200 protein-coding genes and 3 riboswitches are annotated in these 187483 nt (G+C 37.7%); of the genes, 124 read left to right on the top strand and 76 right to left on the bottom strand.

The features are described from left to right. The 8 genes from EDC37_RS05020 to EDC37_RS04985 form a co-directional block, all read left to right on the top strand. On the top strand, positions 1–90 hold a 90-nt coding region (locus EDC37_RS05020), incomplete at its 5' end, for a zinc ribbon domain-containing protein (RefSeq protein WP_132548545.1). Between the two features lie 494 nt (positions 91–584). Continuing rightward, on the top strand, positions 585–794 hold the full coding sequence (locus tag EDC37_RS05015) for a cold-shock protein (RefSeq protein WP_132548543.1): 210 nt from the start codon (positions 585–587) through the stop codon (positions 792–794). 308 nt (positions 795–1102) lie between these two features. Further along, the gene (locus EDC37_RS05010) at positions 1103–1888 is read left to right on the top strand and encodes an MBL fold metallo-hydrolase (protein WP_132548571.1); all 786 of its coding nucleotides are present in this window, start codon (positions 1103–1105) and stop codon (positions 1886–1888) included. 71 nt (positions 1889–1959) lie between these two features. Next, positions 1960–3087: a S1C family serine protease gene (locus EDC37_RS05005; RefSeq protein WP_132548541.1), complete on the top strand. Its 1128-nt coding sequence runs from the start codon at positions 1960–1962 to the stop codon at positions 3085–3087. Next, on the top strand, positions 3084–3563 hold the full coding sequence (rlmH, locus tag EDC37_RS05000) for a 23S rRNA (pseudouridine(1915)-N(3))-methyltransferase RlmH (RefSeq protein ID WP_132548539.1): 480 nt from the start codon (positions 3084–3086) through the stop codon (positions 3561–3563). The genes EDC37_RS05005 and rlmH overlap by 4 nt, the downstream gene beginning before the upstream one ends. Before the next feature lie 168 nt (positions 3564–3731). Further along, positions 3732–3932: a hypothetical protein gene (locus tag EDC37_RS04995; protein WP_132548537.1), complete on the top strand. Its 201-nt coding sequence runs from the start codon at positions 3732–3734 to the stop codon at positions 3930–3932. Between the two features lie 7 nt (positions 3933–3939). Further along, positions 3940–4380, top strand: a complete 441-nt coding sequence (gene tadA, locus EDC37_RS04990; protein WP_330998873.1) for a tRNA adenosine(34) deaminase TadA — start codon at positions 3940–3942, stop codon at positions 4378–4380. Between the two features lie 187 nt (positions 4381–4567). Then, complete coding sequence (locus EDC37_RS04985; protein ID WP_132548533.1) at positions 4568–4990, top strand: universal stress protein; 423 nt, start codon at positions 4568–4570, stop codon at positions 4988–4990. 89 nt (positions 4991–5079) lie between these two features. On the opposite strand, the gene EDC37_RS04980 is transcribed toward EDC37_RS04985, so the two are convergent. Genes EDC37_RS04980 through EDC37_RS04970 form a run of 3 tightly spaced genes read right to left on the bottom strand, consistent with a single transcriptional unit; the run spans position 5080 to position 8014 of the window. Next, positions 5080–6030: a C-terminal binding protein gene (locus EDC37_RS04980; RefSeq protein ID WP_196589806.1), complete on the bottom strand. Its 951-nt coding sequence runs from the start codon at positions 6028–6030 to the stop codon at positions 5080–5082. Between the two features lie 48 nt (positions 6031–6078). Then, positions 6079–7050, bottom strand: a complete 972-nt coding sequence (locus tag EDC37_RS04975) for a bifunctional 4-hydroxy-2-oxoglutarate aldolase/2-dehydro-3-deoxy-phosphogluconate aldolase (protein ID WP_132548531.1) — start codon at positions 7048–7050, stop codon at positions 6079–6081. 22 nt (positions 7051–7072) lie between these two features. Continuing rightward, positions 7073–8014 (bottom strand): sugar kinase, encoded by a 942-nt coding sequence (locus tag EDC37_RS04970; RefSeq protein ID WP_132548529.1) that lies wholly within the window; start codon positions 8012–8014, stop codon positions 7073–7075. A gap of 373 nt (positions 8015–8387) precedes the next feature. Between EDC37_RS04970 and EDC37_RS04965 the strand changes: the two genes are divergently transcribed. After that, entirely contained in the window at positions 8388–9068 is a 681-nt protein-coding gene (locus EDC37_RS04965) for a FadR/GntR family transcriptional regulator (protein WP_132548527.1), read from the top strand. 72 nt (positions 9069–9140) lie between these two features. Here EDC37_RS04965 and EDC37_RS04960 read toward each other — a convergent pair whose 3' ends face one another. Both EDC37_RS04960 and EDC37_RS04955 read right to left on the bottom strand, forming a co-directional pair. Then, complete coding sequence (locus tag EDC37_RS04960; protein ID WP_132548525.1) at positions 9141–9902, bottom strand: SDR family oxidoreductase; 762 nt, start codon at positions 9900–9902, stop codon at positions 9141–9143. A gap of 48 nt (positions 9903–9950) precedes the next feature. Further along, positions 9951–10631: a FadR/GntR family transcriptional regulator gene (locus EDC37_RS04955; RefSeq protein WP_132548523.1), complete on the bottom strand. Its 681-nt coding sequence runs from the start codon at positions 10629–10631 to the stop codon at positions 9951–9953. Positions 10632–10924: 293 nt separating this feature from the next. Here EDC37_RS04955 and EDC37_RS04950 point away from each other — a divergent pair, with 293 nt between their 5' ends. The 4 genes from EDC37_RS04950 to EDC37_RS04935 all read left to right on the top strand — a co-directional run bounded on the left by EDC37_RS04950 (position 10925) and on the right by EDC37_RS04935 (position 16094). Then, on the top strand, positions 10925–12208 hold the full coding sequence (locus EDC37_RS04950) for an MFS transporter (protein ID WP_243642171.1): 1284 nt from the start codon (positions 10925–10927) through the stop codon (positions 12206–12208). Positions 12209–13067: 859 nt separating this feature from the next. Beyond that, positions 13068–13910: a 5-dehydro-4-deoxy-D-glucuronate isomerase gene (gene kduI, locus EDC37_RS04945; protein ID WP_132548519.1), complete on the top strand. Its 843-nt coding sequence runs from the start codon at positions 13068–13070 to the stop codon at positions 13908–13910. A 118-nt stretch (positions 13911–14028) separates the two neighbouring features. Continuing rightward, positions 14029–15021, top strand: coding sequence for a 2-keto-3-deoxygluconate transporter (gene kdgT / locus EDC37_RS04940; RefSeq protein WP_132548517.1), 993 nt, complete (start codon positions 14029–14031; stop codon positions 15019–15021). 59 nt (positions 15022–15080) lie between these two features. Continuing rightward, positions 15081–16094, top strand: coding sequence for a zinc-dependent alcohol dehydrogenase (locus tag EDC37_RS04935; RefSeq protein ID WP_132548515.1), 1014 nt, complete (start codon positions 15081–15083; stop codon positions 16092–16094). Positions 16095–16164: 70 nt separating this feature from the next. On the opposite strand, the gene EDC37_RS04930 is transcribed toward EDC37_RS04935, so the two are convergent. Together EDC37_RS04930 and EDC37_RS04925 are read right to left on the bottom strand one after the other, a co-directional pair. Continuing rightward, a complete protein-coding gene (locus EDC37_RS04930; RefSeq protein WP_132548513.1) occupies positions 16165–17589 on the bottom strand; it encodes an aldehyde dehydrogenase family protein in 1425 nt (474 codons plus the stop codon). A 301-nt stretch (positions 17590–17890) separates the two neighbouring features. Then, positions 17891–18949, bottom strand: a complete 1059-nt coding sequence (locus tag EDC37_RS04925) for a hypothetical protein (protein WP_165874457.1) — start codon at positions 18947–18949, stop codon at positions 17891–17893. A 348-nt stretch (positions 18950–19297) separates the two neighbouring features. On the opposite strand from EDC37_RS04925, the gene EDC37_RS04920 reads away from it, so the two are divergent. From EDC37_RS04920 to EDC37_RS04895, 6 genes are all read left to right on the top strand, one after another. After that, positions 19298–20413 carry an aminopeptidase gene (locus tag EDC37_RS04920; protein ID WP_231040001.1) on the top strand — a complete coding sequence of 372 codons (1116 nt, stop codon included), beginning with the start codon at positions 19298–19300 and terminating at the stop codon, positions 20411–20413. A gap of 414 nt (positions 20414–20827) precedes the next feature. Beyond that, the gene (locus EDC37_RS04915) at positions 20828–21388 is read left to right on the top strand and encodes a biotin transporter BioY (RefSeq protein WP_132548507.1); all 561 of its coding nucleotides are present in this window, start codon (positions 20828–20830) and stop codon (positions 21386–21388) included. A 25-nt stretch (positions 21389–21413) separates the two neighbouring features. Continuing rightward, positions 21414–22091 (top strand): dethiobiotin synthase, encoded by a 678-nt coding sequence (bioD, locus tag EDC37_RS04910; RefSeq protein WP_132548505.1) that lies wholly within the window; start codon positions 21414–21416, stop codon positions 22089–22091. A 20-nt stretch (positions 22092–22111) separates the two neighbouring features. Then, complete coding sequence (gene bioA, locus EDC37_RS04905; protein ID WP_132548503.1) at positions 22112–23455, top strand: adenosylmethionine--8-amino-7-oxononanoate transaminase; 1344 nt, start codon at positions 22112–22114, stop codon at positions 23453–23455. A gap of 472 nt (positions 23456–23927) precedes the next feature. Beyond that, complete coding sequence (locus EDC37_RS04900; RefSeq protein ID WP_132548501.1) at positions 23928–24869, top strand: NAD(P)-dependent oxidoreductase; 942 nt, start codon at positions 23928–23930, stop codon at positions 24867–24869. Positions 24870–24952: 83 nt separating this feature from the next. Further along, positions 24953–25150, top strand: coding sequence for a YwbE family protein (locus EDC37_RS04895; protein WP_132548499.1), 198 nt, complete (start codon positions 24953–24955; stop codon positions 25148–25150). Between the two features lie 172 nt (positions 25151–25322). Here EDC37_RS04895 and EDC37_RS04890 read toward each other — a convergent pair whose 3' ends face one another. The 14 genes from EDC37_RS04890 to EDC37_RS04825 all read right to left on the bottom strand — a co-directional run bounded on the left by EDC37_RS04890 (position 25323) and on the right by EDC37_RS04825 (position 38209). Next, entirely contained in the window at positions 25323–26111 is a 789-nt protein-coding gene (locus EDC37_RS04890) for a putative hydro-lyase (protein ID WP_132548497.1), read from the bottom strand. A gap of 77 nt (positions 26112–26188) precedes the next feature. Next, positions 26189–27565, bottom strand: coding sequence for an acetyl-CoA carboxylase biotin carboxylase subunit (gene accC / locus EDC37_RS04885; protein WP_132548495.1), 1377 nt, complete (start codon positions 27563–27565; stop codon positions 26189–26191). A 13-nt stretch (positions 27566–27578) separates the two neighbouring features. Then, entirely contained in the window at positions 27579–28013 is a 435-nt protein-coding gene (accB, locus tag EDC37_RS04880; RefSeq protein ID WP_196589804.1) for an acetyl-CoA carboxylase biotin carboxyl carrier protein, read from the bottom strand. A 15-nt stretch (positions 28014–28028) separates the two neighbouring features. Next, positions 28029–29033 carry a 5-oxoprolinase subunit C family protein gene (locus EDC37_RS04875; protein WP_132548493.1) on the bottom strand — a complete coding sequence of 335 codons (1005 nt, stop codon included), beginning with the start codon at positions 29031–29033 and terminating at the stop codon, positions 28029–28031. Continuing rightward, complete coding sequence (gene pxpB / locus EDC37_RS04870; protein WP_243642170.1) at positions 29030–29758, bottom strand: 5-oxoprolinase subunit PxpB; 729 nt, start codon at positions 29756–29758, stop codon at positions 29030–29032. Before pxpB ends, EDC37_RS04875 begins: the two co-directional genes overlap by 4 nt. Positions 29759–29824: 66 nt before the next feature. Next, the gene (locus EDC37_RS04865; protein ID WP_132548491.1) at positions 29825–30586 is read right to left on the bottom strand and encodes a LamB/YcsF family protein; all 762 of its coding nucleotides are present in this window, start codon (positions 30584–30586) and stop codon (positions 29825–29827) included. A 183-nt stretch (positions 30587–30769) separates the two neighbouring features. Beyond that, positions 30770–31987 carry an NRAMP family divalent metal transporter gene (locus EDC37_RS04860; RefSeq protein ID WP_132548489.1) on the bottom strand — a complete coding sequence of 406 codons (1218 nt, stop codon included), beginning with the start codon at positions 31985–31987 and terminating at the stop codon, positions 30770–30772. Positions 31988–32151: 164 nt separating this feature from the next. Beyond that, positions 32152–32931, bottom strand: a complete 780-nt coding sequence (locus tag EDC37_RS04855; RefSeq protein ID WP_132548487.1) for an ABC transporter ATP-binding protein — start codon at positions 32929–32931, stop codon at positions 32152–32154. Further along, positions 32928–33725, bottom strand: coding sequence for an ABC transporter permease (locus EDC37_RS04850; RefSeq protein ID WP_132548485.1), 798 nt, complete (start codon positions 33723–33725; stop codon positions 32928–32930). Before EDC37_RS04850 ends, EDC37_RS04855 begins: the two co-directional genes overlap by 4 nt. A gap of 151 nt (positions 33726–33876) precedes the next feature. Continuing rightward, positions 33877–34857 carry an ABC transporter substrate-binding protein gene (locus tag EDC37_RS04845; protein WP_132548483.1) on the bottom strand — a complete coding sequence of 327 codons (981 nt, stop codon included), beginning with the start codon at positions 34855–34857 and terminating at the stop codon, positions 33877–33879. Between the two features lie 45 nt (positions 34858–34902). Further along, entirely contained in the window at positions 34903–36066 is a 1164-nt protein-coding gene (locus EDC37_RS04840) for a UxaA family hydrolase (protein ID WP_132548481.1), read from the bottom strand. A gap of 19 nt (positions 36067–36085) precedes the next feature. Then, positions 36086–36379: a UxaA family hydrolase gene (locus tag EDC37_RS04835; protein WP_132548479.1), complete on the bottom strand. Its 294-nt coding sequence runs from the start codon at positions 36377–36379 to the stop codon at positions 36086–36088. A 90-nt stretch (positions 36380–36469) separates the two neighbouring features. After that, positions 36470–37741 (bottom strand): radical SAM protein, encoded by a 1272-nt coding sequence (locus EDC37_RS04830; RefSeq protein ID WP_196589803.1) that lies wholly within the window; start codon positions 37739–37741, stop codon positions 36470–36472. Positions 37742–37753: 12 nt separating this feature from the next. Further along, positions 37754–38209: a hypothetical protein gene (locus tag EDC37_RS04825; protein WP_132548477.1), complete on the bottom strand. Its 456-nt coding sequence runs from the start codon at positions 38207–38209 to the stop codon at positions 37754–37756. Positions 38210–38719: 510 nt separating this feature from the next. On the opposite strand from EDC37_RS04825, the gene ahpC reads away from it, so the two are divergent. From ahpC to EDC37_RS04770, 11 genes are all read left to right on the top strand, one after another. Beyond that, complete coding sequence (ahpC, locus tag EDC37_RS04820; RefSeq protein ID WP_132548475.1) at positions 38720–39283, top strand: alkyl hydroperoxide reductase subunit C; 564 nt, start codon at positions 38720–38722, stop codon at positions 39281–39283. A gap of 457 nt (positions 39284–39740) precedes the next feature. After that, entirely contained in the window at positions 39741–40238 is a 498-nt protein-coding gene (locus EDC37_RS04815; protein WP_132548473.1) for an NADH-quinone oxidoreductase subunit NuoE family protein, read from the top strand. Between the two features lie 23 nt (positions 40239–40261). Beyond that, positions 40262–41518 carry a complex I 51 kDa subunit family protein gene (locus EDC37_RS04810; RefSeq protein ID WP_132548471.1) on the top strand — a complete coding sequence of 419 codons (1257 nt, stop codon included), beginning with the start codon at positions 40262–40264 and terminating at the stop codon, positions 41516–41518. Then, complete coding sequence (locus tag EDC37_RS04805; RefSeq protein ID WP_132548469.1) at positions 41518–43263, top strand: NADH-dependent [FeFe] hydrogenase, group A6; 1746 nt, start codon at positions 41518–41520, stop codon at positions 43261–43263. Before EDC37_RS04810 ends, EDC37_RS04805 begins: the two co-directional genes overlap by 1 nt. 90 nt (positions 43264–43353) lie before the next feature. Continuing rightward, the gene (gene hydG, locus EDC37_RS04800; RefSeq protein ID WP_132548467.1) at positions 43354–44772 is read left to right on the top strand and encodes a [FeFe] hydrogenase H-cluster radical SAM maturase HydG; all 1419 of its coding nucleotides are present in this window, start codon (positions 43354–43356) and stop codon (positions 44770–44772) included. Between the two features lie 35 nt (positions 44773–44807). Next, the gene (gene hydF, locus EDC37_RS04795) at positions 44808–46016 is read left to right on the top strand and encodes a [FeFe] hydrogenase H-cluster maturation GTPase HydF (RefSeq protein ID WP_132548465.1); all 1209 of its coding nucleotides are present in this window, start codon (positions 44808–44810) and stop codon (positions 46014–46016) included. Positions 46017–46359: 343 nt separating this feature from the next. Further along, positions 46360–47736: a hypothetical protein gene (locus EDC37_RS04790; RefSeq protein ID WP_132548463.1), complete on the top strand. Its 1377-nt coding sequence runs from the start codon at positions 46360–46362 to the stop codon at positions 47734–47736. Between the two features lie 116 nt (positions 47737–47852). Continuing rightward, on the top strand, positions 47853–49757 hold the full coding sequence (locus EDC37_RS04785) for a beta-glucoside-specific PTS transporter subunit IIABC (RefSeq protein WP_132548461.1): 1905 nt from the start codon (positions 47853–47855) through the stop codon (positions 49755–49757). A 51-nt stretch (positions 49758–49808) separates the two neighbouring features. Further along, complete coding sequence (locus EDC37_RS04780; RefSeq protein ID WP_231040000.1) at positions 49809–51152, top strand: prolyl oligopeptidase family serine peptidase; 1344 nt, start codon at positions 49809–49811, stop codon at positions 51150–51152. A gap of 25 nt (positions 51153–51177) precedes the next feature. Continuing rightward, positions 51178–52590 carry a glycoside hydrolase family 1 protein gene (locus EDC37_RS04775; protein WP_132548459.1) on the top strand — a complete coding sequence of 471 codons (1413 nt, stop codon included), beginning with the start codon at positions 51178–51180 and terminating at the stop codon, positions 52588–52590. Between the two features lie 130 nt (positions 52591–52720). Beyond that, positions 52721–56329: an alpha-L-rhamnosidase gene (locus tag EDC37_RS04770; RefSeq protein ID WP_243642169.1), complete on the top strand. Its 3609-nt coding sequence runs from the start codon at positions 52721–52723 to the stop codon at positions 56327–56329. Positions 56330–56533: 204 nt separating this feature from the next. Here EDC37_RS04770 and EDC37_RS04765 read toward each other — a convergent pair whose 3' ends face one another. The 3 genes from EDC37_RS04765 to EDC37_RS04755 all read right to left on the bottom strand — a co-directional run bounded on the left by EDC37_RS04765 (position 56534) and on the right by EDC37_RS04755 (position 59428). Further along, a complete protein-coding gene (locus EDC37_RS04765) occupies positions 56534–57085 on the bottom strand; it encodes a flavin reductase family protein (protein WP_132548457.1) in 552 nt (183 codons plus the stop codon). 174 nt (positions 57086–57259) lie between these two features. Further along, entirely contained in the window at positions 57260–58471 is a 1212-nt protein-coding gene (locus EDC37_RS04760; protein ID WP_196589801.1) for an MFS transporter, read from the bottom strand. Between the two features lie 114 nt (positions 58472–58585). Beyond that, positions 58586–59428 carry a helix-turn-helix transcriptional regulator gene (locus EDC37_RS04755; protein ID WP_132548454.1) on the bottom strand — a complete coding sequence of 281 codons (843 nt, stop codon included), beginning with the start codon at positions 59426–59428 and terminating at the stop codon, positions 58586–58588. 135 nt (positions 59429–59563) lie between these two features. On the opposite strand from EDC37_RS04755, the gene EDC37_RS04750 reads away from it, so the two are divergent. Next, positions 59564–60757 (top strand): MFS transporter, encoded by a 1194-nt coding sequence (locus EDC37_RS04750; protein ID WP_132548452.1) that lies wholly within the window; start codon positions 59564–59566, stop codon positions 60755–60757. Between the two features lie 55 nt (positions 60758–60812). Here EDC37_RS04750 and EDC37_RS04745 read toward each other — a convergent pair whose 3' ends face one another. Together EDC37_RS04745 and EDC37_RS04740 are read right to left on the bottom strand one after the other, a co-directional pair. After that, positions 60813–61697 carry a C40 family peptidase gene (locus EDC37_RS04745; protein ID WP_132548450.1) on the bottom strand — a complete coding sequence of 295 codons (885 nt, stop codon included), beginning with the start codon at positions 61695–61697 and terminating at the stop codon, positions 60813–60815. A 23-nt stretch (positions 61698–61720) separates the two neighbouring features. After that, positions 61721–62032: an ArsR/SmtB family transcription factor gene (locus tag EDC37_RS04740; protein WP_231039979.1), complete on the bottom strand. Its 312-nt coding sequence runs from the start codon at positions 62030–62032 to the stop codon at positions 61721–61723. Positions 62033–62572: 540 nt separating this feature from the next. Between EDC37_RS04740 and trpE the strand changes: the two genes are divergently transcribed. From trpE to trpA, 6 genes are read left to right on the top strand one after another with little or no spacing between them, the layout of a single operon-like run. Beyond that, a complete protein-coding gene (trpE, locus tag EDC37_RS04735; RefSeq protein WP_132548446.1) occupies positions 62573–64045 on the top strand; it encodes an anthranilate synthase component I in 1473 nt (490 codons plus the stop codon). After that, positions 64045–64626, top strand: coding sequence for an anthranilate synthase component II (locus EDC37_RS04730; RefSeq protein WP_132548444.1), 582 nt, complete (start codon positions 64045–64047; stop codon positions 64624–64626). Before trpE ends, EDC37_RS04730 begins: the two co-directional genes overlap by 1 nt. After that, the gene (gene trpD / locus EDC37_RS04725) at positions 64623–65633 is read left to right on the top strand and encodes an anthranilate phosphoribosyltransferase (protein WP_132548442.1); all 1011 of its coding nucleotides are present in this window, start codon (positions 64623–64625) and stop codon (positions 65631–65633) included. The genes EDC37_RS04730 and trpD overlap by 4 nt, the downstream gene beginning before the upstream one ends. A gap of 3 nt (positions 65634–65636) precedes the next feature. After that, positions 65637–67034 carry a bifunctional indole-3-glycerol-phosphate synthase TrpC/phosphoribosylanthranilate isomerase TrpF gene (trpCF, locus tag EDC37_RS04720; protein ID WP_132548440.1) on the top strand — a complete coding sequence of 466 codons (1398 nt, stop codon included), beginning with the start codon at positions 65637–65639 and terminating at the stop codon, positions 67032–67034. Then, positions 67031–68218, top strand: a complete 1188-nt coding sequence (trpB, locus tag EDC37_RS04715) for a tryptophan synthase subunit beta (protein WP_132548438.1) — start codon at positions 67031–67033, stop codon at positions 68216–68218. The genes trpCF and trpB overlap by 4 nt, the downstream gene beginning before the upstream one ends. Next, entirely contained in the window at positions 68211–68993 is a 783-nt protein-coding gene (gene trpA, locus EDC37_RS04710; protein WP_132548436.1) for a tryptophan synthase subunit alpha, read from the top strand. Before trpB ends, trpA begins: the two co-directional genes overlap by 8 nt. Positions 68994–69192: 199 nt before the next feature. Here trpA and EDC37_RS04705 read toward each other — a convergent pair whose 3' ends face one another. The 14 genes from EDC37_RS04705 to EDC37_RS04640 all read right to left on the bottom strand — a co-directional run bounded on the left by EDC37_RS04705 (position 69193) and on the right by EDC37_RS04640 (position 80550). After that, positions 69193–69588: a RidA family protein gene (locus EDC37_RS04705; RefSeq protein ID WP_196589777.1), complete on the bottom strand. Its 396-nt coding sequence runs from the start codon at positions 69586–69588 to the stop codon at positions 69193–69195. Between the two features lie 75 nt (positions 69589–69663). After that, complete coding sequence (locus EDC37_RS04700; protein WP_132548434.1) at positions 69664–70860, bottom strand: trans-sulfuration enzyme family protein; 1197 nt, start codon at positions 70858–70860, stop codon at positions 69664–69666. 18 nt (positions 70861–70878) lie between these two features. After that, positions 70879–71637 carry an amino acid ABC transporter ATP-binding protein gene (locus tag EDC37_RS04695; RefSeq protein ID WP_132548432.1) on the bottom strand — a complete coding sequence of 253 codons (759 nt, stop codon included), beginning with the start codon at positions 71635–71637 and terminating at the stop codon, positions 70879–70881. Further along, complete coding sequence (locus EDC37_RS04690; RefSeq protein WP_196589753.1) at positions 71634–72293, bottom strand: amino acid ABC transporter permease; 660 nt, start codon at positions 72291–72293, stop codon at positions 71634–71636. The genes EDC37_RS04695 and EDC37_RS04690 overlap by 4 nt, the downstream gene beginning before the upstream one ends. A gap of 19 nt (positions 72294–72312) precedes the next feature. Then, positions 72313–73110 (bottom strand): basic amino acid ABC transporter substrate-binding protein, encoded by a 798-nt coding sequence (locus tag EDC37_RS04685; protein ID WP_132548430.1) that lies wholly within the window; start codon positions 73108–73110, stop codon positions 72313–72315. A 269-nt stretch (positions 73111–73379) separates the two neighbouring features. Beyond that, on the bottom strand, positions 73380–74258 hold the full coding sequence (locus tag EDC37_RS04680; RefSeq protein ID WP_132548428.1) for a DMT family transporter: 879 nt from the start codon (positions 74256–74258) through the stop codon (positions 73380–73382). 41 nt (positions 74259–74299) lie between these two features. Further along, complete coding sequence (locus EDC37_RS04675) at positions 74300–75061, bottom strand: tetratricopeptide repeat protein (RefSeq protein ID WP_165874456.1); 762 nt, start codon at positions 75059–75061, stop codon at positions 74300–74302. Positions 75062–75071: 10 nt separating this feature from the next. Next, complete coding sequence (locus EDC37_RS04670; RefSeq protein WP_132548424.1) at positions 75072–75803, bottom strand: epoxyqueuosine reductase; 732 nt, start codon at positions 75801–75803, stop codon at positions 75072–75074. 21 nt (positions 75804–75824) lie between these two features. Further along, on the bottom strand, positions 75825–77021 hold the full coding sequence (locus EDC37_RS04665; RefSeq protein ID WP_132548422.1) for a trans-sulfuration enzyme family protein: 1197 nt from the start codon (positions 77019–77021) through the stop codon (positions 75825–75827). A 196-nt stretch (positions 77022–77217) separates the two neighbouring features. After that, positions 77218–78009 (bottom strand): MerR family transcriptional regulator, encoded by a 792-nt coding sequence (locus tag EDC37_RS04660; RefSeq protein WP_132548420.1) that lies wholly within the window; start codon positions 78007–78009, stop codon positions 77218–77220. A 78-nt stretch (positions 78010–78087) separates the two neighbouring features. After that, complete coding sequence (locus EDC37_RS04655) at positions 78088–78600, bottom strand: chromate transporter (protein ID WP_231039954.1); 513 nt, start codon at positions 78598–78600, stop codon at positions 78088–78090. Then, positions 78597–79205, bottom strand: a complete 609-nt coding sequence (locus tag EDC37_RS04650) for a chromate transporter (RefSeq protein ID WP_132548418.1) — start codon at positions 79203–79205, stop codon at positions 78597–78599. The genes EDC37_RS04655 and EDC37_RS04650 overlap by 4 nt, the downstream gene beginning before the upstream one ends. Before the next feature lie 77 nt (positions 79206–79282). Further along, complete coding sequence (locus tag EDC37_RS04645; RefSeq protein WP_132548416.1) at positions 79283–80044, bottom strand: sulfite exporter TauE/SafE family protein; 762 nt, start codon at positions 80042–80044, stop codon at positions 79283–79285. Between the two features lie 32 nt (positions 80045–80076). Next, a complete protein-coding gene (locus tag EDC37_RS04640) occupies positions 80077–80550 on the bottom strand; it encodes a YbaK/EbsC family protein (RefSeq protein WP_132548414.1) in 474 nt (157 codons plus the stop codon). Positions 80551–80715: 165 nt separating this feature from the next. On the opposite strand from EDC37_RS04640, the gene pyrF reads away from it, so the two are divergent. The 5 genes from pyrF to EDC37_RS04615 all read left to right on the top strand — a co-directional run bounded on the left by pyrF (position 80716) and on the right by EDC37_RS04615 (position 85052). Beyond that, positions 80716–81432 carry an orotidine-5'-phosphate decarboxylase gene (gene pyrF / locus EDC37_RS04635; protein WP_132548412.1) on the top strand — a complete coding sequence of 239 codons (717 nt, stop codon included), beginning with the start codon at positions 80716–80718 and terminating at the stop codon, positions 81430–81432. Between the two features lie 13 nt (positions 81433–81445). Next, positions 81446–82006 carry a Maf family protein gene (locus EDC37_RS04630; protein WP_132548410.1) on the top strand — a complete coding sequence of 187 codons (561 nt, stop codon included), beginning with the start codon at positions 81446–81448 and terminating at the stop codon, positions 82004–82006. Between the two features lie 61 nt (positions 82007–82067). Next, positions 82068–82238, top strand: a riboswitch (cobalamin riboswitch). Between the two features lie 111 nt (positions 82239–82349). Beyond that, positions 82350–83669 carry a PepSY-associated TM helix domain-containing protein gene (locus EDC37_RS04625; RefSeq protein WP_165874455.1) on the top strand — a complete coding sequence of 440 codons (1320 nt, stop codon included), beginning with the start codon at positions 82350–82352 and terminating at the stop codon, positions 83667–83669. A 102-nt stretch (positions 83670–83771) separates the two neighbouring features. Then, positions 83772–84347, top strand: coding sequence for an orotate phosphoribosyltransferase (gene pyrE / locus EDC37_RS04620; RefSeq protein WP_132548406.1), 576 nt, complete (start codon positions 83772–83774; stop codon positions 84345–84347). A gap of 18 nt (positions 84348–84365) precedes the next feature. Then, positions 84366–85052 carry a hypothetical protein gene (locus EDC37_RS04615; RefSeq protein WP_132548404.1) on the top strand — a complete coding sequence of 229 codons (687 nt, stop codon included), beginning with the start codon at positions 84366–84368 and terminating at the stop codon, positions 85050–85052. Between the two features lie 57 nt (positions 85053–85109). Here the strand turns inward: EDC37_RS04615 and EDC37_RS04610 are convergent, their stop codons facing one another. Together EDC37_RS04610 and EDC37_RS04605 are read right to left on the bottom strand one after the other, a co-directional pair. Beyond that, on the bottom strand, positions 85110–86516 hold the full coding sequence (locus tag EDC37_RS04610; RefSeq protein ID WP_132548402.1) for a DHA2 family efflux MFS transporter permease subunit: 1407 nt from the start codon (positions 86514–86516) through the stop codon (positions 85110–85112). A gap of 100 nt (positions 86517–86616) precedes the next feature. Continuing rightward, entirely contained in the window at positions 86617–87861 is a 1245-nt protein-coding gene (locus tag EDC37_RS04605; protein ID WP_132548400.1) for a pyridoxal phosphate-dependent aminotransferase, read from the bottom strand. Positions 87862–88175: 314 nt separating this feature from the next. On the opposite strand from EDC37_RS04605, the gene tsaE reads away from it, so the two are divergent. The 6 genes from tsaE to queA all read left to right on the top strand — a co-directional run bounded on the left by tsaE (position 88176) and on the right by queA (position 93109). Then, on the top strand, positions 88176–88661 hold the full coding sequence (gene tsaE, locus EDC37_RS04600; protein ID WP_132548398.1) for a tRNA (adenosine(37)-N6)-threonylcarbamoyltransferase complex ATPase subunit type 1 TsaE: 486 nt from the start codon (positions 88176–88178) through the stop codon (positions 88659–88661). Next, positions 88643–89365: a tRNA (adenosine(37)-N6)-threonylcarbamoyltransferase complex dimerization subunit type 1 TsaB gene (gene tsaB / locus EDC37_RS04595; RefSeq protein WP_132548396.1), complete on the top strand. Its 723-nt coding sequence runs from the start codon at positions 88643–88645 to the stop codon at positions 89363–89365. The genes tsaE and tsaB overlap by 19 nt, the downstream gene beginning before the upstream one ends. Next, complete coding sequence (gene rimI, locus EDC37_RS04590) at positions 89346–89801, top strand: ribosomal protein S18-alanine N-acetyltransferase (RefSeq protein WP_330998868.1); 456 nt, start codon at positions 89346–89348, stop codon at positions 89799–89801. Before tsaB ends, rimI begins: the two co-directional genes overlap by 20 nt. Positions 89802–89834: 33 nt before the next feature. After that, positions 89835–90662 (top strand): prolipoprotein diacylglyceryl transferase, encoded by an 828-nt coding sequence (gene lgt / locus EDC37_RS04585; protein WP_132548394.1) that lies wholly within the window; start codon positions 89835–89837, stop codon positions 90660–90662. A gap of 20 nt (positions 90663–90682) precedes the next feature. After that, positions 90683–91984: a SpoIID/LytB domain-containing protein gene (locus EDC37_RS04580; RefSeq protein WP_165874454.1), complete on the top strand. Its 1302-nt coding sequence runs from the start codon at positions 90683–90685 to the stop codon at positions 91982–91984. A gap of 102 nt (positions 91985–92086) precedes the next feature. Then, positions 92087–93109 carry a tRNA preQ1(34) S-adenosylmethionine ribosyltransferase-isomerase QueA gene (gene queA / locus EDC37_RS04575; protein ID WP_132548390.1) on the top strand — a complete coding sequence of 341 codons (1023 nt, stop codon included), beginning with the start codon at positions 92087–92089 and terminating at the stop codon, positions 93107–93109. Positions 93110–93224: 115 nt separating this feature from the next. Here the strand turns inward: queA and EDC37_RS04570 are convergent, their stop codons facing one another. After that, on the bottom strand, positions 93225–93818 hold the full coding sequence (locus EDC37_RS04570) for a VC0807 family protein (protein WP_132548388.1): 594 nt from the start codon (positions 93816–93818) through the stop codon (positions 93225–93227). Between the two features lie 260 nt (positions 93819–94078). Next, positions 94079–95275: a Na+/H+ antiporter NhaA gene (nhaA, locus tag EDC37_RS04565; protein WP_132548386.1), complete on the bottom strand. Its 1197-nt coding sequence runs from the start codon at positions 95273–95275 to the stop codon at positions 94079–94081. A 187-nt stretch (positions 95276–95462) separates the two neighbouring features. On the opposite strand from nhaA, the gene EDC37_RS04560 reads away from it, so the two are divergent. Then, complete coding sequence (locus EDC37_RS04560; protein ID WP_132548384.1) at positions 95463–96620, top strand: glycerate kinase; 1158 nt, start codon at positions 95463–95465, stop codon at positions 96618–96620. A 331-nt stretch (positions 96621–96951) separates the two neighbouring features. On the opposite strand, the gene EDC37_RS04555 is transcribed toward EDC37_RS04560, so the two are convergent. From EDC37_RS04555 to thiC, 7 genes are all read right to left on the bottom strand, one after another. Next, a complete protein-coding gene (locus tag EDC37_RS04555) occupies positions 96952–98247 on the bottom strand; it encodes a CapA family protein (protein WP_132548382.1) in 1296 nt (431 codons plus the stop codon). Positions 98248–98297: 50 nt separating this feature from the next. After that, positions 98298–99140 (bottom strand): aldo/keto reductase, encoded by an 843-nt coding sequence (locus tag EDC37_RS04550; RefSeq protein ID WP_132548380.1) that lies wholly within the window; start codon positions 99138–99140, stop codon positions 98298–98300. Between the two features lie 252 nt (positions 99141–99392). Further along, positions 99393–99695 (bottom strand): hypothetical protein, encoded by a 303-nt coding sequence (locus tag EDC37_RS04545; protein WP_132548378.1) that lies wholly within the window; start codon positions 99693–99695, stop codon positions 99393–99395. Positions 99696–99865: 170 nt separating this feature from the next. Continuing rightward, complete coding sequence (locus tag EDC37_RS04540; protein ID WP_132548376.1) at positions 99866–100504, bottom strand: HAD family hydrolase; 639 nt, start codon at positions 100502–100504, stop codon at positions 99866–99868. Positions 100505–100658: 154 nt separating this feature from the next. Continuing rightward, on the bottom strand, positions 100659–102488 hold the full coding sequence (glmS, locus tag EDC37_RS04535; RefSeq protein WP_132548374.1) for a glutamine--fructose-6-phosphate transaminase (isomerizing): 1830 nt from the start codon (positions 102486–102488) through the stop codon (positions 100659–100661). A 409-nt stretch (positions 102489–102897) separates the two neighbouring features. Continuing rightward, positions 102898–103740 (bottom strand): PHP domain-containing protein, encoded by an 843-nt coding sequence (locus EDC37_RS04530; RefSeq protein ID WP_165874453.1) that lies wholly within the window; start codon positions 103738–103740, stop codon positions 102898–102900. A gap of 96 nt (positions 103741–103836) precedes the next feature. Continuing rightward, positions 103837–105159 (bottom strand): phosphomethylpyrimidine synthase ThiC, encoded by a 1323-nt coding sequence (gene thiC, locus EDC37_RS04525; RefSeq protein WP_132548370.1) that lies wholly within the window; start codon positions 105157–105159, stop codon positions 103837–103839. An 81-nt stretch (positions 105160–105240) separates the two neighbouring features. After that, positions 105241–105337: riboswitch (TPP riboswitch) on the bottom strand. 138 nt (positions 105338–105475) lie between these two features. On the opposite strand from thiC, the gene EDC37_RS04520 reads away from it, so the two are divergent. Beyond that, a complete protein-coding gene (locus tag EDC37_RS04520; protein ID WP_132548368.1) occupies positions 105476–105910 on the top strand; it encodes a universal stress protein in 435 nt (144 codons plus the stop codon). A 138-nt stretch (positions 105911–106048) separates the two neighbouring features. Here EDC37_RS04520 and rpsR read toward each other — a convergent pair whose 3' ends face one another. From rpsR to rpsF, 3 genes are read right to left on the bottom strand one after another with little or no spacing between them, the layout of a single operon-like run. Further along, the gene (rpsR, locus tag EDC37_RS04515; protein WP_132548366.1) at positions 106049–106282 is read right to left on the bottom strand and encodes a 30S ribosomal protein S18; all 234 of its coding nucleotides are present in this window, start codon (positions 106280–106282) and stop codon (positions 106049–106051) included. Positions 106283–106300: 18 nt separating this feature from the next. Then, on the bottom strand, positions 106301–106765 hold the full coding sequence (locus tag EDC37_RS04510; RefSeq protein ID WP_132548364.1) for a single-stranded DNA-binding protein: 465 nt from the start codon (positions 106763–106765) through the stop codon (positions 106301–106303). Between the two features lie 19 nt (positions 106766–106784). Continuing rightward, the gene (rpsF, locus tag EDC37_RS04505; RefSeq protein ID WP_132548362.1) at positions 106785–107072 is read right to left on the bottom strand and encodes a 30S ribosomal protein S6; all 288 of its coding nucleotides are present in this window, start codon (positions 107070–107072) and stop codon (positions 106785–106787) included. A 212-nt stretch (positions 107073–107284) separates the two neighbouring features. On the opposite strand from rpsF, the gene EDC37_RS04500 reads away from it, so the two are divergent. Next, the gene (locus EDC37_RS04500) at positions 107285–107539 is read left to right on the top strand and encodes a hypothetical protein (protein WP_196589751.1); all 255 of its coding nucleotides are present in this window, start codon (positions 107285–107287) and stop codon (positions 107537–107539) included. On the opposite strand, the gene EDC37_RS04495 is transcribed toward EDC37_RS04500, so the two are convergent. Further along, entirely contained in the window at positions 107536–108894 is a 1359-nt protein-coding gene (locus tag EDC37_RS04495) for an MFS transporter (protein WP_132548360.1), read from the bottom strand. The two genes, EDC37_RS04500 and EDC37_RS04495, sit on opposite strands and share 4 nt — an antisense overlap. A 364-nt stretch (positions 108895–109258) precedes the next feature. On the opposite strand from EDC37_RS04495, the gene cysK reads away from it, so the two are divergent. From cysK to EDC37_RS04285, 42 genes are all read left to right on the top strand, one after another. Beyond that, positions 109259–110191, top strand: coding sequence for a cysteine synthase A (cysK, locus tag EDC37_RS04490; RefSeq protein WP_132548358.1), 933 nt, complete (start codon positions 109259–109261; stop codon positions 110189–110191). A 204-nt stretch (positions 110192–110395) separates the two neighbouring features. Next, entirely contained in the window at positions 110396–110581 is a 186-nt protein-coding gene (locus EDC37_RS12265) for a YjfB family protein (RefSeq protein ID WP_165874452.1), read from the top strand. A gap of 110 nt (positions 110582–110691) precedes the next feature. Further along, on the top strand, positions 110692–110976 hold the full coding sequence (locus EDC37_RS04480) for a zinc-ribbon domain containing protein (protein ID WP_132548354.1): 285 nt from the start codon (positions 110692–110694) through the stop codon (positions 110974–110976). Between the two features lie 128 nt (positions 110977–111104). Beyond that, positions 111105–111908, top strand: a complete 804-nt coding sequence (locus EDC37_RS04475) for a basic amino acid ABC transporter substrate-binding protein (RefSeq protein WP_132548352.1) — start codon at positions 111105–111107, stop codon at positions 111906–111908. Positions 111909–111945: 37 nt separating this feature from the next. Next, on the top strand, positions 111946–112614 hold the full coding sequence (locus tag EDC37_RS04470) for an amino acid ABC transporter permease (protein WP_132548350.1): 669 nt from the start codon (positions 111946–111948) through the stop codon (positions 112612–112614). Next, positions 112601–113317, top strand: coding sequence for an amino acid ABC transporter ATP-binding protein (locus tag EDC37_RS04465; protein ID WP_132548348.1), 717 nt, complete (start codon positions 112601–112603; stop codon positions 113315–113317). Before EDC37_RS04470 ends, EDC37_RS04465 begins: the two co-directional genes overlap by 14 nt. Positions 113318–113548: 231 nt before the next feature. Next, complete coding sequence (locus tag EDC37_RS04460) at positions 113549–113794, top strand: L7Ae/L30e/S12e/Gadd45 family ribosomal protein (protein WP_132548346.1); 246 nt, start codon at positions 113549–113551, stop codon at positions 113792–113794. Between the two features lie 49 nt (positions 113795–113843). Beyond that, positions 113844–114221, top strand: coding sequence for a 30S ribosomal protein S12 (gene rpsL, locus EDC37_RS04455; RefSeq protein ID WP_132548344.1), 378 nt, complete (start codon positions 113844–113846; stop codon positions 114219–114221). A gap of 33 nt (positions 114222–114254) precedes the next feature. Further along, positions 114255–114725, top strand: a complete 471-nt coding sequence (rpsG, locus tag EDC37_RS04450) for a 30S ribosomal protein S7 (RefSeq protein WP_132548342.1) — start codon at positions 114255–114257, stop codon at positions 114723–114725. Positions 114726–114751: 26 nt separating this feature from the next. Continuing rightward, positions 114752–116830 (top strand): elongation factor G, encoded by a 2079-nt coding sequence (gene fusA, locus EDC37_RS04445; protein WP_132548340.1) that lies wholly within the window; start codon positions 114752–114754, stop codon positions 116828–116830. Between the two features lie 18 nt (positions 116831–116848). Further along, the gene (tuf, locus tag EDC37_RS04440) at positions 116849–118036 is read left to right on the top strand and encodes an elongation factor Tu (protein ID WP_132548338.1); all 1188 of its coding nucleotides are present in this window, start codon (positions 116849–116851) and stop codon (positions 118034–118036) included. A gap of 166 nt (positions 118037–118202) precedes the next feature. Further along, entirely contained in the window at positions 118203–118514 is a 312-nt protein-coding gene (gene rpsJ / locus EDC37_RS04435; protein WP_132548336.1) for a 30S ribosomal protein S10, read from the top strand. Between the two features lie 15 nt (positions 118515–118529). Beyond that, positions 118530–119174 carry a 50S ribosomal protein L3 gene (gene rplC / locus EDC37_RS04430; RefSeq protein ID WP_132548334.1) on the top strand — a complete coding sequence of 215 codons (645 nt, stop codon included), beginning with the start codon at positions 118530–118532 and terminating at the stop codon, positions 119172–119174. Positions 119175–119198: 24 nt separating this feature from the next. Next, complete coding sequence (rplD, locus tag EDC37_RS04425) at positions 119199–119822, top strand: 50S ribosomal protein L4 (protein ID WP_132548332.1); 624 nt, start codon at positions 119199–119201, stop codon at positions 119820–119822. Beyond that, positions 119822–120103, top strand: a complete 282-nt coding sequence (gene rplW / locus EDC37_RS04420) for a 50S ribosomal protein L23 (protein WP_132548330.1) — start codon at positions 119822–119824, stop codon at positions 120101–120103. Before rplD ends, rplW begins: the two co-directional genes overlap by 1 nt. 24 nt (positions 120104–120127) lie before the next feature. Beyond that, positions 120128–120967, top strand: a complete 840-nt coding sequence (rplB, locus tag EDC37_RS04415; protein ID WP_132548328.1) for a 50S ribosomal protein L2 — start codon at positions 120128–120130, stop codon at positions 120965–120967. 53 nt (positions 120968–121020) lie between these two features. Then, a complete protein-coding gene (gene rpsS / locus EDC37_RS04410) occupies positions 121021–121302 on the top strand; it encodes a 30S ribosomal protein S19 (RefSeq protein ID WP_132548326.1) in 282 nt (93 codons plus the stop codon). 21 nt (positions 121303–121323) lie between these two features. Further along, positions 121324–121656 (top strand): 50S ribosomal protein L22, encoded by a 333-nt coding sequence (gene rplV, locus EDC37_RS04405; RefSeq protein ID WP_132548324.1) that lies wholly within the window; start codon positions 121324–121326, stop codon positions 121654–121656. Positions 121657–121672: 16 nt separating this feature from the next. Further along, on the top strand, positions 121673–122344 hold the full coding sequence (rpsC, locus tag EDC37_RS04400; protein WP_132548322.1) for a 30S ribosomal protein S3: 672 nt from the start codon (positions 121673–121675) through the stop codon (positions 122342–122344). Then, positions 122344–122784, top strand: a complete 441-nt coding sequence (gene rplP, locus EDC37_RS04395; RefSeq protein WP_132548320.1) for a 50S ribosomal protein L16 — start codon at positions 122344–122346, stop codon at positions 122782–122784. Before rpsC ends, rplP begins: the two co-directional genes overlap by 1 nt. Further along, positions 122774–122974 carry a 50S ribosomal protein L29 gene (gene rpmC / locus EDC37_RS04390; protein ID WP_132548318.1) on the top strand — a complete coding sequence of 67 codons (201 nt, stop codon included), beginning with the start codon at positions 122774–122776 and terminating at the stop codon, positions 122972–122974. The genes rplP and rpmC overlap by 11 nt, the downstream gene beginning before the upstream one ends. Positions 122975–123005: 31 nt before the next feature. Next, positions 123006–123263 carry a 30S ribosomal protein S17 gene (gene rpsQ / locus EDC37_RS04385; protein ID WP_132548316.1) on the top strand — a complete coding sequence of 86 codons (258 nt, stop codon included), beginning with the start codon at positions 123006–123008 and terminating at the stop codon, positions 123261–123263. Between the two features lie 40 nt (positions 123264–123303). Beyond that, on the top strand, positions 123304–123672 hold the full coding sequence (rplN, locus tag EDC37_RS04380) for a 50S ribosomal protein L14 (protein WP_132548314.1): 369 nt from the start codon (positions 123304–123306) through the stop codon (positions 123670–123672). Between the two features lie 18 nt (positions 123673–123690). Then, positions 123691–124023, top strand: coding sequence for a 50S ribosomal protein L24 (gene rplX / locus EDC37_RS04375; protein ID WP_132548312.1), 333 nt, complete (start codon positions 123691–123693; stop codon positions 124021–124023). A gap of 21 nt (positions 124024–124044) precedes the next feature. Continuing rightward, positions 124045–124584 (top strand): 50S ribosomal protein L5, encoded by a 540-nt coding sequence (gene rplE / locus EDC37_RS04370; protein ID WP_132548310.1) that lies wholly within the window; start codon positions 124045–124047, stop codon positions 124582–124584. A 21-nt stretch (positions 124585–124605) separates the two neighbouring features. Further along, entirely contained in the window at positions 124606–124791 is a 186-nt protein-coding gene (locus EDC37_RS04365; protein ID WP_132548308.1) for a type Z 30S ribosomal protein S14, read from the top strand. 29 nt (positions 124792–124820) lie between these two features. Further along, entirely contained in the window at positions 124821–125219 is a 399-nt protein-coding gene (rpsH, locus tag EDC37_RS04360) for a 30S ribosomal protein S8 (RefSeq protein ID WP_132548306.1), read from the top strand. A 24-nt stretch (positions 125220–125243) separates the two neighbouring features. Next, entirely contained in the window at positions 125244–125795 is a 552-nt protein-coding gene (gene rplF, locus EDC37_RS04355) for a 50S ribosomal protein L6 (RefSeq protein ID WP_132548303.1), read from the top strand. 27 nt (positions 125796–125822) lie between these two features. After that, complete coding sequence (gene rplR, locus EDC37_RS04350) at positions 125823–126182, top strand: 50S ribosomal protein L18 (RefSeq protein WP_132548301.1); 360 nt, start codon at positions 125823–125825, stop codon at positions 126180–126182. 23 nt (positions 126183–126205) lie between these two features. Continuing rightward, positions 126206–126706 (top strand): 30S ribosomal protein S5, encoded by a 501-nt coding sequence (gene rpsE, locus EDC37_RS04345; RefSeq protein ID WP_132548299.1) that lies wholly within the window; start codon positions 126206–126208, stop codon positions 126704–126706. A 13-nt stretch (positions 126707–126719) separates the two neighbouring features. Further along, entirely contained in the window at positions 126720–126905 is a 186-nt protein-coding gene (rpmD, locus tag EDC37_RS04340; protein WP_132548297.1) for a 50S ribosomal protein L30, read from the top strand. 24 nt (positions 126906–126929) lie between these two features. Continuing rightward, positions 126930–127370: a 50S ribosomal protein L15 gene (gene rplO, locus EDC37_RS04335; RefSeq protein WP_132548549.1), complete on the top strand. Its 441-nt coding sequence runs from the start codon at positions 126930–126932 to the stop codon at positions 127368–127370. A gap of 1 nt (position 127371) precedes the next feature. After that, positions 127372–128628: a preprotein translocase subunit SecY gene (gene secY / locus EDC37_RS04330; protein ID WP_132548295.1), complete on the top strand. Its 1257-nt coding sequence runs from the start codon at positions 127372–127374 to the stop codon at positions 128626–128628. Positions 128629–128642: 14 nt separating this feature from the next. Then, positions 128643–129287, top strand: a complete 645-nt coding sequence (locus EDC37_RS04325) for an adenylate kinase (protein WP_132548293.1) — start codon at positions 128643–128645, stop codon at positions 129285–129287. 150 nt (positions 129288–129437) lie between these two features. After that, a complete protein-coding gene (gene infA, locus EDC37_RS04320) occupies positions 129438–129656 on the top strand; it encodes a translation initiation factor IF-1 (RefSeq protein WP_132548291.1) in 219 nt (72 codons plus the stop codon). A gap of 45 nt (positions 129657–129701) precedes the next feature. Beyond that, a complete protein-coding gene (gene rpmJ / locus EDC37_RS04315) occupies positions 129702–129815 on the top strand; it encodes a 50S ribosomal protein L36 (RefSeq protein ID WP_132548289.1) in 114 nt (37 codons plus the stop codon). Between the two features lie 18 nt (positions 129816–129833). Next, entirely contained in the window at positions 129834–130211 is a 378-nt protein-coding gene (rpsM, locus tag EDC37_RS04310) for a 30S ribosomal protein S13 (protein ID WP_132548287.1), read from the top strand. A gap of 12 nt (positions 130212–130223) precedes the next feature. Further along, complete coding sequence (gene rpsK, locus EDC37_RS04305; protein ID WP_132548285.1) at positions 130224–130613, top strand: 30S ribosomal protein S11; 390 nt, start codon at positions 130224–130226, stop codon at positions 130611–130613. A gap of 20 nt (positions 130614–130633) precedes the next feature. Next, positions 130634–131221 carry a 30S ribosomal protein S4 gene (gene rpsD / locus EDC37_RS04300; protein WP_132548283.1) on the top strand — a complete coding sequence of 196 codons (588 nt, stop codon included), beginning with the start codon at positions 130634–130636 and terminating at the stop codon, positions 131219–131221. Between the two features lie 61 nt (positions 131222–131282). Beyond that, positions 131283–132242, top strand: coding sequence for a DNA-directed RNA polymerase subunit alpha (locus tag EDC37_RS04295; protein WP_132548281.1), 960 nt, complete (start codon positions 131283–131285; stop codon positions 132240–132242). Between the two features lie 11 nt (positions 132243–132253). Continuing rightward, positions 132254–132595: a 50S ribosomal protein L17 gene (gene rplQ, locus EDC37_RS04290; RefSeq protein WP_132548279.1), complete on the top strand. Its 342-nt coding sequence runs from the start codon at positions 132254–132256 to the stop codon at positions 132593–132595. Between the two features lie 185 nt (positions 132596–132780). Next, on the top strand, positions 132781–133851 hold the full coding sequence (locus EDC37_RS04285; RefSeq protein ID WP_132548277.1) for a tartrate dehydrogenase: 1071 nt from the start codon (positions 132781–132783) through the stop codon (positions 133849–133851). A 311-nt stretch (positions 133852–134162) separates the two neighbouring features. Here the strand turns inward: EDC37_RS04285 and EDC37_RS04280 are convergent, their stop codons facing one another. Genes EDC37_RS04280 through EDC37_RS12650 form a run of 3 tightly spaced genes read right to left on the bottom strand, consistent with a single transcriptional unit; the run spans position 134163 to position 135770 of the window. Next, positions 134163–135191 carry an oxidoreductase gene (locus EDC37_RS04280; protein WP_132548275.1) on the bottom strand — a complete coding sequence of 343 codons (1029 nt, stop codon included), beginning with the start codon at positions 135189–135191 and terminating at the stop codon, positions 134163–134165. Beyond that, positions 135178–135657 carry an RBBP9/YdeN family alpha/beta hydrolase gene (locus EDC37_RS04275; protein ID WP_132548273.1) on the bottom strand — a complete coding sequence of 160 codons (480 nt, stop codon included), beginning with the start codon at positions 135655–135657 and terminating at the stop codon, positions 135178–135180. Before EDC37_RS04275 ends, EDC37_RS04280 begins: the two co-directional genes overlap by 14 nt. Further along, positions 135618–135770: an alpha/beta hydrolase gene (locus EDC37_RS12650; protein WP_132548271.1), complete on the bottom strand. Its 153-nt coding sequence runs from the start codon at positions 135768–135770 to the stop codon at positions 135618–135620. Before EDC37_RS12650 ends, EDC37_RS04275 begins: the two co-directional genes overlap by 40 nt. 113 nt (positions 135771–135883) lie before the next feature. Between EDC37_RS12650 and EDC37_RS04265 the strand changes: the two genes are divergently transcribed. Then, positions 135884–136219 carry a winged helix-turn-helix transcriptional regulator gene (locus EDC37_RS04265; protein WP_132548269.1) on the top strand — a complete coding sequence of 112 codons (336 nt, stop codon included), beginning with the start codon at positions 135884–135886 and terminating at the stop codon, positions 136217–136219. A gap of 297 nt (positions 136220–136516) precedes the next feature. On the opposite strand, the gene sufU is transcribed toward EDC37_RS04265, so the two are convergent. The 9 genes from sufU to EDC37_RS04220 all read right to left on the bottom strand — a co-directional run bounded on the left by sufU (position 136517) and on the right by EDC37_RS04220 (position 146122). Then, positions 136517–136999 (bottom strand): Fe-S cluster assembly sulfur transfer protein SufU, encoded by a 483-nt coding sequence (gene sufU / locus EDC37_RS04260; protein WP_132548267.1) that lies wholly within the window; start codon positions 136997–136999, stop codon positions 136517–136519. Beyond that, positions 136986–138200, bottom strand: a complete 1215-nt coding sequence (locus EDC37_RS04255; RefSeq protein WP_132548265.1) for a SufS family cysteine desulfurase — start codon at positions 138198–138200, stop codon at positions 136986–136988. Before EDC37_RS04255 ends, sufU begins: the two co-directional genes overlap by 14 nt. After that, positions 138187–139260 (bottom strand): SufB/SufD family protein, encoded by a 1074-nt coding sequence (locus EDC37_RS04250; protein ID WP_132548263.1) that lies wholly within the window; start codon positions 139258–139260, stop codon positions 138187–138189. Before EDC37_RS04250 ends, EDC37_RS04255 begins: the two co-directional genes overlap by 14 nt. Further along, positions 139260–140678, bottom strand: coding sequence for a Fe-S cluster assembly protein SufB (sufB, locus tag EDC37_RS04245; protein ID WP_132548261.1), 1419 nt, complete (start codon positions 140676–140678; stop codon positions 139260–139262). Before sufB ends, EDC37_RS04250 begins: the two co-directional genes overlap by 1 nt. Further along, on the bottom strand, positions 140671–141435 hold the full coding sequence (gene sufC, locus EDC37_RS04240; protein ID WP_132548259.1) for a Fe-S cluster assembly ATPase SufC: 765 nt from the start codon (positions 141433–141435) through the stop codon (positions 140671–140673). Before sufC ends, sufB begins: the two co-directional genes overlap by 8 nt. A gap of 329 nt (positions 141436–141764) precedes the next feature. After that, positions 141765–142763: an ABC transporter substrate-binding protein gene (locus EDC37_RS04235; protein WP_132548257.1), complete on the bottom strand. Its 999-nt coding sequence runs from the start codon at positions 142761–142763 to the stop codon at positions 141765–141767. A gap of 12 nt (positions 142764–142775) precedes the next feature. After that, positions 142776–143522 carry an ABC transporter ATP-binding protein gene (locus EDC37_RS04230; protein WP_132548255.1) on the bottom strand — a complete coding sequence of 249 codons (747 nt, stop codon included), beginning with the start codon at positions 143520–143522 and terminating at the stop codon, positions 142776–142778. A 5-nt stretch (positions 143523–143527) separates the two neighbouring features. Continuing rightward, positions 143528–144532, bottom strand: a complete 1005-nt coding sequence (locus EDC37_RS04225) for a FecCD family ABC transporter permease (protein ID WP_132548253.1) — start codon at positions 144530–144532, stop codon at positions 143528–143530. Between the two features lie 162 nt (positions 144533–144694). Then, positions 144695–144873, bottom strand: a riboswitch (cobalamin riboswitch). A 292-nt stretch (positions 144874–145165) separates the two neighbouring features. Further along, positions 145166–146122 (bottom strand): L-lactate dehydrogenase, encoded by a 957-nt coding sequence (locus EDC37_RS04220; protein ID WP_132548251.1) that lies wholly within the window; start codon positions 146120–146122, stop codon positions 145166–145168. A gap of 537 nt (positions 146123–146659) precedes the next feature. Between EDC37_RS04220 and EDC37_RS04215 the strand changes: the two genes are divergently transcribed. Then, entirely contained in the window at positions 146660–147490 is an 831-nt protein-coding gene (locus EDC37_RS04215; protein WP_132548249.1) for an energy-coupling factor transporter ATPase, read from the top strand. Positions 147491–147497: 7 nt separating this feature from the next. Here the strand turns inward: EDC37_RS04215 and EDC37_RS04210 are convergent, their stop codons facing one another. Then, on the bottom strand, positions 147498–150134 hold the full coding sequence (locus tag EDC37_RS04210) for a sigma-54-dependent transcriptional regulator (protein ID WP_132548247.1): 2637 nt from the start codon (positions 150132–150134) through the stop codon (positions 147498–147500). A 247-nt stretch (positions 150135–150381) separates the two neighbouring features. Here EDC37_RS04210 and EDC37_RS04205 point away from each other — a divergent pair, with 247 nt between their 5' ends. The 13 genes from EDC37_RS04205 to EDC37_RS04145 all read left to right on the top strand — a co-directional run bounded on the left by EDC37_RS04205 (position 150382) and on the right by EDC37_RS04145 (position 161392). Continuing rightward, positions 150382–150795: a PTS sugar transporter subunit IIA gene (locus tag EDC37_RS04205; protein ID WP_132548245.1), complete on the top strand. Its 414-nt coding sequence runs from the start codon at positions 150382–150384 to the stop codon at positions 150793–150795. 17 nt (positions 150796–150812) lie between these two features. Continuing rightward, a complete protein-coding gene (locus tag EDC37_RS04200; RefSeq protein ID WP_132548243.1) occupies positions 150813–151286 on the top strand; it encodes a PTS sugar transporter subunit IIB in 474 nt (157 codons plus the stop codon). Between the two features lie 18 nt (positions 151287–151304). Further along, entirely contained in the window at positions 151305–152066 is a 762-nt protein-coding gene (locus tag EDC37_RS04195; protein WP_132548241.1) for a PTS mannose/fructose/sorbose/N-acetylgalactosamine transporter subunit IIC, read from the top strand. Then, the gene (locus EDC37_RS04190; RefSeq protein WP_132548239.1) at positions 152067–152885 is read left to right on the top strand and encodes a PTS system mannose/fructose/sorbose family transporter subunit IID; all 819 of its coding nucleotides are present in this window, start codon (positions 152067–152069) and stop codon (positions 152883–152885) included. Between the two features lie 83 nt (positions 152886–152968). Then, positions 152969–154315 (top strand): sn-glycerol-1-phosphate dehydrogenase, encoded by a 1347-nt coding sequence (locus EDC37_RS04185; RefSeq protein WP_243642168.1) that lies wholly within the window; start codon positions 152969–152971, stop codon positions 154313–154315. 287 nt (positions 154316–154602) lie between these two features. Beyond that, positions 154603–155274, top strand: a complete 672-nt coding sequence (locus tag EDC37_RS04180) for a TMEM165/GDT1 family protein (protein WP_132548235.1) — start codon at positions 154603–154605, stop codon at positions 155272–155274. Positions 155275–155593: 319 nt separating this feature from the next. Next, on the top strand, positions 155594–155896 hold the full coding sequence (locus EDC37_RS04175; RefSeq protein ID WP_132548233.1) for a helix-turn-helix domain-containing protein: 303 nt from the start codon (positions 155594–155596) through the stop codon (positions 155894–155896). Positions 155897–155951: 55 nt separating this feature from the next. Beyond that, positions 155952–157559 (top strand): BglG family transcription antiterminator, encoded by a 1608-nt coding sequence (locus tag EDC37_RS04170; RefSeq protein ID WP_132548231.1) that lies wholly within the window; start codon positions 155952–155954, stop codon positions 157557–157559. After that, a complete protein-coding gene (locus EDC37_RS04165) occupies positions 157549–157986 on the top strand; it encodes a PTS sugar transporter subunit IIA (protein ID WP_132548229.1) in 438 nt (145 codons plus the stop codon). The genes EDC37_RS04170 and EDC37_RS04165 overlap by 11 nt, the downstream gene beginning before the upstream one ends. 54 nt (positions 157987–158040) lie before the next feature. Continuing rightward, positions 158041–158340, top strand: a complete 300-nt coding sequence (locus EDC37_RS04160) for a PTS sugar transporter subunit IIB (protein WP_132548227.1) — start codon at positions 158041–158043, stop codon at positions 158338–158340. Then, on the top strand, positions 158340–159614 hold the full coding sequence (locus EDC37_RS04155) for a PTS ascorbate transporter subunit IIC (RefSeq protein WP_132548225.1): 1275 nt from the start codon (positions 158340–158342) through the stop codon (positions 159612–159614). The genes EDC37_RS04160 and EDC37_RS04155 overlap by 1 nt, the downstream gene beginning before the upstream one ends. A gap of 42 nt (positions 159615–159656) precedes the next feature. Continuing rightward, positions 159657–160475 (top strand): transketolase, encoded by an 819-nt coding sequence (locus EDC37_RS04150; protein ID WP_132548223.1) that lies wholly within the window; start codon positions 159657–159659, stop codon positions 160473–160475. Beyond that, positions 160475–161392, top strand: coding sequence for a transketolase family protein (locus EDC37_RS04145; protein ID WP_132548221.1), 918 nt, complete (start codon positions 160475–160477; stop codon positions 161390–161392). Before EDC37_RS04150 ends, EDC37_RS04145 begins: the two co-directional genes overlap by 1 nt. A 144-nt stretch (positions 161393–161536) precedes the next feature. On the opposite strand, the gene EDC37_RS04140 is transcribed toward EDC37_RS04145, so the two are convergent. Continuing rightward, complete coding sequence (locus EDC37_RS04140; protein WP_132548219.1) at positions 161537–162346, bottom strand: HAD-IIA family hydrolase; 810 nt, start codon at positions 162344–162346, stop codon at positions 161537–161539. Positions 162347–162963: 617 nt separating this feature from the next. On the opposite strand from EDC37_RS04140, the gene EDC37_RS04135 reads away from it, so the two are divergent. The 5 genes from EDC37_RS04135 to EDC37_RS04115 all read left to right on the top strand — a co-directional run bounded on the left by EDC37_RS04135 (position 162964) and on the right by EDC37_RS04115 (position 167086). Further along, on the top strand, positions 162964–164334 hold the full coding sequence (locus tag EDC37_RS04135) for a sn-glycerol-1-phosphate dehydrogenase (protein WP_132548217.1): 1371 nt from the start codon (positions 162964–162966) through the stop codon (positions 164332–164334). Between the two features lie 70 nt (positions 164335–164404). Continuing rightward, positions 164405–164770 (top strand): transcriptional regulator GutM, encoded by a 366-nt coding sequence (locus EDC37_RS04130; RefSeq protein WP_132548215.1) that lies wholly within the window; start codon positions 164405–164407, stop codon positions 164768–164770. A 262-nt stretch (positions 164771–165032) separates the two neighbouring features. After that, positions 165033–165560, top strand: coding sequence for a PTS glucitol/sorbitol transporter subunit IIC (srlA, locus tag EDC37_RS04125; RefSeq protein WP_132548547.1), 528 nt, complete (start codon positions 165033–165035; stop codon positions 165558–165560). Between the two features lie 15 nt (positions 165561–165575). Further along, on the top strand, positions 165576–166565 hold the full coding sequence (srlE, locus tag EDC37_RS04120; protein WP_132548213.1) for a PTS glucitol/sorbitol transporter subunit IIB: 990 nt from the start codon (positions 165576–165578) through the stop codon (positions 166563–166565). A 167-nt stretch (positions 166566–166732) separates the two neighbouring features. Then, complete coding sequence (locus EDC37_RS04115) at positions 166733–167086, top strand: PTS glucitol/sorbitol transporter subunit IIA (RefSeq protein WP_132548211.1); 354 nt, start codon at positions 166733–166735, stop codon at positions 167084–167086. Between the two features lie 163 nt (positions 167087–167249). On the opposite strand, the gene EDC37_RS04110 is transcribed toward EDC37_RS04115, so the two are convergent. From EDC37_RS04110 to EDC37_RS04095, 4 genes are all read right to left on the bottom strand, one after another. After that, positions 167250–167549 carry a PTS sugar transporter subunit IIB gene (locus EDC37_RS04110; RefSeq protein ID WP_231039953.1) on the bottom strand — a complete coding sequence of 100 codons (300 nt, stop codon included), beginning with the start codon at positions 167547–167549 and terminating at the stop codon, positions 167250–167252. 108 nt (positions 167550–167657) lie between these two features. Continuing rightward, a complete protein-coding gene (locus EDC37_RS04105) occupies positions 167658–168125 on the bottom strand; it encodes a PTS sugar transporter subunit IIA (protein WP_132548207.1) in 468 nt (155 codons plus the stop codon). 53 nt (positions 168126–168178) lie between these two features. After that, positions 168179–169258, bottom strand: coding sequence for an NAD(P)H-dependent glycerol-3-phosphate dehydrogenase (locus tag EDC37_RS04100; protein WP_132548205.1), 1080 nt, complete (start codon positions 169256–169258; stop codon positions 168179–168181). 308 nt (positions 169259–169566) lie between these two features. Beyond that, positions 169567–170829 (bottom strand): PTS galactitol transporter subunit IIC, encoded by a 1263-nt coding sequence (locus EDC37_RS04095; protein ID WP_132548203.1) that lies wholly within the window; start codon positions 170827–170829, stop codon positions 169567–169569. Positions 170830–171338: 509 nt separating this feature from the next. Between EDC37_RS04095 and EDC37_RS04090 the strand changes: the two genes are divergently transcribed. Continuing rightward, entirely contained in the window at positions 171339–174128 is a 2790-nt protein-coding gene (locus EDC37_RS04090) for a sigma-54-dependent transcriptional regulator (RefSeq protein ID WP_132548201.1), read from the top strand. Positions 174129–174167: 39 nt separating this feature from the next. Here the strand turns inward: EDC37_RS04090 and EDC37_RS04085 are convergent, their stop codons facing one another. Then, the gene (locus EDC37_RS04085; protein WP_132548199.1) at positions 174168–174971 is read right to left on the bottom strand and encodes a DeoR/GlpR family DNA-binding transcription regulator; all 804 of its coding nucleotides are present in this window, start codon (positions 174969–174971) and stop codon (positions 174168–174170) included. A gap of 428 nt (positions 174972–175399) precedes the next feature. Here EDC37_RS04085 and EDC37_RS04080 point away from each other — a divergent pair, with 428 nt between their 5' ends. The 7 genes from EDC37_RS04080 to truA all read left to right on the top strand — a co-directional run bounded on the left by EDC37_RS04080 (position 175400) and on the right by truA (position 182085). After that, positions 175400–176230, top strand: a complete 831-nt coding sequence (locus EDC37_RS04080; RefSeq protein WP_132548197.1) for a transketolase — start codon at positions 175400–175402, stop codon at positions 176228–176230. Further along, a complete protein-coding gene (locus tag EDC37_RS04075) occupies positions 176227–177165 on the top strand; it encodes a transketolase family protein (RefSeq protein WP_132548195.1) in 939 nt (312 codons plus the stop codon). The genes EDC37_RS04080 and EDC37_RS04075 overlap by 4 nt, the downstream gene beginning before the upstream one ends. 29 nt (positions 177166–177194) lie before the next feature. After that, the gene (gene rpiB / locus EDC37_RS04070) at positions 177195–177656 is read left to right on the top strand and encodes a ribose 5-phosphate isomerase B (RefSeq protein ID WP_132548193.1); all 462 of its coding nucleotides are present in this window, start codon (positions 177195–177197) and stop codon (positions 177654–177656) included. 164 nt (positions 177657–177820) lie between these two features. Further along, complete coding sequence (locus EDC37_RS04065) at positions 177821–179338, top strand: phosphohexomutase domain-containing protein (protein WP_132548191.1); 1518 nt, start codon at positions 177821–177823, stop codon at positions 179336–179338. A 310-nt stretch (positions 179339–179648) separates the two neighbouring features. After that, positions 179649–180515 carry an energy-coupling factor transporter ATPase gene (locus EDC37_RS04060; protein WP_132548189.1) on the top strand — a complete coding sequence of 289 codons (867 nt, stop codon included), beginning with the start codon at positions 179649–179651 and terminating at the stop codon, positions 180513–180515. Continuing rightward, a complete protein-coding gene (locus tag EDC37_RS04055; protein ID WP_132548187.1) occupies positions 180508–181311 on the top strand; it encodes an energy-coupling factor transporter transmembrane component T family protein in 804 nt (267 codons plus the stop codon). The genes EDC37_RS04060 and EDC37_RS04055 overlap by 8 nt, the downstream gene beginning before the upstream one ends. A 3-nt stretch (positions 181312–181314) precedes the next feature. Beyond that, positions 181315–182085 carry a tRNA pseudouridine(38-40) synthase TruA gene (truA, locus tag EDC37_RS04050; protein WP_132548185.1) on the top strand — a complete coding sequence of 257 codons (771 nt, stop codon included), beginning with the start codon at positions 181315–181317 and terminating at the stop codon, positions 182083–182085. Positions 182086–182148: 63 nt separating this feature from the next. Here the strand turns inward: truA and EDC37_RS04045 are convergent, their stop codons facing one another. After that, on the bottom strand, positions 182149–183387 hold the full coding sequence (locus EDC37_RS04045; protein WP_132548183.1) for an LL-diaminopimelate aminotransferase: 1239 nt from the start codon (positions 183385–183387) through the stop codon (positions 182149–182151). A 123-nt stretch (positions 183388–183510) separates the two neighbouring features. Here EDC37_RS04045 and EDC37_RS04040 point away from each other — a divergent pair, with 123 nt between their 5' ends. From EDC37_RS04040 to EDC37_RS04030, 3 genes are all read left to right on the top strand, one after another. Then, positions 183511–183714: a tRNA pseudouridine synthase A gene (locus tag EDC37_RS04040; protein WP_132548181.1), complete on the top strand. Its 204-nt coding sequence runs from the start codon at positions 183511–183513 to the stop codon at positions 183712–183714. A gap of 106 nt (positions 183715–183820) precedes the next feature. Further along, on the top strand, positions 183821–184402 hold the full coding sequence (locus tag EDC37_RS04035; protein ID WP_132548179.1) for a TetR/AcrR family transcriptional regulator: 582 nt from the start codon (positions 183821–183823) through the stop codon (positions 184400–184402). Between the two features lie 78 nt (positions 184403–184480). Continuing rightward, positions 184481–185923, top strand: a complete 1443-nt coding sequence (locus EDC37_RS04030) for an MFS transporter (RefSeq protein WP_132548177.1) — start codon at positions 184481–184483, stop codon at positions 185921–185923. Positions 185924–186029: 106 nt separating this feature from the next. On the opposite strand, the gene minD is transcribed toward EDC37_RS04030, so the two are convergent. Next, positions 186030–186818: a septum site-determining protein MinD gene (minD, locus tag EDC37_RS04025; RefSeq protein ID WP_132548175.1), complete on the bottom strand. Its 789-nt coding sequence runs from the start codon at positions 186816–186818 to the stop codon at positions 186030–186032. Positions 186819–187483: the final 665 nt, after the last annotated feature.

Here is a 187483-nt window from a genome sequence, read left to right as displayed (position 1 = left end):
TGGGATTGCCCTAATTGTGGCAGTCACCATAACCGGGATAAGAACGCTGCCATAAATATTCGGGAAGAAGCCAGGCGAATGTCTGCCTGACGAAATTCGTAAAAATACCGTGGGTCGCACGGAAATCTACGCCTGTGGAGAGAGTGTAAGTCGCCGCAGTTTCTCGGAATTGCAGTGCTGTTCTCGTAGAATCAGGAAGCTCTCGCCTCTTTAGGCGGGGGTACGTTCACTATAGTAATAAGTGTTTAAGAAAACGTGGCTCCCTTTATAATTAGCGGGAACCACGCTCTTTTTTTGTCCAATTTAATATGCTTATACAAAGGGAAATACTGGATTAAGAATAAAATATACAATATATTTTAACGATTTTACAAATAAAGGATAAAAAAGAGCTAAAAGAGCAAATATTTATTTGACAATTTTAGGTTCGCATGATATAGTAAAAAAGTATTCAGAGATTGGCGATAGACTCACATGCTCTTGTAAGTCATTGATTGGTTCAATTCGATGTTTTACAAGAGCATGTGTTTTTAGTTGATTTTGTTGAATAAAATATTTTTTTAATTCTCAGGAGGACTCACATAATGACAGGAACAGTTAAATGGTTTAACGCTGGTAAAGGCTATGGCTTCATCACTAACGATGATGGAAGTGGAGATTTATTCGTACATTTTTCCGCTATTCAGGCTGATGGCTACAAAACCCTTGAAGAAGGCCAGAAAGTAACTTTCGACGCTGAACCCGATAGCCGTGACAGCAGCAAAATGCGTGCTGTTAATGTTTGCGTTGCCTAATTATATATAGGAATACAAATCGAGTGTCACCCTACATTTATGTAGGGTGATATTTTTTTTATATCATTATATTGTCATAATTTCGTCATAATTTACTGCTATTATTTAAAACACTTTAGCAGAAACTTTTGATGATATTATTCCTTTTGGCCGATTGCCGTACAGTCTTTGCTGGTGCTATAATTGTTTAGAAAGTCGTTGATGTCCTGATATTTTACTTAGTATATATTGCATTCTCCGATTTCCTTAATAATTCACTAGCTGCTTTCTTTATAGCAATTATAAACCTCATGAAGGGAAGAAAAAATGTGCATGTTTCTGTTTTAGCCAGCGGTAGTAAGGGTAATTCTATTTTTGTTGAAATAAATAACACACGGCTGCTGATAGATGCGGGGATAAGTGCACGGCGAATAAGTAAATCTTTACTCGGCATTGGTGTAGATATCAATAATATTGATGGGATTATTATCACGCATGAACACCGTGACCACATTAATGGTTTGCCGACACTTTGTAAAAAATATAATATTCCAATCTATTCACGTGCAGCTACATTTAAGGCGATGTACTGTTTGGAGAAATTGTCCATGGAATGTCTTCATCCAATAAAAGATAATTTTCAAATAGGCAGTCTATCCATTGATGCTTTTAATACATCCCATGATGCTGCAGATCCAGTTGGTTATAGTGTTCATGGCAAACAGCAGAAATGTACAGTAGCAACAGATTTGGGATTTGTTACGAGTACAGTACAAGAAGCTATTGATGAGTCGGATGTACTCATTTTAGAAGCTAACCATGATCAAAAAATGTTGCGTGAGGGAAATTATCCATGGTCCCTAAAACAACGTATAATGAGCAATCGTGGGCATTTATCGAATAGTGATGCTGCTTGGGCCTTGGTGCGCATGAAGAAACATAATCCATATGTTTTTTTGGCACATATGAGTGAAGAAAATAATTGTCCTGCGGTCGCTAAGCAAACTATTACTCAAATCATTAAACAGCAGGGTATAAATCCAGGGGAAGATATGACACTCCAGTTTGCCAAACAAAATGAAACAGTCACTTTGCCAGCAAATAAGTTTATTTAATATTGCTTTCCGCTTAATATAGACGACAATGTTTTTAAGTAGTGAAAACAATATCGAAAGGATGCGTAAGTATGAAAAAATTTCTAAAATACAAATTGTGTTTTCCTCGTTTTGTTATTTTTTTGGCAGGTATTTCTGTCGTAGCGATATTTTTAGCTTCTGGTTGCTCAACAGCAGGGCCTGCTAACAATACTCCGTCATCGAGCAGTAGTACTGCCTTAGCTGCAAAAACACCATCAGAACCTGTTTCTGATGCGAGAAACACACCTATCGTACGTGCGGCTAAAGCTGTTGGCCCTGCTATTGTTGGTATAACTAATAAGGCGGTGGCTCGGGATTGGTTCAATAATCAGGTTGAAGTAAATCAAGGCGTTGGCTCAGGCGTGATTTTCAAAAGTGATGGTTATATTGTAACTAATAATCACGTCATAGATGGGGCTAAGGAAATAACGGTTTCACTGGCAGATGGACGCAGCTTACCTGGAAAGCTAGTAGGCAGTGATCCGGTAACTGATATAGCTGTAGTAAAAATAGATGCTACTGACCTGCCTGTAGCGAAGTTTGGTAATTCGGATGATATAATGGTCGGTGAACCGGCAATTGCTATAGGCAATCCGATGGGACTTGAATTTCAGGGCAGTGTCACGGCTGGTGTTATAAGTGCTTTGAACCGTACCCTCGATATAGGAGAAGGACGTGTAAAATTATTACAAACAGATGCAGCAATTAACCCTGGTAATTCAGGCGGAGCACTTGTCAACGCGGATGGGCTTGTAATAGGTATAAATAGTGCTAAATTAGCGGCGAATGGTGTTGAAGGTATGGGGTTTGCAATACCGATAAATACAGTTCAACCTATAATTGATCAACTTATCGCTAATGGACGAGTTTCAAGACCATATTTAGGCGTTGGCATTTTTGACAAGGATACAGCGGCTAAAAACGGGTACTTACTTAATATCGATAAAGGTGTATATGTTGCCCAAGTGGCGGAAAATGGTTCAGCGGCGGCTGCCGGTATACAACGTGGGGATATTATTGTTAAAATAGATGACAAAGATATAAATAATGTCAATGATCTGCGTGATGCTATTTCCGCACATAAAATAAATGACAAAGTTTCTTTGGTTATTATAAGAAATGGTGAATCAATAACTGTATCGGCTGTTTTGCAGGAAATGCCGAGCCAGAGCCAATGAAAATAACTATTGTCAGTGCCGGTAAATTAAAGGAAAACTATCTGCGCGAAGGGATAACTGAATTTGTAAAACGGTTGCGTCCTTTCGCGCAGCTTAATATTGTCGAAATAAGTGAAGAGAAAATGCCCGATTCTCCATCAGCGAGGGAAAAAGAAAAAATTTTGACAATTGAAGGCAGTAGGTTGCTCAAGCAAGTTCCAGTCGACAGTTTTTTATTTGTACTTGATGTATATGGGAAACAGCTCTCTTCAGAAGACTTGGCAGAAAAAATTCGGGTATTGGCTTTGTCGGGGAAGAGTAATTTGGCTTTTGTAATTGGTGGCACATTTGGCCTGTCGGCTGATCTGCGAAAAAAAGCGGATTTACTCATAAGTTTTTCGCGAATGACGTTCACTCACCAGATGGTAAAACTATTGCTTGTTGAGCAAATATATCGCGCTTTTAAAATAAATCGTGGGGAACCATATCATTGGTGATTCATTAAATTAGAAAATACTAAGAAATTGTAATCGTGTACTTAAATAATAAAAATCATAAATAGTAAGTGAAACTTTATAAATATTACGATATAATATAAATAAGAGATGTTGTGTCTTATCTATTTGGTTGTATATTGCAATTTACTTGAAAAAGGAGGGCTTTTTATGGTACCACGTATTGAAAAAATCGCAAGGACTAGTAATGTAATGATAAATTATTTGTATTCTCGGGCAGATATGCAGAATAATGGTTCGAATAAAAAGAAGAAGGAAAAGCCTCCTGTATTCAATAAAGTATTGCATACAGCTATGGATAAGGCGCAAAATGATGCCTACAAGGTAGAAATAAATGCCCGAATCCGGTGACCAAAAAATGATGAAGGTTGCACTAGTTGAAGCACGAAAAGCATTTAAAGCAAATGAAGTACCCGTTGGCGCCATTATTGTTAACAAGAATGGGCAGATAATAGCTAAAGCCCACAATATACAGGAACATTCACATGACGCTACTGCCCATGCCGAGATCGTCGCAATAAGAGCAGCTTGTGCTAAACTCTCACGTCGTCGTCTTGCAGATATGACGTTGTATGTGACACTTGAGCCTTGCCCCATGTGTGCTGGGGCTATCCACTTAAGCCATATTGGCCGATTGGTGTATGGCGCACCAGACGCGCGTATAGGCGCTGTGGAGTCGTTGTTTGCAATATTGTCACATCCAGGGATAAAAAACCGGATAGAAATACGCGGCGGTGTTTTAGAGGATGAATGCAAAAGTCTCTTGCGGAATTTTTTTGCTGCTAGACGGGGTACTTAAAGAAAGGTTTTTTCTTCGAAGTAAAAGACAGGTTTCTTCTTTATACATTATGTTTTGCTTGGCTTTTAACCAGTGCTTTATCGGCTTATCCTTAAGAAGACTATGTTAGACGGGCAAAGCCTTTTCTGGACAAGCAACATTAATTATATTATAATCATGAATGATATGAAGATGTGGAGGAATTTGTATGACTGATATAAAAACAATTCTTGTTCCGGTAGATGGTTCGAAGGGATCTGACAAAGCAGTCGATTTTGCTATCAGCTTGGCGCAGGTTTATAAGGCAAAGGTAAATTTCCTTTATATAGCCAATATTAACCAGTTGGCTATTAATGCATGTTTGTCTGATGCTATTTTAGATGCAGTTACTAAAGCTGGCGATTCAGTTTTAGATAAGGCATTGGAAAAGGTTCCTCATGGTATGCAGGCGGAAGCATTTTCTGAAACAGGATCTCCTGCAGTTACTATTCTTGAGTTTGTGCAGGAAAATAAAAATGACATGATCGTAATGGGCAGCCGCGGTCTTGGCGTAGTCAAAGGTGTTCTTCTTGGCAGCGTGAGCCAGTATGTTGTAGAAAACGCTAAATGCCCGGTCGTTATTGCTAAATAAGTTATAAAATGAAAAGCTCTTTTTCATCAGACGTGTTTATCGTTTGATGAAAAAGAGTTTTTTTAGTTGTATTTGGTTATAATTTACAATTAAAGTTTATTTATCGGATAATGAACTTTTTCTCCTTTTAAGAATCTTACAGCTTCTTCTGCAACTTTACGGTTGAGTTCCTGTGCGGATTCTTCAGAGTACCAAGCCATATGCGGAGTTGCTATATAATTATCTAATTTAAAAAGCTTATTACCGGGGTTCATCGGTTCATTTGCTACACAATCGATACCGGCACCGCCAATTTCACCGCTTTTTAGTGCATCATAAAGGTCGTCTTCGTTGATAATACCGCCACGAGCTACATTTAACAGGATAGCTGTTTTTTTCATTTTCTTAAATACGTCTTTATTGAATAAATTTTTATTGCCGTCAGCCGGAATATGCAGAGAAATAATATCTGCCTGCATAATAACTTCTTCTAATGGAAGAGCTTTGATAAATGCTGTTTCTTTACTTTCCTTATAATAAGGATCAAAGCCGATAATGTTATAACCAAGTGCATGCGCTTTAATGGCAAAATTCTTACCAATACGCCCTAGTCCCACCACGCCGACCGTTTGGCTGGATGCCCTGTGGATTGGAATGCTGCGGACGTAATCCCATTTTTGGTTTTTGGTAAAATCATTCATCAAGACTATTTTGCGTGTAAACGCCATCATCAGTGCGAGGGCATGGTCGGCAACTTCATTCATGCCGTAGTCAGGTACATTACATACCTGTATGCCCCGCTTTGTTGCTTCTGGTATATCAACGTTATCAACGCCTACACCGTAACGTACTATCATTTTTAATTCTGGCAAATGTTCCATTACCTTTTTTGTAATAGGCGCATATTGTACAATAAATGCTTGGGCATTTTTACATTCATTTATTATGTCATCTTCTGTATGGCACTGTTTTAATTCAAATGGGATACCCGCTTTATTAAAAATAGCTGTTTCGATATTAATATTTTCATGATCACAGTCGGTTATAATGGCCTTCATCATATCATCTCCAAAAAATTAAAGATCTATATACATCTACATTTATAACGATTATTTTGCTTTTTGCCGCAAATGAACGCAGAAACCACCTATTTCTTCTGCTAAATAAACTACTTTAGGTTTTCCTGTTTCATCCTTTATCCACGTATCATCATTAAATTTTACGCCTTGGCGTTTAAAATAAGCGACTGCCCGTACCATATCATTAGTATCTATACAAATATGGCCATTTTTTCCCAGAAATGGTGATTTTACCACTTCGGCAATAGTGCCCGCAAAATAAGCACCTTCATATTCAATTTTTTCCTTTAGGAAAAGTTCTGATAATCTGCTGGTTACTGAATTAGCCTGAGCTGCATTTTCGCAATTTATGCCTACATGTGCCAATTCAAAGCCAAGCATCTTTCCAAATATATGCTGGCAGGTTTGTGCTATTTTATCCCAAGCTTTTTCTTTTATTAAAGAGGATGGTGCCATAAAGCTGCCGCCTATTGCTGCGACATTAGGCAACGTAAGGTATTCCAACATATTTTCTTCGTTTACCCCACCGGTAGGCATAAACTTTATTCCTGCAAATGGACCGGAGAGCGCTTTCAAGGTTTTCACGCCACCATAAGCTTCTGCGGGGAAAAACTTACAAACATTAAATCCTAAAGACAGCGCAGCTTCTATGTCAGCAGGGGAAGCTGTTCCCGGAATGATATCAATGTTATTATCGAGGCACCATTTTACTACAGGAAGATTGAAACCGGGGGTAACAATGAATTTTGCACCTGCAGCTACAGCTTGCTTAGCATGTTCGACATCATGCACTGTCCCTGCACCAACAATAATATCCGGTACTTCTGCGGCCATTTTCTTAATAGAATCAAGCCCGGCAGCTGTGCGAAAAGTCACTTCAGCAACGGGAATGCCGCCTTTTACGAGAGCTCGTGCAAGGGGAACCGCATCATTTGCATCGTTGAGCGATATAAGTGGAACAAGTCCAATATCAAAAATATCCTGCATGTTTTTACTAGTCATTTTCTTATCTCTCCTATTGCAATTATTTTTGTGCCATGAATTTTGTCAATTCATCGGTAGAAGGTAAACCTTCATTATCGCCTCTGCTCATCACTTGAATAGCACCGATAGCATTTCCTCGTTTAACGGCTTCTTTGAGTGGTAAGTTTTCCATAAGACCGGTAATTATGCCTACAGCAAAGCCATCACCAGCACCTACTGTATCAACTACTTTTTCTACTTTATAACCTTGGACCATATATTCTTCTTTATCGGTTGTTACAAATGCACCTTCAGCGCCGCATTTTGTTACAACAGTTTTTGCACCATTGTTCCGGTAAAAAGCGTTTATTTCTTTCGGGTCAGCACTGCCCATTAATATTTTGCCTTCAGCTGTTCCCGGCAGAACAATGTCAGCACGAGAAGCCATGTCATTAACAGTTTTGCGCATTATATTTTCAGACGGCCAGAGCTGGGGACGTAGATTTGGGTCAAAACTTATTGTCAGGCCAGCTGCACGGGCCTTATCAAACATCATGTATACGGCTTTTCGAGTATCTTCAGATAAAGCTGGCAGAATACCGGTTAAATGTATATAAGAATAATTCTTCATATCAATTTTTTCTACGTCAGCAGTTGAAAGGGTAGATGCTGCTGAACCTGCGCGAAAATAAAAAATATCAGGGTCACCTTTGCTGACTCTTCCTTTAAGCATAAAACCGGTTTTATGCGTATCTGAAAAGCTGACAAATTCATTGCCTATCTTATTTTCATTCAACACCCTTATTATGCGTTTACCAAAAGGATCATTTCCCAACTTTGTCATATATGTAACCTGATGATGTAATCGTGCAGTACCAACAGCTACATTAAATTCTGCACCGGCTACCGCCAGCGAATAACCAGAGACACTGTCTAGCGGACCTTCACTTTGTGCAATAAGCAGGCCCATAGGTTCACCAGCTAAAATTAATCCATCAGACATTAAACATCACCCCTATTAGAAAAAAATTATCTATTCTTTTTATAATCATCAGATGAATATTATAATACATCCCACGAGTATAAAAGTCAATAAGACATATGATTGAAACCTTGTTTTATATAGTGCCAATGGCAAATTTATCTATACTAATATATAACTGTACTTTTGCAAGTAAGTATTTTGTTAGTTGTACCTATAGTTATTTTATGTTATTATGAATAAATCTTCTATTGTTACTATAATGTATACATATGATGAATATATTAAATCACTGTATGGGAAAACTTAGGTAATATTTTCAGAAAGATATTAGCAGGGAAGCTATTGCAACGACGTAATTACATAATCTTTTTTATATTGAGGACGGGATTATATGAGACCTTCACTTGTAAATATAACAATAAATAATATTTTGGATCTTTTAAAAGATAAAAATATGCAGCCCGGTGATAAATTACCAACGGTTGATAGTTTATCAGCAAAATTTAAGGTGGGACATAGTACTGTTCGGGAAGCTTTAAAAGCTTTATCTGCCCAAAATCTATTGATAATTCGCCAAGGAGCGGGTACCTTTGTTTCCCAAAAGCAAGGGATAAGCAATGATCCGCTAGGGCTGGGCATTATGGGCGACGATATTTCTACTATTTTTGACATGATTACAGTACGACTTATATTTGAACCAGAAATAGCAGCAATGGCCGCACAAAAAGCTACATTAAAGAATCTCAAGCATATCAATGAATTATGCTTAGAAGTTGAAAAATTGATAAAAGCAGGAGAGAATTACGATGATGAAGATAGTCTTTTTCATTCGGCTATTGCTAATGCCAGCGGAAATAAGATTATTTATAAAATAACACAGATTATTCATTCTTCTATAAAGAAAAATATTTTTGTTACGGATAACTCTCTTTGCAAGGAAACGATAACAGCGCATCGACAAATTGCCAAAGCAATAGCTATAGGAGATTCAGCAGGAGCAAAAAATGGTATGATACTGCACTTAAATGCCCAAAGAGAGTTTCTACTAAAAAATTATGATCTACAGGTTTAACTTTGTATAGCGTTTACATTATTGTTGGAAAAGAAGGTGTGCTCAGGGAAATCCCCATAGCACACCTTCTTTTTATTTTCCTAAATAACCACCGTCAATAGGAATTACTGCACCGTTTATATAATCTGAAGCCGGTGAAGCTAAAAAGACGGCCAGACCTTTCATGTCTGCTGGCGTACCCCAGCGACCCGCAGGAATACGTTCTAGGATTTCCTTGTTCCGCTTGGAATCATTTACAAGATTAACATTCATTTCGGTATCCATATAACCTGGAGCTATTGCGTTTACGTGGACATTCCTTTTAGCCCATTCATTGGATAGTGCCTTTGTGAGTTGTGCAACGCCACCTTTGCTGGCTGCGTACGCAGGCACAGTAAAACCACCGAAAAAGCTGAGCATGGATGCCATGTTGATTATTTTACCATAGCCTTCTTCTAACATTTTTCTACCGGCAAGTTGGCATAAGGTAAATACTGTATTCAAATTTACTTGCAAGACCCTATTCCAATCGGCTAATGGAAATTCTTCACATTTGTGTCTGCTCTGCAATCCTGCATTATTGATTAAAATATCTACTTTTCCATCAAGCAGGGCGAGTGCTTTTTCAAATATAACCGGTATTTGTTCTTGCTCCGCTAAATTTCCTTTTACGGCAAAAGCTTTATATTTTTTTTGGTTAAACTCATCGGCTGTTTTTACTGCGCTGTCGCTAGAACCTATTAATACTACTTCTGCGCCAGCTTCACAGAGCCCTTCTGCCATGCCTTTGCCTAGGCCACGTCCACCACCTGTGACAATAGCCTTTTTACCATTTAAATTAAATATATCCAACATATTTTTTCCTCTTTTCATTAAACAGATTATACACAAGTGCAAAAATCTTTATCGTGTTTCACGTTTCTTTATCGTCATAAAATTACGTAAATTGTTCAAATGCATTATCATGCCACATCGTGCACCGGTTACATCGTGTTCTTTTATAGCATTGACTATTTGCCGATGATAGATTAAGGTGTCATTCCTCAGGGAATCTTCTGTTACAAAAATATTCTTTTGGATAGAGGAGTGAATAACTTTTACGATTCTGTTAATTATCTTATTGCCACTAGCACGAGCGATAGCTTCATGAAAACTACTATCCGCTTTACTATATTCTTCATTATTTTTAATCAAATCTTCTACAATGGTACAGGCTGTGCCTATTTTCATACAATCGTCTTTAGTAGCATTTATAGCGGCTAACGCTGCCATTTCTGGTTCAAATATTATTCGCACATTTATCATATCAAAAGCCAGATTAACATCATTACAAATGAGTGATAACCCTAGTGGATCTTTTGTTATACCCATTCCAGGCGATACAAAAGTACCTGATCCTTGCTTGATTTTTAGTATATTACGCGATGCTAAGGCTTTGACCGCTTCACGAATGGTGCTGCGACCCACATTTAATTTGTCGGCCAATTCGTATTCTGTAGGGAGCTTATCACCAGGATTTAGCTCATTTGTTGTTATTAACTTGATAATATCTTGTTGCACGGATTCAGCTAGTGATGCACTCAAACATCTCACCTCTTGTTATTGTTATTTATTAAACATCTGATGTATTTTGTCCATATTAACATATATCAAGTATTATTTCAAGATAAAAATAAGTTAAAAAATACCTATAGCAGCTATAGAGGTTCTAAATATTTCAGATATGGTATTCTTATTCCTTTATTGACTTAAGTATTTATCCGATGTATGATTTAAATATCATCTGATGTATATACCGAGCTATTATACTGAATTTTAAAACAGAAGTATTGGGGAAAATGTATTTGTTATTATTTATATCGAAAAGAGGGACTTGCGTGAATACTATAAAAAAATATCATTTTAGATATGTGATTGCAGTGATGATGCTGGTTACTATAATCATAAATTATTTAGATAGAACGATTATGTCTACTGCGGCACCGGAAATAATGAGCGACTTAAATATAACACCTGCTGAAATGGGTTTGGTGATGTCAAGCTTTTTCATTACTTATGCAATAATGCAGATTCCGTCTGGCTGGATTGGCGATAAAATTGGACAGAAAATTTGTGTTGGGGTATCTATAGTATGGTGGTCGATATCAACAATAGCTATCGCATGTGCAAGAAGTATTACGGGGCTAATAGGTGCTAGACTGTTTATGGGATTTGGAGAATCAGCAGTATATCCTTGTAACGCAGGAATTACTGCGAAATGGTTTCCTGATCATGAAAGAGGCAAAGTCACCGCGCTGTATGATAGTGGTAGTAAGTTCGGAACAGCATTTGCTATGCCACTAGTAGCTTGGTTTGTAATGAATTATGGATGGCATATGCCTTTTATTATAATAGGTGGTATTGGCATAATTTGGGCCATTATCTGGTTTTTTGTATATACAGATCCTGAAAGAAGCAAATTTATAAACGCTGCAGAATTGAAATATATACGTGAACATCAGGCTAAAAAAGAAGGAGTTGATAAATCTAAACCTATAAAATGGTATAAATTATTTAAATATAGAAACGTGCAATCAATGTGCTTTGGGCTTTTTTGCTATAATTATGCGATGTACTTTTTTGTTACATGGTTCCCAACTTATTTGGTACATGATCGCGGAATGCAAATGATGACTATGGGGTGGGCAGCAATGGTGCCACCTATTTGTGGGATTATTGGCCAATATATAGGCGGTTGGTTTACCGATTATTATTATGCTAAATATAATAATCTTACATTATCAAGAAAAATAAGTATTGTTGTAGGCATGCTGTTAGGGGCATTGATAGTTTTTGCAAGTTTTATAGAAAATAATTATTTATGTATTGTGTTGTTGTGCGTTTGCTATGCTGGAATGGCTGGGGCTTCGTCTTCACAGTGGTCTTTGCCGGGAGATGTGGCGCCGCGTAATATGACTTCTGTGTTAGGCGGAATGCAAAATTGTATTTCGAATATAGGGGGATTTTTAAGCCCGATAATTACAGGGGTGATTATTGGACAATATGGTAATTTTTCTTTGGCTCTTGCTATATGCGGGGGCATGTGTTTCATTGGCGCACTGACATACGGATGTGGGCTAAAAGAGGTAAAACCGATTTCTATTATGCCCAAAGAATTATAAGGGACATTGAGATAACATGGGAGAACATTTATAAAAAATTATATAAAATACCAAAGTAAGTTTGGACTCGTGTTATTTTTAATATGCGGTGTAGAAAAAGGTGGGATGCTTATTACCTATGAACATCCCACCTTTTTGATGCTTGTTATGATTTGTTATAAAAAGGGGCTGTCACATGAAGCAATTTTTTAACTTTGGTGTCAGCCTTATTTTTATTTCCCACTAAAATATTATTATTCCCACGACTAAGGAATAGATGGGGATAAACCTAACACTAACTCTGGTGAAAATACCTTTAGATTGCATAGCGTGCGTGATTCGTACACAGCTTGCTTTTAGGGAATAATATGTTCCATATTTTACCATCGTTTTTTATTAAGGATTTGCTATTGCTGTCATTTCGGACGATGTAAAAGGAATAGATTCCTATTCAAGTTTTAGCGTATTATGTGATACTGAGACTTTAATAGTGATGCTATAACTGATATTAACTTGTCGGTCTACTTGCATTCTGTAAGGGATTTATTATTAGGATTTAAGCCATTTACTGTTATTGATTTTATAATTTCTTGCTGCACAGATCTAAGTAATAATATACTTAAACATCTCACCTCTTACAATCACTATCGAGAAAACATCTGATGTATTTTAACGGGCGCTAATGTATACAAAGTATTGTCCCAGGGCAAAAATAAGCTAAAAATAGCTACATTAGCTATAACTGTTTCTGAAAATTCCAGACGTAATCTTTTGAAAACATTGAAATTTTTTATTGACTTAAATATTTATCCGATGTATTATTAAAATATCATCTGATGTATTAACAGGATTATATAAGAGATAAAAAGGAGATTGTATCATGGATATTAGATATTCAGCAAATCAGAACGATTTTAAACATTATACTACAGAGCAAATCAGGAATGAATTCCTTATTAAAAAAATATTTACTGAAAATAAAGTTAATTCATTTTATTCACATGTAGATCGAGTTGTAGTCTTAGGATGTATGCCAACAACAGAAAAAATATCTATTGATAAAGGGATAGATATCTGGAAAAATTTTGGGACAAATTATATTCTTGAACGCAGAGAAATAGGAATTTTTAATATAGGTGATACTGGTGCGATAATAGCTGACGGCAAAGAATACAAATTAAATTACAAAGATTGTTTATATATAAGCATGGGGACAAAAGAGGTATTTTTTAAAAGTGAAGATAGCAAAAAACCTGCTAAATTTTACATGGTTTCTGCACCAGCACATAAACCATGTAAAACAACGTTTATATCTATTGCCGATGCGAAAAAAATTCCTTGTGGAGCGGTAGAAACAGCAAATAGTCGGACTATAAATCAGTTTATTCATCCTGATGTTCTGGAAACGTGCCAGCTGTCCATGGGAATGACATCACTCAATACAGGCAGTGTGTGGAATACGATGCCTGCACATACTCATGAACGTAGGATGGAAGTGTATTTGTATTTTGATATTCCCAAAGATAATGTTGTTTTTCATATGATGGGGGAACCTTCCCAGACACGCCATATAGTGATGAATAATGAACAGGCTGTCATCAGTCCTTCGTGGAGTATTCATGCTGGTTGTGGAACCTCTAATTATACATTTATATGGGCTATGGCAGGGGAAAATAAAACATTTGACGACATGGATAATATTGCTAATGTCAATTTAAAATAGTGTTTAATAATGTATTTCGATAAGATTTTATGCAGTTTTTAGTATAGGAAAAAGGTGTATCGTATTATTCACATTTAATATTACGATAATATTAAATTATCTAATAAGGAGAATTATTATGCGAATTAAGAAATCCATTGAGCGAATTCCAGGTGGACTTATGTTAGTTCCATTATTCCTTGGTGCTTTATGTCATACGTTCACTCCTGATGCAGGCAAATTTTTTGGTTCTTTTACTAATGGACTTATTACGGGAACAGTACCTATATTATCTGTATGGTTTTTTTGTATGGGGGCTGGAATAAATATAAAATCAACTGGAATCGTATTGCGAAAATCAGGAACAATTGTAATTACAAAGATTTTAGTAGCATGGTGTATAGGTATGCTTTGCACTTCTTTTATGCCATCGGGAATGATACAAACAGGATTTTTTGCTGGGCTCTCGACATTAGCTATCGTTACTTCTATGGATATGACAAATGGTGGTTTATATGCGTCTATAATGCAACAATACGGGACAAAGGAAGAAGCAGGCGCATTCGTTTTGACTTCTATTGAATCTGGCCCTTTGGTTACAATGATTATATTAGGGAGTACAGGCGCTGCGTATTTTGAACCACGTCTTTTCGTTGGAGCCGTGTTACCGTTCATTATTGGGTTCATACTTGGAAATCTTGACCCGGAATTGCGTTCATTTTTTGGTAATGCATCGATGACAATGATACCATTTTTTGGTTTTGCATTAGGTAATACAATAGATCTTGCTGTTATACAGCAGACAGGCCTATTGGGAATTCTACTGGGATTAGGTGTAATTGTTGTCACTGGTATTCCCCTTATACTTGCTGATAAATTTATTGGTGGTGGACACGGGGGAGCAGGACTAGCTGCATCAAGTAGTGCGGGCGCGGCTGTCACTAATCCTACCATCATAGCGCAAATGGTACCAGAATTTGCACCTATTGCTGCGGCTGCTACTGCATTGGTGGCAACATCAGTAGTTGTGACTTCAATCGTTGTCCCTATAATAACAGCGGCATGGTGTAATCATTTTAATCCAGCAAATAACAAGAAAAAGGACGAAGATGCTGTTAGCCGTTTAGCCTAAATTATTTTTTATAGTGTAAATAATAAATGAAAAGAAGAGTATATAAAGGAGTATATATTATGAAAGCTTTAGTTTATACTGGCCCTAAAAAAGCAGAAGTGTTGGAATGTAAAGAACCTATCAAATCAGATGGAAAAATAAAAATAGATATAAAATATTGTGGCGTTTGTGGTTCAGACATTGGGATATTTTTAGGGACACATCCTAGAGCGAAGGCACCACTTATTTTGGGTCATGAATTCTTAGGAATAGTTGCTGAAAACGGGCGCCTTTTTAAAAAAGGTGATCGGGTAGTTGCATACCCATTAATATCATGCCATCATTGCTTGGCATGTAGGAATGGTAATGAACATGTTTGTAATACCTTAAAATTAATAGGAATCGATACTGATGGGGGAATGGCTCAGACAATATATGTGGATGAAAATATATTGTTTAAAGTACCTGAACAGGTAAGTGATAAAGCTGCTGTGACAGTGGAACCATTGGCTGTCCTCGTACATGCATTACATATGGTAGATATGCATGTTTTAGATACAGCAGTTATTAGTGGAGCCGGACCAATAGGCTTATTGTGTGGACTTATGTTAAAACATGCCGGGGCGGATAAAGTTTTTATATCTGATGTAGCAGAAAAACGTTTAGCTATTGCTGAACAATTAAATTTAACACCTGTAAATCTAAAAAAAGAAAATCTATTAGAAGTAGTAAAAAAAGCCACTGACAATGAAGGCTGTGATGTATTTTTTGAATGCAGTGGTGCTGCTGATCCTGCAATGCAAATGTCAGAAATTACGAGGGTACGGGGAAGAATATGTATTGTTGCTGTGCATAAAGCTCCGCATGAAGTGAATTTACGTGATATTAATTTTAAAGAACAAACTGTAGTTGGCACTCGTGTTTATACAAAGGATGAATTTGGCAAAGCTGTTAATTTAACAGCTGAACTGGAAAAAGATTTAGAAAAAATTGTTACACATATTGTACCGCTTTCCGAAAGTAATAAAGTTTTTGATATAATTGCTAATCTTGATAATGGAAGTGCAAAAGTTGTAGTTGATTGCCAAAAATAAGTAATTTTACAATGTCTTTTTATGCTTTACTATAAATAAAGCTCCCACTTTTGGTGGGAGCTTATTGCAATTATCCAAAATTAAACACGATCAATTTTTCTTCGGTTAATTCGCGTACTGCATATTCTGGGCCTTCTCTGCCGATCCCGCTGTCTTTAACTCCGCCGTATGGCATATTATCCATACGGAAGGTAGAACCGTCGTTTATAATAACACCACCTGTTTCTATTTTTTCTGCACAAAGGTGGGCAATAGGCAATGATTTGGTAAATACGCCTGCCTGCAATCCATAATTAGAATTATTCACCGCATCAATTGCTTCATTAATAGTGTCATAAGGTATTATTGAAAATACAGGTGCAAATGTTTCCTTGCAAATAACTGACATATCAGCTTTTGTATTCGTTAAAATAGTAGGTGTATAGAAAGAACCGTCTCTTTTACCGCCTACCAGTAATTTTGCACCTTTAGCAATTGCGTCCTGAACCCAGTTTTCAATGCGTACAGCTTCTTTTTTAGCGATCATGGGGCCAATGTCTGTGGTTTCGTCTAGCGGATTACCTATTTTCAGCGTTTTTGCATACTGCACTGCCGCTGTACAAAATTTATCAAAAACATTTTTTTGTACGTATACTCGCTGACAGGATATACATACTTGGCCGGCGTTTACGAAAGCATATTTTGCGCATAACTGTGCTATTTTTTCGATGTTTTCGACATCATCATGTACTATATTAGCTGAATTGGAACCCAGTTCTAAAGCAACTCTTCTAAACCCTGCGGCTTTTTGTAATTCCTTGCCGACGGGCACACTGCCGGTAAAAGAAAACATTTTTATTCTTGGTTCTTTAGTTAGCAGGTCTCCTACAAGAGAACCTTTACCCATTACCAAATTTAGGAAACCAGCAGGTAACCCTGCTTCAGCAAAAGCTTCACAAAGCAGCGAAGCTGTCAGCGGTGTAGCAGAAGCCGGTTTATACACTACTGTATTTCCTGCTGCCAATGCTGGGCCTATTTTATGGCAGGCTAAATTGACAGGAAAATTAAAAGGCGTTATTGCGCATACAACACCGAGCGGCATTCTTTTAGTATAGGCCATTCGATTTTCACAACCGGGTGCACCTTGGATGGGCACCATTTCTCCTGTAAAACGTTTTGCCTCTTCAGCAGAGAGAATTAGAGTTTGGTATGAACGAGCTATTTCTCCCATGGCATCTTTTATAGGTTTTCCTGCTTCCATTGCTAAGGTTTCTGCAAATTCGCGTTGACGCTGCATAATATTTGCTGCGGCTTTCATGATTATTTCATAGCGTTGATAAGGTGGTAATTTTATATTGTCAAATGCATTTTGGGCAGCATCCACAGCCATCTTAATTTCCTTTTCTCCAGCGGTATAGATTGTAGCAAATGCCTTTCCTGTAACCTTATCATAAACTTCAGCTGTTGAGGCAGATTTTATTTTCTTACCGTCAATAAATAACTCGTATTGCTTCATCCAAAGAACCTCCTATAATATAATCTTACGTTTAATGCATGAAATTAATTAATGCTGTCCAAGGTCTAAGTTCAAGTTTAAATTACCTTAATAAAGACTATATTTATATTATACAAATATATAAACAATACCTGCCGAATATATTTATATTATCCTTATATTTTAGCAAATTTATTGTATTTATACAGTACTGTCTGAATAAAAAACAAGACCATATCTAAAATTTGATATGGTCTTGTTTTTTATATGAATTTTTTTAATATCTTATGATGTATTGAGCCCATTTCTCATACTGATAAGGTTATGGTATTTCAGGAACGAATAAAGCGGGCATTTTATTCATTATATCTGATACTTTTTGTTCGAGAACCAATGCTTCCTGATGACTGCATTCAGCTTTTGACAAATCGTCTTTTGAATCTTTTCCTATACCTTCGGCAAAATATTTCCAAGCTTCTATAGTTTTAGCATTACTTTGCAAGCGCAGCATGTGCAAATGTGATGCCCCAGGTGGTACATTTACATTCTGTAAATAGTTTTCATGTGAGGTGTATGCCGGAATTACTTCAGACAATATAAATTTTTGTATTTGTGCCCTTTGATCGTTTGAGATATTAGCACCTATAGGCTTGGTCATTGCCTGAAATTTTAGCTGTATTCCTTGAAATGTGCGATTATATTCCGCAGTTTGTGCCTTGGTATCATTTATATAGGTCGTTATATCAGCATTGTATAGATTGCGTACATGTTCGAGGTAATTACGGTAATTAATAATTTTGGTTATTTTCCATATTCCCTCAGTGTTCTTTTGCAGTAATAAGTTAATGACAAAATCGGTATCTGTATATCTATCCGCTACCGTTACGGGAAGAATATAATTGCCATTGTCATCCTTTGACAATGAACCAATCCCTTTTATGGAAGTATTGCGGAGCATTGACCGTTCAAGCAATTCATCATAATCTATACCCATCTCGCGACCTTTTAGGACAGAGGTTCCTGTTGGTTCATGCCAAACATTATCCTTTAAATACTTATCTATCATTACCAAAGTTCCGTCGCAGATATCTTTTTTGATCAGTTTATAAAATTGCTCAAAGGTTTGTTTTGTTTTAGGCTGTATATTACTGTTATAGATAAATAAATCACATGTCACATCATCATATCCATTGGATATGACCGATTCTAGATCTATTGTCCGCATTAATATAGCAGTGTTATGGTTGTGATAAGCAAACTTAAATTGTGCTGCCGTGTACCACGGCGTATGCATGAAGAAAACAAAGCATGCATAAAATAGTAAAAAACCGAGTGAAAAAAAGAAAAGTATCTTGTTTTGTCTAAAACAATTACGCATCAATATATGTCCCTTCAGTTGTGAAAATTATAAAAAACTTATACTGTTTTACTGGATCTAAGCACAACATTTTTATTATACTATATTTTTTTTGATAAATACACTCCAATAATAAGAAGAAGGTATCACGATGCTTCATGCATTGTAAGGATTATCCTTTTCCTGTTTTCTTTAAATTATACAGTCTGGATGCTTCATTGAATGTTTTTTTATTCATGCGTTTGTCGTGTATAGGGGATAAACGCATTATAAAAATAGATGGATAATCATACAGGTTTACTTATTATTGTTGAAAAAAGAGACAGTATAGACTACACTTTTATCGAGACTAATATTGAGGGGGCATTTGATTTGGATAAACGTATAGAAGTATTGGCACACAATCTTATAAATTATTCGACACATCTTGAAGCAAATGAAAAAATACTTATAGAAGTATTTGACGACGGGCTTGAACTTGGTAAAGCTTTGGTAAGGGAAACATATAAAGCAGGGGCAATCCCTTTCTTGACAGTGAAGATGCAGGAACTGCAGAGAGAGCTGGTACTCGGCGCACAAAAAGAACAAATGCAGCTTATTGCGGATTATGAAGCAATGCGTATGCGGGAGATGGACGCTTATATAGCAGTGCGCGGCAGTAATAATGTCAGTGAATTAAGTGATGTACCACAAGACCGTATGAAGCTTTATCAAATGTATTGGTTAAAGCCTGTACATGGGGACATCAGGGTGCCTTGTACAAAATGGTGTATATTGCGTTACCCAAATTCAGCTATGGCACAGTTGGCAAATATGAGCACTGAAAAATTTACCGATTATTTTTTCGCTGTGTGCAATCTTGACTATAGGAAACTCAATGAAGCTATGACACCGCTTAAAACGCTTATGGAAAAAACGGATACGGTGCAAATAAAAGGACCGGGAACAGATATAAAATTTTCCATAAAAAATATGCCGGCGATAAAATGTTCTGGAGAATGCAATATACCTGATGGGGAATTGTATACAGCTCCAGTAAAGGATTCTGTAAACGGAACGATAACGTATAATACACCGGCAGTTTATCAGGGAGTCACTTTTACCAATATATCACTCATCTTCAAAAATGGTAAGATAATAAAAGCGACGGCTGCTGACAAAAATGTGGAATTAAATAAAATTCTTGATACAGATGCTGGTGCACGCTATATAGGCGAATTTTCCTTTGGCCTTAATCCATATATAACTTTTCCTATGAAGGATACATTGTTTGATGAAAAAATAAGTGGGAGTTTACACTTTACACCAGGCTGTGCCTATGATGATGCCGATAACACAAACCGGTCATCAGTGCATTGGGATCTTGTTTTGGTACAGACAGAAGAACACGGCGGCGGAGAAATATATTTTGATGGAAAATTGATAAGAAAGAACGGTCTTTTTGTTCCAGATGAACTGCAATGTCTTAATCCGGAAAATTTGAAGTAAATTTTATCACAGTCAGATTGAGCAGATTTGAATTGTTGTTAATAATCGTGTCCATAAAATTGCAAAAAATATTTAGGCAGCGGGATTTTATCTTGCTGTCTTTTTTGTGTATTAGTAATTAACTACGAAAATGCATAAATTTACTGATACTAAAGCAGATTTCCTAATATGACCGTTAAAGCAGTTCTTTTATTAACTGTAACTGCTGTTTGTTAGTGTTACTACAACATTGGGCAATATGCTAATGAAACTATTTTAATGGCAAATGGTTTTAAGAAAAAAGAGGTAAACCAAAATTATTGTTAACCTGAAAATTATAAAGGTTGACTATAGTTAATTTTTATGATTTAATAATTAACGAAAAGAAAAAGTAAAGATGTTTGCTTAAATTAATGACATGGGAGTTGGCTAAGTATGTTTGCAAGAATAAAACAGCGTGAAATTATTTTGTGTGGGTTGTTCACGGCATTGATTGCAATAGGGGCATTTATAAAAATACCGGTACCTGTTGTGCCATTTACATTACAATTGTTATTTACAATGCTGGCGGGGATTTTTCTTGGTGGTAGATTAGGAGCTGTTAGCGTTGGTATATATGTACTATTAGGACTCATTGGCGTGCCCGTTTTTGTTGAAGGAGGTGGGCCAGGCTATATATTGCAGCCTACCTTTGGCTACCTTGTTGGTTTTATCTTAGGCAGTTATTTAACGGGCTGTATTGCGGGCGGAGAAAATTGCCCGTCGTATAAAAGGCTTTTAGCAGCAAATTTTGCAGGACTTGTTATCGTTTATACATGCGGATTGTTGTACTGTTATTTTATAAGCAATTTTTACCTCGGAAAAGCATTAAGTGTATGGATGCTATTTTTGTATGGATTTGTTCTGGCTGTGCCAGGTGATATTATGCTGTGTATATTAGCAGCTATACTAGGTAAAAAATTGGTTCCTGTTTTTCATTTAATGTCGGCAAAGTGATGTATTGGGGAAAGGAGTATTTATTGTGAAAAGAAAAGCAAAAGGATTATTTATAACGGGTACGGGAACAGATATTGGCAAGACATATGTAACTGGGTTGATAGTAAAAAAATTACGTGAAGCAGGATTGAACTGCGGATACTATAAAGCAGCTATAAGTGGAGCAGACAGCGTGGGCGAAAGTGATGCCGGATATGTAAATCGTCTTGCTGACATAGGTCAAACGGATGATATGTTGGTGCCATATCTTTATAAAAAAGCGGTATCACCGCATTTAGCATCGCAAATAGAAGGCAATCCTGTGGAAATGGCTGTGGTAAAGAAAATGTTCAATAAAAATGCACAGCAATTTGATTACCTTACAATGGAAGGCAGCGGCGGTATAATATGCCCCATTCGTTATGATGCACAGCAAAGACTATTTTTGGAAGATATTATTAAAGAACTTTCGTTACCCTCTGTAATCGTAGCTGATGCCGGGCTTGGTACGATAAATGCAGTGGTGCTTACAGTCGAATATATGAAAAGTCGTTCTTTACCAATAAAAGGAATTATACTTAATAATTATACGGGTGGATTCATGCAGGACGATAATATAAAAATGATTGAGGCCATGACAGGTATCAAGATAGTTGCGCTTGTAAAAGCCGGTGATATAGATATAGACATAGATACTAAAGAGTTGGCTGCACTTTATGAATAAGATAAGAGGAAGCGTATCAAATGAATAAGCTTGTCGAAGATGATTTGAAGTATATATGGCATCCATGCTCGCAAATGAAAGACTATGAAGAGCTGCCACCTATTGTTATTGATCATGGAAAGGGCAGTTATCTTTATGACATTGACGGTAAAGAATATATAGATATTATTAGTTCTTGGTGGTGTAATTTACTGGGACATTGCAACAAAGATATAAATGAGGCAGTAAAAAAGCAACTTGATAAGTTGGAACATGTTATTTTTGCCAATTTGTCACATGAACCTGCTATTGATTTATGCAGAGAATTAATAAAAGTTGTTCCTAAAGGGTTGGCAAAATTCAATTTTTCTGATAATGGGTCAGCATCAGTGGAATGTGCGCTGAAGATGGCGTTCCAGTATCATTCTCAAACAGGAGAACCGAAAAGGACGCGTTTCATGTGCTTATCTGAAGGATATCATGGGGAAACAATAGGTGCACTTTCAGTAGGAAGCATGGATCTTTATGCGAAAATCTATAAACCAATGCTTATGGAAACTATACATGTTCAAGCACCGGATTGTTACCGCTGCCCATATGATGAAAATAGAGAAACATGTAGCTGTCAATGTTTTGAAAAAGCGGAGGCAGCATTTTCCCGCTATGGGCAGGAAACGGCGGCAATGATCGTCGAACCGTTGCTACAGGGAAGTGCCGGAATGCGGATTTATCCGGCTCTTTATTTGAAGAAGCTGCGGAAACTTTGTGATGAAACGGGAATATTGCTTATTGTTGATGAAATAGCTACAGGTTTTGGGCGTACAGGAAAGATGTTTGCTTGTGATCATGCGAAAATAACACCAGATATTATGTGCATTTCTAAAGGGTTAACAGGTGGGTATATGCCAATGGCGATGACAATAACTACTAAAAAAATTTATGACGCTTTTTATGCCGATTATAATGAAGGACGGGCTTTTATGCACAGCCATACATATAGCGGTAACCCTCTCGGTTGCAGCGCGGCGCTGGCGGTGCAGAAGATATTACGTAGAGATCAGATACTGGAACATGCACAAGCTACGGGAAAATATTTACATGATGAATTGGAAGAAAGGTTGGGAAATCATAAAAATGTAGGAGAAATACGCCATATAGGACTTATTAATGCTATTGAATTGATTCGCAATAAAGACAGTAAAGAACCATTTGATGCTAAGTTGCGCACAGGTTATCAAATATATAAAGAAGCATTGAAAAAAGGATTATTATTGAGACCTCTCGGTGATGTATTGTATTTTAATCCGGCGCTCAATATAGATAGAGAAACATTGGATAGGGCAGTAGACAAATGTGAAGATGCTATGCAGACGATACTGCATTAGATATAGTTTTATTCGAAAATGCAATTCTTCCATGATGATATTTACTTTCTATCTTTTTTAAATTAAATCGTAATAGAAATCTGGACTTAGCTTAAATTTCAATAACATACATTTAACTCATAAGAAAATAAACTATTGCTTGTTTTTTTATGTAGACTACTAAACCTATTTAATATAAGAGAAGGCAGACAAAATGATGGAAGAATTTTGTCCGCCTTTTTGGTTTAAATTCTCTTTTTGGCAGGTAATAAGCACTTATATATCTAATCTATAAAAAGTTATATAAAATACTTTTAAGAATAAAACGCGTTATACTATTTTGAATAGTGCTTATAATATAAAAGCTATGGTTCGAAGATACTTTCAATGGGAGGGGCACTGGAGAAGATACGTGTTTTTGCCTGAAAATATTCATGTATAACTATCGAGAGGGCTGTAGTTAAGGAAAAATAGAGTTCAGGGAGGCTTTTTTATGAGATTGTCCATTGTAGAACCAATTGGAATCAGTGAAGAAAAGTGCCAAAAATTGGCAAAAGAAATATTGCAGGATAGGATGGAGGTCGTCTATTATAACAGTCCAGCAACTGACGATGGAGAAAAAATAAAGCGTTCACAAGGAGCGCAAGCTGTTATGATTGCCAATAAACCTTATAAGGATAATGTTCTGGAAAAATGTCCAGAGCTTAAAATGCTCTCAGTAGCTTTTACTGGTGTAGACCACGTGGGCATGGAATACTGCCACAAAAAAAATATAACAGTGTCTAATTGCTCTGGTTATGCAAATGAAGCTGTAAGTGAGCTCGTTCTGGGAATGTGCATTGCTTTGTATAGAAAATTAGATGAATGTGGTAAAGCCGTGTATAATGGAAAAACTGGCGCTGGACTTCTGGGACGGGAATTGGCTGGCAAGAAATTCGGCGTTATTGGTGCCGGTGCCATTGGCTTGAAAACAGCTGCATTGGCAAAGGCCTTTGGTTGCGAGGTATATTGTTACAGACGTAATCCGCCGAAGAATAGCGAATACACATTTACAGATATGGACAGCATTTTACAAAGCTGTGATATTGTATCCCTGCATGTTCCCCTTAATGATAGTACACGCGGTTTGATAAATACGCAGAAAATAAATTTGATGAAAAAAGAAGCTATTTTAATAAATACGGCAAGAGGGCCTGTAGTTGATGCCAACGCTTTGGCACAAGCACTGGAAAATGGACAGATAGCAGGTGCCGGTGTGGATGTTTTTGATGTTGAACCACCTATCCCAGCAGACAATCCATTGCTTAAAGCGCCACATATTGTGTTAGCTCCGCATATTGGTTTTGCTACGAAAGAAGCATTGGAAAAAAGAGCTGTTATTGCCTTTGAAAATGTGGCTAAATGGTTGGATGGAAAGCCACAAAATATAATGTAAGAAGAAGCTGGTTTGGTTAGAAGGCAGCTATATCTGTTTTTTTAGTGAAAGATAAACAAGACAGCATAAAAGAAATGAGGAATATGATGGACGGAACAGAACGGAAAAATATTAAGCCTGGACTCAGAGTAAAAATAGTACAAAAGCAACACCAAAGGACGGGACAGTTGACCGAGGGTATTGTAAAAGATATATTGACCAATAGCCAGGTACACCATAGGGGAATAAAGGTGCGGCTGGATAATGGCATTGTCGGAAGAGTCCAAGAAATTTTAGGCTGATTAAATGAAATATAAGTAATGCCTGTCTTGTAGATAGATGTGTATTTAACACCATTGGTAAAAATAATTATAATGAACTAAAAAATAGTGTTCAGTAGATTTTATAATCTGCCTGAACACTATTTTTGTCTAAGTATATAAAATATTTGTAATAGCAGGAAATACTATGGGTTTACATTATCGCCAGTTTTGAGTTAGGAATGTCGGTGATAAACATATAACCAGGGGCATGGGTTATCATGAGGTCAGGTTTTACTGTCATGGCGATAGACTGGGGCGTTACGCCACAAGCCCAGAATACAGGAATTTCACCTTCATGTATTTCTGAACGTTCACCAAAATCGGGAGTGTCTATGTTTTTTATACCGATTGCCGCAGGATCACCAAGATGGATTGGCGCTCCATGTACAAAAGGCATCCGAGTAGTTATCTGTATAGCACGAATGGCGTCAGCAGGTTTCATTGGCCGCATTGACACGACCATAGGACCATGAAAGACACCGGCAGGAACGCATTCTATATTTGTCCTGTACATGGGTACGTTGTGATTGTCTGTTATATGGCGGACTTCAAGTCCATCCTCTAGCATGGGGCTTTCAAAAGAAAAACTACAACCTAGAAGGAAAGCCACCAAGTCATCTGTCCAATACTTAGCAAGATCCGTAACTTCCTCCGTCATTTCACCGTGCCTATATATGCGATAGCGGGGAATATCATAGCGTAAATCTGCATTAGGGGCAGTGAGCCTGGGGATAGGGCTGCCAACTTCTGTCACATCAAGGACAGGACATGGTTTTTTATTGCGCTGGCAAAATAGGAGAAAGTCAAAGGCCAAATCTTTAGGTAAAATTGCCATATTGGCTTGTGCGTAACCATTGCATATACCGCTTGTAGGCACGTTTATTTTACCTTCACGAATCAGTTTTCTCGCTTGTGATGGTGTGCAATTACCGTAATTCATAAATTTATCCTCCTAAAAATATATGTTTTCAATTCACTGCCAGATGCAAATAAGAGGTAATGAATGGACAAAACGGATTAATCTTTGGGTTCGGCAAAAGGTTTTTTTAGAATTTCTTCCAGATGGTCTTCTAGATAGTTAGTATCAGCTTTTCCGCTGCAGAAAATTTTGTCAGTAAGTAATTTGCGGTGCATATCTATAGTCGTTTTTACACCTGATATAGTAAAATCCTTTAAAGCAGCAGCCATTTTTTCTATGGCTTTACTGCGGGTAGGAGCCCAGACAATAACCTTGGCAATCATTGAATCATAAAAAGGGGTGATAACATTTCCCGCATACATGGCGCTATCAATGCGGATTCCTTTGCCAGATGGTGGTTTGTATGTTTTGATTGTGCCAGGGCAGGGCATGAAATTGTTATAAGGGTCTTCAGCATTGATACGGCATTCAAGAGCCCAGCCGTTTATATGAATGTCATTTTGTGACCAGGGTAAGGTTTCACCACTGGCAACTAATATCTGCGTTTTTATTAAATCTGTACCGGTTATCATTTCTGTGACAGGATGTTCTACTTGGATGCGTGTATTCATTTCCATAAAATAGAAATTTTTCTGCTCATCAACAATGAATTCTACTGTGCCAGCGCCACTGTAATTTACTGCTTTTGCAGCAGCAACGGCAGCATTGCCCATCTTTTCGCGTAGCTGTTTGTTCATTATGGGCGAAGGGGCTTCTTCAAGCAGCTTTTGATGGCGTCTTTGTACGGAACAGTCCCGTTCCCCCAGATAGACTGCGTTGCCATAATTGTCTGCCATTATCTGTATTTCTACATGGCGGGAGTGGATTAAATATTTTTCAAGATAAACACCTGCATTACCAAAGGAACGTTCGGCTTCCTGCGCAGCTTGATGGAGTGCTTTTTCCAGGTCAGCACTGCTTTCAACTACCCGCATACCTTTACCGCCACCACCAGCAGTAGCTTTTATCAGTACGGGATAACCGATGTTTTCTGCAATTTTTTTGGCTTCATTGAAATCTGTTATCAAATCTTTTGTGCCGGGAACAATAGGTACTGAAGCCGCGGCCATGGTACGGCGGGCAATAGCCTTGTCACCCATATTGGCAATGGCACGGCTTGAAGGACCAATAAAAATTATATTAGCATTGACGCAGGCTTTGGCAAAGTTGGCATTTTCTGCTAGAAAACCATAGCCCGGGTGGATAGCATCAGCTTTGGCATGGACGGCAATGGTCATTATCCTTGAAATATCCAGATAACTTTTTTTTGCCTGGGAGGCACCGATGCAGTAAGCTTCATCTGCCAGTTTTACATGTAGTGAGTTTTTATCTGCTTCGGAATAGACAGCCACTGATAAAATGCCTAACTCACGACAAGCTTTTATGATGCGGACTGCTATTTCACCGCGATTGGCAATAAGAATTTTCCTTAACATAAGTACCCCTATTTTAATACGTTTTTATTTTAAATAACGGTTGGCCGTATTCGACAAAGTCACCGTCTTTTACAAGGATTTCGACGATTTCTCCTTCGGTTTGCGCTTCAATTTCAGAGAATAGTTTCATAGCTTCTAAGACACAGACCACAGTATTGTGGTGGACTTTAGTCCCTAACTGGACAAACGAAGGCATGTTTGGTTCAGGTGAACTATAAAATGTGCCGACCATAGGTGCCGTTATTTCTTCGATTTTTTCGCTACCGGTATTTAACAGTGTACGCGGAACTGGTTGCTCGCATTTAGGTGTTGTGGGTAAAGCGGCCGCAGTTGGTGAACCGTTTTTTTCAAGTAATATTGTACCGTCGCTAAATTTTAATTTAATTCTGCTCAAGGAAGAATGTTCCAGTGCCTGCATTAAATCCTTTATTTCATCTAATTCCAACAAAATATATTCCCCCTGTTAGTTTTGTAATTTTGCATTTACAGCGATTTTTATGTTTTCCATGTATTTTTCCATCTCAATAAACAGGCGTTCGCCCTCTTCATTGCTGATTAGTTTGAAATGGATGTGGTCGTTGGGTTTCATTTGTGCTATACGCGCTGCATCTACCGCAATTGCTTGAGCGATGACGGGATAACCAGCGACCGATTGATGGTCAGCCATCAAGATTATTGGCATTCCCTGAGGGGGAATTTGGATTGTGCCAAGGCCGATTGCTTCGGATATTATTTCCAGAGGTTTTTCTGTTTTTAGCATTTCACCTTTTAACCTGTACCCCATCCTGTCGGCATTATTGGTAATAGTGTAACCAGAGGAGAAAAAACTATATTTTGATTGTTGGTCAAAATATTTGTAATGAAGACCTGCTGTAACGCGTATTGGCTTGCGCAGGTTTTCCGTAGAAAGATGTGTTTTGCCAATGTACCAGCGGGCTTCGGCAAAGGATTGGGCACCACGTGACAATAATTGGGAAAGCATTTGTTGGCCAAAGGCATTTGGGGTAACGGTATTCAGCTGGTCGCCCTTTTGCAAGGCGCGTCCTTTGAAGCCACCAATGCCGGCTCTTATATAAGTGCTTTTGCTGCCCATTACGGGGTTGATGTCAAAACCGCCAGCTACTGCTATGTATGCACGGCAGCCTATTTGACAGCTGCCAAATTTCATAATGGCACCGGCTTTTACGGCAACCGGGCGCATATATGGTACAGGCATGCCATCTATTATTGGTTTAAAATCACCGCCAGTGACGGCGATAAGCGTATCAGCGGTGAACTCGATAGTTGGACCGAGAAGAGTAATTTCGAGGGTTCCCTCATTTTCATTGTTGCCGACAAGTATATTGGCAAGACGCATAGAGTAAGTATCCATGGCACCTGATACGAGAACACCTATTTTTTGATAGCCGTAACGGCCAGTGTCCTGAATGCTTGTCAGCAGGCCGGGTCGGATTATCTGTAAACTCATGGGTTATTCTCCTTTAGCTGCTGATATTTTTCCGATGTAATAGGAACAAATTTTACTAAATCACCGGAATGAAGCAGGCTGGGATTGAGCGATTCTGGGCGGAACAGGTCAATTGGCGTGCGCCCGATAAGCTGCCAACCACCAGGTGTACTTATCGGATAGCCGCCAGTCTGCTTGCCTGCTATACCGATGCTGCCGGCAGGAATGGAGAGGCGCGGTTCTGCTCTGCGTGGTGTGGCAATTCTTGTATCCATTCCACCAAGGTAAGGGAATCCCGGACAAAAACCTATCATATACACCAGATAAGTTTTTTGTGAATGAATTTCGATTACTTCATTGATGGAAAGCTTATTATGTTTTGCAACGAAGTCTATATCTGGACCGTAATCATCGCCATAACATACAGGAATTTCTACTGTGTGCGGAGTTGTCTGCGGTAATTTAGCCGCGGCAGCAATATAGGTTTCAATTATTTCTAAAACTGTACGGTACGCCGTTTTATCTGCTGTGGCAATACCATTATTTTTAATGACGAAAGGATTATAAAAGACCGCTACACTGGTATAGGAAATAACATACTCATAGAATCCAGGAAAAGGATGTTTCTCAATATAATCAGCCAGATTTTTTATTCGTTTATGGATTTGTGGACTTATTTGGTCACCAAAAGTGACGATAAGTCCTGTTTCACCGAGAGGTCTTATGACATAGGTTTTTTTATTCACAATTTTCCTCCAAGGACAGCAATTTCTAAAATTAGAATAGAATGAAAAACTATGTAAACAAGAAAATTAATTTTGGAAAGAATGTATTGATATACCAGCATTTTTTAGCGAAGTGTTTATTTTTTCAGCGAAGACGAGGGCTTTGGCATTATCACCATGAATGCAGATCGTATCAGCTTGGACAGCTATTTTACTGCCATTTGCTGTCGTTACCGTTCCTTCTTTGAGCATTTGTAAAACCTGTGCGATAGCCTTTTTATCATCGGACAGGACGGCACCCGGGAGGCTGCGAGACATTAGGCTGCCATCGGGCATATACATCCTGTCGGCAAATACTTCGCTTGCAGTCGGCAGGCCAATTGCTTTTCCTGCTTTTATTAGTTCACTGCCGGCAAGTCCATATAAAATAAGGCTGCTGTCTACATCATAAATGGCTTTGGCGATAGCTTTTGCCAGGGCAGCATCTTTGGCAGCCATATTATAAAGGGCACCATGCGGTTTTACGTGTTGCAGTTGTGTTCCCGCAGCTTTGGCAAAGGCGGCTAAGGCACCTACCTGATATATTATTAAATCATAAGCTTCTTGCTCTGTTATATTTATAGCGCGTCGACCAAATCCATTTAAATCCATAAGGCCTGGATGGGCGCCTATTGCCGTATTGTTTTTAAGTGCCAGTGCGACTGTTTCGTGCATAACACGCGGATCGCCCGCATGAAAACCGCAGGCTATGTTGGCGGAGGAAACATATTTTAAGATGGCATTGTCATTGCCAATTTTGTATGCGCCGAAACTTTCACCTAGATCGCTGTTTAAATCTATTGTTTTCATAGAAAATGTTCCTTTCTTGAGATGTGGCTTGTTTATAAGAATGATCATTATTAATTATACAGTCTGCAAAATAAAACTGCCATACTCTGAGTATGGCAGTTTTATTTTTATCTGATACCTAACTCAGCAATGAAAATTAGGACTGGACTGCATTGGCAGTCTATAAGGTTTGAAATTGAATGCTCAGCTTAAAAATTGGGTTATAAATGTGTGGACGCTCATGTAACCCATTACGATGACGACGAGAATACCGGTTACTGTCATCCATACAGGATGCTTATATTCACCAACAATTTTTTTATTGTAGGCACCTATTAAAATGGAGGCAAGCGCCAGAGGAAGGATAAAACCATTAATTGTACCGACAATGATAAGAACTTTTACCGGTTGGCCGATAAGGACAAAAACGAATGTAGAAAATATGATAAAGGCAATAATAATTTTACTGTAATAAGCATCGATCTTGTTGCTGAAGGATTTTAGGAAGGAGACTGATGTATAAGCGCAGCCAATAACAGAAGTAGTACCTGCAGACCATATTACAATACCGAAAAGTTTGTAGCCGATATCACCTGCGGCAGATTGGAAAACTGATGCTGCTGGGTTGGCTGGATCGATAGCATAACCATGCGCAATTACGCCTAATGCACCTAAAAACAGGATGATACGCATAACACCAGTTATTAATATACCACTAACTGCGCTTCTTGTTGCCTGCGGAATAAATTTTATGCCTTTTATACCGGAATCAAGTAGCCGGTGCCCACCGGTAAATGTTATATAACCACCGACGCTGCCACCTATTAAGGTTATAAGAGCCATGATATCAATTGTGTCAGGTACAAAGGTCTTGACTACAGCTTCTTGGACGGGCGGAAGTGCTGCTACAGCGACGAATACAGCCAGTAAAATACGGACAATACCAAATGTGCTGACAAATTTGTCCATGATTTCGCCAATTTGTTTAAAACAAAAAATTGATAAAGCAATGATACCGCAAATGACAGCGGCCGGTTTTATCGAAAGACCGAATAAAACATTAAGGCCGAGTGCTGCACCTGCAACGTTACCAATGTTAAAGCATAAGCCGCCGATAATGATCAGGACGGAAATAAAATAGCCTAGTCCGGGTAGAACGGCATTGCCAATTTCCTGGCCACGCTTGCCAGAAGCAACGATAATTCGCCATACATTTATCTGTACAATAATATCAATTACTACTGAGGCCAGAATTACGAAACCGAAACTAGCACCCGATTTTTGTGTAAAAACTGTAGTCTGCATAAGAAAGCCAGGACCAATTGCCGTAATAGCCATAAGGAAAATTGCACCAATGTAAGAACGCAGCTGGGTTTTTACCTTAAAGCGGTCTGCTTCTTTTTGAATCTTATTTTCTGCCATGGTAATTAACCTTCTTCTTTTTTAGAAATGAATAATATAAAAACGGTACTTAAAGTAAAAAACATCCACTCTAAGCACCGTTGCTATAAATAATAATATCATTAAAATGATATATTGTAAATCGAAAACTTTAGTATAATTAAAAAATTTAAGTTTAAAATCATTTATATACTAAAAGAAAAAGGCATTTCAATTTCATTAAAAAATTCTTTATATATTTTTTTACGCAATAATAAAAAATCATAACTGTTTCTGTCACGTGGACGAGGTAGGTCAACAGATATGATATTTTTTATGGTCGCAGGTCTATGGGACATGACTATTACGCGATCACTGAGAAATATTGCTTCATCAATATCATGTGTTACCAAAAGGATAGTGCTTTTTTCAGTCTGCCATATGCGGGTGATTTCTTGTTGCATATAAATACGGGTTATTGCATCCAGAGCACCAAAAGGTTCATCAAGCAATAAGACTTTTGGATGACTAATGAGAGCGCGGGCGATACTTACACGTTGCTGCATACCACCAGATAATTGAGAAGGATAGGCATCTGCAAAATTTTCTAAGCCGACAAGATGCAGATGTTCTTTTACATCTGCTTGATCTTTTTGGGAGAGATGTTCATTTTCAAGGCCAAAAGTAATATTTTTATATACAGATAACCAAGGGAATAGACGAGATTCTTGAAAAACTATGCCAACTTCGTGAGTAGACTCTTGTAATTCACGACCGCCAAGTAAAATACTGCCAATAGTTTGATGGCTAAGACCAATGATTAATCTTAATAGCGTACTTTTTCCGCAACCACTTGGCCCTATGATGCTAACAAATTCACCAGGGGTTACATCAAGATTAATATCTTTAAGGACGTCTATCTTTTTGTTGTTAATAAAAAAAGATTTATTTATATTATGTAAGGATAATTGTTCTAAATTTTTCATGGTTTTTCCGAGGCCTCTTCTTGGTAAATGTTTGTATTCCAGCGCAAAAGGTGATGTTCAAGTATTTTTAGTAATTCTTCGATAATGATACCAGTAAGCCCAATAGAGAATACACCTACTAATACGATATCTATCTGGAAAAGTTCTCGGGCATACATAATCATATAACCAATACCTGCTGAAGCAGCAATTAATTCAGCCGCAATAACACTTCTCCATGCAACATCAATACCAATACGAATACCTGTAAAAATTTGTGGTAAGGTTGAAGGTAAGATTACTTTTAGCAAAATTGTTTTATAGTCTTTACGTAAAACTTTAGCTACTTCCAGATATTTCTTATCAACATTTTTTATTGCTTGTACAACGCTGACTAAAACTGACCAAAAACTCCCTATAGATATTGCAGCTACTTTGGATGATTCATCAATACCAAGCCATAATATTAACACAGGAATCCAAGCAATGACTGGGATAGGTCTTAAAATGCCAAAAATGAAGCGGACAGCTTTTTGTAAATTCTTGTTTAGTGCAACCTGTATACCGACAATAATGCCGAGACTGACGCCTATAAAGAATCCTTCAGCAACGCGAATAATACTAATGAGCAGGTTTTTTATCAATTCACCATTTAGTAAAAGAATAAAAAATTCTTTTAGTATCAATGATGGTGGTGGTAGAAATGTATTTTCTATTAGATTTAAGCGACTGCTTAGTTCCCAGATTGATAATAAGATTAGAGGTGTTATTATTGATAAGTAGTTTTGAGTAAGCCATATATATGTTTTTTTCATGATATTTTCCTAAATTAATATAAAATGGGGCTGTAGTATGCAATGCATAACTTGAATAACCATGCAATCATCATATGACTAAACAGATGTTAAACAGATGGATGTTTTGCATGTTTATTAAAGAATACTGAATACGACAGGCCCCTTTAATCTAATTAATAAACGATTTATCTATAAAATCATTTATATCAAAGTCTTTTTTTATGTTGCCTTGATTTTTCATTAAATCTTTTATTTTTGTAAATGTATTGAGATCATCTTGGGTGAAATTTATGTCCCAATCAATTGTTTGCAATGATTTTTGAAGGGGAAGTTCTGGTATTTTACTATCCTCTGCCATTGCTTTTAATGATTCATCAGGATGGTCTTTTAAATAAGCAGCAGTATCTTCATGTGCTTTTAAGAATTTTTTTACTAGATCAGGATTTTTTTCGCCAAATTCTGTTCTCATCAAATATACACCAGCTGTTTTTATAACGCCTTTAGAATTTATAAGTGTTTTACCAGCATTATCGAGTTCGATATCGGCAACAAATGGTTGCCATGTCACAACAGCGTCAACATTATTATTTTGTAGCGCAGATTTTTGATCAGACGTTGTCATATTTACAACATTAAAATCATCTAGTGATAGATGGTTTTGGTCAAGAAGGAACAGGAAGAAAACATAAGCACCTGAGCCGAGTTGGACACCAATTTTTTTGCCTTTAAGATCTGCAAGTGAAGAAATATCTGAATCGGGGCGGATTAGCAAACTATAGTAATAATCGTCTGAATATGATCTACCAATTGCTTTTACATTGATCCCATTGCCCTTAGCTGAAATTGCAGGAAGTGGTCCCATGTTAGCAATATCAATCTGGCCACTGGCAAGGGCTTCGTTCATCGGGGGACCAGCTAAAAATAATCTGTATTCTACTTTAACATTATCTTTAGCAAGTTCGTTTTCCAAAATCTTTTGTGTTTTTTCTAAAACAGTTAATGAACTGCTGGCCTGGTAACCTATTCGTATTACTCTTGCGTTATTACTTTGGGCGGTCTGATCAGTTTGTTTTTGCTGAAAGGATAAAGCGGCTTTTATTCCGGCAATAGCTATCACCGCTATTAATATACCAATAATAATCTTTTTCATATGTACACTCCTGCTCTGTTTGCATAGGTCTATTTAAAAGTCATATTATGCACTGGGATATAATCTAGTCAATACAAATTCTTGTTGGCCAAGTACTTCAGCCGCTGTAAATTGACCACGTGCAGCAGCCGTAAGAGCGTCAAGCACTTTATCTGCTGCTTGATCAAGATTTATTTCGTTAGTCAGTATACCGCTAACATCCACATCAATATGTTCTGACATTTCAGTTACAGTTTTAGGATTGGCAGTAATTTTTATTACTGGGATTATAGGATTACCAACGATATTGCCTTGACCGGTAATAAATAGATGTAATACAGCACCGGCGGCTCCCATAAGTGTTATATATTCTGCAGCCGCTGAAGAACTATCCATGAAATGCAACCCTTTAGTCTGAGGCTTTTCTGCTAAACCAAGAACGCTTTGGATGAGTACCTTTTCTTTGCGGCCAGCCTTTTGAATATTACCTAGTGCCTTTTCCTCTATGGTAGTAAGACCACCGGCAATGTTTCCTTCAGTTGGTTGTGATCCCAATAGATCTTCACCGCTGTCTTCAATAATTTTTAGATAGTCTCGGTGGATTTTTAGATATTTATCACTTAACTCTTTAGTAGCAAAATGTTGTGCCAATATATGTTCGGCTCCAGTAGTTTCTGATGTTTCCCCCATGATTACAGTACCACCTTCAGCAGTTAACCGTTCTGCTACTCTACCCGCGGTAGGATTTCCTGCTAGTCCGCTAGTTGTATCTGATTCACCGCATTTGAAACTTATTATTAAATCAGATAAGTTTGCTTCTATTTTTTCTTGGGCGGTAGCAAATTGGACAAATTCTTTTGCCTTACGGGAAGCACGTTCAATTGTTTTAAGAAGGCCATATCCTTCAATTCCAAAATAAGCCACGGGTTTGCCAGTTTTTGCAATACCATCAGCAATTTTTTTAGCCCAGTTTGGTTCGATACCAATAATAATTGCTGCGGCAACATTAGGATTAGCTCCGTTTCCAATAAGGGTACGAAAATGTAAATTAAGATCTTCCCCAAATTGTAGGCGACCATATGGATGAGATAAGGCAATTGTTCCTTTTATTATTTTTGCTACTGATTCAGCAGCATTATTTGATAAATCATCAACAGGGATAATTGCTACGTAGTTACGAATTCCTAAGTTACCATTTTCTCTTTTATATGCTAAAATTTTTTCACTCATATTTTCTATCTCCAAATTATTATTTTTTTATCCAATGAATACTTTTTAAATTGTGTGTATGAACTAGGTCGCCTTTGGCTATATCCTTAAAAGCACGACCAATTTTTTCGCCATATTCAATTACAAATTCACCAGCTTTTATGGGATGCAAAGCTATTTTATGTCCTAAAGGAATAGAAGCGGCAGCAGTTATTTCAATAGAACCATTGTCTGTTAGAAATATTCCTTTGGCAATATCGCCTTCGTTTATATTGATTATTGCGACGCCCACGCTATCATTTTTTTCGTGAATTAAGAACTTATGATCTGCCATATTATTTTCTCCTGTTATTAATGATTTCTATAGTACATAAAGTAATTTTTATATTTTATAAACAAATTTTAAATTTAGTGTGGAATTTATTTATAAAATTCGAGCAAGGTCAGAATCAGGATGATTACCGCAACGTCTATAATCATCATGGTCAAGACGTAATCCATATTTTTTTCTAAGATTATGCAAGCCTAAAGCTAAACGAATATAATACTCGAGTGAAGCATTTTTTTGATTGCCAATTACTGATCCTGGACGTGGTGCCCATACAGTAAAGACAACATTAACACCGCTGGAAATAAGATCTTCTGCTTCTGTTAAAACATTTTTTAGAGCCTCATCTTCATCTTTAAAACCATAAGGCTGTGCCAATTCAATACCTGCAACTATACAAGTATTGACATAACCACGTCCAAAGATAGGAACAGCATCTTTAAGCCGCTTTTTCCATTCTTTGTAACCTACCCAGTGAGCTTTTCCAGGGCAAAGCCAATTAAATAAACGTTCATTTAATACTTCAATATCAGGAGTGTAACTTAAAATACCTGTTTGTTCATAGAGTCTACCAAGTTGTTCTGAATTGAAGGCTGTAGCAATTAGTTGGCTGGGGAATTTTTTTGTTTTGAAGTTTTTACCAATTGCTTTTAAAATTTCAATATAATAATCTGTTTCTCTGTCAAATGCATTATTACCGTTATAGTCAGAACCAGATGTCAGACAGATTGCGGTGAAACGGCCATTTTGTTTTAAAGCTTCTTTAACGGTTTCTTCAACATCATCTGGATCTAATCGTGTGGGCATATGAAGTTCCTTTTTTTGTTTTTGCAGATTGTTGACAATATCGCAAAACAGACAATTCTGCTTGTTGCTCCAAAAGAAACAATATCGGTTAGGCATTATGTAAATACGCTGAGGTCTGGCGCTAGCAATTAAATTCATGGGAATACCAGATTTTGTTTTTTGATTGTAAAAATCGGGTTTTGTCCAATATTCTATTTCTTCTAATTCATTTTGCCCATCTACAAGGGTTAGCTTGTCATTCCTTAAATCGACGATATAGGGATTTTGTTCTAGTGGTGTTGGAGTTGTGAGTACAGAGGTACCATCACGCAACATAAATGCTTCAGGACGATGCGTTAGTATACCATCGCGTGTACCAAAAATGTGTGTACCAGCCATCTGATGGATTGTAGGGTCAGCTTTTTCTAAAGCTGCCTGTGTATAATAAATACCACGCCGTTGAATGTCCGTTTTTAACATGACAAAGTATGGAAATTGCGGATATTTATGTATAAGTGTGTTTAATTCATCGGTTGGAGAATATTTATTGGTAGATTTATCTTGCAATAAAAGTGATGTCAATTTATTCGCTCCTTATAAAGCTAGTCTGTCCAAATGTTTAAAGTAAGGCCTTTTGATGCTTTCTTCTTTTTGTCGAATGGATAAAGTTTCATTAATGACTTTATCTGGCTCTAAAAGCCAAACAGCAGCTAGATCTGTGTTATTGTGTTTTTTTAGAGTTTCAGTATAAAAATTTTGAAATATAGGTCCGCTGATAATGCATTTTAGGGGAGTAACCTTTATCTGATATGAAATTTTATTTTCGGCTACAATGAGAACAGTAACAGAGTTTTTGAACCACATGCTAAATGTCATATTTCTATTCGTGGTTGAGGATTCCAAATATTCCAGATATAACAGATTATCATTGTATATTTGCAAGGAATCTTTTGTTACGGTATGAATTTGATTATTTTCGTCTATAGTTGACAAAATTTTTATAGTACTTTCTTTTTGTAATAATTCACGAATTTGAGAGTCTAATAGCATTTTTTATTTTCACTTCCTTGATTTAATATATTGATGTATTAAGTTATACTTTTTAGAATCACCACCCCAAAAAAAATGAAGACTAGGCAAAAGCCCAGTCTTCATTTTTATGATCAACTGTGTAATATATATTTTTTTATTAACAAAAATGTAATTTGGATGAAAGTGTAAATGTATCTTTGTATATAGAATAGCATTTTTTTTATTTAAAATATGTCGTAAGCACGACATATTTTAAATAAAAAAAGATATTTTAATGCATAAATAAAAAGATATTTGAAGATTTTATATGTATAACGTTCGTTGGCTACGGTTATTAAAATAGTTATTTTAACTTAATTAGAAAGCTTACTGTGGATTTTCCTATTCAAATTTTCAAATTAATTTTTAATAGACTAAAGAAAATTTTTTAGTAAAGCATTGCAAAGTGAATATGAGTTTGATATAATAAACATAAATGATATAGATTATCATTATTCGTTGAGATTAATTATTTAGAGGAGGTATATTATGTCATTAATTAACAAGGAAGTCAGCGATTTTTCAACTGACGCTTACTTAAATGAAATGTTTACTACTGTGAGCAAGAAAGATATTCTTGGTAAGTGGTCGGTATTTTTCTTTTACCCTGCGGATTTCACGTTTGTGTGTCCTACGGAACTTGAAGATTTAGCAAACACATATGATAAATTCCAAGAAATAGGTTGCGAAATATATTCTGTTTCTTGTGATACACATTTTGTCCACAAGGCATGGCATGATGCTTCGGATACTATAAAGAAAATAAAGTTCCCTATGTTAGGTGACCCAACAGGTACTTTGGCAAGAGATTTTGATGTACTTATTGAAGCTGAGGGAATTGCTGACCGTGGTTCGTTTATTATTAATCCAGAAGGAAAAATTGTCGGCTATGAAGTTATTGAAGGCAGCGTGGGACGTAATGCTGAAGAACTTCTGCGCAGAGTGCAGGCAGCGCAGTTTGTAGCAAAACATGGTAGTGAAGTATGCCCTGCTAATTGGCATCCGGGAGCGAAAACCTTAAAACCTGGTATTGATTTGGTCGGAGAAATATAAGAAGGACAGCCTGTTGGAATTTGTGTTCGACTTGGTTTTTGGTAAGTGAGCGGACAACAGAATATGAAAATGTGCTTATGGCTGTTTCCTTAAAAACACCCTTTGGAACAAGAAATTGTTTTAAAGGGTGTTTTTATTGCGCCTTATAGGTAGACAGGAGTTAGTGAAATTTTTATTTTGTAGAAGAACTTTTATTTTACATAAGCATAGGGTATACTAGGCATATCCGATGATTAACATTGATAATATGTAATTTTTTTGAAAATTACAATGATATAAAAGGGATTTTAGGTAAATAATGCTAAATATTTTTAACCTTATTATCTGGATATTTACTTAATTTCGCGTAAATTCATTTGGGCGGGACGATATTCGAGACAATCAATATTTGAAGAAGTTATGGAAAACTGAAATTTAGCATAAAATTTGTAAAATAAGTTGAAAGCAGGGTGAATTTATGATTGAAGACAGTAGTAAATTTGAACTTACTGATGAGTTAAAGATCAAAATTGATAAGATTTTGGACGATCATCATCATGATTTTACACAGATCGTAGGTGTTCTTATTGATGTGCAGGATGAGATACCGCAGCATTATATTCCTAAAGTAGTGGCATTTTATATTGCTGAAAAACTTCCGTTGAAATTATCAGTAATATATGACTGTATAACTTTTTATGATGCGCTTAGTGAAAAACCGCGTGGGCGTTATCCAATTGAAATTTGTGATAGTATTGCGTGCAAGGTAAACAATAATGAATTTTTATTAGGAGCACTTAAGGACCTTTTGGGGATAGATTTTGGTACAGTGACCTATGACGGGAGATTTACAATAGAAAAGGTTTCCTGTTTTGGTGCCTGTGATCGTGCACCGGCGGTGCGGATAAATAAAATAGTATACGGACCGTTAAAAACAAAAGAACAGGTACGTAGCTTACTTGAACAATTTGTATAATACGGATGGAGGGAAGAAAATTTATGCAGAATATAAGTTATCTAACAGAGAATTTTGGCAAATATGATGTCTTTTCCATAGACTCATATATCAATATAGGTGGTTTTCAATCGTTGCGAAAAGCAGTCACTATGGATGGGGATGACATTGCGACGATTTTATCTGACGCCAAGATAAAAGGACGTGGCGGGGCAGAATACCCAATGGGCAGAAAATGGAGTCAGGCGCGGGCGGTAAAAAGACCGCATCATTGTGTTGTCTGTAATGCAGATGAAGGTGAAACTTGTACTTTTAAGGATCGTGAACTTATAACGAATGATTCGTTTAATTTGATAGAAGCCATGATCATCGCCGGTTGGGCAGTTAATGCGGAAGATGGTTATATTTATATGCGTGCTGAGTATTCCCATCTGAGACCAAGAATTTTGAATGCGATAAAGCAGGCTGAAGATCGCGGCTTTTTAGGAAAGAATATCTTAGGTACAAATTGGAATTATAAAATACATTTATATAGTGGTGCTGGTGCTTATGTATGCGGTGAAGGAACCGCACTTATTCGTTCGATAGAAGGAAAGGCTGGGAGACCACGTATGAAACCGCCTTTTATGAAACAGAGCGGGCTTTTTACGCGCCCTACATGTATCAATAATGTAGAAAGTCTATCATTGGTACCACATCTTTTACGTGATTCGACACCTTATTTGCAAGTCGGGACAAAGGAATCAACAGGCACAAAGCTTGTCAGCGTGGGAGGCAATGTCAATAAACCGGGAGTGTATGAAATAGCTTTCGGTACTACTGTACGTGAAATAATCTATGGATTGGCTGGAGGAATACAGGGAAACCGTAAAATTAGATTAATCCAGTTTGGTGGTGCTTCAGGCAAGATATCTGATGCAAGGATATTGGATATACCATATAGTTATGAAGCTTTTGCGGCGAATAATTTAATAATAGGTTCCGGTTCTGTATTGGTAATAGATGAACGCACCAGTGTAATTGATTTTCTGCGGTATACACAAGATTTCTTTTTGCATGAAAGCTGTGGGCAGTGCACCCCATGCCGCGAAGGAAATAGGCATATAAGAATATTTTTAGAGAAAATCAAGAACGGTACTTACACGGATGAAGACATACAGACAATGAAAACTTTTGCTAAAGTAATGCCAATGTCTTCGCTGTGCGGTTTGGGAGAGACGGCACAAAATGCCTTGAAATCGGCGTTTAATATCTTTCCAGAAGTTTTTGCATCAAGAAAGCAAACGGAGGCTGTGGGCTGATGGAAGAAATGATAAAATTAAAAATAAACGGGATGCCGGTAGAAGTAAAAAAAGGAACAAAAATATTGCAGGCTGCACAGATGCTGCATATTGATATTCCGCATTTGTGTTATCATCCAGACCAAAGGGTTAAAGCACGTTGTCGTATTTGTTCAGTCGAAGTAATAGGGAAAAAACGTTTGTTGGCGGCTTGTGCTACCGAATGCTGGGATGGTATGGAGGTCTTTACCGATACAAAAGTAGTACGGGATACACAGCGGGGTATTTTGCAGCTTATAATGGCTGACCATGAAGAAAATTGCCTGACCTGTCCGCGTAACGGCAATTGCGTGTTACAGCAGTTATGCAGCCGTTTTAATGTGCTTCGGCCAAACCTAACACATGTTTCTGAAGCAATCCCGGTAAAAACAACTAATCCGAGTCTTGTCCATGATCCGGAAAAATGCGTAAAATGCGGGCGTTGCATACGTGTTTGCAAAGATGTACAGGGAATTGAAGCGATCGGTTTTGCCGGTAGAAGCACTGGCTTGAAAGTAACTACTCCTTACGGTGAAGAATTTAATAAAACAGATTGTGTATTATGCGGGCAATGTACTGTCGTTTGTCCGGTAGGGGCGTTGGTGGAAAAAGATGATACGAACAGGGTACTTGAGGCTGTCTTTAATCCCCATAAAGTGGTTATTGTCCAGACGGCACCTTCTGTACGTGTGGCGCTAGGTGATGCTTTTGGTTTGCCAGATGGCAGTATAGTGACAAAAAAAATGGTTTCAGCACTGCGCATGATTGGTTTTGATAAAGTTTTCGATACAAATTATGGGGCAGATTTGACTATTACAGAAGAAGCAGAAGAACTTATAGACAGATTGAAAAATAATAAAAAGATGCCGATGACTACGTCTTGCTGTCCAGCATGGGTTAATTTTATGGAAAAACATTATCCAGATGAGATCGCGCATTTATCTAGTACAAAATCACCTATGTCTATTTTTTCGGCGGTAGCTAAAACCCAGTATGCCAAACAGGAAAATATAGCACCCGAAAATATTTTTTCTGTAGCCATAATGCCTTGTATAGCCAAAAAATACGAAGCAAAGCGACCGGAATTAGGACGAGGCGGTATAGCAGACACAGACGCTGTTATAACAACGCGTGGATTGATAAAACTGATAAAATATATTGGTATAGATTTCTGTAATTTACCAGAAAGTGAATTTGATAATCCAATGGGAGAATCAACTGGTGCAGGAGCTATTTTTGGAGCTACTGGCGGTGTTATGGAAGCAGCATTACGTACAGCTTACGAATGGATGACCGGTGGTAAACCTATGCCGACACTTGAGTATTTACCGGTACGTGGTTTTGATGGAATAAAGGAAGCCCAAGTGGAAATAGCTGGGCATACTTTGAAAATAGCAGTAGTGCATACTTTGAAAAATGCGGCGTTTATCATGGATAAAATACGCAGCGGTCAATGTGAATACGATTTCATTGAAGTAATGGCTTGTCCCGGTGGTTGTGTAGGTGGAGGCGGACAACCGGTGACAACAACCTTTGCGGTTACTAAAAAACGGATGAAGGCACTTTATATGATCGATCGTAACAGTAAGCTGCGCAAATCACATGAAAATCCGTATTTGAAAAAACTGTATGCGGAATTTTTAGAGAAACCGGGCAGTGAAAAAGCACATCAGTTATTACACACGCATTATCATGCCAGAGAAAAGGAATTTGACTTCAGCAAGTGAAGTTTATGAGTTGAGAGTGTAAGATTAATAAAATACGATGTGGTATTTAATAATTTAAGGTGGAGTATTATTTAGAAAGAAGACGATTTTGTGTACAATCCCAAATCAGAACATGCTGACGATTTTATAAATCATGAAGAAGTTATGGAAACTCTTGATTATGCGGAAAAAAATAAACATAATAAGGCTTTGATTGAAGAAATTTTAGAAAAAGCGCGCAAGGATAAAGGTCTTTCCCATCGCGAAGCATCTGTGCTTTTAGCATGTGATATACCTGAATTAAATGCGCAAATTTTTAAATTGGCTAAAAGAATGAAAGAGGATTTTTATGGTGATAGAATTGTCTTGTTTGCACCGCTGTATCTGTCCAATTATTGTGTAAATGGATGCGTGTATTGTCCGTATCATGCTAGAAATAAACACATCTGCCGTCGTAAGTTGACGCAGGAAGAAATAAAGACAGAAGTTATGGCTTTGCAGGACATAGGCCATAAACGCTTGGCAATAGAATGCGGTGAAGATCCGGTAAATAATCCTATTGAGTATATATTGGACAGTATTCATACAATATATAATATAAAACATAAAAATGGGGCAATACGCCGCGTAAATGTGAATATAGCTGCTACAACGATTGAAGAGTACAGAATGTTGAAAAAGGCACAAATTGGCACTTATATTCTCTTTCAGGAAACCTACCATAAGGAAAATTATGGTAAACTTCATCCAACAGGACCAAAGCATAATTATGATTATCATACAGAATCAATGGATAGAGCTATGATTGGCGGTATAGATGATGTTGGTTGTGGTGTTTTATTTGGATTATCAACATATAAATATGAATTCGCTGGTCTTTTAATGCATGCAGAACATTTGGAAGCGCGTTTTGGCGTAGGCCCGCATACAATAAGTGTGCCACGCATAAGAAGAGCGGATGATATTGATCCAGCAACATTTGACAATGGCATCTCAGATGATGTTTTTGCTAAAATAGTAGCTTGCATAAGAGTCGCTGTACCTTACACTGGTATGATCGTATCTACACGAGAAAGCCAAAAATGCCGTGAAAAAGTATTAGAACTTGGTATATCGCAGATAAGTGGTGGTTCTAGGACAAGTGTAGGCGGATATGCAGAAGAAGAAACAGAAGAAAACAATTCTAAACAATTTGATGTCAGTGACAGAAGAAGCCTTGATGAAGTAGTTAGCTGGCTTATGAAACGTGATTTTGTTCCTAGTTTTTGTACAGCTTGTTACCGTGCGGGCCGGGTAGGCGATCGTTTTATGAGTTTATGTAAAAGTAGGCAGATATCAAATTGCTGTCTGCCAAATGCATTGCTGACACTTAAGGAATATTTATGTGATTATGCCCAACCAGATACAAAGGCAATTGGCCTTAATGTAATAAATAAGCAGATAGCCAATATTGGTAAGGAAAACGTCAGAAATAAGGTTCGTGAAGAATTGGCACTTATTGAAAATGGGGCTCGAGATTTCCGTTTCTAATAGTGCTGTACAGTAAGAAAGGTGAGGGGCGTTTTATGGATTTGAATGCTGTACCTTCGGCCAATCGTACGCATATTGCTTTTTTTGGCGTGCGCAATGCCGGAAAATCAAGTGTGATGAATGCTGTTACAGGGCAAAATATAGCTATTGTTTCTGATATAAAAGGGACAACGACGGATCCTGTCTATAAAGCCATGGAACTGCTTCCGCTTGGTCCGGTGACAATTATTGACACGCCGGGCATAGATGATGAGGGAACTTTAGGCAAGCTGCGTGTCGAAAAAACGAAACAAGTATTGCGGAAAACCGATATCGCAGTATTGGTCGTAGATGCGACCAAAAATATGACTGCTGCTGATGAAGCTATGCTGGGATTATTTATAGAGCAAAAAATTCCTTATGTAATTGCGTATAATAAAATAGATATGGGGCTTCCGACAGGAAAGATAGATAAAGAGCATGGTATATTTATCAGTACAAAGCAGAATAAGGGGATTTTTGAACTTAAAGAACGGTTGGCGCATTTATTAAAGACCGGAGACGAAAAAACACTGCTTAAAGATATTGTCAGTGCTGGAGATATAGTTATCCTTGTCATTCCTATTGATAAGGCGGCGCCTAAAGGACGGTTGATCCTGCCGCAGCAGCAGACCATAAGGGAAATATTAGATGTTGGGGCGGCAGCTGTGATAACGCAGGATGACAAACTGGCAGAAACAATTGCCAACCTTAAAGTAAAACCGAAAATGGTGATTACGGACAGTCAGGCTTTTGCAAATGTAAACAAGCAAACTCCGGATGATATACTGTTGACATCATTTTCTATATTGTTTTCACGCTATAAGGGGAATTTGCTGGCGCAGATGAATGCGGTAAAAACATTCGACAGCTTGCAAGATGGTGATGAGATATTAATTGCTGAAGGATGTACGCATCATCGTCAATGTGATGATATCGGGACAGTGAAACTGCCTCGTTGGATAAAAAATTATACAGGAAAAGAACCAGTATTTACTTTTTCTAGTGGCACACAATTTCCGGACAGCTTAGATAAATATAAATTGGTTGTCCATTGCGGCGGCTGTATGCTCAATGAGAAGGAAATGCAGTACAGGCTGGCTTGCGCTGCAAGGCAAAATGTGCCGATGACTAATTATGGAACGGCTATAGCTTATATGAATGGTATTTTAAAACGTTCAGTACAGGTGTTTGCTGATGTAGATAAGCGATATGCTGTTCTTTGAAAATAAAGCTGCCACTTGTTTTTATAACGAGTGGCAGCTTTATTAAAATATAGAGCTTATCGTTTTGTGAAGGGAAAATATGTACCGTAGAAATAGCATATATTTAAAATAAATATTTAACAGAAAATTTATAATAGTATTGACACAACTTAATTAGTCTTGTATAATTCAAAATAATAAGTAGGATGGTTACATTAAGTTGGCTACACCGTGCAAACAGTTTATCAGATACTGTTTGCGGTGTAGCCAATTTTTTTGTCTGGTCTTATGCTATATTTTATCCGCGTTTTGGATGGTTACATTAAGTTGGCCAAACCTTCAAAATTATTTTGGAGGGAAAATAATGAAAAAAGAGTTAGCAGTATTAGGATGTTTTACCGTAATGTTTTGTAGTGGGATACAGGGTGTAGAGGCTGCCCCTGGATTTTTTCAAGATGTACCATTGAGTGATTGGTCTTATGGAGCGATCAATGAACTTATTGCTACAGGACATGTTAGTGATTATAGTGAGCCAATACCGCAAGATCGTGTTATGAGCCGCATGGAAGTCGCTATGGTTGTTGATGAAGCTATGCAGAATATTAAAGAGTTTACGCCTGCCGAGCAAGAGACGATTAAGAAACTGAATAAAGAATATTACTATGATGTTAAGAAGATACAACTGTTGTCAAAACTTGACAGTATAGATTTGGAACAGGATGTGAATAAAGAGACAGGTGTAACTTTTACAGAAGAAGAAAAGGCTGGATTGAAGAAGGCAGCGGCTTTTGCGGACAAGTTCTCTATTGATGGATATGCCCGTTTTCGTAATGATCATTATTTAAAAAATACGGGCAGGACAACCCGTGCCAATATGGTTCATGTGCAAGTTAACACAACATATAAGGTGAATGATAATTGGCAAATACATACTGACCTTGGTTACCGCAATTCTTTTAGTGGTTTTGATGAAACCAAATCTGCTTCGCCAAGTGAAAATCAGACAGGTACTACTATGGATACATATATAACAGGGCGTATGGTGGACAATGTTCTTGGAATTAAAGTTGGTAAGTGGAATGAATGGAATGTTTATGGGTGGGGAATGGATATAGACTGTGACTTCTCTGGGGTACAACTTGATTATGGTAAAAAAGATTTTAAAACTTATTTAACAATGGGGAAGATGGATCTTTGGGACAATGCCATGGGTGGTGACCGTGAATATGAACGAGTTACCAGTTTGCGCTCTTTCTATTCGTTTGATGAGAAAAATGATATTAATTTCGGTGTTTCATGGAGCACGGCTATGGCTAGCCGGTATCAAAATCCTGATCAGGGCCGTGTCTTTTATTACTATACTCATGCACATCATAAATTTGATAATAATTGGGATTTGCGTGTAGGCATAATCAATAGTAATGCAGAGCGAGATAATACGGCAGTTGCCTATACTAAGACGAAGGCACCAGGACGTTGGTTGCAGCTTCAATATAAAGGAGCTAATCTTCAAGATCCTGGTTCGTATGGTGTTACTGCTACTTATCGCTATGAACCAGCGCTTAGCTGGCCGACTGTAACAGATTGGTGCGGGCTCAATGAGCGTTTTGTTCGTGTCGGTGTGAGCTGGGTACCTGCGAAAAATATCCTCTTAGATACATTCTATACATGGGCAAGAGAAATTGATACAGGGTCGAAAGATGACATGTTCCGTTTTCAGGCACAATTTTTCTTTGGTTAAAATGTAGAATTACGTAGTAACAGATATCGAAGTATTTGTTTAAAGAGTATAGTAATAAATTCTGGATGGTGACATTAGGTTGGCCAAACCTTCAAAATTATTTTGGAGGAACATTTATGAAGAAATATGAGCAGTTGGCAAAGACTATTATGGAAAATATTGGCGGAGAAAAAAATGTTATATCGGTTACCCATTGTATTACACGCTTGCGATTTAAACTGCATGATGAAAACAAAGCAAAAACTGAAATTCTGAAAAGTACAGATGGAATTGTTACAGTGGTGCAAAGTGGTGGACAATATCAGGTCGTTATTGGTAATGCTGTCGGTGATGTTTACGATACAATTTTAGATGTTTTTGGGATTTCTGCTAATAAGGAAGCAGGGAACGATGTAGCAAACAAAAAAATAGGATTATTGGATAGATTTATAGATACCGTATCTGGCATTTTTACACCAGTTCTTGGTGTATTGGCAGCTAGTGGTATGGTTAAAGGATTTACTGCATTGCTGGTGGCGTTGTCAATTATTGATGCTAAGGGTGGCACATATCAAATTTTAACAACAGTCGGTGATGGATTTTTTTATTTTTTACCGATCTTTCTTGGTCTTACGGCTGCACGCAAGTTTAAAATGAGTGAGTTCACAGCTATGGGGGTAGGAGCTGCCCTTGTTTATCCGACACTTTCAGCAATTATGAAAGGACAGACACTGTATGAGTTGATGGGAGGAACATTATTTGCCTCTCAAATTAAAATAGAATTTATTGGTATTCCTGTTATTTTAATGAATTATGCGTCCAGTGTAATTCCAATTATTATTGCAGTTTATTTTGGTGCAAAGATTGAACGTATAATTGCTAAATTTATGCCAACGGTATTAAAGGGGTTTATGGTACCTTTTTGTACGTTACTTATAGTTATACCATTAACTTTTATCGTAATTGGGCCGATAGCAACTTGGGCTGGGCAGCTTGTTGGGGCAGTTGCAACAGGAATTTTTAATCTTAGTCCAGTTCTCGCCGGAATTTTTATTGGTGGCTTATGGCAAGTATTTGTTATGTTTGGTCTGCATTGGGGTCTTGTGCCTATCATGCTCAATAATGTGTCGGTTATGGGATTTGACCCAGTGATTGTTACATATTTTGGAGCTACATTTGCACAAATTGGTGTTGTACTTGCAATTATGTTGCGCACAAAAGATAAAAAACTTAAAGCTTTGGCAGCTCCGGCATTTATTTCCGGAATTTTTGGGGTGACAGAACCGGCTATTTATGGGGTAACGCTGCCACGTAAGAAGTACTTCATCATTAGTTGTATTGGTGCGGGTATTGGCGGGGCTGTTATAGCTTTCTTTGGAGTAAAGTTATTTGTTTTTGGTGGCCTTGGAATATTTGGCTATCCTTGTTTTATTAATACAGTAACAAATGATGTTAGTGGTATGTATTACGGCATATTAGCATCAGCAGTATCTTTCCTTGCTGGTTTTGTAATAACGTTTCCGATCTACCGGGATGAAAAAAATATAACGATGACATCCTCTACTGCAGGGAAAGAGCAAATTGTAAAACAAGAAATTATTAAGACACCGATTATGGGTAAAATTGTACCATTGGGGGATGTACCAGATGAAGCGTTTGCTTCAGGAGTGCTGGGTAAAGGAATCGCAGTTGATCCGCTCAATGGACAGGTTATTGCACCAACGGATTGCACAGTTGTCACTCTTTTTTCGACTGGACATGCGGTAGGCTTGATTACAGATAAAGGAATAGAACTTCTTATACATGTTGGTATTGATACAGTAAAACTCGAAGGAAAATATTTTACAGTTAAAATTAAGCAAGGAGAACATGTAAAAAAAGGACAGATACTTATTGAATTTGATGTAGAAAAAATTAAAGCGGCAGGATATTCTACTATTACACCAGTGTTGGTAACAAATCATACAGAGTATCTTGATATTATTCCCACAAATAAAAAAGAAATAAAGAAGGATGATACTTTAATTACAGTCGTTATATAAATTAGGGTAAAGCAAGGATAAATTCCTTTTTGCATTTTTAGGAGAGAGATCATGATGAATATTAGAAAATTCCTTATTGGCGTGCTTATGTTTGGAATGCTGTCTGGTGTAAATACTATCGTGTCTGCTGCTACAGTAGCACCTTCATACCGCACAGTTACAGAAGTCTATGATTGGGGGGCGGCAATTTCTAAGGTGATTGTCGATCTTGGTGAGGTGGTTCCTGCAAATGCAGTAGATAATACTTCATTTAAAGTTTATGCGAAGCGTATATTAGCAGAAGGAACGACTACGCCAAAACAGGCTTTACAGATAAAAAACAGTATTCAATTGGGTTCAGCGGCACAAAAGGATAGTGATCTTGAAGGTTATCGCGAAATTACAAAGACTTATGTATCTGATAGTGAAGGTAAAGCCATTGATAAGGGACGTTATGTCACTATTGAGTTAAAAGTGGGGCCTGATATTGCACTTAGCTCAGCACTTAATTTTGACCTAAATAGTTTTTTTAATAATTGGGTAAAACCAGAATATACAATTACGCAAATGAAAACTGTTGGTTCAGTTAAAGGGCTTGTTGTTGATAATAATAAAGGCAATATACGTCCAATAGTTGATAAGTTTAATTATGCGCATAAAAGTTTTGACCATTTACCTTATGGCTACGCAAGCTATGAACCAAAGGATAATGAAAAGCATCCGTTAATTATTTGGCTTCATGGTATGGGAGAAGGGGGAACTGATAGTCCATCAATCCCAATTTCAGCAAATAAGGCGGATATGTTTGCTGATGATTCGCTACAATCGCACTTTAATGGAGCCTATGTACTTATACCGCAGGCTCCTACTTATTGGATGCATGGATATAAAAGTTTTGGAGATGGGACATCTATATATGAAGAAAGCCTTATGCAGCTTATTGAAAGCTATGTTACTGAGCATCCTAATATCGATAAAAGTCGCATTTATATAGGTGGAGATTCAAATGGTGGGTATATGACAATGCTAATGATACGCGATTATCCAGAATATTTTGCCGCGGCATTTCCGACTTGTGAAGGTTTGGCGGATAAATTGATTAGTGATGCGGATATTGAAACATTCAAGAAAACACCTATATGGTTTATTGCAGCAAAGACAGATACGATACTTCCTCCAGCAGATTATGTCATACCGACATTTCAGCGCTTAAAGGCCGCTGGTGCTACAAATGTTCATTTTAGCTTTTTTGATAATGTTGTTGACCAGACAGGATTGTATAAAAAAGATGATGGGACAGCCTTTGAATATCCGGGACATTGGTCATGGATTTATGTATACAATGATAAATGTGAAGAAGATATTGGAGGAAAAACTGTAAAACTTATGGACTGGCTTGCAGCACAAAAAAAATAATATTATTAAAAGGAGCTTAAAAACAATGACAACATTTCCAAAGAATTTTTTATGGGGCGGTGCAGTCGCTGCTAATCAGTGCGAAGGTGCATATAATGAAGATGGTAAAGGACTGGACATCCAAGATATCATGCCACGTGGAATTAAAGGATTACCTACGGATAAACCGACAATGGATAATATGAAACTTATAGGGATTGATTTGTATCATCGTTATAAGGATGATATAAAACTTTTTGCAGAAATGGGGTTTAAAGTTTTTAGAACATCAATTGCATGGAGCCGTATTTTCCCGAATGGTGATGATGCGGAACCGAATGAACAGGGGCTTGCTTTTTATGATGCACTTTTTGATGAATGCCATAAGTATGGAATTGAGCCGTTGGTGACTATCTCACACTATGAGACACCACTGCACCTTGCCAGAAAATATAATGGTTGGGTAAGTCGTGATCTTATTGGTTTTTATGAAAATTATGTACGTACAATTTTCATGCGTTATGGTAAAAAGGTTAAATATTGGTTGACCTTTAATGAGATCAATTCAGTGCTTCATGAACCGCTTATGAGTGGTGGTATTATGACACCAAAAGAAAAATTGACTTTGCAAGATCTTTATCAGGCGGTTCATCATGAACTAGTAGCTTCAGCATTGGCAACAAAGATTGGACATGAAATGATGCCAGAAGCAAAAATTGGTTGTATGGTGCTTAGCATGCCAATTTATCCGTTGACACCACATCCAGATGATGTTATCGCGGCAATGAAGGCAGACCATATGAACTATTTCTTTGGAGATGTACATGTTCGAGGACAATATCCGGAATATATAAAACGTTATTTTAGAGAAAATCATATTGAATTGCAAATAGAAGATGGAGATGAAGAAATTCTTAAACACACTGTAGATTTCGTTTCTTTTAGTTATTATATGAGCGTTTGTGAAACTGCTGACTTGGAAAAGAAGAAAAAGGGAAAAGGAAATCTTATGGGAGGTGTGCCAAATCCTTACCTTCCTTCATCTGAATGGGGTTGGCAAATTGACCCACAGGGTATCCGGTATATTCTCAATATGTTTTGGGATCGTTGGCAGAAACCATTGTTTATTGTGGAAAATGGATTAGGTGCAATGGATGAACTTATAGATGATGAGCAGGGTGGCAAAACGGTACAAGATGATTATCGTATAAGTTATCTTAATGATCATCTTGTGCAGGTCAATGAGGCTATTAAAGACGGTGTATCCGTTATGGGATATACGACTTGGGGATGTATAGACCTTGTTAGTGCATCGTCGGCAGAATTTAAAAAGCGTTATGGTTTTATCTATGTCGATCGTCATGATGATGGAAGCGGAACGTTGGCGAGATATAAGAAAAAGTCGTTTTTCTGGTATAAAGATATCATCGCTTCTAATGGCGATATGTTGAAAAAATAAGTATAAATTATTATCAATAAATGAAGATAGATTGCTAGATCAATGAATATGTATAGATATAGTTTTCAATAGAAATTAAGCTATGGATAAATTATAGGTAATAATTTATCCATAGCAAAGGCGGGATAGGATGATACGTTTGAAATTAATAATAAAAAAATATATGTATATTATACTTATATCTTCTTTTATTTATAGTACTTTGGGAAATCCTAATATGGCGCTTGCCTCAACTAACGATTTTTCACTGGAGAATTTAAAAGTGGAGCATATGGTAGAGCCAATAGGATTGGATGTGAAGCAACCGCAATTTAGTTGGAATTTGAAGTCGATAGAGGGAGTAAGAGGTATTTCACAAAAAGCTTATCAGCTTGTCGTTAAGGATGTGCAGGGAGTAGTTCTTTGGGATACTGGGAAAATAGTAGATGGTGCATCTATTGGTATAAAATATAACGGGATAGAGTTAAAACCAGAAAATAGGTATAATTGGACGTTAAAGGTTTGGGATCAAAAGGATGAAACGCAAGAAAAAAGTTCATGGTTTGAAACCGGATTAAACATGCAACGCAATGGTTTAGGAAATTGGGACAATGCCAGCTGGATTGGTGGACAAAATAAAGAATTACCATTGTATTCACAGAGTTTAGCTGTATTTCGTGTAAAATATGTATTACAAATTGCACAAGGTTCAACAAAAGCTAGTTTTATTCTTGGGGCGGATGATAGTCGGCTTATGGATAAAAATAAAAACCTTTATAATCTCCAAAGTGAACCGGATAAAAGTTTTATTAAGCTTGAACTTGATACGGGGAAAGTTAAGGTAGGGGGAGAGGCTTGTATCAATATCTATCGTCAAGGGTATAGCAAGGATGATTCACTTAATCCGCTTACATCAATTGCAATTCCTAAAGCGTTAATAAATGTAGAAAATGAAAATGCAAAACATACAATCGAGATAAGTAGTAATTTTGGTATTTTTAATTTTTGGATTGATGGGACTCAGATTGAATTACCACGTGTAAACTTTTGGACAACGGGAGTAAATGTAAATCCAGTTGGGCCAGGGGGCGATTATATTGCATTCCCGATGGTTGCAAATATAGGGTTTTCAGTTGATAAGGGTGAGAAAGCAAATTTTTCGGATTTGCAGATTTTAAATTACAGGGAACCTCAGAATGCGGTATTTAGTGAAGTCCTGGGATCAGGGACATATACAGGGATATTTTCCCATAAACCAATAAAAGGATTTGCAGTGGGAAACGGGGCATACCATTTAGATGGTGGAACGGATGGTGTATTTATCACAGCAGACCCGTCACATGATTCTATGCCGCTTCTCCGTTCGGTTTTTACAGTAAAAAATAAGAAAATTGCGAGTGCCCGTCTTTATGCTACAGCACGTGGTATTTATGAGGCATATATCAATGGTGAACGTGTTGGTGATGACTATTTTGCACCGGGACTTACACAGTATAATATTACACAACTTTACCAGACTTATGATGTTACTAAATTATTGCAAACAGGAAAGGAAAATGCTATAGGAGCACAACTTTCTGAAGGCTGGTGGAGCGGGGCAATTACTTTTCAAGGAGAAAATTGGAATTATTTTGGCGACCGTCAATCATTCCTTGCTAAGCTGGTTATTAATTATACAGACGGTACGAAAGATGTAATCACAACAAATCCAGAAGATTGGAAATCTTATAAACAAGGACCTGTTGTTCTTGGTAGTTTTTTTCAAGGAGAAGTTTATGATGCACGAAAAGAAAGTGCAATAAAATCATGGACTACAGCGGCATATAATGATTTCCAATGGGATAAGGCTGAAATTGTACCAGTCAATGCACATACAGCTTTCATTGGTGAATGGGCACATTGCATGACGGGGACAGTTACAGAGCAAAATTATGATCATCTTACGTTGGTAGGCCAGACTGGTCCAAGTGTTACAAATGTTTTGACTCTCACTGCTCAAAAGGTTAAAGAAGTACGCCCAGGAGTATTTGTTTATGATATGGGGCAAAATTTGGCAGGAGTGCCACGAATCGTAATAAAAGATGGTAAGCTTGGAAAGAAAATTGTTTTACGTTATGCTGAAATGACATATCCTGATAATGAGAAATCGGGTGAAAATAGAGGAATGATCATGCTTGAAAATATTCGTGGTGCACTTGCGCAGGATACATATATTCTTAAAAATGGGGAAAATGTAATTGCACCGCATTTCACATATCATGGTTATCGATATGTTGAAATTACGGGTATTGACAAGGCATTACCACTTAAATCTGTACAAGCGACAGTATTGAGTTCTATTCCGCAAGTCACAGCTGACTATAAATCTTCTAATCCTGAAATTAATAGATTATGGCAGAATATTGTATGGTCTAGTAGATCTAATTTCTTATCTATTCCGACTGACTGCCCACAACGTAATGAACGTATGGGTTGGTCTGGTGATCTTTCTGTATTTGTCCGTACAGCAGGTTATGTAGCGGATACTGATCAATTTTTGGCTCGTCATTTACAAGCACTCAGAGATTTACAGGATAAAGATGGTCGTTTTGGTGATATTGCGCCGATAGGAAACGGCTTTGGTGGAGTTTTATGGGGAAGTGCTGGAATCACGGTGCCATGGGAATTATATCAACAATATGGGGATAAAGATGTCCTGGCAGAACATTATAATTCCATGAAAAAATACGTCGCATATTTGGATACAAAATTAACTGATAAAGGTCTTTTGGATGAAAATACTATGATGGAATTAGGTGACTGGTTAGGACCGGAATACAATAAAAATGAACCAGCGTTTTTGTGGGCGGTCTATCATGCATACGATCTTTGGATTATGGCCAATGTTGCTGACGTTTTGGGGTATTCTGATGATGCTGTCGTGTATTGGCAAAAATATGCAGAAAGAAAGAAATTTTTCAATAAAACTTTTGTAAATGTTATTACACATAAAACGGTGAAGAGTGATGGAACTTTAATGGATACACAGACATCATATGCGGTACCTTTGGCTTTAGGTATATTTAGTGAAGAAAATATACCATATGCAGCAAAATATCTTGCCGATGCTTGTGTGCGCAAAAATACGGATGATAATAAGATTGAGTATAATTCATATGCACTCATGACTGGCTTTATTGGTACAGCATGGATCAGTAAAGCATTGTCTGATAATGGTTATACGGATATTGCTTATAAAATGCTTGAAAACACTAACTATCCATCATGGCTTTATCCTGTCGAACAAGGGGCAACAACTATGTGGGAAAGACTTGATTCATACACGAAGGAACGCGGCTTCGGTGGAAATAATAGTATGAACTCGTTTAATCATTATTCATTTGGTTCTGTTGGAGCGTGGTTTTATAATTATTCTTTGGGAATTCAACGGGATCCGGTATCACCGGGATTTAAACATTTTATTTTGCAGCCCCAACCAGATTTTAAGGGCAGTATGAAAAGTGCCAGTGGATGCTATGACAGTAGTTATGGAAGAATTGAAAGCGCATGGAAAATTGATAATAATAAATGGTTTTATAAGGCAACTGTTCCCGCTAATACTTCGGCAACACTTTATTTACCAATTAGTAAAGAGGCAACTGTTCTTGAAAGTGGGAAACCATTAACGGAAAGTGATGGGGTTGTATTTATAAAATATGAAACGGGAAAAGCTGTTTACCATCTTCAATCCGGAATATATCAATTTACAATAAAGATGTAATGCAAACACGGTCACTGAGAAAATAATTAGTGACCGTAGTTTATTACATATTTGAGTAATTTGGAGTAAAAAGAGAATGGGGTATTAGTACCATGGAACATGGAGTGGTATCAAGATAGTGAAGGAAACAGCTATGACTTTGCATATGGAATGAATTGGAATGGTGTTATTAATGATTCAAGAACTGTAAAATATAATGTTCCATTATTTACACCCGAAAGGGAGCTTATCTTCCATGAACTGGCGCAGGTCAAGTGTCTGCCCATCTGTGACAAAAGTACCATCTCCATTAGCATGGAATCTGCGCTGTTCCTTATGTTCATCATCGTACCAGGCATGGATGCCTTGTAAGACAAAAAAGTTTTGTGCTTCTAAATAATCAGTCACTTTACATTCAATACAGGCAAGACATTCAGCTATGAGAGGTGCTTTAGTAGCTTTTGCTGGCAGGGCGGTTAGGCCAAATTTTTGGAATTTGTCGATGTTCTTACCGGAGCAGTCGCCGATGCAAACTGTTTTTTCGGCAAGTTCTACAGTAGGAATAGCTAGGACGCATTCTTTATTCTTGAGCAATGCATCAAATGAATAATTCCATGGACCAGTTGCCAAAGCGATCCTAGGCGTAAAGTCAAGTACCATATGCCAGGTTAAGGTCATAATGTTATAATTGTCGTTGTTATAGGTTGTCACCAAAACAACAGGTCCTGGTTCAATAAAAGTAAATGCTTTTTCAAGCGGATAGGATTTCATAGCCATTGTAAATCATCCTCCTGTCAATAAGAAAATTATGTAAATTAAATAGTTAATAGGAAACGCCATACAATAATACTATCACCATCATAGTATTATTGTATGGCGTTTTCAACAGTTTGTGTGTAAATGATAAATTAATTTTTGCTCGATAAAATTTAATATTTTTATATATGTAAATTATGCATGAACTTTATGCAAGGCTAAATATTTTTTCCAAAAAAGAACGTTGGATAAAAGCAGAGCTAATATGATGACAACACTCAAAAGCATTACGACACCAACCCAACCATGCCATATTAGAAATTTACCACCTAATGCGCCAATGATACTTGATCCTATGTAATAAAAGAGTAAATATAATGCGGAAGATTGTGCTTTACCGGTGGGGCTTAGCTTTACAACCAAGCTGCTGGCGATAGAATGACTGCCAAAAAAGCCGAAGGTGAAAAGGGCAATACCAAATACTTTTAACCAAAGCGGCATGAAGAGTGTGGTGAGTACACCGGCGAGCATAAAGCATAAAGAAACATCGAGCATTTTGAAAGCACCCTTGTTATTGGCAAGACGTCCCATCAGTGTTGAGCTAAAAGTACCAACAAGATAAATTACGAAAATGAAGCCGACAATAGTTTGACTTAGCGAATAGGGCGGATTTATCAATGGATATTCTACATAATTGTACAAGGCCACAAAACTTCCCATGATAAGAAAGCCTATTATATATATGCATAGTAAATTACCAACTTTGAGGTTTACGGAAAATTGATGCATAATATCATGAATTTCAAGAGAGCGTTTGGTAAAATTGCGAGAAGCAGGAAGGTTTTTAAAAAACCAGATGCTTATCAAAAGGCTTAGCAAGCTTAAAGCGGCGATTGCTGTATGCCAGGAAAAGAAGTCAGCCATAGTGCTGATGATGATTCTGCCAAGAAGACCGCCAACGGAGTTACCGCTGACAAATATCCCCATTACGATCCCAGTAATAGCTGGTTGGAATTCCTCTTGTATATAGGTCATGGCAATAGCTGGATACCCCGCAAGAAATATTCCTTGCAGGATACGCAAGGGCAATATTATTGTGAAATTATCTGTAAAAGCGATGATGCCGGTTAAAATGGTAGAACCAATAAGGGAGATACTCATTATAGTCTTTCTCCCAAATTTGTCTGAGAGGGAAGGGGTAACAAGCATAGCAACAGCAAGACTGGCGGTCGCTGTAGAGATAGATAAACTTGCAGTGGCGGGAGAAATGGAAAACTCTGAGGAAAAAATAGGAATAAGCGGTTGATAGCAGTAGAGCAGGGCAAAAGTTACAAAACTGCCGAAAAATAAAGCAATAATTGTAGACCAATATTCTTTATCGCTTTTTTTAATGAAATTAGAAGACAAGATTATGCAGTCCTTTCAATGGAGTAAATAAAATTTAATGATAGATACATTGTAATAAAGTGTTTTGATTGAGAAAAATTTGTTTGATAAAATTTTTAGGATTGATATATGGTTTCATTCAATATCTTTTTTTACATGCATGGTTAGTAAGGCTTTAATTTTTTCCTTTGTACTAGTAGTGGGCGTGTTAATATATATTTTAAAATTATTTTCTGGCGTTAAAAAAACTGTATGTTCAAAGAATAATTTACCTGCAAGGGGATGCTTGATGATTTTTTTTATTTCGTGTTCTGCAGCTACATCGTGCAATGGCCACCATTTATTAAAATATTTACTTTCTTTTTGTAGTGCGGCTATGAATTCCTTTAACCATTGGTCATTAAGGATTTCAGTACAAGAAACACGAAAAACTGCAAGCATTTCCTTGGCCTTTTCTGGCCAATTAGTAAAACGGCTTTGATATTCTTTATTAGTGAACATTAATTTTATAATGTTTCTGTCGGTAATGTCTAGTTTACTAAAATCGATGAATATAGTACTGGCTGCTTTATTCCATGCTATTACGTTCCAATACTTGTCCAGCATAGTAGATGGTGAATAAAGAAGGCTGTCTAATACATTTTGAAACATGGTATTTGTTGGTTCTTTGAATAAAGCATTTTTGGAAGGTGTTGTTTGGGATAGGCCAAACAGATAGGATATTTCATGGGCGTTTAACATCAAGGCATTAGCAATACTCTGCAATACTTCATCTGAAACTTTTATAGGCCGCCCTTGTTCCAACCATGTATACCACGTAACACTGACACCTGCTAACATCGCTACTTCTTCTCGTCTGAGACCAGGTGTACGACGCCTGGAATTGCTTGGCAGGCCAACTTGGGCAGGGCATATTTTTTCTCGCCGTGTTTTTAAGAAATTTCCCAACTCTTTACGCAAGGTAACATTGTTATCCAAAATAACATCCCCCTAAATATACTGATAGAATTTATACTATGATAATTAAACTTATTGTAATAGGATAAATTTATTGTATAGTTACTTATGTAAAAGGGCAAGATAAACTTATAAAAGAGAGTAAAGGAAGATTTTATGGAGAAAAAGTCTAAGGATAACAAAAAGTGCATTGCGGAAAATCAGCCTCAATTGACTAAAAAATTGATATGGATAATGGCAATTGCGAGTGGGACAGTAACGGCAAATCTTTATTATTTACAACCAGTGCTGTATCAACTGGCGGCTGATTATCATATTTCACAATCAAGTGCTGGCTTAACTGTGACATTGACCCAAATCGGGCTTGCATTAGGCTTTTTCTTTATATTACCATTGGCAGATATATTAGAGAAACGACGGCTGGTTATGGGGGTATTATTTTTTTCAAGTTGTGCATTGCTTACAATATATTTTTCACCTAATTTGCAGATAACAGTTATGGCATCTTTTTTTGTTGGGTTTACTTCAGTAGCTGGACAAATTTTACTTCCCTTTGCTGCACAACTGGCTGCACCTAAAGATAAAGGTAGAGTTATCGGCAGTATTATGAGTGGAATATTAACAGGAATACTTCTTTCCCGTGTATTTAGTGGATTTGTTGCACAGTTATACAATTGGCATACGATATATCTTATAGCGGCATTGGGAATAATTGTTTTAATGGTTGCCTTGTACGTTGAATTACCTGTATGTAATGCTTTAACAAAAATGAATTATGGAGAATCAATGCGCTCTATTGGTCCGATAATTAAAGAGTTTGGAGTGTTGCGCAAAACTAGCCTTATCGGTGCTATGGCATTTTGTGCATTCAGCGCATTTTGGACTTCACTTACATTTTTATTGCAGGAGTATTATCATTTAGGGGCAAATTTTGCTGGTCTATTTGGTTTAATTGGTATTACAGGGGCATTGCTTGCACCCTTGGCAGGAATGATTTCAGATAAAAAAGGACCTAACTTCACTATAGGGATAAATATATTAATTATAATTTTTTCATATATAATATTTATGACCTGTGGTTATCATCTATGGGGATTGATATTAGGTGTTATTTTATTGGATATTGGAGTGCAATGCTGTAATGTTAGTAGTCAGGCTAAAATACAACAGTTGAGCGAAAAAGCGCGTAGCCGTATTACAGCGATATATATGATTATGTTTTTTGTGGGCGGTGCATTGGGGTCTTTTGCGGGTGCGTGGAGCTTTCAGCATTTTGGTTGGATGGGCGTGTGTGTAGTCGGCTTGGTATCACAAATTATTGCAATGGGAGCATATTTAGCGAAAGAATGAATGAAAAGAGGAAGAATGTCGACGTTTTGGGCGTCATACATCTTCCTCTTTCAATTCATTTTACTATATGTTTGCCGTTTATAAAATATTTTTGCCAATAAGTATCATCAAGCTGGTCAATACGTACACCACGACTAGTAGAAGCATGGATAAACTGGTTTTTTCCCAGATAAATACCGCAGTGGCTTATACCTGTCAAATCGGTTGCAAAAAATACTAAGTCACCGGGTTGTAATTGAGCCGCAGGGACTTTTTCACCAACTTTATATTGTTCATCGGCAGTACGTGGAATATCAATATTATTTTGTTTGAATACATATTGCAGATAGCCGGAACAGTCAAATCCCTTAGGTGTTTCGCCACCATAAACATATGGTGTTCCCATGTATTTCTTTGCTGTAGAGATGATGGAATTTACTTTACTGCGGGGAAGAAAAGTCGCCGTTTCAGGGACACGTTGGGCGCGTATGGAAGCAATGACAGCTTCCTCTGACTGGGGCTTTTTTCTTCTAGTATTATCAGAAGATTGAGGATTGGTTTGTGTCGGGATAGTAATGGTCACCGGTGGTTGGGAGATGGGAACTGTTGTAATCGGGTTATCATTTTGTGGTGTCACAACAGTTGGTGTACTGACAACAGGTGTTGTGGCACTACCTTGGCTGGATTTTTCTGTCAGCAATGACCAGGTTTGGCGGTCAACGATACCTGTATCAGGCAAATTATTATCAGACTGAAAAGTTTTAACAATTTCTTGTGTAGTTTCGTCAAAAACACCTGTTATATTAATGGTGTAATTTTCTTTTTGCAACAGTTGCTGCAACAGAGTTACATCGTGTCCCGCTGAATGCAGTTTTAGGATTGGCGCAGCGTGGACAGTGGCAATCGCTGTCAATAAAAAGACAAATAGGGTGGGAATGATAAGTCTGATAGTTTTCTTCATGGCTGAAAAAATCCTTTCTGTTCTCAGTCATGCAATATATGCTGCAACCCCTGTTTTAGTAAAACAACAACATGGTTATCGTCCAGCGAATACCATGCTTCCTTGCCTTCGCGACGAAATTTTACCAGACGGGCACTGCGTAGGATACGCAGTTGATGCGAGATGGCCGATTGTCCCATCTGTAATGTTGCAGCTATATCGCAGACACACATTTCATCATTTGATAAGATCGTCAATATTCTTATGCGAGTAGGGTCGCCAAGAATTTTAAAAGTGTCGGCCAAGCGGCCGGTGGTTTTTTCATCTAAAAGATGCAACTTCGATTTATTGATCATGTCTTGATGCACATGGTAGATTTCACACATATCACAGTCTTTATTTTCTAGTTCTTTTGACATGGATTCTCCTTGTTGTACAGGGAAATAATAGTTAATCACTTATAGTATAACAGAATTTTTAGATGGCGACAAAGTAAATTCTTATTTTAATTTTTAAATAAACTTGACAACTTTACATCTTGCTAGTAAAATATAAATCAAAATTAATATCTGCCTTAAGAAACCGTTGATGCGGAGATAAAAATACATCGTGCACTTACAGAGAGTTGTCATTGCTGAGAGATAACAGGACGCAGGGTATTAAATGGACCGCAGAGGGCACAGTCAAAGGGAGAGCCGGGAGGTTCTGCCAAGTATTCTGTGACGTAGCACAGGCGTTAGTTGTGAGGGATATGTTAGTATCCTGCATGAGAGGGAAGGTCTTTTCCAAGCAAGGTGGCACCGCGAGTAAGCAAAATACATACTCGTCCTTGACAAAGTGATTTGTCTTAGGGCGGGTATTTTTATTTGTCTATTTATTTTAAAGGGGTGCAGAAAATGGTCGAATATAAACCTAGTTTGACGGAATTGCAAAAGATTGCAGCTGAATATGATATATTACCGGTGAGCCAAGAACTTTTTGCCGATATTAAGACACCGATAGCGGTGTTGAAGGCAATGAAGAACGTCAGTGATTGCTGTTTTTTACTCGAAAGTGTAGAAAGCGGTGAAAAATGGGGACGTTATTCTTTTTTAGGATTTGATCCGTCGGTGGAAATAAAATGTAAAAATCATGAAATGACGATTAAGGATAGAAAAGGTGAAAGAACTTTTTATACGGAAAATCCGGCAAAAGAGCTGCGGGATCTATTACAAACATATAAAAGTCCGCGGTTTGATTTTTTACCGCCTTTAACGGGTGGACTGATCGGTTATTTTTCTTATGAATATATACGCTATAGCGAAAAGAAACTCGACTTTGCTGGTAAAGAACAGGATTTAAATGATGTCGATTTAATGCTTTTTGATAAGATTATTGCCTTTGATAATTTAAAACAAAAAATATTTTTGATTGTTAATATACGGACTGATGACGTCGTCAATAATTATAAGAAGGCGCAAAAAGAATTGGCTGATTTGGCTGCACTGGTAAAGAACGGTGCACCGCGCAATGAACAAGCTGGCAGACTTACAACATCATTCAAGGGAGAAATGACTGCTGATGAATATAAAAAGCTGGTCGAAAAGACAAGAAAATATATAAAGGAAGGCGACATTTTCCAGGCGGTTCCTTCCAATCGTCTGGAAGCGGGTTTCAAAGGAAGCCTGCTTAATGCATACAGGGTATTGCGTACAACAAACCCATCGCCGTATATGTTTTATTTGAGCGGTAGACAAATAGAATTGACTGGGGCTTCACCGGAAACACTGGTGAAACTAAAAGACGGTGTCTTGTCTACCTTTCCGATTGCCGGCACCATGCCACGGGGGAAGACAGCAGCAGAAGATGCGGTACTGGAAGAAAAATTATGCCATGATGAAAAAGAATTGGCAGAACATAATATGCTGGTTGATTTGGGCAGAAATGATCTTGGAAAGATAAGTGAGTTTGGTACGGTACAGGTAAAAAATCTTCATAAGATAGAACGTTTTTCCCATGTCATGCATATAACATCGGCAGTTAACAGTAAAATACGCAGTGATAAAGATGCACTTGATGCTATAGCCGCTACATTACCGGCAGGAACATTGTCAGGAGCACCTAAGGTCAGGGCGGTACAGATTCTGCATGAAATAGAAAAGAGTATGCGTGGTATCTATGGTGGCGCTATCGGTTATATTGATTTTACAGGGAATATGGATGTCTGCATTGGGATACGCATGGCTGTGGTTTATGATGATAAAGTGTATGTCCGCTCTGGTGGTGGGGTTGTCTTCGACAGTGTACCGGCATCAGAATATATGGAGTCGCAGAATAAAGCAAGAGCTATGATTGAAGCTATTGAAAAAGCACAGGAGGTCGGTGAATAATGTTATTGCTAATAGATAATTATGATAGTTTTTCGTATAATCTATACCAGCTGTTAGGTGAAATTGGTGCTGATATAAAGATCATCAGAAATGATGAACTGACAGTTGAAGAAATCAAAAAACTTGCACCGGCACAGATTGTATTGTCTCCGGGACCGGGCAGACCAAAAGATGCTGGTGTCTGTGAAGAGGTAGTACGCAGATTGGGCGGTCAAATACCGATACTTGGTGTTTGTCTGGGACATCAGGCTATCGGTGAAGCTTTTTCAGCTACGGTAGGTTATGCAAAGAAAATAATGCACGGTAAAAAAAGCATGATTGAGGTGACCGCGGATATGCCTATATTTAAAGGGTTACCTCACCAATTTGCAGCTGCCAGATATCATTCATTGGCGGTTGACAAGAAGAGTATCCCTTCTGAACTGATCGTGACAGCGCAGACAGATGACGGAGAAGTGATGGCAATGAAGCATCGCCAATATCCGATATATGGCTTGCAGTTCCATCCAGAATCTATTTTGACATTTGGCGGGAAGCGTATTTTACAAAACTTTTTACAGATAGGCGGTGCTGTGCAATGATAAAGGAAGCAATCCATGAAGTAGTAAATGGTAAAGATCTTGATTATCAAATGGCTAACAATACCATGTTGGAAATAATGGAAGGAAAGGCTACCAATGCACAAATTGGTGGTTTTTTAACAGCCCTTCGCTTGAAAGGGGAAACGGTGGACGAGATTGCGGCTTGTGCGGCTGCTATGCGAAAGAAATGTATTCCGGTGGATCACCGTAACCCTGATGTTTTGGAAATAGTGGGCACTGGTGGTGATGAAGCCAATACCTTTAATATTTCCACCACAGCTTCTTTTGTCGTAGCAGCTAATGGAGTGACTGTAGCCAAGCATGGTAACCGCAGTGTCTCAAGTAAATGCGGGGCAGCCGATTGTTTGGAGTCGTTAGGGGCAAAGCTGGAACTCGGTGCCGCGCAAAATGAAAAAATGTTGAATGATATTGGCTTGTGTTTTATGTATGCACCTGTTTATCATGCATCAATGAAGTATGCAGCGCCTGTGAGAAAAGAACTTGGCGTTAGGACTATTTTCAATATACTGGGTCCGTTAAGTAATCCGGCGGCGGCAGATATTCAGCTTATGGGGGTTTATGATAAAGCACTTATCCGCCCAATGGCAGAAGTTTTAGCTAAGCTGGGGGTAAAAAAAGGTGCTGTAGTATACGGAGATGGACTTGATGAAATAACTGTATGTGGTAAAACAACCGTATGTGAAATTAACAATGGCAATTTTAATGAGTATATAATAGATCCAAAGGAATATAATATAGAGTATGCCAAACTGCCTGAACTGGTAGGCGGTGCAGGACCGGAGAATGCGCAAATTACGAAAAAAGTTTTAACAGGAAAAAAAGGTGCGAAGAGAAATGCCGTATTATTAAACGCTGGAATGGCTTTGTATTTAGCAGATTGTGCGGCAGATTTGGCAGAAGGAATCACAAAAGCGGCAGCTAGTATTGATAGTGGTGCCGCTTATAAAAAAATGGAAGAATTTATCAAAACAACCAATGAGGTGTGATGCATGATTTTGGAAAAAATTGCGGCAAGAACACGTAGCCGTGTGGATGAGTGCAAACAAAAAAAATCACTTGAAGAAGTAAAAAAAGAAGCACAGGCAAAGGACAAACACGAAGCTTTTTTATTCGAAAAGGCTTTGCGCGGCAAAGATATTTCTTTTATTTGCGAAGTAAAAAAAGCATCACCGTCAAAAGGCATTATAGCAGAAGATTTTCCGTATCTTGACATTGCCAAAGATTATGAAAAAGCAGGTGCGACAGCTATTTCTGTATTAACTGAGCCAGAGTTTTTCTTGGGAAAGGATCAGTATCTGCATGAAATAGCTGCTACAGTGAATATACCTGTACTGCGTAAGGATTTTACGGTGGATGAATACCAGATTTATGAAGCGGCAACCCTGGGTGCCGGAGCAGTTTTACTTATTTGTGCACTGCTTTCAGTAGAACAGTTGACTCGTTTTCGCCAGATAGCTGATGGATTAGGATTATCTTGTTTAGTTGAAGCACATGATAAGACTGAGATAGAAAAAGCATTGACTGCTGGTGCGCGTATCATTGGTGTAAATAATCGTGACTTACGAGATTTTTCCGTAGATATAAATAACAGCATCAAGCTTCGCCGTGAGGTGCCGGCAGATGTCATATTTATTTCCGAGAGCGGTATTAAAACGGCTGAAGATGTAGCGCAGTTACGTAAAAATAATGTACAGGCGGTTCTGATTGGGGAAACTTTTATGCGCAGCGCAGATAAAGTGCGAGAACTGACAAAATTGTATGGTCCGGCAGCCATCCCGCGCACAAAGATTTGCGGCATATCAAGGGTAGATGATGTTGCGATAATAAATGAAGTACAACCGGACTATATAGGACTTATTTTTGCACCGAGTAAAAGACAAGTAACACCATCAAAGGCACATGCTATAAAAGAAATACTTTCACCTGCTATAGAAACGGTCGGTGTTTTCGTAAATGAAGTGGAAGCAGCTATAATCAATGCGGCACATTCACTTGCGCTGGATGTTATCCAACTACATGGCGATGAGACAGAAGAAGATATCATAAGGATCAAAAAAGAAACGGGCTGCGCTGTATGGAAGGCCGTTCGTGTTGAGAATAGCGGTGATATAGAAAAATGGCAGCATTCCGCTGCTGATATGCTGCTCTTTGATACATTTTCCAGAGAGGCCGCAGGTGGTACAGGGGATAGTTTTGACTGGACACTTCTGAAAGGCGTGACAAGGCCTTTTTTATTGGCTGGAGGGTTAAGTAGTAAAAATGTTGCCCGTGCAATAAGGAAAGTTGTACCGTGGGGTGTCGATATCAATAGCGGTGTAGAAACAAGTGGTGTAAAAGACAGTGCAAAAATAAAAGAAATAATGTCTATCATAAGGAGATTAAAATGAGTAAAAAAGGTAGATTTGGTATTCATGGCGGGCAATACATCCCGGAAACACTGATGAATGCCGTAATAGAGCTGGAAGAAACTTACAAGAAATATAAAGATGATCCTGAATTTGTCAAAGAACTAGATGAATTGCTGAAAACATACGCAGGCAGGCCATCTCTTTTATATTATGCTGCCCGTATGACAAAAGATTTAGGTGGAGCTAAAATATATATCAAGCGTGAAGATCTTAACCATACCGGTTCGCATAAAATAAACAATGCTTTAGGACAAATTTTATTGGCAAAAAGAATGGGTAAGACACGTGTAATTGCGGAAACGGGTGCTGGTCAGCATGGTGTGGCAACAGCTACCGCAGCTGCATTTATGGGAATGGAATGCGAAATTTTCATGGGGAAAAAAGATACAGACAGACAACGCCTTAATGTTTATCGCATGGAACTTTTGGGTGCAAAAGTGCACAGTGTAACAAGTGGTACGCAGACACTTAAAGATGCAGTCAATGAAACGATGCGTGAATGGACAAAACGTATTGATGATACCCATTATGTATTGGGATCGGTAATGGGACCGCATCCGTTTCCGACTATCGTCAGAGATTTTCAAAGTGTCATCAGTAAAGAGGCACGACAACAAATTTTGGCAGCAGAAGGCAGGCTGCCCGATGTAGTTATGGCTTGTGTAGGTGGCGGTAGTAATGCCATGGGAATGTTTTACAATTTTATTAATGATAAAGATGTGCGGCTTATCGGTTGTGAAGCAGCAGGACGTGGTATTGAAACAGGTCAGCATGCGGCAACGCTGACAACAGGCACAGAAGGAATATTCCACGGCATGAAATCGTATTTTTGCCAAGATAAATATGGACAGATAGCACCGGTGTATTCTATTTCGGCAGGGTTGGATTATCCAGGAATAGGGCCAGAACATGCCTATCTACATGATATAGGCCGTGCGGAATATGTACCGGTAACAGATGATGAAGCCGTGGATGCTTTTGAATACTTATCTCAGGTTGAAGGAATAATACCAGCTATAGAAAGTGCCCATGCGGTAGCTCATGCCATAAAAATAGCACCAAAAATGAAAAAGGACGAAATAATGATTATCTGTTTATCTGGCCGCGGTGATAAAGACGTGGCGGCAATAGCACGTTACAGGGGGATCGATATACATGACTAAAATACAGGATGCATTTAAAAATAAAAAAGCTTTTATTGCTTTTATAACAGCTGGTGATCCTGATCTGGAAACAACGGAAAAAATAATTATTTCGATGGTGCAAAATGGCGTTGACTTGATTGAACTGGGAATACCGTTTTCTGATCCGATAGCAGAAGGCCCCGTTATAGAGCAAGCCAGTATGCGTTCCCTGGCTAATGGGACAACCACTGATAAAATCTTTGATATGGTTAAAAGAGTAAGAGAAAAAGTACATATACCTATGGCTTTTATGACTTATGCTAATTTATTGTTTGTTTATGGGAAAGAGAAATTTTTTGCCAAATGCCGTGAAGTAGATATAAATGCCATAATCATTCCTGATATTCCTTTTGAAGAAAAAGATGAATTATTAGCTTATGCTAATAAGGAAAATGTGGATATGGTTTCATTGATAGCACCTACCTCGATGCAGCGTGTAGGAATGATCGCGAAGGAAGCACAAGGTTTTATTTATCTTGTATCTTCGTTGGGGGTTACAGGCGTCAGAAGTGAAATCAAGACAGACCTTGACAGCATCGTAAAAGTTATTCGCCAAAACAGTAACATTCCTATCGGCATAGGTTTCGGGATTGCAACACCGGAACAGGCTCAAAAAGCCGCGGAAACAGCAGATGCAGCAATAGTAGGCAGTGCAATAGTGAAACTTATTGCCCAGTATGGTAAAGGTGCACCTGGCCCTGTCGGCGAATATGTGAAAAAAATGAAAGATGCCGTCATGCGGGCAGCAAAATAGAAATATGAACCAAACTTTTTAAGAAATAATAAAAAAACCATCGGTAACTTCGAAGCAGGTGTAAGTGAAAAATTAAACCTGAAAGAAGCTGTAAACCGATGGTTTTATTAAAAATTAAAAGAAATTGTAAATATCGGTAGTTGTGCTTAAAATAGAAGAAATCATTCAATAATGCAAAGATAAATATAAAAATGAAAATTCATTTTGCAGCGACAATGTCAATTTCAAAGTTTGCCCCACCTGGTAGACGGCTGACTTCCATGCACGATCTAGCAGGGTAAGAAATATTGAATAATTCTTGATAGATGCGATTGATAGTAGGAAAGTCATCTAAATCTGTCATGTACATATTGACTTTGATAGCTCTTTTTAAGCTGGAGCCAGCTTGAGTGAGAATAATTTCAGCATTTTTTATTGCTTGCCTGACTTGGGTTTCTATATCAGATGGTATTTTTCCACTGACAGGGTCAATGGCGATTTGCCCAGAAATAAATACTAAGTCACCATATATCATGGCCTGTACATAGGGACCAATAATCATTGGTGTATTTTCATCCATTATACTTTGCAGGGGTTTATTGTATTTTTTTTCCATTATATGATTTTCATGTCATAATAATAACATGAGACCTCTTTCTTTTTCATTATAGGGACAGTATTATTAAAGTGTTTATTTTGAGTAAACAGTCAGTGCCTGAAGGAAATCTTCTACTAAATCATTGGCGTTTTCGATGCCAACAGAAATGCGCATCATGCCGTTTGTAATACCAATTTTGAGACGATCTTTTTCTGGCATGTCATAGTGGGATGATAGTACTGGATACGATAATGTAGTCCGGTAACCACCAAGCGTCATAGCATAATGGGCAAGATTTAATCTACGCATAAAAGCGTTCATTTTTTCTCTGTTTTCTGGCAGGATGATGCTTATCATACCACCGAAACCATTTTGAAATAACCGACACGCTAATTTATATTGCGGATGGGATTTCAAACCAGGATAATTTACTTTTTTAACATATGGTGATTTTTCTAACGCTTCTGCTAGTATTAGGGCATTTTCCATTTGTTTTTTTACTCGTAAGTACATAGTACGCATGCCCCTTGAAACAAGCCATGAAGTAAAAGCATCTGCTGTGCAGCCAGTAAGAATTTGCATCTTATACGCCTGGTCAATAAGTTCATTTTTACCAATAATGGCACCGCAGACAGCATCACTGTGCCCATTGGCAAATTTTGTCAGGCTTATTACTGTTAAATCGGCATTATGTTCAAGTGGTTTAAATCCTACTGCGGTCATGAAAGTATTATCAACGACTAGATAGGCATTATTGGTGTGGGCAATATTACCAAGTTCGTCAATATCGGAGATGGTGATCATTGGATTCGCAATAGATTCAGTATAAAATAACTTGGTATTGGGGCGAATGCTGCTTTTTACTAAGTCTAAATTTGTGAAATCAGTAAAAGTTGTTTCAACCCCATAGTTTTTCATTATTTCTGTGAATATTTCTATTGTTTCACCATAAAGTGTTTGGTCAGCAATAATATGATCACCGGCTTTAACTATGGAAATGATTGAAGTATAAATAGCAGCCATTCCTGAAGAACAGACAATTGCATTATCTCCATTTTCCATTTGAGTAAGTAATTCTGCCAATGCACTGCGATTGGCATTACGATTACGGTTATAGCAAAAGCCTTTTTCTTTATATCTTTGTTCGAGATCATCCAAATCCTCTACATTGAATGCTGTGGTCATGTAAATGGGCATGCTTTCTGGATTGGTCACAGGGTAGCGTGTATATGCACCGCTGCGTAATAATTCGGTTTCAAAAGAAAATTTTTTGTTTGTTTCTTTAAACATGGAATTCGCTCCTATATTTTACAATTGCAGTGTATTCAGTGTATTATTTTGGGAAGATAATATTTTACTAAGAAATGCTTTTGTGCGTTCTTTTTGAGGATGCGAAAAAAGATTTTGAGGAGAATTTTCTTCAACTATGTAGCCTCTATCCATAAAAATAATGCGATTACCTACTTCGCGGGCAAACCCCATTTCGTGGGTTACAACTATCATAGTCATTCCTTCTCTGGCAAGATTTTGCATAACAGCTAAAACTTCACCAACCATTTCAGGATCAAGTGCAGAAGTAGGTTCGTCAAAAAGCATAACACTAGGTTTCATTGCTAAAGCGCGGGCAATTGCAATACGTTGTTTCTGTCCACCGGATAAATCATCAGGATAGGCAGTGGCTTTGTTGAGCAGGCCTACTTTATTTAAAAGTTGTATAGCGGTTTCATAAGCTGTTTTATGTGACTCGTGTTTTACTTTCATTGGTGAAATCATAATATTTTCAAGAACTGTCATATGGGGGAAAAGATTGAAATCTTGGAATACCATCCCTAATTTTTGGCGTATTTTATTGATATCTACTTTAGGGTTAGTTATATCTTCTCCATTGATAAATATGTGACCGCTGTTAATAGTTTCGAGTTGATTTAGACAGCGAAGAAAAGTTGACTTACCAGCGCCAGATGGACCTATCAGAACAACAACTTCTTGGGCATTGATATCAAGATTGATGCCTTTTAGAATGACATTTCCATCAAAAGCTTTTTTCAAATCTGTTACTTTTATCATTTTACAGGCACCTTCTTTTCAAAATGTTTTAGAATAAAATTAGCAGTAAGAGTAAGGATAAGATAGATTAACGCTACAGATATGTAAGATTCCCAAACACGATAGTACTGGGCATTCATTGATTGAGCCCAATACATTAATTCGGGAGTAGCTATTGTTGAAGCAAGTGAGGAATCTTTGATAAGACTGATAAATTCGTTACCGAGAGCTGGTAAAATGCGCCGTATTGCTTGTGGCAGGATAATGTAGCGCATAGATTGAAACTTATTCATACCTAATGAGCGGGAAGCCTCTGCTTGACCTCGACTTATAGATTGTATTCCTGCGCGAATTGTCTCGGCTATGTATGCTCCTGCGTTTAGGGATAATGCTGTAATAGCGGAGACAATTCCATTTGCTTCACCAAATAGAGCTGGAATGACACCAAAATAAATAATAAGTATCTGCACAAAAAGTGGAGTGCCACGGAAAAATCCCACATAGGCTTTGAAGATGAAGGCAAGAACTTTATTTTCCAACAACTCACCGATAGCAATAAATAATCCCAATAATGAACCTAAAAAAACGCTTGCTAAAGATAAGCCTATAGTTAATAATGTCCCCATTAGAAAAAAGTGGGAGTATTCCGTAATAATATCAAAACGAAAATCTATCATCTTTTATCCTCCTTCATGATTATTTTTGCAGGGCTTTAAGTTCATCTAAATTAGGTTCTGTTTTAAACCATTTTTGATAAATTTCTGTATATGTACCATTGTCAATAATATGTTTTAGAGATTCATTCATTTTTGCATTTAAAGTACTTCCTTTTGAGAACATTATGCCAAAATATTCAGGGGCAAAATTTTCTTTGTCTTCAATAATTTTAAGTTGGTCATTAGGGTTTTCTTGGACAAAAATTTTGTTTGCGGTGTCGTCACCAACCACTGCGGTTGCAGTTCCATGTAATAATTCTATATAGGTGAGTCCTCCTTTTATTTTTTTTATGTGTTCATCATTTTTTCCTATTAATTTTTCTACAGCTTCTTGTCCTGTACTACCGCTTTGTACTGCAATAACTTTTCCTATTAAATCATTGGCATTTTGTATGCTGCTGTCGTTCTTTACTACTATAGATTGCCTTGAGACAAAGTAGGGATTAGAGAAATCGTATGTCTGTTTACGATCATCCGTAATAGTAATTCCTGCAATTGCGGCATCGGCAGATTTGTCTTTTATTTGAACAAACATAGGGTCCCATCCTGCGTCTTGGATATTGCAGTCATATCCTGCATCTTCGGCCAGTGCTTTTATGAGATCAATATCAAAACCGACGACTTTACCATTATCTACATATTCAAAAGGATTCCATTTGGCATATGTAACAACTTTAAGAGTTTTTTTGTCAGATGCTTGATTGTTAGAAAAAATACAACCGGTTGCTAATGCAGTAAAAATAGAAAAGAATAAACCAATAACAATAATTTTTTTCATTAATATACACTCACTTTCTTTTAGTTGAAATAAATTTATACAGTAAAAATATGGATGTTGATTTATATGTAGCCTCCTTGATGTATAAAAAAAGATGCTTTAAATAATTTTCATAAAAGAAAATTGTTCAAAACATCTTTGTTTTGTCAGGCATTTTAATATTGGGAATAGTATTTATATGTATTTAACAGACGCGATATTTTATTGTAAATCCGCTGTGAGTATAGGATAATCTCTATATTTATTATAGAGTCAAGAAAAAAATAAAATTATTTTTGGTACATTAGAATATAAATACCGCAACTAACGGCAACAAGGCCAATAAGGTCAGCACTGTTGATAAGTTCGTCTAAAATAAGGTTACCAAAAATGAGACCAGTAAAAGGTGTAACATTATTAAATACGGCTCCTTTTGTGCCTACCATATTAATACCTTTATTCCAAGCTAACATAGCTAAAACACCACTAAAAATGACAACGAATACATAAGCAAAAAGTGAATTCATATTTGGGATGACTAAGTTTAGTCCGCCCATATTCAAAATATATGGAATGAGTGTGATAATACCAATAAAATTGGATAGTGTAGTGACCTGTAAAATAGATAAATCTTTTAGAATGTAACGACTGGCTATAATGTAAGCAGACCAAGATAATTCATTAATAAAAAACAGGATATCACCTATATTAAAAGGTTCGGTCAGAAGTTGCAGCACAGCACCTTTAGTCAACATAAATAGTACGCCAAAAAAAGAGAGGAGAATACCACCCCACTGTAATAACGATAATCGTTCTTTTAGAAATATGCGAGCCATGCACGCAGTAATGGCCGGAACTGTTGCACCAAATAAAACACAGTGAAAGACGGGGGCATAGCGCAGCCCTTCATATTGTGAAATACTGCATATGGTTGTTCCTGTAAGACCCATTAAAAATAGAATACTCCATTTTTTTATTGATAACTTTGGCAATAAGGATACATTATATAATTTCATTAATATAATATAGAAAAATAACATGGCGGTGGAACGGAAAAAGATTATAGTAGCAGTAGAATATTGTAGAAGCAATATTTTTACAGCGATTGGTTGAAGCCCCCACAGAAAAGTGGCTAATACCAATGGAATGAATTTTCCTATATTGGTCAAAGCGTTATCATCCTCAATAAAAATAATATTATATAAAATGATTATAATGGCAAAGTTTCAGCAAACTTTTGGTATTTATCTGCTAGACGTAAAAATTTTTTCTTGTTATCTTGAGAATCATTAGGAAAGCCATGCCTATAACAAGCGGACAGGCGTAAATAATATTCGCGGCATGGTGATTTTTCTGCTGCCCGCAAAATTCTACCTAAACGCCATGCATACGCTTGCGTAAGTTCAATATGATCAGGATAAGGTTTTTCATATATAGAAAATAATTTTTCCATGGCAAATATAGCTCGTTCTTCACCCAGGTCATAGGCTTTGCGTAGATAAAAGACAGCATTTGCTATATCTTTAGCAAATATTTTTCCTTCAAGAAAAAATAGACCTTGTTCATAAAGAGCTGACTCAATTTTTTCTGAACAGGTTGCAAATAAGGACCACGCGTGTTCTTCATCTTTAATGGTTCCATAACCATAACAAAAACACATCCCCCGATAATAACAATGACGTGCTTCTTTTTCGTTAGTCTTTTCAAGTAGCAGTTTGAAATATTTAGTGGCATTTTCTTTATTGACAGGAGTTCCATATCCATGCAGAACACAGTATGCTAACTGGAAGAGGGCACCAACTTCATCTTCGGCAGCATATTTATAGGCTGTTAAAGCTTCACGAAAGTCGTATAAACGATAACAATATTCACCATAAAGGAAAAATTCAACAGCTGTTTTAGGTGGATTTGCTTGCCAATAAAGGGTAGCGTTTATTCCTTTTTTATGTTCATTGTCTGTATAACAACTCATATTGCACTCCCTAAAAACCCTTATCAGCACATGGACCAGAACTGCATAAGGGACAACCCTGTTGGTCATCTCTTATGTTTTTTCCGTCGAGATAAGCATTGCAGCGAAATCTATCAAATCGTTCTGTTGTTAAGGCACCACTGGGACATTTTTCTGCACAAACACGGCATTTTCCGTTTTTGTAATAAAGACAATAAGAAGAAACTGGACGTGAAGTGGGAGGAATCTTAGCATTTATAACAACACTGCCAAGCCTGCCTGCACTGCCAAGCCGTGTGATTAAAAGATGATTAAGGCCGAAGGTGCCAATTCCGGCAATCACTGCAGAAGCTTTATGGGCCCAATGACCTGTAAGGGAGATAAGATCAAAATTTTCTGTTGGCGGATCCATTGCACCTTTTATGTTAAAAGTGGCCATTTTTTTGATTATATTTTTACCTATTTTATCGAGCAGTTTATTGGTAGCATCGTAATACTGTGACCATATAGGAACTGTGTGCTGATCTTGGCGAATGGCGCGAATTAATGTTTCTGGAAACGGAATAAAGTAAACAATGACAGTTTTTGCATCGGGCAGCATTTCTTGCGGATGAAATTGTTTAGCACCAATCTTTTCATCTAATGTGTTGTATAAAGGATCGTTGGCATCCGCATAACCAATGATCGGTTCCCGGTATTCAAGCGGATTAGCTGCTACTTCAGTACAGATCATTTTCTCTATTATAGATGATAATTCTTCCATAAACAGCACTCCTGTGTAATATTAATCGTCAAAAACGCTTAAAGCTTGGGTAAAATCAGCTATTAGATCATCGGCATCTTCTATGCCTGTAGATATACGCATGAGGCCGTAAGATATCCCCATTTTTTTTAGTTCATCTTTGGGAACGTGATAATGCGAAGAATGAAGTGGATGTGATAATGTGGTGCGTATACCACCTAATGTTGGGGCATAATGAGCTATATGAAGACGATTCATAAAAGCATTTATTTTGGAGTGATCGTTTGGCATCTCAAAACTGAGCATACCTGTCATAGTATATTTGTCCTTAAAAAGTTTGTCTGCCAGTTCTTTTTGCGGAAAATTATCCAAAGCTGGATGGTTGACGTGAAGTATTTTAGGATGTTTTGCTAAAGTATTTGCTAAAAGAGCGGCATTTTTCATTTGTTTGCGAACACGTAAATCAAGGGTGTGTATACCACGATAGACTAACCATGTGGCAAAAGGACTGCCAGAAGTTCCAGTTAACATGCGTATGGAATGTATCGTGTCAAATAGGTTGTCATCTTTTACAGTAATGGAACCGAGCAAGGCGTCACTGTGACCATTTATAAATTTTGTGAGGCTGTTTATGACTATATCAGCACCGAGAGATAGTGGCTTTATTGCTATGGGGGTAGTAAAGGTATTGTCAACCATCATTAAAGCATGTTTTTCATGGGCAATGTCTGCTAGTGCGGCAATGTCAGCAAGTCTGTCAGTCGGGTTAGACGCAACTTCCGTATAAACGATGCGCGTATTATCCTTTATTGCTTTTTTCACTGCTGTAAGGTCGGAAAAATCAACGTAGTCAACATCAACATGCATCTTTTTTAGGAAAATATTGATGGCATCAAATGTTTCTCCATATATATTTTCATTGACGAGAAAATGATCACCAGGATTTAGAAGAGCAAAATAGGTCGTCGTGATTGCGGCCATACCAGAAGAACAGATAAGTGTGCGTTTACCTTTTTCTAGAAATGAAATCAGGTCACCTAATGACCGGCGGTTCGGGTTTCTGGTGCGAATATAGGTATAACCTTTTTGGTCATAAGTTTTTTGTACATCGTCAAGGTCCCCCATATTGAATGCTGTAGTTACATAAATAGGAGCGGCTTCTGGTTTTAAAAGTTGTGAGTAATCTTCACCTTGGTATAAAATTTCGGTAGCTTCGGAAAAGTTTATAGGATCTTTCATGTTACATCCTCCTTAGTCGAATGTGGAATTAACAGCCTGTGTAGAAAATATAAATTCGCTTAGGCATAAGCTAAGTCTAAAGTCTATAACGGCTATAAAGTCAAGCTCGTTTTTATATATTTATGCAAAAAACCTCAAACAATGATTTCGCAAGAAAACGAATATCGTGTCTGAGGTATATAGATGAAGGAGTATGTTATCGTATCAGTGTCTGAATTTCATATGGACAGTAATGGTATTCTACAAGGCTGTCTTCGTATTCGTTAGCAATAGAAAAGGAAGGCGCAGGATGTTCTGAAAAGAATTTTTTTATTAAATCAGTTTTCATGTTGGTGCGTTTAGTAACCCATAAACATAGATAAAGGCCAGCGGGTAGATGTAAATATTTGTCATTAGTGACATCTGTTGGTTTATCCTTGAGATAAGTGAAATACTTTTGCGGTGTAAATTCACCTTGTAAAAAATCGTGAAAATCTATTATATAACCATATTGGCGTCGATATGGTATATTAGCTTTGTTTTTTAGTTTGGCTAGACGCGTTTCTACACTTTCTATTGTATCTTGGCTAAGATAGTCAACATACATTAGGTGGCGTGTTTCAAAGTGTAGTATATATGGAACATTTTCTATACGATAATGGTTAAGGTATTGGAAGTAGTTAATATACCAGTCAATGTCTTCGTAACGATCGACCATTTCCTTGAGTTCCCAAATCAATTTTTTCTTTTGTGCCTCAAGGTGGACAAGTAGTTTGTCTGGTTTTCCATTTTGCAGAATTTCTGCTATTTCTGCGAGTGACATACCAAGTGAACGCAGATATTTGATACGGTCGATATAGTGAAATTGTTTAAACGAATAATAACGATAGCCTGTTTCAAGGTCTATATGTTGTGGCATGACAAGTTTCATATTGGTATAGTTACGTAGTGTCTGCACAGAAATTCCCATGATTTTAGCGGTGTCACCTATGGAATAAAGTTCCTGCATTTAAATAACATCCTTTCGGGAAATTGAAACTCCATATACCTGTATAAATAAAAAGCATTTTCCAACAAACATACTGCCTCAATGCAGCAACAATGCACCGGCAACAGCAGAGACAAGTAAAATAAGATTGACTGATACTCGTTTAGTGGCAGCAAGGGCAGCACTTATAACTGCAATGAGGAGTAATATAACATCAGGGCTGCGGTTGAAAAATATGTTTGCCAATACGACAATACTGAACGTGGAAACGACGAGCACCATGCCATCTAATACACCTTGTGTTGAAGGGGCGTATCTTACACGGGCATAAAATTTTCTGACGAGAAGAATAAAAAATGGCGGTAAGATCAAGGCGATAGCACCTAATATTGCGCCTATCAATCCACCAGATAAGTTCGTAAGGCTTACTACCCATAAACCATTTGGTCCGGGAGCAATCTGACCGATGGCGATAGCTTCAGCAAATTGTTTTTCAGTTGCCCAGCCATTAGCCAGAAAATCGGTATGCAGTGAAGGCAGGGGGCCAAATCCGCCGGTAGAAAATAATACTGCTTTTAGAACTGTTAAAAAAAATAAGCACCAATAGATCATTTGGGTAACCTCGGCTTCTTTTTTATGATGAATTTATAAATGAATATTCCGGCACAACTACCGATTAGGTAGAGAAGAATGACGGAAAAATTGAAAACACGATAGAGAATGGCAGTGATCACGATAATGAGCAGAAAAGAAAATAACGGCAGGAGGCCTTCCTGTTTACCATGACGCAGGATAGGCCTTATATTGCGCCAATTGGTAATAATAGAAATACCAAAAATAGAGGCGAACGCAGCTTTCAAAGCATTTTGCACGACCGGATATTGATTTACGCTTAAATATGCGGCAGATAAAGCCAACGTTATTGTAGCACTGGGAATGACTAAACCTAATACAGATAAAACACTGCCGCGAAAACCGGCAAGTTTTCTGCCAATCAGAATGGTATAAGCCAAAGTATTTATACCGGGAGTGATTTGGCCGATACCAATAATTGTTGTGTATTCTTCTTCAGTTATCCAGCGGTATTCATAAATAAATTTATCCTGTATTAAAAACTGCGTTATGGCACCGCCGCCAAATGAGGTGATGCCAATAATGAACCAGATATAGAAAAGTTTTTTCAGAGAAAATGTAAGAGCTTTGTTGCTGGTTTCCATGTAAATATCCTTTAGTGAATTAAGCTGTCACCAGACCTAGCGGTGATGACAGCTGATTGTTAATGGGGAATTATTTATTAATCGAAAAACATTAATATTACGCCGCCGAGTACAGGCATTGCTACCATAAAAAAACGCAGTACGGGAATAGGCACCATACGTGTAAATTTTGCACCGATGAAGGCACCGACCATCAGACCGAGTAGCGTTTCGAGAAAGAGAACAAAATCAATATGTCCGGAAAGAATATAGCCCAAACCACCGAAAGCTGAAATAGGGATAATGATCATCATCGTTGTGCCAACGGCTTTATAAAGCGGCATACCGAATATCAATAACATACTAAGCTGGATGAAGGCTGCTGCACCGATACCAAAAGCTCCTGATAAAAAACCGTTTACTATGCCTGTGATAAGTGCAGTGATCCAAAAACGCGGGCCAACTAAGACTGAAGGTTTTATATGTAGCGCTTTAGACATTAGCTGAGAGTGGAAAAGCCTTATGTATAGAAGTAATGCAGAAAGCAGCATCATTATTGCTGTAGCTGATTTCAACCCAGCAGAAGAAATATAATTGGATGTATTAGCGCCGAGGAAAGCACCTGCAGCGCCGCCTATACCCATGGCACAGCCTATTTTTAAATCCACATTACCTTCACGTAAATGACTTAAGGCTCCCGATAAAGTGGTAAACATCATTGTACCGAGAGCTATACCGAGAGCAGTATGGATTTTTACATCGAAGCCGACTGTCAACAGTGTAATTGCTACACCGGCACCACCAGCACCAACAAAACCTATTATCAGCCCTAAAACGAGCATGGCTGCAAATAATAACATGAAATCACCTCGTTAATATAAGATCATAATATTCAATGGATAGAATCTTTGCCAACGTCAACCCAGCCGGCAGCTTGGGAATATTTTTCTAAGTCTGTTACCGTGAGTTCAATTGCGCTGTTGGTACTGCCGCAAGCAGGAAATACAGTGGAAAAACGTTTAAGGGATTCATCCAAGTATATTTTTAATCCTTCTCTTGTGGCAAACGGGCACACACCGCCAATAGGATGGCCAGTCAGTCTTTCAACTTCATCAGCCTTGAGCATAGCGGCTTTTTTACCAAAAGTTTGTTTGTATTTATGGTTATCAATTTTTTTATCACCGGCGACAACAATTAATATTGCTTCGTCGTTTAATTTCAAAGATAAGGTTTTGGCTATACGTGCTTCTTCGCAGTTTAATGCTTTAGCGGCTTCAGGAACGGTTGCGCTGGAAATAGGGAGTTCCATGATAGCATTTTCCATACCAAATCGAGAAAAATAAGATTTTACTTTATCAATAGACATTTTTAACATCACCTTATAATAATATGTTAATAATTATAGTGCAAAAATGTTTAGACGTAAAGATTATGTAAATGTTATTATAAGGTAGATAAATGCTAAAGTGTAGGCGGTTATGTTATAATAAATGGCGTGTTGTAACGCGTTTGTAAGGAGGAATTTAAGTACATGGCTGATGAGAGAATTATTGTGGCACTTGATGTGCGGACGTTGGCTGAAGCAAAAGCTTTAGTAGATCAACTGGGAGACAGTATTATTTTTTATAAAGTGGGCATGGAACTTTTTTATGCAGTCGGGCCACAGATAATAACATATTTGAAGAGCAAAAAGAAAAAGATATTTCTTGATTTAAAATTGCATGATATACCGAATACGGTGGCTGAAGGACTTATTTCACTGATGAAACTGGGTGTGGATATCTTTAATGTGCATGCTTCGGGCGGTTTTACAATGTTGAATAGGGCGGCACAGCGAGTCAAGGAAGAAGCGGCTAAAATGGGAATAGAACCGCCCAAGCTCATTGCGATAACAGTGCTTACCAGTGTGAATGCGGATGATTGGGCAAAGCTTGGGATGCAGATGCCGCTAGAGGAACAAGTAGTGCGGTTGGCTAAGATGGTTAAAGAAGCTGGACTTGACGGTGTCGTTGCTTCGCCTAAAGAAGCTGCAAAGATACGCCAAGCCTGTGGGAAAGATTTTATGATTGTCACGCCTGGAGTAAGACCTGCGGGTGCATCCGCAGATGATCAGAGCCGCATCGCGACTCCGGCACAGGCATTGCGAAATGGGGCAAGTCAGTTGGTCATTGGTCGGCCTATTTACAAGGCAGATGATCCACGTGCGGCTGCCAAAAAAATACTGGCAGAAATAGCTGTCGTAGATTGATGAGGAGAATTTTATGATAATATTAGCATCAGCATCACCACGGCGCAGAGAATTATTGGAACAGATCGGCTGCAAATTTATTTTTGAACCATCATCGGCAAAGGAAGTAAAACATGGTCTGCCGGCAGAGGTGGTAAAGGAAAATGCTTTGCTGAAGGCAAAGCAGATAGCGGCGAAACATCAAGATACTTGGGTTATAGGTGCAGATACAGTCGTGGTGTTGGGAAAGGAAATATACGGGAAACCAATTGATGCAGCTGATGCGGGTACTATGTTAAAGAAATTGTCCGGTAAGGTACATCAGGTATATACTGGAATTGCGCTTGTTTATAATGATAAAATTTGGCAGGCTTTTTCTACTACAGAAGTAGAAATGGCAGACTTATCACAGAAAGAAATAGAAAGATATACAGCCACCGGAGAGCCTTTGGATAAAGCTGGTTCATATGCAGTACAAGGCAAAAGCGCAATTTTTATAAAGAAAATAGATGGCTCATATTCAAATGTAGTAGGTTTGCCATTACATCAATTATATGAACTTTGTAAAAGGGCAGGCTGCAAGCTAATAGAATAAAAAATATATTTGCAGTAAATCATTGACAATTATAAAAAGGGAAAGTATATTTGTTATTGTAACTGAATATTGTCGAACAGGTGTCGTAAGACTTAATAGAGAAGCCGGTAAAAACCGGCACGGTCCCGCCACTGTAAGGGGAGTCTATCGCAAAATGTCACTGGTTTTACTGGGAAGACGCGATAAGGTAATGAACCTAAGTCAGGAGAACTGCCTGTTTAAAAATCACCATTATTACCTGCGAGCGATAGGGAGGGGATTATCTTAGTCATTTTATAGATAAAAGCCATTTCTTTTCAGAAGGGGCTTATTTTTTTTGTAATTTTTCAGGGAGATGACAAATGTGCAGTATTGGTATAAGATTCATCGATGGATAAGTTTGCTTTGTGTCGTATTCTTTTTGCTGCTCTGTATTACAGGGCTGCCGCTTTTGTTTAAGATGGAAATACATGATTATAATATGGTACAGGAGAATATGCAGCATGCTTCACTTAATTATTCTTCCGTTTGGCAACATGTAGAAGATGGTGAAAATACTATACTGACAAATTATCCGAATAAAGTTGTAAAAGCAATTTCAGTGCAACCGGATGATGGCCGTATTCTCTACCGTATCCAGGATAAGGATAGTAAAAAAATTGTGGATGCACGTTTGAGTATGGGTGGCGAGCAAGTTGCGTATTATCCTGATGATAATACTTTGCAGAATTGGCACAGAGAAGTTGTGAAGTCTCCATTTGTTGCTAAATTTATGCATATAATGCATCTATTACATATGTATATGGGACTTGGCAAGGGCGGCATGGTATTTTTGGGTTTTATGTGTTTGCTGAGTTTCGTATCAGTCGTATCAGGAATATTCATTTATGAACCATTTATGAAGAAAACTAGATTTGCTGAGATTTCCCATACTTCATCAGCGGCAGGCTGGTTTGGCTGGCACAAATTTTTAGGCATAGCCACGGCCGCATGGGCAGCCCTTTTGTGTTTTAGTGGTGTGATGATCGTCGTATTTTCTCTTGGTTATGGCAGTTATATAAGCAATGTAAAGGCAGCGGCATCACAAAATATGTCTCCCCAGATAAATGCCGAACACGTTAGCTTACCAGAGGCAATCAGTTTTATAAACCAGCAGTTCAATAAAAAGTATATTTTATCAATTGATATGCCGGATAAAAGATTAAACCGTTCCCGCTATGTTTTTTATTTGACACCGGCTCAAGACAGGCCAACGGAATTTATGGGACAATTGGTATTTGTTGGTGCTGATGGGCAGGGCAGTATGCAGTATTATACTGAACCATTGCCAGCTTATCTCTCCTTTGCAGCGGCTTCCCTGGATTTACATATTCATAACCATGATACAATTACACTTAAAATTATATGGGCTGTTTTGGATATAATAACAATTGTTGTTATTGTAACGGGGTTCGTGGGCTGGTGGAAACGGTCAGCAAATGTAAAAAGGAATAACAGTAATGGTTATTTTCCTGTAGAAGCTTTGCCAGCTAAAAGTATTTGGCAGATACCAGTTTTGGTATTTGTGCTGAGTGTAGCTGGTATGGTATTTCCCTTATATGGCACAAACGGCGAGCTCGTTGGGGCGGTAATGTTGTTTGCCGCAATAATAATATGCCTTTGGTATTGGTATAAGCGAAAATAAACTATAGCTAACCTACTTAGATACGAAGTATTTATTGGCGGGCATGACAAAAATATTGCTGAATGATATAATAGCGTAAATGAAAAGTAGGAGAGATAAAATATGACTGAACAGGAAGTAAAGAATTTACTTTTAAAAACAAACGCTATAATGAAGGGGCATTTTTTACTGACCTCTGGGTTGCACAGCCCCATGTATGTGGAAAAATTCAATGTGTTGCAGCATCCTGAATATACGGAAGCACTTTGTAAGGAACTGGCCGCCAGGTTTGCTGATAAACAGATCCAAACTGTGGTAGGACCGATGACAGGCGGTATTTTATTGGCTCATGAAGTTGGTAAAGCACTTGGTACGCGCGCAATTTTTACGGAACGCGTAAATGGCAAGATGGCTTTTCGGCGTGGGTTCTCTTTGGCAGCAGGGGAACGTGTCCTGATTGTTGAAGATATAGTTACTACCGGTGGATCTGTCAAAGAAGTTATTGATGTTGTCCGGAGTGAAGGTGCCATACCTGTCGGTGTCGGTTTATTGGTTGATAGAAGCGGCGGCAAAGCTGATTTTGGTGATGTACCACACGAAGCACTTTTGAAACTGAATGTTACTACATATAAACAGGAAGATTGTCCACTTTGCAAAGATAATGTGCCAATGACAAAACGTGGTCGTACCGGTAAATAAGTTTACAGCGGTGATAATATGAAGGCGGCAACAAAAGAAAAGATAATGGCGCAGATCGAAACATGGGAGTACATGAAGACGCTGCCTAAACAAATACACGGGTTTGATTACGTGCTGCTTATGCAGGAAAAAGGTGATGTACTGGATCTTTACCGTTATGAAAATAAAGAAACGCATCGCAGCGTGACGGTATATTATCATGAAGAAACAAATGAGTACAAATTGCGTATGCGGATTGGGCTCACAGAATTTTGCGTGATAGAATATATTTATGCGGATCTTGCAGCTTTTCAAAAGATACTTCAGGAAAGGTGTGACGATTTGCTGGCTGATATGCAGACTTTTAATCCCAAACATATAACTTCTATTGTGCATGATAAAAAAATTATGCAATGGGATTATAAAAAAATGCTGCCGGAAACGTTCGCCGGTTTTAAGTTGTTCATAACACCCGACCAACCGGTACGCGTCATAAATGGTTCATACATTATTTTTGATTACAGCGATTTTACCAATAAGAGTAATTTTATAATTTATTACAATGTTTTTCGTGATGAATTTTTTGGGGAAAGTAGAGTATTTGACATTCCGGAAGTCAGTTATGATTTTGATTCCCACGAATTGCAAGAGCTTGTTAATAAACTTGAAGTAAAGCTTTTTCCGCATTTACAAAAGATACGGACGAGAGTTAATGCAGGAAAATAAAAGCCGCTCTGCCTAAATATCAAAGGCAGGGCGGATTTTATTTTTATGGCAGAATGTTTAAGTAGTCTGTGGTTTTTTTATATTGCGGAAAATAATCATGGAACAGATAAGGGCAATACATGCTAAGGCAAATAATAAGAACAACGCATCCCTACTGCCGAGCATAGTAGCATAAGGCAATTGATCGGGGAATTGTTCTTGCGCGGCGGAGACAAGGGTCGTGACAACGGCAGTACCAACAGCACCAGCTAATTGTTGGATTGTCGTACAGACGGCGTTTCCGTCGGTGCTCAAGTTTTCGGGAAGCTGGCGCAGCCCATTGGTCATGGAAGTACCACTGCTGAAACCTTGGCCGATAGTAAAGATTATGTAAATAATAGTAAACTGCATAGTTGTAATCTGCTGGGCTAAAATGCTATAGAGAAAGGCAGCTACGATAATGCAGATATTGCCTAATAGAATAGGTCTTTTTGCGCCGATACGGTCTAAAAGACGGCCGCTAAAAGGGGGAATAAAGGCACCGACAATACAACCGGGTAATAGCAAAAGGCCGGCAACCAGTGCTTTTTGACCAGAGACAAGTTGGGAATAATTGGGAATTAGAAAGCCAAGACCGAGGCAGATGAATTGTACAATACCAATGACGATAACACTTAGTGTAAATGTTTTTATGCGAAAAACAGACGGATGGAAAATGGGATTTTTCTTTCGACTGGCGGATTTGTAGAAAATAATGAAAGTGAGGATGCAGATAAAAAATTCACTTAATATGAGAGGATTGTGCCAGCCGAGCGTGCCGACGCTGCTTGTGGCAAAAATAAGACTGCTAAAACTTATCGCTAAAAGTATAAAGCTAGGCCAATCAAAGGGAATTTGCACTGGCTTTACGATGGTACGGATTGAAAAGATACCGATAAGCAGCGAGATTATTAGTAATGGCAGCAAGGAAATGAAGATCATCCGCCAGCCCCAATAATTAATGACAAAACCACCGAAAGAAGGACCCACTGCCGGTGAAACCGCGAGAATGAGAGTAGCAACTCCCATCATTGTTCCCATATGAGAAAAGGGTACTTGTTCCAAAACAATGTTAAACATAAGCGGCAGGGCGATCCCCGCACCAAAACCCTGTAGGATTCTGCCAGAAAGCAGCAGTGAGAAAGATGGGGCACAGGCATCGAGAATAGTACCGGCAAGAAAGAAAATTGCCGCTGTCACAAACAAGGACTTTGTCGAGAACCTCTTTTTCAAAAAGGATGAGGCAGGGATAATAATGGAAAGAATCAATAAATATCCGGTGGTTATCCACTGTACTGTCGACGTGTCCACTTGAAATTCTTTCATAAGTGTAGGAAAAGTAACATTCATGGCCGTTTCAATGACTACTCCTGCAAAAGCCATAATACCTGTGGCAACAATCGCCATAATCAATTTAAAATCAATTTTCCGTTCGTAATTTTCCATATAAAAATCCTCCGATGGTACAAAATCAAAGAATAATAAAAACAGCCCTGGATAGCTTTCCAAAGCTGTTTGGCGATATGTAGCAAAAATGTGGGGTTATTTATTCAATGGTATTTAAAGTGTTCAGAACTTTTTTGGCGATTCCGTGCATTTTATTAATAGGGACAGAGCAGACGGCAATGCGCACACCCGCTTTGAGTGGAACGGCAAAAATCAAATCATCGTGCATTTTATCACATACTGCGGTAGCATTTTTAGCAGGAATAGAAAGAAAGAAACCTGCTTTATACGGCAAAGCTTTTAGGCCACATTCCTGAGCTTCTTCCATAAAGATTGCACCGCGGCGGCGAATCATCTGATAAAGTGCATCACGTTCTATTTCAAATTGTTTTTGTAAAGTCTTATCCTTATTTATGGCAACAAGCAATGCCATGGCACCGTGGTTTACGTTAGACCAGGTAGCCCGGCTTGTGTATTTATTGATATTGGCAAATTCAGTAATAACTTCTTTAGAGGAGGACAACCCGATCATTGATCCGCAACGCTGTCCGTAAACAGTATAACCCTTAGACATACTGAACGTAAATATAGTAAGAATATTATCTGGCAGATTGGAGAACTGTTGCATGAATTTGCGGGTTTCATTTTTTTCGCCAGCAAAATCAATGTAAGCAATATCGACCATTATGGTTATTTTTTTACCGGGTATCTTTGCGTGTTTGCGGCAGACAGCAAGGACATCAGACCATTCACTTTCACTTAAGCTGTAGCCTGTAGGATTATGTGCTGGAGCGTTGATGATGATTAGCAGTGAGTCCTGTTTAGCGATAAGTTCATCCACTTTAGCAGAAAACGCGTTTATGTTAAAATGAAGCTTTTCATCAAAAAGAGGATAGGTAACAAGTTTTCTGCCTGCTTCATGGCATAGCATGTTATATGTTCCCCAGAACCAATTGGAAGTTAAAACACTATCACCCATTTCGGTATAGTTCCAGATTGTATGGTGAATACCACCTGTACCACCGGCAGTAGCCACGGCAGCAGTATACCCATCAGGCCTATGGTCGCCAAATGTGAGCGCAGTGGTCATATCCAGATATTCAGGAACACCGGAGATAGGTGCATAAGAAATAAGATCATTTATGGGTAATGTACGCAGAACTTTTTCTACGATAGGGATGCAAGCCAGATGTCCGTTATCATCCATAATAGCACCAATTGTCGCGTTGGTTACTTTTTCACTGCCATATTTACTGACAGCTTCCCGGCAAGCAGCACTTGCCCCGAAGATGACATCCTTTGCTACTTTTCCCACTGAATGAGAAGCGGCCATACTTGAAGTCAAAATAATTCCCCCTAAAAATTTAGTCAATGAATATTATCATGAAATTATAAACTTCTGTATAAGTTGTAGATATCCTGCCAAAATGAAAGAGTATTCTTGTATACTTTTATATTTTTGAAAATATAAAAGTATACAAGAAGATTAGTTTTCTTAAAATTACTGTTCATTTGGATAAAAAAGTAAATATGGATTGGAACCGGCAAAGCTTATAAAACAGAGCGTTAGATACTATTTAGGCACTGCGTAAATTCTAATATTATGCTATAATTAGTGGACTAAGATTCCTTAATATAAGTAGGGATAGGTGCATTATAATGAAAGAAAAAAATTTTTTAATATATACAAATGATCCTATACAGACAAAACATTTAGGAGCCTTTTTGGGAAAAGTAGGGCATGAGGGAATAGTCATATGCCTGGAAGGTGATCTTGGTGCGGGAAAAACTACGCTCACACAAGGGTTGGCCGCATCTTTACATTGCGGCAGCGCATCTAGTCCAACGTTTAATCTGATGAATATATACGAAGGCGATGTGCCCATTTACCATTTTGACTTGTACCGTCTTAATTCGGAAGATGATTTATATGAGATTGGTTTTTATGAATACGTACAGGAAGACGGTGAAATAATTATCATTGAATGGCCGGACAGATTTCCATCTTCCATACCGGAAGATAATTTATATATAAAAATTTATGAGCAGGAAAATAACAGACGGAAAATAACGGTAACTTTGAATGGAACAAAATACCAAAACCAGTATGAGGAGTTGAAAAAGTTATGCCAGTCCTTGCAATAGATACAGCAACAATGGTTTCCAGTGCTGCTGTAGCAACGAAAGAAAGATTACTGTCAGAGGTTATTATGCAGCTGAAAAAACCTCAGTCGGAAGTATTGATGGATCATGTCATAGATGCATTGAGGACAGCCCATGTCACTAAAAATGAATTGACGGGAATTGCGGTTAATATAGGGCCGGGCTCATTTACGGGGCTTAGGATAGGTCTGGCCACAGCTAAGATGATGGCTTATGCATTGGATATACCGGTTGCAGGAGTAAGCACAGATGAAATCCTCGCATATCATTATCCTGTAGAAAATATATATTCAGCAACCTTTATTGATGCACAAAAGGGAAATGTTTATTTTTCTGTACATAAATGGGAAAAAGGTGTTTTGCAGACTGTGCGGGAATTATCTGTACTTGCGCTGGATAAAGCCATAGAAATATGTGAACATATGGACAAGCCGGTTGTTGCCATGGGCGATATAGCCCAACGCAAGGAACAGTTATTTGCCCAGTGTATTAATACCAAAGTAGCACCACCATATCATATTATGCCGCGTGCCGCAAATACCGCGTTTGCCGGAATAGATAAATTGGCGGCGGGTAAAACAGACAACCTTATGACGTTGGAACCGTTGTATATAAGGCGGTCAGAAGCTGAGGAGCTATGGGAAAAACGGCAGAAGGAACGACAAAATGATGGAAATAAGCTTTAGGAAAATGCGCCCTGATGATGCTGCTAATGTAGAAAAGGTAGAAAAAGCGTGTTTTTCTATGCCGTGGTCAAGACAATCCTTCTGGGAAGAAGCAGCAAAAAAAGAGGCTTGTTATTTGCTGGCTGTAAATACAGAAAATGGTAAAGAGCAGATAATCGGCTATGCAGGGATGTGGCTGGTTTTTGGTGAGGGGCAGATCACAAATGTTGCTTTATTACCAGAATACCAGGGTAAAGGGATAGCAAGTTTATTGCTTGAAAAAATAATTGATATAGCAAAAATGAAACATATTACCGCAGTAACATTGGAAGTTCGCCCAAGCAACGACAAGGCAATACGCCTGTATGAGAAGTTTGGTTTTAAAAGTGTTGGCAGGCGTCCGCATTATTATTTGGACAACAACGAAGATGCCGAGATAATGTGGTTGACCTTTTGAAAATATTATGAAATGGATGGAGATGATAAATAAATGCATCAGTATTTGTTTTACATAGGGGGCTTCCCTATACGCTCCTATGGTCTGGTTTTGTCGCTGAGCATTATTCTTGCTGTCGGGGTGGGTTATTTTTTAGCAAAGCAAGATGGAAGATGGCATGGATATATAGTCGATATGGGAATTTACTGCGGGATGGCTGGTATCGTGGGTGCCCGCTTGTGGGATGTTTTCTTCTTTGATTGGGATTACTATGGTAATCATATTACAGAAATATTTAATGTATGGCAGGGAGGAATGGCAATACAGGGAGGTGTTTTCCTAGGTACGATAGTGGGCATCATATATGCTAGAAAGCATAATATTGATGTACTGGCAATGGCTGATATTTTGGCACCGGCTATAATTTTGGGCCAGGCTATAGGGCGGTGCGCAAACCTGCTCAATGGTGATGCATTCGGCACACCTACAGGAACTGGTTATGGCATTGTCTATCCTGTTACTACTTTGGCACATCATGTATATGGGAACCAACCGCTTTGGCCGGCAGAGATTTGGGAAGGTCAGCTGGACATCGTTATTTTTGCTTTGTTGCTGATATTCCGATCTTTTAAACACGGCAGAGGACAAGCCTTTACACTTTATGTAATGTTGTATTCAGTAGTCCGCTTTTTCCTCGAGTTTTTACGCGGCGATTACAGCGAACTTGTTTTTGGTTTGTGCACATCAGCCCAGATGACGAGCGGTATAGCCTTTATACTTGCTTTGGCCGGATTTATTTATTGTGGATGGCGTGACAGAGATAAGAAAAACATCGTAGAGCCTGTGAAGCTAAAGAAGGCAAGCAGGAAAAAAGGAAAATGACTGGCAAGGGAGGCGAAGATATGAAATGTTTGAGACATAGTATAATATTTTTTGTAATGGTTACTCTTGTATTAACTTGCTCTCTAACTAAAGTTTTGGCGGCAGAACAGAATATCCGCGTTGGTTTGTGGACTAGGCAGTCAAGCATAATGGTATCGTCTGATAAGCTCTTTTTGATAAAGGACCCGGGAACTAATGATACGTTTGGGAAATATAACGCCGGTGATAAAGTCTTGATTACACAGAAAAATGGCCGGTTGTATATAAATAACCTTCCTGCTAAAAGTATGGTGCTATCTGTACAGCCGTCAGATGATGATGGCCGCACAGTGGTAAATAAAAAAACATATCGAGGTAGGATACTCATAAAAAAGATGACAGATGGTATCACGGTCATAAATGATCTGCCGCTTGAACAATATCTTTACAGTGTAGTAGCTACGGAAATGCCCGCTACGTGGCCTGTGGAAGCTTTGAAGGCACAGGCTGTGACAGCTAGGAGCTACGCTCTGTACAGCCTCAATCGTCACGAAAACGAAGGATTTGACGTCTGCGCTTTGGCTCATTGCCAGGCGTATGGTGGCAGCAATGTAGAAAATGATATAGTACAAAAAGCAGTAGATGATACGCGTGGACAGGTGCTGCTATATGCACATAAGCCTATTTTTGCCGCGTTCCATGCTAGTTCAGGTGGTAATACAGAAAATAGCGAGGATGTATGGGGAACATATCTTCCCTATCTGCGGGCGGTTAAGGATTATGACCAGAATTCACCTAATTATCATTGGTCTTTGCAAATGACTCCAGTTGAGTTAAGCGGAAAATTAAATCAATATGGTTATGATATAGGGACACTCCAGTCGGTGACATTGTCAGCTTTAAATAGTGGTGGACAGGTCGACAGAAGCAAAAATGGTGCCGTAAAAACAGTGGTGTTCAGTGGCGATAAGAATATTGCTAGATTAACGGGCAATGAAGTGCGTCGCGTCTTGGGGCTTAAAAGCACTAAATTTGCGATTGACGTAATCATACCTTCACCGAAAAAAATAAATGTGCCTATTGACCAATATTCCGGTTACAGTAAAGATATTGATGTCGAACTACCCGATTATAAGGTTCCCAAGATAAAGACCGGGGTAAACAATAACATCCATCCTATAACAAATCGCAGTGGAGAAGTTATCAAAATAGATGGGTATGGTTCGGGGCATAGGGTTGGCATGTCGCAATGGGGTGCGAAGACCCTTGCAGAACAAGGCTATGATTACCAAACAATTTTATATACTTATTATAGTGAAGTTTCTATAGGCAACTGGTATTGAAAAGCTGCGAGCTGTCAGGTTTTAGTTCGTTTACCACTTGTTGTCTAAGAGCGCATAGACTAGATAGAATTGCTTATTAAAAAGGAGATTTAAAGATTATTTATGTTATTGACAGATTTTGATTACGAGTTACCGGAAGAACTTATTGCCCAGACACCTTGTCCCGAACGGGATCATTCAAGGCTTATGGTGCTCAACAGAAAAGATGAATCTATAACACATGCACATTTTTTTGAATTAAAAAAATATCTAAAGGCCGGAGATACATTGGTCTTTAATAATACAAGAGTAATACCGGCAAGATTGATAGGCAGGCGTGACCAGACAGGGGGAAAAGTAGAAGTTTTCCTTTTGCGCAGACAAGAAGGCAACCAGTGGGAAGTATTGGTTAAACCGGGAAGAAAAGCCCGTGTCGGCAGCATAATAAACTTTGGCAGTAAACTTAGCTGTGAAATAAAAGAGAATACTGATTTCGGTGGAAGAATAGTTGAATTCTCTTATGAGGGTATTTGGGAAGAAGTACTTGACCGTCTGGGGCAAACCCCGCTTCCACCGTATATTCATGAAAAGCTTAAAGATAAAGAACGTTATCAGACTGTTTATGCTAAGGAAAATGGCTCAGCTGCCGCTCCTACTGCGGGTCTTCATTTTACGAAAGAACTTTTAGCTGAGTTGAAGGACATGGGCGTAAATTTGGAGTTTGTTACGCTGCATGTGGGACTAGGTACTTTTCGCCCTGTCAATGAAGATAACATTGAAGACCATGTCATGCATAAAGAGTATTTCCATATTGAAAAAGAAACCGCAGATAGGATTAATGCTGCTAGAGCACGTGGCAGCAGGATCATTGCAGTGGGTACTACCTCGATAAGAACATTGGAATCGGCTGCACGAGATGATGGCTTTCTGCCGGCTAAATGCGGTGAAACAGGAATATTCATTTATCCGGGGTATAAGTTCAAGATTGTCGATGGGATAATAACTAATTTTCATCTGCCAAAATCAACACTGATTATGCTTATAAGTGCATTTGCGGGACGAGAATATGTCTTGCGGGCATATAAAACAGCTGTACAGGAACGGTATAGATTTTTTAGTTTTGGTGATGCTATGTTGATCTTATAACAACATGGTTATCAAAATATTAAATGCCCTGTAACTAAAAAGTTACAGGGCATTATTATGGTTCATCGTCAATAATCGGGGTTATAAAAATGTGGCACATTATAAAATAATATAATTATTCGGCCTTATGCCAATACCATTTAGGAAATTTATAAGATCCAATTATAAGTAAAGGATTAATTACAGCTGAATAAGTTTTACTTACTGCGTAGTAAATATTGATACTCATGCAATAAAAAATTAACAATTTTATCGCAGCCAGGAGTAACATAACACTGCCCCAAATTATGGTTAAGATTTTCCATGTTTTTATATATTTTTCAAAAGTTGTGTATTCAGAAGAAAAAGATATAATTTTACTATCTTCAACAAATATTTGAATCAGTGAACGAGAAAAAAATAATGAGCCGAAAAAAATAACAGAATAAATAAAATCAGAAAAAATGGGTTCTAAAAAATAAAATTTAGGGTCATGAAAAATAATAGTGATTAATAAACTTATTACTGAAAAGATGCCAGTTAGTAAAGCGAGGATATTAGTTTTTTTATTTATAATTAAACGAAAAAGGAAAAAACCACAACACCAAGCACCAGATAAAATAGCACCCCATAGTAAGTTTTGATGATAATTGAATATATAAAATATAGCTAAGGGAATAATTATTGTTGCAAAAAAATCAAAATTTAATAACCTATTTTTTGTAGTCATTATAACACCCTTTAAGTTTTATTTTTTATAATTTATTGCAGTATTATATCATTTATACATAAGTAAATAAAGTAATAATAATTTTTGTGGATAAGTATACAAAAGCACCTGCTATAGATAAATGCAGGTGCTTTTGTCTTTGGTCTGAAACACTGCATTTATTGCAGTGCCTTAATGTTTAGTTGTTGATGTTGTTCATTGCCATAGCTGGCGCGTTAAATAATTTCGTTATATTAGGATGTCTGTATCCAAAATCCTTATTACGTATGTTTATAGTCTATTAATTTGAAAATAATAGTACCGATAAGGCTGGCTAAAATTGAACCGGAAATAATGCCTAATTTAGCGGTTGTGAGGTATTGGGGAATATCAGCGAAGGCAAGGGAAGCAATAAAAAATGACATGGTAAAACCTATTCCGCTGAGTGCGCCCGCTCCTAAAAAATGATAATAAGTAGTTTTTTCCGGCATTTTAACGAAACCTGCTTTTAATAGTAAAAATGCTGTGCCGAATATTCCCAGAGGCTTACCCAATGCAAGGCCAGCCAATATGCCAATCCCTTCTGGGGCAAACAGGTTACTTATTTCCGCGAAGTGCAATTGTATACCAGCATTGGCTAATGCAAAGGCAGGCATAATAAACCATGCTGACCATGGTGCAAGATAATATTCCAATTTGTGCAAAAGTGATTTATTGATGTCACGAGTGTCCTGCGCAGGAATAGTTAAGCCTAAGATTACACCAGCAATAGTGGGGTGTATACCAGCATGATAAAAGTAAAACCAGGCAATTAATCCTAAACCTATATAGCTGAATGCATTTTGGCAATTGTATTTATTAAGAAGGACTGCTGCCAACAATGCGGCCAAACCATAACTGAGAGCAGTAAATTGAATGGCGGTGCTATAAAATAAAGCAATTATGATGATGGCACCTAGGTCGTCTACTATTGCTAGAGCAGTTAGAAATATTGCTATACTGCGGGGAGCATTACCAGCTACTAAGGATAAGACACCTAGTGAAAAGGCGATGTCTGTAGCCATGGGAATACCCCAGCCAACGGCAGTGGATTCTCCATAGTTGATGAGATAATAAATGCATGCAGGTGCGATCATGCCGCCGATAGCTGCGGCTATTGGTAAAATAGTGGCAGATAGGGATTTGAGTTCACCAAAAAGAAATTCCCGCTTGATTTCTAAGCCAATTACAAAGAAAAATATCGTCATCAGACCATCATTCACCCAGTGCAGGATAGATAGGTCAATAATACCAATGGATAAATGTAAGCTCAATATGGTTTGATATTCATCAGCTAAATTACTATTGGCTAAAAATATCGCGATTATGGTAAATAATAACAATACTATACTGCTGAAAGATTTGTGCTTAAAAAAATGATTAAACGGCCGCAACAACGAAATGGAGTTTTTAATAACATTATGTTTTATATTTTTCATCAAGTGCCCTTTTTGTTCGTAGTAAAAATTATATGTATTTTGAATCGTTCAGTGATTTTGGTTTGGTCACTAAAAATGGCGCTGTATAAAATGAGATATCAATAGAAGATGAACAGAAGGAGGAGGTTATCACTTTGAAAAAGGAGAAATAGAAAGTAGATAAAAATAAAGAGAGAAGGTATGGAAAATGTATATCGTTATTGCTCCAGATTCTTTTAAAGGCAGTCTTTCTTCAGCACAGGCAGCAGATGCAATCGAAAGTGGTGTAAAAAAGACTTTTCCTCTAGCTCGAATAGGTAAGGTACTCATTGCCGATGGTGGTGAGGGTACAGTCGAAGCTATTGTAAAAATGGCTCATGGACAGATTATGCACACAATGGTAGAAGGACCATTGGGCGAATCTGTTAATGCAGCATGGGGTATCATTCATGAAGGAAACGTTATTACGGCTGTTATAGAAATGGCAGAAGCCTCTGGTCTGCTGATTACCCCAAAGGAAAAACGAAATGTCCGTTTGGCCAGCACGTATGGTACCGGCCAGCTCATCAAAGCAGCGATGGACAAAGGTGCTAAGCGTATTATTATCGGTATTGGCGGCAGTGCAACCAATGATGGTGGAGTTGGAATGGCATCAGCGCTGGGGGCAAGGTTTCTCGATAAAAATGGCCGCTGTTTAGCACGGGGAGGAGCAGCACTGGCACAGTTGGCACACATAGATGTAACGAAGATTGATACGCGTCTTGCTGCTACTGAGGTTTATATAGCCAGTGATGTAAATAATCCTCTTTGTGGTGCCAGAGGAGCTTCCGCCGTTTACGGCCCCCAAAAAGGAGCCACACCAGAAATAGTGCAAGAACTTGATGCTGCCCTTCTAAATTATGCTAATGTTGCTAAGCAAGACCTGAAAATTGATGTTGGCAATATTCCAGGCAGTGGTGCTGCTGGTGGTCTTGGTGCTGGTTTGTTGCTTTTCACTAATGGCAAAGCAGTTCCTGGTATAGAACTCATCTTACACACAATCCATTTTGCTGAATTAATAAAAGGTGCAGCTTTTATCATAACAGGTGAAGGCTATACGGATGCCCAAACTGCACAGGGGAAGGCACCTGTAGGGGTAGCTGCTGTCGCTAAAAAGCAAAATATTCCTGTAGTTTGTCTTTCTGGTGCCCTTACTGTTGAGGCAAAAGAGGTTTTATCGCATGGCATCGACGCTATTGCAGCTTTGCCGTATGCACCGGCTACTTTGACGGAATGTATGCAGAATGCTGCCGTATATTTGACTTTTGCAGCTGAACGGACATGCCAGCTCATAAAGGTCGGTATGTCTTTGCCAGACGCAAAATAAAAGCATTGTAGGCATGGTACTTTGAATGCGGATGCTTTAACTTTGTTAGTAATCAACCTGCAAAATAAAAAAAACAATACTTATACAATGATAAGTGCTGTTTTATAATGTAAGAAAATGAAAGAGCGGCCAGTTCATGCGCTGATGATATTATCTATTAGCAGCATAACTGTCACTAAAACAGGAATGACCTTACCTAAAATGTCAAATAAAAAATCTTGCATCTTTTCCACCAGTAAACCTTTCTTTTGTCCATTAACAAATTTTAATAAGCATATAGTTGGGATATTTTCTAGCAGGGACCGTTATTCTGATAAAAGCAGTGTATATTTTACACAATAATTGTCCCCAAGTTATGGGATATATCTATTTTAGTACCATAGTTTGCCGAAAGAGCAGCAATTTCACTTAAAATGCGCTTGCCATTTGTTTCGTCGGCAAATTCTGGCCGGCCGCGTCTGGCACGACCATTTTCAAAACCTAGAGATAAGGGACGCAGTTCTATTTTATCAATGGAACCATTTTTTACGCAAAAGGAAACGGCAGCTGACTCAAAAACGCGTCTATCAACAGCCAGACCGCGTGTATCGTGTGCACTTCTGCAATCAAGACCATCGGCAACATTATTGTTCGAGTTCAAATTGTACAGATCATAAAATTCAGAGGGTTGCCTTTCCACGGAGTCATTTTGAAAAATAAAATCGCCTAAACTGTAAAATATAGGCTTTTTATTATAAATCTCAATACCGCGCCATATATGAGGACCATGTCCTATATAAGCATGGGCACCGCTGTCAATACACATGCGGGCAAAATCACGTGCAAAATCAGCGGGCAGCTGCTTATTGAGACCTTTCCTTTCATGCGTGTGATGGCTGACGATGACGACGTCTGCCTGCCGTTTGGCTTCACTTATAGAAGCGGTGATACGTTCGGCATCTTTAGGGTTCATTTTTGTAATCGTGCCAGGAGTATCTGCGCTTTTTATGCAGATATCATTTATAAAATAACCGTCTGCAACGGGCTTGGCAAATCCTTCCATTTCGTTTAAACGGCGATTAGCATTTATGTCTGTTTGTTCAAGAATTTCTTTAAGTGTTTTTAATTGTTTAGGAAGAACCCTGTGTTCTGCTTGGTAACGAAGTACATTAGCACCGGGGCGGCCGAGGACATCAGGCCGCTGGGCACTGGACATTCCCCATGGCGAGATAGTGGAAGTGACGCTGATTAGAGCCAAGCGGCCGTTGGGCGTGTCCAAATAACGGGGCTGTCCTGCTTCTGCGAGGTTACGTCCCACTCCAGCATGGACAAGCCCGCTGTCTTCCAAATGATGTAAAGTGGTTAACAGCCCGCCGAGATTCCAATCGATATTGTGGTTGTTAGCCCAGGCAATTATATTGAAGCCTAGCTTTTTTATATCTTCGAGAACAGCAGGTCTGGCGGCAGCCCATGTACCGCCGCTTACTGGTGCCGGATAAACTTCAAAATCATGGAGTAGAACCTCAAAATTGGTAAAACGGGCATCGTGCTGTAAAAAGTATTCTTGCAGTGCGTTGAATTTCTCATCACAAGGCAGATGTTGGGTGATGAATGAATCGCCTACAGCGGCGATGCTTATCTGTGACAATATAAACGCTCCCTTACAAATTGGTATATATTGTGATATTTTTTAGCAGGTTAAAATTCTTCGTAAACGGCTGGGTCTTGGTTAAAACTACGTCCGTCGGGTCTGGTTAAGCTGGAAATTTGTTCCATTTCGGCACTTGATAATTTAAAATCAAAAATATTGATATTTTCCTGCTGGTGTTTAATGCTGGAGGCCTTAGGAATAGGCAGTGCACCAAGCTGGGTATGCCAACGCAGAATAATTTGTGAGATGGATTTTTGATGGGCAGTGGCAATTTTAGTGATAACAGCATCTGTAAGCAATGCATTGCCTCGTCCGAGCGGGCTCCATGATTGTGTAACAATGTGATGTTTGGCATTATATTCCCTTTGTTCTTTTTGGTTGAAATATGGATGCAGTTCAACCTGATTGATACTTGGGCATACACCTGTTTCTTTAATCAATCTATCAATATGTTCAGGAAGAAAATTACATACACCTATGGAACGTATATAACCTCTCTTTTTGGCTTCGATAAGAGCTTGCCAGGCTTCTACGTATTGATTGACGCGTGGATTAGGCCAATGGATGAGGTACATATCATAATAATCAAGATCGGCTCTATAAAGCGATTCTTCAATGGTTTCCAAAGCTTCCTTATAGGCGTGGTGACGTCCGGGGAGTTTTGAGCAGATGAATAATTGGTTGCGCGCTATAGAGCACTCCTTGACGGCGCGGCCCAAAGTGCCTTCATTTTCATAATTAAAAGCAGAGTCGAGCAGACGGTAGCCTGTTTTAACAGCATCTTTTATAACTTCAATGCCTCTTTGACCTTTTAACGTATATGTGCCGAAACCTATAGACGGGATCTTTAAACCGTCATTTAAGGTTATTTCGGGAATAGTATTACACATATCAATTCACCTCACTATCAATTTTATATAATAATTAGTTCTATACCGATAGGTTATTTCCTCTTACTAGTGGTATATTGTTTTATGGGAAAAAAATAAGAGCAATATTTTATCAGAATAGTATTGACTTTGGCATTTTGTGCTTTTTATTTTAAAACCCGCTGTTATAAAAGATATCTAACAGCGGGTTTTGTTAAGCTCATATAAGTTGAAGTATAGGAAAAATTATGCATAGACCGATATGGGACAATGTTAAGCAGTTTTAGGTAATTGTTTCCATAAACGGCGGAAAGCACTTTTCTGTACTTCCGGTGTGCGGATAATTCTTTTTTCTAAGTCTTCTTCGGTTTTTATTCCTTTTACAGTAGCGTATAAATCATCCAACGTTTTGAAATCTTCCATACGCAGTGAATTTAAATAAGCATATTCAGGTATAGCGTCCATTCTTTTACGTAACCGGGCGCGATAGGCATCAGCGTTAGGATTATGTACACCATTGACTATTTGGGCAAGTTCCTTAAGGTCGAGCATTTCACGCATAGAATCACTCATCATAATAATATCAACCTCCCTCGTACATGTTAGAAAATATATGTTAATTATACTGCGTTGCTTTTTTAGAAGCAATATTTATTATGAACAAAGTTTTCTGGACGGCTGCATTTGCCTGTATTTAGAAAATAGAAAAAGCGTGGATTTAGTTTAAAATATATAGGGAAAATAGATTAAAGTGAGGCAAGGTCAATCTGCGGGATGCTGTCGACTATTATATCAGCCATGCTGATGTCCTGCGTTCCGCTATTGGGGTTATGGAAGCCAATACAGGTCATTCCTGCTGATTTGGCTGCGAGCACACCGTTATGCGAATCTTCGAGAACAACGCAGTCCTGCGGTGGTACGGCAAGCCGCTTGGCGGCAGCAAGATATATATCAGGCGCGGGTTTACCATGCTTTACTTCATTGCCGCTGAGCAAAAACTTAAAATATGCGTTGAAATGTAATTTGTCTATATTGGCTTTAATGAAATCCATCGGTGAAGATGAAGCCACAGCGGTAGGAATATTATTTTTCTTGAGGTTTATTAATAATTCGTAGATACCATTTATGGATTTAAGTTTATTTGTCTTGATATGGGATAAAATTTTTTCGATGTATTTATTGACAAATATATCTACAGGAACGGATAATCCTTTTTCTTTTGTTATTTTCTGGAACATTGCGTTAATATTAAGCCCGCTCAGTGTATACATGTATTCGGCGTCAGTGTCAATATGGTATTCTTTCATTATTCCTGCAAGTGTGGCATTATGCATGGGTTCGCTGTCAATAATGACCCCATCCATATCGAAAATAAATGCTTTCATAAAATAAAACCTCCTGATAATAGTAGGGCACTGCTGTTAAAAAATGGTTTTGAATTGAATACGTATTTGCTAAAAGCAGGCGAGTGCACAACAACAATATGATGATAAAAAAGGCCGCCGCAATTTAAACACGGCAGCCTGTGAACGGTTTTCGTTATTCAACTGTTACTGATTTTGCCAGATTGCGAGGTTTATCAACATCACAGCCACGAGTAATGGCCGCATAATAAGCCAGCAACTGTAGAGGTACTACGGTTAAAAGCGGAATCAAAAGTTCATCAGTGTTAGGAACTTTGATTACATGGTCGACACATTTTACCAAGGTATCATTACTTTCGGAAGTGATCCCGATAACAATGGCATCACGTGCTTTAATTTCTTTAATGTTACTGATTGTTTTTTCATAAACACTTTTTTGCGTTGCTAAAGCGATAACGGGAACGCCTTCGATGATGAGGGCTAGTGTACCGTGCTTCAATTCGCCGGCAGCGTAAGCTTCAGCGTGGATGTAAGAAATTTCTTTCAGCTTTAAGGCACCTTCAAGAGCAACATCATAATCAAGGGAACGGCCGATAAAGAAAACATCTTCGTTGAAACCATATTTTTTAGCAAAAGTTTTAATCGGTTCAGGATCTTCGAGTGTCCTGTCAATTTGGTCAGGTAATTTACGTAACTGGGTGAGCAGTTGTTTTGTACGTTCAGGTGAAATACATTTTTTGATGCCGGCCATATACATAGCCAGTAAAAATACGGTAACAAGCTGAGTAGTGTATGCTTTTGTAGAAGCTACAGCGATTTCAGGGCCTGCCCAAGTATAAATTACTTCATCGGCATCACGGGCGATAGATGAACCAACAACATTAGTAATGGCTAGCGTTTTTGCGCCAAGGCGTTTCGTTTCCTTTAGGGCGGCCAGTGTATCAATAGTTTCGCCTGACTGGCTTATAACTATTACCAAGGTATGCTCGTCAATAATCGGGGAACGATAGCGGAACTCTGAGGCAATATCCACTTCAACCGGTATACGGGCAAGTTTTTCAATATAATATTTGCCAACAAGTCCTGCATGATAAGCTGTACCGCAGGCAACTATAAAAATCTTATGGAAGGAATCAAGATATTCTTTATTCCATTTTAATTCATTGAGTATTACGCTCAAATTGTCTTTAGCAATACGAGGCATAACTGTATCACGGACAGCCTTAGGCTGTTCATGTATTTCTTTGAGCATGAAATGTTCATAACCGCCCTTTTCGGCAGCTTCAGCATTCCAATTTACTTCAAAAACTTTTTTGGTTACAGGCAGTCCATCCTGATTAGTTATCCAGATAGAATCTTTTTTAACGACTGCTATTTCACCATCATTTATTATATAATTACGGCGGGTATAGCCAATTATAGCAGGAATATCAGAGGCTATGAAGTTTTCTCCATCGCCAAGACCAATAATGAGCGGATTATCTTTTTTAGTGCAGATGAGTTTATCTGGATCTCTTCTGGACATAAATAAGAGAGAATAAGAACCTTCTATTCTTTTTAAAACTTCACGAACAGCAGTTTCAAAGTCGCCATCGTATAATTCTTCAAGCAGATGGGCAACCACTTCGGTATCTGTTTCCGATAAAAATTTATGGCCTTTTTCAATAAGCTTTTCTTTAAGCTGCATGTAATTTTCTATAATGCCGTTATGGACGACAGCAAAGTCACCCTTGCAGTCCAAATGCGGATGGGCATTAACATCAGACGGGCCGCCATGGGTTGCCCATCTTGTATGACCAATACCAATAACACCCTTTGGTTCATGGCCTTTAATTTTGGCTTTCAATGCATCTAACCGGCCAACGCATTTTTCCAAATCAATTTTATCATTGTCAATAACTGCAATACCGGCAGAGTCATAACCGCGATATTCCAGTTTTGTTAAACCATCTATAAGAAATGGTTCAGCTTGTTTACTTCCTACATAACCAACAATTCCACACATAATGAGATACCTCCAAAATAAAATAATTATTAAAGACGTATCTGCCAATCCTTATTTTTTGTATTGTACTGTAAGTCACCTTACAGTTTTGCCAAATTTTTTCGACCGGATTACAGCCGAGAGGCATCCGCTGAATACTTCGACAACCTCTTCCTCGTCCTCTTTTATTAAGAGCCAGCGCTAAGCAATATGCTTTTTAATAAAACGTTAAGGCCTCCTTTTTATCGCCTGTGCTGCGGCAGATTGCGGCACATGGATAAGGATAATGGGGCATGGACAATTAGAACGCCCATGTCTTCCATATTCTAATATATACTTCTTGTTTGGTCAAGCCATTATCTTGCTATTTGTTTAAATAAAAGTACGGGATAGGGGAAATCATAGTAATATGGTAATTAGGAGATTTATTTTAACTATATTTATTTTGCATAAGTTGGCAGATTAAAGCTTCATCATGAAAGTTTAAATTATTATTGATGCCTGTACCAAGTTTAATAGCAGGTTTTATTTTTTTCCCATGGAAATCGCTACCGCCAGTGATAAGTAAATTATATTTTGCTGCGAGAGAAAGACATTTTTGGACATCGTCTGCCGAATGTTCACTGTGATAACATTCTATGCCGAGCAGGCCAACTGATTTAAGCTGGACCAGCAAACTTTCCAGAGCTTCATCACTTTTTTTCTGTAGGGCTGGATGTGCCAGTACAGGAATACCGTGCATGGCCTTTATCATTTTTACAGCTTCTTCGGCAGTAGGACGGGGGCGTTTTATCGCACGGAATTCTTTGGTGTCCAGATACTTTGTAAAAGCTTCACTGACTGTATTGACATAACCGTGTTCGACCATTGCCCGGGCAAAATGCGGGCGGGCAATTATTCCACCAGAAGTATATTTTTCAAGATCAGCCCAAGTTAGATAAACCTCTTTATTGGCTAAATAGGCTAATATCATTTCAGCTCTTTTGATACGCAGCTTTTTATTGACCATGCAGATATCTTGCGCGGCACGGCTTTTATAAGCAATATTATAGCCCAATACATGGACATTAGTTCCCTGCGCATTTATTTCAATTCCTGGAATAAAACGAATGCCCGCGGCTTTTGCAGCCTGTTCACCGCGGGCTAGGCCGTCGATAGTATCGTGGTCTGTTATGGCAAGGACAGAAATACCAATTTCTTTGGCGAAAGCTACAACTTTTTCTGGAGAATACTGGCCGTCAGATGCAGTAGTATGGCAATGTAGATCCATCATGGTAGCAAACCTCATTATTCTAATTGTATATAGAAGTTTATTTCAAGTTAAATAAAAATAGGAGCTTACGACATTTGACGTAAACTCCTATTTTTATTAATCACATTTTCCGTTTTCATCGCAAAATACGACTTTTTCACCGCTCAAAATTTTGTTGGTTGTTCTTACTGCACACATTTTTCCACACATAGAGCAAGTATGTTTTTGGGCGAGTGGCACGCTTTCATAATAGCGTCTTGCCTTTTCAGGATCCATAGCTTCTTTAAACATAGCATTCCAATCAAGCTTTTGGCGGGCATCAGCCATACGGTTGTCCTGGTCTCTGGCGCCGGGAAGCTTATTAGCTATATCGGCGGCATGAGCAGCAATTTTGGCGGCAATGATACCATCACGTACATCGTCTAAATTAGGCAGGCGGAGATGTTCAGCAGGAGTAACATAACATAGAAAATTAGCGCCGTTTGATGCAGCTATGGCACCGCCGATTGCTGAAGTAATATGGTCATAACCAGGTGCTATATCTGTTACCAATGGGCCAAGTACATAAAATGGAGCATTGTGGCAAAGTCTTTTTTGAAGTTTCATATTGGCAGCTATTTCATCTATTGCCATATGGCCAGGACCTTCCACAAGAACTTGGACGCCAGCTTTCCACGCGCGTTCAGTAAGATAACCGATTTCAATAAGTTCACCGATCTGTCCGGCGTCGGTGGAATCATCGAGACAGCCGGGGCGCAGTGAATCACCTATAGAAATAACAGCATCATGTTCATGCAGTATTTCTAAAACATCATCATAGTGTTCAAAGAAAGGATTTTCATTGCCGGTCATTTCCATCCAAGCAAAAAGCAAGGAACCGCCGCGGGACACGATGTTCATACGGCGACCTGACCGTTTAAAACCTTCTATGGCACGACGGTTGATGCCTGCATGGATAGTCATAAAGTCAACGCCTTCTTTAGCATGGGCTTCTACTACGCGCAAAAAGTCATCGGCAGTCATTTTGAGCAGATCTTTTTCTAAATAGCCGATTGCATCATACATAGGAACCGTTCCTATCATAGCAGGTGAATAGTCAATTAGTTTCTCACGAAATTCATGTGTCTTTCCGTAATTAGACAGATCCATAATGGATTCAGCACCCATTTTTACAGCCATTTTCACTTTATTCATTTCTAAATCATAATTTTTGGCATCACCAGATATGCCAAGATTTACATTGATTTTTGTTTTTAAGCCGTCACCGATTCCTTCAGCTGAAAGTGATTGATGATGCACATTGGCAGGAATAGCGATAGTACCATTGGCAACACCTTCTCTAATCCATTCTGCTGGACGGTTTTCCTTTTTTGCAACTAATTTAATTTGATCCGTCAAAATTCCCTGTCTTGCTGCTTCAATCTGTGTTTTATAGTGCATGTATATCCTCTTTTCTACTGTTTGCTATTCCAAAATAAATTATCTAAATAAAAAAGCCTGCCTTCAAAAGAAAGCAGACTAAAATTAGCTATGCCAGCTTCCCTACAATGGTATTAACCAACAGGTTCGAAGGGTTGGGCGATTGCCCTCTCAGCATAAAGCACCCCTGCTGATTTCAGTCTAGCAAAATAAGCAATCTGTGTCAAGCATTTGATGATGTCGATAGATTTTTTACAAGGTATTTTTATGTTTTTATAGAAATAATACAATATACAGATAACAATACGAAAAAATTCATAGAAGGGGTGTAAATATTATGAGAGAAATAAAATCAATCTTAGTTCCTATCGATGGGTCGGTTCATTCTGAACGCGCTTTAGAACAAGCTATATATATAGCAGGCCTTTCTCAGGCAGAATTAGTAGTACTCTACGTTATAGATCTAAATACAGCAGTTTCAGCAGTGGAAAGAATGTCATTGGATACTTATGTTCCTGATGATATTGATAAAGAAGGAAAACGAGTATTGGAACAGGCAAAGAAAAAGGTCAGTGCAGCAAAAAGAGAAGCGTCTTATGTATTAAAAATAGGCGATCCGTCAAAGATGATACTAAAATATTCAAAGGATAAGAAAAGTGACCTTATTGTTATGGGCAGCAGAGGTTTGGGAACTATTAAGCAAATAATAATGGGCAGTGTTAGCCAATATTTGGTTAGCCGGGCAGATTGTCCTGTGTTGATAGTCAGATAGTTATAATGAAGTGTTCTTGTAAGTGGTTCTAGATAGCAATAATTTAAATTGTAGGTAGAATAATAAAAAACCGGCCCCCAAAAGTTAGATTCAGTGGTCTAACTTTTGGGGGCCGGTTTATATGTGTCGATTTTTAAATTATTCTGCTGTGAATGGCAATAAAGCAATATTGCGGGCACGTTTGATTGCCAACGTTACCTGACGCTGATGGCGTGCACAATTGCCGGAAATACGGCGCGGTAAAATCTTGCCGCGTTCAGTGACAAAACGACGTAATTTAGCAACATCTTTATAATCAATTGCTTCTACTTTATCTGCGCAGAAACTGCAAACTTTTCTCTTTGGTCTTCTACCTCTATCACGTTTAACCAATGGTAATACCCTCCTAAATTAAAATGGAATTTCTTCGTCAGGGGGCAGCTCTGAACCGAAGGAAGAAGCTGGACTTGATGCAGCCGGTTGATTTTTTGGTGCGGTAGACTGACTTGATGTACCAGAGGCAGAAGGTGTTCCAGCATAATTATTATCTGCATGATTAGCTGGGCGTGACCCCATAAACTCTATATCATTAGCTACCACTTCTGTTACATAACGTTTTGAGCCATCTTGAGCGTCATAATTGCGCACCTGTAGATAACCGTCAACGAGAATCTGACTACCTTTCACCAAATTATTGCCGCATATTTCAGCTAATTTTTGCCAGGCAATAATAGTAAAAAAATCGGCTGTGTTTTGCTGATCACGTGAAAAACGCTTATTTACAGCCAGACGGAACGAAGCTACAGCTTTTCCTGTCTGAGTATAGCGAACTTCCGGATCGGTAGCAAGACGTCCTGCTAGAATGACTTTATTCATATGCGTCCCCCTAAACGAATTATTTTTCGTCTAATCTAACGATCATGTGCTTCAAGATTTCATCAGTAATTTTCATTACACGATCAAGTTCATCAGCACAAGTAGATTCAGCACTGATATCGAACAGACAATAAAAACCGTCCATGCAGCCTTTTATTTCATAGGCAAGACGTTTTTTACCCCAACGATCTTCTTTGTCAATGATGCCACCATTATCGGTAACGATCTTGGAAAATTTTTCGATTGTGGCATTGGTCTGTTCTTCTTCCATTGGTCTTACAATAAATATGACTTCGTACTTTCTCACGAAATCACCTCCCTCTCTGGACTATCGGCCCTTTTATAAGGGCAGGGGATTCAAAATAAATTTTGAAACCAGTCTAAATTAATTATTAACTTTATAAGTATAGCATGAGTAATAAATAAATACAATGACGAAGCATCACAAAATAATTTTAACTGGAAGTTTTTGGTAAAACTGCACATGCCGGTAGCAATCCTGAAATAAGACGGAATGTATTGTTGATAAAGTGCGCGCAAAATATTTATGGTGAATTGGATAAACAATTATGTACAGTGGGAGCAGGTGGTTCTTCTGATGCAAATTGGGCTGCTGCAACAGGAGCTGTAGCAATCGATGGATTGGGGCCTGTAAAAGGAGGCAAGAATCATACCGAACGAGAATGTTCAAAGGTTTCAAGTGTGGTTCCACGTATGTATCTTTTGGCACGTATGCTTATGGAATGCGGTAAGGGTAAGGAAAACATCTTTTAGTTATTTTTTTTCGCACCCCTGACCATTGAACAAAAGATTCCTATAGTGCAGGTTATAGCTAAGACAAGAAAAATTTGCTGCATACCGCTGAGCAGTGAAGTAAGATATTCCGCGGGAATGATATTGGTGGTATATATAGACAGTAGTAAAGAAACAATTGCCATACTGGTCGCTTGCCCAAACATGCGCATTGCAGCCAGTATGGAGGAGGCCACACCATAAAATTCGGGTTGTACAGATCCCATGATCGCGTTATTGTTGGGGGATGAAAAAAGAGCAAACCCAATACCGATAATCAATAAAATGCTTCCTATATAATAAAACGATGTATTATTTGCAATGGTAGAAAAAGAGAACAGCCCCGCAGCAGTGAGCGTCATGCCGGAAGATGCAACTAGGCGGGGCTCAAATTTGTCCGACAAAGCTCCGGCAAACGGAGATAAAATCGACATCATTATTGGCTGTAATAATAATAAGATACCTGCGTTAAGCGGATCTAATCCGCGGATAATCTGTAAATATAAAGACAGAACGAAAGAAATGCCAAAAGTTGCACTGTAATGAATAAGAGCGGCTAGATTGGACATGGCAAAAATTGTATTTTTAAATAAATTTAAAGTAAAAAGTGGGTATTTGGTATATTTTTGTCTGGCAATAAAGAGCGCACCGAAGATTAATCCTAAAACAACCAGCCATTTCATGAGTGGATGGCTGACATAATCAGATAATCCGTATAAAACTGATGAAGATGCCAGAGCATAAAGAAGAGAACTGGGAATGTCGAGCTTTTCTTTTTGGTTGCCATACCATTCTTGCTTTACAAAGTGCATTATATATATACTCATTGACATACCTGCGGCAGTAAAAATAAAAATGGTACGCCAGCCTAGAAATTCTGTAAGTGCACCGCCGATAACAGGACCCAGTGAAAGACCGAGATATACACAGGCTGCAGAATAACCAATTATTTGTCCGCGCTTTTGCGGTGGGTTGCTGGCTATAAGCATGGCCATCCCGGTGGAAAAATTCATGGACATGCATACTCCCTGGATAAAACGAAATAGCAGCAATGTTTTTAAGTCGGAAGTGAAAATGCAGAAGAGAGTACTTAAAGCTACACCAATACAGCCAATTTGGTAGATTTTCCGCCGACCTTTTATGTCGGCCAGCTTACCGCAAGGCAGTAAGAAGGCAACAGCCCCTAATAAGAATAAAGTCAATACCCAAGTCAAATTTTCTGCATTAACACCATATTCCAGAGCCATAGATGGTATAGCAACATTCACAGAGCTTGCCATAAACGGGCCAAAGAAAGATGTTATCAATACAGATATGAAAACTTTTTTATCATCCATACTATTACCTACCTATTGTAAATATATTTGTACCTATTATAATATAGTTTTATCAGCAACTAAATGGATTAAAAAAAATAGCAGAAATATCTTAGATAGTAGGTAATAAATGTTTGACTTTGTTTTTTATGAGTGCTATAATCACATTATAGAAATATGAAGACCGTGATATGCGTATTGAACGCAGAAGTGGCAAGCTGATTAGAAAACTAAAAGCTTGGAGGGATGCAGAAATTTATCCTTCCAGGCTTTTTTTGATTATTTGTCTCTGTCAAGACATTTCTGGAATACATATGTACGGTTTTAGTGAGAAAACTAATAGTATCATCATTTGAAAATAATAATATAAATGGAGGTTATTTAAATGGCTAAAGTATATGACAGCATCACACAACTTATTGGTGGGACACCACTTTTACGGGCAAACAATTACATAAAAGATCATGGCTTGAAGGCAGACATCCTTGCTAAATTGGAATATTTTAATCCAGCCGGTAGTACTAAAGACCGTATTGCCAAATCAATGATTGAAGATGCAGAAAAACGTGGTATCCTGAAGGCAAATTCTGTTATCATAGAACCTACTAGTGGTAACACTGGTATAGGTTTAGCTGCTATTGCTGCCGCACATAGATATAAAATAATAATAACTATGCCGGAAACAATGAGTGTTGAACGTCGTAATTTACTTAAAGCATACGGCGCACAGATTGTACTGACTGATGGAAAAGCGGGAATGAAGGGCGCTATTGCAAAAGCTGAAGAATTGGCAAAGCAAACACCTAATTCTTTTATACCATCGCAGTTTACAAATCCTGCAAATCCGAAAGCCCATTACAAAACTACAGGTCCTGAAATTTGGGCTGATGCAAATGGCAAAGTTGATATATTTATTGCTGGTGTTGGTACAGGTGGAACCCTTTCAGGAACAGGCAAATATTTAAAAGAAAAGAATCCGGCTATAAAGATTTATGCTGTTGAACCGAAAACTTCACCTGTATTGAGTGAAGGAAAAGCCGGCCCACATAAAATTCAGGGTATCGGTGCAGGTTTTATTCCTGAAACGCTTGATACTAAGATTTATGATGGAGTTATAACCATTTCCAATGAAGATGCATTCAAATATGGTCGTGAATTTTCACAGTCAGAAGGTGTTTTAGTCGGCATTTCGTCAGGGGCAGCATTTGCTGCGGCTGTACAGCTGGCAGAAAAACCGGAAAATGAAGGCAAAACAATAGTGGCAATTCTTCCAGATACAGGTGAACGGTATTTGTCCACTGCTTTATTCAGCGAATAATAGAAGTTAGGAAACCGTGGGTTTTAGGCTCACGGTTTTTTGTATTTTGCTGGGATTTTGCTAGGATTATATAAAAAGATTAAGAAAAGAATTTCTATTATTGTGAATTTACTGTTAGAAAATGAATTTTTATTGCAAATTTACTGGCCTTCCTTTATAATAAAAACAGATTTGCGATATCTATGCCGAAAGGATATGTTCATTATGGATACTAGTATGAGTATTGCTGCCATGTCAGTTGGTATAAGTCAGGAACGCACACAGGAAAGTGTGGGTGTATCTGTTCTTGGCAAAGTTTTTGATGATATGAATTCATCTGCTGAAATGATTACTGAAATGTCTGTCGGCTCGGATCCAAACCTTGGCACTAATGTAGATCTTAGCGTTTGATCATACGGCTTTGCCGTAAATTTAGATAAGCTTATTTTGTTCTATTTTGCACAGCTTGATATTACGGCGATGGAGAACGAACGGGCTTGAAATGTAAGGAGACTTTACAGATGGATTATCAAGACAAGACTTTGGTATGCAAAGATTGCGGTAAAGAGTTTATTTTTACTGCAGGGGAACAAGAATTTTATGCGGAAAAGGGTTTTGCTAATGAACCTGGACGGTGCCATGACTGCCGTACGGCGAGAAGGCACAACCGCGATGGGCAGGCTGCACCTCGTAAAATGTATAATGTAGTTTGTGCAAAATGTGGACAAGAAACACAAGTTCCCTTTGAACCAAAATCTGACCGGCCGGTATATTGCCGTGATTGCTTTAATGCTTTGCATAAGTAAAACTGTGTGGTAAGCAATAATGAACGATTATGTGTATGGATAGCATCGGCAAAGGAGCATGGCATTAACCGTGCTCCTTTTTACATGACTAATAATAAAATTGTAAATTATGATTGGGAGGATTAGATATGAAAAAAATAATGTTATTATGTATAGCGGCTGTTATGGGACTAGCTATGCTGACGGCCGGTTGCGGTGACAATGCAACCAGCAGCGATAATGCTTCTTCTGGTTCAGGGGATGCAAAGGCTTTGAAGGTTGGCACTAATGCTGACTTTGCTCCGTTTGAGTTTCAAGGAGAAGGCAGTGATGAATATCAAGGGTTTGATATGGATATCATAAGAGCTGTTGGCAAGGAAATGGGAGTTAATGTAGAAATAAATAATATTGCTTTTGACGGACTTATACCAGCACTCCAAAGTGGTAATATAGATATTGCTATTTCGGGGATGTCTATAACTGATGAACGCAAACAACAAGTAACATTTTCAGATCCGTACTATGACTCAGGTCTTACCGCAATGGTAAAAGCTGATAATAATGATATCAATTCTTTTGCCGATCTCAATGGTAAGAAGATTGCTGTCCAGATTGGTACTACAGGAGCTGAAGAAGCCAAAAAAATTCCTAATGCGCAAGTAAAAGAAATGAATAGCTCAGCAGATACTTTTCTTGAACTGAAGGCGGGAAATGTTGATGCAGTATTGAATGATAAACCGGTAAATGATTATTATATGGTAAAAAATAGTGATAGCACGGTGAAACGCGTTGGTGAAAAACTCACTTCAGAAAGTTATGGAATAGCATTGAAAAAGGATAATACAGAACTTGCTGCAAAAATTAATGAGGCCATTCAAAAGCTTAAAGAAAATGGACAGTATAATGAAATCTATAAAAAATGGTTTGGCACTGAACCAACAGATAACAAATAATTAACAGCACCGAAAAAATATATAGGATGTTGACCATATGAGCTTTAATTTTGATTTAATAATTAAGTCGTTTCCACTTTTACTGGCTGGTGCGCTGATTACAATAAAGATAACATTAATCAGCGTTGGCATAGGTATAGTTATAGGACTATTTGTCGGGATAGCACGTGTTACCAAGGTCAAACCCATAAGATGGCTGGCGGCAATTTATGTCGACTTCATTCGTGGTACACCGCTTTTGGTACAGATCTTTTTGATATATTTTGCATTGCCTATTGCATTGGGGATAAAAATAAATCCGTTGATTGCTGCTATTACGGCTTGCGGCATAAACAGCGGAGCTTACGTAGCAGAAATCTTTCGTGCAGGCATACAAGCTGTTGATGAAGGTCAAATGGAAGCTGGCAGATCCCTTGGTCTTACGTGGCCGCAGACAATGCGCTACATTGTAATACCACAGGCGTTTAAAAGTGTTATACCACCACTTGGCAATGAATTTATTGCGTTGCTGAAGGATTCTTCGCTGGTGTCTGTCATAGGTTTTGAAGAACTTACCAGACGTGGCCAGCTTGTGATAGCAAGAACCTATGGATCTTTGGAAATATGGCTCAGTGTGGCATTCCTTTATCTTATAATGACACTCACTATATCACGATTGGTAGCTTATCTGGAGTGGAGGTTCGATATAAAAAATGATAGACGTTAAGGACCTGCATAAATCATTTGCGGCTACTGAAGTTTTGAAGGGAATTAACCTGAACATAAAGAAGAGCGAAGTAGTAGTTATTATAGGACCTTCCGGTTCAGGAAAAAGCACCTTGCTGCGCTGCATGAACTATTTGGAAATACCTACCAGCGGCCAGGTATTGATTGACGGTATGAATTTACAAAAATCGGATATTAATAAAATCCGCTCTGAGATAGGCATGGTTTTTCAACGCTTTAATCTATTTCCGCATATGAATGTATTGGAGAACATTTCCCTTGCACCCATGAAAGTTAGAAATATTGCTAAGAAAACTGCAGAAAAAGATGCGTTCGCGTTATTGGAAAGAGTAGGGCTGAAAGATAAGGCGCACGCTTATCCTGCCCAACTGTCAGGCGGACAGCAGCAACGTGTTGCTATAGCCAGGGCTTTAGCGATGCGCCCTAAGGCAATGCTGTTTGATGAACCGACATCAGCCCTCGATCCTGAAATGGTGGGTGAAGTTCTTGATGTTATGCGCACTTTGGCTGAAGAAGGCATGACAATGGTTATAGTTACCCATGAAATGGGTTTTGCACGGGAAGTAGGAAGCAGATTATTGTTTGTCGATGATGGCAGGATAATAGAGCAAGGACAACCACGAGTTGTTTTTGAAAATCCGAAAGAAGACCGGACAAAATTATTTTTGTCAAAAGTTTTATAAATTTTATTACCGCTGTGGGATTTACCACAGCGGTTTTATATTTGTCTTTCTTCTGGAACAGGCGAAATATATGGGGAAAATAGCAAATGTTTTTGTGCATTTAAGAACGCTGTGATACGCCAGGCAACGTGTACACGAAAATACTTATAAATAAAGTGTTGACATAGGTTTTTGGTCATGGTAATATATATGAGTGTCTAAAACTGCGGTAATGTTACAGGAGTGATACTAATGCTAGAAGAACTAAAAAATGCAAAACGGGTTATTGGAACTAAACAAGTTACAAAAGCTGTCAATAACGGTTTGGCAAAATATGTTTTTTTGGCTATTGACGCAGATGACAGAGTTTTGAAGCCACTGCGTATTTTATGCGAAGAAAAAGAAACAAAAGTGGTGGCAAAATTTACGATGGCAGAGCTTGGTAAAGCCTACTCGATTGAAGTCGGCGCTGCAGCAGCAGCTATAATAAACAAGTAAGCCGATATGCCCTATTCAGGGTTTTATCTTTTAGGAAGGAGGTGCATGTATGCCTACAATTAATCAGTTGATCAGAAAAAGCAGACAGAGCATGCAGGAAAAATCTACGGCTCCGGCACTTAAAAACTGCCCGCAGAAACGTGGCGTTTGCACCAGGGTTTATACAACTACCCCAAAGAAGCCTAACTCCGCATTGCGCAAAGTTGCCCGTGTCCGTTTAACTAATAGCATCGAGGTTACAGCTTATATTCCCGGGATTGGACATAATCTTCAGGAACATAGCGTTGTTTTGATTCGTGGCGGTCGTGTAAAAGACTTGCCAGGTGTCCGTTACCATATCATTCGTGGTTCACTTGATACAGCAGGAGTCCAAGACCGTGCACAAGGTAGAAGCAAATATGGTGCTAAACGTGGTAAGAAAAAATAATTAAAAAATGATTAATAACAAGGAGGGACATAGATGCCGAGAAAAGGTCCTGTACCTAAACGTGATGTGTTGCCGGATCCGGTTTACAAATCCAAAAAGGTGACAAAATTCATTAATAAAATAATGCTTTCTGGTAAGAAAAGTGTTGCGGAACAAGTTGTGTATGATGCATTTGACCGCATTAAAGATAAGACAGGAAAAGATCCATTAGAAGTTTTTGAAACTGCACTTAATAATGTAATGCCTGTTTTAGAAGTTCGTGCTCGCCGTGTTGGTGGTGCTAACTACCAAGTACCGGTTGAAGTTCGTCCAGACCGCCGCATGACACTTGGCATACGCTGGCTGGTAAGTTACGCCCGTTTGCGTGGCGAAACGACAATGAATGAAAGATTGTCGGGCGAATTGATGGATGCAGCTAACAATACTGGTGCTGCTATTAAGAAAAAAGAAGATACTCACAAGATGGCGGAAGCTAACAAAGCATTCGCTCATTATCGTTGGTAATTTTTAGAGAACAAGGAGCGATGTAAGTGGCTAGAGAGTTTTCCCTTGAAAAAACTCGCAATATAGGTATCATTGCACATATTGATGCTGGAAAAACCACTACGACCGAACGTATACTGTTCTACACTGGCATTGTTCATAAGATCGGCGAAGTCCATGACGGCGCAGCGACTATGGACTGGATGGCACAGGAACAGGAAAGAGGAATAACTATTACCTCTGCTGCTACTACCTGCCATTGGAAGGGGCATCGTATCAATATTATAGATACACCCGGTCACGTGGACTTCACAGTAGAAGTTGAACGTTCGTTAAAAGTACTTGATGGGGCCGTAACAGTCCTTTCCGGAAAAAGTGGTGTTGAACCACAATCCGAAACCGTTTGGCGCCAAGCTGAACGCTACAATGTACCGCGTATGGTTTATGTGAACAAGATGGATATTGTTGGTGCTGATTTTTACAACGTTATCCAGATGATGGTTGATCGTCTGCACGCTAATCCTGTTCCTATTCAGATTCCTATCGGAGCTGAAGAAGGTTTTCGTGGCATGATTGATCTTATAAAGATGGAAGCTATTCTTTATGAAGATAAAGAAGGCAAACTGGAAACCTTCGGACCTATTCCTGATGACTTAAAGGAAAAGGCTGAAGAATACCGTCAGAAGATGCTGGACGTTATTGCTGAAACTGATGACGACTTCATGATGAAATATCTTGAAGGCGGAGAAATTACTGAAGATGAAATTAGAAAGACAATAAGAAAAGCTACAGTAGAATGTAAAATTTGCCCGGTAGTTTGCGGTTCTTCTTATAAGAATAAGGGCATACAGCCAATGCTGGATGCTGTTATTGCTTTCATGCCTGCACCTACAGATATTCCTGCTATAAAAGGAACAAATCCGGATACAGGCGAAGAAGCCAAACGTGATGCAAGTGATGAAGAACCTTTTTCTGCATTGGCCTTTAAAATTATGGCTGATCCATTTGTCGGCAAACTTGCGTTCTTCCGTGTATACTCTGGTACATTGTCTGCTGGCTCTTATGTATATAATTCTACAAAAGATAAAAAAGAACGTATCGGCCGTATTTTACAGATGCATGCTAATCATCGTAAAGAACTTGATATCGTGTACAGTGGTGATATCGCTGCTGCAGTTGGACTTAAGGATACGACAACAGGTGATACACTCTGCGATGAAAAGAATCCGATAGTTCTTGAATCCATGGAATTCCCGGACCCGGTTATTTCCGTCGCTGTTGAACCAAAAACAAAAGTTGACCAGGAAAAGATGGGGATAGCTCTCCAGAAACTAGCAGAAGAAGATCCTACCTTCCGCGTTGCAACCGACCAGGAAACTGGACAAACAATTATATCAGGGATGGGAGAACTTCATCTGGAAATAATTGTTGATCGTATGTTACGCGAATTCAAAGTAGAATGCACTGTTGGTAAACCGCAGGTCGCTTATCGTGAAACTATAAAGAAAAACGTCAAAGCTGAAGGTAAATTTATTCGCCAATCTGGTGGTAAAGGACAATACGGTCATTGCTGGCTTGAACTTATTCCACAAGAACCAGGCGCAGGTTTCTCTTTTGAAAGCAAGATTGTTGGCGGTGCTATTCCTAAGGAATATATCAACCCAATCGAAAATGGTGTTAAAGAAGCTATGGAAAACGGCGTAGTAGCCGGTTATCCAATGGTTGACATCAAAGCTATTGTGTATGATGGTTCGTACCATGAAGTCGATTCATCAGAAATGGCATTTAAAATTGCTGGCTCTATGGCATTTAAAAATGGCGCACAAAAAGCTGATCCGGTACTGCTGGAACCTTATGTTAAGGTTGAAGTTACTGTTCCGGAAGATTATATGGGCGATGTAATCGGCGATCTTAATTCTCGCCGTGGCCGCATTGAAGGAATGGAACCGCGTAATGGCGTACAAGTCATTAACGGTACGGTACCTCTTTCTGAAATGTTTGGCTATGCTACTGATTTACGCTCTAGAACACAGGGTCGTGGGAACTATTCAATGGAAGTTTCTCATTATGAAGAAGTTCCTAGAAATATATCAGATGCTATTGTTTCAAAAAACAAAGGTGAATAAGGGAGGAAATTACTCACAATGGCAAAACAAAAGTTTGAAAGAACTAAACCACATGTTAATATTGGTACTATCGGTCATGTTGACCATGGTAAGACAACTCTTACAGCTGCTATTACGAAAGTGCTTTCCAAAAAAGGTCTTGCTCAATTTGAAGACTATAGTATGATTGACAAAGCTCCAGAAGAACGTGAACGTGGTATTACAATTAATACAGCACATGTTGAATATGAAACTGCTAAAAGACATTATGCACATGTTGACTGCCCGGGCCATGCTGACTATGTAAAGAACATGATTACTGGTGCTGCACAGATGGATGGTGCTATTCTGGTTGTTAGTGCTGCTGATGGTCCTATGCCACAGACTCGTGAACATATTCTGCTCGCTCGTCAGGTTGGCGTTCCTGCAATGGTTGTATTCCTTAATAAAGCTGACCAAGTTGATGATCCTGAACTTTTGGAACTCGTTGAAATGGAAGTTCGCGAACTTCTTTCTTCTTATGACTTCCCAGGTGATGACATTCCAGTTATAACTGGTTCTGCTTTAAAAGCTCTTGAAGGCGATCCTGAAGCAGAAAAGAAAATTCTTGAACTCATGGATGCTGTAGATGATTATATCCCTACACCTACCCGTGATACAGATAAACCTTTCTTGATGCCAGTTGAAGATGTATTTACCATTACTGGTCGTGGTACTGTTGCTACTGGCCGTGTTGAACGTGGTGAACTCAAATTAAATGATGTTGTAGAAATCATTGGTCTTTCCAATGAAAGAAAATCAACAACAGTAACTGGTATTGAAATGTTCCGTAAGAGCATGGATACCGCTGTTGCTGGTGATAATATCGGCGCACTTCTGCGTGGTATTGACCGTACTGAAATCGAACGTGGACAGGTTCTTGCTAAACCTGGTACAATTCATCCGCATACCAAATTTAAAGCTCAGGTATATGTACTGACTAAAGATGAAGGCGGCCGTCATACTCCGTTCTTCTCCAACTATCGTCCGCAGTTTTATTTCCGCACGACAGATGTTACTGGCGTTGTAAAATTGCCTGAAGGTACAGAAATGGTTATGCCTGGTGATAATATCGAAATGGATATCGAACTCATTACCCCAATCGCTATTGAAAAGGGTTTGCGTTTCGCTATTCGTGAAGGCGGCCATACAGTTGGTGCCGGCCGTGTAATTGAAATTGCTGAGTAACTTCAAAGAATATAAAGTTTATATAAGGGCGGCGTTTCGCCGCCCTTATATAAGGCTTTTTTTTGTCCAATGCGATGATGTGTTAGATTGCTCGTTTTGTTGGACGAGGTAACTAATGCAGAGAAATGTCCGGATCATAGAATCCAGGCGATAAGGAGGAATTATTTTGTCCAAACAACAAAAAATACGTATTCGTTTAAAGGCTTATGATCACAAGGCTCTTGATCAGAGTGCCGTTAAGATAGTTGAAACTGCCAAAAGAACCGGTGCTATGGTTTCCGGTCCGATTCCCTTGCCTACCGAAAAAAATATCTATACAATTTTAAGATCTCCACATGTAAATAAAGATTCTCGTGAACAGTTTGAAATGAGAACACATAAACGTCTTATTGATATTTTAGAACCTACATCGAAGACAGTTGATGCTTTAATGCGTTTAGATTTACCGGCTGGTGTGGATATCGAAATTAAATTGTAATAGGAGGTGGCAAACGTGGCAAAAGCAATTTTAGGTAAAAAACTCGGCATGACTCAGATTTTTACCGAAGAAGGCGGAGTAATACCCGTTACAGTAGTTGAATCCGGTAAAAATGTTGTGCTTCAAAATAGAACAATGGAAAATGATGGTTATAATGCAGTACAACTTGGTTTTGGTGAAAAGAAAGAAAAGAAAGTAACCAAACCTATGCATGGTCATTTTTCTAAAGCTGGAGCGACTCCGGTGAAATATATCCGTGAAGTTCGTTTGGCTGATGCTTCTGAATATAACGTTGGTGATACAATCAATGTTGATATATTTACTGAAGGTGATTTGGTAGATGTAGTCGGAATATCAAAAGGCAAAGGTTTTGCTGGCGGTATTAAACGTCATAATTTTGCATGTGGTCCGATGAAGCATGGTTCTAAATCACATCGTGAACCTGGTTCTACAGGTGCTATGATCAGTGGTCATGGTGGACGCGTACTAAAAGGTAAAAAACTGCCAGGACGAATGGGTGCAGATCAGGTTACCATACAGCGTCTTAGCATTGTTCGGGTTGATAAAGATCGCAATCTTTTACTTGTAAAAGGTGCTATACCTGGAGCAACAAATAGTTTTGTAATGATAAAAGAAACAGTCAAACCAAATAAAAAATAATTGGAAGGAGGATAAAGAGGTAATATGCCTACAGTAGAAGTATTTAATATGACCGGACAAAAAGTCGGCGACGTACAGCTGGCAGAAAATGTATTCGGTGTTGAAATAAATGAAGGTCTGGTGCATCAAGCCGTTGTTATGCAGCTTGCAGCTCAACGCTTGGGCACACATGCTACGAAGACAAGAGGTTTTGTTCGTGGCGGTGGCCGTAAACCTTGGCGGCAAAAAGGCACTGGCCGTGCAAGAAGCGGCAGCACCCGTTCTCCAATATGGGTTGGCGGCGGTACTATTTTTGGACCGCATCCTCGCTCTTATGCATTCTCCATGCCTCGTAAACAGCGTCGCTTGGCTATTAAGTGCGCACTTACAGATAAAGTTAACGGCAAAAATATAGTCGTACTTGAAAATCTTGATTTTGCAGCACCGAAAACAAAAGATGTTGTAAAATTACTTAAGGATTTCAGCGTCGATGGTAAAGCACTTTTTATAACTGCTGATTTTGCTGAAAATGTGGAAAAATCTTCCCGTAATATTCCGGGTGTGAAAGCAATAAATTCCAGTGGATTGAATGTTTATGATATTTTAAATCATAATAAGCTTTTCATCACGAAAGATGCTGTTACCCGTGTTGAGGAGGTATTGGCATAATGGATGCAAGAGATATTATAATAAAACCGCTTGTAACAGAAAGATCAACAGATTTGATGGCTCAGGGGAAATATGTTTTTAAGGTTGATAAAAGAGCTAACAAAGTTGAAATTAGCAAAGCGGTTGAAGAAATTTTCAAAGTAAAAGTAACGGATGTAAATACCATAAATGTTACTGGTAAAATGAAACGTATGGGCCGTAACATTGGCAAACGCGCCGATTATAAAAAAGCAATCGTAAAGCTCGCTGCAGGAGAAACAATTGAATTCTTCGAAGCGTAACTTGAAGAAAAGGAGGTAAATGAAGTGGCAATAAAAAAGTTTAAACCGTATTCCCCAGGAAGAAGATTTATGACCGTATCTTCTTTTGAAGAAATAACAACTGATAAACCAGAAAAATCACTGTTGGAAGAATTAAAGAAAACAGGCGGCCGCAATATGCATGGTCGTTTGACAGTAAGACATCAAGGCGGTGGACATAAACGTCTTTATCGTATAATTGATTTTAAACGTAATAAAGATACTGTTCCGGCTCGTGTAGCAACTATTGAATACGATCCAAATCGCAGTGCCCGTATTGCTCTGTTGAATTATGCTGATGGTGAAAAACGTTACATCCTTGCACCTAATGGATTGAAAGTCGGCGATACCGTCGTATCCGGACCAGACGCTGATATAAAACCAGGTAATGCATTGCCTATAGTTAATATTCCAGTTGGTTCAATGATCCATAATGTTGAACTTAAGATTGGTAAAGGCGGACAGTTAGTTCGTTCCGCTGGAGCAGGCGCTCAGCTTATGGCGAAGGAAGGCAATTATGCTCTTTTGCGTATGCCTTCAGGCGAAATCCGTAAAGTGCATATAAATTGTCGTGCAACTATCGGCCAGATTGGCAATCTTGAACATGAAAATATTTCTATTGGTAAGGCAGGTCGCTCACGCTGGCTTGGTATTCGCCCGGCTAACCGTGGTGTCGCGATGAACCCGAATGACCATCCACATGGTGGTGGGGAAGGTAGAAGCCCTGTTGGTCGTAAACATCCTGTAACTAAATGGGGTAAATGCGCAATGGGTGCTAAAACACGCCGTAGAAAACCGTCCGATAAACTTATTGTTAAACATCGCGTAAGCAAACGTGATAAATAATATAAGCAGCATATATTTCGCTGCAGACTAGATGGTTGAAAGGAGGATGCATTTTGTCAAGATCAGTTAAAAAAGGACCTTATGTACATCAGAGCGTTGTTAAAAAAATCGATGCGATGAATGCAAGCAATGAAAAAAAAGTCATAAAAACATGGTCAAGAAGTTCAACTATTTTGCCGGCGTTTGTGGGATATACGATTGCTGTGCATGATGGTCGTAAACATGTGCCTGTATATATAACTGAAGATATGGTCGGACATAAGTTAGGTGAATTTGCACCTACGCGTACTTTTAAAGGTCATTCTGGGGAAGAACGCAAGACCGTTTTAAAATAACTGCCGAAAGGAGGAACTTTAGTGGAAGCTAAGGCAACAGCAAAATATATTCGAATTGCTCCGCGCAAAGCTCGCGTGGTTATAGACCTCATTCGCGGTAAGAATGTGGCAGAAGCTTTTGCAGTTTTAAAATTTACGCCTAAAATAGGCGCTGATGTAGTTAATAAAGTATTAAAATCAGCTGTAGCAAATGCTGAAAATAATTTTGATATGAATGTTGATGCTCTTTATGTAGCAGAAGCATATGTTGATCAGGGACCTACCTTGAAACGCATCCATCCGCGTTCTCGTGGACAGGCATTCAAAATTTTAAAGCGCACATCACATGTTACAGTTATAGTCAAAGAAAAATAAAAAGGAGGTAATAGATTTGGGTCAGAAAGTTAATCCGCATGGCATGCGTATTGGCATCGTCAAGACATGGGATGCCAAGTGGTATGCTGACAAAGATTACGCAGCAAATTTATATGAAGATATAAAGATCCGCGAATATCTTAAAGATAGTCTTCAACAAAGCGGAGTATCAAAAATTGAAACTGAACGTTCCAAAAATCGTCTTAAACTTACAATTCATACCGCAAAACCTGGTATGGTAATTGGTCGTGGCGGCTCAGGAATAGAACAAATCAAAAACAGCCTGAAGAAGTTAACCACAAAGCACGTAGATATTAATATCGCTGAAATTAAACAGCCGGATATGGATGCAACCCTTGTTGCTGAAAATATTGCATCACAGCTTGAACGCCGTATTGCATTCCGTCGTGCTATGAAGCAGTCTGTGGGACGCACCATTCGTATGGGAGCCAAAGGTATTAAAATTACTGTTGGCGGACGTCTTGGCGGTGCTGAAATCGCTAGAAGAGAATCTTATCGTGAAGGCAGTATTCCACTTCATACATTAAGAGCTGATATTGATTATGGGACAGCTGAAGCACATACAACTTATGGTCGTATTGGCGTAAAAGTGTGGATATTTAAAGGCGAAATCCTTCCAGAAAAGAAGCAGCCTGTTAAGGTCGCAGCTGAAGGGAGCGAAGCTTAATGTTAATACCAAAGAGAACAAAATTCCGTAAACAATTCCGTGGTAATATGAGGGGTAAAGCTCATCGTGGCAATAAAGTGTCACATGGTGAATATGGTCTTCAGGCACTTGAATCAGCATGGATCACCAACCGCCAGATTGAAGCTGCTCGTATTGCAATGACACGTTATGTTAAACGTGGCGGACAAGTTTGGATTAAGATTTTCCCGGATAAACCGGTAACTGCAAAACCTGCTGAAACACGTATGGGTAGTGGTAAAGGTTCGCCGGAATACTGGGTAGCAGTAGTAAAACCGGGCCGTGTGTTGTTTGAAATGGGCGGCGTAACGGAAGAAATAGCAAAAGAAGCCATGCGTCTTGCAGGGCATAAGCTGCCAATAAAGACCAAATTTGTAAAACGTGAAGAACAGCAAGAGGGCGGTGAAGTAAATGAAGGTTAAAGATATACGTGATATGAGTGACGGCGAACTTAACCAGAAACTTGCTTCACTTAAAGAAGAGCTCTTCAATTTGAGATTTCAGCTTGCCACAGGCCAGCTTGAAAATCCTATGCGTATCAAAGATATTAAAAAGACAATTGCCCGTGTTAAAACAATTCAGCGTGAGCAGGAATTAAAGGCTAATGCTTGATGATGATATGCATAAGGAAGGAGGCTCTTTTATGAGTGAAAGAAATGAACGCAAGACTAAGATTGGTAAAGTCGTAAGTGATAAAATGGAAAAAACCGTTGTAGTAGCTGTTGAAGATCTTGAACAGCATGCTCTTTATAAGAAATCTATAAAGAAGACGGTTAAATTTAAAGCTCATGATGAAAACAACGATGCCCATATCGGCGATACCGTTTCTCTCATGGAAACACGTCCGTTATCTAAAGATAAACGCTGGAGAGTCGTTAAAATTCTTGAACGGGCAAAATAAAGATTAAAGCCGAAGGATTTTAATAAAGGAGGTAAAGCAATTGATCCAACAACAGACAATGCTTAATGTTGGCGATAACACTGGAGCAAAAGAAATAATGTGCATCCGTGTTATGGGCGGTTCTTATCGTAAGTACGCCAACATCGGTGATGTAATCGTCGCCGCAATAAAATCTGCATCTCCTGGTGGTATGGTAAAAAAAGGGGATGTCGTTAAAGCTGTGGTTGTACGTACGAAAAAAGGACTCAGAAGAAAAGATGGATCCTACATCCGTTTTGATGAAAATGCAGCTGTAATTATAAAAGATGATAGAACCCCTAGGGGAACCCGTATTTTTGGACCTGTAGCCAGAGAATTGCGTGACAAAGATTTTATGAAAATCATCTCATTGGCGCCAGAAGTACTTTAATGATGAGGAGGTGCAAGATTGTCGCAATATAAGTTAAAAGTAAAAAAAGGTGATACGGTCCTCGTATTATCCGGTAAAGATAAGGGCAAGCAGGGAAAGATTTTGCAGGCTCTGCCTAAAAAAGATAAAGTTGTAGTCGAAGGAATAAATAAAGTAAAACGCCATACAAAGCCTAATCAAAACGTTCCTAAAGGCGGAATTATTCCTAAGGAAGCACCTATGCATGCATCTAAAGTCATGATTGTATGCCCAGCATGCTCCAAACCTACCCGTATAGCTAAAAAATTAGTCGATGGGAAAATGGTTCGTGTATGCAAGAAATGCGGCGAACTTTTGGATCAGACAAAATAATAAGGGAAGGAGGCAATATTGGTGGATAGATTGCAGGAAAAGTATTTAAAAGAAGTAGTACCGGCTTTGACCGAAAAATTTGGTTATAAAAATGTTATGCAGTTGCCGAAAGTGGCAAAGATTGTTATTAACATGGGTGTTGGTGAAGCCGTTGGCAATTCAAAAGCACTTGATGCTGCTGTTGGAGATTTGACTATCATTGCGGGGCAGAAACCAGTACTTACCAGAGCTAAAAAATCTTTAGCTGCATGGAAATTACGTGTTGGTATGCCTATCGGTTGTAAAGTTACTTTACGCGGTGTACGCATGTATCAATTCCTTGACAAGTTCGTAAACATTGCACTGCCGCGCGTTCGTGACTTCCGTGGTGTAAGTGGAAAAGCTTTTGACGGACGTGGTAATTATTCAGTAGGACTTAAAGAACAATTGATTTTCCCGGAAATCGAATATGATAAAATCGATAAAATCCGTGGTATGAACATTATAGTTGTAACAACGGCGAAAACCGACGAAGAGGCCAAAGAACTTCTCCGCCTTTTGGGGATGCCGTTCAGCGCATAAAAAGAGGAGGTATAGTTTTTAATGGCCAAAAAGGCATTGATCGAAAAATGGAGCAAAGAACCAAAATACAAAGTTCGTCAATATAATAGATGTAAAATTTGTGGCCGTCCGCACGGTTATATGCGTAAATTTGATATGTGCCGTATTTGTTTTAGAGAACAAAGTTATAAAGGCGCAATCCCTGGTGTAACGAAAGCCAGCTGGTAAAGTTAGAAAGAAAGGAGGATATCGATTTTATGGGAATGACTGATCCGATTGCAGATATGCTTACACGTTTGCGCAATGCAAACTCTGTTTTACATGAAAAAGTTGAAATTCCTGGTTCTAATATCAAAAAAGCTATTGCTGATGTTTTAAAAGAAGAAGGCTTTATAAAAGATTATACTTTTACACAAGACAATAAGCAGGGTGTACTTACTATTAAACTGAAATATGGTCCTGATAATGAACACGTAATAACCGGTTTAAAACGTATTTCTCGTCCTGGCCTTCGTACTTATGTAAAAAAAGATCAGCTACCGCGCGTTCTGGGTGGACTTGGTATTGCAATAATATCTACATCAAAAGGTATTATGAGTGATAAAAAGGCTCGCAGCACAGGAGTTGGCGGCGAAATATTAGCTTACGTTTGGTAATTTTTAGAACTGGGAGGTGTACAAATGTCAAGAATAGGTAAAGCACCTATTGAGATCCCTAATGGTGTTACAGTTACAGTTGATGATAATAATCATGTAGTTGTAAAAGGACCGAAAGGTGAATTGTCTCGTACGTGCCATAAAGATATAAAAGTAATAGTTGAAGGTAATGTTGTCACTGTACAGCGTCCTTCCGACGATAAAAATCATAGAGCATTACACGGTCTTACACGCAGCCTGGTTCATAACATGGTTATAGGTGTGACCGAAGGATTTACTAAAAGTCTTGAAATCAATGGTGTAGGTTATAGAGCTACCCAGCAGGGGAAAAATCTTAATCTTTCATTAGGCTTTTCTCACCCTGTAGTAGTTGAACCACCAGCAGGAATTACTCTTGCTGCTCCGGCTCCTAACAAAATCGTTGTATCCGGTGTTGATAAAGAAGTCGTTGGCGAAGTTGCTGCTAAGATTCGCGGTTATAGAGAACCGGAACCTTATAAAGGCAAGGGCATTAAGTATGAAAATGAACACATTCGTCGTAAGGTCGGTAAGGCCGGCGGCAAGGGAGCTAAATGATTTTTTTAAGAGAAAGGAGCAATTGGCGTGTTTAAAAAGCAAGATAAGAACAAGGCTCGTCAAAAGCGTCATTTACGCGTACGCAATCGTGTGTCCGGTACGGCTGCAAGACCTCGGTTGAATGTATTTCGTAGTCTCAGTAATATATATGCACAGATTATTGATGACGTGAATGGTGTTACATTGGCTGCGGCTAGTTCAAAAGATAAGGATTTTGCAAATTATGGCGGAAACGTAGAAGCAGCAAAAGCTGTTGGCGCTGCAGTTGCAAAATCCGCTATAGATAAAGGCATCACTGAAGTTGTGTTTGACCGTAGCGGATATGTATATCATGGTCGTATAGCGGCTTTAGCTGACGCAGCTCGTGAAGCAGGACTTAAATTCTAATTTATAGAACAGGAGGTTAATTGATGGCCAGAATAGATGCTAATGCGCTTGAGTTACAGGAAAAAGTCGTTTATATAAATCGTGTTGCCAAAGTTGTAAAAGGCGGTCGTCGCTTTTCTTTCAGTGCTTTGGTTGTCGTCGGTGATAAAAACGGTCATGTTGGCGCAGGACTTGGCAAAGCCGGAGAAGTACCGGAAGCAATCAGAAAAGGCATTGAAGATGCAAAGAAAAATATTATCACAGTATCGTTAGTAGAAAAAACAATTCCGCATCAGGTTACAGGTATTTTCGGCGCAGGAAGAGTTCTTTTGAAACCAGCAGCAAAAGGTACTGGCGTTATTGCCGGTGGCCCTGCTCGTGCGGTATTGGAATTGTGCGGTATCGGTGATATCTTAACGAAATCACTTGGTTCATCTAATCCTAATAATATGGTACGTGCTACTATTTGTGGGTTGGATCAATTGAAAAAAGCAGAAACAGTTGCGCAGTTGCGCGGTAAAACTGTTCAGGAACTTTTGGGTTAAGGAGGTTATTTCAATGGCAAAACTGAAAGTTACTCTTACCCGTAGCCTTATCGGTCATCCGCAAGATCAGCGTGCGACTGTTAAAGCATTAGGCTTAAAGAAAATTAGTTCCGTGGTGGAAAAGGATGATAATCCAGCTATTCGCGGTATGCTCCATAAAGTAGAACATCTTATAAAAGTAGAAGAAATTAATGCATAATGAAAAAGGGGGTGCCAGGTGACTATGAATTTACATGAATTATCTCCTGCTCCGGGTTCTAAGAAAACACGTACTCGTATCGGCCGTGGTCTTGGTTCTGGTTTAGGTAAAACTGCTGGGCGCGGTCATAAAGGTCAGAACTCCCGCTCCGGTGGTGGTGTCCGTACCGGTTTTGAAGGCGGTCAGATGCCGTTATACCGCAGATTACCAAAACGTGGTTTCAAAAATATTTTTGCAAAAAAATATGCGCAAGTTAATATTTGTATGCTGGATCGTTTTGAAGATGGCAGCGTAGTTGATGCAGTTGCTTTAGTGGAATCTGGAATATTGAAGAACGTACATGATGGTATTCGGATTCTCGGTAATGGCGAAATAACAAAAAAACTTACTGTTAGGGCACAGGGATTTACAAAGTCTGCTGAAGAAAAGATCAAGGCAGCAGGCGGGCAAATTGAGGTGATCTAATTTGATTTCAGCCCTTGGGAACATATTTAAAATTCCTGAATTACGGCAAAAAATCATCTTCACCTTAATAATGTTTGCAGTGTTTAGACTGGGAACGCATATTCCTGTCCCGGGAGTTAATCCCGATGCACTCGAACATCTTTTTAACAGTGGTAATCTATTCGGATTGTTGGATTTATTTTCTGGCGGGGCTTTAAGCAAGTTTTCAATATTTGCTATGAGCATAACACCGTATATCAATGCTTCCATCATCATGCAGCTTTTAGCTGTTGTTGTACCTACTTTAGAAGAATGGTCAAAAGAAGGTGCAGAAGGTCAGAAAAAAACGACTAAGGTCACCCGTTATTTAACGGTTGTCCTTGCGTTTTTACAGGCCATTGGAATGTCAATAGGTTTACGTGCTGCCATAATAAATCCAAATCCCATTTCTGTATTGATTATTGCAATCACATTAACAGCGGGAACTGTTTTTTTAATGTGGGTCGGTGAACAGATAACAGCCAATGGTATAGGGAATGGCATTTCGTTGATAATATTTGCTGGTATAGTAGCAGCATTACCTCATTCTTTAGGGGTTATGTACCAGTATTTGCAGGCGGGAACAATAAATTATTTCAATCTGTTTTTGTTTTTATTTATTGCACTTGCTATGGTTGTGTTTGTTGTTGCGATTCAGCAAGGGCAGCGCAGGGTGCCTATATCTTACACTAAAAGAGTAGTTGGAAATAAAACTTATGGCGGTCATTCGTCCCATATACCGCTTAAAGTAAATCAAGCAGGGGTTATACCGATAATTTTTGCTTCATCATTATTGATGTTTCCAGCAACTATCGGACAGTTTGTAAGTGTAGGCTGGATAAAAACCGCTACCTCTTATTTTCAATGGGGAACGCCTATTCACACGGTAGTATATACCTTGCTAATAATTTTCTTTACTTATTTTTATACAGCTGTTACACTAAAAATACCTGATTTGGCTGATAATCTTAAGAAATATGGTGGCTTTGTTCCAGGTATAAGACCAGGCAAAGATACAGCAGATTATCTCGACCAGATTATGACAAAAATAACTCTTGCTGGAGCGGTGTTTTTAGCATTGATAGCTATATTTCCAACGCTTATTGCTAATGCAACACACATTCAGGGAGTATATTTCGGTGGTACGGCATTGCTTATCGTGGTCGGTGTAGCACTGGATACGATGAAGCAGATAGAATCCATGGTGGTAATGCGCCATTATGAAGGCTTCATGAAATAGAGAGGTAAATTATTGTGCACATTCTGTTAATGGGACCTCCTGGGGCCGGTAAAGGTACACAGGCGGCAAAATTAGTTGAAGAATTTAAAGTACCACATATTTCTACAGGTGATATGTTCAGGGCAGCAGTAAAGAACCAAACTGAACTTGGTAAAAAAGCGAAAGCTTGTATGGACCAAGGTAAGCTTGTTCCTGACGATGTTACTATTGGCATAGTCAAGGAACGTCTTTCTCAGCCAGACTGTAAAAAGGGATTTATCCTTGATGGATTTCCCCGTACAGTAGAACAGGCAAAAGCCCTCGACAAGATAATTGCCGAATTGGGACTTAAGCTCACTGGTGCTCTTAATATAAATGTCCCTGCACAGGACCTCATAGAAAGAGCCGTGGGACGCCGCATTTGTAAGAAATGTGGAGAAACATATCATATAAAGTTTAAAAAATCGCTTAAAGAAGGTATTTGCGATGTTTGTGGTGGACAATTGTATCAGCGTGCTGATGACAGTGAAGAAACCATGAAAAATCGCCTAGCTGTTTATGATGAACAGACTAAGCCCCTTATAGCGTATTATAAAAATGCAGGATTATATAAAGAAATTGATGGCAGACAGTCTATGGACAAGGTGTACGGTGATGTTGTGGCTGTACTGCGCGGCTGATATAATGGAAAAGTTTACGTCGGATAGTAGTTTGGTAAAGACGCTATTGAGACAATTCATTGCAATAATGTTGGGCAAGGATGGTTCCTTAGAAAAAAGGTTGCCTGAAAGAGTAGTTCGCCCAACCTTTATTCGAAAGGGAGCAGTTTCATGTCTAAACAAGATGTAATTGAAGTTGAAGGTAGAGTACTTGAAGCATTACCAAACGCAATGTTTCAGGTAGAATTGGAAAATGGCCATGTCGTTTTAGCTCACGTATCCGGCAAGATTCGTATGAATTTTATCCGCATATTGCCGGGCGATAAAGTTACAATTGAGCTTACGCCATATGATCTTACGAGAGGCCGTATTACTTATAGATTTAAGTAAGCGGCAGTTGGGATTATAGGAATATTGCTGAAAGGAGTAATTGCAATGAAAGTACGACCATCAGTGAAACGCATTTGCGAAAAATGTAAAATAATTAAACGTAAAGGCCGGGTAATGGTCATTTGTGAAAACCCTAAACATAAACAAAAACAAGGATAATAGGAGGTGTGTTAATATATGGCACGTATTGCCGGTGTAGATTTACCACGCGATAAACGGATGGAAGTCGCTTTAACATATATTTTTGGTATCGGGCCGAAATCAGCACGTGATATTTTAGCAGTTACAGGTATAAACCCTGACACTCGCGCACGTGATCTGACGGAAGATGAAGTAGCAAAGCTGCGTGAAGCACTTGAAAAAAGCTATACTGTTGAAGGTGATCTTCGTCGTGAAGTTTCCCTTAACATTAAACGCTTAGTAGAAATAGGCTGCTATCGGGGCAGACGTCATCGTGTCGGACTCCCTGTACGCGGACAGAATACTAAGAATAATGCACGTACGAGAAAAGGTCCTAAGAAGACCATTATGGGTAAAAAGAAAGAAGAAGCATAAGGAGGGTTAGAATTGCCAGTAAGTAAATCTCGTCCGAAAAAAAGAGAACGTAAAAATATTGAATATGGCGTAGCTCATATTCGTTCGACTTTTAACAATACAATTGTTACTATTACTGATAAAAACGGCAATGCGCTTTCATGGGCAAGCGCTGGCGGTCTCGGATTCAGAGGCTCGCGTAAGAGCACTCCGTTTGCAGCTCAGATGGCAGCAGAAGTAGCCGCAAAGGCAGCTATGGAACACGGCTTAAAACAGGTAGAAGTTTATGTAAAAGGACCAGGGGCGGGACGTGAAGCAGCTATCCGTTCACTCCAGGCTACGGGACTTGAAGTAAATATGATTAAGGATGTTACGCCGATTCCTCATAACGGATGCCGTCCGCCGAAACGTAGAAGAGTATAATAGGAGGGAAAAATAGATAAATGGCAATTGATAGAGTACCGTCTCTGAAAAGATGTCGTTCTTTAGGCATAGAGGCTGCTGTAGTCGGTCTTGGCAAAAAATCTAAACGCCAGCCCCGCCGCACAGGCCGTAAGATAAGTGAATACGGCACACAGCTTAAAGAAAAGCAAAAAGCAAAATTTATATATGGTGTATTGGAAAAACAATTTCGCCTTTATTATGATAAAGCTAAAAAAATGCAAGGAGTTACTGGTGAAAATCTTTTAGTTTTATTAGAAAGACGCCTTGACAATGTTGTATTCCGTTTGGGTCTTGCCAATACTCGCCGGCAGGCTAGACAAATGGTTACACATGGTCACATTACAGTTAATGGCAAACGCCTTGACATCCCGTCTGCATTTGTAAAAGCTAATGATGTAATTGGTGTAAAGGAAAGCAGCCGTTCAAGTGAATTGTTTAAGGCTGTTGCCGAATCAGGCAATAAATTGAGTGTTCCAGCTTGGCTTAGTGCTGGTGAATTAGGCGGAACCGTAACAAGATTTCCTAATCGCGATGAAATCGATGTTCCAGTAGACGAACAGGCTATCGTCGAATTGTACTCCAGATAATATGTCATATTGGTCATATTGTGGCACTTTATGTGCATAGAATAAAGGAGGGGAACCTTAGATGATCGAAATCGAAAAGCCGAAAATAGAAATTGTAGAAATAGGTGAAGATCAGAAATACGGCAAATTCGTTTGTGAACCACTTGAACGCGGTTACGGAACTACGCTCGGTAATTCATTGCGTCGCATTCTTTTATCTTCATTGATGGGAGCAGCTATAACTTCAATAAAAATTGATGGCGTACTTCATGAATTTTCTACAATACCTGGTGTGCGGGATGATGTCACTAATATCATTTTGAATCTTAAGTCCTTATGTCTCAAAATGCATAACGATGAACCGCATACGATCAGTATAGATGTCACTGGTGAAAAAGAAGTAACTGGGGCTGACATCAGGGCTGACGCCGACATTGAAATATTAAATCCCGATCTGCATATAGCAACTGTCGATGAAAGCGGTTCACTCAAAATGGAGATGACTGTTGAACGTGGGCGCGGTTATGTTCCCGCTGACAAGAATAAAAAAGCCGATCAGCCTATCGGTGTCATCCCCATAGATTCAATTTTTTCCCCTATCCAGAGAGTGAATTATACTGTGTCGGATACTCGCGTAGGGAATGTTACAGATTATGATAAACTGACTTTGGAAGTATGGACTAATGGTTCATTGCGTCCAGAAGAAGCAATAAGCAAATCTGCCAGTATTTTAATCGCACATTTTAAACTTTTCCAGAGTATGGCAGGCTGTTCTGAAGAAGAAAATGAATCAGAAAGCACCTTCATGGAAAATGAAGAAGATGACGCGAATAAAGTAATGGAAATGACTATCGAAGATCTCGATTTGTCAGTTCGTTCCTTTAATTGTTTAAAACGGGCAGAAATTAATACAGTAGCTGATCTTGTCCAAAAATCTGAAGATGATATGATGAAGGTCAGAAACTTAGGTCGTAAATCACTTGATGAAGTGAGAAATAAGTTGAAAGAACTTGGTCTTTCACTTTCACATAATGAAGAATAGGAGGAAACAAATTGACTTATAGAAAATTAGGTCGTGACAGTAGCGCCCGTCGTGCCCTTTTTCGCAGCGTGCTGACTTCTTTATTTAAGCATGAACGCATTGAAACAACTGAAGCTAAGGCAAAAGAAATCAGTGCTCTCGCTGAAAAAATGGTTACATTGGCTAAACGTGGTGATTTATATGCACGCCGTCAGATTGCAGAAGATTTGCTTGATAAAGCAGTAATTAAAAAATTGTTTGACGAAATAGCGCCTTCATATAATGAACGTCAAGGTGGCTATACTCGTATTCTTAAACTTGGACCTCGTCGCGGTGATGCCGCTCCGATGGTCATTCTTGAATTAGTAAAATAAAAAACACTTGTCAGCAGCAGGCGATGCTTGTTGGTGATGAGAATGGTCTTTATAAGAACTGTCTTTTGGCGGTTCTTTTTTTTATTGGAAATAACGTTACTATAGTATATATTTTTCTTCAGCTATTGATTTTTTGTAAAATAAAGTTTATTTTAAAAGTAATAAAGAAAAAGGGTGGGTTGAAGTTGGAAAAATATAAAATAGCGGTTATACCCGGTGATGGTATTGGTACAGAAGTTATTGCTGAAGGTGTAAAAGTTTTAGAAAAGATAGCACATATAGATGGGAGCTTTGCCTTTTCATTCGATTATTTTCCTTGGGGATGTGAATATTATTGTAAGACGGGAAAAGTCATGGACGATGACGGCCTTGAACGTCTAAGTAAATTTGATGCTATCTATTTAGGGGCAGTCGGTGCTCCTAATGTACCAGACCATATATCCTTACGTGATTTACTTATTAAAATACGGCAGGGGTTTGATCAGTATGTAAATCTGCGACCTGTTAAATTGTTGGCTGGGGCACCATGCCCTATAAAAAATATTAACAGGGAAGACATTAATATGGTGGTAATACGGGAAAATTCAGAAGGTGAATACGCAGGAGCTGGGGACTGGCTTTATAAGGGAAAAGAACAAGAAGTCGTTTTGCAGACAAGTGTTTTTTCCCGCAAAGGAACAGAACGAATTATTCGTTATGCATATGAATTGGCTAGACATGAAAATAAAACCATCACAAGCATAAGTAAAGGGAATGCCCTTAATTATTCGATGGTGTTTTGGGATGAAGTCTTTAGCGAAGTGGGGAAAGAATATCCTGATGTAAAACAGTATACATATTTAGTAGATGCTGCTGCTATGTTTTTTGTAAAAGATCCAGCACGTTTTCAAGTAGTTGTCACTTCAAACTTATTCGGTGATATATTGACTGATTTGGGAGCTGCTATAGCCGGTGGAATGGGATTGGCTGCTGGAGCTAATATTAATCCAGAAAAAAAATACCCATCTATGTTTGAACCAATACATGGATCTGCACCTGATATTGCGGGCAAAGGAATCGCAAATCCGATGGCGTCGATTTGGTCAGCTGCACAGATGCTGGAATTTTTTGGTAAGAAAGAATGGAGTAATAAAATTATCAGAGCTATCGAAAAAGTTTTAACGGAAAAAACTGTATTGACCGCTGATTTTGGTGGAAAAGCATCAACTAAAGCAGTAGGAGAAGAAATAATACGACAGTTGAGTTTATTGTGCTGATACTCGGGGGACAATAATTGTTATTTAGTAAAATGCTCATTATTTCTTGATATTTATACCTAAAATGGCTACTTTTCAATAATGTAATGACTCTATAAAGTTGGACCAAAACGAAGTAATATTTATTTGTTACTTCATCTTTTTATGGTTCTACACTAAATGTTGGGGTAAGCAAAAATTCAAGCTTACTCTGACATTATTTTTTTACAAAAAAAGCGCATAAAACAAAAAAATCCGTTGCAATTAAAGTTCACACAACTCAAAAGAAAAGATTGATGCTTTATGCTTAAGAAAATATGCTGTTCTATAGTTTAAAGGTTATTTTTTAGTCTCCGTTGTGCTGGACATTTATTAATGTCAGTAGAATACCAAAAACAATATTTACAATTGAAACAGGGTTTATAATTGCAATCACTAATACTCTTCATAATAAAATTTTTATCTGCTAGAAAAGGTCTTCCATATGCAACGAGATCGCACATATTATTTTTTAATAAAAAATTACCGCGATTAATAGTTTGTATATTACTTACTGCTATGATAGGAATGTTTATATTCTTCTTCAAGAAAGCAGCTGTGTACACGGTTTGATTGAACTCGTAATCACTTGATAATTCCAAGCTTTTTAAATGGGGAATACCGGAACATATGTGAATTAAATCCAAACCGCTCTTGATAAGTTCGTTTATAGTTTCTAAATCTAAAATCAAGTTCCAACTGCACCCAAAACGAAAAGAAATCAAAAAATCATCTTTTAAGTTTTTCTTAATTTTTTTTATTATTTCTTTGATTAATCGTGTTCTGTTTGATACATTTCCTCCATACTGATCATTTCTGCTATTTGCAATATCAGAAGTAATCATATTGAGGAAAAATCCATTTGCCCCATGAAGTTCAATCCCGTCGCACCCTGCTTCTTCACAGAGGAAGGCAGCTTTTATAAATTCCTCTCGAATCGTAACTATTTCACTTGTGGATAAGTTATTGATACTTCCACCTTTAAAATAACTGATACTTGGATATGCTAACTGGGCAAAAAAACGAACTTTATTTTCATGGCATTTTTGAACAATTTCTCTTAGATAAGGGGTATGTATATTTCTATCATATGCACATGCCCCTCCGTCTATGGGATATTTCTTGCTCACTGCAAGAGATTGACTGATTATCAAGCCCATTTCACGGGAAGCAAAATTAGAATAATGGGTAATTTGTTTTGCGCTCATGCTTCCATCAGTGTTTGCTTTGAGATAAAATGGAACCATAGGAGCCATAACAATTCGATTTTTAAAATTTACACTGGCAATTTTATATTTTTGCATCGTATTAATCATTTTCATTACCTATATATCCCTGTTTATCTGCTATCATATTGGTTATTATTTCGTGGATTTTGGGAAACTTTGAAAATCCATCGCTATCTAAGAAGTGTCCTCCGGTAGAAAGCTGAAAAAATTTTGCTTCTAAATTATCAGCTAGTTCTTTACTAAATTCAGTTGGGACAATTTTATCATCTATAGCAGTAACCACTGCTCTTAAAGACACAGCACTAATTATCTTTTTATAATTAATTCCGGTGTGAATAAAATTATTAAGCTCTGGTATATTTTCTAATTTTTTATTGAATCCTGATACCAATATAATTCCACCAATTTTAGGAAGTTCTTTTAGAGTTTCAAGATAGCCTAATAAGGCAATACACCCAAGACTATGTGCAATAAAAAAGATATTCTGGCCTAACTTATCTATACTCTCTGATAGCTTACCTATCCATTCTCCCAATTTTGGTTCTGTAGGAGAGGGCATATCACTGATATGTTCTTGTCAGAAGTTAGTTCTTGCTCAAGCCAAGGAAACCAATGCCTATTTGCAGAAGCATTATATCCATGTATGATATATATCTTTTTTTTAGTTATCATAATTATCCTCCGAATTTGTTAAACATTGAATTTGCTTAAATTATAATGTAAAATACTGTAATAAACTAGTATGCACTATTTTGTATGATACACACTAAAAGGAGAGTAATAGTATGGATGCATTATGTCGGAGTACACAAGCTCCTTTTGAATATGCATTATCTATAGTAGATGGAAAATGGAAGTTAAAAATTATATATGAATTAGCGTGTACAAATACGTTGAGATATGGTGAATTGAAGAAAAATATTTCTCAAGTTACGCATAAAATGCTTACTAGTCAATTAAAAGAACTTGAGAAAGACGGAATGATTAATCGCAAAGAATTTTGTCAAATTCCACCTAAAGTGGAATATTCATTAACTAAAAGAGGAATGTCATTTATTCCCATTTTAGAAGCCTTATGTGATTGGGGCAAGGTTCAACAAAATATAAGAAAACCGGAATAAATTCATAATTTCATTACCGAAGTTTTCGACGCGGGATAAAAAAGCTTTTCTTTCATCAGTGAGCACAATGTTATAAGAGCAGCGGTCAGTGGACCATTTTTTGAATTACATAGAGATATATAATCATATAGTTTCACTAAAAATCCCCCCCAATATATTATCGATTTGGATAATATATTGGGGGGGATTTTGATATTTGGGTGTTATAAATGACTAATTAAACGTTGATATCTGCAAGCAGATGGTGAGAAGGTGTAGAATAATTGCTTAATCTTACGATAGAGAGATTAAGTATTTTTATTTTTGGCTTTCTTTTTCTTTCAACATTTCATTTAATGTGTGCCACGCAAGAACTGCACATTTTACACGCGCGGGCATATGGGAGACATCTTTTAAAGCCATAGCTTCATCAAGCTCTTCAAGTTTTGTTTCATTTTTTTCTTCACCACGAACCATTTTTATAAATAGATCAGTCAATTCGATGGCTTCATCAATCTTTTTACCTATTATGAGATCGACCATTATGTCAGTTGAAGCTTGAGATATAGCACAACCTTGCCCATTAAAGGCAGCATCTTTGATTACACCATCTTCAACATTAAGCTCAAGTATTATTTCGTCACCGCAAGTTGGGTTGATTCCTTTTTTTACCAAGACTTCATCACCGCAGTGCGGATTGATGGCAGTTTTACAGTCACTAGCGGTAGAAAGTTTATGTTTATGATCAGGGTGAGCGTTATGCTCCATAAGAATTTCGTTATAAATGTTATTTAGCGCCATTGAAATAGCTCCTTATATATTTTGTTCTGTTGACCAGTTTAATAATGTCTTCTTCATCATTATAAAAGGCCATGCTCGCTCTGCAGCAGAAATTGCATTTGAGATAACGCATGAGTGGCTGGGCGCAATGATGGCCGCCACGTATGGCAACATCGCCCGAGTCCATCAAAGAGGCAACATCATGCGGGTGGATACCTTCTATATTGAAAGCAATAACACCATGATGATGGGAGAAGTCTTTATCGCCATATATTGTTACATAAGGAAGTTTGCTTAGTTCTTCACCAGCAAAACGACCTAATTCAGTTTCTCTTTTAATGATTGTATCATAGCCGATCGAATTCATAAAATCTATTGCAGCGGATAAGCCCACTGCACCGCCAACGTTTTGTGTGCCAGCTTCAAATTTATAAGGCAGTTCAGCAAATGTAGCAGTCTGTTCATCGACATAATCAATCATTTCACCACCAGTTAGAAAAGGTGGCATTTCGTTTAAATATTTTTCCTTACCATAAAGTACACCTATTCCCATAGGTGCGTATATTTTATGACCGGAGAATGAATAAAAATCGCAGTCGAGAGCCTGTACATCTATTTTACTATGAGGAATAGCTTGTGCGCCGTCAATTGAAACAACTGTTTTATTAGCATGGGCGATTTTAATAAGTTCTTTTAAATTTTGCTTTGCACCAAGTACGTTTGAAAGTTGTGTGAGCGAAAGGATTTTTGTTTTGGGAGAAAGTTTATTTTTTAATTCATCAGTTGTTATAAGACCGTTTTTATCAGGGTATAAATAAACAAGTTTTGCATGATGGCGTTTAACTGCTTGCTGCCAAGGAATCATGTTGCTGTGATGTTCCATGATGGAAATAAGCACTTCATCATTTTCTTTTAAAAGTAAGTCAGAAAGGCTATAAGCAACAAGATTAAGCGATTCGGAAGCATTTCTTGTATAAATAATTTCCTGGTGTTTAGCTGCGCCGATAAAATTTGCAATTTTTTCGCGAGCATTTTCATAAGCTTCAGTGGCTTTTTGGGACAAGGCATAGAGACCACGCAATGGATTGGCATTTTCCTGTTTATAATAATTATCTACAGCATCTATGACCATATCAGGTTTTTGGGTAGTAGCAGCATTATCCAGATAAGCCAAATCTTTATAGCGGCGCATTATAGGGAAAAAATTCTTATACTGATTCATTAAAAAGCACTTCCTTATTATAATTGTCGATTTTTGCTGCTAGCATGTCAGGCAATAGGCCTTTCAAGCGGGAAACGGCAGAATCAAGAAAAAGACGATGGGCTGAATTTTCATCGATCCCGCGAGATTTTAAGTAAAAAAAGCGATCCTCGTCCAATGTGCCAATGGCTGCACCATGGGTACCAACCACATCCTCTTCATCACAGAGTATTAAAGGAACACTTTTATTTCTGGCGTTTTTATTGAGCATTAACACGGTTTCACTTTCGTTGCCGATGGAGCCTTTGCAACCGCGATGAAAATCAATTGTGCCACGAGCCGTCTTTTTGCTGGAATCAGAAAGAAAACCAGTCATTTTTATGTCAGAAAGTGTCTTTTTACCATAATGGCGTGCTACATAATTGAGATCAATATCTTGGGTGAGATGGCCAATGTATTCAGAGCGTATTTCAGAATTTGCGTGATAGCCGCGTAAATCCATTATAGCAGAAGCCAAGGCTGTTTCTGCGCCAAGCGGGATTTGCAGGACACTGACTTTAGCTTCATTTTCCAGACAAGCAACGATATTATTAAAAGATAAGGCTGCCTTCCCTAATAATTGCAGACAAGTGAGTTTAAGTGAAGCCCCTTCTGCCGCATGTATTCTGATGAGGTCTGCATATTGTGCAGTACTTTCTGCTGCAGAACTTACAGATACTACTATGTTGGCTGAACTATTTTCTTCAAGCACTATATCCAAAAGGCAGGTGAGCTTGTCAGCAGGTTGAAGGTTCAAGTCGAAGATAAGCGGAGCAGTATCGGTATTGTTTTTAGGAACAATTATTGATTTTGTTAGTGAAGCATTCTGCAATATATAAGTTTCCGTTTTTTTATCACTGCCGGAAAAAGTAAGATCGTCTAGTGTGCGACTATCTTTTAACACAGCAGTGCTGTTGTTAGTTATGATTTTGGGAGAAACAGCAGTATCAGGTTCATTTGATAGATGAATCTCTTTATGGTTTACTTTAAAATGATTCCATGTAAGGGTAGGCAGTTTATTGGCATTAAGTGAAGTATTCATCAGCTGATGCTCCCTTCCATTTCAAGACGTATAAGATTATTCATTTCTACTGCGTATTCAAGCGGCAGTTCTTTGGAAATAGGATTGGCAAAGCCATTGACAATGAGTGTTTTTGCTTCTTCCTCACTAAGACCACGGCTCATTAGATAAAAGACGGCAGCATCATCAATACGACCGATAGAAGCTTCATGGCCGACGTTGACGTCATCGCAGCGTACATCCATTAGAGGAATGGTATCAGAGCGTGATTTATCATCAAGCATAAGTGATTGGCAGGAAACAATTGTTTTACTTTTGTGGGCTTTTTCGGTTACGGTGACGGCACTCCTAAAGGTGCTTGTACCACCAGATTTTGAAAGAGATTTTGTGCTGACAACAGAGGAGGTATGTGGAGCATTATGTAGAATCTTTGTACCAGTATCGAGATTTTGGCCTTCTCCTGCGAAGGTTATGCTGGTAAATTCAGCTTTGGCATACTCTCCATTTAGAATGGTCATAGGATAAAGATAGGAAATATGTGAACCAAAAGAACCAGACACCCATTCCATGACACCGTTCTTTTCAACTTTCGCTCTCTTGGTATTTAGGTTATACATGTTTTTAGACCAATTTTCAATTGTTGAATAACGTAAATGTGCGCCTTCACCTACAAATAATTCGACACAGCCGGCATGTAGATTGGCAACATTATATTTAGGGGCGGAACAGCCTTCGATAAAATGCAGATGAGCACCTTTGTCGACGATAATGAGTGTGTGTTCGAATTGGCCGGCACCAGGTGAATTGAGACGAAAATAAGATTGAAGAGGGATTTCTACAGTTGTATAGGGCGGAACGTAAACAAATGAGCCACCAGACCATACAGCTCCATGCAAGGCAGCAAATTTATGATCAGTGGGCGGCACAAGCTTCATAAAATGTTCTTTTATCATTTCGGCATAAGGACCGGCCAGTGCCTCTTCAATGCCACTGTAAATGACGCCTTTTTCCGCAACAGATTCTTGAATATTATGGTAAACGAGTTCCGAATCGTATTGGGCACCTACACCAGCAAGTGATGTACGTTCAGCGGCAGGGATACCAAGTCGTTCAAAAGTATCTTTGATGTCTTCTGGAACTTCATCCCATTTTGCGGCCATTTTGGTATTAGGGCGGACATATGTTACAATGTTATCTATATTGAGACCAGAGATATCAGGCCCCCAGTTAGGGACTTTTAATTCATGATATATTTTCAAAGATTTTAAGCGATGTTCAAGCATCCAGGCCGGTTCATTCTTTTTAGCACTTATTTGACGTACAATTTCTTCAGTTAAGCCGCTGGCAAGCTTTTCAACATCTTTTTCACCTTTGGTAAAATCATATAAATTACGATTAATATCAGTTATTGAAGGATTTTTGGCTAATGTATCAGACATTACAATCACCTGCTTGTGTTTCAAAATGAATAAAGCCATCCTTGTTTATTTCTTGAATTAGCTCACTGCCGCCTTCGGCAACAATATGACCTTTTACAAGGATGTGCACCTTGTCTATTTTCAATTTATTTAAAATATGCATATTATGCGAGATTATGAGTAAACCTCTTGTTTTGTCCTGCTGGAATTCATTGATGCCTTTGAGCATGATATTAACAGCATCTACATCGAGACCAGAGTCTGTTTCATCTAAGATTGCTAACTTTGATGAAAGCATTAGAAGCTGGAGCATTTCTACTTTTTTCCGTTCACCGCCAGAAAAACCAACATTCAGGTCACGCTCCAGATATTCCTGTTTCAGATCAAGGACCTTTAGTGTTTCGTTAAGTTTTTTGCGGAATAATTTTCCTGTCAGAGGACTTCCCGTATTTTTTACAGCGGCACGCAAAAAACTGTAAAGGGAAATACCCGGTATTTCCACAGGAGTTTGGAATGATAAGAAAATCCCTTTTTTTGCTCTTTTGTCAGTAGGCAGGTCTGTTATGTCTTCGTCTTCAAAGAATACACGCCCATCAGTGAGCTTATAGGCTGGATTAGAGAGAAGAGAGGAGCCAAAGGTGGATTTCCCGGCGCCGTTAGGTCCCATTAAAACATGGGTTTCTCCTTTTTTTATGGTAAGATTTAATGAATGCAGTATAGGCACGTCGTCTGTAGAGGCAACAGAATAATTTTTAACTTCAAGTAATTTATCGCTCATATTGAAAATTCTCCTTCAAATTTAACCAGATAATTATGTAAGCTTTATTGAGTAAATTTTTATAATATGATTTAGCTGTTATTTAGCTATCGTCCATATTATACTACTATGATAAGATATAAACAATAGTTATTTTTTTAGTTTTTTGTTTAAGAATAGTTTATTGCTGAAATAACAGAAAAACTGCCGCTTCAGAAAGTTTTTTACTTATAAATATAAATGATATATGTATAGATATTTATAAATAAAAGCTTTCGTGGCAGCAGTTTTTTATTTTATGCGATGAAAAAATATTTTTAAAAAATTAGACAATATATACGGTATGGGAATCAGTTTATTTTTATGCCATGTATTTCTTCAGCCAGACGCTGTAATGCCGCTACACTGCGCACTCCGGGAGTGATTTCAGAAAGCTTCACTCTTAAAAACTGATTTTTCTGCACAGCGGTTATACTTTGCAGCTGGGGATTATTTTTTATCTTTTCAACCTTCTGGTCGAAATCGTCAGTGCTTCTGATGCTGTTGCTATAATCTACTATGATAATATAATCCGGATTGGCATTTACCACGTTTTCCCAGCTTGTTTTTGCCCATGTTTTATCAACACCCTGGCCACTCATGACGTTTTCGGCTCCGATAAGGTGCAGAAGATTGGTGGTATATCCTTCGAAAACAGTGAAGGGCTGACCATCTTCAGAATCGAAAACAAATACTCTCTTTGAAGGTAGGTTGCTAATTTTTTTCTGAATAACATCTAATTGTTCTTTTTGACTGTTCACCCAGTCATCCGCTTTGTCTTTGACATCAAATATTTCACCAAGTTTAATCATATCATCAAAAAGTGTGGTGAGATCCGCCTGCGTGGACTGCATAGAAGCGGGAATGAAAATAGGGATATGCTGTGCTGTTATTTTTTCAGCTTCAATACCTTTTTTAGTAAAAGGAACTTCCCAGCCGGTGACAAAATCAGGTTTTGTAGACATAAAGATTTCATATGATGGCCATTTGTCGGCAAGAACTTTAACTTTATCATAGTTCTTTTGCAGCGGTGGATAAATATCTTCTTCTTTAAAAGCACTTCCTGCCATTTGATCGGCTAGGCCAAGAGTGAGCATCATTTCTGTTGTTGCCTGTGACATTGAAACGGCATGTTTAGGTGGTGCTGTTACTTTCATTTCTGTAGACTGTCCATCAAGCGTTTCCGTCCATGACACGGGATAGCCGGTTTTTGCGGGAATATCTTGCTTTTGGGTAGATTGTCCGCAGCCTGAAATCAGCAGTGTGAGACAAAGACTAAAAAATATAAATAGCTTTGAAATACTTTTCATGAAAAACCCTCCTTAGTAATATAAAAAATAATTATCATTTTGTTTAGCGGTATAAAATGGTACTTCAAAAATTTTTTCAAGAAATTCGGGTGTGAGAATTTTTGTTGGTTTACCGGCAGCGGCTATTGTCCCATCATACATGACTATAGAATTATCACAGCAGCGTGCCGCAAGGGATAAATCATGCAGCACTATTATGACTGTTTTGCCAAATTTTTTTAATTCTCGCATCAGAGCCAATTTATATTTGACATCAAGATGATTTGTGGGTTCATCTAGTAAAAGGATATCGGGTTCCTGTGCCATAGCTTTGGCTATAAATACACGCTGGCGTTCGCCACCGGACAGTGTTTTTATTTTTTTCCCGGACAGGTGTTTGATGCCCGTATTGAGCATCATTTTATCGGCTATGCGGATATCAGCTGTGGAATAATCCTGAAATCTTTTTTTGTGGGGGTATCGCCCCATTAGGACAATGTCACTGACTAAAAATTCATCTATGGAAAATTCCTGGCGTTGGGAGAGAATGGCCACTTTACGTGCATAAGTGCGGGCGGGAATTTTTTCAATATAAATGCCGTCAAGACTTATTTTTTCACTGCTTTTTAAAAGGCTTGATATGTGTGCTAAAAGTGTTGATTTGCCGCAGCCGTTTGGGCCGATTATGCATGTTATTTTATTGTCAGGAAAAGTTAAGGTTATATTATTGAGAATGATCTGCTGTTTTATTTTATAATTAAGATTTTTTATTTGTAGCATTTTTATTAATCTCCATAACGCTTGCAGATTATCCAAATAAAAAGAGGTGCGCCGATACAAGCAGTCAATATGCCTATGGGAACCTCTTCAGGCCGAAAGATGCTGCGTGAAAGCACATCACCCCACAACAGGATAATACTGCCTGTCAGGCTGGAAAATATAATAAGCCTGCTGTGGAGAGGACCAACCAGAATTCGCGCCAGATGAGGGGAAATAAGACCGATAAAACCAATCAAACCTGCCTTAGTGACAAGTACGGCTACGCAAAGTGAAGCAGCAGTGATAACAAGAAGCTGCAACTGTTTTACAGATAATCCCAATAAGCCTGCTTCCTCGGCACCTAAAAGCAAAAGGTCAAAATCGTGCCGGAAAAACCATAGGAAAATCCCCAAAAAGATAGTCACAGGAGCGGCAGAAATAAGATCAAGCCATTGTATTGCCGATAAACTGCCCAGCAGCCAAAACATTGCACTGCGAACCTGTGCTTCGTGGCGGGCACTGTAGATAACCATCATCGTCAGGGCGGAAAAAAAGGCAGACATGCCCATGCCGATGAGTATAAGTTTTATAGGACTGCTACTGCGGCCGACAAGTACAATGACCAGGGCGGTTGATAAAGCAGCACCGAGAAAAGCGCCGGTGGAAACATTCAGCTGACCAAGTGAAGAAAACCAGCCTAATATAATTGCACATACTGCTCCCGCACTGGCACCGGAAGAAACACCGAGAATATAGGGATCAGCCAGGCTGTTACGGGTGATGGTCTGCATGGCAAGGCCCACCATGGCAAGGCCTGCTCCAGAAATTACGGCAAATAAAGTTCTTGGCAAACGAATAGATAGTAGAATAGTTTCGTGGGTAGCCGAATGCAGGTGTCCTGTTTGAAGAAACGTTAGTATTTCTTTGAGTACAAGAGAACTAGGAATATTAACCGACCCGAATCCAAGGGATATAACTATACTAAAGGTAAGAAAAATAAATAAAATGAAAAATTTAATGCGAATATGCATATTAACCGTCCGTTTATATATGTAAAATATTTTCCTTGTTTATTCATTAGCTTTTTATAAATAGTTCTATGAATTATTATGAAAATAAATAACGCCTTATACAAAAAAGTATAAGGCGTACAAAAAGCACAGCAAAAAATGTACAGGGCCTATCACTCGTAGGTTGTATTCGTATTGCGGGCAGTTCTCCTGGCTCAGCTTCATAACCGTTTCAAGCCTTCCCAGTCATTTGACCAGTGACATTTTATGAAACAGTTCTGCATTACAGTGGCGGGACCGCGCCGGTTTTTCACCGGACTTCTCTGTTAGGCATTATAAGCACCTGCAACGTATAAAATTATGGCTTTATTTTAGCATTCGGTATATTTATGTGTCAAGTTATAAATTAATAATACGAAATTATTTAACCTGAATTATTCACAGGAGTATAAGAATTACTAAACTTGCGGTTTATCTTCAATGATTGGAGTCATAAAAAATGCGGGCAGCTTAATATAAAACCGCCCGCATTTTAACATATCTCATTGCAACGTCTGCAATTCAGTTATTACCAGTTAATGTCAGTGCATAGTATATAAATTGTAGATCTATTCTAATCTTTATTTATTATATGCAATTGTATAACAATGCCCATCATAAATCACGGCAACAGGCTGATGCTTTTTTGACACTTTCAGCAGAACGAAGCAATAAATCCCGTTCAGCATCAGTAAGCTTTACTTCAAAGGATTTTACAACACCTTCCCCACAAAGCATGCGAGGAATGCTCAACGCAATATCACGTAGACCATATTCACCTTCCAATACTGCGGATAACGGCAAAATGGTATGTTCATCATATAGAACGGCTTTGATAAGACGGCAAGCAACCATGGCTATACCCGTGTTGGTCCAACCTTTTAAGTTGATGATATCATAGGCTACCTGGACAACTTCGTCTTCGATTGCCTTACAATCTATTCTTTGCGAAAAGTTAAAACAGTCATCAAGATGACTAAGCGGCATGCCGGCAATATTGACAGTGCTCCAAGCTGTAAAAGCGGAGTTACCATGTTCACCGAGGATGTAGCCATGAATATTTTTTGGATCAACATGGTAATGGTTGGCTAAGATACGGCGTAATCGAAATGTTTCGAGCATTGTACCTGTGCCTACTATCTTTTCACGCGGATAGTCAAAATGTGTAGAAATGTAATAGGTCGCTACGTCAAGAGGATTGGTTATAGCAATTATCATGGCTTCTTTAGTATATTTTGTGATTTCTGACATAATGCTATGCATTACTTTGACGTTGGTTTTTGCTAAAATAAGCCGGTCCGGTGTTTCACCAGGCTTTATGCTAGGCCCAGCCGTGATAATTATAATACCCGCATCATGACAGTCTTTATAAGTGCCAACGTGAACGTTTATATTTGTGCTGTATATGCATGATGTTGCATGACTGGCATCAAGAGCTTCACCTTTAGCTTTAGCAGTATTAATATCAATCAATACTATTTCTGAAGCTAATTGAAAATCAGTGATTTTGTTCAAAATTGCAGAACCAACGTTACTAGTACCAATAATTACAATTTTTCCTTTGTTGACCATAAAAAAATCTCCTCCCTATTACTCATAGGTATACCATATAGATGAATTACAGTATAGTGATTGTTAAACAGGCAGTTCTTGGTTTGCCTTATTATGGTTGTGCATTATTAAATTATTGTATCTAAACGTTTACAATAATTTATTCCGCATAACGACGTTGGCTTTTACCAAGTATTCTATTAAGTTATTGGCACCTGTTCCCTAGATATGCATAGAATGCATTATCTGTTATATTTATGGTTGTTGGCTAATAAATATAATGGAAGCTACTTCAACATTGTTGCATAGACGAGAGGTAATGTCAATAAAGAAAAGCATTGGGAAAAATATAAGACAACTAAGATAAAAAAATACAATATAAATAGAAATTATATATATGACTTGAAATATAAAGATTGTATAAGAAAAGAAAATCTGTGTTGACAATGATATATAATGAGGTATTATTATAAAATAGAGTTAGATTAAGGCGTAGTAACGGTTATTAAAATATTAGATAAAGGTAAGAATATTATAGATGATAGTTTAGGGGATAATATGGATAAAATTGAAATAAAGAACCTTATGTACGAATATATACAGACTGATAACAAGAAAAAAAAGGCACTTGATAACGTAAATTTAACAATAAATAAGGGTGAATTTATTGCAGTTATCGGTATGAATGGTTCAGGAAAATCGACTTTGGCCAGACATCTTAATGGACTTTTATTGCCTACAGCGGGAAGTTGTATCGTAGATGGCCTTGATACTAAAAATGAAACTACAATCTGGCAGGTTAGACAAAAGGTAGGAATGGTTTTCCAAAATCCTGATAACCAAATAATTGCAGCTATTGTTGAAGATGATGTCGCTTTTGGACCAGAAAATTTGGGAATAATGCCGGAAGAAATACGAAAGAGAGTAACAGAAAGTCTTAAAGCTGTTAATATGGAGGAAAAGCGGAATTTTGCCCCGCACCTTCTTTCGGGCGGACAGAAGCAGCTTATTGCCATTGCGGGGGTTTTGGCAATGCGGACGGATTATATGGTACTTGATGAACCAACGGCTATGCTTGATCCTTCTGGTAGGGCGGCTGTGATGGAGGCTGTACATAAGTTGCATGAAAAGTATGGCATGACAATAATTTTGATAACGCATTTTATGGATGAGGCAATATCAGCCGACAGAATAATCGTTATGCACGACGGTAAGGTAGCAGCGGATGGTACGCCACGTGAAATATTTAGTGATGTTGAAAAGATTAGAAAACTTGGTCTTGAATTGCCGTTGGCATCACAGATGGTACATGCTTTGCGAAAACGAAAAATTGAGATTTCTACGGATATCTATACTGATGATGAACTGGTAAAAGCCTTGCAGCTTTAAAATAAGTTCATGTTCGTAATTTTTGGGGGAGGATTAAAAGGAACATTTCTGTTACATAAGAGAGCTCAGTATTAGTGATCGTTATACCGTAAGTTTCTTCTATGACTGTGAAACTTTTCTTTATTACATTGAAAAGAGTTTCATGGTCATTTTTTAATTTTATATAGTTCTTGTAAGAAAGGGATTCTTTGCGGATGACGCGTTCGAGCATACAGATTGAATGGAAGATGAATTTCACGAATATATGGTCTGTAAGCGGTTGGTTATAGTATTGTAATATGTTATTAAGCGCTTGACCAAGTAAGTCAGTCGCTTTTTTTACGTCAATAAATGTGGTGATATCAGCTAATGAAGAAACTATTTTAGTAAGAAGGTGGGGATCGAGGGAAGCAGACCATGTGAAAAGAGGATGTTGTTCAGTATCAACATATAATTCGGAAGCATAGTTTAATTGATTGTTGAGTAATTTTACAACATCATTCAGGGTGATATCAGGCATCATACAACGGCGTGCAGCTTCAAGGAGTAATGGCGTAGATATGTTGCTTATGGTTTTTATGGGAATACTTGTTTTGGCGGTAATCATGTCACCAAAATCGATAAGTGAACCCATGTCAACAAGCATGAGAATACCATGACCACAGTGAATTTTTTGGGCAAGTTCTGCTGCAAGCGTCAAAGTAGTATCCACTTTTGCATCAAGTGGCATATCTATAGCGTAAATTTCATGGTTGCCCATTAAGGATTTTACTACTTCGACCATGCTGCTGGCTGTATTGCGTCCGTGACAGACAACGATGATGGGAAGGGCTATGGATTTATTTTGCTTATTTATCGTATAAAAGAAAGAAGCAATTATAGCTATCTCTTCTGGTGGTATCATCATGTCAAACAGACCAGAAGCATCATCGCAGATTTCCTTTGCTAATTTATATTCAGTGGGATGTTTAAGCATAATTTCTTGTGAATTAATACCGGCAGCTGATTGACCATTTTCTAAGCGGTCTTTAAGCATCTCGAAATGGAGTGCCAGACTATAGATCATTTTATTATCAGCAGCGGCAATATTATCAGCCTTGAGATGACGTTTTATTATATTTGTCAGGTCAGTATTGACAATTTTATTTAAAATTTCTTTATCAATTTTTACTTTAGGACTGTTATTTGACGTAATGTTTTGATGGTATAGTTTTGAATGAATTTTTTCCTTTATAGTTTCTATAGCAACGCCGTCCTTATAAAACGATTGTGCTGTTTTGAGTATATACTCATAAAAACCAGCATCGACAGCATAGTCATCTTTTATTAGAAGATCACTGAGCTGGTCATTGTTACCATCGAAAACAATGGATTTGATATCATTAAAATTAAATGTTTTATAAAGTTCCTGGCGATTTGATGCAGATTGGAAAAATTCATTTTTTAAATTATCGGTTAGTTGCGATAATTTTATACTTATGCTTTGTTTGTAACCGGAGCTGGCTGATAGTACATTTTCGATAAAAGCATTGGCACATAAAACCTGGATGTCGTTGTGCAGCTGGCCGATATTACCACTACATTTATAGGTTAATAACACTTTTAAAACTTCTTTGGAAACGATCAAGGGTTTTTGGATGATTTTGGATTCAGCTTGAAAAAAGTGGTTGATTAGCTTCATTCGTACTTTTAGGGGGCGTTCGTTGAGCCCTGGTAGTGTTATAAGAATAGGAATACGACGGAAAAATGTTTTTAAAATAGCTGATTGGGGATTTTCTGTTGTCGCTGCGAGAATGAGGACGTTTGCCGTATGGTAGCTTTCTGTTTCACCTAGTTTTCGATATTTACCGTGGTCAATAAGAGTAAAAAGCATTTCTTGTCCTTCTGGAGGCAGACGATGAATTTCGTCAAGAAAGAGAATACCCCCATTAGCTTGGCCAACGAGACCGGTAGTTTCCTTAAAAGCACCGGTGAATGCCCCCTTTATATGACCAAATAGATGAGATAAAAGTAATTGGGTGTTTTCTGCATAATCCGAACAGTTAAATATTATGAAGGGCGCGCTTTTGGCCAATGTTTTCATTTCTACGGCATAGCGGTACATTATATTGGCAAAAGTTGTTTTGCCACTGCCGGTAGGCCCTGTTATAAGTGTATGCAGGCCATTGGGCGGATATAAAACTGCTGCTTTTGCCTGCTTGGCTTGAGTGTAAAGATCATCAGTCACACCAATTAAATTATTAAAAACATCGTGCTCTGAGACAGTATCAAAAATATTTTCTGCTGTATTTATAGAAATTTTCTGAGAAGGTTTCTGAAAACTTTTATCTTTATTGATCGGTTTTTGAGGAGGAGCAGCAATATAAGCTTTAAAAGCATCAAAATTGCTGAACACATTTGAAGCAAAATGAAGATGGTATATAGTTTCTAATAAATCTTTTTCAATGTATAGAACGGGTTTACCATTTATCTTTATTACGAGATTTTGTTTTAAGGCCACATTAAGTTCCATGCTTACATTATTGCGTAGTATACCAGTAACAGTTGCAATATGCATAGTAGTACAACCAAGTTGCGGGGAAATTTCTGGATAGATTTTTTTGGCAACGTCGTTACCATGCTCTTTTAGAATATGCAGTATTTTTTGTTTGCGAGAATAGTGCATATGCAAAACTCCTTTATAAATTGATACAGATTAATATGATGCTTTGATACAGATAATTATATCATGATATTCTGTATTAAAATTAATAAATTTTAGAAGAATTTGTATGTAAAGAAAAATTTTAGTAAACATTACCATCACTGAACTATATGGATATTTAAATAACGATACACATTCTTGTATGTGTATTGGCACAAAAATTGCTTATATAATAAGCGAAACGGTAATATAGGGAGGGTTTGGAAATATGGTTGCAGTTTTGCTGCTAACTCATGAAGATTTCGGTAAAGCAATGTTGAAAAGCGCTGAGCTGGTATTGGGATCTGTCGAAAGGGTGAAAACATTAGGTTTGCATAGAGGAGATGATATTACAGAATTTTGCGGTAAAGTAAAAAAAGAAATTGAAGAATTAAATCAAAATGATGGAGTTCTTGTCTTTGCTGATTTGTTTGGGGCAAGTCCATATAATGCGGCTGCAATAGCAAGTTCAAATGTAGAAGCACCATATAAATGTATCACAGGATTAAGTTTTCCTATGTTATTAGAAGCAATTACGATGAGAAATTCTTATGATTTGGAAGAACTTACCAAGCATTGTATGCAATCAGGTAAGGATGGCATAAAGGAATTATTTGCAGAATTAGCGTCAACAAAAGATTAAAGAGGAGAGAATCTAATATGTTAAATATTGTATTGACAAGAATTGATGATAGATTGATACATGGGCAGGTAGTGACTGCATGGGCTAAAGTTACAAAGGGAAATAGAATCATCGTAGTGGATGACGGTGTAGCAAATGACGATTTTATGTCTAAAATTATTAAGATGGCCGCACCTTCCTCGTTTAAAATTGGCATTCACACGATTGAACAGGCGGCTGAAATATTGCAGCAGGATGATGCAGGTGAAAGAGTAATTGTACTTGCTAAAACACCAATGACGATAAAGACACTTATGGAAAAAGGAGTAGAAATAAAAGATCTGGATTTAGGCGGTATGGGAGCGACAAAAGGCCGTAAGCAGCTTTATCGTAATATATCTATTTCAGAAGAAGAAAAAGAATGTTTTAAGCAACTAATAGATAAAGGGGTACATGTGGTTGTCCAGATTGTTCCAGATGATACACCTAAGGATATCCAAAGTTTTTTTTAAAGAGAAAGGGGCATAAAAATGGAATTGACATTGTTGCAAGCTGCATTAATAGGATTATTTTATTACCTCTCATGGAGTCCGTGGCTTAGTTATGCAGGTTTTTTTACTTTTAATAGACCACTGTTGGCAGGATTTATCACCGGTATCATTTTAGGGCATCCAATGGAAGGGGCACTGATTGGTGCAGGTATAAATGTTATTTATTTGGGCTTTATTTCGGCAGGTGGAGCGCAAATGGGAGATCCGTCCTTTGCCGGTTATGTAGGCACTGCACTGGCTATCGCTTCTAATCTTGATGTTGGGACAGCTATGGCTATTTCTGTTCCATTGGGGACAATAGCAACTGTTTTGTGGATTGCTAAGATGACAGTAAACTCATTTTTTGTGCATTGGGCTGATAGAGAAGTCGAAAAGGGTAATTTGAACATGGTAGCATTTATAAATGTAGTGCCACCACAGGTATTATTATTTGTTATGAGTTTTATTCCAGCAACGCTCGTTGTTTATTATGGACCTACGGCTGTAAATGGTATGCTTAACATATTAACACCTAATATCTTACACGTATTTAATGTAATTGGTGCTATGCTTCCTGCACTTGGTATTGCGATGAACTTGAAATTAATAGGTAATAGTTTCACTATGCCTTTCTTCATCTTAGGCATATTATGTTCAGTATATTTCCAGATGGATATCATCATAATTTCTATCGTCGGTGCAGTGATAGCGCTCACTATAAGTGCTATCAATTATCGTAGTGATAAAGGAGGTAACGCTTAAATGGCTGATAATAAATTAACAAAAGCGGATGTGCGTAAATCATGGTTTAACTGGTTTATGTTTGCCCAATCAAATTACAATTATGAACGGTTGCAGGCAGTGGCATTTGCCCATTCGATGCTGCCAATTATGAAAAAACTTTATCCACATGATAAAGAAGAACAAAAGCAGGGAATTACCAGGCATATGTCATTTTTTAATACTGAACCTATTTGTGGTTCGGTAATACATGGTGTAACTGTGGCAATGGAAGAAGAACGTGCTAACGGACAACCTATAACAGATGAAGCTTTTAATGGTATAAAGACAGGTTTAATGGGACCATTGGCAGGAGTGGGTGATACCCTGACACAAGGTGTTATAACACCAATTATGTTAGCAATATGTATTGGGATAACCAATAATAATAATATTGCCGGCCCAATAATTTTTCTTTTAGCACAGTTTATGATAATGACAAGTATTTCTTATAATATGTGGTTCAATGGTTATCGGTATGGTAGAAGAGCTGTTGAAGAAATAATGTCAGGCGGTAAAATAAACAGGGTTATCGAAGCTGCATCCCTTTTAGGAACTATGGTAATGGGGGGATTAGTAGGAAGATTCATCCCGTTAGAATTTTATTTGAATTTTGATCTGGGCGGAGGTGCTGCATTTAGTCTGCAACATGATTTGCTCGATAAATTGATGCCTGGACTTATTCCGTTAGTACTCACCTTAGTAGTTTTGCATTATGTCCGTAAAGGTGCTTCACCGATAAAATTGATGGGAGCATTGATTTTATTTGGTATTATAACAGGTTGCTTGGGCATATTCTAAAATAAATGTATTGATTGTCGAGCATAGATGTTATTTGCTATGTAGACAATATATAGATGTTGAAAATAAAGAGGGGGATTTTGGTGCGTAACTGGAAAGATTATATTGGAAGAAAAATTGATTGTGCTTGTGGAAAAGTACATGAATGCGATATGCGCCATGTACATATCACCCACGATGCTATTGCTATATTACCTGAATATATAAAAGAAAAAAATTATAAAAAAATTTGTATTATTGCTGATGTTAATACAGAAAAAGCTGCAGGACAGAAAGTTTATAAAATACTTGAAGATAATGGCATAAGTTATAGTAAATATATATTTACTAATCATGAATTGGTACCTGATGAATTGGCAGCAGGGAAGATTATAACACATATACCTAATGGCTGTGATCTTTTAATAGGCATTGGCTCAGGAGTCATCAATGATTTATGTAGGTTTACGTCACATACTATAAAGGCCGATTATTTTATAATTGCCACGGCACCATCTATGGATGGTTATGCCTCAGACGTAGCACCTTTGATGGTGGATAGTTTAAAGACAACATATGAAAATATGGGGCGTCCTACGGCGATTATAGTTGACACCGCTGTTTTAAAGGATGCACCAATGCATTTGATTACTGCTGGCATCGGTGATATCTTTGGGAAATATGTATGTCTTACAGATTGGAAGTTAGCACATATTGTCACTGGGGAATACTATTGTGATAGATTGGTTGATATAATGTATGGGGCTGTGGCCGATGTTGCAGCAGCTGCGGATAATGGCATAAAGGAACGTGATGAAAAATCTGTAGGTGCTGTTATGGAAGGACTTGCCTTAGCGGGAATTGATATGAGCTATAGTGGTAATTCGCGGCCTGCGTCAGGCAGTGAACACCATATGTCCCATTACTGGGAAATGATTTTTCTACAACATGGACATGAAGGTGTGCATCATGGGACAAAAGTAGGAGTGGGCACGATAATAGCATTGCTGTTATATCGGAAAACCGCTGAAAAATTGAAAGCTGCGTCGTCATTTGCAAAACCACATTTTGATAAAATGGCATGGGAAGAAAATATCAAACGTGTGTATGGACCGGCTGCACCAGGTGTTATAGCGCTCGAAGAACGTGCGCAAAAGAATACTGACGAAAATGTAGCAAAACGGCTTGCTATGGTTGCTAAGCATAAAGCAGAAATTATTGAACTGGCAGAAAAATTACCAACTGTCGATAAAATGATTGAACGCATGAAAAAAATAGATGCACCGTATCGTCCTGATCAAATAGATGTGACTATGGAAATGGTTAGGAATGGTATAATTTACGCAAAAGAATTACGGAATAGATATGGTGTGTTGCAGCTTATGTTTGATTGCGGATGGCAGCAGGAAATTGCAGATGAAGTATGCAAGCAAATAGAAAAGATGAAATAAATATCAATCAATTATTAATGCTGAAAAATTTGTTAATAAAATATTAACAATAAATAGTACAATAGATCAGTTGACAATAATATTTATATAGGTTATACTGCAAACAATGTACAAAAGGGAGTAGCTTATATAGGTAAGGTCAACAAACTGGTATTGTAGTAAATAGTGCCTGGCCTTATCGTTGACAAATGTCAATTAGCGAGACTTTCGACGTGATTTTTTATCACGCCGGAGGTCTTTTTTTATATATATGAAGAAAAATAGAGAATTATTGGAGGAATGAAGGAATGACAGCATTTATAACTTCACTGCTTTTCGTCATTTTGGCGGAAATGGGAGACAAGACACAGCTTCTGGCAATGGCATTTGCTGTGCGGTACCGCTGGCAGACTGTTATGTGGGGTGTGTTTGCCGCAACTGTTTTTAATCATCTTCTCGCGGTACTCATAGGGAATTATCTTACGCGGCTTGTACCAATATATTATATCCAAATTGCCGCATCAATCGCATTTATAATATTCGGTTTATGGACATTGCGGGGCGATAAATTAAGCGGTAAAGAAAATATGGCTAAGTATGGGCCCTTTTGGACAATCGCAATTGCTTTTTTTATGGCGGAAATGGGTGATAAAACACAATTGGCTACTATTACGCTTTCTTCTCAATTTGATACAGTGCTGCCTGTATGGTTGGGAAGTACCACTGGGATGATGCTGGCTGACGGCTTAGGAATTGTAGTAGGTATTGTTTTAGGGAAAAAGATTCCGGAACGTACGGTAAAATGGACTGCGGCGATAGTCTTTATTACTTTTGGCCTGTTCGGTTTATATAGGGCTTTGAATAATGAAGTGTTAATATTTACTTGTATTTTGGGTGCGCTTATTATTGCGGGAGCAGCTATTTATTTTATGTCGTATGTTAATATGAAAAACCATAAAAAAACAAAATGTAATTGTTAAATGATTTGGGAAATGGAGATATTATAGTAGAATAATTACAAATGGTAATTGCTACTGAGATATTATTCCAGGTGTTTATTGTTTGTTATGCCATCACCAATTTAATCTATTTAAACTGGTGATGGCATATTTATTATAAAAGTATATTATAGTGATTGGAATTATGGAGGAGATTAATTTAGCAAAGTTTTAAACGATTACTTTAGTTGCCCCAACGTTATTTTAATACTTCCAGCTATAAAAATGCCTTATATTAAGGAACTTTTATAGCTGGAAGTATCAAAACATTGAATATATAATAAAAGCAGTGGAGGATATTATGATGATTATTCAAAATAGAAGAATCTTAGAAATCCTGAAACTGTTTAGTAAGGAAGGCAATACTATTACAGGAAATACCTTTTCAAATTCACTAGGAGTAAGTAGTAAGACTGTACGCAAAGATATGAGGGCCTTGATGGTTTTGCTAAAAGATAAGGGCGCACATATTATTTCTAAAACAGGGCAGGGATATACGCTTGTAATTGATGATTACAAGAAATATGATAATTTTGTAGATATGTATTCTATTAGTAAAGAGAAATGTTATAAAGGTATTAACATAGTCCCCCTTTTATTATGATGATCGTATATCGTTTATCATAATCAGAATATTGATAAATTTTCTTCATAATAAAATGGTTAATCAAGAAGAATTAGCAGATGAATTATTTATAAGTTTATCCACATTAAAAAAATATTTAAAAGACATAAAGAACAACTTAAGTAAATTTAATATTAAACTTATTACAAATTGCAGAAACGGTATAAAAATAGAAGGTAATGAGATGCAAATACGTTATTGTATGTCAGCATATATTTTTAACCATGATAATCTATTAAATTTAGCAAATAATAAATTTGTTAGTGATATATTTCCTAAGGCTGAAATTGATACTATTAAAGATATAGTACTAAAAATAATATTAAAACATAATATTCATTTAACAGATGTAGCATTTAAAAATTTGTTGGTACACATTATTATTACCATGCGTAGAGCTATAAAAAAAAATACAGTTGAATATAATGAAAGTCAGCAGCAATATTTGCAAAAATCAAATTATTTTATTCCGGCAAGTGAAATATTAAATGCAGTAAATGTCCAATTGGGTGTTGATATAAGTAATGAAGTGTATTATTTAACACAACATTTTATTGCTAGTCAAAAGTTTATTGAATCAGCTAAGAGTCGGGATGATATTTTTCCGTTAGTAAATGATATATTGAAATCAATAGAAGCTAATACAGAAATTGATTTATCAATTGATAATGAACTTATATCAGGGTTGATGATTCATTTAATAGCAGCCATTAGCAGGTTGAAATTCAATATGAATATTAAAAATGATATTTTAAAAACAGTGAAAGATAATTATCCATTAGCGTTTGAAATGGCTGTTTTAGCAGCTGAAGTTTTAGAGAAAAAAGAACGTGTAAAAACCAATGAAAATGAAATAGGTTTTTTAGCAATTCATTTTGAGGCATCACTAGAACGTAATAAATTAAATACAAGAAAAATTAAACGTGCAATTATAGTTTGTAGTATGGGATTGTCTACAGCACTATTGGCAAAAAGTAAATTACAGAGGCATTTTGGTGAGAATTTGCATATAGAAAAAGTTATGAGTTGTTATGAACTAACACTAGAAGAAATAAAAAAAGTTGATTTTGTATTTTCGACAGTACCCGTTGCGATAGATTCATCTAAAATTGTAAGAATAACACCTATAATGTCAGAGGCGGATTTATTAAAAGTGGAAAAACGGATTAACAGAATTGCTAATAAGCATATTATTAATTATAAAAATTTTTTTAAAAAAGATTTATTCTTTCCAGCACTGAAAGCTAAAAGCGCATATGAAGTTATAGATTTAATTACTAATAAAATGATAAAGAAACAATACATTGATGAAAAGATAAGAACCATAATAATTAATAGAGAAAAATTATCTTCTACAGAGATCGGACAGTGTATAGCAATTCCTCATGCATTAGATAAAAATATTAAAGAAGCTTGTGTTGCAGTGGCTGTGTTGGATAGACCTATTATTTGGTATAAAGAATATGTACAATTGGTATTTTTGTTATGTATTCCTAAAAATTTAAATGAACTTTGGAGTGGTTTTTTCGAAATATTATTTGAAAAGTTTATAGAAGCTAAGTTACCTAATAAATGGTTAGTAAATAGAGGATTTGAAGAAATAATAAATAAATTTGAGGAAAGTGAAAAGTATGATAGCTGATTTAATTAATAAGTATACAGTGCGAATAAATATCAATGTTCAAAATTGGGAAGAAGCAATTAGAGAAGGGGGAAGATTATTAGAGAATATTGGTGCTATAGAGCAAGAATATATAGAAGCCATGATACAAGCTGTTAAAGATATTGGACCGTATATAGTATTGGCGCCGGGAATAGCAATGCCGCATGCTAATCCTGTAGCTGGAGTTAAAAAGTTAGGAATGAGTCTTATAACACTTAAGTCACCTGTAGCATTTGGTAATAAGGAAAATGATCCAGTAAGTATTGTTGTTTGTTTAGCAGCTACTAGGGATGAAGAGCATTTGCAAGAATTGTCAGAATTAGTGCAAATATTGGGAAACAAAGAAAAAGTAAAAAAGATAAAAGATGCGGCAACCATCCAAACTGTATTGGATATTTTTTCTTAGACTTGAATTATGAATTACTAAATATATAATGTGTTCATTTTAGGAGGATTTATTATGTTAAAAATATTTACGGTTTGCCCACAAGGGCTTGGTAGTAGCATGATTGCTAAAATACATGTAAGGTCAGTGTTAGATAAATTGGGAATAGAAAATGATGTAGAAACAGCTGGTGTAGCTTCAATTTTAGGTGAAAATTTTGATTTAATAATTACCGTTGAGGCATTAAAAGATTCATTGAAATACATTGATCCGCAAAAAATTATATTCATTACTAATTTTTTTAAGAAAGATGAAATTGAGAAAAAACTTATTACGAAAATTGAGGAATTGAAGAAACATAGGAGTGAAATATAATGGAAATTATTAATTTTATAGTATTTCAAGTGCTTTCTCAGCCTTCAATTTTACTTGGCGTAGTGGCCTTGGTCGGGTTATTAATGCAAAAAAGGCCGATGAACCAAGTAGTTATGGGAACATTAAAAACGATAATTGGTGTTTTGATTATTGGTGGAGGTGCGGGAATAGTTGGGAATTCATTAGCTCCGCTAGGAGTTATTTTGAATGCAGGAATCGGAATAAATGGTATAATTCCCACAAATGAAGCAGTCCTTCCGTTTGCTATTGCTAATTTTGGTTCAATGGGCGCATTGGTAATGGTAGGTGGATTTATTATGAATCTTATATTGGCTAGAGTGACCAAATTTAAATTTATTTATCTTACAGGGCATGTTATGCTGTATGTTTCATTATTTGTTACTGCTATATATGTATCATTGGCCAATCTAAGTGGAGCAATGCTATTTATTGTCGGTTCTGTAACTATGGGAATATATTTTACTTTTATGCCTGCTTTACTTAACCCGTATACAAAAAAGATTACAGGAGGTGAAGCTTTTACAATTGGACATACTGGTGATATAGGGTACTGGTTTTCAGCGTGGCTTGGTAAATATATTGGCAAACCAGAACAAAGTGCTGAAAAATTTAAATTACCAAAAAGTTTAAGCTTTTTTAGAGATTCTACAGCAAGTATGGCAATAACAATGGTTGTAATATTTTTGATAGCAGTCTTAATTACAGGGTATAGTTATGTAGAACAGAACATTAGCAAAGAAATGAATCCATTTATGTTTGCCATTATACAGGGGTTGACCTTTGCTGGAGGTGTAACAATAGTTTTAGCAGGTGTACGTATGATGTTATCTGAAATTATACCTGCATTTTCTGGTATATCTGAGAAAATTATTCCAGGGGCAATTCCGGCAATTGATTGTCCGGCGGTGTTTCCTTATGCACCAACAGCACTTATATTTGGTTTTGTATCTATGTTTATTGGAATGATAATAGGTATGTTTATTCAATTTGGAATTAATTCAGTATATATTATATTACCTGGAATAGTACCCGCATTTTTTGCTGGGGGCACTGCTGGTATATTTGGTAATAGTACTGGTGGGTGGAAAGGGGCAATTGTGGGACCTTTTATAGTCGGTATTGTCCTTACAATAGGTACAGGATATTTGATTCCTAGTACAGGAGCCTTAGCTAATACCGGAAGTACTTTTGGAGATCCGTTTTACGCAACAATAGGCCTAGCATTTGCAAAATTAATAGCTCTTTTTAATTAATATATTTGACTAATAATTTGTTTGAAGAGAGAGGAAAAAGTAATGGATATTATAGAATTAAAAAAAATAGCCAAGCGGATACGGTTAAGTACAATGCAGATGTTAGAAAAAGCAGGAACTGGACATCCTGGCGGAGCTTTATCAATGGTGGAGATATTGGTAACACTTTATTTTGAGAAAATGAATATAAAACCTCATGAACCTAATTGGAAATATCGCGATAGATTAATTCTTTCGAAGGGGCATGGTAATCCTAGCTATTATGCAGTACTATCAGAAAAAGGGTATTTTGCTAAAGAAAAGCTTTCTACGTTGCGACAGTACGGATCTATCTTACAAGGCCATCCGGATATGAATACTACTCCAGGGGTAGATATGTCTACAGGTTCTCTTGGACAGGGATTATCCATTGGGTGCGGAATGGCAATTGCTGCACATATGCAACATGAAAAATTCCGTGTGTATGTAATTGTTGGAGATGGAGAACTTGATGAAGGACAAAATTGGGAAGCATTAATGAGTGCTGTAAAATATAAACTTGATAATCTTACATTAATAGTTGATTATAATAAGTTACAAATAAATGGGTCTAATGAAGACGTTATGGGTATTGCCCCATTGGATAAAAAGTTTGCTGCATTTAATTGGAATGTAATAAGAATTAATGGACATGATTTTCGCGATATAAGAAATGCATTGGAAATGGCCTGTTCTACTAGTGGGCGTCCTACCGTTATAATTGCTGATACGATAAAAGGAAAAGGTATATCTTTTATGGAAAATAATCCCATTTGGCACGGGAAAATACCTGATAGGGTTCAGTTTGAAAAAATATTTAGAGAATTAGAAGGTGATATATAATGCCAAAGGCTATGCGGGATGTATTTGGGGAAACTCTCTGTGAATTAAAGGAAAATCCTAAGATTGTAGTTTTGGATGCAGATTTGGGTTCAGCTACAAGAGCTTTAAAATTTAAAGATGTATGTCCAGAAAGGTTTTTAGATATAGGAATTGCCGAACAAAATATGGTAGGAATTGCTGCAGGACTTTCAACGTGTGATATGATACCAATTGCTACAACATTTTCAGTGTTTATTACAGGTAGGGCTTTTGATCAGGTAAGAAATACAGTGGCACATGGTAACCTTAATGTGAAATTAGTAGGTACACATAATGGTGTATGCGTGGGATATGATGGTGCTACGCATGAGGCAGTAGAAGATATTGCGTTGATGCGCAGTGTACCTAATATGGTAGTTTTAGTACCAGCTGATGCTAAAGAAACTGAAATGGCTATAAAGGCTGCTATCGCTTATAAAGGTCCTGTATATTTAAGAATAAGTCGTATAGCGGTACCAGATATACACGGTGACGATTATAAATTTTGTATTGGTAAAGGTGAAGTATTAAGAGATGGTACTGACGTAGCTATAATTAGCACGGGAATTATGACAAGTCGTGCTATCGAAGCAGCTGAAATACTTCTTAAAGATGGAGTACATGCTAGTGTTGTAAATATATGTTCTATAAAACCCATAGACCGTAAATTGATAGTAGAAGTGGCAAAACGAACGAAACGTATAGTAACTGTAGAAGAACATACAATTATTGGTGGACTAGGTTCCGCCGTTAGTGAAATATTATCAGTTGAATGGCCAGTTCCAATTCGATTTGTTGGTATAAATGATGAGTTTGGAACATCTGGTGCCCCTGAAGTGTTATTGGAGAAATATAAGTTGACTGCTAAAGATATTATAAGGGCAGTAAAATCTTTTTAAGAGGGCCTCAAGAGAGTTATTATTATTTATCAAAATGAGAGCTAATTATATAAACCCCAAAGACCCGCAGCGCTTAATCTTGGGAAGAGATGCGCTACGGGTCTTTGGGGTTTGATGATTTTGGGTGGTTATTAATGTTGAGTATTATAAAAGTGGGATAACTTCTTTTACGGAGTCAAATATAAGATGGGGCTTGACTTCGGAAGATTCCACATCTTCAAGCTTAGTTTCGCCGCTTAGTACTAACATACTATAAAGTCCATTGTTCTTTCCAGCGGCAATATCTGTATAAAGCCGATCGCCTACCATTACAACTTTATCACCTGTTGTATGAAGTCTTGCTAGTAGATATTTTATAATATCTGCATTTGGTTTGCCAATAATATGGTCGGGATATCTGAAAGAAGAGGCCTTGATAAAAGCATGAATTGCACCTGCGTCTGGAATGAATCCAGTTTTGGTTGGGCAGTTATAATCAGGATGGGTTGAAATATAAGGTAAACCTGCTCTGACAAAATCGCAAACCTTACACATTTTATTGTAATCTAATGTGGTGTCAAAGGCAGTAACTACTACATCGGGATTAGTGTCATCAAGTGTAATGCCGCCTTCCCTAAACTCTTCTTTGAGTAAATTGTTACCTAACAAGAAAACTCTTTTTCCACGATAATTTTGTTGGAGATAATAAACTGTTGCCTGGCCTGAAGTCACGATTTTATCAATATCTACATCAAGACCCATCTTATGAAGTTTATCAACATAATTTTTAGAGTTTTTGGATGAGTTATTGGTTAAAAAAATATACCTACGTCCTGATTCTTCAATTTTCTTTAGAAAATCTTTTGCACCGTCTATCCAATATTCATCAAGATAAATAGTACCGTCCATATCAAGGGCAAATACATCAATATCTTTTAAAATATTGTCTTTGTCTTCGTTTACATTCGCAAGCATGTGTTTACACCTCTTTAGTTACTTTATACTCTTGAATAGAGTATAGCCAATAAATGATTTATTGTCAAACTATTATTGAAAAATGTTGAAAATTATATATTTATACATTAAATTAGAATTTTTTATATATTTAATGTACATTAATAAATTTTATGGGTTAAAATAGTGATTTATTCAACAGCTATAATCTCGATAGTAACGACAAATATAGATATTATGTCTATTATACACAAGAAAATTATAAAAGAAAATTGGAGATATTGTTTTTTTAGAATGAAATTATATTTGTAATATTTTATATAAACAATTCACCATAAATAAAAGCAGCGTATGTATGTCTAAAAAAATAAATGTCAAAGGAAAACAAATAACGCAATATATTAAAAAAAATACTTGCTTTTTAAAAATAATTTGTTATAATAAATGTAAATCAAAACAAATAAAATAAAAACGATAACAAACAAAAGACAAAAGGGCATTTAAACGCATTTTGTATTTTAATTATTAGGATTTTTGCTGGCATTATATATACAGAAGTGTTTATACACATGGAAATTTATTATTACTTGTAACTTTTAGAATGTTTTGCAAGTAAAATAAAGAGGGGATGGATTTATATGAAGTTAACAGCAGCTGCTGTTGAAAAGATGGGAATCAACGATTTTATTGGTAAAAAAATTGATTGTGAATGCGGACATGAACATTATATGAAGGTTGACAAAGTTATTATAGAAAATGGAGCTATAAATAAGCTTGTCAATATAGTAAATGAATATAACAGTAAACATCCGTTGATAATTGCAGATACTCACACATATGAAGTAGCAGGTAAAAAGGTAGAAGAACTCTTTGATAAGAATAATATTGAATATAAAACTTTAGTTTATCAAGTAGAACGTGATCTAGTTCCAGATGAACAAGCTATGGGTAAACTTATTCTTGCTGTTGATAATTCGACAGATTTTCTTATAGCGGTTGGTTCAGGCGTTTTGAACGATCTTACTAAATATATAAGCCGTCGTACCGGTATAAAAGGTATGATAGTAGCTACTGCACCTTCCATGGATGGATTTGTGTCAGATACCTCTGCATTGACTATCGATAATTTGAAGACTAGTGTTCCGTGCGAATTACCAAAAGTTATTCTTGGCGATATTGACATACTGAAAAAAGCACCGGAACGGATGATTTTAGCAGGGCTGGGCGACATGATCGGCAAATGTTCGGCACTGATAGATTGGAAATTGAGTAGAATTATAAATAATGAATATTATTGCGAAGCAACTGCAAAAATATCGGAAGATGCTGTCCAAAAATGCATAGATAATATTGATGGTGTCAAAACTCGTTCAGATACTGCGATTGCTAATATCATGGATGGCCTTTTACGTACAGGTATAGCAATGAGTTATGTAAATAATTCCCGTCCTGCATCTGGCTCCGAACATCATCTTTCCCACTATTGGGAAATGATGTTTTTGTTCCAAGGCAAAGAAGCTCTTTTACATGGAACGAAAGTGGGACTTACCAGTATCATTGCTGGAAAAATTTATGAAACGTTTGCGCATGAAAAAGTTGATTTTGATGCCGCTATTGAAGCTGCTAAAAAGTTTGATGAAGAAAAATGGGAAGCAGATATTAAAAGACTCTATGGAAAAGCCGCACCAGGAATTTTAAGGAATGCTAAAAAAGATAATAGAAATTCGATAGAAAATAGGATTAAAAGAATCAAAACGATAAGAGATAATTTTGATAAAATACTGGCTTTGGCAAAAACTGCTAAAACATCAGTATTTATTGAAAATATTATGAAAAAAGCCGGTGCACCGCTTCGTCCACAGGAAGTCGGCGTCGATGAAACAATAGTTCATAATAGTATGTTGATAGCTAAAGAAGTCCGTCAACGTTATACTATCTTGAATATGCTTTCAGACTTAGGGTTGACAGAAAAATATACAAAGATAATAGATGATTTTATTAAACAATAAGTTATAGTAAATTGTAGTTGCAGGATAAAAGATATATCTCTTTTATCCTGCAAAAATAGAAGGAGCAAATATGGAAAAGATATTATTACTTGCCTTTGTTTTATATATTGCTCAATGTTTTTTTGTATATATGCAGATGAATCATTTTAAGGCAACTGTGAGAAAGCTTATGGATAAAGGACATGTTGGTATAGGGGTAAAGAAACGTAAACTATCATCAGGGAATGTTGTTGTTTTAGTAACTGACGATTCTGGGCAAATAATTGAGGCAAAACAGATGAAGGGCGTTACTTTGCTGGCTCGATTTAAGAATATTGCCAAATGGGAAGGCAAAAATTATATGGAGTTAAAGCAGGAAGCCTTGAAGGAAAAAAAGAAAAACCAGGCATTGTTACAAGCCTTAACAAGCTTAGAAGAAAAGTTAAGTGTGGCATAAGTGTTTTTTTATATATGTCACTTATAAAATAGTTAGAAAATTTGCAATATCTAATTTATAATAATTAATATAAGTATTGCAATGATTATACAGTAAAAGTGGAGAAATTGTTTGTGTATTTAAATAACTAACAAGTGTAGACTGTAGGCATTTACATAAATCTATCGTTGAAGGGAGTGCAAATTCTTTCTTACACAAAGGGGTTATCAAAGTTCGTAAAAAATATTGAGGAGGAACAAAGATGGATGGAGTAACAGGGATTATGCAGTATTTGGGGGTATTGGCAGCAGGGTTTATCGGCCTTTTCCATAAAGGCGGGGAGAGCTTCGTTGGTATGGTTACCGGTATGCTGCCCACATTGATAGCGCTTATTACAGCTATTAATGCATTTATAAATATTTTGGGACAGGAAAGGATAAATAAATTTGCTAAGTTGACAAGCAAAAATATTATTCTGCGTTATACTGTTTTTAATGTAATTGCCATGTTCTTTTTGGGCAACCCCATGGCATATACGTTAGGACGTTTCCTGCCAGAGAAGTACAAACCGGCCTTTATGGATTCATGTATTAGCTTTTGTCATCCGATAACTGGTCTTTTCCCACATGCTAACCCGGCAGAACTTTTTGTGTGGCTTGGTATTGCAAACGGTATTACCCAGCTGGGATTAGATACAAGTGAGCTTGCTGTGCGGTACTTTATAGCAGGTGTAATTGTAATATTGATTCGCGGTATTATTACAGAAAAGATCACACTGTATATGATGAAGAAAAAAGGTATGCAGGTATAAAGGAGGATATAAAAAATGGCTAATGCAGTTAGAATAGAAAGAGGACCAAACGGTTTTGGCGGGCCGCTCACCATAAAACTGGAGGGAACCAGAAACAAAGTCGTATATATAACTGGTGGTGAAAAACCAGCAATAGCAGATAAAATAGCGAAAATATTAGGTGCAGAATTAATTGATGGTTTCAAAAATGGCGTACCAGATGAAGAAATAGCAGTGGCAATTGTAGATTGCGGTGGTACTTTACGCTGTGGTATATATCCGAAAAAAGGGATCCCTACAGTAAATTTAACACCGGTAGGAAAATCAGGGCCTTTAGCAGCATTCATAAATGAAACAATATATGTATCAGATGTAAAAGAAGACGGTATAAGCGCAGTGACTGCCGATGGAGCTGCGGCAAGCACACCACAGCCAGCACCGACAGCAGCAACACCAGCAACAAAAACTGCCGCACCGGCAGGAACGTCATCAGGAAAAGGAAATATACTTACAAGATTCGGTAAGGCTGCTGGTAGTGTAATAGCAATCTTTTTCCAAGCAGGTCGCGATACGATAGACATGGTTATCAAGACAATACTGCCGTTTATGGCCTTTGTCAGTATGATTATAGGATTGATAATGGGTTCTGGCCTTGGCGATTTTATAGCGGTACATCTTTCACCGTATGCAGGTTCATTACCGGGATTGTTCGTTATATCAGTAATTTGTTCTTTGCCTATTCTTTCGCCGATGCTTGGCCCAGGTGCAGTTATTGCCCAGGTTATCGGCGTACTTATCGGGACACAGATTGGGGCAGGGGCAATTTCACCACAGTTTGCCCTTCCAGCATTGTTTGCAATAGATTCACAGGTCGGTTGTGACTTTATGCCGGTAGGCCTGAGTCTTATGGAAGCAGAACCGGAAACAGTTGATATAGGTGTACCGGCGATACTTATGTCGCGTGCTGTTGGCGGACCAATAGGTGTTATTGTGGCATATTTTGTAGGCATTGGCTTATTTGCATAATAAAATTTCACAGCAAATTCAGGTGGGAGCATATCGGCACTCATCTGAGTTTGTTTAGTTTAAGTGATAAATACTTAAACTGATATTTTTTTATAAAAAGGATATCTGGATGGTAATAGCAAATAATACAATTTGAAAATTAAAGTAATATTTTAGGAGTGGTCAGTTTGAAGTACAGTGTAGAAATAACTAGTATTGGACCGTTAGCAGGGGATTTATTGGAAGCCGGTGACATGGTTATATTTGAGCAATGTGAAATGGAAGCATTAGCCGAAGTATGTTTTATGCATACTAAAGGAGAACTCAGTGAACCAGTGGCTGTAGGAGATAAATTTGTAATAGGTGAAAAAACCTATACGGTAACTGCTGTAGGTGAAGAAGCACAGCATACATTAAAGACATTGGGACATTGTACATTGAAATTTACTGACAAAGCTGAAGTTGAATTACCAGGACAGATAAATCTCAGCGGTGATGGTGCACCAGTACCTAAAATTGGTGATATTATTACAATTGGCTAAAATATTAGATGAATGGCAGTAATGAGTAGCAAGTGGGAATGCATAAAAGAGGAAACTATTTTTAAATGGTTTCCTCTTTTGCATTAGTAAAAAAGTTTATACTATTGAAAACAGTTTATCTAACATACTATATATAACATGGTGCAAGCATATGGGGAACGTATTATTTTATACTCTTTAAATATTCAGCAATGTCATCTACGACTTTTTCAGTACCTATACCTGTGATGAAAGGAAGTCCTGGAAATCTTTTTACACCACCGAGCATAGAGTCAGAAATCGTGGTTGTCGGAACTACTACATGTGGTTGAAAAGTGGATAGCTTGGCTGTTATATCAGTGGCATTGCATTCGAGAACTTCTACGTCAATCCCTTTTTCTGTTAAAAGTTTGCGGCACTTTTCAGCGGCAACTGTTGAAGTGGCGATACCTGAGCCACATATGGCTAATAATCTGTATTTCATTATAAATACCTCTCTTTTTTCTTTTTAAATTTTATTTAAATAAATATATTAATTATCATTAATCTATCATTAATCAATAGCAGTCGATATAAGTGAAATTGTTTTTACTTATACAGTTATTCTTCCTGACATGAGTTTTGTAAGTTCTTCTGAAGAATGTGCTTGAAGCAGATTTTCCATGAGAATATTATCCTGCAAATTTTCCATGAGTTCAGATAATAATTGAAGCTGATTTTCACTTTTTTTCATAGCAAGCATGAAAATCATTTTTACAGATACATCTTGACTAGCGTCTCCCATATTTTTGAAGACGACAGGAGTTTTTAGTGTAGAAATAGAGATCATGGGTTTATTTACGTGGCAACAATCAGTGTGCGGAAGAGCAATACCACATTTTTCGAAAGGAAGCCCTGTGGGAAAAGATTTTTCCCTAGTAATTATTGCTTCTGGATAAGTGCTTTTTACATAACCAAAGTCATATAATAAAGAACTAATTTTTTTTAGTGCGTCTTTTGCATTATTGGCTTCCAATGCTATTTGATTTACAGATGTATCAAATTGAAATGTTTTTTCCATAAAACGTTGTCTATTATTTGTTTTTTATAATAGACGATTCACCTCCCCGCATATTACATTTTTCTGTTGCTGATGTTGGCAGCAGTGCAGAGCTTGACAAGCTTTTTAATTGATTCATAACCGGCCGCATCATTATAAAGTATGTCGTATAATCCAGACAGTAATGGCATGCTGGCAGAAGGTATTTTCCCTTCTTTTTCTAAGGATTTCATTAATAGATAACCGAATTTTATGGCAGGATAACCTTCTACGGTAATATCATTTTCTTTCATCTTGGCAATTGCTTGACTTGCAGATAATCCGCTGCCAATAGCTTCACCTAGAGTGCGGTTACGACCCGCTTCACCGGTAAGTTCTAAGTCTCCCATACCAGGCAGGCCGAGCACTGGTCCCAGTGTTCCACCAAGCGCTTTTGCAAAAATGCCCATTTCAGTAACAGCATATGTAAATAATGCGCCTTTAGTATTTTTGTGAAGAAATCCTCCTTTTTGCTGAGGAAAACCTTCAGCCATGCCTAGACCTACACAATAGGCATTTTTCATGGCAGCACAAAGTTCGGTGCTGGTTACGTCGTCTGTCGTATCGATATTATATACTTCTGTTTCAGCTAGAGTACGTAATTTTACCGCAGCCTTGATATTAGTGCTGGCATAAGTTACAGATGTGGGAACACCCCATAATACTTCAATAGCTTTACATGGACCGGCAACAAAAACAAAATCTATTTGTTGTTTTAACCTGCTGGGGAGGCGTTCTGCTAAAATATTGGGTAAAAGTACTATTTTACCTGATTTATCATAGTTAAAACCTTTGGTTACACTGCCTACCAGCATCCCAGGTTTTAAGTAAGGAACCACCTGTTCAAAAACAGTACCTAAGGCATCAGAAGTAATTGCCATTACTACAACATCAGTATCTTTAAGCGCTTCTGCTAATTCATTATGATAGAAAAATTTAACAGATTTTGGTAAGGGATAGTTATGTTTGGGATGGTTTTTACCAGCTTTAAGACTATCTATTATAGAATTATCAAGAGGGGAACCCCATAATCTTACATCGTTACCATTATCCGCTATAGGTTTGGTAAAAGCACTTCCCATTGCACCTGCACCGATGACTGTTATTTTTGCCATTTTTACATTACTCCTTTATATTATTATTTTTACACAGATGTTTTTTGTGTATATCGTTTGTAAAATATCCAGGCAGCGCCGCATAATACGACGATTGTGTTTAATATGTCTTGGTTTGCATAATACATATCTGCCAAATTACATAGATAAGGACCTGCCATTATACGCATTGTTTGAATAAGAAACATAAGTTTACCTCGTCTTTAGGTTAGTGGCATGGAATAGAGGAATCTATTCCATGCCTTTTTGTTTGCCTAATAACCAAAATTAGTAGAAAGTTTGACGATGGATATATTTTTATAATGATACTATTGGAAAAAAGCAATGATTTTATAAATTATATAAGGAATGAAATGTGATCCACCATCAAGAGAAGATACTGCAAGTGTGCCTTCGGGGAAAGGAAAACCAACTTCTTTAGCCATTATTGTACTTACTGGAGCTATATCTGTAGCAATATAAAGAATGAAAATCATAAGTATCGTGCTGATGATAAGCCCACGAAATACATTGCCGCGTGAAGCACCTACGGCCCAGAGAAGACAGAAACATAAACCAGCTAAATCAGTGAAGGGCATTATGCGGTTACCAGGCAATATTGCTGCTAACAGTAATGTGATAGGAATCATCAACAGACATACTGCCATTACTGAGGGATTGCCGACTACAACGGCTGAATCAAGACCGATAAAAACTTTTTTGCCAGGAAATCTGCTGTTCAAAAATTCACGGGCACTATCTGATAAAGGCATAAGGCCTTCCATGAGTATTTTTGACATGCGTGGTAATAAAAACATAACAGCAGCCATATTAATACCTAGTTGAATAATTCCCTTAGAATCATAGCCAGCTAAAAATCCAATAAAACCGCCAAGTACAAGGCCTATAAACATGGGTTCACCCATTACACCAAAATGTTTTTGGATTGACTGTGGATTAAGTTCGATTTTATTTATAACAGGAATTTTATCAATTATTTTATTGAGCAAAATACATATTGGAGCCCAACCGACATCCTCTGTATGTGGTAGAGAGATCCCCGGCATACCAAAATATTTTTCAACATAAGGTTGGGTATAATCAGCTAATTTGAGAACGATGATAATTGTTATACAAGAAGCGATGATGCCAAGGACGGTGCTTCCTGTCTTGTACATTACTAAACCACCAGCAAAGATGAAATGCCAATAATTCCATAAATCAATATCCATCGTTTTAGTCCAATTCATTGTCAGCATTATGATGTTTATTAATACGCCCATAATGAATACGATTGGCACTATAGGTGTACCGAAACTTATTGCGGCATGTACGGGCCAGCCGACATCAAGGACATCAAGATGGAGACCAAAATTTTCTACCATAGCTTTGGCTGCGGGAGAAAGATTACTTGAAAAAAGACCTATTACCAAAAATATACCGGCAAAACCCATGCCAACGGTTAAACCTGAACGAATAGCTTGCGAAAACTTTTGCCTTAATCCTAAGCCCAAAAGCATTATGATTATAGGCATCATTACAGTAGCGCCTAAATCCAAAATGAAACGTATAAGATTTTGAATTGCGTCCATGGAATTTTCTCTCCTTTGGTTTTAAAATATCATTGCCATGTCGTAACATGGGCAGTCTTTGAAATAATAAGATATTGTATTGTGTAAGCATAATGAATTAACTATTAATTTCATAAGAAGCATAATAGAAGTTACAAAAATATATACCTTTAAATTTTGACTGCTTACTGAAGTAGGGAAAATGTTAAGTAGATCAGCAGAAATAGTACTTGCAAGTAAATAGCATGATAACTTTAACTTCACAATCTAAATAATGCAAAATGCGTGCCAAAATAGTGTATACCATATTTTAAAAGGTATTAACGAAAAAAATATACACAAAATTCATGAAATGTGGTAGTGTATAGATATAAAAATGATAGTGCATATAATTCGAAAAAATTAGTTTATTAAGAATTAAATAAGAAATATTCCTTTACGATTATCTGCGTTACTGGATTTTTTCCTAGCGTGTAAAGGGGAAAATATCATTGTTCTATGGTTTTTAGTGATCATATAGGAGGATAGTTATGCGACAAGTAGATTTGGTTAGTAATTATATTAAAGAAAAATGTGTATTTGGGGAAATAATAGAGTCTATAAAGAATGAGGATAATCCAGGGGTACAGGCAGGAGAGATACAAGAACATTTCGGTATATTACGTAATAATGCCAGCAGTATTTTAAATACTATGTGGAAGGATGGCATGGTAATAAAAATAAACAGCAGACCAGTAACTTTTCTACCATATGAAATTATCTGCCGTATGTGTGAAAAATATGGAATTAAAGAAAAAAATATGTACACATTGACAGAATTAAAGGAGTCTATTATTGATAGACAAATAGCAACAGAAGATCCATTTATGAGATTGCTTGGGTATAATGGTAGTTTACTTTATCAGATACGGCAGGCAAAAGCCGCAATCGTATATCCTCCACGCGGATTACATACGTTGCTTTTGGGAGAAAGCGGTGTAGGTAAAACTACTTTTGCCCAAGCGATGCATGCTTATGGTACGTTGGTGAATAAAAAAACAGTGGAACAGTATCCATTTGTAACATTTAATTGTGCAGATTATTTTAATAATCCACAGTTATTATTATCGCAGTTGTTTGGACACGCAAAAAATGCATTTACAGGTGCGGATTCAGATAAAGCAGGATTGGTAGAACAAGCTGATGGTGGAATTTTATTTTTGGATGAAGTTCATAGGCTTCCACCTGACGGACAAGAAATGCTCTTTTATTTAATGGACAAGGGCGAATATAAAAGGCTGGGTGATGGAAATAAAAGAAAGAGTAATATATTAATTATTGCAGCAACTACAGAGGATCCTTCCACCGTATTATTAAATACTTTTGTGCGACGGGTACCGGTGAATATAATTCTTCCTAGCTATAAAGAAAAGCCCATTGCAGAAAAAGTGGAAATTATAGAACAGTTTTTCCGCTTTGAAGCTATAAATTTGCAAAGACCAATAAATATTGCACCGGAAGTTTTAAAAGCATTAGCTTTGTATGAATTTAAAGGTGGTAATATAGGGCAATTGCGTTCGGAAATTAAACTTCTCTGCGCAAATGCTTTTTTACAATATTTGCAAAACAATCAGGCCATTTATGTGGGCTATCAAATGTTGAATAAAGATATACGTAATGTCTTATTCAATTATGTAAAAATGGATAAAAGTATAACACGATATCTTGATATGTTTTCAGAAGATATAAGTATATTACCTCAAGAAAATCCAGAAATTATGTCTGATGAGGTAGAAAATGATATCTATGACATAATCCTAAGTAAATTAAAAAATCTTAAAGAAGAAGGCGTGACCATTGAAAATACAACGGATGTACTAAAAAATGAAATAGATACTTATCTAAGTAGTGTTAATAAATATTTTGCTAATACACATTCCAAAATAACGAATCTTTATAAATTGGTGCCCAAAGAAGTTATAGATACTACAATGCAGCTTATAGAATACGCAAGAAATAAATTACAGGTGAATTTTAAAAATTATTTTTTATTTGGATTATCAATGCATATCCAAGCATTAATTAAAAGAGTTGATAAAAAAGTAATAGATGATGATCAACATTTGTATAGAATAAGGACAGAACATCCAGAAGAATTTAGAGTAGCTGATAAAATGGTGGAAATGCTGAGCGATAAATTTGGGTTAATAGTACCTGAGAGTGAAAAAGGATTTTTAGCGTTGCTATTATATCATAGTAGAGTGGAGGCCGATAGCAGTAAAATAGGCATGATTATTATCTGCCATGGGGACTCAACGGCTACAAGTATGGCTAATACGTGTAATGCGCTGCTTAATACAGATCTTGTTAAAGCAATAGATATGCCATTGAACCAGAGTATAGATGAAACATATGGAAAGCTTAAATCAATGGCATTGGCGATAAATAAAGGGAAGGGAATTATTCTATTAGTCGACATGGGTTCGCTTTTATTTTTTGATAAACGATTGACTGCCGATACGGGAATAAAGATTAGGCTTATAAAAACTGTATCTACACCCATAGTTTTAGAAGTACTGCGTCATGTCCTTTATGATATGGATGATATCGATGAAGTGTATACACGAAAAAATCCGCAACAAGGAGAAATGACAGAAACTGTAAAACGAAAGCCAATTGCAATATTGGCAGTATGTGCCACGGGTAAAGGCAGCAGCATGATGATAAAAAATATGCTTGATGAACTTTTGGAAAAATATTATACCAATTCAATAAAGGTAATAACGGCGGATTATATAAACGCTAGGGAAATATTCGAACAGACTGGAGAATTTTATTATGTGGCGGCCGTAGTGGGTAATATAGATCCGCAGTTGCCAGTACCGTTTTTCCCTATCAATCAGCTTTTACAGGAACAGACGCAGCAACTGTTTTTCCATTTGCTTGACGGTAACATTGAAGGACCATTTTCCTTACCAGAATCGTTGCAAATACCAACTTTATACGAAACTGCTAAAGATCTTTTAGAAAAATATGTAAAATTTGTTAATCCACGACATGCTATTTTTCAAATACGTAATTTTATTGAAGAACTGCATTATTCTGAGAAAAATAAAAATATGGTATTGGATATGGTCCTTCATATGGGGTGTGTATTGGATAGATGTATAGGCGGTATAAATGTTAAATTTGATAATTTGGAAGAATTTTATGTAGAAAATAAAGAATTATTTAAAAGCATACATAAAGCCTTGGAACCACTCGAAAAAGAATATGATATAAATATAAGCAAAGATGAGATCGCATACATTATAAAAATAATTACCACGCATATAAAATAAAAAAAAGAATGGCAATCGCCATTCTTTTTTTGGAGTATTTTAGTAAACAATATTGATGTTTTTATTTTGGTATTCCTGAATTATATTGGGAGAAACTTTAGGATCAGTAATAATCGTATCTATGCTTTCTGTAGGGCAAAAGTTAGCAGTGGAAACAACATCAAATTTTGAGGAATCGACAAGGGCGATTATTTTATGGGAATGCTTAACTACTATACGTTTTAATTCTACTTCATATGGATTGAAATCAGTAAGTCCGGATTTTATTGTCATGCCGTAGCCGGAAACGAAGGCAAGGTCAATGTTGAGATTGTCAAAAATACCAGCGCCAAGTGTTCCTTCAATATAAGCTGCGTCCTTACCAACAATACCACCGACAAATATGACTGTGATATCAGGATTGGTAATCAAGGTAGACATGATATGTAGGCCGTGGGTTACGACAATTAATTTTTTTTGCATAGTGGCCAGTTTTTTTGCCATGACAAGAGCTGTCGTACCAGAATCTAAGTAAATTGATCCCCGTTCTGTAATATATGAAAGAGCTTTGGAAGCAATATGTTCTTTTTCATCCATACATTTTTTTTCACGGGAAAGAAAACTGTAACTGTCTTCTTCCTCTTGGAAAGAATGCGGAATAGCAGATGGAGCTATCAATTGCCGGTCAGTCAGGGTAGCACCACCATGCGTCCTTGTTATAAGGTTTTTTTCCTCTAATTCTTTCATGTCATTTCTTGCCGTTGTTGCTGAAACTGTGAATTTCTCGCATATTTGCTGTGTCGTTATTTTACCATGTTCCCGTATATGTTCTAAGATGATGTTTTGCCGCTCTATAGCAAACATAACGTAAACCCCCCTCGGATAGTAAAGTATTTTGAATAGTATAATCAAATGACTAATTTGTTATATTATATAGCAATGCGGAAATTTTGACAATCGTTTTCTGCTCAATTTCCACAAAAAAAAATAATAAAGATAAGAATGTGAAAATAAAAATAAGAAATAAATAAAATTACAGGAAAAAATAACGATATAGACAAAAAAATACTTGAAAAAGATTTTTTTTTTGCTATAATAAAAACATGAAATAGAGTTAAAAAACCGTAAAAGAAATTAAACAATAACGAACAGAAGAAATTATTAGGAATAAACAACCTCATTCGATAGCCTGAAAGTTATTCTAATGAATGTTGTACTGTACTTTTTTCGATAAAGTTTTGTATTTATAGCCAACATCCAGTTTTGACTGGTAATTTATAAGGAGGTTCAAAATGGATAATGTAGCTTTGAAAAAAACTGCTAATGAATTGCGCAAAGATATCATAATTGAGACATATAACGCAAAATCTGGTCATCCAGGTGGTTCATTGTCAGCAGCTGATATTTTAACTTATCTTTATTTTGAAGAAATGAATGTAGATCCCCAAAAGGCAAAAGATCCGAATAGAGACAGGTTTGTTCTCTCAAAAGGACATGCGGCACCAGGACTATATGCTGTATTGTCACTGAAAGGATATATCCCTTCAAAAGATTTGAAGACACTTCGCCACATTGATTCGTATCTGCAAGGACATCCTGATATGAAACACACAGCTGGTGTTGATATGTCAACCGGTTCTCTTGGACAGGGAATTTCTGCCGCTGTAGGTATGGCTTTATCTGCAAAAGTGCAAAAGAAGGATTTTCGCGTATATGCTATGCTCGGTGATGGTGAATTACAGGAAGGGCAAGTATGGGAAGCTTCGATGTTTGCGGGCAGCCATGGGCTTGATAATCTGACCGTGGTAGTTGATAATAATAATCTGCAAATTGATGGATCTGTTAAGGAAATATGCTCACCATATCCAATTGATGAAAAATTTAAGGCTTTTAATTTCCATGTGATAAATATTGATGCCCATGATTTTGACCAAATTAGGGCAGCTTTTAAAGAAGCACGGGAAACTAAAGGAAAACCTACAGCCATTATTGCTAAAAGTGTAAAAGGCAAGGGCGTTTCGTTTATGGAAAATGCTGTGGGTTGGCATGGAAAAGCTCCTAACGAGGAACAATATAAACAAGCTATGGCTGAATTGGAAAAGAATGGGGAGGCGTTGGCATGACAGCAGCTAAAATTGCTACAAGAGAAAGCTATGGTAATGCACTTGTAGAATTATATAAAAAACATAATAATATAATTGTTTTGGATGCTGATCTGGCGGCTGCCACCAAAACAGGCATATTTAAAAAAGCTGTCCCTGATCGTCATTACGATTGTGGTATTGCTGAAGCAAATATGATGGGAATCGCTGCTGGAATATCCACGACAGGCTTAGTGCCATTCGTAAGTACTTTTGCGATGTTTGCTGCTGGACGTGCATTTGAACAAGTCAGAAACTCTATCGGCTATCCGCATCTCAATGTAAAGATAGGTGCTACCCATGCAGGGATTTCTGTCGGTGAAGACGGAGCAACACATCAGTGTAACGAAGATATAGCACTGATGCGCACTATACCGGGAATGGTAGTTATCAATCCTTCTGATGATATTGAAGCAAGAGCTGCCGTTGAAGCTGCATATAATTATGACGGCCCTGTTTATATGCGTTTTGGCAGATTGGCTATTCCTATTATTAATGATAAGCCTAGTTATAAATTTGAAATAGGCAAAGGCGTTGTAATGCGTGCAGGAAAAGATGCCACTATTATAGCAACAGGGCTTTGTGTAGGAGCTTCTATTGAGGCTGCTGAAAAAATGGCACAAAAAGGTTTAGATGTGGGTGTCATAAATATACATACAATAAAACCTATTGATAAAGAACTGGTTATTGAAGCAGCACAGAAAACAGGAAAAATTATAACAGTGGAAGAACATTCGATTATTGGCGGCTTGGGCAGCGCTGTATGTGAAGTTCTTTCAGAAAATTGTCCTACTCCTGTACTGCGTATTGGTGTAAATGATTGCTTTGGACATTCTGGCCCAGCAGTAGGTTTATTGCATGAATTTGGCCTTGATGCTGAAGGTATAGATAAAAAAGTAAGCGAGTATTTGAAATAATTTGTGTAGAAAAGATAGGAGAAAATGTTATGAAAATCGCTATCGGCTGCGACGAAGCAGCATATAATTTAAAAATCGTTTTAAAGGAACATTTAGAATCAAAAGGCTATGAAGTTGATGATTTTGGTGCTGGTAAGGGCGAAGTAATTCTTTATCCGGATGTTGCTTACAAAGTGGCAGATGCTGTAGCTCAGGGTAAGTATAAACGTGCAGTACTCGTTTGTGGTACAGGTATAGGTATGTGCATATGTGCCAATAAAGTTCCTGGTGTACGTGCAGCAGTATGTCATGATCAATTTTCGGCACAGCGCAGCAGAATGAGTAACAATGCCCAGATAATCTGCATGGGAGAACGTGTTATTGGTACTGAATTGGCAAAAGCTTTACTCGATACATGGCTCGACTCTGAATACTCAGAAAAATCCAGATCACAGCCTAAAGTAATGCGCATCAATGAATTGGAACAGGAACATATCAAAGCAGCAAAATAATCAAGTGTGATGTTTTTTAGGAGCTGTGGATGGGAGCGTAAAATGAGTACGGGTGTTATCATTTTACGCTCTTTTTCTTTCATAACTATAATAAAACTGTTATTATGATAATATAGTAGTTTGTATTTTTTTAGAATATACTAAAAATGAGGGGAAGGGTTTTGATGTCAGATGAGAAAGCAATATTAAGTCTGCAAAATGGCAGTGATGTACGAGGTACAGCCTTGGAAGGTGTAAAAGGTGAACCGGTAACTTTGACGGAAGAATATGTTAATCGTATTGCAGGTGCGTTTGTTAAATGGCTTGCTAATAAATTAGGTAAAAAAGTTACTGAATTAAAAATTGCGGTGGGTCACGATTCTCGTATATCTGCCAATACTTTAAAAGCACAAGTCTTGAAAGCTGTTTTGGGTAATGGCGCGAAAGCTTATGACTGTGGTATGGCAACGACACCGGCAATGTTTATGTCATTGGTATATGAACAAACAAAGTTTGATGGGGCAATAATGATAACAGCCAGTCATTTACCCTTTAATCGCAATGGATTAAAGTTCTTCACTATTGATGGAGGAATGGAAAAAAGTGATCTGACAGATATGTTGGAGATAGCAGTACAGACAGCAGTTGTTGATCCCAAATTGGAAGATGTAAAAAAATGTAATCTTATTGATATCTATGCAAAAGACCTCTGCGAAAAGATACGCAAAGGTATAAATGCTACAGATCATTGCCATCCGCTTAATGGACTGCATATAGTTGTTGATGCGGGTAATGGGGCTGGTGGCTTTTTCGTAGAAAAAGTATTGGACCAATTAGGGGCGGATACTACAGGCAGTCAGTTTTTGAACCCTGATGGACATTTTCCTAATCATATACCTAATCCAGAAAATAAACAGGCTATGGAGGCTATACGCAACGCGGTTATCACTAATAAGGCTGACTTAGGACTTATTTTTGATACGGATGTAGACCGTATGTCTGCTGTTTTAGCTGATGGCAAAGAAATAAACCGCGACGCTCTTATTGCAATGATGTCAGCAATTCTGGCTCCTGCTTATCCGGGATCAACTATCATTACGGATTCGGTAACATCTGATAAACTTACAGACTTTTTACAAAATGAACTTCATCTGAAACATCATCGGTATATGCGTGGTTACAAAAATGTCATCAATGAATGTAAGCGCCTAAACGCTAAAGGTGAGGTATCTCCGCTGGCCATAGAAACAAGTGGGCATGGAGCACTTAAAGAAAATTATTATCTTGATGATGGCGCATATCTTGCGGTTAAGCTTTTAATAGCTGCTGCTGTTGCCAAAAAAGAAAATAAATCGATAGAAAGCCTTATAGAAAAACTTAAACCAATTTTCGAAGAAGCTGAATACCGTATGGCTATAAATTGCGAAGATTTTAAAACCTATGGGCAAATGGTATTAAAGACCTTTGAAGAACGCGCTAAAGCAAAAGGTTATACAGTGGTAAAACCATCCTATGAAGGTGTGCGCTTATCCTTTAAGGGAGACGTGAATGGTTGGGCGCTTTTGCGCCAGTCACTACATGACCCCAAAATGCCATTGAATGTGGAAGGCGACGGTGCAGGGGATTGCGGCAAAATAACAGCTATGATGTTGGAACTGCTGACAGGTTTTGATAAATTAGATAAAAGTCCTTTACAAAAATAACAAAGAATTTTTGTAGTTTATACCTTGACGTCCTTCCCATAAAATGTTGTTTTATGGGAAGGGCGTATTATTATATCATTTTTTAAGAAAAGGCATTCCTTTTTATATTTGTCGGATTCAGGTATAATATATATTTGTCAATTAAAGTAACCTCAAAGACAAATTTTACTTTAGCAAAACTGCATAATTGTGAAACATTCCTTAAATAAATAATAGAACGTAAACGTCAATTGCAATTGCGTTAACAATACTTGCGGGGTATAATATTTGACGACAGCAATAATAAAATGAAATTACGGTGATAATAAACGTGGCTATTGAAATAGAAAATGTTACCTATACATATATGAAAAAAACTCCATATGAAAAAGATGCGCTGAAAAAAATTACTCTAAAAATTGAAAAGGGCAGTTTTGTCGCGGTAGCCGGACATACTGGCTCTGGCAAATCTACCCTTATGCAGCATTTAAATGGCCTTATTGCACCATCGTCCGGAATAGTGAAGGTCGACGGTGTGAACATAAACAGCAAGGGAAAAGGAAAAATTAAAGCCAGGCGATCTGTTGGAATGGTTTTTCAATATCCCGAAACGCAGCTTTTTGAAGAAACAGTTTATGCTGATATTGCTTTTGGCCCTAGAAATTTTGGTCTTGCAGAAGCTGCTGTTGACAAGCGTGTGAAAGAGGCAATGGCTTTTGTTAGCCTTGATTATGCGCAGTACAAAGATGTTTCACCATTTGCCTTAAGCGGAGGACAAATGAGACGGGTGGCAATTGCAGGTATAGTGGCGTTAAAGCCGGAGTATCTGGTCTTGGATGAACCTACGGCGGGATTAGATCCGAAGGCAAAGCATGATTTATTAAAAAACATAAAAGATCTTTATTGTGAAGGAAACACTACAATTATAATGGTGTCACATAATATGGATGACATAATAGGATTGGCAGGGCGTATCGTTGTGTTAAATGATGGGCAGATAGTTGCGGATGGGGCACCACAGGAGATTTTTATGGAAAAAGAAATCTTAACTTCGGCAGGATTGCGGGCACCGCATTTGACGCAATTATTACAAAAAATTAATGAAAAAGCATTGCCGGTCAAGCTGGACTGCTTAAATGTGGCAACCGCTGCTGACGCTATCTGTGCCTCATATCGCAGGAGGAAGAAAAATGCTTAATGATATGATGCTTGGCCAATTTTTCCCAGAAAATTCTGTTCTTCACCGCATGGATGCAAGAGCAAAAATAATAATGCTTTTTATTTTGATTATTGCTATATTTCTATGTGACAGCAGAGTCGATTATTCGCTTTTAATATTTTTAAATATTGCATTGATGCTTGTTTCCAAGATACCGTTTATTATGTATTTAAAAGCATTAAAACCAATGTTTTGGATAGTTTTATTTACATTCGTTGTCCATGTTTTTAGTGGGGAAGGGAAAACGATAGCCAGTCTATGGATTTTTTCTGTTACATGGGAAGGCTTGTCTGAGGGAATTTTCATAACACTGCGGTTAGTATTGCTTGTCCTTATGGCGTCTATCCTAACGTTTACCACCTCTCCGCTGGTCTTAACTGATGCACTGGAAAGTCTGCTGAGTCCTTTTAAAAAAATAGGGGTACCGGCGCATGAACTTTCTATGATGATGACTATTGCCTTGCGGTTTATTCCTACGCTCATAACAGAAACGGATAAAATTATAAAGGCACAAAAATCACGCGGTGCCGATTTTTCTTCCGGCAATATATTGCAGCGAATGAAATATGTGATGCCGATATTGATTCCCCTTTTTGTGGGAGCGTTCAGACGTGCTGACGAATTGGCTATGGCTATGGAATCACGGTGCTATAGAGGTGGTCAGGGACGGACACGCATGAAGGAAATGAAGATTGGTAATTTGGATTTTTGCCTTATGGTTATATTTGCCGCAATAATAGCATGCTTGCTTTTTTTCAAAATAGAGGGCATATAAATTATGAAAACAGAACATAAAGAGAAAATGAAAAAAAGACGTCGTAACCTGAAGCTGACAGTAGCATATGATGGGACGAATTATCATGGCTTCCAGCGGCAAAATAAATGTGTAGCTGTCCAAAATGTATTAGAAGAAGTGTTACCGTCGATTTTTGGTGATTCTATAGAGATCGCTGCTGCCGGCAGGACAGATGCGGGCGTCCATGCCAGAGGACAGGTAATAAATTTTTTTTCTGACGGAATGATACCTTTGGAAAATATTCCCAGAGCGGCAAATCGCTTATTACCAAAGGATATAGTAGTGACAGATGCGCAGGTGGTTGATCGGGACTTCAGTGCATTACATAGTGCTAAGCGAAAGAAATATATTTATAAACTGCATCACAATAAGATTCCTGATCCATTTTTACGCCGTTATAGTTGGCATTACGAATATAGTCTGCAATTAGAACCAATGCAGGAAGCTCTTTCCCAACTGGTGGGAAAACATGATTTTTCCGCGTTTCGGGCAGCGGGAGGTGCACCCGGCAGCCCTGTACGGACACTTTATGAAGCCAGCTGCCAAAAGAAGGGCGATATATTTACTTTTTGTTTTTGGGGCAACGGCTTTTTGTATCATATGGTGAGAAATATTATCGGTACTGTTGTAAAAGTCGGGAACGGGAAAATTTCACCAGCAGAATTTGCTGAAATTGTGCAAAGTAGGGATCGCAATAAAGCTGGGAAGACAGCACCGGCAGCAGGGCTTACACTTTGGCAGGTATATTATTGACACCATGGTATAAAAGTAGAGCAGGTTTTTGGTACATTTAATTTGACCGTTCACAACACTCCCTTAAAAGATAAACTTTTCTTCCATTAACCGACGTTTAATCTCTTTAACTATTCTGACCTCTTCCTCTTCATCATTTGCTTCAAAAGTAACCGAGAATCTTATATAATGCCCAGCATCATCCCAAGGAACACTAGAAATTAATTTTTCAGTAATTAGATATTCAGAAAAATCCTCTGCCGATGAGAAAACTCTCCCATCGCTTGTTCCCTTTGGAATTTGAACATAAAGATAAAAAGAAGCTTTAGGTTTTTTAACTAAAAAACCTACACTTTTAAGAGTTTCTACTAGCATGTTATGTCGACGGGAATATTTTAAGGCAGTCTTTTTTGTAATTTCCGGATGTTGTAAGCAATAAATGCCAGCTTTTTGAATTGCAGCAAATTGCCCTGAATCGTTATTATCTTTCACAGCAGCAAAAGCTTTTACAACTAATTCATTCCCACAAATAAAGGCTAATCTCCATCCAGTCATATTGTAGGCTTTGGATAAGGAATGAATTTCTACTCCTACCTCTTTTGCACCATCAACAGACAAAAAACTCAATGGCTTCTCACCATCGAAAGTAAGAGCTGCATAAGCAGCATCAGCAACAACAATAATTTCGTTTTCTCGCGCAAAACGTACTACCTTTTCAAAAAATTCCCTAGTCGCTGTAGCTCCTGTTGGATTATTAGGGTAATTAATATATAATAATTTTGCTTTACGACGCTGTTCAGAAGTTAGCGAATCTAAGTCTGGGAAAAAGCTATTTTCTGCCAGCAATGGTAAGTTAACAACTTCACCATTCAAGGCTTTGGTCATAGTTCCCAATACTGGATAACCTGGCACTGTCATAATAGCAATATCACCCGGATTGATAAAAGCCAAGGGTAATAAAGCTAGAATTGGTTTTGATCCAATACCATGATTAACTTCGTTTTTATTATCTAACCCAGAAATGTTGTATGCCTTTTCCATGTATTCAACTGCTGCATCTTTAAATTCTTGAATGCCATTATCCGTATAACCTTTATTTTCTCTTTTTTTGGCCTCATTATACAACACGTCAATCACTTCGGAATCCGCCATCCAATCCGGCTCTCCTACACCTAAATCAATTAATTCTACCTCAGGATTTTTTGCACATGCTGCTCTTTTTGCTCTTTTTATTTTCTCAAATTTATACATAACTGTATCTTTGCCAAATTGATTTCCACCAATCCGCTGAGCAAATAATTGTTGAATAAAATTTTCACCCATAATATTACTCCTATCGATAGTATTTCTCCTATTATAAAATTATAAAATGAAAAATTCTTTTTTTCAAGTTATTGACCATTTTCTACATAAATAGCCGGTGTGGAATGACAGCGTAATCATCTAATGTTGCACCTCTGCGTTGCCCTATCCAGTTATAAGTATACCCAGTTAAATATGGTGAGGAATATTATCGGTACTGTTGTAAAAGTCGGGAACGGGAGAATTTCACCAGCAGAATTTGCTGAAATTGTGCAAAGTAGGGATCGCAATAAAGCTGGGAAGACAGCACCGGCAGCAGGGCTTACACTTTGGCAGGTATATTATTGACACCATGGTATAAAAGTAAAGCAGGTTTTTGGTTATTATCTTGACGTTTATTTTAGTATAAATTATAATATGTAGACCGATCACTATAATAGAGAGGGCTCAAATAATGAATATTAGGACTGATTCGCGGGAAAAAATGATTAAAGCGGCATCAAGACTTTTTCAAATGCAGGGATACCATGCAACCGGTTTAAATGAGATATTAAAAAAAAGCGATGCACCAAAAGGGTCACTGTATTATTATTTTCCTAAAGGAAAAGAAGAATTGGCTTTAGCGGCTATTGGATTGGCCAGCGATATAATACAAAGCAAGATTAGAGCCAGCTTAAGTGTGTATGCAGACCCTATATTGGCAATACAAAATGTCATAAGAGATATGGAGAAGGCTATAAAAAAAGATGGTAAATTGGAGAATGTGTCTTTAAGTTTGTTGTCACTGGAAACGTATCTGTCTAGTGAAACACTAAGGGAAGCTTGCCGGAAATCCTTTATAGAGCTAGAAAAAATTTATGCAGAAAAATTAAGGGAAAGTGGCATTTTCCCACAATCAGCCCAAAACTTAGGAATGGTGATCCAGGCAATGATAGAAGGTGCAATTACTATTTCTATCACTAAAAAGGATACGACGACTCTTGCAGCAGTTGCTGAACAAATTGCTGTTATTATTAAGCCGTATAAAACTACATAAGGTTTAATAATATAAAATAGCTGTTTTATATTTAAAATATACTGACTGGTCTAAATACAAAAGGGGAAGTTTATTATAATGGATAAGACTAATATAAAGGCAATGATGTTGGTGCTGTTGTTAGGCGGTTTTTTATCGTTATTTAATGAAACAATTTTAAATGTCGCGTTATCAAAAATGATGGTGGAAATGGAAGTAACAGCTACTACAATACAATGGTTGTCTACGGGATACGTATTGATTGTGGCAATTATGGTACCAGTTTCCGCTTTTCTGATAAATACATTTACTACTAAAAAATTATATGTGGGAGCTATGACATTTTTTTTTGCAGGAACAATTTTAGCTGGTCTGGCTGTTAACTTCCCCAATTTACTGGCGGCAAGGATGGTTCAGGCAATTGGGACAGGGCTGCTTGCCCCTATCATGATTAATGCGGCACTGGCAATAAATCCACCGGAAAAACAGGGATTTGTAATGGGCTTGTGTACTTGTGTAGTCTTAGCAGGACCGTCACTTGGGCCTATTGTATCTGGTTTCATTTTACAATTTTTTAGCTGGCGGGCACTTTTTATTATGCTGTGTCCAGTAATTTTGTTTTGCATTATTGGTGGCTCTCTTTATTTGAAGGAAACCGTAAAACTTACAAAGCCTCAAATAGATTATAAATCGATTCTGTTATCCTCTGTAGGCTTCTCCCTTATTGTTTATGGCATAAGCATGATAAGTTTTTTCCCTATTATGACAAATGTAGTTATTTTTGCTGTTAGTATTTTTATATTAGCCCTTTTTTGCCGGCGTCAGTTATTGTTAAAACAACCTATGTTGAACATAAGAGTTTTTAAAAAATATTATTTTGCATTAGGCGCAGTGTTGATTATAGTTTTGCAGATGGTGCAATTTTCCATGAATATTATTTTACCTATGTTGTTTGAAAATGGCTTAGCGTTATCTTCGCTAATGGCGGCCTTGATTTTATTCCCCTCAGTTTTGGTGTGTAGTGTTATGACTGCTGTTTCCGGTAAAATCTATGATAAAATTGGCGGGAAGACAATCATTCCGCTTGGCTTTTTTATTATGTGTGTGTTTTTATTGTTATTGTCTCGTATTCAGCCGACTACTCCTATAGTCATAATTGCCGTTATTAATACACTGGTTTATTTTGGAATAGCTCTTGCATGGGCACCTAACCAGTCAAATGCATTAAGCCAATTAGAAACGGAAAACCGAACACATGGGATTGCCATTATCAATACTTTTATTCAACTGGGAGCTGCTATTGGTACTCCTTTGTTCGTAGGCTTGATGACGGCAGGGCAGAATAATTATCTAAAGAAAGCGGCAGTATTGGATATACCGGCAACCCAAATCCAAGCACTTTATAGCGGATTTCATTATGCGATAATTATTGCCAGCATTATTATTGCAATTGCTTTTGTCCTCTCACTGACATTGCGATTTAAAAATATAAGCAAGACCCAAAATGGGATAAAAAAGTTTAAAAATATAAGGATAAAATAAAAAGATTATATAAAATGATAGTTTAAATTAAGGGATAGGTTTTGCATGGGAAAATAAAAAAAGAGAGCATATCCTTTTTTGTAGGATATGCCCTCAAGTTAAAATACTATTTAAATAAGTGCTTAAGTTTACCGAGAAAAGATGATTTACAGCTAAGGTCAAGAAAAGGGACGGTTTCACCACAAAGCCTGCAGGTTATATCCCGATAGGCTTGGGCGGCAAGGGATGACTTGTCTTCTATGACAGGCTGCCCTCTATTGGTGCTTTTGATAATTGCTTCTTCGTCAGGAATCTGGCCGATGACGGTTACACCAAGGATGTCTTTGATATCAGTTATATCAAGCATGTCACCACGAGAAACCATATCCGGTCGGATACGGTTGATGATGAGCTTGATATCAGTAAAATCAGCGCGGTTAAGTTCGCCTACGACTTTATCTGCGTCACGCAGGGCTGCCATTTCAGGCATAGTTACTATTATTGCCGTATTAGCTGCAGCAATAGCTGTCTTAAAGCCCTGTTCAATACCGGCGGGACAATCAATGATAATAAAATCGAAGCTATTGCGCATTTGTTTGCATATTTTTGTGAGATCATTGCCGTTAATTGCTGATTTGTCGTATTTTTGTGATGTAGGGAGAAGATATAAGGTCTGGTATTGGGGATGGCGTATAAGAGCTTTTTCGTAAGAAATCTTACCTTTGGCAACATCAATAAGCGTATAGCATATATGGCTTTCGACACCTAATACCAAATCAAGATTACGCAGGCCGGTATCCGTATCTATAAGAGCAACTTTTTTCCCCCGAGAGGCTAAACCGGCACCAATGTTTGCTGCCGTCGTTGTTTTACCGACACCGCCCTTACCTGATGTAATGACAATAATTTCGTTCAATTTCATTCCTCCCTGCTGTTATAATTATTGTAGTTAAAAAATGATACTGAGTTGATTTTAGGATACGGTAGAGAATTTTTCAGCCGTGTCTTTTAGTAAAAGGCGTATTATCAACCCGATTAGACATAGTTATATACATTTCCATTTATTATAACATAAATGGATAGACCAAGATACAATCCTTATTGAAATTAATTATTCATTATGGTATAACATAATTAGGTGATTTTTAGATTCGATTAAGAACATAAATAAATATTTTTTATGATACAAATAATATTTTTATGATTCTTCTTTAAGAAAAATACTTAATTGGTATGGTTTTGTTATAGTAAAATGTCATATGTTTTTGATATAATATATTAGATAGTATATATGAAAGAAAGTTTAATGATTTATCTACTTTTATTCTTGGTTGAATAATTTTTTTCTTCCGAAAATAGATATGCAGTCTTATTGTAGATATTTTGTTTTATTTTTTTAATATAGATGTTTTGTATACTTCCTTTACAGTAAACGACATTTATATTATTATATGCACATAACTCTATTTATTGCCCGGCTTGTATTCCCTGTGTGTTAGCATAGTTGTCAGTGATAGATGAAAGCTTTTGTGTTACTATAGAGAAGTATCACAGAAAGGAGCTCGACACCCATGCAGTATA

Origin of the sequence: Pectinatus cerevisiiphilus, from assembly GCF_004341685.1 — a bacterium.
In the GTDB taxonomy this organism is placed as follows: Bacteria; Bacillota; Negativicutes; order Selenomonadales; family Selenomonadaceae; genus Pectinatus; species Pectinatus cerevisiiphilus.
Note: the sequence above shows the minus strand (reverse complement) of the source record. Positions and strands in the feature narration are given on the sequence as shown.

Bases quoted from the DNA above. Each gene is read 5' to 3' on its own strand.
- rpmC (WP_132548318.1), top strand. From the start codon at position 122,774: ATGAAGGTTAAAGATATACGTGATATGAGTGACGGCGAACTTAACCAG.
- EDC37_RS04650 (WP_132548418.1), bottom strand. From the start codon at position 79,205: ATGGAAACCAGCAACAAAGCTCTTACATTTTCTCTGAAAAAACTTTTC.
- EDC37_RS04815 (WP_132548473.1), top strand. From the start codon at position 39,741: ATGATTGAAGACAGTAGTAAATTTGAACTTACTGATGAGTTAAAGATC.
- EDC37_RS04235 (WP_132548257.1), bottom strand. From the start codon at position 142,763: ATGAAAAGTATTTCAAAGCTATTTATATTTTTTAGTCTTTGTCTCACA.
- EDC37_RS04985 (WP_132548533.1), top strand. From the start codon at position 4,568: ATGACTGATATAAAAACAATTCTTGTTCCGGTAGATGGTTCGAAGGGA.
- EDC37_RS04965 (WP_132548527.1), top strand. From the start codon at position 8,388: ATGAGACCTTCACTTGTAAATATAACAATAAATAATATTTTGGATCTT.
- EDC37_RS04275 (WP_132548273.1), bottom strand. From the start codon at position 135,657: ATGCCCTCTCCTACAGAACCAAAATTGGGAGAATGGATAGGTAAGCTA.
- EDC37_RS04835 (WP_132548479.1), bottom strand. From the start codon at position 36,379: ATGGCAGATCATAAGTTCTTAATTCACGAAAAAAATGATAGCGTGGGC.
- EDC37_RS04140 (WP_132548219.1), bottom strand. From the start codon at position 162,346: ATGCTTGCGAATGTAAACGAAGACAAAGACAATATTTTAAAAGATATT.
- EDC37_RS04145 (WP_132548221.1), top strand. From the start codon at position 160,475: ATGCCAAAGGCTATGCGGGATGTATTTGGGGAAACTCTCTGTGAATTA.
- EDC37_RS04175 (WP_132548233.1), top strand. From the start codon at position 155,594: ATGATGATTATTCAAAATAGAAGAATCTTAGAAATCCTGAAACTGTTT.
- EDC37_RS04730 (WP_132548444.1), top strand. From the start codon at position 64,045: ATGTTATTGCTAATAGATAATTATGATAGTTTTTCGTATAATCTATAC.
- sufU (WP_132548267.1), bottom strand. From the start codon at position 136,999: ATGGCGCTAAATAACATTTATAACGAAATTCTTATGGAGCATAACGCT.
- lgt (WP_132548394.1), top strand. From the start codon at position 89,835: ATGCATCAGTATTTGTTTTACATAGGGGGCTTCCCTATACGCTCCTAT.
- EDC37_RS04215 (WP_132548249.1), top strand. From the start codon at position 146,660: ATGGATAAAATTGAAATAAAGAACCTTATGTACGAATATATACAGACT.
- EDC37_RS04615 (WP_132548404.1), top strand. From the start codon at position 84,366: ATGAAGGCGGCAACAAAAGAAAAGATAATGGCGCAGATCGAAACATGG.
- EDC37_RS04035 (WP_132548179.1), top strand. From the start codon at position 183,821: ATGAATATTAGGACTGATTCGCGGGAAAAAATGATTAAAGCGGCATCA.
- rpsL (WP_132548344.1), top strand. From the start codon at position 113,844: ATGCCTACAATTAATCAGTTGATCAGAAAAAGCAGACAGAGCATGCAG.
- truA (WP_132548185.1), top strand. From the start codon at position 181,315: ATGAAAACAGAACATAAAGAGAAAATGAAAAAAAGACGTCGTAACCTG.
- EDC37_RS04480 (WP_132548354.1), top strand. From the start codon at position 110,692: ATGGATTATCAAGACAAGACTTTGGTATGCAAAGATTGCGGTAAAGAG.
- EDC37_RS04255 (WP_132548265.1), bottom strand. From the start codon at position 138,200: ATGAATCAGTATAAGAATTTTTTCCCTATAATGCGCCGCTATAAAGAT.
- EDC37_RS04995 (WP_132548537.1), top strand. From the start codon at position 3,732: ATGGTACCACGTATTGAAAAAATCGCAAGGACTAGTAATGTAATGATA.
- EDC37_RS04810 (WP_132548471.1), top strand. From the start codon at position 40,262: ATGCAGAATATAAGTTATCTAACAGAGAATTTTGGCAAATATGATGTC.
- EDC37_RS04105 (WP_132548207.1), bottom strand. From the start codon at position 168,125: ATGGAAAAAACATTTCAATTTGATACATCTGTAAATCAAATAGCATTG.
- EDC37_RS04660 (WP_132548420.1), bottom strand. From the start codon at position 78,009: ATGCAGGAACTTTATTCCATAGGTGACACCGCTAAAATCATGGGAATT.
- trpE (WP_132548446.1), top strand. From the start codon at position 62,573: ATGGTCGAATATAAACCTAGTTTGACGGAATTGCAAAAGATTGCAGCT.
- rpsH (WP_132548306.1), top strand. From the start codon at position 124,821: ATGGGAATGACTGATCCGATTGCAGATATGCTTACACGTTTGCGCAAT.
- EDC37_RS04470 (WP_132548350.1), top strand. From the start codon at position 111,946: ATGAGCTTTAATTTTGATTTAATAATTAAGTCGTTTCCACTTTTACTG.
- nhaA (WP_132548386.1), bottom strand. From the start codon at position 95,275: ATGAAAAATATAAAACATAATGTTATTAAAAACTCCATTTCGTTGTTG.
- pyrF (WP_132548412.1), top strand. From the start codon at position 80,716: ATGGCTGATGAGAGAATTATTGTGGCACTTGATGTGCGGACGTTGGCT.
- EDC37_RS04700 (WP_132548434.1), bottom strand. From the start codon at position 70,860: ATGTTTAAAGAAACAAACAAAAAATTTTCTTTTGAAACCGAATTATTA.
- EDC37_RS04475 (WP_132548352.1), top strand. From the start codon at position 111,105: ATGAAAAAAATAATGTTATTATGTATAGCGGCTGTTATGGGACTAGCT.
- srlE (WP_132548213.1), top strand. From the start codon at position 165,576: ATGGCTAATGCAGTTAGAATAGAAAGAGGACCAAACGGTTTTGGCGGG.
- EDC37_RS04855 (WP_132548487.1), bottom strand. From the start codon at position 32,931: ATGAAAAATTTAGAACAATTATCCTTACATAATATAAATAAATCTTTT.
- EDC37_RS04195 (WP_132548241.1), top strand. From the start codon at position 151,305: ATGGAATTGACATTGTTGCAAGCTGCATTAATAGGATTATTTTATTAC.
- EDC37_RS04915 (WP_132548507.1), top strand. From the start codon at position 20,828: ATGTTTGCAAGAATAAAACAGCGTGAAATTATTTTGTGTGGGTTGTTC.
- EDC37_RS04460 (WP_132548346.1), top strand. From the start codon at position 113,549: ATGCTAGAAGAACTAAAAAATGCAAAACGGGTTATTGGAACTAAACAA.
- EDC37_RS04055 (WP_132548187.1), top strand. From the start codon at position 180,508: ATGCTTAATGATATGATGCTTGGCCAATTTTTCCCAGAAAATTCTGTT.
- EDC37_RS04045 (WP_132548183.1), bottom strand. From the start codon at position 183,387: ATGGGTGAAAATTTTATTCAACAATTATTTGCTCAGCGGATTGGTGGA.
- EDC37_RS04840 (WP_132548481.1), bottom strand. From the start codon at position 36,066: ATGAGTGAAAAAATTTTAGCATATAAAAGAGAAAATGGTAACTTAGGA.
- EDC37_RS04100 (WP_132548205.1), bottom strand. From the start codon at position 169,258: ATGGCAAAAATAACAGTCATCGGTGCAGGTGCAATGGGAAGTGCTTTT.
- EDC37_RS04630 (WP_132548410.1), top strand. From the start codon at position 81,446: ATGATAATATTAGCATCAGCATCACCACGGCGCAGAGAATTATTGGAA.
- trpD (WP_132548442.1), top strand. From the start codon at position 64,623: ATGATAAAGGAAGCAATCCATGAAGTAGTAAATGGTAAAGATCTTGAT.
- rpsE (WP_132548299.1), top strand. From the start codon at position 126,206: ATGGCCAGAATAGATGCTAATGCGCTTGAGTTACAGGAAAAAGTCGTT.
- EDC37_RS04550 (WP_132548380.1), bottom strand. From the start codon at position 99,140: ATGTGTAATACTATTCCCGAAATAACCTTAAATGACGGTTTAAAGATC.
- EDC37_RS04090 (WP_132548201.1), top strand. From the start codon at position 171,339: ATGCGACAAGTAGATTTGGTTAGTAATTATATTAAAGAAAAATGTGTA.
- EDC37_RS04220 (WP_132548251.1), bottom strand. From the start codon at position 146,122: ATGGTCAACAAAGGAAAAATTGTAATTATTGGTACTAGTAACGTTGGT.
- queA (WP_132548390.1), top strand. From the start codon at position 92,087: ATGTTATTGACAGATTTTGATTACGAGTTACCGGAAGAACTTATTGCC.
- EDC37_RS04540 (WP_132548376.1), bottom strand. From the start codon at position 100,504: ATGAAAGCATTTATTTTCGATATGGATGGGGTCATTATTGACAGCGAA.
- EDC37_RS04040 (WP_132548181.1), top strand. From the start codon at position 183,511: ATGTTGCACCTCTGCGTTGCCCTATCCAGTTATAAGTATACCCAGTTA.
- EDC37_RS04875 (WP_132548493.1), bottom strand. From the start codon at position 29,033: ATGAGTTTACAGATAATCCGACCCGGCCTGCTGACAAGCATTCAGGAC.
- EDC37_RS04545 (WP_132548378.1), bottom strand. From the start codon at position 99,695: ATGATGAGTGATTCTATGCGTGAAATGCTCGACCTTAAGGAACTTGCC.
- EDC37_RS04770 (WP_243642169.1), top strand. From the start codon at position 52,721: ATGATACGTTTGAAATTAATAATAAAAAAATATATGTATATTATACTT.
- EDC37_RS04210 (WP_132548247.1), bottom strand. From the start codon at position 150,134: ATGCACTATTCTCGCAAACAAAAAATACTGCATATTCTAAAAGAGCAT.
- EDC37_RS04295 (WP_132548281.1), top strand. From the start codon at position 131,283: ATGATCGAAATCGAAAAGCCGAAAATAGAAATTGTAGAAATAGGTGAA.
- ahpC (WP_132548475.1), top strand. From the start codon at position 38,720: ATGTCATTAATTAACAAGGAAGTCAGCGATTTTTCAACTGACGCTTAC.
- kduI (WP_132548519.1), top strand. From the start codon at position 13,068: ATGGATATTAGATATTCAGCAAATCAGAACGATTTTAAACATTATACT.
- EDC37_RS04655 (WP_231039954.1), bottom strand. From the start codon at position 78,600: ATGATCTATTGGTGCTTATTTTTTTTAACAGTTCTAAAAGCAGTATTA.
- trpA (WP_132548436.1), top strand. From the start codon at position 68,211: ATGACTAAAATACAGGATGCATTTAAAAATAAAAAAGCTTTTATTGCT.
- EDC37_RS04510 (WP_132548364.1), bottom strand. From the start codon at position 106,765: ATGAATAAAGTCATTCTAGCAGGACGTCTTGCTACCGATCCGGAAGTT.
- EDC37_RS04865 (WP_132548491.1), bottom strand. From the start codon at position 30,586: ATGAAAACAATAGATTTAAACAGCGATCTAGGTGAAAGTTTCGGCGCA.
- EDC37_RS04665 (WP_132548422.1), bottom strand. From the start codon at position 77,021: ATGAAAGATCCTATAAACTTTTCCGAAGCTACCGAAATTTTATACCAA.
- EDC37_RS04200 (WP_132548243.1), top strand. From the start codon at position 150,813: ATGTTAAATATTGTATTGACAAGAATTGATGATAGATTGATACATGGG.
- EDC37_RS04205 (WP_132548245.1), top strand. From the start codon at position 150,382: ATGGTTGCAGTTTTGCTGCTAACTCATGAAGATTTCGGTAAAGCAATG.
- EDC37_RS04975 (WP_132548531.1), bottom strand. From the start codon at position 7,050: ATGACTAGTAAAAACATGCAGGATATTTTTGATATTGGACTTGTTCCA.
- infA (WP_132548291.1), top strand. From the start codon at position 129,438: ATGTCTAAACAAGATGTAATTGAAGTTGAAGGTAGAGTACTTGAAGCA.
- EDC37_RS04750 (WP_132548452.1), top strand. From the start codon at position 59,564: ATGGAGAAAAAGTCTAAGGATAACAAAAAGTGCATTGCGGAAAATCAG.
- EDC37_RS04610 (WP_132548402.1), bottom strand. From the start codon at position 86,516: ATGGAAAATTACGAACGGAAAATTGATTTTAAATTGATTATGGCGATT.
- tsaE (WP_132548398.1), top strand. From the start codon at position 88,176: ATGAAAGAAAAAAATTTTTTAATATATACAAATGATCCTATACAGACA.
- EDC37_RS04935 (WP_132548515.1), top strand. From the start codon at position 15,081: ATGAAAGCTTTAGTTTATACTGGCCCTAAAAAAGCAGAAGTGTTGGAA.
- EDC37_RS12265 (WP_165874452.1), top strand. From the start codon at position 110,396: ATGGATACTAGTATGAGTATTGCTGCCATGTCAGTTGGTATAAGTCAG.
- EDC37_RS04675 (WP_165874456.1), bottom strand. From the start codon at position 75,061: ATGAGTTGTTATACAGACAATGAACATAAAAAAGGAATAAACGCTACC.
- EDC37_RS04570 (WP_132548388.1), bottom strand. From the start codon at position 93,818: ATGACTACAAAAAATAGGTTATTAAATTTTGATTTTTTTGCAACAATA.
- rimI (WP_330998868.1), top strand. From the start codon at position 89,346: ATGATGGAAATAAGCTTTAGGAAAATGCGCCCTGATGATGCTGCTAAT.
- srlA (WP_132548547.1), top strand. From the start codon at position 165,033: ATGCAGTATTTGGGGGTATTGGCAGCAGGGTTTATCGGCCTTTTCCAT.
- EDC37_RS04850 (WP_132548485.1), bottom strand. From the start codon at position 33,725: ATGAAAAAAACATATATATGGCTTACTCAAAACTACTTATCAATAATA.
- EDC37_RS04265 (WP_132548269.1), top strand. From the start codon at position 135,884: ATGGATGCATTATGTCGGAGTACACAAGCTCCTTTTGAATATGCATTA.
- EDC37_RS04065 (WP_132548191.1), top strand. From the start codon at position 177,821: ATGTCAGATGAGAAAGCAATATTAAGTCTGCAAAATGGCAGTGATGTA.
- EDC37_RS04670 (WP_132548424.1), bottom strand. From the start codon at position 75,803: ATGGAAGAATTATCATCTATAATAGAGAAAATGATCTGTACTGAAGTA.
- thiC (WP_132548370.1), bottom strand. From the start codon at position 105,159: ATGCACTATAAAACACAGATTGAAGCAGCAAGACAGGGAATTTTGACG.
- rpsM (WP_132548287.1), top strand. From the start codon at position 129,834: ATGGCACGTATTGCCGGTGTAGATTTACCACGCGATAAACGGATGGAA.
- EDC37_RS04960 (WP_132548525.1), bottom strand. From the start codon at position 9,902: ATGTTGGATATATTTAATTTAAATGGTAAAAAGGCTATTGTCACAGGT.
- EDC37_RS04895 (WP_132548499.1), top strand. From the start codon at position 24,953: ATGATGGACGGAACAGAACGGAAAAATATTAAGCCTGGACTCAGAGTA.
- EDC37_RS04805 (WP_132548469.1), top strand. From the start codon at position 41,518: ATGGAAGAAATGATAAAATTAAAAATAAACGGGATGCCGGTAGAAGTA.
- EDC37_RS04785 (WP_132548461.1), top strand. From the start codon at position 47,853: ATGAAGAAATATGAGCAGTTGGCAAAGACTATTATGGAAAATATTGGC.
- sufB (WP_132548261.1), bottom strand. From the start codon at position 140,678: ATGTCTGATACATTAGCCAAAAATCCTTCAATAACTGATATTAATCGT.
- tadA (WP_330998873.1), top strand. From the start codon at position 3,940: ATGATGAAGGTTGCACTAGTTGAAGCACGAAAAGCATTTAAAGCAAAT.
- EDC37_RS04980 (WP_196589806.1), bottom strand. From the start codon at position 6,030: ATGATGAAGGCCATTATAACCGACTGTGATCATGAAAATATTAATATC.
- tsaB (WP_132548396.1), top strand. From the start codon at position 88,643: ATGCCAGTCCTTGCAATAGATACAGCAACAATGGTTTCCAGTGCTGCT.
- EDC37_RS04790 (WP_132548463.1), top strand. From the start codon at position 46,360: ATGAAAAAAGAGTTAGCAGTATTAGGATGTTTTACCGTAATGTTTTGT.
- rpsD (WP_132548283.1), top strand. From the start codon at position 130,634: ATGGCAATTGATAGAGTACCGTCTCTGAAAAGATGTCGTTCTTTAGGC.
- EDC37_RS04030 (WP_132548177.1), top strand. From the start codon at position 184,481: ATGGATAAGACTAATATAAAGGCAATGATGTTGGTGCTGTTGTTAGGC.
- EDC37_RS04170 (WP_132548231.1), top strand. From the start codon at position 155,952: ATGGTTAATCAAGAAGAATTAGCAGATGAATTATTTATAAGTTTATCC.
- EDC37_RS04250 (WP_132548263.1), bottom strand. From the start codon at position 139,260: ATGAATACTTCACTTAATGCCAATAAACTGCCTACCCTTACATGGAAT.
- trpB (WP_132548438.1), top strand. From the start codon at position 67,031: ATGAGTAAAAAAGGTAGATTTGGTATTCATGGCGGGCAATACATCCCG.
- EDC37_RS04130 (WP_132548215.1), top strand. From the start codon at position 164,405: ATGGAAAAGATATTATTACTTGCCTTTGTTTTATATATTGCTCAATGT.
- EDC37_RS04155 (WP_132548225.1), top strand. From the start codon at position 158,340: ATGGAAATTATTAATTTTATAGTATTTCAAGTGCTTTCTCAGCCTTCA.
- EDC37_RS04765 (WP_132548457.1), bottom strand. From the start codon at position 57,085: ATGGCTATGAAATCCTATCCGCTTGAAAAAGCATTTACTTTTATTGAA.
- EDC37_RS04495 (WP_132548360.1), bottom strand. From the start codon at position 108,894: ATGGATGATAAAAAAGTTTTCATATCTGTATTGATAACATCTTTCTTT.
- EDC37_RS04780 (WP_231040000.1), top strand. From the start codon at position 49,809: ATGATGAATATTAGAAAATTCCTTATTGGCGTGCTTATGTTTGGAATG.
- EDC37_RS04695 (WP_132548432.1), bottom strand. From the start codon at position 71,637: ATGATAAAAGTAACAGATTTGAAAAAAGCTTTTGATGGAAATGTCATT.
- EDC37_RS04165 (WP_132548229.1), top strand. From the start codon at position 157,549: ATGATAGCTGATTTAATTAATAAGTATACAGTGCGAATAAATATCAAT.
- EDC37_RS04640 (WP_132548414.1), bottom strand. From the start codon at position 80,550: ATGTCTATTGATAAAGTAAAATCTTATTTTTCTCGATTTGGTATGGAA.
- EDC37_RS04085 (WP_132548199.1), bottom strand. From the start codon at position 174,971: ATGTTTGCTATAGAGCGGCAAAACATCATCTTAGAACATATACGGGAA.
- tuf (WP_132548338.1), top strand. From the start codon at position 116,849: ATGGCAAAACAAAAGTTTGAAAGAACTAAACCACATGTTAATATTGGT.
- EDC37_RS04530 (WP_165874453.1), bottom strand. From the start codon at position 103,740: ATGATGGATCTACATTGCCATACTACTGCATCTGACGGCCAGTATTCT.
- EDC37_RS04930 (WP_132548513.1), bottom strand. From the start codon at position 17,589: ATGAAGCAATACGAGTTATTTATTGACGGTAAGAAAATAAAATCTGCC.
- EDC37_RS04080 (WP_132548197.1), top strand. From the start codon at position 175,400: ATGGATAATGTAGCTTTGAAAAAAACTGCTAATGAATTGCGCAAAGAT.
- rpsG (WP_132548342.1), top strand. From the start codon at position 114,255: ATGCCGAGAAAAGGTCCTGTACCTAAACGTGATGTGTTGCCGGATCCG.
- EDC37_RS04095 (WP_132548203.1), bottom strand. From the start codon at position 170,829: ATGGACGCAATTCAAAATCTTATACGTTTCATTTTGGATTTAGGCGCT.
- EDC37_RS04825 (WP_132548477.1), bottom strand. From the start codon at position 38,209: ATGCTATTAGACTCTCAAATTCGTGAATTATTACAAAAAGAAAGTACT.
- EDC37_RS04365 (WP_132548308.1), top strand. From the start codon at position 124,606: ATGGCCAAAAAGGCATTGATCGAAAAATGGAGCAAAGAACCAAAATAC.
- cysK (WP_132548358.1), top strand. From the start codon at position 109,259: ATGGCTAAAGTATATGACAGCATCACACAACTTATTGGTGGGACACCA.
- EDC37_RS04745 (WP_132548450.1), bottom strand. From the start codon at position 61,697: ATGAAGAAAACTATCAGACTTATCATTCCCACCCTATTTGTCTTTTTA.
- EDC37_RS04690 (WP_196589753.1), bottom strand. From the start codon at position 72,293: ATGATAGATTTTCGTTTTGATATTATTACGGAATACTCCCACTTTTTT.
- rpsQ (WP_132548316.1), top strand. From the start codon at position 123,006: ATGAGTGAAAGAAATGAACGCAAGACTAAGATTGGTAAAGTCGTAAGT.
- EDC37_RS04190 (WP_132548239.1), top strand. From the start codon at position 152,067: ATGGCTGATAATAAATTAACAAAAGCGGATGTGCGTAAATCATGGTTT.
- EDC37_RS04705 (WP_196589777.1), bottom strand. From the start codon at position 69,588: ATGGAAAAAAAATACAATAAACCCCTGCAAAGTATAATGGATGAAAAT.
- rplW (WP_132548330.1), top strand. From the start codon at position 119,822: ATGGATGCAAGAGATATTATAATAAAACCGCTTGTAACAGAAAGATCA.
- bioA (WP_132548503.1), top strand. From the start codon at position 22,112: ATGAATAAGCTTGTCGAAGATGATTTGAAGTATATATGGCATCCATGC.
- EDC37_RS04280 (WP_132548275.1), bottom strand. From the start codon at position 135,191: ATGAAAATGATTAATACGATGCAAAAATATAAAATTGCCAGTGTAAAT.
- hydF (WP_132548465.1), top strand. From the start codon at position 44,808: ATGGATTTGAATGCTGTACCTTCGGCCAATCGTACGCATATTGCTTTT.
- accC (WP_132548495.1), bottom strand. From the start codon at position 27,565: ATGTTAAGGAAAATTCTTATTGCCAATCGCGGTGAAATAGCAGTCCGC.
- EDC37_RS04580 (WP_165874454.1), top strand. From the start codon at position 90,683: ATGAAATGTTTGAGACATAGTATAATATTTTTTGTAATGGTTACTCTT.
- EDC37_RS04230 (WP_132548255.1), bottom strand. From the start codon at position 143,522: ATGCTACAAATAAAAAATCTTAATTATAAAATAAAACAGCAGATCATT.
- pyrE (WP_132548406.1), top strand. From the start codon at position 83,772: ATGACTGAACAGGAAGTAAAGAATTTACTTTTAAAAACAAACGCTATA.
- EDC37_RS04180 (WP_132548235.1), top strand. From the start codon at position 154,603: ATGACAGCATTTATAACTTCACTGCTTTTCGTCATTTTGGCGGAAATG.
- rpmJ (WP_132548289.1), top strand. From the start codon at position 129,702: ATGAAAGTACGACCATCAGTGAAACGCATTTGCGAAAAATGTAAAATA.
- EDC37_RS12650 (WP_132548271.1), bottom strand. From the start codon at position 135,770: ATGATAACTAAAAAAAAGATATATATCATACATGGATATAATGCTTCT.
- trpCF (WP_132548440.1), top strand. From the start codon at position 65,637: ATGATTTTGGAAAAAATTGCGGCAAGAACACGTAGCCGTGTGGATGAG.
- rplO (WP_132548549.1), top strand. From the start codon at position 126,930: ATGAATTTACATGAATTATCTCCTGCTCCGGGTTCTAAGAAAACACGT.
- EDC37_RS04685 (WP_132548430.1), bottom strand. From the start codon at position 73,110: ATGAAAAAAATTATTGTTATTGGTTTATTCTTTTCTATTTTTACTGCA.
- EDC37_RS04520 (WP_132548368.1), top strand. From the start codon at position 105,476: ATGAGAGAAATAAAATCAATCTTAGTTCCTATCGATGGGTCGGTTCAT.
- EDC37_RS04900 (WP_132548501.1), top strand. From the start codon at position 23,928: ATGAGATTGTCCATTGTAGAACCAATTGGAATCAGTGAAGAAAAGTGC.
- EDC37_RS04645 (WP_132548416.1), bottom strand. From the start codon at position 80,044: ATGTTATTATTTGCAGCCATGCTCGTTTTAGGGCTGATAATAGGTTTT.
- EDC37_RS04860 (WP_132548489.1), bottom strand. From the start codon at position 31,987: ATGGCAGAAAATAAGATTCAAAAAGAAGCAGACCGCTTTAAGGTAAAA.
- kdgT (WP_132548517.1), top strand. From the start codon at position 14,029: ATGCGAATTAAGAAATCCATTGAGCGAATTCCAGGTGGACTTATGTTA.
- EDC37_RS04110 (WP_231039953.1), bottom strand. From the start codon at position 167,549: ATGAAATACAGATTATTAGCCATATGTGGCTCAGGTATCGCCACTTCA.
- EDC37_RS04775 (WP_132548459.1), top strand. From the start codon at position 51,178: ATGACAACATTTCCAAAGAATTTTTTATGGGGCGGTGCAGTCGCTGCT.
- rpiB (WP_132548193.1), top strand. From the start codon at position 177,195: ATGAAAATCGCTATCGGCTGCGACGAAGCAGCATATAATTTAAAAATC.
- EDC37_RS04560 (WP_132548384.1), top strand. From the start codon at position 95,463: ATGTATATCGTTATTGCTCCAGATTCTTTTAAAGGCAGTCTTTCTTCA.
- rpmD (WP_132548297.1), top strand. From the start codon at position 126,720: ATGGCAAAACTGAAAGTTACTCTTACCCGTAGCCTTATCGGTCATCCG.
- EDC37_RS04160 (WP_132548227.1), top strand. From the start codon at position 158,041: ATGTTAAAAATATTTACGGTTTGCCCACAAGGGCTTGGTAGTAGCATG.
- EDC37_RS04225 (WP_132548253.1), bottom strand. From the start codon at position 144,532: ATGCATATTCGCATTAAATTTTTCATTTTATTTATTTTTCTTACCTTT.
- glmS (WP_132548374.1), bottom strand. From the start codon at position 102,488: ATGTGTGGAATTGTTGGTTATGTAGGAAGTAAACAAGCTGAACCATTT.
- EDC37_RS04465 (WP_132548348.1), top strand. From the start codon at position 112,601: ATGATAGACGTTAAGGACCTGCATAAATCATTTGCGGCTACTGAAGTT.
- EDC37_RS04890 (WP_132548497.1), bottom strand. From the start codon at position 26,111: ATGAATTACGGTAATTGCACACCATCACAAGCGAGAAAACTGATTCGT.
- EDC37_RS05005 (WP_132548541.1), top strand. From the start codon at position 1,960: ATGAAAAAATTTCTAAAATACAAATTGTGTTTTCCTCGTTTTGTTATT.
- EDC37_RS04845 (WP_132548483.1), bottom strand. From the start codon at position 34,857: ATGAAAAAGATTATTATTGGTATATTAATAGCGGTGATAGCTATTGCC.
- EDC37_RS05015 (WP_132548543.1), top strand. From the start codon at position 585: ATGACAGGAACAGTTAAATGGTTTAACGCTGGTAAAGGCTATGGCTTC.
- EDC37_RS04150 (WP_132548223.1), top strand. From the start codon at position 159,657: ATGGATATTATAGAATTAAAAAAAATAGCCAAGCGGATACGGTTAAGT.
- rplP (WP_132548320.1), top strand. From the start codon at position 122,344: ATGTTAATACCAAAGAGAACAAAATTCCGTAAACAATTCCGTGGTAAT.
- EDC37_RS04075 (WP_132548195.1), top strand. From the start codon at position 176,227: ATGACAGCAGCTAAAATTGCTACAAGAGAAAGCTATGGTAATGCACTT.
- rplF (WP_132548303.1), top strand. From the start codon at position 125,244: ATGTCAAGAATAGGTAAAGCACCTATTGAGATCCCTAATGGTGTTACA.
- sufC (WP_132548259.1), bottom strand. From the start codon at position 141,435: ATGAGCGATAAATTACTTGAAGTTAAAAATTATTCTGTTGCCTCTACA.
- rlmH (WP_132548539.1), top strand. From the start codon at position 3,084: ATGAAAATAACTATTGTCAGTGCCGGTAAATTAAAGGAAAACTATCTG.
- EDC37_RS04970 (WP_132548529.1), bottom strand. From the start codon at position 8,014: ATGTCTGATGGATTAATTTTAGCTGGTGAACCTATGGGCCTGCTTATT.
- EDC37_RS04135 (WP_132548217.1), top strand. From the start codon at position 162,964: ATGAAGTTAACAGCAGCTGCTGTTGAAAAGATGGGAATCAACGATTTT.
- EDC37_RS04740 (WP_231039979.1), bottom strand. From the start codon at position 62,032: ATGATCAATAAATCGAAGTTGCATCTTTTAGATGAAAAAACCACCGGC.
- rplD (WP_132548332.1), top strand. From the start codon at position 119,199: ATGCCTACAGTAGAAGTATTTAATATGACCGGACAAAAAGTCGGCGAC.